The organism is Streptomyces sp. NPDC031554 (assembly GCF_055580685.1).
Window position 1 is genome coordinate 227,890 of record NZ_JBVIKX010000008.1, and the last position, 163,396, is coordinate 391,285.

A 163,396-nucleotide genomic window follows, 5' to 3' on the forward strand; every position below is an offset into this window, starting at 1 on the left:
CCGCTTCGACGCCGGCGGCACGGGCCACGACTTCGGCCCGATGTTCGCCGGGATCCAGCCCGTCGTCGCCGGCGCCGACCTGGCGCTCTGCCACCTGGGGGCCGCCCGCGTGGCCACCGACCCGGCCGCCGCCTTCCTGCCCCGGCTCGCCGCGGCCCTCGCCGCCACCGGCTACGACGGCTGCTCCACCGCCTCCGACGACGCCCTCGACGACGGCCCCGACGGCGTGCGCCGCACCCTGGACGCCCTCGACGGCGCCGGCGTACGGCACGCGGGCACCGCCCGCTCCGAGGCCGAGGCCGCCGCCGTCCCGCTCCTGGAAGCGGGCCCCGCGAAGGTCGCCCACCTCGCCTACGCCTACGACACCGACGGCCGGCCGCTCCCCGACGGACAGCCCTGGGCCCTCTCCCTGATCGACGAGAACAAGATCGTCGCCGATGCCCGCACCGCCCGCCGGGCCGGCGCCGACGTCGTCGTCGTCTCCCTGCACTGGGGCACGGAGTGGCAGGACGCCCCGGACGACCGGCAGCTCACCCTCGCCAGGGCCCTGACCGCCTCCCGCACCGGCACCCGCCCCGACATCGACCTGATCCTCGGCGGCCACGCCCACGTCCCGCAGGCCTACGAGAAGGTCAACGGCACCTGGGTCGTCTACGGCCTCGGGGACCAGGTGGCCGGCGAGACGCCGAACCGCGCCGGTGCCGTCGACCCGCGCGCCAACCGGTCCAGCGTCGCCCGCTTCACCTTCTCCCCGCCCGCCCGGCCCGGCGCCCGCTGGGAGGTGACCCGGGCCGCCTTCGTCCCCGGGCTGTTCGACCTCGACGCCGGCCGTGTCGTCGACCTCGACAGGGCCCTCGCCCAGGGCGCCGACGCGGGGGGCGTGCGCGACGACATCCGCGACCTCGTGCTCAGCCGGGGAGCGGCACGGGACGGGCTGGTGACGGGGGAGTAGCCGAGGGGGGCGGGGCGGGCGCGGACGCCGGCTACGGCACCACCGTCACCGGCCAGCGCCCCGCCTTCACCAGCCGCACCGCCACCGACCCCACGATCCGGTGACCGGCCTGCTCGGAGGCGCCGACCACCACCGCGTCGGCCTTCAGCTGATCCGCGGCCTTCACCAGCCCGTTGTACGGGTCGCCCTGGAAGGTGTGGAACTCCCAGCGCACGTCGAATATCCCCCGGGTGCGTTCGGTGGCCTCCCGGATCTGCGCCACGATGTCCTGGGCGATCTCGTCGGTCGCCTCCGCGACCGGCGCTCCGAGCGCCGCGCTCGCCGCCATCACCGGCTGCACGTACACCACCGCGAGCAGGGCGCCCTGGCGCCGGGCCAGACCGCCGGCGTAGGCGGCGGCGCGGAGCGAGGGGTCGGAGCCGTCCACGCCGACGAGGACGACCTTCGGGCCGTCCGTGCCCCGTTCGAACGGGGAAGGGTGCTGTTCCGTCACGGCGAGAGGCTATCGGAACCCGCAGGTCCCACCGCCGCGCGGGCCCGACGCACCCCCGCGTGCACATCCGGCGGTACCGGTGCCCGGTGCCTCCGGCGTCCGCGGTGCGTTCTCCGCCGCGCGGGCCGTCGTCCCACCGCCGCGCCCGGCACCCGGGGCGCCCTCCCGCGGCCGGCCACCCCTTCCGGCGGTCTCCCGCCCCCCGACGGCTTCTCTGCGGTCTCCCGCTCCCGCCGGCCGTACGGCGGGATCGCGTCGCCGCTGATCCGGCCGGCGGGGGCGGAGGCCGGTGGCGACGAGCACCGGTGGGGGAGGGGGCGGCCGGCGGGGCGGTCGGCGTGCTGCGCCGAGCGGGTGGATCCGTGCCGCCGGGTCGGTGTCCTGGTGGTGCGTCGGGGCCCGGCCGGGCGACTGATGACACATGCAGAAGGATCAGTTGTTCACGCGGCGCGGGGCGTTGCTCGCCGGCGCCGCCACCGTCGGCGCGGCCGGCACGGCCTCTCTGTTCGCGTGGGGGACGGGTGCGGGGGCACCGGCCGGCTCCGGCGCCCCGGCGGCCGGTGCCCCCGCGTACCGCCTCCCGATGGCCCCCTCCGCCTACCGTCTCCAGCCGCTGGCCGGCTACGGCCCCCCGCGCCTCACGGTCCGCACCCCCGTGCGGCGCGCACCGCTCCTGCGGATCACCGGCCGCGGCCGCGCCATGGTGCTCACCTTCGACGACGGCCCCGACCCCCGCTACACCCCGGGCATCCTCGACACCCTGGCCGAGTACGGCGTCCGCGCGATGTTCTTCGTGTGCGGGGAGATGGCCGCCGACCACCCCCACCTGCTGGCCCGGATGGCCGACGAGGGACACGTCGTCGGCAACCACACCTGGTCCCACCCCCTGCTCACGAAGATGACGCGCCGTCAGATCCGCTCCGAGATGATCCGCACCAGCGAGGTCATCGAGAACGCCTACGGAGAACGGCCCCACTGGTTCCGCGCCCCCTACGGCGCCTGGAACCGCGCCGCCTTCCAGCTGGGCTCCGAACTCGGCATGGAGCCCCTGGCCTGGACGGTGGACACCCTGGACTGGACCACCCCGGGCACCGGCACCATCGTCGACCGGGTCGAGGGCGGCGCCGCTCCCGGAGTCGTCCTCCTCTCGCACGACGCGGGCGGCGACCGCACCCAGAGCGTGCGGGCCCTGCGCCGCTACCTGCCCCTGCTCCTCGACTCCGGCTACCGCATCACGGTGCCGCGGCGGCAGCGCCTCTAGGGCGTCGCGACGGGGCGAACGTCGCCTGTCGCGGCACCAGCGGCGGGTCCGGCACGCGCGTCCACGCCGTGACGGGCACCGGTACCGGCCGGGCCGCCCCCGAGCGCCCGGCCGACGGTCCGTTCTAACGGACCTCGACCAGGCGGGCGAAGACGACCACGTTGCCGTCGTAGCCGTTCGCCTTGGAGAAACCGCCGCCGCAGGTGATCACCCGGAGTTCGGGGGCGCCCTTGGAGGCGTAGACGCGGTCGCCGGGGAAGTCGTCCTTCGCGAAGACCTCGACGCCGTAGACCTCGAACACCGCGGTCTTCCCGTCCCGGCGGGCCACCTCGACGTGATTGCCCTTCTTCAGGGCCCCCAGGCCGTAGAACACGGCCGGTCCCCGCGTGTTGTCCACATGGCCGACGACGACCGCGGTCCCCTTCTCGCCGGGGGAGACGGCGCCGGTGAACCAGCCGGCCAGGTTCGGATCCTCCGGGGGCGGCGCGCCGACCCAGCCGTCCGTGTCCAGGCCCACCTGCATGAGCGGGGCGTCGACCTGGATGGCGGGGATCCTGACCCGGTCGGGTGCCGCGAACGGCAGGGGCTGGACGGCCCTCCCCAAGGTGCCCCGGGTCGCACCGGCGTCGGCGGCCGCCGCGGAGGCGGGCTGCGGCGGGCCCTCGTCGAACTCCCCCGAACCGTTGCGGATGAGCGCGAGCCCGGTCAGCAGAACAAGCGCCATCACGCCCCAGGGAACGCGCTTCTTCGGCCGTTCCTCCTCTTCCGCCGTTCCGGACAGCTCGTACCGAGACATTCGCCAGCCCCTTTCGACGCGGCCGTCGCCACGTCCTTCCGCGCATACGAGAACGCTAAGTCCCCCCATGGCAAACAGCGACGGGGTGGCGGCGAACAGGTGGCCCGCGTGTCCTGCGGTCCGCCATCCGAGTTGCCGTGTGCAGGAATTTTCTGACGGTCCGTGACCTGCGGTGATATCCGATCGCGTACGTTTCCCCCGGCGTGTCCTCTCACCGGGACGGACCATTCCCGACATGCGGGCCCGCGCGCGGCGCCAGAGGGTCGATCCGGGAGGTGCTCTCTCGCCGACAGACCGGGGACGGGCCCCGGGGCGCCTTCCGCGGAGGATCACATGCGAAACTCACGCGCCCTGGCGGCCGCGGCCGCGGCGGTCGCCGTCCTCGGGCTCGCCGCCCCCGTGGCCGTCGCGGACGGTATGCCACCCAACCCCGGCAGCCAGAACGACAACAACTGGGTCGACCCCGGAAACAACAACGCCGGAGGCCACTCGGGCAACGGCAACTGGGGTGGTCACAACGGCAACAACGGAAACAACGGCAACAACGGGAATGGGGGAAACAACGGAGGTGATGGAGGCGGGAACGGCCGCGGCAATGGAGGTGGCAACGGCGGCGGCAATGGCGGTGACAACGGCGGCAATGGAGGTGGGAACGGCGGGGGTAATGGAGGGAACGGCGGAAACGGCGGGGGCCATGGAGGAAACGGCGGGAACGGCGGCGACGGAGGTGACAACGGCGGCGACAACGGCGGCAATGGCGGCGGGAACGGCGGGGGCAATGGCGGGAACGGCGGAAATGGTGGAGGAAACGGCGGCAACGGAGGTGGCAACGGCGGCGGCAATGGCGGTGGGAACGGCGGGGGCAATGGCGGGAACGGCGGAAATGGTGGAGGAAACGGCGGCAACGGAGGCGGGAACAACGGGGGCCACGGCGGGAACGGCGGCGGCAACGGCGGCGGGAACGGAGGGAACGCCGGTGGGAACGGCGGCAACGGGGGAATCTCCCCGAGCAACATCGTCGCGCTGCCCAGAGTCGTCACCCGCGGCGGTCAGCTGACCATCACCGTCGACGGCTGCCGGGGCGGCGGCACCATGAGTTCGGACGCCTTCCGCACGACCGGTCTCCGGCCCGCCAACGGCGCCCGCGACACGGCGCAGGGCACCGCGACGGTCAACAGCAACGCGCGCCCCGGCTCGCACAGCGTCACCGTCAACTGCAACGGCCGCACCCTCACCAACCCCACCGCCTTCACCGTCATCGGCGGCGTCCGCGGCGGTCTCGGCGGCAGCAGCTCCAGCGGCGCCACCCCGACCGACATGGCCATCGGCGGCGGGCTGGTGGCCGCGGCGGCCGTCGGCGGCGGCGTGTTCTGGATGCGCAGGCGCGCCGAGCGCCGCGCCTGACGGCCTGCTCCGCCCCTTTCGGAGCACGGCCGCGTCACGGGCCCTCGCCCCCTCCCTTCCGGGAACCGGGGCGAAGGCCCGCGCGCCGTCAGGAGCCGCCGTCCCCGCCCGCCCGCCGGCGCGAGAAGTGGTACGCCGCGCCCACCGACCCCGCGACGAGCGCCGCGCCGAGGCCGATCTCCCGCAGGTCGAACCCGGCGACGGTCCCGCCCGCGCCGGCCCGCACGGCGCGCGGGACCGCGTCGGGCACCGGGGTGGAGGTGACCGGGCGGGCGCCGGCGACGGTCAGCCCGGTGGAACGGCTGACGCCGTCACAGGTGAACGTCACCCGGTGCACCGCGCCCGCCCTGACGTCCAGGTCGACGGTCGTGGTGGCCGAGGAGCGGCGCGCGGCGATGCGCACCGATTCGAAGATCCCCGAGGTGATGGTGACGTCGCCCTTGCAGCCACCGTCGCCCCGGTCGATCCGGAGGGTCACCCGGCCGCCCGCCACGATCGTCGACGGCAGCACACTGAAGCCGAACGGGGTGGTGCCGTCGGCGGCGACGGCGGACGGCGCGGGCAGGGCCAGGGCGCCCAGGCTCAGCAGTGCCGCCGAGGCGACGCGTATCGCGTGCATGGGGTCTCCTCCGGTTTCCGAGGAGCGGCGGCCGCGGTTCTTCTCCGCGCGTGTCGTCGCCCGCGCCTCGATGACCGAAACGCTAGGAACGGGCGTGTGCTCCCGCGATTCCTGTCGTCCGAACGGGGGAAGCGAGAGGGCCGTTCGGGTGACATGCTTCCCGCGGCCGGGGGACCGGACCGGTGTGTCGCCCGCCGTCGCTCCGTCCGGTCCGGTCCGGTCCGGCCCGCGTCCGGTCCGGGCCCGGTCAGTTCCCGGCGTCGGGGAAGAGGCGCAGGAAGGGCTCGGCCGACGCCGCGATGCTCCGGCTGTAGGGCGCGTCGAAGTCCCAGATGAGGAACAGCAGGAAGGCGATCAGCGCCGAGAACAGCCCCGCCAGGACGAGTTCCCGGGCGGTGCGGCGGATCTGGAGCGCGAACACCATGCCGACGGTGATGACGGCGCCGGCGACCAGCCCGAACCAGACCACCCCGGGCATGGTCGCCCCGGTCGAGCCGGCCCGGTCGTTGCGGGCCTGGTCGGCGGCGGCCATCTGGTCGAGGAGCGGCTGGTAGGCCTGGGCCTCGAAGTCCGAGGCGGGCCGGTGGTCGGTGAGGTCGACGCGGAGCCGTTCGAGGAGTTCGTCCCCCCGCTCGGTCACCTCGCCCTCGTCGGCCATGGCCTTCCACTCGGTGCCGACGACGTGGCCGACGTAGGCGTCGACGTCCCCGCGGATGCGGTCCCGCACCTCGGACGGGTACACCCGGACCCGCTCCGAGATCTCGTGCAGTGCCTGGGCCTCCGCCTGGACGTGGTCCTGGGCGACGCTGCGGGCCTCCCAGACGCCGGCGATCGCCAGACCCAGGACGATGGCGTACACCACTCCGATCCACATCGTCATGTACTCGATGACGTCCGGGGTCTCGGACGGGTCCTCGTCGTCGGACACCGTGCGGTGCCGGACGAAGGTGACGGCGACCACCACCACGCACGCGGCGACCATCGCGAGGGTGAGAACAAGCCATTCCGGCAAGAGGTGCCTCCTTCAAGGGGCGTCAGCGGGGCCGCAGCGCGGCGACGGCGATGGCCGCGGGGGCGGTGATGAGCAGGACGTACGTGACCGGCGACCGGTGGTGCCGGACCGGCGCCCGGGGCGGCCGCGCGTGGCGGGCCGGGTACGTCACGGGGGACGCGGACGGCCGCGGTGCGGGCTCGGACGGCGGTGCGGGGGCGGGGGCGGGGGCGGGCTTCGGCCGGGGCTTCGGCGCGGAGGGCGGCGGCGGAAGGGGAGCCACGGGCCTCGGCGGCGCGGGCCGCGGGGGCGCGGGCCGTGCCCGGGGCGGTGGGGCCGGCGGCGGCGTCGGCTCGGGAGGCGGCTCCGGCGTCGGTTCGGGGGGCGGTTCCCAGGAGGGCTTCGGCGGCGCCGGTTCCTGAGGCGTCGGCGTGGGCGTCGGCGTCGGTTCCGGAGGCGGCGGGGGCTCCGGCTGCGGTGTCGGGCACCCCGGCGGGGTCAGCCGCCCGAGGTTCCCCGCGACGGCCACCGCCTCGGTGCCGTCCGGGCCCGTCGAGGCGTACGCGCAGGCGTCGGCCACGGCCGGCCCGGCCGGTGCGGCCAAGAAGATCCAGGCCACGGTCACCAGGGTCAACACCCTGGTCGACAAGGGGGATCGGGTCGGTTCGGATCCATGCACGACGTGATCATGGGGCCTCGCGCGCGGGTGCACGCCGGCATGCGGGGCGATTGCCCCGAACGAGGGAAGTCCGTCCTACCGGGTTCGTCCGGGGTGCGCTCGCACGTCCGGACAAGGGCACTCGCGTGCGAGGGCGCACGCACGGCGGTGGGCGGACGCACGGCGGTGGGCGGACGGTGCGCGACGGTGGTGCGGGGGCGGTGCGCGACGGTGGGCGGACAGTGCACGACGGTGGTGCGGGGGCGGTGCACGACGGTGCGGGGTGGCGCACCGCCGTGCGGGGTGGTGCACGACGGTGCACAGGCGGCGAAAAGAATTTCTCGCCGTCTTTGAACGCGACGCCCCCCGTCGTGCGTACCCATGGCCGTGCGGTGGCGCAGCAGGGCGCTGCAACACACTTGGGATGATCGGGGAGTTGAAGATGAAGACCTCCTGGCGGAGCGCCTCACTCGTGGCGAGCGCTGTGTCTGTTCTGGCGCTGACGACGGCGTGCGGTCAGGAAGGCGGTACCGCGGCGTCCAGCCAGAACGTGGGTGTCACGGCCCCGGCGGGCACCGTCGCGGGCGTGGGCAGCGGCTACGGGAGCGTCGGCGCGGGCACCAGCCCCAGCGCGAGCGCGCCGGCGGCCGGGGGCGGCGCGCAGGCGTCCGCCGCGGGACAGCTCGCCGTCTCCGCCAACGCCGAGCTGGGCAAGGTGCTGATCGACGCCGCCGGGATGACGCTGTACCGCTTCGACGCGGACACCGCGGAACCGCCCAAGTCCAGCTGCGACGGCGACTGCGCGACGACCTGGCCGCCCGTGCCGGCCGACGACGCGACCGCCGGCGACGGCATCGACAAGTCGCTGCTCGGCGAGGTCACCCGCTCCGACGGCAGCAAGCAGCTGACCGTGGACGGCTGGCCGGTGTACCGCTACGCCAAGGACACCAACGCCGGTGACACCAACGGCCAGGGCGTCAACGGCAAGTGGTTCGCGCTGGCCCCCGACGGCAAGAAGGCCAAGTCGGCCTCCGGCTCCGGCTCCGGCTCCGGTTCCGGCTCCGCCGCCGCCCCCGGCCTGTCCGTGCGCAAGGACCCCAACCTCGGCGACATCGTCGTCGACAAGAACGGCATGACGGTCTACCGCTTCGTCAAGGACAAGGCGTGGCCGAAGCCGGTGACCGCGTGCCTGGGCGCCTGCCTCGAGAAGTGGCCGGCCGTCGCCCCGGTCGCCACCAACGACACCGAGGGCGTGCAGAAGAAGGGCCTGATGAGCTTCACCCGGCCCGACGGCGTCAAGCAGATGACGGTCAACTGCTCGCCGATCTACACCTTTTCCGGCGACAAGTCCCCCGGGGACATCAACGGCCAGGGTGTCGGCGGCACCTGGTACGCCGTGGCCCCCGACGGCAAGCTGGTCGGCGCGCCGAAGCAGTAGGGATCACCTCCCCCCAGGCCGATCCCGCTCCCGCGACGGCTCGTACGACCCCCGGTCCGCCCCCTCCGCGCCGCACGGAGGGGGCGGACCCCTGTGTTGCGGGCGGGACCTCCCCGCCCCCGCCGCGTGCGGGTGACGCCGCCGTGTTCGAACGGCCCGGGGACGCTCCGGAGCACATCGGGTACTTTTCGTCAGCACATCCGGGTATGTCATTTCGGCACGTGCCGCAGGCAGTGACCGGGAACGGACGGTCAATTTCCGTTTCAGGTCGCCCTGTTGGCGGGCGATCAGTAGCCTCTGCTCGAACACCGGATCGCCTACGCCTTGGAGAGATAGATGGATCGTCCCGCCTGGGCCCCACGGAGCATCGACATCTCCGTGCCCAGTGTCTCGCGGATCTACGACTACTACCTGGGCGGTTCGCACAACTTCGAGGTCGACCGGCAGGCGGCGCGCAAGGCCATGGAGTTCATGCCGGGACTCCCCAAGATCATGCAGGCGAACCGGGCCTTCATGCGCCGCGCGGTGCGCCACGCCGCCGACTCGGGCATCACCCAGTTCCTGGACGTCGGCTCCGGCATCCCGACCTTCGGCAACGTCCACGAGGTGGCCCAGGCGGCCCGTCCCGGCGCCCGCGTCGTCTACGTCGACCACGACCCGGTCGCCGTCGCGCACAGCCAGGTGGTGCTGGGGGAGAACCCGGACGCCGCGGTCGTCGCCGCCGACCTGCTCAAGCCGCGGGAGATCCTCGGCAGCCCCCAGGTGGAGCAACTGATCGACCTGGAGCGGCCCGTGGCGCTGCTGCTGGTTGCCATACTGCACTTCGTGGAAGACGCCGACGACCCGTACGCCGCGGTCGCCGAGCTGAGCGCCGCGCTCGCGCCCGGCAGCCTGCTCGTCCTCACGCACGCCTCGTACGAGGGGATCCCCCTGCCGCAGGGGCGGGCCGAGGGCGCGGTGGACGTGTACAAGGACATTCGCAACCCGCTGGTCATGCGCTCGCGTGACGAGATCGCGCGGTTCTTCGAGGGGTACGACATGGTGGAGCCGGGACTGGTGCCGATGCCGCACTGGCGGCCGGAGACGGCGCCGGAGGACGAGGACCCGTACGCCTTCTCCGGTTTCGCGGGCGTGGGGCGCGCTTCGTGACCGCCGAACCGGACGGGCCGGAGGACAGACTGCGGCGGTTCGCGACGATCTGGAGCCGGGCGGTCTTCCCGGTCACCTCCACGTCGCTGACCCGCCCCGAGTTCGAGGAACGGCTGCTGCCGCTGGCCCGGCGGCTGAGCGAGGCCCTGCGCGCCAGGAACTTCGACGCGGAGGCGGCCAGGACGGTCGGGGCCGACCTCATCGGCGCCCACTGCACCGACCCCGAGGCCCTCGCCCACAGCCTGGACTGCATCGACGCCTACCTGGTGCTCTACTGCGGCGAGGACGGGCCCCAGGAGGACCTGCGCACCCGCTGCTCCCGACTCCAGCACGCCATGGCCGCCGGCTTCGCGCACGCGCTGCGCGAGCGCACGCTGGCCGAACAGGAGGCCATCGCGCAGGCCGCGCTGCGGGCCCAGGGGGTGGTGGCGCAGGCGCTGCACGCCAGCGAGGCCCGCTTCCGCGCGGTCTTCGAGGGCGCCGCGATAGGGATCGGCATCGCCGACCTGGAGGGCAACATCCTCGAGGTCAACGGCGCCCTGGTGCGCATGTTCGGCGGTGGCGAGCAGGCGGTGCGCGGACGCAACGTCAGCGAGTGGACGCACGCCGACGACGCCCCCCAGGTGTGGCGGCTCTACGAGGAGCTGGTGCGCGGCCAACGCGAGCACTACCACGTCGAGAAGGCCTTCTACCGCCCCGACGGGACGGTGCTGTGGACCAATCTCACGGTCTCGCTGCTGCGCGACGCCGACGGCCGGCCGCAGTACCAGCTGGCGCTGATGGAGGACACCACCGAGCGCCGGCTGCTCAACCTGCGGCTGCGCTACGAGGCCACCCACGACGCGTTGACCGGCCTGCCCAACCGCACCCTGTTCTTCGAACGCCTGGAGAAGGTCCTGGCCGCCGGGGACGGACAGCGCTTCGGCCTGTGCTACCTCGACCTGGACGGCTTCAAGACCATCAACGACAGCCTGGGGCACGCCGCCGGCGACCGGCTGCTCGTCGAGGTCGCCGACCGGCTCCAGGCCTGCGCCACGGCGCCCGGCGAGATGGTCGCCCGGCTCGGCGGCGACGAGTTCGTGGCGCTCACCACCGGTCCCGACACCCACCACGAGGTCGACGAGCTCGCCACGCGCATCATGAACGCCCTGGTCGCGCCCGTGCGCATCGAGGGCCGGGAGCTGACCGTGCGCGGCAGCATCGGCATCGTGGAGGGCCCGGCGGGGGAGCGCGGCCCGGCGGAGGTGCTGCGCAGCGCCGACATCACCATGTACCGGGCCAAGTCGGCCGGAGGCAACCGCTTCGAGCTGGCCGACCCCGAGGCCGACGCCCGCGCCATCACCCGGCACGGTCTGACGACGGCCCTGCCGGCGGCGCTGGAGCGGGGCGAGTTCTTCATCGAGTACCAGCCGCTCGTCCACCTCGGCGACGGCAGCGTGCGCGGCGCGGAGGCGCTGGTGCGCTGGCTGCACCCGCAGCACGGGGTGCTCGGCCCCGACCGGTTCATCCCGCTCGCCGAGGACACCGGGCTGATCGTGCCGCTCGGCCGCTGGGTCCTGGAGCAGTCGGTGCGCCAGGCCCGTGACTGGCGCCGGCGCAGCGGCGACAGCGGCCCGCTGCGCGTCAACGTCAACCTCTCGCCCTGCCAGCTCACCCATCCGGGGCTGGTGCAGGACACCGTCGACATCCTGGAACGCGCGGGCGTGGCACCGGAGGCGCTCTGCCTGGAGGTCACCGAGTCGGCGCTGATCGGCGCCGACGACGACCTCCTCAAGCCGCTGCGCCGGCTCGCCGAGATGGGCGTCGACATCGCCCTGGACGACTTCGGGACCGGCTACTCCAACCTCGCCAACCTGCGCAGGCTGCCGGTGAGCGTCCTGAAGCTGGACCGCTCCTTCACGCAGAGCATGCAGCAGTTCCCCGCCGACCCCGTCGACCTCAAGATCGTCGAGGGGATCGTCTCGCTCGCCCACAGCCTGGACCTCGCGGTCACGGTCGAGGGCGTGGAGACCGGCGCCCAGGCCGATCAGCTGCGCGTACTGGGCTGCGACACGGCCCAGGGCTGGTACTACGCCCGCCCCGGCCCGCCGGACCGCCTCCACGAGCTGGCCCTGGTGGACGCCACGGGCTGACGGCGCGATCCGGTTGCGGGAGGGGCCGGGTCACCCGCGATCATGTGCGGGTGACCCAGGAATCAGACGACGTCGCCGCGGCGATCGCCGGCGAGCTGAGCCTCATGGACCCTGCCGTCCGCTCCTCCCGCACCGAGACCGCGCGCCTGCTCGACCCCGAGTTCACCGAGGTGGGCGCCTCCGGCCGCCGCTACACGTACGCCGAGACGGTGGCCGACCTCCCCGACCACCCCGGCAGCTCCCCGACCGGCCCCCGTCACGAACCGACGGCGATCACCGGCACCCTCCTGGCCCCCGGCCTGGTCCACCTCACCTACGAGACCCGCTTCGCCGGCCGACGGGCCCGCCGCAGCTCCCTGTGGCGCAAGACGGACGAACACACAGGCTGGCGCATGTATTACCACCAGGCCACCCCGGTACCCCCCGACATCCCCTGACCCCCTGGGTGCGCGAGGAACCGCGCACCCCACCCACGACCGGCCCGCACCTGCCCCCGCCGTCCGGACACCCCACCCCTGGGGGCGCGAGGAACCGCGCACTCCACTCCCACCGACCCGCACCCCGACAACACCCCCGCCGACACCCCCGTACGAGCACCCCGCACGCCCCCCACCCGAGCGGCGCAGCCCTACCGCTCCAGCAGCATCCGCTGCAACTCCCGCGCGGCCCGAGGCGGAGCCACATCGCTGCGGTGCGCCAACGCGATCACCCGGTGCAACCCCGGCCGGGCCAACGGAGTGACCCGCAGGCCCCGCCCCGACCGCGCGGCGACCATCCGCGGCACGACGGCCACGCCGAGCCCCGCCCGCACGAACCCCAGCACCGCGTCCATCTCCCCGCCCTCCACCGCGAAGTCCGGCTCGAACCCCTCGGCGCGGCACGCGGCGACCGTGAGTTCCCGCAGGTCGTAGCCGTGCCGGAACATCACCAGGCGTTCGCCCTCCAGGTCGGCGATCCGCACGGCGCGGCGCTCTCCTCCCGGCGGGGGCGCCTCCGGCGAGGACACCACCACGAGGTCCTCCCGCAGCAGCTCCACCGTCGTCAGCGCGGGGGAGGGGGTGGGCAGCGGGAGCACCACCAGGGCGAGATCGAGCGCGCCGCGGGCCAGTTGCCGCACCAGGTCGTGCGAGCCGCCCTCCTCGATCATCAGCCGGACGCCGGGGTAGCGGTCGTGGAAGGCGCGCAGCACGTCCGGCAGCAGCCCGGTGCACAGGCTGGGCGTCGCCCCCAGCCGCACCCGGCCGCCGCGCAGCTGCACCAGCTCCCGCACCTCGTGGCGGGCCGTCTCCGCGTCCGCCAGGATCCGGCGGGCCGGCGGCAGCAGCGCCTCGCCGGCGTCGGTGAGCGTGATGTTCCCGCGCGCCCGCTGGAAGAGGTCGGCCCCCAGCTCCCGCTCCAGCGCCTTGATCTGCTGCGACAGCGAGGGCTGGGCGACGTGGACCAGCTCGGCCGCCCGGGTGAAGTGCCGGGTCTCGGCGACCGCCACGAAGTACTGGAGCTGCTGGAGCTGCATCCAGCCATGATAGGCCGTGCCTATGGAAACGAGCCGCACCATGTCTTGGACTAATGGGGCCGTTCGGCCCTAGCGTCCTGTCCCATGGCTCTGGCAACGCGGACGGACCGACGGTCGTCCACGGCGCGCACCGTGTGGCGCTCCTCCGTCGGCAAGAAGGCGGTGATGGCCGTCAGCGGGCTCGTCATGCTGCTGTACCTGGTCGTCCACATGATCGGCAATCTGAAGATCTTCTTCGGGCCGGGCGAGTTCAACCACTACGCGCACTGGCTGCGCACGGTCGGCGAGCCGTTCATGCACGACGAGTGGACGCTGTGGCTGGTCCGGGTCGTGCTGGTCGTCGCGGTCGTCGCGCACGCCGTGTCCGCCTACCAGCTCAGCCGCCGCGACCTCAGGGCCCGCCCGGTCAAGTACGTCCACAAGAAGCCGCGGACGAGCTACGCGACGCGCACCATGCGCTGGGGCGGGATCATCCTCGGTCTCTTCGTCGTCTGGCACCTCCTCGACCTGACGACCGGCACCGCGCACCCCGGCGGCTTCCAGGAGGGCCGGCCGTACCAGAACGTCGTGGACACCTTCTCCACCTGGTACGGCAACACCGTCTACATCGTCGCGATGCTCGCCCTCGGCCTGCACGTGCGGCACGGCTTCTGGAGCGCCGCCCAGACCCTGGGCGTGGGCAGCCGCACCCGCGACCGCGCCCTCAGGGCCACGGCCGACGTCCTCGCACTGTTGCTCACGGCCGGCTTCGTCGCCGTACCCGTGGGCGTCATGACCGGAGTGGTGAGCTGACATGACCTCCTATGCCGACTACACGACCGGCGAGCCGGCCGTCGACACCAAGGCACCCTCCGGCCCGGTCCACGAGCGCTGGGACAAGCGCCGCTTCGAGGCGAGGTTGGTCAACCCCGCCAACCGCCGCAAGCACACCGTCATCGTCGTCGGCACCGGCCTGGCCGGCGGCTCGGCCGGCGCGACCCTCGCCGAACAGGGCTACCACGTCGTCCAGTTCTGCTACCAGGACTCCCCGCGCCGGGCCCACTCCATCGCCGCGCAGGGCGGCATCAACGCGGCGAAGAACTACCGCAACGACGGTGACTCCGTCCACCGGCTGTTCTACGACACCGTCAAGGGCGGCGACTTCCGGGCCCGCGAGTCCAACGTCCACCGCCTCGCGCAGATCTCCGTCGAGATCATCGACCAGTGCGTGGCGCAGGGCGTGCCCTTCGCCCGGGAGTACGGCGGCCTCCTCGACACCCGCTCCTTCGGCGGCGTCCAGGTGTCCCGCACCTTCTACGCCCGCGGCCAGACGGGCCAGCAACTGCTGCTCGGCGCCTACCAGGCCCTCAGCCGGCAGATCGCCGCCGGGAACGTCGAGATGCACCCGCGCACCGAGATGCTGGACCTGATCGTCGTCGACGGCCGGGCCCGCGGGATCGTGGCGCGGGACCTGGTCACGGGCAGGATCGACACGTACTTCGCGGACGCCGTCGTCCTGGCCAGCGGCGGCTACGGCAACGTCTTCCACCTGTCGACGAACGCCATGAACTCCAACGCCACCGCGATCTGGCGGGCGCACCGGCGCGGCGCCCACTTCGCCAACCCGTGCTTCACGCAGATCCATCCGACCTGCATCCCGCGCACCGGCGACCACCAGTCCAAGCTGACGCTGATGAGCGAGTCGCTGCGCAACGACGGCCGGATCTGGGTTCCGAAGGCCAAGGGCGACACCCGGCCGGCGAGCCGCATCCCCGAGGACGAGCGCGACTACTACCTGGAGCGGATCTACCCCTCCTTCGGCAACCTGGTCCCGCGGGACATCGCCTCCCGCGCCGCCAAGAACGTCTGCGACGAGGGCCGCGGCGTCGGCCCCGGCGGCCAGGGCGTCTACCTGGACTTCGCGGACGCGATCAAGCGGATGGGACGCAGGGCGGTCGAGGAGAAGTACGGCAACCTCTTCGACATGTACGAGCGGATCACCGCGGAGAACCCGTACGAGGTGCCCATGCGGATCTACCCGGCCGTGCACTACACGATGGGCGGCCTGTGGGTCGACTACGACCTCCAGACCACCGTCCCCGGCCTGTTCGCGATCGGGGAGGCCAACTTCTCCGACCACGGCGCCAACCGGCTCGGCGCGTCCGCGCTGATGCAGGGCCTGGCCGACGGCTACTTCGTCCTGCCCGCCACCGTCAACGACTACCTCGCCCGCAACCCGCACCACGACGAGGTCGGCGACGGGCACCCGGTGGTGCAGGAGGCGCTGGCGGAGACCCAGGACCGCCTGAACCTGCTGCTGTCCGTCGACGGCGACCGCACCCCCGACTCCTTCCACCGCGAGATCGGTGAACTGATGTGGGAGTTCTGCGGCATGGCCCGCACCGAGGACGGCCTGCGCGAGGCCCTCGCGCGGATCCCCCGCATCCGCGAGGAGTTCTGGCGGCGCGTCAAGGTCCCCGGCACCGGCGGGGAGTTCAACCAGTCCCTGGAGAAGGCGAACCGCGTCGTCGACTACCTCGAGCTCGCCGAGCTGATGTGCCTCGACGCGCTGTACCGCGCCGAGTCCTGCGGCGGCCACTTCCGCGAGGAGCACCGCACCCCCGACGGCGAGGCCGCCCGCCGCGACGAGGAGTTCGCCCACACGGCCGCCTGGGAGTTCACCGCCACCGGCGAGGCGCCCGTCCTGCACAAGGAAGACCTGGTCTTCGAGTACGTCCACCCCACCCAGCGGAGCTACGCATGAAGCTCACCCTGCGCGTCTGGCGGCAGCGCGACGCCGACGCCGAAGGCGCCATGTCCACGTACGAGGTGGACGGGATCTCGCCCGACATGTCCTTCCTGGAGATGCTCGACACCCTCAACGAGGAACTCATCCTCAAGGGCGAGGACCCGGTCGCCTTCGACCACGACTGCCGCGAGGGGATCTGCGGCGCGTGTTCCCTCGTCATCGACGGCGACGCGCACGGCCCGGAGCGCACCACCACCTGCCAGCTGCACATGCGCTCCTTCCGGGACGGCGACACGATCGACGTCGAGCCGTGGCGGGCGTCCGCGTTCCCCGTGATCAAGGACCTGGTCGTGGACCGCTCGGCCCTCGACCGCGTCATCCAGGCGGGCGGCTACATCAGCGCGCCCACCGGTGCCGCCCCGGAGGCGCACGCCACGCCGGTGCCCAAGCCGGACGCCGACTTCGCGTTCGAACACGCCGAGTGCATCGGGTGCGGGGCCTGCGTGGCCGCCTGCCCCAACGGCGCGGCGATGCTGTTCACCTCCGCCAAGATCAACCACCTGAACGTCCTGCCGCAGGGCGCGCCGGAGCGCGAGACGCGGGTGCTGGACATGGTGGCGCAGATGGACGAGGAGGGCTTCGGCGGCTGCACGCTGGCCGGCGAGTGCGCCACCGCCTGCCCGAAGGGCATCCCGCTGGTCTCCATCACCGGCATGAACAAGGAGTGGCTGCGGGCCACCAGGAAGGCGCGGCGGTAACCCCGGGGGCACCGCGCAGCACACAGACGTTCGCCGACGGTGCGGACGGGCGGGGCCGGGAGTGGTGCTCATCCCCGGCCCCGTCTCGCTCCCGGGCGACCCGGCTCTCCGGGCGACCCGGCTCTCCGGCGGCCCGGCTTCCGGGCGACCCGGCTCTTCGGCGGCCTGGCTCTCCGGGCGACCCGGCTCTTCGGCGGCCTGGCTCTCCGGTGACCGCGAGCGCCAGGCATTCAGCACTTCCACACCCGCGCTCCCGGTACACGTCACGTACACGCCAACCGGGCTCGGAAGAAACAGGGGGTACCGCTCCGTCCCCACCTCGCGCGTGTCCAGGAGAGAGCCATGACCGGCGTGTCCACCCTCGCCCGCCCACCGCAGTCCACGGCCCCCGTCCGCTACACCGTCACCCTGGCCCGCGACGAGGCCGACGTGCGGGCCGCCCAGCGGCTGCGGCACGAGGTCTTCGCCGGGGAGATGGGCGCCCTGCTCACCTCCGCGCAGTCCGGCCTCGACGTCGATCCCTTCGACGCCCACTGCGACCACCTGCTGGTGCGCGAAGCCGGCACCGGCCAGGTCGTCGGCACCTACCGGCTGCTGCCGCCGGAGCGCGCCGCGGTCGCCGGACGGCTGTACTCCGAGGCCGAGTTCGACCTGACGCCGCTGCGCGACATCCGGGCCGGCCTCGTCGAGGTCGGCCGTTCCTGCGTCCACCCCGACCACCGCGACGGCACCGTCATCGGCCTCATCTGGGCCGGCATCGCCCGCTACATGGTGGACCACGGCCACGAGTGGCTGGCCGGCTGCTGCTCCGTCCCGCTCGCCGACGGCGGCACCGCCGCGGCCGCCGCCTGGGACCGGGTCCGGGGCAAGCACCTGGCGCCGGAGGAGTTCCGGGTCCGCCCGCGGCTGCCGTGGGTGCCGCGGCCGGACCTGGTGCCGCCCGCCCGCACCGAGCTGCCTCCCCTGCTGCGCGGCTACCTCCGCCTCGGCGCCTGGGTGTGCGGCGAGCCCGCCCACGACCCGGACTTCGGGGTCGCCGACCTGTACGTGCTGCTGTCGATGCGCCGGGTCGACCCGCGTTACCTGCGGCACTTCCTCTCGCTCGTCCCGGCCTGATGGGCGCCTGGCCGCCCAGCGCGCCCTGCACCCCCGGGGCGTGCGTGCAGGCGTCGGGCTCCGTCGCCGCCGTACCGCGGGCGGTGCTGCGGCTCGTGGCGGTCGGGGCGCTGCTGCTGGCCGGGACCGCCCTGCTGCCGGTGGGCGGCAGGGTCCCGGCCGGGCTGGTGCGCCGGTGGGCGGGGGCCGTGGTGCGGGCCGCCGGGGTCCGGGTGCGGTTCAGCGGTGCCGCCGTGCCCGACGGCGGCCTGTTGCTGGTCGCCAACCACATCTCCTGGCTGGACGTCCCGCTGCTGGCCATGGTCCGCCCGGCCCGGATGGTCGCCAAGGCCGAGATACGGCGGTGGCCCGTCGCGGGGCCGCTGGCCGCCCGCGGCGGCGTCCTGTTCATCGACCGCGACCGGCTGCGCGGCCTCCCGGACACGGTGGCCGGCATCGCCGGGCTGCTGCGCTCGGGGGCGGCCGTCGGCGTCTTCCCCGAGGGCAGCACGTGGTGCGGCCGCGCCCAGGGCACCTTCCGCCGGGCCGTCTTCCAGGCCGCCCTGGACGCCGGGGTGCCCGTCCAGCCCGTCCGCATCCGCTACCGGCTCACCGGGGGCGCGCCCACGACCGTCCCCGCGTTCGTGGGGGAGGACTCGCTGCCGGCCTCGCTGTGGCGGGTGGTGACGGCGCGCGGGCTGGTGGCCGAGGCCGAGGTGCGTCCCGCGCTCCGGCCCGGCGCCCACCCCGACCGCAGGTCGCTGGCGGGGGCGGCCCAGCGCGGGACCGGGCCCGCCCCGGTGTGGCCGGGGCACCCGGCGCCCGGCGGGCCCGACGCCGTCCCCGCGTTCCACCCCGCCGAATCGCCCGCAGGAATATAAGTGTTTGTCTGTTTCCTGCCGTTTTGGGTGGTAACCCGGAGCGGGATGCCGTCACGCGAAGGGAGGGCGATGTCATGATCGCCCGCGAACAGATCAGGAACGTCCTGGACCACCCCGTCTACGACGGGGACGGCCACAAGGTCGGCGAGGCCAAGCACATCTTCTTCGACGACATGACCGGACAACCGGAATGGGTCACGGTCAAGACGGGTCTCTTCGGTACGAACGAGTCCTTCGTACCGATCCGCGACGCCTCGATGGTCGAGGACCACATCGAGGTCCCCTACGCCAAGGACAGGATCAAGGGCGCGCCCAACGTCGACGTCGACTCCGGCGGACACCTCTCGGAGACCGAGGAGCACCGCCTGTACGACTACTACGGCATCGACTGGGACAGCGTCCTCCGGGACGACACCTCCGGCGGGACCGGCCGGGCCATGGGCACCGGCACCTCCGCGGCGGCCGGCACGGCGGCGGGAACCGCCGCGGGCATGCGGCCGGGCGAGGCGGGCACCGGCCGCCGGGCGGGCCGCGACGACGACGCCATGACCCGTTCCGAGGAGCGGATGCACGTCGGCGTCGAGCGGCGCGAGACCGGACGCGCCCGGCTGCGCAAGTACGTGGTCACCGAGGAGGTCGAGACGACCGTGCCGGTGCGCAGGGAGGAGGTGCGCGTCGAGCGTGAGCCCATCACCGAGGCCAACCGCGACGCCGCGCTCTCCGGGCCGGAGATCGGCGAGGCCGAGCACGAGGTCGTCCTCCACGAGGAACGCCCCGTGACGGAGACCGAGACCGTGCCGGTGGAGCGGGTCCGGCTGACCGCGGACGAGCAGGTCGAGGAGGAGACCGTGCGCGGCCGGGTCCGCAAGGAGCGCATCGAGACCGAGGGCGTCGAGACCGAGGGGTACCGCGACGAGGACCCGCCCCGCCGGTGAGTCCGACGGGCCGTCGCACCGGTGGGCCGGACCGCACGACGGTCACGGCGCACCGGTGACGCGGCGGGCGGCGGCCCGGTCCGCCGCCCGCGCCGCCGGCCGCTCGCCCCGTGTCAGGCGCGCGGCCCCCGGCCGTCACCCCCGCGCACGACGGCTGCCAGCCGGCGGTAGGAGTCCAGCAGTGCCCGCCGGTCGTAGGTGCTGGTGGTGACGAGGACCTCCTGGGCCCCCGTGTCCTTCAGCACCGTCTCCAGCGCGTGGGCAACCTGTTCCCCGGTGCCGGCGATCTGTCCGGCCAGACCCGCCTCGTAGAGACCGCGTTCCCGCGCCGTCATCGGCAGGGCCTCGACCCGCTCCGCCGGCGGCAGCGGCGGGAACGTACCGTGCGTGCGGGCGTGGGCCATCGACCAGGCCTCCGGGACCAGCAGCCGGCGGGCCTCCTCGGGCGTCCCGGCGACGGCGACCGTCCCCGAGACGACGACGTACGGCTCCGCCGCCCAGGGGGAGGGGCGGAACCGGGCGCGGTAGTCGTCGACGCCCCGCCGCAGCCGGTCCCGGTCGCGCAGATCGCCGATGACCATGGGCAGTCCCGCCTCCGCCGCGATCCGCGCGCCCTCGCCCATGGCCAGGACGAACGGCGGCACGGTCAGGCCCTCGGCGGGGCGCGCGTGCACGCCGGTCGGCGAGGTGCCGCGGAACCAGCCGAGCAGTTCCCGCAGTTGGGCGCCGAAGTCCTCGGCGTCGTCCTTGCCGCGGCCCAGTGCCCTACGGACCCCGTCCGTGAAGCCGACCGACCGGCCCAGGCCCATGTCGATGCGGCCCGGGAACAGCGATTCCAGCACCCCGAACTGCTCGGCGACGACCAGCGGCCGGTGGTTGGGCAGCATGACCCCGCCCGTGCCGACCCGGATCGTGGCCGTCGCGGCGGCCACGGCGGCGGCCAGGACGGTCGGCGCGGAGCCGGCGACGCCGGGGACGCCGTGGTGCTCGGACACCCAGAAGCGGTGGTAGCCGAGCGCCTCCACCTCCCGTGCCAGCGCCACGGTGTCCCGCAGGGCAGCGGCGGCCGGACGGCCCTCGCGCGTGCGGGAGCGGTCGAGGACGGAGAACCGGGCGGCTTCGATCACAGAACTCACACGGTGTTCAACGCGTGACGGACGCCGGGATTCCCCCGGGCCCGCGCCGCACCTTCCCCGGCCGGTCCGCGGGGCGCGGCGGGACGCGCCCCGCACGCCCGCAGCAGGTGCCGGGGACGAGGTGGCGGACCCCGTCCACGGCGAGGGGCGCGCGTGCCGGTCCGCCCGCCGCAGCGGGCCGGGGCAGCGGCGCCGGCTCGCCGCGGGGCATGGGACGTGGGGCGTAGGGCGCGAGGCGCGGGTCCCGGCGGGCGGCGTCGCCCCGGTCCGAGGCGACGCGGAGGCGACCGGCCCCGCCGGGGCCCGGACGCGCCGGACGTCGCCCTCGACCGGACGTCGCCCTCGACCGGGCCGCGCCCGGACCGGGAGCGTGCGGGCGCGGCCGGGGCCGCACGCGGCGTGCCGGCCCCGGGGTGGTCCGTCCCCTCCGCCCGTCACTCCGCCCGGCGGCCGGCCGGACCGGAGTGTGCCGACGTCGCGGCCGGCCGCTCCCGCGTCACTCCGTCTCGTCGAGGCGGAAGCCGAGCTTGAGGCCCACCTGCCAGTGCGCGACGTCGCCGTTCTCGATCTGCCCGCGCACCTGGGTCACCTCGAACCAGTCCAGGTGCCGCAGCGTCTGCGAGGCGCGGGAGATGGCGTTGCGGATCGCCTGGTCCACGCCGTCGGGCGAGGTGCCGACGATCTCCGTGACCCGGTAGGTGTGGTTCGACATGCGGGTGCTCCTCTCGGCGGGGGTGGCGGTGCCGCGTGCGGCACGCGTCACTCCACGGTCCCCCAAGCCGCGACGGAGCGCGAGGCGTCCGGAGGGCGGACCGGTTCCCCTCGACCTCCGCCGCGGTCCCCGCCGGAACCCCGCGCACCCGTCCGGGCGCCCGCGTCCGCTCCCCACGCCCCTGTCCACCAGGCAGAACAGGCCCGCCGTGGGACGTCGCCTCCTCGCCCTCCCCTGCGTGTCCGCCTCCCTCCTCACCGGCTGCGGTGCCGTACCGGGCGTCGGCGGGAGCGGCGTCGGGGTGGCCGGCGAGGAGGGGGTCGCCGCCATGGCGGCCGGAGCCGCACAGGGCCGGGCGACCCCCGGTACGCCCGAACGGGCCGCCGTGGAGGCGGACGACCCGATCAAGACGTACATGACCCGGGTGCTCGGCGGAGCCGATCCCGCCACGGAGGCCCGCCGCGCCTCCCGGCGGATCGCCGAGGCGCTGACGGTCTCCGCGGGCCGACCCGCCCCGCACGGCCGGCCCGGCGGCACGGCCGGCCCGCCGGGACGGTCGCCCCTACCGCACGGTGCTCAGCGAGAGCGCGAAGCGGCCCTCCCGGTCCGTCCACCAGCGGGACAACTCCATTCCCGCCGCGGACAGTTCCGCGCGCACCCCCGCCTCGCGGAACTTCGCCGAGATCTCCGTGCGCAGTTCCTCGCCCGCCGCGAAGTCGACGGCGAGGTCGAGCGCGGGCAGCTTCACCGTCTGCGCCGTGCGGGAGCGCAGCCGCATCTCGATCCACTCGTTGCGCGCGTCCCAGAGCGCGACGTGGTCGAAGGCGTCCGGATCGAAGTCGGCGCCCAGCTCACGGTTGACGACGGCCAGGACGTTCTTGTTGAACGCCGCCGTCACCCCGGCCGCGTCGTCGTACGCCCGCACCAGGACCCCCTCGTCCTTCACGAGGTCCGTGCCGAGCAGCAGGGCGTCGCCCGGCGAGAGCAGCGCCCGGACCGAGCCGAGGAAGGCCGCGCGCTCGGCGGGCAGGAGATTGCCGATCGTGCCGCCGAGGAACGCCACCAGACGCGGCCCCGGGGTGTCCGGGAGCGCCAGCGGCGCGGTGAAGTCGGCGATGAGGGCGTGGACGGACAGGCCCGGCCGCTCGGCGGCGAGGGCCCGTCCCGCCCCGGTCAGGGCGCTCTCGCTGACGTCCACGGGCACGTAGGTGTCGAGGTCCGTCAGCGCGCCGATCACGTGGCGGGTCTTCTCCGACGACCCCGAACCCAGCTCGACCAGGGTGCGGGCGCCGGCCGCGGCGGCGATCTCGCCGGCCCGGTCCACGAGGATCTCGCGCTCGGCCCGCGTCGGGTAGTACTCGGGCAGCCCGGTGATCCGCTCGAACAGTTCGCTGCCCTCGGCGTCGTAGAACCACTTGGGCGGCAGCGTCTTGGGGGTGGCGGTGAGGCCCTGGAGGACGTCGGCGCGCAGGGCGGCGTCGGTGGCGTCCTCCGGGAGGGTGCGGGTGATCTGGAAGGGGCTCACGAGCCGGTCTCCTCGGATGATGGGGCCGCCCCCGCGGCGGAGCCGGGAGCGGGGGAGGGTGCCGCGTCCACGCCCGGGTCCTTCAGCGGGGTGAGCAGCACCTCGGTACGGGTCGCCGCGAGCAGGGTGCGGTCGGGGACCTCCTGCCAGCGCGGATCGTCGTCGTAGGGCTCGGAGGCCACGACCGTGCGGCCGGGCTCCGTCAGGTACCAGAGGGAGTCCCCCCAGGCCGTCGCGGTGACGCCGGCGCCGTTGCCGAGCAGCAGGTTGAGGCGGGAGCCGGGGGCCGCCGCGGCGACCTCCTGCACCGTGTCGGCGAGCGCCTGGCCCTCCGTGTCCCCGGCGCGCAGCCGCGTCAGGACCAGCGCCCACACGAACGCGGAGTCGTTGCGGGCCTCCATCGACAGCACGGCGGACGCCGGCAGCGTGCGCGCGAGCGGCTCCAGCGATCCCGGCCAGCCCGCCACGGCCCCGTTGTGGCTGAACAGCCAGGGACCCGCCGCGAACGGCGCCGCCGCGGCCTCGGCGTCCGCCCCGGCCAGCGTCGCGTCGCGTACGGCGGCCAGCACCGCACCGCTGCGCACGACGCGGGCCAGGTCGGCGAAGGACAGGTCGGCCCAGATCGGCCCGGCCCGGCGGTAGCGGGCCGGCACCGGATCGTCCCCGGCGTACCAGCCCACCCCGAAACCGTCGGCGTTGACCGTGCCGTACCGCTGCCTGCGGGGGGCCCACGACTGGCGGTACAGACCGTGCGGGGGCTCGACCAGGAGCCGGCCGAGCGACTCCTGCGCTCCCAGGAAGGCGAGGTGACGGCACATCAGACGGCCCCCGAGCGGGCGGTGCGGAAGCCGGAGAAGATCTGCCGCCGGATCGGGTGGTCCCAGTTGCGGAAGGTGCCCCGGCAGGCCACCTGGTCCACCGCGAACGAACCGCCCCGCAGCACCTTGTAGTCGGGGCCGAAGAACACCTCCGAGTACTCCTTGTACGGGAACGCCCGGAAACCGGGATAGGGCTGGAAGTCGCTCGACGTCCACTCCCACACGTCACCGATCAACTGCCGCACCCCCAGCGGCGACTCCCCGGCCGGGTAGCTGCCGGCCGGTGCCGGGCGCAGATGGCGCTGGCCCAGGTTGGCGTGCTCGGGCGTGGGGTCGGCGTCGCCCCACGGGTAGCGCATCGAGCCGCCGGTCGCGGGGTCGAAGCGGGCCGCCTTCTCCCACTCGGACTCGGTGGGCAGCCGCCGCCCGGCCCAGCGGGCGTAGGCGTCGGCCTCGTACCAGCACACGTGCAGCACCGGCTCCTCGGGCGGCACGACCTCGGTGACGCCGAAGCGCCGCCGCAGCCACTGCCCCCCGTCCCGGTGCCAGAACAGCGGAGAATCGATTCTGTTCCGGCGGACGTGGGACCAGCCCTCCGCCGTCCACCAGCGGGCGTCGTCGTAACCGCCGTCGTCGATGAACGCCTGGTAGGCGCCGTTCGTCACCGGCGTGGTGTCGATGTGGAACGCCGCCACCTCGCGCCGGTGCGCGGGCTTCTCGTTGTCCAGCGCCCACGGCTCGCCGGAGGTGCCCATCGTGAACGGGCCGCCCGGCACGAGCACTTCGGACGGGCCGGTGAACAGCGGTGCCGGCCGCGGGTCGGGCGCGGTCAGCGCCTGCGGCCCCGTGCGCAGCTGATGGGTGATCAGCATGGTCTCGTCGTGCTGCTGTTCGTGCTGGGCGACCATGCCGAAGGCGAAACCGGCCTCCGTGAGCCGGGTCCCGTCGAAGTCGGCCGACTCCAGCACGTCCAGGACCCGCCCGCGCACCTCCGCCGCGTAGGCGCGGGCCTCGGCGGGCGGCAGCAGCGGCAGCGAGGGCCGCTCGGAGCGCGGGTGTTCGAAGGCGTCGTACAGCCCGTCGATCTCGGGGCGCATCGCCTCGCGGCCGGCCACGGCGCGCAGCAGCCACAGTTCTTCCTGGTTCCCGATGTGCGCGAGGTCCCAGACCAGGGGGGACATCAGCGGGGAGTGCTGCGCGGTGAGGTCGGGATCCTCGACGCAGTCGGTCAGGAGCGTGGTGCGCTCGCGGGCGGTGACGAGGGTGGTCAGCGCCCGCTCGCGCAACACCTCGGTGTCCAGGGCCTCGGGGACGAGGTCGGTCATGTGCGGATGTCCTTTTCGTGTGTGCGGCCGTCGGTCCCGTCCAGGCGGTCGAGCTGGTCGTCGGCGGGACTGCGGCCCTTGCGGACGTAGCGCTCCAGGTACGCGGCGACGGCGTCCGTCACCTCGGCGTCGGCGCCGATCCGGGGCAGGGCCTCCAGGGCCGTCGTGAAGCAGGCCACGGCGGTCTCCCGCAGCTCGGGGTCGGCGAGGCCGGAGCGGGCCGCCGCGGTCCACAGCGGGTTGTGCGGGGCCGGCCGTGACCGGGACCGCTCCGCGAGCGGTTTCACCGCCCGGTAGGCGCTCTCGGCGGCCTCCGGGTCGTCGAACAGCGCCGTCGTCACCGCGAGCGGCACGATCCAGCCGTCCTCGCCCGGCTGCGCGTCGATCATGCGCAGTTCCAGGTGGCCGCGCGGTCTCACCGGCGGGAACAGCGTGGACACGTGGTAGTCGAGGTCCGCCCGGGTGGGCGCCCCCGACCGGGTCCACTCCCGGAAGGTCAGATCCTCGGGCACGTCCCACGGCCCGTCGTCCCGGCGTACGCACATCACCGGGGCGTCCAGGACGTGTTCGGCCCAGGCGGCGCGCGGCTCCCGGTCCAGGGGCGGGGCGCCCGCGCGGCCCGCGCCGATCTCCGTCCACAGCCGCTGCCGCGTGGAGCGCCAGCCCGTCGGGGCGCCGTCGAGCAGCGGTGAGTTGGCGAAGGCGGCGACCAGGACGGGGCCCAGCACGTGCGCCAGCCACCAGCGACGCCCGTGCCCCAGCGGGCCGGGCTCCTCGTGCCCCGCGTCCAGGCAGACCTGCACGGAGGCCGAGGTGCACATCATGGCCCGCCCGGCCGGGCCGGTGCGGTCGAGGTACGCCTCCATGGCGTCGTAGCGCGGCTCCTGCAGGAACCGCCGGGGCGGGTGCCGGGGCTCGGTGCCGAGTCCGGCGAGGACGAGCCCCGCCCCGCGCAGGACGGCGCGGACGGCGTCCAGGTCGGCGGAGACGGTGGTCACGCACTCCATCAGGGAGGCGGCGGGCGGCGAGCTGAGCTCCAGCTGGCCGCCGGGTTCGACGGTGAGCGCCGAGGACAGCGGCACCGTCCGCAGGGCCTCGTAGGCCGCCGCGAGTCGTTCGGGTGTGACGGGGAGCCGCGGTGTGCGCAGCTCGTGGACGAACCATTCCACTTCGACCCCGACGGTGCGGGGCGGTCCGGTCTTGAAGCAGATGCCCCGGACCAGGGCCTCCACCTCGGCCTCGGTGAGCGGGGTACGGGTCCCCGTACAGTCACTCCCCGAAGCACTGCTCGTCGTATCGGACATGTCGGGATCCTCCTGAGATTCCACCATGCCACCGGCCCGGCTTCGATGGCGCCGGACCGGCTCGCCCATCCACCCAAGACCCTCTCGCCGCATCGCACAAGAGCGCCCCGTGGTGCTCACGGGGCCGGGGTGCCCTCCTCCGCGCACCGTTCCCCGGGCGTTTCCCGGGAGTTCCCGCAGGTGTTCCCGGCCGTCGGAAACCCGGTTGCACCGCCCGTCCAGCATCGCCGACGATGCGTGCGTGAGCACGGCGGGGGATACGGACGGGGCACGGCACGCCGTGCGGCGGCCGGTCGTGGCGCCCACGGGGGTGGCGCCACGAGCGCACGGCCGCGCGATGCCGCGCGGGAGACGGAGGCGGCGTCCTGGAGACGACCGCGGCGCACGGCTGCCGGCGGCCGGTCCTCGGCGCCCGGGGCCGCGGTGTCCTCCGCGACGACCCCGCGCGGGCGGCGGACGCCTACCGGGGCCTGCCGGCGCCCGGCGGCCGGTTCGAGGGGACGTTCACGCGGGTGGTGTCCGGGGTGCCGGACCGGACGCCGGGGAGCACGGTGCGGCAGGCCTTCGCCCGCGCCTTCCCGCAGCCGCGGCCGCAGCCGCAGCGACGGCCGCGGCCGCACCCGTGGGAGGGGACGTGAGCGCGGGCCGGCCGGCGATCATTTCCAGCCGTACCGTTCCCGCAGCCGGTGCACCACCAGGTTGAACCGCATCCGGTCCAGTGCGCAGGCCTCCCGGCGCATGCCCCGCTCGTGCAGCCGCAGCACGCGGTCGACGGCCACCCAGGAGTCCCGGCCCGAGCGGTCCCAGGGACCGCTGCCGATCGGCACCCACTCACGGTCGCCGGCGTGCGGCTTGCTGGACAGCCGCACGGCGAGGAAGGTGCCGGCCGCCTCCCGGGCGACGACCAGCACCGGACGGTCCTTGCCCCGCCCGTCGTTCTCCTCGAAGGGCACCCAGGTCCAGACGATCTCGCCGGGGTCCGGGTCGCCGTCGTGCGCGGGCGAGTACTCGGTCCGCACCCGGCCGACCTCGCGCGGCGCGGCCTCGACGGTGGCCCAGGGGCCGGAGCGGCCGGGGACGTTCTCTTCTTCGGTGGAAGCGGTCACCAGGGCACCCTAGGGCCTCTCGTTCGGATCAGGCCGGGCTCGCGGGCCCCGGCACCGCACCCCGCCGCGTCGTCGTCGGTCGCCAGGGCTCCGCCCTGACTCCCTCCTCCGCCTCGCGAGGCACGGCACCGGACCCCGCTCCCTGATCCGGCCCGGTCCGAACGAAAGACCCCAGGGGCTGCCCCGGGACCCGCTCCCCGCGGCCCCCGTGACCACGTCGCGCGGGGGTGCCGGCGCCCCCGCGGTGCCGGCTCCGGGGCGTCCCGCACGGGCGGGCCCGGAGCGGGCGGTTCACCGTGCCGGGGAGTCCGCGACGAGCGGATCCGGCCATCGTTCGTGCCAGCGCAGGTCCGCCTCCGCCTGCGCGGCCAGCGACAGCAGCAGCGGCTCGCTGCCGGCGGGCCCGAGCAGCTGCGCCCCGACCGGCAGCCCCTCGGGCGTGAAGCCCGCGGGCACGTTCACGCCGGGCCAGCCGAGGACGTTCCACGGCCACGCGTAGGGACACGCGGCGATCATGGCGCGGTCGGTGGCGAACCCGCTCAGCTCCAGCAGGGCGCCGATGCGCGGCGGGGGAGCGGCCGTCGTCGGCGCGAGCACCACGTCGTACGTCTCGAAGAAGCTGCCGATACGGCGGTGCAGGACCGCTTCCGCGCGGCGGGCCGCCCGCAGCGGGGCGCCGCCGAGGAGCCTGCCGAGCCGGGCGGCGCCCCGGGTGCGCCGGTCGAGCAGGGCGGGGAAGGGTGCCTCGGCCACCCGTTCGGCGATCCCCGCGGTCGCCCGCGGCACGAAGGCCAGCCCGATCCGCCCGTACGGCGGGTCGGCCTCCTCGACGGTGTGCCCGAGGCCGGCCAGGGTCGCCGCGAGCGCGACGACCCGGTCGCGCACCTCGGGGAGCAGCCGGGCGGGCACGGCGGTGAACGGCGGTCGCAGCGCCAGGGCGATCCGCAGCCGGCCGGGGTCGCGGCCCACCGCGGCGAGGGCGTCGACGGCGGGCGGGCGGTGCGGGTCGCGCGGGTGGTTGCCGCTCGCCGCGTCGAGGAGGAGGGCCGCGTCGGCCACGGTCCTGGCCAGGGTGCCGTTGACCGTGATGCCCTGGAAGGACTCGCCGCGCGGCCAGGTCGAGACGCGTCCGCGCTGCGGCTTGATGCCGACGAGGTGGGTCCAGGACGCCGGGATGCGGACCGAGCCGGCGCCGTCGGAGCCGAGCGCGGCGGGCACCAGGCCCGCCGCCACGGCGGCCGCCGAGCCGCCGGAGGAGCCGCCCGGGGTGTGCCCGGTGTGCCACGGGTTGCGGGTCGCGCCGAAGGCGGGGCCCTCGGTGAACGGCCACTGCCCGAACTCGCAGGTGTTCGTCTTGCCGACGATCACGGCCCCGGCCGCGCGCAGCCGCCGTACGGCCTCCCCGTCCTCGGCGACCGCGGGGTGGGTGCCCGCGCAGCCGAAGGCGGTCGGCTCGCCCGCCACGTCCATGTCGTCCTTCACGGCGACCGGCACCCCCAGCAGGGGCCTGCGCGCGCCGCGGGACAGCTCCCGGTCGGCCGCGTCGGCCTCGGCGAGCGCGGCCTTCGCGCGGACGACGCGGAAGGCGTTGAGGGTGCCCTGGGTCGCCTCGATCCGCGCCAGGGCGCCCTCGACCAGCGTGCGGGAGGTGACCTCCCCGGCGGCCAGCGCGCGGGCGGTCTCGATCAGGCCTGCGGAACGGTCGAGCGTCATGGCGGGACACCTCCGTGAGCACATTGTCTACCGAACGGTAACGTCTGGCCGCCGGAGCGGAACGCACCCCGGCCCCGGCGGGTTCCGTGTTCGCCCCGGACCTCGCACGGGTCGTCGCCCGTTCCTGCGCGGGGCATTGACGCGCCATGGAGCCACCCCTACCTTCTGATCGGCCTTCCGAACTTCGTTCGGCATGCCGAACCGTGGGCCGTGGGCCCCAGGCCGTAGGGAGAGAGCCGCACATGACCGCACGCCGCCCCGCCCCGTCCCGCCGCAGCCTGCTGCGCGCGGTGGCCGCCCTGCCCGTCTCCGCACTGGCGCTCACCGGGGCGCCCGGCCTGCCCGGCACCGCGCTCGCCGCCGCCCCGCCCGGCGGATCGGCCACCCGCTACACCATCGTGCCGTTCCTCGACAGCGACGACGGCACGGTGAACGTCTACCAGTCGGACGACGCCACCGACTTCCGCCTCGCCAGGTCCGCCGCCTACACCCCGCCCGCGAACCGCATCCGCGACGCGAGCGTCCTCAAGCACACCGACGGCGCCTACTACCTGACCTACACCACGCACACCTGGCAGGACCCCAGCACCACCATCGGGTTCGCCCGCAGCACCGACCGGCTCACGTGGACGTTCCTGTACGACCACCCGGTCCCCGTCGCGGGCCTGTCGCGGGCCTGGGCGCCGGAGTGGTTCGTCGACGGCGACGGCGGCGTCCACGTCATCGTGTCCTGCTCCACCACGGACGACGAGTGGATGTTCACCCCCTACCTGCTGAAGGCGACCGACGCGAGCCTCACCGCCTGGACCGCGCCCGTCGCCCTGTCCGGCATCGGGGAGAACCACATCGACACCTTCGTGGTGAGGATCGGCTCGACCTACCACGCCTTCACCAAGAACGAGACGACCAAGTACATCGAGTACGCCACCGCCGGCCGGCTCGCGGGCCCGTACACCATCTCCCGCACCGGCGACTGGGCGGGCTGGGGCAGCTACCGCGAGGGCCCGGCCCTCGTCCAGCTCGACAACGGCGGCTGGCGCGTCTTCTTCGACGGCTACGGCGACGGCACCTACTACTACAGCGACAGCTACGACACCTTCACCACCTGGAGCGCGCCCAAGGCCCTGTCCGGGATCTCCGGCACGGCCCGCCACTTCAGCGTCGTCAAGGAGACGGTGACCGGCGGGGTGAGCCTGCCCCGCAACGTCACCCGCTCCTTCCGCTCCGTCAACTACCCCACCCGGTACTGGCAGGCGCGGTCCTCGCTGCTCGACCTGCCGGTGGTGACCGCGGCCGGCACGGCCGCCGAGAAGCAGGCGGCCACCTTCACGGTGGTGCCCGGCCTCGCGGACGCGAACGGCTGCTCCTTCCGCGACGCGTCCGGCAGGTACCTGCGCCACTACTCCTTCCGGGCCCGCTTCGACGCGAACGACGGCACGCCGGCATTCGCCCGGGACGCCACCTTCGTCCCCCGCACCGGCACCGCGAGCGGCTCCGTGCGCTTCGAGTCGTACAACTACCCCGGCCATCACCTGCGCCACTACGACTACCAGCTCCGCGTGGAGCGCTCCGACGGCACGGAACTGTTCCGCCAGGACAGTTCCTTCCTGCCGGTGACCGCCTGGGCCTGAACGGAGGCGGCCGGCGGCGCGGCGAGCACCGGGCGGCCCGGACAGCCGTGATGATCACTGACAGGCATGCGCCGAGGTACGCCCCGGTCCTGTCCGCGCGGTGACGGCGATCCGGCGGCGGAGGCGGGGCACGACGACAGGAGCACGGATGAACCCCTCAGCCGACGTGCACACCCGCATGGAGGTCATCGACGCCTACCGGGCCCATCTGCGCGCGATGGCCGACGGCGACACCGCCGCGCTGGACGCCCTGCTCGACGACGGTTTCACCCTGACGCGGACCACGGGCGACCGGCAGCCGAAGGACGCCTGGCTGGCGGACCTGTGCGCCGCGACGTTCGTCCCGCTGGCGATCGAGGAGAAGACCGTGACCGTCGCGGTCGACGGCGACACGGCACGCCTGGTGGGCCGCGTGGTCACGCGTCCGGCCGCGGAGGGCGCGCACGAGGACCGGCGGCTCCAGCTGACCATGGACTACGCCCGCGTGCGCGACTCCTGGATCGCCCTGCGCTCGGTGACCCGGAGCTGGTGACCCGGAGCCGGTGCCCCCGCGCCCGGTGACCCGCGCGGGGCCCTCCTCCCGCCGGTGAGATCATCGGCCCGTGGACACGAAGGCGGGGCACCGGGCGGACGACGTCCGGTGCTGTTCCGGGCGGGCGCCGGGCGGGCGGCCCGCGGGCGGACGGCTCGTGAAGGGGCGGCTCGTGAAGGGGCGGCTCGTGAAGGGGCGGCCGGCGGGGCGGCGGCCGGGGGGGCGTGCGGTGAGGGGCCGCCTGCTCGCCGTGCCGGTCCTGGCCGTCGTGCTGTCCGGGTGCGCGCTCCCCGGCCGGGGAACCGCCTGCACCCAGGCCGACGCCGACTCGGCGGTCGGCGTGCTGTGGACGCCGGCCGACTTCGGGGGCGCGGACGCCGCCGTCGTACAGGTGTGCGTGGAGGAACGGTGCGCGCGGCGGGCGTCGGGGAGCCCCGGCGACCCCTTCGCGAGGCTGTCGGTCCGGCTGCCCGACGACGTCGGGGACGTCACCGTGCCGGTGGAGCTCACCGTCACCTCGGCGGCGGACGGCCGCGTCCTCGTGTCCGACCGCGTCCCGGCCGCACTGACGGAGCAGCGTCCCAACGGCCGCTCCTGTCCGCCCGTGGCCTGGACCGCGAGCTACCGCGTCCACCCGGAGCGCGGGCTGGTGCCGGCGACGGGCGCGCTCCCGCGCTGACCCGGTTCAGCCGCGCGGCGTCCCGTCCCGCGCGGACGGGCGCGGCCACGGGCGGCCGCCGATGGCCTCGATGCCGTTGTTGAAGCGCCTGAGGTAGGACGCGAACGCGGTGATGTCGTCCTGCGACCAGTCCCCCATGACGCGGTCCAGGACCTCGACGATGCCCCGCCGCTCCTCGTCGAGCAGGCGCTCGCCCTCCGCCGTCAGCCGGAACTTGCGGGCCATCCCGCCCTGCGGGTCGGGGATGCGGTCGAGCAGCCCGGCGCGCACGGCCGCGGCGGTCTGCCGGTTCAGGGTGGAGGCGTCCAGGCCGAAGGCGTCGCTCAGCTCCCCGATCGACATCGGCCCCTGGACCCGGATCCGGCTCAGCAGGATGTAGGCGCTGCGCTCCAGGACGCCGTCCGTACGGCGGCCCCCGCGCCGGCTCAGGAACGTATGGCGGCTGAGCAGCATCTGCTCGTACTCCACCTCGTGCGTCGGCCTCCGCATGGCCCGGCCCTCCTGTTCGTGCGGCCGTCCCCGTGATGCGTCCCGGCGGCGGCCGCTCCATCCTGACACATCACCGTGCAGGCACCACATCGCATGCAACTGCCACATCACATGGTTGATGCATTCGGCCTGTATGATGCACATCCTTCGCCCGGAACCCCTAGAGAAAACGAGGAGTCCACCCATGGACGCCCCCCAGCCCACGGCCCGCGCGGGTGGCGTGGTCGCCACGCTCGCCCTCGCCGGCGTCACGGCCGCGATCATGCAGACGCTGGTCACCCCGCTCATCGCCGAGCTGCCGCAGATCCTCGACACCTCGTCCTCGAACGCGGCCTGGGTCATCACGGTCACCCTGCTGGCGGCCGCGGTCTGCGTGCCGGTCGTGGGCCGCCTCGGCGACCTGCTGGGCAAGCGGCGCATGCTCCTGGCGTGCGCCGTGCCGCTGATCGTGGGCTCGGTGGTGTGCGCCCTCGCCTCCGACGTCGTCATGATGATCGTCGGGCGCGGGCTCCAGGGCATGGGCATGGGCATGCTGCCCCTCGGCATCGCCCTGCTCCGCGACGTCCTCCCGCCGGAGAAGCTCAGTTCCTCCATCGCCCTGGTCAGCGCCTCCATGGGCATCGGCGGCGGCCTCGGCCTGCCCATCGCCGCGGCGATCGCCCAGTACGCGAACTGGCGCGTCCTGTTCTGGGGCTCGGCCGGCATGGCCGTCGTCGTCACCCTGCTCATCTGGTTCCTGATCCCCGACGTGCCCGCCGCCGCCAAGGGGCAGCGCTTCGACCTGCCCGGCGCGCTCGGTCTCGGCGCCGGCCTGGTCGCCCTGCTGCTCGCGGTCTCCAAGGGCGCCGACTGGGGCTGGGGTTCGGGCGTCACGCTCGGCCTGTTCGCCGCCGCCGCCGTGACCTTCGTGGCCTGGGGATTCTGGGAGACGCGCACCACCGACCCGCTGACCGACCTGCGCACCACCGCCCGCCCGCGGGTGCTGCTCACCAACCTCGCGTCCGTCTTCGTCGGCTTCGCGATGTACGCGAGCATGCTCGTCATGCCGCAGCTCCTGCAGTTCCCGGAGGCCACCGGCTACGGTCTGGGCCAGTCCATGCTCGCGGCCGGCCTGTGGATGGCCCCCGGCGGCATCATGATGATGTTCGTCTCCCCGCTCGGCGGGAAACTCACCAACGCCCGCGGCCCGAAGTTCACGCTCGTCTGCGGCGCACTGGTCATCGCCGCCGGCTACGGCCTGTCCATGGCACTGATGGGCTCCGCCTCGGGCCTGATGGTCGTCGGCATCGTCATCAACAGCGGCGTCGGCCTCGCCTACGGCTCGATGCCCGCCCTCATCATGGGTTCGGTCCCGCTGTCGGAGACCGCCGCCGCCAACGGTTTCAACACCCTCATGCGGTCGCTGGGCACCTCGATCGGCGCCGCCGTCATCGGCGTGATCCTGGCCCAGATGACGACCACCCTGGGCGGTCACACCCTCGCCTCCGAGGACGGCTTCCGCACCGCGCTCCTGGTCGGCGGCGCCCTCGCCCTGGTCTCCGCGGCCATCGCGTCCCTCATCCCCGCCGCCCGCCCGGCCGACCCCGACGCGCGGGAGCCCCGGCCGGCCGCCGAGCCCGAGCAGGCCAAGGTCTAAGGCGTGTTGCGAAAGTAGCGTCGTCTGCCCGAAGGGCAGACGGGACTTTCGCAACACGCCCTAGGGAACACGTCCGGGCGGGGTGCGTGGGCCCGCCGTCCCACGCCTTCGCACCCGCCGCGGGGCGGCACCCGAGCGCGGCGTCGCCCCGCGGCCCCGCCGGCCGGGCGCGGGACCCGGCGGCGCCGCCGCGGAGCGGCCGGCTACGGCCTGGGGGCCGCGTCCGCGCGCATCAGCACGCAGTCGAACTCGACCACCCGGCCGGTGGTCGCCTCGCGGGTCACCGGGTACATGCCCGTGATGCCGAACCCGGCCGCCTCGTACGCCGCGACGGCCTCGCCCATCCCCGGGCTGCCCTCGTACAGCCGCAGCACCGCGACCTCGGACTGCATGCCGACGAACTCCCCGACCCGCTTCCCGGCCCCGGCGAACACCTCCAGGTCGTACCCCTGGGTGTCCATCTTCAGGTAGGGGCGCGGATCGGCCAGGCCGGCCAGCGCCTCGTCCATCACCTCGTCGAGCCGGCGGACCCGGATCTCCTCGGTGCCGGAGGTGTGGAAGCGGCTGTACCGGTCCTTGCCGTAGTCGCTGGGCCCCAGCAGGGAGTTCATGGTCTTCCAGCCGGTGTGGATCTCGGCGGTCGTCTCCTCGCGGCCCAGCCCGCACCGGTACACGTGCCAGTCGGGGTCCCGCGCCGCGGCCTTCTCCAGCCGGGCGAACGCCTCCGAGGTGGGTTCGAACGACACGATCCGCCCGGTGTAGCCGAGCCGGCGCAGCCGGCGGGCGTACTGGCCGCTGTTGGCGCCGACGTCGAAGACGCAGTTCGCGCCGTACAGGGCGAGCATGGCGACGACGTGCTGGGCGCACAGGTACTCGGCCGCCGCGAGCTGCAGCTTGCGTTCGTCGTGCCGGGCCGGCCCGTCCAGGAACAGCAGCGCGCCGGTCTCGCCGAGCGGGACGGCGACGGCGTCCGCGGGGGCGGCGGCGCCGGGCTTCGCCCGCCGGACGATCCAGGTGCCCTTGCCGGCACCGGTGACGGTCGGCGGGGCGGCGGAGCGGGACACCAGCGCCGTCCCCGGGGCGATGTCGGTCACCCGGACGCCGATCCGGGGCATCAGCCGCAGGAGTCGTCGGTAGAAGGTCTGCATCCCGCCAGCCCTATCAGACGGGACCGGATGCGGTCCTGCGTTGAACGACATTCACCCTCGCGGCCGACGGCCTTCTCACCGATCGTTTCGGCGGAGGAGTCTTCCCCGACCGGCGGAGGGGAGGGACGCGGAGGGGAGGGACGCGGAGGGGAGGGACGCGGAGGGGAGCGCGGTCGTGATCCGGGCGGCCCGGCTCGCCGTGACGGTCGGTGCGGTCGTCGTCGCTCCGGCCCTGCCGGCCGCCGCGGGCGCCGGGCGACGGACGAGGACCCCGGCCGGTCGCCGGCCCCCGCTCGCCGGGAGCCGGTCGGAGGGGGACGCCGGCGGAGCGTTCACCCGGGTCGACTGAACGAGGCCGCGATCACGGCGATGTCGTCGTCCTTGTTCTGCCCGAAGCGCTCCAGGAGCAGGTCGCACAGCTCTTCGATGCTCTCGGGGCCGTCGGCCACCGTTTCGCGAAACGCGGCCAACGTGGTGTCGAGAGGAGCCGTACGCACCTCCACGAGTCCGTCGGTGACCATCAGGAGACGGCCTCCGTGCGGCAACCGCACTGTGGTGGGCGCCGGTTGCGGCAGGCCGAGGCCCAGGAGAGGGCCGTGGGGATGATGGAAGCGGGGGGCGGTCCGGGGCTCCATCACGACGGGGGGGATGTGGCCGGCGTTGGCGATGTGCAGGCGGCGTCCGTCCTGGTCCACGAGAACGAGGCAGAGCGTGACGGTGATGCCGGGCTGGGACTGCCCCAGCAGCCTCTCCAGGGACTCCAGGATGTGGTGCGGAGGATGTCCTTCGATGGCGTAGGCCCGAAGAGCGTGGCGCACCTCGCCCATCACGGTGGCGGCGGTGACCGAGTGGCCGACGACGTCCCCGATGGCGAGGAGCAGTCCGTCCGCCGTCTCCACCGCCTCGTAGAAGTCACCGCCGATCTCGGCGTGCTCGGAGGCGGGAAGATAGCGGACGGCCAGGTCGACACCGGCGACCGAAGGCAGTCCCTTGGGGAGGAAGGAGCGCTGCAGGGCGAGGCCCAGGGCGTGCTCCTCGCTGTAGGTGCGCAGGGCCTCGAGCGCCAGCGCACCGGTGTTGGCCACCTGTTGCAGGAGCTGCTCGTCGTCGGGGCTCCGCAGGACCGCCGCCGGCACGGCGATGCAGACCGGAGGACGTCCGCGCTTCGTACGGGAAACGGCGAGTGCCACGTCCTCGTCCAGGTGATCCGTCGGCGACAGGGATCGCCACCGCTCCCCGGGCACGCGCACCACCCGGACCCCCGTGCCCTGGTGCAGATCGCCGAGAGCGGCCAGTTCGTCCAGGAGGGCGGGACGCGCGGGACGGAGGCCGACGACTCCCCGCGGTCCGTCGACGGCGGCCTGGACCGCCTGTGCCTGCGGTGAGAGGAAAACGGCGGAGGCGGGGCCGGACAGGACCTCGGCCGTGCCACCGGTGACACGTGCGGCGAAGGACGGGAACTCGGTGGCGCTGTAGACCTGGAGCGTCACCTGGTTCAGTGCGATGAGACGTTGCGCCAGCCTCTCGGCTCTCTGCCGGGCACGTGCGTAGCGAAGGGTCGCGGCGACGGTGGCGACGAGTTCGCCGGGATCGAGCGGCTGGTTGAGGTAGGCGTCCGCACCCCGGCTGAGACCTTCGATGTGGTCCTCGGGGCTGATGGCGGCGGCGGAGATCTGGATGACCGGGAGGTGCCCCGTGGCGGCGTCCTGCTTGATGCGTTCGCTGACGTCGAATCCACTCATGTCGGGCAGCCGGACGTCGACGATGGCGATGTCGGGGACCGGCCCCGTGGTGTGCAGGTACGCGAGGCCCTCTTCTCCGGTGCCGACGCCGATCACCGTGTGTCCCGCACGCTGGAGCCAGGTGGTGAGGACATAGCGGTTCGTCTCGTTGTCGTCGATGACGAGGACGGTCGCCGGCTGGACGTCGCGGGTTCTGGCGGTCACGGTCTCTCTCCTCGCCCCGTGGATTCGTCCGTGCTCGAGCGGCCGAGGTCCGGTACACGGACCTGGACGCGGGTGCCCGCGCCGACCGTGCTGGTGAGGGTGAGGGATCCGCCCAGCAGCTCCGCGAGGGTCCTGGCGTACGGCAGCCCGAGGCCGGTGCCGGGTTTTCCCCGCTGGTGCGGGCCGCGGACCTGGTAGAAGGCCTCGAAGACCCGGTCGACCTCCTCGGCCGGGATCCCCACACCCGTGTCGGTGATCGTGAAGATCAGCGCGGGGACGTCGGGATCGGGGTCCGCCTCGACGTCGAGCCGCACCTCGCCCTGATCGGTGAACTTCATGGCGTTGGACAGGAGGTTGCGCAGGATGCGGACCAGCAGCGTCTCGTCGGTGACCAGGACGGGTTCCTCGGCCAGGCTCGGCACGACGAGACGAACCCCGTCGTCGCCCTGGCCGGCGAGCAGACCGCACAGGTGCGTGACGGTCAGGCGCACGTCCACGGGTTCGGGGTGGATCTCCAGATGCCCGGCCTCGGCTTTCGCGACGTCCAGGAGATCACTGACGAGAGAGAGCATGGTGTGGCCGGAGGATGCGATCAGTTCCACCTGCTCCTGCTGCTCCGCGCTGAGAGCCGAGGGGGCGGAGGCGAGCAGGAGGCGCGAAAGGGCGACGACGGCGTTGACGGGAGTGCGCAGCTCGTGGCTGATGTTCGTCCAGAACCGCGTCTTGGCCTCGCTGGCCTCCTGCAGTTGCCGGCGCTTGTCCTCCAGCTCGGAGTGGAGCGCCAGCACACCGCTGTTCGTGGTCTCCAGTTCCCTCGTCAGCTCCGAGTACAGGGCGAGCACCCCCTGGTTGGTCTCCTCCAGCTCGTCGTTGAGCCGACGGAGCTCCTCCCGCTGCGCCCTGGTCTCGTCCAGGGCCGCGATCAGATCACGGGTCTGAGCCCGTAGCTCGTCCGCCTCGGTGGAGGGCGTTCCGGTGTCGAGCGCGCCCGCCAGCCGGTCCCGCCGCCCCTCGGGTTCCGAGCCGTCGTCGGGAAGGGGCTGCGTGATGACGACATGGCTCCAAGGGGCCGCTGCCCGGTACTCGACCCGTACGAGCCTCGCCACCAGGTCGAGGATCTCCTGACGCGGCGGCCTGCCGCCACTCCAGGTGAAGGCGACGACGAGCGCACCGGGCCGCTCCTTCGTGTCCAGACCGAAGGAGACCTCCAGCCCGGTGCTGCCGAGCCGGTCCCGTCCCAGTTCGCTCAGAGCGGTCGCGAGGCGGACCTGGTCCTGGCGGTCCAGGGCGAGGGCCGCCGCCGCCTGCTGGGCGACGCGCCGCAGGCCGAACACCTCCTGTGCCGAGGAGAGGCGGAAGGTGGCCGCCGCCTCCGTCATCCCCGCCGTACGGCCGGTCACCAGGCACCCTTCACCACGACGACGCTCGCGTCGTCGCGCCGCACACCGGCCTCACGGAGCAGTTGACCCGCCACGACGAGGGGTGAATGGCTGAGGAGTCCCGGCATCGCGCCGTGGTCCCAGCGGTCGGTGAGACCGTCCGAGTGCATCACCAGGGCACCGTGCTCGGGCAGGGGCTCCTCGAAGGTCCGCAGGCGGCGCATGTGGGATCCGACGATCCCGGGGGCCGGGAGCAGAGTGCGGCGGGAGCCTTCGCCCATGAGGTAGCCGTTGACGTTGCCGATCCCGCAGAAGAGGACCCGACGGGCACGGGGTTCGATCCGCATGACGGACACCGCGCCACCGCGTGTACCGCGAAGGGCCAGGTGAACGGCGTTCAGTACGCCCTCCGGGCTGAGGTCTCGCGCACCGTGGAAAGCCCGCAGGGCCGCCTCGCCGGCACGGGCGGCGAGGGGGCCGTGCCCCAGCCCGTCGCAGAGCATGACGACGATGGCGTGGCCGTCCGCGGCGTCGTCGCCGTCCGTGCGGACGCCCCACGCGTCCCCGCACACCTGTTCGCCGCTGATGGGCCGCGTCACTCCCGCCGTGCTCGTCGCGCCCGCGAGCGCGACGACGGAGCGGGCCTCGCGGTCACGAGCCCAGAACTGTGCGCTCATGACCGTCCCCCGGCCCGGGACCGAATGCAGGTCGAAGTGGTCCGCGAGGCGCGACACGGCGCCGAGCCCGATGCCGAGGGTGCCGGCGGTGGACGTCCCGTCCGCCAGGGCCGCCGGAACGTCGGTCATGCCCGGTCCGGAGTCGACGGTGAGGAACTCGACTCCGGCCGCACCGCCGGCCCGGACGATCCGCAGCAGGAGGGCGCCGTCCACCGCGTGGCGCTGCACGTTCGTGGCGGCCTCGGTGACGGCGAGGGCGACCTCGGCGGACCGGTGGCTGCCCAGGCCCAGACGGCGTGCGAGTGTGGTCGCGGCGCCGCGGGCCGCGACCGGCAGCGAGGGGTCGTCCCGGAACCACGCGACGTCCTCGCTGTCCAGGACGGTGACCGCGCTCACCGCGCCCACTTGATGATGGTCACCGTGGTTCCCTGCCCCGGAGCGGTACGAAGGTCGAAGTCGTCGACCAGGCGGCGGGATCCGCTGAGACCCAGCCCCATGCCGACGCCGGACGTCCAGCCGTCCGTCATCGCCTGGTCGACGTCGGGGATCCCCGGCCCCGAATCCTCGAACACGGCGCCGACACCGCGCCTGCCGTCCTTGACGACCGCCCCGGCCCTGACCGTGCCCCCGCCACCGTAGATGAGCGTGTTCCGGGCGAGCTCACTCGCCGCGGTGATCATTTTCGTCTGGTCGACCAAGGAGAGGCCGCACTCCTGGGCGAGTGCCCGGATGGCCTGACGGATGTGGACGACGTCGCCGTTCCGTTCGACGGGATGGAGCTGTACCTCTGCTTCGGCCTTCCAGGGCGCCGTCACTGCCGTGCCGCACTGGGGGACGTGCGCAGCTTTGCGAGTCCCTTCTCCAGGTCCAGAGCCGTACTGACGCCACCGAGCGACAGTCCCAGCTCCACCAGGGTGATGGCGACGGCCGGCCGCATGCCCACCACGACCGTCCGGGCGTCGAGGATGCGTGAGATGGACGCCACCGTCGCCAGCATCCGGCCCACGAACGAGTCGACGATCTCCAGGGCGCTGATGTCGATGATCACACCGCGGGCGGAGTGAGCCACGATCTGGTCGGCGAGGTCCTCCTGAAGATTGAGGACCGTCTGGTCCTCCAGGTCGAACTGCACCGACACCACGAGGTTCTCCCCGATCCGCAGGATCGGGATGCGCTCGCTCATCGCAGACCGCCCTCGTGGGAGACCACGTCCACACCGGAGCGGCGCAGCGCCAGCTTCAGCGCGTCGGCGAGGCTCGCCTTGGTGACGATGTCGTCGAACTCGATACCGAGGGCGACCATCGTCTGCGCGATCTGCGGGCTGATGCCGGACACCGTGCACTCGGCGCCCATCAGCCGGGCGGCGACGATGGTCTTGAGGAGGTGCTGGGCGACCTGGGTGTCCACCGCGGGAACGCCCGTGATGTCGATGATCGCCTGTTCCGAGCCGGTGTCCACGAGGGCCTGGAGCAGTTTTTCCATGACGACCTGGGTCCGCGCCGAGTCCAGCGTGCCGACGAGCGGTACGGCGATGACGCCGTCCCACAGGCGGACGACCGGCGTGGACAGCTCCAGGAGCTGCTCGGCCTGGGCCGTGATCAGCGCGTCGCGCGTCTGCGTGTACGTCTCGATGGTGAAGAGACCCAGCTCGTCCAGGAGCTTGCCGAGTTGCAGGTAGGCGCGCACCGTGCCGGCCGAACCACCCTCCAGAGCCGGCTCGAGGACGCGCTTCAGGGCGAAGACGCTGACGGCCGTCTCCGTCGGCGAGAAGCCCTTCCGCGCCCTGCTCCTGGAGAGCTCGGTCAGCAGCGCTCGCACCTCGGACATCGAATCGGAGTGCACATCGACGGCACCCTGGCGCAGCGCCTCCACCAGGGCGTCGTACAGCTCGCGCAGCTCACGCTCGAGTTCGGCCGTACTCACGCGCCGGCCCAGTGACTGCGACACCTCCCGCACCCATGTCGCGGCGAGGTCCTCACCTTCGACGGACAGGAGCCCCACCAGATTCACGACGCCCTCTTGCTTCGCCATCCAGGCGCTCCCCTACATTCACTCATCATGTTCACGGGTTGACCCCGGAATCCTACGAGACGTATCAGATGCCGAGCCACGCGAGATCGTCACCGACTGATCGTTTCGGAACGGGCCCGGTGCGGGGCTCGGTGGTGGGCGGGGCGGCGGACTTCTGCGGATGCCGGATGATCTCGGGCCTGAGGGTTCGCGGGATCGCGCGGCCCGTCGCCCCTCCTCGTCCGCCGCGGGCCGGCCACGTCCGCACGAGGTCCCGCGCAAGGGCACCGTCCACGGATCCGGCCCGGGAAGGACCCGGTGGGTCGTCGCCCGGACCTTGGCCCGGCTCCACCGGTCCACACGGCTGTGAACCCGTTGCGGGACACGTGCCGATCTCCACCCCGGACTGCTCCGACTCGCCCGCGGGACCGGCCTCGGCGCGGACACGGTGATCCTCGCCCCGCACCCGGGGGAGACGTCCGGGTGGCTGGAGCGGTTCGTCGCTCCTGCGGCCGAAAGGCCGGCGGGGCTGGACCGGACGGCGGAGGCGTACTCGCCTGGACACAAGCGGAAGGGGCCCGGAGACTCCGGGCCCCTTCCCGATCCGCCGATCGTCGGCGTCGCCGGCTCGGTGGAGGCGGTCGAGCGCCGACCGAGCGGTCAGGCGGTAGATCAGATGATCAGGTGATCAGGCGGCGACGGTCTCGCCCGCGTGACCGTGCAGACGGGCCACGACCTCGGTCAGCTGCGCGGCGACCTCGGCGTCGTCGGCCGGGTGGGTCTCGGCGAAGCGGGTCAGGGAGCCGGGGATGGAGAGCTTGAGGTCCTCGATCACCTTGCCGCCGGCGATGCCCACGGCCTTGCGGGCCTCGTCCTGCGCCCACACGCCGCCGAACTGGCCGAACGCGGTGCCGACCACGGCGACCGGCTTGCCGCCGAAGGCGCCGGCGCCGTACGGGCGGGACAGCCAGTCGATGGCGTTCTTCAGGACGGCGGGGATGGTGCCGTTGTACTCGGGCGAGAACAGCAGGAAGGCGTCGGCGGCCTGAGCGGTCTCACGCAGCTTGGCGGCGGCGGCCGGGACGCTGCCCTCGACGTCGAGGTCCTCGTTGTAGAACGGGATGTCGGCCAGGCCTTCGTACAGGTCGACCTGCGCACCCTCCGGAGCGACCTTGACGGCCGCCTCGGCGAGCTGGCGGTTGGTGGAACCGGCGCGGAGGCTGCCGACGAGCGCGAGGATGCGGACAGACATGGGTTACTCCTGAGGGGGGCCGAAACAGAGCGATGACAATCCGGACCGAGGTCCGTTTACAAGTTCTAGCATCCTAACCGGACCGCGGTCCAGTTTCTTCCCGGTGCTTTACGCTGAGTTCATGTCCGCCGCCCTGCCTCCCTTCCCCGACCCCCAGACACCCCTCGGCGAACCCGAACTGCTGCAGCTCGGAACGGCCGAGGACGAACCGTGCCTGCGCGCCGACGCGGCCCGCAACCGCGCCCGGCTGCTCGACGCCGCCGCCCGGCTGGTCGCCGCCCACGGCGCGGCCGGAGTGACGATGGAGGCGGTGGCCGCCGCGGCGAACGTCGGCAAGGGGACGGTCTTCCGCCGTTTCGGCGACCGCACCGGACTGCTGACGGCGCTGCTCGACCACTCGGAGCGGAAGTTCCAGGCGGCCTTCCTCGGCGGGCCCCCGCCGCTCGGGCCCGGCGCCGTGCCGGTGGAGCGGCTGCGGGCGTTCGGAGTCGCCTACCTGCGGCGCGCGATCGACGAGATGGACCTGCTGCTGGCGGCCGAGGCGGGGCCGGACCGCCGCTACACCGGCCCCGTCCACCGCCTGCACCACGGACACCTCGCGCTGCTGCTGCGGCAGGCGGTGCCGGACGCCGACCCCGACCTGCTGGCCCACACCCTGCTGGGCTACCTCAACCCGCCCCTGATCCACCACCTGGTCCGCCAGTGCGCGACCCAGCCGGCCCGCCTGGAAACCGGCTGGGGCGACCTGGTGGACCGGATCACGGGCACCCGCGGCGGGGACGACTGACCCGGGAGGAACGCGACGCGCACCGGACACCACGGCGGGGGAGCGGGCACCTGGGGGGCCTTCACCGAGGTGCGCCGGACGACGGTGCGCGGGGACGTGGCGCCGTACCCCTTCCAGGACGGCCCCTGGAATTCTCCGCGACTGTCCGGACCCTTCCCGGGGAAGTTCCGGGCTTTCACCAGGAACGGTCCGGCCCCCTGCGGCGAATTCCAGGGGCCGGACCGTTCCGTACGCGTCGCCGGACCGGGTCCCGTCGCCTGTGGGGACGGGACCCGCGGGTCACCTGTGCCGGGGGGACCGCAGGGTCACTCGCCCTGGGCGGCCTGCTGCTCCTCGACGGACTTGCGGACCTCGTCCATGTCCAGCTTGCGGGCCTGGCCGATGACGTCCGTGAGGGCGGCCTCGGGCAGGGCGCCCGGCTGCGCGAACACGGCGACCCGGTCGCGGACGATCATCAGGGTCGGGATCGACTGGATGCCGAAGGCCGCGGCCAGTTCCGGCTGGGCCTCGGTGTCCACCTTGCCGAAGACGAGGTCGGGGTTCTCCTCGGCCGCCTTCTCGTAGACCGGGGCGAACTGACGGCACGGCCCGCACCAGGACGCCCAGAAGTCGATCAGGACGAAGTCGTTGTCGGTGACCGTCTGGTCGAAGTTCTCCTTGGTGAGCTCCACGGTGCTGCTCATGGCGTGATTCCCTCTTCCCGGTGCTTCCCGCCGGGTTCTCCCGGCAGGGGGTGAAGCCGTCCGCACCAACACGTCCGGCCGGTCGCGTATTCCGCGCCCCTACCCGTGTGGCCACCCCGCACACCACCCACCAGACTGACCCCATGACGGAAACGGAAACCATCGCGTACGACGTCGTGGTGCTCGGGGCCGGGCCCGTGGGGGAGAACGTCGCCGACCGCACCCGCGCGGCCGGTCTCACCACCGCGGTCGTGGAGAGCGAACTGGTGGGCGGCGAGTGTTCCTACTGGGCGTGCATGCCCAGCAAGGCCCTGCTGCGCCCGGTCATCGCCCAGGCCGACGCCCGACGCCTGCCCGGCCTGCGCCAGGCGGTGCAGGGCCCCCTCGACGCGGCCGCGGTCCTCGCCCACCGCGACCACTACACCTCCGACTGGAAGGACGACGGCCAGGTCGGCTGGCTGGAGGGCATCGGCGCCGACCTCCACCGCGGCCACGGCCGCCTTACCGGCCCGCGCACGGTGGCGGTCGGCGACAAGGTCCTGACCGCCCGGCACGCCGTGGCCGTGTGCACCGGCACCCGGGCCGTCCTGCCCGACCTGCCCGGCCTGGCCGAGGTCGGGCCGTGGACCAGCCGTGAGGCGACGAGCGCCCGGTCCGTGCCCGGCCGCCTGGTGGTGGTCGGCGGCGGCGTGGTCGCCACCGAGATGGCCACCGCCTGGCAGGCCCTCGGCTCCCGGGTCACCCTCCTGGTGCGCGGCAAGGGACTGCTCAACCGCATGGAGCCGTTCGCCGGCGAACTGGTCGCCGAGGCGCTCACCGCGGCCGGCGTCGACGTGCGGACCGGGACCTCGGTGGAGTCGGTGACCCGTGACGACGGCACGGTCGTGGTCGTCACCGGTGCCGGCGACCGGATCGAGGCCGACGAGATCCTCTTCGCCACCGGCCGCGCCCCGCGCACCGACGACATCGGCCTCGACACCGTCGGCCTGGAGCCGGGTTCGTGGCTGCCCGTCGACGACAGCCTGCGGGTCACGGGCCACGACTGGCTCTACGCGGTCGGCGACGTCAACCACCGCGCCCTGCTCACCCATCAGGGCAAGTACCAGGCCCGGATCGCCGGTGCCGCGATCGCCGCCCGCGCCTCAGGAGGGACGGACCCGGACTCCGGTCCGTGGGGGGCCCACGCGGCCACCGCCGACCACGGCGCCGTCCCGCAGGTCGTCTTCACCGACCCGGAGGCCGCCGCCGTCGGCCTCTCCCTCGCGGAGGCGGAACAGGCCGGACACCGGGTCCGCGCCGTCGACGTCGACCTCTCCTCGGTCGCCGGGGCGGGTCTGTACGGCGAGGGCTACCGGGGCCGCGCCCGCATGGTCGTCGACCTGGAGAACGAGATCCTGCTCGGCGTCACCTTCGTCGGTCCCGGCGTCGGCGAACTGATCCACTCGGCGACCGTCGCCGTCGTGGGCCAGGTCCCCGTCGCCCGCCTGTGGCACGCCGTACCGTCCTACCCGACCATCAGCGAGGTGTGGCTGCGCCTGCTGGAGGCGTTCCGCGACAGCTGACGGACCGTCACCGACGCCCGCCCCGCCGGCGCGGGGCGGGCGGACGGCGACGGGGCCTACGGCAGTTCGAAGCCCAGCGCGCGGGCCGCCTCCGCCGGCGTCGGCTGTGCCCACCGGCTCGCCACCGCCTCGTTGGCCGACAGCGAGCGCGGCTCGGCCCGGTCCAGGTAGAGCAGGCCGTCGAGGTGGTCCGTCTCGTGCTGCACGATCCGGGCGGGCCACCCGCCGAACACCTCGTCCAGCGCCCGGCCCGTCTCGTCCTGGCCGGTCAGCCGCACCTCGGCGGGCCGGGCCACCACCGCCTGCCAGCCGGGCACGCTCAGACAGCCCTCGAAGAAGGCGGCGCGGCCGGAACCCACCGGTGCGTAGGAGGGGTTGACCAGGACCCGGAACGGCTGCGGCACCCGGCCGCGGGCCGCCCGCACCTCCTCCGGCACCGGCGCCGGATCCTCGATCACCGCGATCCGCAGCTCCACGCCGACCTGCGGGGCGGCCAGGCCCACGCCCGGCGCCGCGCGCATGGTGACGCGCAGCGCCTCGACGAAGCGCGCCAGGAGGGCGGGGCCGAGCTGACCGTCGTAGCGCTCGGTACCGGTGCGCAGGACCGGGTCGCCGGCCGCCACGATCGGCAACGGGCCGCCGACGGCGAGGAGTTCCTCGACCCGCTCGGCAAGAGGTGCGCGGGAACTGGGAGATGCCATCCGGTCAGCATGTCACGTCCTCGACGCCTGTGACGTGAGTCACCGGGAGGCCGGGAGGCCGGGAGCTCGGCCAGGTGCCGGGTGCCCGGCGTCGGGCCAGGCTCGACGCGGCGGGGGAGCGGCAGCGGAGCGGCCCGGCGGTGCCGACCACCGCCGGACCGCCGCCCGGCGACCGTCGGTGCCGGACCTGCCGTGCCGCCGGCCGCCGTTCCGGATCCACCGGTCCGGGGCCGCTCCCGCCGGGCCGCATCGGCCGGGCTTCTCCCCGGCGTGGCGGATCCGGCAGTCCGGATCCGCAGTCCGGATCCGCGGTCCGGATCCGCCGTGCCGGGCCCGCCGCGCGGCCGTGTGTCAGGCCTCCTCGAAGTCGCCCGTCAGCGCCGAGGCGATCCGCAGGTGGGGGCCCGCCTCCGCGTGCCGGCCCTGCCGCTCCAGGGTGCGGCCCAGCATCAGCCGGGCGTACTGCTCCACCGGGTCGCGCTCCACGATGACGCGCAACTCGGTCTCGGCGCGGCCGAGTTGCGCCGAGTGGTAGTAGGCGCGGGCCAGCAGCAGCCGCGGTCCGGTCTGCTCCGGCACCTCCTCGACCAGCCCGGCCAGGACCCGCGCGGCGGCGGTGTACTCCTTGGCGTCGAAGAACAGCCTCGCGCGCTCCCAGCGCTCGGCCGGCGTTCCGTGGGCGTAGTACTCGGTGTCGTAGGTCGTGTCCACTCGTGGCCTCCTTCGCGTCGCACAACCGCGACCGATGGTTGAAAATTCCACCAGTGCGGCAGGGTCGCTCCGGGGTCGCATGGCGGCCGGTTCCGCGTCCACTCGTCCGGTGATCAGGGCGAGCGCGCGCCCGGCGACGGCCCGGTCCCCGGCGGGGATCCCGGCGCGGACGCGGGCCGGGACGGAGCCCGACCCGGCGTTCGCCGTCTCGCGGAGCACGCGCCCGGCGTCCGTGGCGTGGCCGGTCCCGCCGTCGGCCGACACCGGGCCCCTGGCCGGCAACCGGTCGACGGTGGCGCACACTTCGGCCCGGTCGGCCTTGAGGGCGGCGGCGGCCAGGACGACGAGCGCCTCCCGTGGGAGGGGCCGGATGCCCCACCGCGCGCCGGATACGCTGACGCGGTGAACGAGAACCTTCCTCCCTGTCCCAAGTGCTCCTGCGAGTACACCTACGAGATGAACGCCCTGGTGGTATGCCCCGAGTGCGGCCACGAATGGGTGCCCGCCGAGAGCGGCGCGGACGTCGCCGACCCCGAGGAGCGGGTCGTCAGGGACTCCGTCGGCAATGTGCTGGCGGACGGCGACACGGTGGTGGTCGTCAAGGCCCTCAAGGTCAAGGGCAGCCCCTCGGGCATCAAGGCCGGCACCAAGGTGCGCAACATCCGGCTGGTCGACGGGGTCGACGGTCACGACATCGACTGCAGGATCGACGGGTTCGGCGCGATGCAGCTGAAGTCGAGCGTGGTCAGGAAGGGCTGACCCCCTCCCCGGGGAATCGACGGCGCCTCCATCGGATGCGGAATTGCAAAATTTAGCAATTGGTTAGATGCTGGATTTACTGCGCTCGCAGGTGGTGGTGGGCGCAGCCCGCACCCGCTCCGACGGGGCGCCGTCGAGGAAAGCCGAGGGGCCGTGTCCGTTCCGCTGTACCAGGCCAAGGCCGAGTTCTTCCGCATGCTGGGGCACCCGGTACGGATCCGGGTCCTGGAGTTGCTCCAGGACGGACCCGCACCGGTGCGCGACCTGCTGGCCGCCATCGGGGTGGAGCCCCCCAGCCTGTCCCAGCAACTGGCGACCCTGCGCAGGTCGGGCATCGTCACCGCGACGCGGGAGGGCTCCACGGTCGTCTACGCGCTGGCCGGCGGCGACGTCGCCGACCTGATGAAGGCCGCCCGCCGGATCCTCACCGACGTGCTGACCGGGCGGCACGAGCTGCTGGCCGAGCTGAGGGAAGACGAGGTCACCGCGCGATGACGGCCGTTCCCCTCCGGACCGGGCGCCGGATCGCCGCTCTGCTCCCCGGCCGCGGCGACCTCGTGGAACTGCGCCGCGACCCGCGCCGGGACCTGCTCGCGGGCCTGACCGTGGCGATCGTCGCGCTGCCCCTCGCCCTCGGCTTCGGCGTCTCCTCCGGGCTCGGCGCCGAGGCGGGCCTGGCGACCGCGGTCGTCGCCGGCGCGCTCGCCGCCGTCCTCGGCGGCTCCAGCCTGCAGGTGTCCGGTCCCACGGGCGCGATGACCGTGGTGCTCGTGCCGATCGTCGCCGCCCACGGCCCCGCCGGGGTACTGACCGTCGGGCTCCTGGCCGGCGCGATGCTGGTCGTCCTGGCCCTGCTCGGGGCCGGCACGTACATGCGGTACGTGCCCGCCCCTGTCGTCGAGGGCTTCACCCTCGGCATCGCCTGCGTGATCGCCTTGCAACAGGTGCCGAACGCGCTCGGCGTGCCCAAGCCGGAGGGCGATCGCGTCCTCGTGGTCGCCTGGCGCGCCGTGGTGGAGTTCGCCGGGGCCCCGAACTGGACCGCCGCCGCCCTCGCCCTGGCCGTCGCCGCCGTCATGCTGGCCGGCGCCCGCCTGCGGCCCACGGTCCCCTTCTCCATCCTCGCCGTGATCGCGGCCACCGTCGTGGCCCGGGTGGCCGGCCTGGACGCGGCGAAACCGATCGGCGACCTGCCGTCCGGCCTGCCCGCCCCTTCCCTGTCCTTCCTCGACCCGGGCGCCCTCGGCTCCCTGCTCGCCCCGGCCGTCGCGGTCGCGGCCCTGGCCGCCCTGGAGTCGCTGCTGTCGGCCTCGGTCGCCGACGGCATGACGGTCGGGCAGCGCCACGATCCCGACCGCGAGCTGTTCGGCCAGGGCCTGGCCAACATGGTCGCCCCGCTGTTCGGCGGTGTGCCCGCCACCGGGGCCATCGCCCGCACCGCGGTCAACGTCCGCGCCGGCGCCGGGTCCCGGCTCGCCGCCCTCACCCACGCGGTGATCCTCGCCGTCGTCGTGTTCGCCGCCGCGCCCCTCGTCTCCGCGATCCCGCTCGCCGCGCTCGCGGGCGTGCTCCTGGCCACCGCGGTCCGCATGGTCGAGGTCGGCTCGCTGCGGGCGATGGCGCGGGCCACCCGCTCCGACGCGCTGATCCTGGTGCTCACCGCCGTGGCGACCCTCGCGCTCGACCTCGTGTACGCCGTGATCATCGGCCTGGCCGTCGCGGGCGTCCTCGCCCTGCGCGCGGTGGCCGGCCAGGCCCGCCTCGAGGAGGTCCCGCTCGACCGGGGCGACCACAGCGCCGAGGAGCACCGGCTGCTCGCGGAGCACATCGTGGCGTACCGCATCGACGGACCGCTGTTCTTCGCCGCCGCCCACCGCTTCCTGCTGGAACTGGCGGAGGTCGCCGACGTGCGCGTCGTCATCCTGCGCATGTCCCGGGTGACCACCGTCGACGCCACCGGCGCCCTCGTCCTCAAGGACGCGGTGGAGAAGCTCCACCGGCGCGGCATCGTCGTCATGACGTCCGGGATCCGCGCCGGCCAGCGGCAGGTCCTGGACTCGGTCGGCGCGCTGGAACTGCTGCGCCTGGAGGGCCGCGAGTACACCGACACCCCGGAGGCGATCCGGGCCGCCCACGCCTACCTGGAGCGCGCCGGCCTCATACCGGCCCCGCGGGGCCCAGTACCGCGGGGCCCAGTACCGCGGGGCTCGGTCCCGCAGGGCCCGGTCCCGTAAGGTCCGGCCCCGCAGGGCCCGGTCCCGTAAGGTCCGGCCCCGCAAGGACCGGTCCCGCGCGGCCGGCGGGTCCGGCCGTGCGGCGAGGAATCGGAGAAGACCGCGGGACGAGCACTCCGTCCGTACTGCCGCCTGACCGACCGGGCCGGACGGCGGGGGCCGGTCCAGGGCCCGTGGCGCCTCGTACGGAGTTGCTAATCTTGGCAATTGTTGAGGTGGTCACCGCTCCGCACGGCACCGCGGGCGGTGGGGTGGGGGAGCGGATGTGCCGCGACGCGTCGCGGACCGGCCGGTACGGCCGTGCTGCCCCGCCCCGAACACCGCGAACGTCGGGAAGAGGACGGCACGATGAGCACGCCGCTGTACCAACTGAAGGCCGAGTTCTTCAAGACGCTGGGCCACCCGGCGCGCATCCGCGTCCTGGAGCTGCTGAGCGAACGCGAGCACGCGGTGGCGGAGATGCTGCCCGAGGTGGGCATCGAGCCGGCGCATCTGTCGCAGCAGCTCGCCGTGCTCCGCCGGGCGAACCTGGTCGTGACCCGCAAGGAGGGCTCGACCGTGTACTACTCGCTGACCAGCCCGCACATCGCCGAGCTGCTCCGGGTCGCGCGGACCATCCTGTCCGGGGTGCTGGCCGGACAGGCCGAACTGCTCGCCGACCTGCGGGCCGCCCGCCCCCAGGGGGAACCGCCGGCCTGACGGCGGACCTCGGAACCGCCGCCCCGGCCGCCGCCGCTCCCCGGCCTGCGCGCCGGCACCACCGTCCGCTCCCCGCCCGAGCGGGACGAAGACGCGGCGCGCGTCATGGGCGACAGGCTTTCGGGGCTTTCGGGGCTTTCGGGTCAGCGCACCCTCCCGCGGGGTTTCAACGGCACCGGCGGCAGCTCGGGGGCGGGCAGCGGAGCGCCGTCGTAGCCCTTCACCTCGCCGAAACGCGCCCCGTTCGTCCAGTCCTCGCGGGCCTGTTCGATCTCCTGCTGGGTGCGGGCGACGAAGTTCCACCACATGACCAGCTCTTCGTCGAAGGGCTCGCCGCCCAGCAGCATCACCGCGGCGTCGGACTCGGCGCGCAGGGGCAGTTCGCGGCGGCCGCAGCCCAGGTAGAGCATGGAGCCCGGCAGCACGGGGACGCCGTCCACGTGCACCTCGCCGGACATCGCCAGGACGCCGTACTCGAAGTCGGGGACGAGCGGCAGCCGGACGTCGGCGCCGCGGGCGAGCGTCAGGTCGGCGCCCACGATCGGGGTGTACGTGGTGCCGGGCGAGGCCGCGCCGTCGAGGTCGCCCAGGATCACGGTCGCGGTGAGGCCGGGGGCCGTGACCGTGGGCAGCGCGGCGTGGTGCTCGAAGTGCGGGTCGGTGTGCCGGTGGGCGTCGGGCAGTGCGACCCAGAGCTGGGCGCCGTGCAGCAGGGGGGCGTGCGACCGGGGGCTCTCCTCGGAGTGGCTGATCGCCCGCCCCGACGTCATCAGGCCCAGTTCGCGGGGGCGGATCGTCTGGAGGCTGCCGGTGGAGTCGCGGTGCAGCACCTCGCCCTCGTGCAGCCAGCTGACGGTCTGCAGACCGATGTGCGGGTGCGGCGGGACCTGCATGCCCGGTTCGTCGGCGATGTCGTCGGGGCCGTAGTGGTCGACGAACGCCCAGGCGCCGATCATGCGCCGGCCGAGGTTGGGCAGCAGCCGGCGCACCTCGGTCGACTCCCCGAGTCGGACGTGCCGGGGGCTCAGCAGTTCCCGCACGGGCTCGGCGACGACGAATCCGCGTCCGCCGCACACGCTGGGCACGGGCGAACGGTCAAGGTTGCTCATGGCCCACAACCTAACGCGTCACCGGCCGGTCAGGGTGGCGGCGAGCTCCCTGCCGGCGCGGACGACCTCGCGGTCCGGGTCGTCGAGCAGGTGCCGCAGGACGCCGCGCTGGGCGTGGACGGCGTGGCGCGCGTCGCGCTCCCACTCCACGTACCTCTCGCGGTGGCGCAGCAGCTTGGGGTAGGCGGCGGCGGTGGTCTCCCACTGCCGGGCGTCGGCGATGCTCCCGAGCAGGTGCAGTATCTCGACGCGGCAGCTGACGTGCGGGAGCCGGACGAGTTCCCACAGGAAGGGCACCGTGGCGGCCGTCGCCTGCCCCACCACGAAGCCGTACTGGCAGATGCGCCGGCGCAGTTGGCCCAGTGCCTGCCCGGCGGTCTCGGCGTCGCCGAGGGCGACCGCGGTCAGCAGGACCGGGATGGCTTCGGCGGACCCGGTGGAGTCGGCCATCTCGGGCCAGGGGACGTCTGCCAGGTCCTCGAGCGGGGCGGACCTCTCGATGGCGGTCATGTCAGATGTGGGTGCGGGTCGGGAGCATGGCCCAGACGGTCTTGCCCACGGGGGAGCGGCGGGTCCAGCCCCAGTGCTCCGAGAGGGCCTCGATGATGTGCAGTCCCCGGCCGTGCTCCAGCAGGGGGTCCGCGGCGTGCGGGTAGACGGGCAGGTCGTCGCTCGGGTCGGTGACGGCGCACACCAGGTGGGTGCGGCGCAGCGAGAGCCTGAGCCGTACGTCCGCGCGGTCCTCGGGTGAACCCGGCAGGGCGTGCAGGACGGCGTTGGCCGCGAGTTCGGTGACGACGGTGAGGGCGTCGTCGGCGCAGTGGTCCAGGGACCAGCCGTCCAGGGTGCGGTGGGTGAAGTCCCGCGCTTCGGCGAACCCCTCCCGGCAGCCCGACAGGGGCAGCACAGCCGTTCTGGGCGCGTCACGGACGACGGACTCGTGACTTTGGAACTGCGCAGGTGATGGCACGGCATCTCCCTGAGGCAACGTCAGTACGGGGCGGCGGAAGTGCGGTTGACGACAGGGCTATTATCCACGCTGACGATGTCCTCGTGCAATTTCACGGGAAATTGCGCGTACTTGGCGAGGAGAGTGCAGTGTCGTCAGTGCCGAACGGAGTCCGGGCCAGCGCGCTCGGCGCCCACTGGATCAAGAGCAGCCACAGCAACGCCGAGGGCAACTGTGTCGAGGTGGCCGTCCTGGACGGGGGAGGGGTCGCGATGCGCAACTCCCGCGATCCGGAGGGGCCGGCGCTGGTCTACACGCCGGCCGAGGTGGCGGCGTTCGTGGCCGGAGCGAAGGACGGGGAGTTCGACCACCTGCTGTGACGGTCTCCGGCCGCCGGTGACGCAACGGCGCGGACGGGGTCAATTCCCGTGCGGCGTGCGGTCGGTGGCCCTCGGATGCGACAATGAGCTCCGTCGTCCACACGTCAGCGCAAGCCGGAACGGGGAGTCAGGATGTCTGCCGAGTCGCCTCGCGTCTCCCGCCTCGAACCGTATCTGAACCGGTCCGAGCCCGCCCCGACCTTGCTGAAGATGCTGGTCGGTGTGCAGCTGGCGGGCATCCGCGAGAGCGCCCGGCTGTCCCAGGACCAGGCCGCGCGGGCGCTCGGGTTCAGCCCGGCGAAGCTGTCGCGGATAGAGGCGGGCAAGGGGCGCCGCCCTCCCACGGAGGCCGACGTCCGCGCGCTCCTGGACCTGTACGGGACGGACGCCTACGAGGCCTCCGTCCTGCTCCAGCTGCTGCGGCGGGCGGGGGAGCCGGGCTGGTGGCAGCGGTACGACAAGCGGCTGATGCCCGAGTGGTTCGACCGCCTGGTGGGACTCCAGGAGGCGGCCACCGCCATCCGGACCTTCGAGATCCAGTACGTGCCGGGGCTGCTGCAGACCCCGGCGTACACCCGGGCCGTCGTCGAGCGCGGTCTGCCGATGGCGCCCGCCCGCGAGGTGGAGCGCCGGGTGGAGCTGCGCATGCGCCGCACCCAGCTCCTGGAGCGGCCGGACGCCCCGCAGCTGTGGGCCGTCGTCGACGAGTCGGTGCTCCTGCGGGTGCTCGGCGGCCGCGAGGTGATGCGGGAGCAGCTCGACCACCTGGTGCGGATGGCCTCGCTGCCCCACGTCACCGTGCAGGTCGTGCCGCTGGACGTCACCCACGCGTCCGCGCCGGCGATCCCGGTGACCTACCTGCGGTTCGGCGGCTCCGACCTGCCCGACGTCGTCTACCTGGAGCAGATCAGGAGCGCCACCTTCCTGGAGGACCAGGACGAGACGGAGGAGTACCGGGTCACGCTGGACCGGCTGGCCGACGAGGCGCTCAACCCGCGGGAGTCCCTCGCGCTCCTGCGCGAGACGGCGGAGACCCGTTACCGGACCCCCTGACCCCGGTCGCCGCGGCCAGGGGGTGGCGCGGGTCAGGGGAGCCGGGCCACGCCGCCGAACTCGATCCACTCCTGGGTGAGCTGACGGGGCGTCACCTCGGTGTCCGGTCGCCAGGTGGAGACCTCCACCAGGCCGGGGTCGAGGATCTCCAGCCCATCGAACAGCGCGGCCATGTCCTTCTCCGTGCGCACCCGGCCCCAGTGGCCCTGCGTGGCCTGGTCCATGAAGTCCGTGACGAACTCGCGGACCTTCGGGTCCTCGCTGACCAGCTGGCACATCACCAGGAAGCTGCCCGGCGCGAGGCGTTCGGCCACGCGGCGGACCACCGCCGGCGGCCCGTCGGTCTCGCTGTCCGGGATGCAGTGGAAGACCGAGTTGAACAGCACGGCCACCGGCTCCGAGAAGTCGATCAGACGCTCGGTGTCGGGGTGGGTGAAGATCGCCTCGGTCTCGCGCAGGTCGGCGTGTATGACCGTGGTGCGCCGGTCCTGCTCCAGCAGGGCCCGGCCGTGGACGAGCACCATCGGGTCGTTGTCGACGTAGACGACGTGCGCGGTCGGGTCGACGCCCTGCGCGACCTGGTGCACGTTGTTCTGCGTGGGCAGACCTGACCCGTGGTCGAGGTACTGCCGTATCCCGTACTCCTGCGTCAGGGTCCGGACGACCCGCTGCAGGAAGCGCCGGTTGTTCAGGGCGAGGGCGCGCGTGCTGGGGACGACCTTGTCGAGTTCCTCGCACGCCGCGCGGTCCGCCGCGTAGTTGTCCTTGCCGCCCAGATAGTGGTCGTACATGCGCGCGGCCGTCGGAACCGCGGCATCGATCGACGTGGACAGCTGTTTGCCAGACTGCATCTCATCCCCCAGTGCGGGCCCGCGCCGAGGGCTGGCGCGGTCGGCAACCCATCCTAGGGACACGGCAATTGGCGATGCCACCCCTTGATCCCCCGCCGTCGCCCCGCTTTCCGGGGAGGTGCGGCCGGACGCACCGGTCCTGGACTTTCCGTCCAACTCCTGGATCTGTGGTCTAATGAGGGGCGTGGAAGACCGGACACGGAAGGGGAGACGCATGCCGGACGAGGACTCCCGCACCGGGGACGCCCGCGAGGCCGAACGCGACGCCGTCCTGCGCGCCCTCGCACCCGTCGTGGACGGCGTCGCGGCCACCTTCGGGCCGGTGTGCGAGGTGGTGCTGCACGACTACCGGCGTCCGGAGAACTCCGTGGTCGCCGTCGCGGGGGAGGTGACCGGACGGACCGTCGGCGGCGCGATGAGCGAGATCGGCCTGCGCGTCCTCGCCCGCGGCGACGACGCCGGCGACGAACTGAACCACGTCACCCGTACCGCCGCCGGCCGGACGGTGAAGTCCTCGACGATGGTGCTGCGCGACTCCGCCGGCACGGTGTTCGGCGCCCTGTGCGTCAACGTGGACGTCACGGAGGTCGGCCGCGTCCAGACCCTCCTCGCCGCACTGGCCGGAGCCGCCGGCCCGTCACCGGACGCGCCCCCGACCACCTTCGGCGACGACATCGACTCCGTCGTCGACGGCCTCCTCGACACCCACCTGCCGCACGACCGGACCTGGGCCGGCCTGGAGAGGACCCGGCGCCTGGCCCTCTTCCGCGCCCTCGACGAACGCGGCGTGTTCGCCGTGCGCAGGGCGATCGAGCAGGTCGCCGCCCGCCTCGGCATCTCCCGCGCCTCCGCCTACAGCTACCTGTCCCAGGCCCGGACGGCCGCCGGGTCCGGACCGCACCCCGCCACCGAGGGAGACCGCCCGTGACGACCGCACCCCCGCCGATCACCCTGGACGACGTCCGCGACGCGGCCGCCCGGCTCGAGGGCGTCGCCCACCGCACCCCCGTCCTGCGCTCCCGCGCCCTCGACGCGCTCGTCGGCCGCGAGACCTTCCTGAAGTGCGAGAACTTCCAGCGGGTCGGCGCCTTCAAGTTCCGCGGCGCCTACAACGCCGCCTCCCGGCTCACCCCCGCGCAGCTCGCGCGCGGCATCGTCGCCTACTCCTCAGGCAACCACGCCCAGGCCGTCGCCCTCGCCGCCCGCGAACTCGGCACCACCGCGGTGATCGTCATGCCCGACGACGCCCCGCGCTCCAAGCGGGAGGCGACGCAGGGGTACGGCGCCGAGATCGTGACCTACGACCGCTACGGCGGCGACCGGGTGGCCGTCGCCGAGGCCCTGGCCGCCGAGCAGGGCCTGACCCTCATCCCGCCCTACGAGCACCCGCACGTCATGGCGGGACAGGGCACCGCGGCCCTCGAACTCCTCGAGGAGGCGGGGGAGCTGGGGGCGCTGCTGGTGCCGGTCGGCGGCGGCGGGCTCGTCGCGGGCAGCGCCACGGCGGCCAAGGCGCTGTACCCGGACATCCGGATCGTCGGCGTCGAGCCGGAGGCCGGTGACGACACCAGACGGTCGCTGGCGGCGGGACGGCGCGTCGAGATCCCGGTGCCGCGCACCATCGCCGACGGCCAGGCCCTGCACACGCCCGGCGAACTCACCTTCTCGGTGAACCGGCGGCTCGTCGACGAGATCGCGCTGGTCTCCGACGACGAGATCCGCGCGGCCATGCGGTTCGCCTTCGAGCGCCTGAAGATCGTGGTCGAGCCGAGCGGCGCCACCGGGCTGGCCGCCCTGCTCTCCGGCCGGACCGGTCCCCTGTCGGGCAAGGTCGGCGTGATCGTCTCGGGCGGCAACATCGACGCCGAACGCTTCGCGCACCTCTGCGGCGGCACGCGGGACGGGTCCTGAGGGACGGCCCCCCAGGGCCCGGACCCCGGGGACTCGGGGAGAGGCCCCGGGGACGACTTGGACGCCCGGGGACGCCCGGAGGGCGCCGCGTTCACCCGAATGGCGGCCCCCAGGTCGCGGGCGGAGGATGAACGTGTGGGGGTCGGCCCCCACCGGTGACGTCCGGTGCCGCCGGGGAGACCGGCCCCGGCCGCGGTCGAGCGCGGTCGGAGGAGAGGAGCGTCATGCTGGAAGTGAAGATGATCGACAAGCCGGACGAGCGACGCGATTTCCCGCGCGGGCACCTCGAGGCCGTCCACATGACGGGCCTGGACTTCGCCGTGGCGACCTTCGAGCCCGGCTGGCGCTGGTCGGAGTCGGTGGCGTCGATCGCCGGTACCGAGAGCTGCCAGGTCCACCACAATGGCTACGTCGTCCAGGGCCGCATGCGCATCCGCATGGACGACGGGGCCGAGAGCGAGGTGGGCCCCGGTGACGTGTTCGTCTGCTCGCCCGGCCACGACGCCTGGGTGGTCGGCGACGAACAGGTGGTGGCGTACGACTTCGCCGGGCAGATGGCCCAGGAGTACGCCAAGGCCGACTGAGGCCGGCCCGGCCGGACCGGGAGGCCGATCGGACGCCGGACCGGGAGCCGGGCAGGCCGGACCGGTCAGACCGGGAGGATGCGTCCGACCAGCGCGCCGAGCTGGCGGGCGGTGCGGCACTCGTGCATCGCGACCAGCTCGGCGTAGTCCGGGGCGGCCGAGTCCCCCGTGCCCCACTGCGCGCGCGGCTCCGGATTCAGCCAGTGCACCCGCCGCGCCCGCGCCGCGATCCGCCGTACGGCGGGCAGGTTCGGGTCGCTCATGTTCGTGCGGGCGTCGCCGAGCACGAAGACCGTCGTGCGGGGCCCGACCGCCGCACCGTACCGCTCGGCGAACTCGCCCAGGGCGACGCCGTAGTCGCTGCCGCCGTGCCAGCCGGTCAGCGTCGCCTCCGCGCGGATGCGGGCGCCCAGGCCCTCCGGGTCGGCCGCGCCGTGCCGGAGCAGGCCGGTGACCTCGTCGACGCGGTTGACGAAGGCGAACACCCGCACCTTGCCGAACTGGTCGTGCAGCGCCTGCACCAGCAGCATCGTGAAATCGGAGAAGCCGGACACCGAGCCCGACACGTCGCACAGCAGCACCAGTTCGGGCCGGGCCGGGCGCCGGCGGCGCAGCACCGGACGCATCGGCACCCCGCCCGTCGACAGCGAGCCGCGCAGCGTGCGCCGCAGATCGATCGAACCGCGCGCGGCCCGGCGCCGGCGGGCCGCCAGCCGGGTGGCCAGCTTGCGCGCCAACGGGTGCACGGTGCGCCGCAGTTCCGCCAGCCGGTCGCGGCCCGCGTACAGGAAGTCGACCCGGTCCGCGGTCGGGGCCACCGCCCGCCGGGCGATCTCGTCCCGGCCCCGCTGCTCGGCCACCCGCCGCCGCGCCTCCACGGCGACCAGCGCCCGGAAGGCCTCGATCCGCCGCCGGACCTCGTCCTCCAGCAGGCGGTCGGTGAACCCGGCAGCCCCGCCCCGCCGCCGCACCTCGTCCCGGACCCGGGCCAACAGCGTCTGCGGGCGCAGCCGTTCCAGGGTCTGGTACGCCGACCAGCCGTCCGACCCCGGTGAACTCCCGTACCCGCCCAGGCCGTCGACGGCCTCGATCGCCAGCCGGGCCGTCCGGGCCGTGTCGTCGTCGGCGAGGGCGGCCGCGAGCCGGTCCCGCAGGTCGTCCCGGCCGGCGGGCGGCACCGAACCGGTGCCGCCCGTCCCGGACACGCCGACGCCGTAGGGGAAGTACAGGTCGAAGACCGCGTCGAAGACCCGCCGTTGGTCCGCGGAGTGCAGCAGCGTCGCGGCCAGCCCCTCGCGCAGCAGCGCCCGGTCGGCGAAGCCCAGGGCGGCCGCCGCCCGCGCCGCGTCCACCGTCTCGCCGGTGCCGACCCGCACCCCGTGCGCGCGCAGCGCGGAGACCAGGCCCGTCAGCCTCTCCGCCACCTCCGTGCCGCCGGTCACACGGCGTCCAGGTCGAGCTTCGCGGCCGCCTTGAGGACGTCGTCCTGGTGCTTGAGGATCACGCCGAGCGTGTCGCGCACGAGGTCCGCGTCGAGCGCGTCCGCGCCCAGCGCGAGCAGGGTGCGCGCCCAGTCGATCGTCTCCGCGACCGAGGGCACCTTCCGCAGGTCCATCGCGCGCAGCGCGCCCACCACCCGCACGACCGACTCCGCCAGCGCCGCGTCGACGCCCGGCACCTTCAGCCGGACGATCCGCCGCTCCAGCTCCTCCTCGGGGAAACCGATGTGCAGGAACAGGCAGCGGCGGCGCAGCGCCTCCGACAGTTCACGGCTCGCGTTGGAGGTGAGGACGACGAAGGGGCGGCGGGTCGCCGTGATCGTGCCCAGCTCGGGGACGGTGATCTGGAAGTCGCTGAGCACCTCCAGGAGCAGGCCCTCCACCTCGACGTCGGCCTTGTCGGTCTCGTCGATCAGCAGCACCGTCGGCTCGTCGCCGCGGATCGCGGTGAGCAGCGGGCGGGGGAGGAGGAACTCCTCGCCGAAGATGTCCGTGCGGGCCTCGTCCCACGTCTCGTCGCGGCCCGCGCTGATGCGCAGCAACTGCTTGGCGTGGTTCCACTCGTACAGCGCGCGCGACTCGTCGACGCCCTCGTAGCACTGCAGGCGCACCAGCCGGGCCCCGGCCACCTGGGCGACGGCCTTGGCGAGTTCCGTCTTGCCGACACCGGCCGGCCCCTCCACGAGGAGCGGCTTGCCGAGCCGGTCGGCGAGGAAGACGGTGGTCGCGACGGACGGCGAGGCCAGGTAGCCGGTCCCGGCGAGGCGGGCGGAGACATCGTCGACGGACGTGAACAACGGGGCCTCCGGCGGTCGGGTGCGGAGCGGGCGAGGTGTCCGGGGGCTATCTAAGCGCTTGTTCAGCGCGCTTGTCATCAGATCCGCGACCGCGGGCCCCGCCGCGCGACCGGCGGGGCCCGGCGCCCGGCCCGCGTCGTCGGTGCCGCCCGCTACCGTGCGCTCATGGGCGTCTATCTGGTGAGCATCGACGAGCGGGAATGGTCCAGCGAGGAAGAGGGCGGGTACGGCGCCGTCGCCGCGGCGCTCGGCGACGAGCTGCGGCGACGCGGACTGCCGCCCTACCGGCCGGGGCCCGGGCCGGCGGCCGGGCGCGGGGGCGGCTGGTTCGAGGAGAAGGCCGCCCCGCCCATGGCGGGGTTCGACGCCTTCTGCCGGGACCGGCTGACGGAGGCCGAGTGCGAGGCCTTCTACGGCTGGACCGTCCTGCTGCCCGTGCCCCTCGCGGAGCCGGTCGTGCTGCCGTTCGGCTCCGCCTACACCGACGAGACGGTGGTCGCCGGGGCCCCGCGGGCCCTCGCCGTCGGTGAGCGGCTGGCCGGCCTCCTCGGCCTGCCCCTCGACGCGATACCGGCGACGGGCGCCGACCTCGAACTGAGCCTGTGGTTCACGACGGACGCGGTGCGCGGCGCCGCCGCCGCGCGGCCGGGCCCGTGGGCCGACGACCTCGACACCGCCTTCTACGCGGCGGTGTACCTGCGCGCCGCCCAGTACTCCCTGCGGCACGGCTGTCCGATCACCTACTGCTGACCCCGCCGCCGGGACACGGCCGCGCCGCCGTGGACCACCGTCCGGCCCGCCGTGTGACCGGCCCCGGCGCGGGCACTCGGGGCCCATGGAACAGCAGGCGGACACGCACGGGTCGTACTGGATGCACACCGCACCGCCCGGTGATCCGGCACCCCCGCCCGAGGGGCCGCTCACCGTCGACGTGGCCGTGGTCGGCGCGGGCATCGCGGGGCTCAGCACGGCCCTGGAACTGGCCCGGCGCGGCCGCTCGGTCGCCGTCCTGGAGGCGGACCGGATCGCGGCCGGCGTCACCGGCCACACCACCGCCAAACTGAGCGCCCAGCACACCCTCGTCTACGACCACCTGCGGCGCACCCGGGGCCCCGAGGGGGCCCGGCTGTACGCCCGCTCCCAGTCGGAGGCCGTCCGGTACGCCGCGGCCGTCGCCGGGGAACTGGGCGTCGACTGCGAATGGGAGGACGCCGCCTCCTACACCTACGCGCAGGACCCCGCCGGCGTCGACCGGTTGAAGGCCGAGGCGGAGGCCGCGAGGGAGGCGGGGCTGCCCGCCGAGTACGTGACGGAGACCGATCTGCCGTTCCCGGTCGCGGGCGCGGTCCGGGTCGCCGGCCAGGCCCAGTTCCACCCCCGCAAGTACCTCCTGGCCGTCGCCGACGCCGTCCGGCGCCTCGGCGGCACCCTCCACGAGCACAGCCGCGTCACCGGCCTGAACGAGGGCGACCCCTGCGAACTGACCGTGGAGTCCCCGCGGTCCGTGACCCGGGTGACCGCCCACGCCGTCGTCGTCGCCACCCACTACCCGGTCTTCGACCGCGCGCTGCTGTTCACCCGGCTCTCCCCGCGCCGCGAACTGGTGCTGGCCGCGCCGGTCGAGGCCGGCCGCGCACCGCGCGGCATGTACATCACGCCCGAGGACAACACCCGCTCCGTGCGCACCGCGCCCCTGCCCGACGGCCGGCGGCTCCTCATCGTGACCGGCGAGCACTTCACCCCCGGCGCGGGCGGCGACGTCGAGGAACGGTTCGACAGGCTCGCCGACTGGGCCACCGGGCACTTCGGCGACCTCACCTTCACCCATCGCTGGGCCACCCAGGACAACGACTCCACCGACTCCGTCCCCCTGGTCGGCCCCCTGCACCCCGGCAGCCGCAACGTGTACGTGGCCACCGGCTTCGGCGGCTGGGGCATGAGCGGCGGCATCATGGCGGGCCGGCTGATCAGCGACCGGATCACCGGGCAGGACTGTCCCTGGAGCGACCTCTACGACCCCCGCCGCATCGTCTCCGTCGTCCGGGAGGGCGCGACCTTCCTCAAGCAGCAGGCCGAGGTGGCACGCCACTTCGTGGGGGACCGGCTGCCGACGGGGACCGGCTCCACGGTGGACGGGATCGCCCCCGGTGACGGCGCGGTCGTGCGCGTCGCCGGGGAACGCCGCGCCGTCCACCGCGACGAGGCCGGACAGCTCCACGCCGTCTCCGCCCGCTGCACCCACCTGGGCTGCCTGGTGGCGTTCAACCGGGCGGAGCGGGCCTGGGAGTGCCCCTGCCACGGCTCCCGCTTCGACGTGGACGGCAAGGTCCTCCAGGGCCCGGCCCAGCAGCCGCTGGAGCGCAAGGAGTTGTAGGGCGGCCGCTCGGGACCCCTCGTCCGGGTCGCGCCGGCCTCCGCGAGTCCGGCACGACCCGGACGAGAGGCCTCGGACGAGAGGCCTCGAACGAAAGGCCTCAGCCGACCAGGATCACCTCCAGGGTGCGCGGGCCGTGCACGCCCTCCACCCGGTCGAGTTCGATGTCGCTGGTCGCCGAGGGGCCGGAGATCCACGTCAACGGGCGTGCCGGGTCCAGCCGTTCGAGCGCCTGCGGGACGGAGGCGACCACCTGGTCGGGGACGCGCACGACGCAGATGTGGTGGTCGGGGACGAGGGTGATGCGGCGGCGGCCCTGGTCGGGGGAGCCGTCCAGGACGATGGTGCCGGTCTCGGCCACGGCGAGCGCGCAGCCGGTGACCACGCTCTCGACCCCGTCCAGTTCCTGCGGCGTGGACACGGCACGGTCGTGGACCCGGGTGGGATCGGCGGCCGCCATCCACTCCGGGGGGAGTCCCGGGGGCACGAGCACGTACCGCGCTCCCCGCTCGGCGAGCAGCCGCATGATGAGCAGGGGCAGCCCCTCCTCGTCGGTGCGGTGCACGACCGCCCGGTAGTCCGCCAGGTTCTCCGCGAGCAGCTCCACCGTCTCCGCGACGCTCCGCCCGCCGTGCTCGCGCAGGTAGTCCCGCGTCACGGCGTCCTCGTACGACAGGTCGTCCCGCGGGACGTCGGCCAGCGCGCGCCGCACCCGGCCCAGGATCCGCTCCCTGCTGCTCACTTCGCGGCCCCCTTGTCGCTCTTGTCGCCCTTGTCGTCGGTCCCGCCGTGCGTGCGTTGCCACCAGTCGCGGAAGGGTTCCGCCGGCACGGCCGGGAGGTCCCGGGTGCCGCTCCACGCCTTGCCGGGGCCCGGCAGCGAGCGCGGGTGCAGCCGGCGGGTGCGGGAGGCGAGCCGCTGTCCGGCGCGCAGGGCGCCGGGCCGGCCCAAAGCCCAGCGGGCCGCCCGCATCGCCGCCCGCTCGGCGGCGTGCCCCTTGGCCGGCCTCAGCACCGCCCTGTCACCCTCCCGCGTCACCGGCCCGCCCTGCACGACCCGTTCCCGCAGGTGCACCAGCACCTCGGGGATGTCGATGGCCACCGGGCAGACCTCGTAGCAGGCGCCGCACAGCGAGGAGGCGTACGGCAGCGAGGCGTCGATCTCGCTCTGCGTGCCCCGCAGTTGGGGGCTGAGGATGGCGCCGATGGGCCCCGGGTAGACCGAGCCGTAGGCGTGCCCGCCCGCCCGCTCGTAGACGGGGCAGACGTTGAGGCAGGCCGAACAGCGGATGCAGCGCAGGGCCTGGCGGCCGACCTCGTCGGCGAGGGTGTCGGTGCGGCCGTTGTCGAGGAGGACCAGGTGGAAGGCGCGGGGGCCGTCGCCGTCGGTGGTGCCCGTCCACGTCGAGGTGTAGGGGTTCATGCGTTCGGCGGTGGAGGAGCGGGGGAGGGTCTGGAGGAAGACCTCCAGGTCCCGCCACGACGGTACGACCTTCTCGATGCCGACCACCGAGATCAGCGTCTCGGGGAGGGTCAGGCACATCCGCCCGTTGCCCTCGGACTCGACGACCACCAGGGTGCCGGTCTCGGCGACCATGAAGTTGGCGCCGGAGACGCCCACCTTGGCCCGCAGGAACTTCTCGCGCAGGTGCAGCCGGGCCGCCTCGGCGAGTTCGGCCGGCGTGTCCGTCAGCCCCTCGGGCGCCGGGCGCCCCCACTCGCCCATCTCGCGGGCGAAGATGTCGCGGATCTCCCCGCGGTTGCGGTGGATCGCGGGGACGAGGATGTGCGAGGGCCGGTCCTTGCCCAACTGCACGATCAATTCGGCGAGATCGGTCTCGTAGGCGCGGATGCCCGCGGCCTCCAGGGCCTCGTTGAGGCCGATCTCCTGCGTGGCCATGGACTTGACCTTGACGACCTCCGACTCACCGGTCTCCTGGACCAGTCGGGTGACGATCCGGTTGGCCTCGTCGGCGTCGGCCGCCCAGTGGACGGTGCCGCCCGCCGCCGTGACGGACTCCTCCAACTGCTCGAGGTAGCGGTCGAGATGACGGAGCGTGTGGTCCTTGATCCGCTTGCCGGCCTCCCGCAGCGCGGCCCAGTCGGACACCTCGGCGACCGCCGCCGCGCGCTTGGCGCGGATGGTGTGCGTGGCGTGCCGCAGGTTGCCCCGCAGCGTCGTGTCGCCGACCGCCTCGCGGGCGGCCTCCGGGAACGCCGGCATCCCGAGATACGTCCCGCTCATACGGCCGGTTCCTCCTCCGTGCTCGCCAGGATCTCCGCGATGTGCACCGGCCGCAGGCCGGAGCGGAGCCGGGTCATCGTGCCGCCGATGTGCATCAGGCACGAGTTGTCGGCCGCGCACAGCACCTCGGCGCCCGTCGACTCGGCGTTGCGCACCTTGTCCGTGCCCATCGCCGCGGAGACGTCGGCGTTCTTCAGCGCGAAGGTCCCGCCGAAGCCGCAGCACTCCTCGGCGCCGGGCAGCTCGACCAGCTCCAGCCCCTTCACCGCCTCCAGCAGCCGCCGGGGCCGCTCCCCGAGACCGAGACCGCGCAGCCCGTGACAGGTCGGGTGGTAGGTCACGGTGTGCGGGTAGTACGCCCCGACGTCCGTCACGCCGAGCACGTCGACCAGGAACTCCGTCAGCTCGTACGTCTTCGGCACCACCGGCGCCAGGGTCGCGGCGAGGGTGTCGCCGCGCCCCTCGGCGCGCGCCCGCTCGCCCATCCGCGGATACAGCTCGCGTACCATCGCCCCGCACGACCCCGACGGCGTCACGATCGCCTCGTACTCCCCGAAGACGTCGGAGAAGTGGCGGGCGAGGGGTTCGGCCTCGTGGCGGTAGCCGGTGTTGTAGTGGGCCTGGCCGCAGCAGGTCTGGGCCATCGGGAAGTCGACCTCGACACCCAGCCGGGTCAGGAGCCTCACCACGGCGCGGCCGGTTTCGGGATACAGCGTGTCGTTGACACAGGTCAGGAACAGTGCGACACGCATCGCGGCTCCTCGGGGTCGGTCATCGGATGGGTGCAGGGTAGTCCGGAGGCCGGACCGGGGCCGGGCCGCGGCCCACGCCTGGCGGGCCCGGGGCCCGCGCCCGGGCCCGGCCCGGAACCGGTTCCCGTGCGGCCGGCCCGGACCGGGCGCGGGCCCCGGCTCACCGCGCGGTGAGCCGGGCCTGCGCGTCCCGCCAGCGGCCGGTGCCGCCCCGCGGTTCGTAACGCGTCAGGTGCTGGGTCCTGGCGAGCAGCCCGCGCATGTCCTGCCGGTCGCCCACCAGCCCGTGCGCCCTGGCCTGGACGAGGACGTTGCCGAGCGCGGCGGCCTCCGTCGGACCGGCCACCACCGGCAGCCCGCAGGCGTCGGCGGTGAGCTGGCACAGCAGCGAGTTGCGGGTGCCGCCGCCGACGACGTGCACGACGTCGACGGGATGGCCGGCCAGCCGCTGGGCGTCCTCGACCGCCCGCCGGTGGGCGAGCGCGAGGGAGTCCAGGATGCAGCGGGTGACCTCGGCGGGGGTGCCCGGCACCGGCTGCCCGGAGGCACGGCACGCCTCGGCGATCCGCTCCGGCATCCGGCCCGGGGCGAGGAACGCGGCGTCCCCCGCGTCCACCACCGACCGCAGCGCCGGCACCTCGGCGGCGTCGCGCAGCAGCCCGCTCAGGTTCGGGTCGCCCCAGGCCCGCACGCACTCCTGGAGCAGCCACAGCCCCATGATGTTGCGGAGGTAGCGGACCGTGCCGTCCAGCCCCAGTTCGTTGGTGAAGTTGGCGGCGCGGCTGTCCTCGGTGAGCACGGGCGCGTCGAGCTCCAGACCGGCCAGGGACCAGGTGCCGGTGCAGATGTAGGCGAAGCGCCCGCCCGTCGCCGGTACGGCGGCCACCGCGGACGCCGTGTCGTGCGATCCGACGGCCGTCACCGGCACGGGCCCGGTCAGCCCGGTCTCCTCCAGCACCTCCGCCCGCAGCACGCCCGCCGCGTCCCCGGGCCGCCGCAGCGGCGCGAACAGGGAGAGGTCGACGCCCAGCCGCCCGGCGAGGCCGTATGCCCAGTCGCCGGTCCGGGGATCGACGAGCTGGGTGGTGGAGGCGTTGGTCAGCTCGGTGCCCTGCTCGCCGGTCAGCCAGTACGACAGCAGATCGGGGATCATCAGCAGCCTGCTCGCGCAGGCCAGTTGACGGCTCTCCCGGGCCGCCGTGAGCTGGTACAGCGTGTTGAACGGCGCGTACTGCAGTCCGGTCGCCGCGTACAGCTCGGCGGCCGGGACGCTCGCCCACACCTTCTCCGGAACGCCCTCGGTGCGGGCGTCGCGGTAGTGCACCGGGTTGCCCAGCAGGGCCCCGTCGGCGTCCAGCAGGCCGTAGTCCACGGCCCAGCTGTCGATGCCGACGGAGTCCAGCCGGCCCCCGGTCGCCGTACCGGCCGCCCGCAGCCCCTCCAGCACCCCGGCGTACAGCCCGAGCACGTCCCAGCGCAGGCCCTCCGGCACGCGCACGGGCCGGTTGGGGAAGCGGTGCGCCTCGGCCAGCTCCAGCGTGTCCGGGCCCACGCGGCCGACCATCACGCGCCCGCTGGAGGCGCCGAGGTCGACCGCGGCGTACGACTTCACGGCCGTCACCGGAGGAAGGCGGCCGCCACACCCGCGTCGACGGGGATGTGCAGGCCGGTGGTGTGGGTGAGTTCGCCGCCGGTGAGCGCGAAGACGGCGTTCGCCACGTGCTCGGGCAGCACCTCCCGCTTGAGGATGGTGCGCTGCGCGTAGAACTCGCCCAGCTTCTCCTCCTCGATCCCGTAGGTCGCCGCGCGCTGGGCGCCCCAGCCGCTCGCGAAGATGCCCGAGCCGCGCACCACGCCGTCGGGGTTGACGCCGTTGACGCGGATCCCGTGCGCGCCCAGCTCGGCGGCCAGCAGCCGCACCTGGTGGGCCTGGTCGGCCTTGGTCGCGGAGTAGGCGATGTTGTTCGGGCCGGCGAAGACGGCGTTCTTCGACGCGATGTAGACGATGTCGCCGCCCAGTTCCTGCGCGATCATCACGCGGGCCGCCTCGCGCGAGACGAGGAAGGAGCCGCGGGCCATGATGTCGTGCTGGAGGTCCCAGTCCTTGGCGGAGGTCTCCAGCAGCGGCTTGGAGATGGAGATGCCGGCGTTGTTGACCACCAGGTCGACCCCGCCGAAGGCGAGCGCCGCGGCCCGGAAGGCGTCGGCGATCTGCTCCTCGGAGGTGACGTCGACGGTCACGGCGACGGCCCGGTCCGGCCCGCCCAGCTCCTCGGCGACGGCGGCCGCGTTGTCCCCGTTCAGGTCGGCGACGACGACGCACGCGCCCTCGGCGACCAGCCGGTGCGCGATCGCCCTGCCGATGCCGCTGCCCGCGCCCGTCACCAGCGCCACCCGCGTGGCCAGCGCCTTCGCCTTCGGCATCCGCTGGAGCTTGGCCTCCTCCAGCGCCCAGTACTCGATGCGGAACTTCTCCGACTCCTCGATCGGCGCGTACGTCGACACCGACTCGGCGCCGCGCATCACGTTGATCGCGTTGACGTAGAACTCGCCGGCGACCCGGGCGGTCTGCTTGTCCTTGCCGAAGGAGAACATGCCCACCCCGGGCACGAGCACGATCGCCGGGTCGGCGCCGCGCATGGCGGGGGAGTCCGGCAGCGCGTGCCGGGCGTAGTAGGCGGCGTACTCCTCGCGGTAGGCGGCGTGCAGCTCCTTCAGCCGCGCGACCGCCTCGTCCAGCGGCGCGGCGGGCGGCAGGTCGAGGACCAGCGGGCGGACCTTGGTGCGCAGGAAGTGGTCCGGGCAGGAGGTGCCGAGGGCGGCGAGGCGTGGATGTTCGGCGGCGGCCAGGAAGTCCAGCACGACGTCCGTGTCGGTGAAGTGCCCGACCTGCGGCCGGTCCTGCGAGGCGATCGCCCGCACGTACGGCGCGAGGGCGGCGGCCCGCGCACGGCGCTCGTCCTCGGGCAGCGGCCCGTAGCCGTCGAGCACCGGGCCGAAGGGCTCCGCCCTGCCGCGCTCCGCCAGGAACGCCTCGGCGGTGCGGATGATGTGGAGCGAGTTGCGCTCGCACTCCTCGGCGGTGTCGCCCCAGGCGGTGATCCCGTGTCCGCCGAGGACGCAGCCGACGGCCTGCGGGTTGGCCCTCTTCACCGCCGCGATGTCCAGGCCGAGCTGGAAGCCGGGCCGCCGCCACGGCACCCACACCACGCCGTCCCCGAAGCACTCGGCGGTCAGCTTCTCCCCGTCGGCGGCGCACGCGAGCGCGATGCCCGAGTCGGGGTGCAGATGGTCCACGTGGGCCGCGTCGACCAGGCCGTGCATCGCGGTGTCGATGGACGGGGCGGCACCGCCCTTGCCGTGCAGGCAGTAGTCGAACGCGGCGACCATCTCGTCCTCGCGCTCGACGCCCGGGTAGACGTCGGCGAGCCCCCGCAGCCGGTCCAGCCGCAGCACGGCCAGTCCCCCCTCGGTCAGGGTGCCGAGGTCCCCGCCGGAGCCCTTCACCCACATCAGTTCGACGTCGTTGCCGGTGACGGGGTCGGTGTCGGTGCCCTTGGCGGAGGTGTTCCCGCCGGCGTAGTTGGTGTTGCGGGGGTCAGCGCCGAGCCGGTGCGACCGGGCGAGGAGTGCGGCGGCTTCGGGGTGCGGTGCCATGACTTCCAGTCCTTTTCACAGAAGACGGGTTCACAGGAGACGGGGTGACGAAGGGGGCGCGGGGCCGTGCCGGTGCGCGGCCCCGCCGCGTGGGCGCGACCGGCCCCGCAGGGCCCGCACCCGCGCCGGCCGGGACGCGGCGGACGCTCAGGCGCCCCAGCCGGCCTGCTCCCCGCCGACCCGTTCGGCGACGATCTTCTCGGCCCACCCGCTGGCGCGGTACGCGGCGACGGGGTCGGGGTCCAGCCCCGTCTCCTCCCGCACCTCGCGCAGCAGCGGCCGCACGTCGGTGTTGTACGCGTCCATCAGCACCGCGTTCGCCTCCAGGACGTCCCCCGAGGCCTGCGCGGCGGCCAGCGCCGGCCGGTCGACCAGCAGCGCCTTCGCCGTGGCCTCCTGGACGTTCATCACGGACCGGATGATCGCCGGGATCTTCGCCTCGATGTTGTGGCACTGGTCGAGCATGAACGCGACCTCGGAGCCGAGGCCCCCGCCGCGGACGACCTCGTACATGATCCGGAACAGCTGGAACGGGTCGGCCGCCCCCACCATCAGGTCGTCGTCGGCGTAGAACCGCGAGTTGAAGTCGAACCCGCCGAGCTTGCCCTCGCGCAGCAGCGTGGCCACGATGAACTCGATGTTGGTGCCCGGCGCGTGGTGCCCGGTGTCGACGACCACCTGGGCCTTGGGACCGAGCTTGAGGCAGTGGGCGTACGCGGTGCCCCAGTCCGGCACGTCGGTCGAGTAGAACGCGGGCTCGAAGAACTTGTACTCCAGCAGCATCCGCTGCCCGTCCCCGAGGCGCTCGTACACCTCGGCCAGGGCCTCGGACAGCCGGTCCTGCCGGGCCCGGAGGTCGTCCTGGCCGGGGTAGTTCGTGCCGTCGGCGAACCACAGCTTGAGATCGGCGGAGCCGGTCGCGTCCATGATGTCGACGCACTCCAGGAGATGGTCGACGGCCTTGCGCCGGACCGAGGCCTCCGGGTGGCAGACGCTGCCCAGCCGGTAGGCGTCGTCCTGGAAGGTGTTGGAGTTGATCGTCCCCAGCTTCACCCCCCGGTCCTCGGCGTGTTTCGCAAGTGCGGAGTAGTCCTCCACCTTGTCCCACGGGATGTGCAGGGCCACGCTCGGGGCGACGCCGGTGAACTCGTGCACCTTCGCCGCGTCGTCGAGCTTCTCCCGCGGGTCGCGGGGCACGCCCTCCTGGGCGAACACCTTGAAGCGGGTCCCCGAGTTCCCGTACGCCCACGACGGCGTCTCTACGGCCTGGGTCTTCAGCGCGGCCTTCACCGCGACGAGGTCGGTCACTCAGTGCTCCTGTGACATCGGTCCGGAAAGCATCCTGATCGGCTTCCGGAAGGACCTCTCGAAGGGCTTCCGGATGAAACGATTCAGAACGGGAAGCTATGAGGCCGTCGGGGGTGTGTCAACCCCTCCGGCCGGGTCCGGCTTCCGTGACCGTTGTGTGAACTTCGGCTATCGAAAACTTTTCGAGGCGGACCCATTGACGTGACATGTGCGCCATGCCTAACGTCCCGGCCATCCAGTTGAAACCTTTCACGACGTCGTGACGGACCGCAGGGACTGTCGGCGTACGTCGTCGAGGAGCCATCCATGACCCACCCGTCCGACACGGGACAAGCCCCGGTGCTGGCGCTCAGGGACGTGTCCAAGTCCTTCGGTGCCGTACGCGCTCTGCGGGGCGTCTCCCTGGAGCTGTTCCCCGGCGAGGTGCACGCCCTCGCCGGGGAGAACGGCGCGGGCAAGTCGACCCTCATCAAGACGCTCGCCGGAGTCCACCGGCCGGACGCCGGCCAGGTGCTGCTCGACGGCGAGCCCGTCGTCTTCCACGGCCCCGGCGACGCCCGCGACGCCGGCATCGCCGTGATCTACCAGGAGCCCACGCTCTTCCCCGACCTCTCGATCGCCGAGAACATCTTCATGGGCCGCCAGCCCCGGCGCGCCCTCGGCCGCATCGACCACAGGGCCACCCACGACGCCACCGCGGCCCTGATGCGGCGCCTCGGCGTCGAGCTGGACCCCGACCGCCCGGCGCGCGGCCTGTCCATCGCGGACCAGCAGATCGTCGAGATCGCCAAGGCGCTCTCCTTCGACGCCCGCGTCCTGATCATGGACGAGCCGACCGCCGCCCTCACCGGCAGCGAGGTCGCCCGCCTCTTCAACGTCGTGCGCACCCTGCGCGAGGAGGGCGCCGCCGTGCTGTTCATCTCGCACCGGCTGGAGGAGATCTTCGCGATCTGCCGGCGGGTGACGACCCTGCGCGACGGCGCCTGGATCGCCAGTGAACCCCTCGACGGCATGACCGAGGACGACCTGGTGCGCCGGATGGTCGGCCGCGACCTCGACGAGCTGTACCCGAAGCAGCACGTCGATCCCGGCGAGGTGGCCCTCAGCGTGCGCCGGCTGACCCGCGAGGGCGTCTTCACCGACATCTCCTTCGACGTCCGCCGCGGCGAGATCGTCGGCCTCGCCGGACTGGTCGGCGCCGGGCGCACCGAGGTCGCCCGCGCGGTCTTCGGCATCGACCGCTGGGACGCCGGGGAGGTGGAGGTCGCCGGCCGCGCCCTCACCAACGGCGCCCCGTCCACCGCCATGGCCGCGGGCCTTGCCCTGGTCCCCGAGGACCGGCGCGCCCAGGGCCTGGTGATGGACATGTCCATCGAACGCAACATCGGCCTGACCGGACTGCGCACCACCGTGAAGGCCGGCCTGATGGACCGCGGCGCCGAGCGCAGCCGCTCGCTCGACTGGGCGGTCAGGCTCCAGGTGAAGTACGCCCGGATCGCCGACACCGTCAACACGCTCTCCGGCGGCAACCAGCAGAAGGTCGTCCTGGCGAAGTGGCTGGCCACCGGGCCGAAGGTGCTCATCGTCGACGAGCCCACCCGCGGCATCGACGTCGGCACCAAGGCCGAGGTGCACCGGCTGCTGTCCGAACTGGCCGCCGACGGGGTCGCCGTCCTGATGATCTCCTCCGACCTGCCCGAGATCCTCGGCATGGCCGACCGCGTGCTGGTGATGCACGAGGGCCGCCTCACCGCCGAGATCCCCCGCTCCGACGCCACCGAGGAAACCGTGATGGCCGCAGCCACGGGGAGGGCAGCCGCATGACGGCGACCGCTCCCGAAGCCCCCGCCGCCGAGGTCGCCGAGTCCGGCGGCGCCCGCCTGGTGGACCGCGTCCTCAAGATGCGCGAACTGGCCATCCTGCTGGTCTTCCTGGTGATGATCGCCGTCACCCAGGCCGGCAACAGCGAGTTCCTGTCGGAACAGGGCGTCAAGGACCTCCTGCTCAACGCGACCATCCTGGTCCTGGTCGCCACCGGCCAGTCCCTGGTCGTCATCACCCGCAACGTCGACCTGTCCGTCGGCTCCACGCTCGGCATCAGCGCCTTCGCCGCCGGCGTCCACCTCCAGGACGGCGGCAGCCCGTTCGTCGCGGTCGTGCTGGCGGTGCTGCTCGGCACCGGCTTCGGCCTGCTCAACGGCCTCCTGGTCAGCCTCGGCCAGGTGCCGGCCCTGGTCGTCACCCTCGGCACCCTGTACGTCATCCGCGGCATCGACTCCATCTGGGTCGGCTCCCGGCAGATCACCGCGGCCGACCTGCCCGGCTCCTTCGTCGACTTCGGCTCCGGCGGCATCTCCGCCGTGCCGTACCTGGCGGTCATCGCCCTCGTCGTCCTGGTCGCCACCGCCTACTGGCTCAAGCACTTCGGCAGCGGCCGCGAGCTGTACGCGCTCGGCTCCAACCCGGAGGCCGCCCGCCTCGCCGGCATCCCCGTCCGCAAGCGCATCCTGGTCGCCTACACCTTCTGCGGCGCCCTCGCCGGCCTCGCCGGAGCCCTGTACCTCGCCCGGTTCGGCAACGTCGACTCCGGCACCGGCAACGGCTACGAACTCACCGTCGTCAGCGCGGTCGTCGTCGGCGGCGTGGTCTTCACCGGCGGCTCCGGCAGCGTCTACGGCGCCGCCCTCGGCGCCCTGCTGCTGACCTCCGTCAACAGCGTGCTGCCCGCCCTCGGCGTCAGCTCCGTCTGGGTGCTCGCCATCAACGGCATCCTGCTCCTGCTCGCCATCGCCGTCGACCGCGTGGTCGCGCTGCGGGTGGCGTCGGCCCTGAAGAAGAGGAACGCCCGCCATGCCTGAGTCGCTGGCCCGCGCCATCCGGTGGGACACGGTCGTCGGCGCCCTCCTGATCGTGCTGCTCCTGCTGTCCTTCTCGTTCGTGGACGGCTTCGGCAACGCCCTCAACCTGTCCTTCCTGATCGGCAACACGCTCCCCATCGCGCTGATCGCCCTGCCGATGACCCTGCTGGTCGTCTCCGGCGAGATCGACCTGTCCGTCGCCTCCACGGCCGGCCTGTCCGGCGCGGTGATGGGCGCCCTGTGGAACCAGGGCATGACCATCGAGGCGATCATCCCGGTCTGCCTGCTGCTCGGCGTGGTCTGCGGTCTGGTCAACGGGCTGCTGGTGACCCGCCTCGGACTGCCCTCGCTCGCCGTCACCATCGGCACCATGGCCGCCTACCGGGGCATCGCGCAGATCGTGCTCGGCTCCGACGCGGTCACCGACTTCCCCGCCCCGTACCTGGACTTCGCGGCCGGACGCATCGGCGACACCTTCGTCCCGCAGGCCCTGCTGCCCTTCGTGGTCCTCCTCGCGATCGCCGTGGTCGCCCTGCACGCCACCCCGTTCGGCCGGTCGCTGTTCGCGATCGGCGCCAGCGAGGAGGCCGCCCGGTTCGCCGGCATCCGGGTCAGGCGCCAGAAGCTGATCCTGTTCACCCTCACCGGCCTGATGGCCTCCCTCACCGGCGTCTTCTGGGCCCTGCACTACGCCAGCGCCCGCTACGACAACGCCACCGGCCTCGAACTGTCCGTCGTCGCCGCGGTGCTGCTCGGCGGCATCGACTTCGACGGCGGCAAGGGAACCCTCGGCGGAGCCGTGGCCGGCGTCTTCCTGCTGGGCGCCCTGCAGAACGTGATGAGCCTGCAGGACGTCTCCGCCCAGTCGCAGATCGTCGTCACCGGCGTCCTGCTCGTCCTCTCCGTGCTCGGCCCCCGCGTCGCCCGCCAGATCGCCGTCGCGCGGGCCGGCCGGCGGGCCGCGTCGGCACCACCGCCGGCCGGCGCCCCCGCCCCGGCCCCGTGACCGTCCGGCACACCCGCCCCCACGTCGTGACCCTCCAGCCGCCCCCCGCGCCCTCCCGTACTCACAAAGGAACCTTCGCCATGCGCAAGTCATCCCTCCGCCGTGCCTGCGCGGCCCTGGCCGCCGTCACCTCCCTCGCGCTCGCCGCCACCGCCTGCGGCGGCACCACCAAGGAGGACGTGAAGAACGAGAGCACCGGCGCCGCGGCCTCCGCCGGCAAGGCCGACCCGAACGCGGCCACCAAGAAGGGCCTCACCGTCGGCTTCCTGCCCAAGCAGGTCAACAACCCCTACTTCACCACCTCCGACAAGGGCGGCGAGGCGGCCCTGAAGGAACTGGGCTCCAGCTACAAGGAGGTCGGCACCAGCAGCGGCACCGACACCTCCGGCCAGGTGTCCTACGTCAACACGCTCACCCAGCAGCAGGTCGACGCGATCGCCGTGTCCGCGCAGGACCCCGGGGCGCTGTGCACCGCGCTCAAGCAGGCCATGAGCAACGACATCAAGGTCGTCACCTACGACTCCGACACCAACCCCGAGTGCCGCAACGCCTTCGTCTCGCAGGCCAGTGGTGAGGACCTGGGCCGCACCGAGGTCCAGCTGCTCGCCGAGCAGATCGGCTACAAGGGCGAGATCGCGATCCTGTCCGCCGCGCAGACCGCGACCAACCAGAACGCCTGGATCGACTTCATGAAGGACGAGCTCGAGGACCCCAAGTACAAGGACATCAAGCTGGTCAAGGTCGCCTACGGCGACGACGACGCCCAGAAGTCCTTCCAGCAGACCCAGGGCCTGCTCCAGGAGTACCCGAACCTGAAGGGGATCATCTCCCCGACCACCGTCGGCATCAAGGCCGCCGCCCAGTACCTGTCCGGCTCCAAGTACAAGGGCAAGGTCAAGCTGACCGGCCTCGGCACCCCCAACGACATGCGCAAGTACGTCAAGAACGGCACCGTCGAGGCCTTCGAGCTGTGGGACCCGGCGAAGCTCGGCGCGCTCGCCGCGCAGACGGCGGTGGCCCTGGTGTCCGGCCAGATCACCGGCAAGGAGGGCGAGACCTTCACCGCCGGCGGCACCAGCCACACCATCGGCAAGGACGGCGTGATCAGCCTCGGCAAGCCGACCGTCTTCGACGCCAAGAACATCGACCAGTTCAACTTCTGATCACACAAGGGGTGTTGATGCAACGCGTGTGCTTCCTGCTGAAGGTTCGGGCGGACCGCCTCGACGAGTACCGCGAGCGGCACGCCGCCGTCTGGCCGGAGATGCTCGCCGCCCTCTCGGCCACCGGCTGGCACAACTACTCGCTCTTCCTGCGCGAGGACGGACTGCTCGTCGGCTACCTGGAGACCGAGGACTTCGCCGCGGCCCGGGCCGGCATGGAGGCCACCGACGTCAACGCCCGCTGGCAGGCGGAGATGGCGCCGTTCTTCGAGTCGTCGGACGGCGCCCGGCCCGACGAGGCCATGAAACCGCTCACCGAGGTCTTCCACCTCGCCTGACCTCCTCCCCGCGTTCCCCCGGCGCTCCGCGTCACCGACTTCCGGCTCCCCGCCCGACCGGTCGGGCGTGCGGCGGGATGGCGGTAATGTGAAGGCCCTCGCCGCCGCCCCGCCGCCCCCCTCGTCCCTGACTCTCTGGAGGTTTCTGCCTGATGGCCCAGTCGGTGGGAATCAAGGACGTCGCCCGCGCCGCCGGCGTCTCGGTCGGCACGGTGTCCAACGTCATCAACCGCCCGGACACCGTGGCCACGGAGACCCGCGCGCGCGTGCTGTCCGCGATCGACCGGCTCGGCTACGTCCGCAGCGAGTCCGCCCGCCAACTGCGCGCGGGCCGCAGCCGCATCATGGGACTGCTCGTCCTCGACATGGGCAACCCCTTCTTCGTGGACGTCGCCCGCGGGGCCGAACGGGCCGCCCGGCAGGCGGGCCTGGGCGTGATGGTCTGCAACAGCGCCGAGAGCGCCGGCGAGGAGGCCGAGTACCTGTCCCTCTTCGCCGAACAGCGCGTGCGGGGCGTCCTGCTCACCCCGGCCGACGCCACCGGCCGCAACATCGCCGCGTTCCGCCGGCACGGCATCCCGTTCGTGCTGGTCGACCGGGTCTCCGAGGGCACCACCGAGTGCTCGGTCTCCGTCGACGACGTGGCCGGCGGCGCGCTCGCCGTACGCCACCTCGTCGACGCCGGACACCGCTCCGTCGCCTACGTCAGCGGTCCGCCCGGCCTCACCCAGATCCGCGACCGCCGCACCGGCGCCCTGCACGCCCTCGCCGAGGCGGGCCTGGGCCCCGAGTGCCTGCGCGAGCTGCCCACCGAGCGGCTCGACGTGGCCGCCGGCCGGGACGCGGGCGCCCGCCTCCTCGGCCTGGCCGACCGCCCCACCGCCGTGTTCTGCGCCAACGACCTGCTCGCCCTCGGCGTCCTGCAGGCCATGTACGCCGCCGGCGTCAACGTCCCCGACGACCTCGCGATCGTCGGCTACGACGACATCGAGTTCGCCGCCGCCGCGGCCGTACCCCTGACCTCCGTCCGCCAGCCGGCCGTCACCATGGGCGCGCTGGCCGCCGGCATGCTCCTGGAGGAGACCGAGGAGGGGCCCGGCGGCGGCACACGGCCCCACGAGCACCGGCGGGTCGTGCTCCAGCCGGAGCTGGTGGTGCGCCGCTCCAGCCTGTCGTCGCGCTGACCGGCCGTTCAGCACGGACGGTCGCCGGACGCGCGGCGCCCTGACCCGTCGTTCAGCGGCCGTTCGCGGTCCCCGGCCTCCGGCGGCGCCCGGACATGTGCTGAACTGGGACGCGGTCCGCACCTCGATCGTCACGGGAGCCTCACGTTGTCCGACAGCTACCGTCAGCCCGGCGTCGTCCTCACCGACCGCCGCTTCACCGTGCCGCTCGACCACGCCGACCCCGCCGGGGAGACGATCGAGCTGTACGCCCGCGAGGTCGTCGCGAGCGACAAGGCACGGCAGGACCTCCCCTGGCTGGTCTACCTCCAGGGCGGACCCGGCTTCGGCGCCCACCGGTTCGTCGGCCGGCAGGCCTGGCTCGACCGGGCCCTGAAGGAGTTCCGCGTCCTCCTCCTCGACCAGCGCGGCACCGGCCGCTCCACGCCCGCCAACCGGCAGACGCTCCCGCTGCGCGGCGGCCCCGCCGAGCAGGCCGCGTACCTGACCCGCTTCCGCGCCGACTCCATCGTCCGCGACTGCGAGCTGGTGCGCCGCGAGGTCACCGGCGGCGCCCCCTGGACCGTCCTCGGCCAGAGCTTCGGCGGCTTCTGCACGCTCACCTACCTCTCCCTCGCCCCCGAAGGGCTCGCCGCGGCCCTGATCACCGGCGGGCTGCCCTCCCTGGACGCCCACGCCGACGACGTCTACCGGGCCGCCTACCCGCGCATGGAACGCAAGACGGCCGCGCACTACGCCCGCTACCCGCAGGACGTCGCCCGCGCCCGCCGGATCGCCGAGCACCTGCTCTCCCACGAGGTGACCCTCCCCAACGGCTACCGCCTGGGCGTCGAGGCCTTCCAGAGCCTCGGCATCCTCCTCGGCGGCAGCGAGGGCAGCCACCGGCTGCACTTCCTCCTCGAGGACGCCTTCGTGCCCACACCGGGCGGCCCCGCCCTGTCCGACGCCTTCCAGGAGGAGGTCCAAGGACTCCTGTCGTACGCCTCGCACCCCCTCTACGCCCTCGTCCACGAGTCGATCTACGGCCAGGACGAGCGGCCCACCGCCTGGTCGGCCGAGCGGGTGCGCGCCGAGTTCCCGCAGTTCGACGCGGCGAAGGCGCTGGCGGGCGACGGACCCCTGCCGCTGACCGGCGAGACCGTCCACCCCTGGACGTTCGACCGCGACCCGGCGCTGCGCCCGCTGCGCGAGACCGCCGACCTCCTCGCCGCCCGCACCGACTGGACCCCCCTGTACGACCCGGCCCGCCTCGCCGCCAACGAGGTCCCGGTCGCCGCGGCGGTCTACCACGACGACCTCTACGTCGACACCGCGCACTCGCTGCGGACCGCCCGCGCCGTCCGCGGCCTGCGCACCTGGGTCACCGACGAGTTCGAGCACGACGGCGTCCGCGCGGGCGGCCCCCGCGTCCTGGACCGGCTGCTGGCCCTCACCCGCGACGAGGTCTGACTCGCCCGCCGGGGCCGTGGGCGGGGGCGGCGTCGGGCCCGGCCGGGGCGCGGACCCCGACCGGTCCGACACCGCCCCGGCTCAGCCCCGTGCCCCGTGCCCCGGGACCGGCGTCGCGGGCCGGCCGGCACCGGCCCTTCCCCGACGGGTGCCGCGATCGCCGGCGCCCGACCGCGGAAAGGCCGGGTTCTCCTCAGCGGCCGGCGACGACGTCCAGGGTGATCCTCAGACGGCGACCCGTCATGCCCTTGGCCTTCGTGACGCCGAAGGCGTATCTGTCCACCGAGGCGGTGCCGCCGGCCGTGATCCGTCCGTCCTCGCAGGTGACGGAGGTGATCCTGACGGAAACCGGTCGCGTCACTCCGCGGACGGTCAAGTCCCCGTTCAGCGAAGCGTCCTGGGCGGACCCTTCCACGGACCGGCTCCGGAAGGTGATCTCGGAATGCCGCGCCGCGTCCAGGAAGTCGGGGGACCTGACGTGATCGTCGCGCTGCCGGTTGCCGGTGTCGAAGCTGGCCGCGTCCATCGTGACCTCCACCGACGAGTCCTGCGGCGACTCGGCGACGGTGATCCGGCCATGACCGATGGTGAACGTCCCGCGGACCGGGAGGAGCCCGAACATGGCACGCGTGTCGAAACGAACCGTCGATGCCGACGGATCGATCTCGTAGGTGCCCGCTGCGGGTAAGGACTGTTCCGAAGTGCCTGGTGTCGCCATGGACGTGTGACCTCCGTGCGTCGAGGATCCGTCGTGGACGGATCAGCGTCTCGCACACCGCGGTGGTCGCACCAGTACCTTTTCGATCACCGTGCTTCGCCCGGCCGGGTGGGAGGGGTGCCGGAGCGGCACTCCGCGAACGCGGACGCGTGGGCCGGTGCCGGTCCAGGACGACCGGGACGCCCCGCCGGCTGCGTGGAGGGTCCTGCACGGGCCCCGCGGGACGTTCCGCGTCCTGACCGACCGGACGTGCACCGGTCTTCCGGCCGGCGGCGCGTTCTCGTGCGTCGAGGGCCCCGGGCCCCGGCAGGAGGGGGAGAGGCGCAGGTCGGTAGGGTGCGGGGAATGCGAGACCATACGGTGGACCGGGACGATCTGCGCGGCGACTGCGCCAACTGCTTCGGGCTGTGCTGCGTGGCCCTGCCCTTCGCCCGCTCCGCGGACTTCGCGATCGACAAGGACGCCGGCACGCCCTGCCCCAACCTGGGCGAGGACCACCGCTGCGGCATCCACGCCCGGCTGCGGCAGAAGGGGTTCAGCGGCTGCACGGTCTACGACTGCTTCGGCGCCGGCCAGAAGGTCTCCCAGGTCACCTTCGGCGGCCGGGACTGGCGTACGGGGCCCCGCGACCAGGTCGGCCGCATGTCCGAGGTCTTCCCGGCGGTCCGGCACCTGCACGAGCTGCTCCGGTACCTCACCGAGGCCCTCGCCCTCCCCGCGGCCGGCCCGATCCGCCCCGAGCTGCGCCGGGCCCTGGAGCGCACGGAGGAACTGACCCTGGGCACCCCGGAGGAACTCGCCGCGCTGGACGTGCCCGCCCACCGCGAGACCGTCAACGTCCTGCTGCTCGAGGCCAGTGAACTCGCCCGCGCGGGCCTGCCCGGCCGCCGGCGCGAACACCGGGGAGCCGATCTGATGGGCGCCCGCCTCAGGGGCGCCGACCTGCGCGGGGCCAACCTGCGCGGTGCCCTGCTCATCGGGGCCGACCTGCGCGGCGCCGACCTGCGGGGCGCCGACCTCATCGGGGCCGACCTGCGCGGCGCCGACCTCACCGACGCCGACCTGCGCGGCGCGCTCTTCCTGACCCGGCCGCAGCTCACCGCGGCCCGCGGGAACGCCGGGACCAGGCTGCCGGAGTCGGTCGACCGGCCCGCGCACTGGACAGCGGGGCGCTGAGGCGGGTTTTCGCGCCTCAGCGCCCCGCGCGCCCGTCGCCGCGGCCGCCGGCGTACGCCGCTCCAGCCGCATCCGCAGTCCCTCCGGCGTCAGGGTCAGCCGTTCGGTCACCCGCAGCCGGCAGCCGGGGTCGGGCACCGGCTGCCGGCGGCGCAGCAGCGGCCCGAGCGCCGGCGTGGCCTCGTGCGGCGCGAACCGACGGCCGATGCGGGCCCGCGCCCCGGTGCCGAACGGCTTGAAGGGGTGCGGGGCACGCGCGCGCACCGCCGCCGCCTCGAAGCGGCCGGGGTCGGACTCCTCGGCGCCGGCGCCCCACACCTCGGGGGCGCGGTGCGGCATCGCCGTCGGCACCGGCGCCCACGCGCCGCGCCGCATCGGATGCTCCCCGGCCGGCACGGTGCCTTCGCGGCCTTCGCGGCCTTCGCGGCCTTCGCGGCCTTCGCCGCCGGCCCCGGGTCCGGCCCGCCGTTCGCGGAACGCGCCGAGGTGCGTCTCGCGGTGCGCGGCCGGCCGGCGTTCACCACGGCGGTGTGCCTGGAGCGGCTGCGCGGGTCCGACGGCGCGCTCTCCCCGCGAGCAGGTCCGCGACCCGTGCGCGCGGGCGCTGTTCGGCATCCTCGCGCGCTGACGGGCGCTGCCTTGTTCCCCGGCCCCGGTTGGCGTACCCCGCGATCTCCGATAGGTTAGGCAAGGCTTACCTAAGGAGGTCCTGGGATGGGTGACAGCGGCAACTGGACGGCCGTACCCGGTCTGGCGGAACGGGCCCGGTCCGTGCTCGCCGCGGCGTGGTCCTGCGCGGTGACCGGGCAGGGCGGCCGGGAGGAGTTCGTCGGCGCGCACACCGTCGCCGACGACGGACGGGTGCTGCTGCGCGTGCCGGAGGGCAGCGCGCTGCTGACGGCGGCGATCTGCGCGCCGCGCGGGGAGCCGTCCGCCGTGCTGGAGTTCGCGGACGTCGCCCCCGTCCCCGTCCGCGACCGTGTCCGCGCCCGGCTCTGGCTGGCCGGCTGGTTCGTCCCCGAGGACGGCCTGCTCGCCTTCCACGCAACCCGCGTCGTGCTGAAGGAGCCCTCCGGGGCGGTCGTCGTCGCCCTCGACGAGTTCGCCGCCGCCGCGCCCGATCCGCTGGCGGCGGCCGAGGCGCGCCTGCTCACCCACCTCGCCGACGCCCACCCCGACGCCGTGGAGCGCCTCACCCGGCTCGTCCGCCGGGAGAGCCTGCACGGAGCCGTCCGGGTCCAGCCGCTCGCCGTCGACCGCCACGGACTCACGCTGCGCGTCGAACGCGCCCGCGCCCACGGCGACGTACGCCTGCCCTTCCACGCGCCGGCCGACGACGTCGCGCAGCTCACCGAGCGCCTCCACGTGCTCCTCACCCAGGCGGCCGCCGCGTCCTGCCCGCGGTCCCTACAGCGGCAGCGCACAGACCGCGACGGGTGACGCGAACGGCTCGCCCGCGGGCCGCAGGGTGCCGTCGCGACCGTCCACGTGGAACACCGTGACCGTGCCCGAGCGCTGGTTCGCGGCGAACAGCAGGCCGCCGTCGGGGGAGAGGGCGAGCTGCCGGGGGAACTCCCCGCCGCACGGCACCGTGTCCAGCAGCCGCAGCCGCGCCCCGTCCGCCTCGACGGCGTAGCGCGCGATCGTGTCGTCACCGCGGTTGGCGAGGAAGGCGTACCGGCCGTCCGGCGCGACGGCGAACTGCGCGGGGTGGTTGGTGCCCGCCCGCGCGCCCGTGGACTGCGCCCCGCCGATCGTCAGACGGCCGGACGAGGGGTCGTACGCGCAGACCGCGACCGTGTCGTCGACCTCGTCGGCCAGGTACGCGTACCGGCCGCCGGGGTGGAAGGCGAGGTGCCGCGGACCGGCGCCCGGCCGGGCGCGGGCGACGGCGACCTCGGTCAGCGTGCCCGCCCTCTCGTCCAGCCGGTAGGTGCGGACGGTGTCGGTGCCCAGGTCCACGGCGAGGACGTGGGCGCCGTCCGGGGCGGTGACGATCTGGTGCGCGTGCGGGCCCTCCTGCCCCGGTCCGGGCGCCGTGCGGGCGGGGGCGACCAGGTCGGTGCGCTCGCCGAGCGCCCCCGAGGCGTCGACCGGGTGCACGGCGACCGTGCCCGAGCCGTAGTCGGCGCTCAGCAGCCAGCGCCCGCCCGGGTGCACCGACAGATGACAGGTGTGGGCCCCGCCCGTCGCCCGGCTCCCCAGCACCTCGCGGTCCGCGACGCGCACGGCGGTCACAGCGCCGCGCTCGCGCTCCTGGACGGCGTACAGCGTCCGGCCGTCCGGGTGGACCGCGAGGTACGACGGGTCCGGGACGCCGGTGATCGTCCCGGACCCGGTGATCCGGCCGGACGCGGGGTCGTACGCGGCGACGCCGATGCCGCTGCCGCCGCCCGCCGCGGAGGTGTAGGTGCCCAGGTAGAGCGGCCGGGGGCCGGACGGCGCCGTCGAGACGCGGGACGGGGCGGGGGACCGGGCCGGGGTGCCGCCGCCCGGCGCGCCCTCCGGTGCCGCGGGGGCCGGCCGGACGCCGTCCCCGCAGCCCGTCAGGGCCGGCGCCGCGGCGGCCGCACCGAGCGCCCCGAGCGCTCCGACGAGACGACGCCTGCCCCAGGCCGCCCCCGCCCCTTCCGTCCCACTGCCCATGTGCCGCACCCCGGGTCGTCGTCCGCCGCCGTCGTGACGGCCACCCTGGCCCGCGCGGACCACGGACGCAAAGCCGGACGCCGGCCCCCGCCCGCCGGCCGCCGTCCCGCGGCGTCCCCGACGACCGGGAGGACCGGCCGGGAGGACCGGGGGAGACCGGCCGGGAGGACCGGGGGAGACCGGCCGGGAGGACCGGGGGAGACCGGCCGGGAGATCCGCCCGGACGGCCGTCCTCACCTGGGACGGCGCGAGCCCCGCCGCCGGTCCCACCGCAGCCGGTCGGGGACCCGCAGCCGCCGGTGGACGCGCTCGCGCAGCCGGGACAGCCAGGGCAGCCGCCGGTCCTGCTCCCGGGTGGCGCGGTCCAGCTCCTCCAGGAGACGGTGCGAGCGGTGTTCGGTGTCGAGTTCGTCGATCATGCGGTTGACCTCGGTCAGCACCGCGCCGTGCAGCTGCCACTGCCCGGCGTCGTGCTGGAGCCGCTCCAGCAGCAGCTGGCCGAGCTTGTCGCGGGTGGCCGCGGCCTCCCGCAGCTGCGAGGTGAGGCGCTCCTCGGCGGACTCGGCGTTCTCGCTGACGTCCGTGGTGACCAGCACCGCGAAGCTGACCACCGCGTCCGCGATCTCCGCCAGCAGCCGTTCCAGGGTGGCGCCGGTCTCCGCCGGGAACAGCCTCGGCGCCTCGCGCTCCTTCGTGAGGTCCGTGAGCGTGCGGGCGAGCACCCTCAGGACGACGGTGCAGATCTCCAGCGTGTCCAGGCCGGTGCGCAGCACCACCCGGTGCAGCACACCCTCCCGGACCCGGGGGTTGAGCCGAAGGCTGTCCTCCGCCTGCCGCAGTGCGGCGTCGACCTCGACGATGTCGTGGTCCAGGCGGCGCGCCTCGTGCAGCCGGGCGGCGGCCTGTTCCGGGGGCATGCGGCCGGTGGCCTCCTCGCCGATCCGCAGCATCAGCTGCCGCACCCGGCGGGCCAGGTCCTCGATGGACTCGCCCGCCTCCTCCACCCACACCGGGGGCGGCAGCAGCAGGTTGATGCTGAGCCCGACCACGGCTCCGATCAGGGTCTCCAGCACCCGCGCCCACGCCGTGTCGCCGACCGTGGTCACGCCCAGCACCAGCATGGCGCTGATCGCCACCTCGGGCACGTACTCGTCGACCCGCACCAGGTGACCGACGCCCAGCGCGGCCACGATCAGCAGCCCGAGGCTCCACCACGTCAGCCCCACGATCAGGCTGAACGCGATGGCGACGAGTACGCCGGCCACCACCGCGTTGACGCGCCGCACCCCGTTGGTGAGGGTGGCGTACAGGGTGACCTGGACGACCAGCAGTGCGGTCAGCGGCGCGGTGAGGGGGGCGGCCTCGGGACTCAGGTGCAGTGCGACGGCGTAGGCGATCATCGCGGCCGCGGAGGACCGCAGGGCCTGGACGACCGCGGGTTCCCGGCGGCGCCGCACGAACCGCACGAGCGGTGCGGCACGCTCACGTACATCAAACATCCCCTGGCGGGTTCCCGTTCCTCACCCGCCTCGAACGTTTCTTCCGCCACCCACCTCGAACGGCGGCGCGCGAGGGGGCCGGCCTTCAGGGGCTGCCCGGAGGGTCAGTCGAACAGCTTGTCGAGGAAGGCCGTCAGGTTGCCGGTCGTCCGCGCGATCTGCTCCTCCAGGGTGAGGCTCTCCTCGAACCGGCCCCCCGACTCCGGGACCTTCTTCCCGCGCACGTAGAGCGAACAGGCCAGGTCGGTGCACATGTAGAGACCGACGGAGTTGCCTTCACGCCCCGCGGCGCCCGCCTTGCGCGCGGTCATCAGCGACACCCCGCCGCCGGGGTGCGTGGTCAGGCACAGCGAGCACATGCTGCGGTGCAGGAAGCCGCGCTGAGAGGCCGGGAACCGCAGGGTCACGCCCGTCGGGCGCCCGTCCCGTTCGGTCACCAGGTAGCTGCGGTCGGGAGCGCCGGGATCGCGCCATCCCAGGAAGTCCAGATCGCCCCAGGGCCGCGAGTCGAGATCCCGCGGCACCGCCAGCCGCTTGGCCTCCCCCTTGGAGCAGTTCACGAAGGAGTCGCGGATGTCGTGCTCGGTGAGTGTCCTCATCGGGAGTCTCCTGTGATCGCACGGCCCGCCGCGACCGGCGGACCGGGAGGTCGTTTCCTTGGGTCTCTAGGTTATGGCCTAAGCCTAAAGTTTTTTCGCGAGAGGAAGCCAGTGATTTTCCGTCAGGCCGCGCCACCGCGGGCCCCGGCCGCGTCCTGGCCCGGCGCCGGCCCCGCTCCCGACGGACGGTGGTCATCGGGGCGGGGGGTCGGTACGGTCCGCGGACGCGGGCGGGCCGGCCCGTGGCGCGGAGCGGCGGGAAGGGGCGGGCGAACGGTGGAGGACTCGCGGGGACGGGCCGCGCCGCGTGCTCCCGCGGCGGCCGGACCGCCGGCCCGGCTCCTCGCCGGCGTCGTGCCGCCCGCCGCCCCGGAGGGGATCGAGAACGCGCCCCTCTCTTAGCTCACAGCATGAACTAAGGGTTGGACGAATGTCGCGCGGATCCCGCCCGCCCAGGTATGTTGCAGATCGGGCAGGGTTCTGAAGGGGGCCGACATGACGGGGCGCAACGGGCGTACGGTACGCGATCTCAGGCGGGCCAACCGCACGGCCGTCCTGCAGCGGCTCTACTTCGACGGCCCCCTCAGCCGCTTCGAGCTGGGCCCGGCCACCGGCCTCAGCTCCGGCTCCGTCAGCAACGTCGTCGCCGACCTGGTCGCCGACGGGCTCGTGGAGGAGGCCGGCAGCGTCGACTCCGACGGCGGCCGGCCCCGCACCCTGCTGCGGGTGGCGCCCGCCAGCGGCCACATGATCGGCGTGGACGTCGGCGAGACCCGGGTGCGCGTCGAGCTATTCGACCTCACCCTCACCGAGCTCGCCCGCGCGGAAAGGCCGCTGGAGCAGCGGCGGTACGAGGTCGGGGGCATCGTCGGCCACATCCGCGACGGCGTCGCCGAGGTGCTCGCCGCCGCGGACCTCGACCCCGAAGGGCTGCTCGGCGTCGGCATCGGCGTCCCCGGCATCGTCGAGCGCGGCCCCGACCACGGCGCCGTCGTGCACGGCCAGACGATCGGCTGGGACGCCGTCCCGCTGGAGGAACTGCTGCGGGCGGGCTCCCCGCTCCCCGAGAGCGTCCCGTACTTCATCGACAACGGCGCCAGGACCCTCGGCCAGGCCGAGATGTGGTTCGGCGGCGGCCGCGGGGCCCGCAACGCCTGCGTCGTCCTGTTCGGCTCGGGCGTCGGCGCCTGCCTGGTCACCCCCGACGTGGAGAACGGCCGGGCCGTCGAGTGGGGGCACCTGACCGTGCGGGTGCGCGGCCGCCGCTGCCGCTGCGGGGCGCTCGGCTGCCTGGAGGCGTACGCGGGCGCCGAGGCGCTCCTCGACCGCTGGCGCGAGGAGGGCGGCCGGCCGCCCCGGGACGCCGACGAGGAGACCGCGCTCACCGCGATGCTCGCCGCCGCCTACCCGGCCGACGGCGCCGAACCCGACCCGGTCGCGCTCGCCGTGCTGGAGGAGACCGCCGAGTACCTGGGCGCCGGACTCTCCGACCTGATCAACCTCTTCCAGCCCGAGCGCATCCTCATCGGCGGCTGGGCCGGCCTCCAGCTCGGCACCCGCTTCCTGCCCGCCGTGCGCCGCCACGCCACGGCGTACGCGCTGCGCCACCCGGCGGAGAAGGTCGCCGTCGAACTGGGCCGGCTCGGGCCCGACGCGGTGACCGTGGGCGCCGCGATCCTGCCGCTCGCCGACTTCTTCTCCCGCGGCGGCCGCCGCCCCGAGCCCCTGCCGAGCGGCCCGGCGCCCGCCTGGCGCACCGCGCTGGAGGAACGCGCCCCGCACTGAGGTTTCGCCGGTCACCCGGGAGGTACCCGCGTTCCGCTCTGTGCGACACGACCCCGAAGGGAGGGCGCCGTGACCGATCATCGGCTCGAAGGCCCCGGAGAGAACGGCACCCCCGTCCCGCGCGACCTGCCCGACCAGCAGGCCGACGGGGGCGAGGACCGCTGGGACGTCGCCCCCGCCCGGCCGGACGGGAACCCCGGGAAGAGCGACGACCCCGACGACGCCGGTACCGGCCCCGACGCCGACGTCCCCGACACGGACGAGGCGGGCACGGGCCGCCAGGGCGCCCCCCGCCCGGCCACCGTCAACCCCGACCACCCCACCCCCGACGAGCCGCCCGGCTGATACGGCCGGGACGGCCGATACGGCTGGGACGGGCCCGGGAAGACCCGCGTGAGCCCGACGGCCTGCCGTCCGGTGGTGACCCGCGACGATCGTCCGCACGGCGGAGACGACCGTCGCGGGGCCGACCGGGCGGCTTTCGCCGTCGTACCGGAACGGTGTAGCCGGCGCACGCGGGCCGGGCCCGGCCCGGCCCGCGTGCGCCGGCCGGCGGTCAGCCCACCTTGCGCCCCCGCAGCGGCTCCGTCGGTGCGCCCGCGCCGGCGCGGACCCCGCGCAGGAACTCCTCCAGGGCCTCCGGCGCCGTACGCTGCGGGCGCCAGCCCAGCTCGACGCGCGCGCGGGTGCAGTCCATCAGCGGCAGCCGCAGGACCGCGTCGAACAGGTGCGGGGAGGCGGGCAGCAGCCGCAGCCCCCACGCGGCGGCGATCGCCGCGCGTGCCGCCGGCCGGGGCAGCCGCACCGGGCGGGCGCCGAACATCTCGGCGAGCAGCGCCGCGTCCAGGGGCGGATCGGCCGCGAGGTTGAACGGCCCGCCCACGTCCGTGCGCACGGCGAGCCGGTACGCCTCCGCCGCGTCCTCGGTGTGCAGGGCCTGCATCCGCAGCCCCGGCACGTCCGGCAGGAAGGGCAGCAGTCCGGGCCGCAGGACCGGCCCCGGCAGGAGCCGGCCGCCGAAGATGCGGCGCTGCTCGCTCGCGGCCTCCCGCTTGAACAGGAACGCCGGCCGCATCCGCACCACCCGGATGCCCGGGTGATCGCGTTCGAAGGTGTCCAGGGCCCGCTCCAGATACGCCTTCTCCCGGCAGTACGCGGCGTCCGGCCAGCCGTGCGTCGGCCACGTCTCGCCCACCGCGCGCTCCTTCGGCCCCGGTGAGTAGGCGCCCACCGACGAGGCGTGCACCAGCACCGGCACGTCCGCCGTCGCCACCGCCTCGAACACCCGCAGACTTCCCAGCACGTTGGTCCGCCACGTCGTCGCGGGATCGTGTGTCGGCTGGAACGCCCACGCCAGGTGCACCACCGCGTCCGCGCCCTCGAACACCCCGGTGAGCTCGCTCCCCTCGGCGCCCAGGTCGACCGTCGACCACCGGGTGCCCGGTGGCCTGTGGTCCGGGAGCCGCCGGGCCAGCCCCACCACCGACTCCACCTCGGGATCCTCCGCCAGCAGCCGCACCACACTCGTGCCGACGTTGCCGGTCGCCCCGGTGACCACGACCCTCTTGCCCGACCCGCTGCTCGCCATCGACTCCTCCTCGTCGCCGTCGGCCGAGCGCGACGAGTACCCCTGTTCCGCACGACGCACGCGAACGCCCGGTCGTCCCGGTCGCGGGGACCCGCGGGAGGGAGGGGGATGCCGGGGGCACCGGGGGCGGACAGTGGAGAGCCCCGACCGTGACGGGGGAATCACGGCCGGGGCGGTCGAGGTGTGGGCACGCACGGCGGTCGCCTCTCGGCGAAGGGCTCCACAGGGCTTCAGCCGAACGATCGTCCCTGTGGGCGAATGGTGAGGCCCGGGGACACTGTCCCGTCCGCACCCACGGTCTGTTCAACGGCGAACGGCCGGCGGGTGTTCCCGCTCCCGCCGCCTCCTGCGGTGACGTGTGTCACCGGCTCCGCTCCGCCTCCCGGGCGGCCGGGAGGATCTCGGCCCGCAGGCTCTCCGCCTGGAGCAGCAGCGCCCCCAGGACCGCCGCGTGCGCCGCGTCCCGCGTGGCGTGCTCGCGCAGGCTCTCCTGCAGGCTGCGCCGCAGCTCGTCCAGCTCGTCCAGCTCGTCCAACTCGTCCGGTGGGCCGGGCTCCGGTTTATCCGGCCCATCCGGCCCGTTCGGCCCGTTCGGCCCGTTCGGCCCGTTCGGCTCGTCCGGTCGAGCCGGGCGCGCGGTCCGTTCCGCGTCGCCCGTCCCGGCGGTCGCGGTCCGCCGCGCCGCGGTCCGGCAGGCGTCGCCGAGCAGTTCCAGCAGCCGGGCGTACGTCCGCAGGGCCGCCGTCCCGGGCGGGGCGGGCGCGCGCTCGTCGTCGGCCGCCACCGCCAGCGTGCGGGTGAGGGCCACGACGTGGTCGGTGACCCGGCCCCAGCGGGCGTCCTCGGTCTCCGGCGGCACGTCCAGGGGGAGCCGGTGCAGCGCGCGCAGCGGCCCGGAGGTCAGCCGCAGGCTCTCCCTGCTCCAGCCGCGCGCCGAGCGCAGCCCCTCGCGCCGCCGTTCCAGGCGGGCGGCCGCCCGCGACCACTCGGCGGCGGTCCCCGTGTCCCACTCGCCCTCCCGCAGCCCGGCCGCCACCGCGTCCAGCACCTCGCCGGCCTCCCGCACCAGCGCGGCCAGGTTCTCCCGCACGTCCCGCAGATGCACCGGCGGCAGCACCAGCGCGTTGACGGCGATCCCGAGCACCGCGCCGAGCGCCGCCTGTCCCACCCGGTGTCCGACCGCCGAGGCCGACACCGCGCCGGAGGCGAGCGTGAACACCGCCGTGGTGGCCGCGTAGACGCCCTGGTCCCCGAATCTGGGCCAGTTGGCCAGCAGCATCAGCACCGGCAACGACAGGGTGAGCGCGCCCAGGGTGTCCGCGGTGACGGCCTGCGCCCCGGAGGCCAGCAGCGTGCCCGCGCAGATCGCCGTCCACTGCTGGGCGGCCTGCCGCAGCGAGCCGTACACCGTGGCCTGCACCAGGACCAGCGCCGACCAGGGCGCCATCAGGGCCATCGGGTCGCCGAGCCAGATGCCCGCCACCAGCCAGGCCAGGAGGGCCGCCCCGGCCGCCTTCAGCGACTGGACGACCAGGTCCCGTTCCCGGCCGGGCCCGCGGCAGACCGCCCGCGCGGCCCGGCCGACACCTCTCGCCTCCCGTCGTACCGTTTCCGTCAGGCGCCGCCGCCGGGGCGCCTCGTCCGTCCCTGTTCCGCCGCGGACACTCATGCCAGCGGGCTGTCCTCCAGGGCCGCCAGCAGATGGGCCGGATCGTCGTAGACCGCCTGGGCGCCCGCCTCCTCCAGGTCGGAACGCGGAATGCCGCCGCACAGCACGCCGACGCAGTGGACCCCGGCCCGTCGGCCCGCCCGCATGTCCCACACGGTGTCGCCGACGAACACGGCCCGCCCGGCGGGCACCCCGGCCAGTTCCAGGGCGTGCTCGACGGGCTCGGGGGAGGGCTTGCCCTCCTCGACGTCGTCGGCGCTCGCGGTGGCGGTGATCACCTCGTCGGCGTCGAGGGCGCGGCGCAGGGCCGACAGCTCCGTACCGCTCGCCGACGTGGCGAGCACCACCTTCCAGCCGTCCCCGTGCAGCCGCCTCAGCAGCGCCCCGGCGTCCCGCAGCGCGGGCAGCCGGTCGAAGTACTGGCCGTACAGGGCCTTGTGGGCGGCGCTCAACCCGGCGTCCCGGTCGTCGTCGTGGTCCTCGCCCAGCACCTGGGCGATCAGGTCGGCCGACCCGAGCCCGATCGCCCGGTGCACGGCGTGCATGGGCACCCGGTGGCCCGCCTGGCGGAAGGCCTCCCACCAGGTGACGACGTGCAGGTGGTTGGTGTCGACGAGGGTGCCGTCGACGTCGAAGACGGCGGCGCGTTCCATCCGGGGGTCCTTTCGTCGTGCGGAGTCTCCCGCGCGCTGGACGGTTCCGTCCGTTCGCGCGGCCCGCACCGGGTACCACGTCAGCCGCCCGCCACGCCCACCGCCCGCCGCGGCCCGCCGCCGGCCGTTCCCGCCGCCCACCGGGCCCGCCGGAGCCCGGCCCTTCCGGGGCCGGGCCTCCTCGACGGCGGGGTGGCGGGAACGACGGCGAAACGAGGTGATTCATACCGGCTGGTTGCGATTTACGCTCTATGACATGACCGAAATCGCGAGCCCCTACATCTCCCGTCCGCGGATCACGGTGCTCGGGGTGCAGCCGTGTCCGTCGCCGTTCCGCATCGTGGAAATCGACGGAGAGGTGGTCGGTGAGGCCAGGGCCGTCACCGACGTCCTGGAGACGGCCGCCGCGTACGGCATCATCGTCCACGACCTCGACGACCCGGACGTGGTGCGCTGGGTGGGCGGTGACCGGTACACATGGAAACCCCGGCCCCGTTAGGGACGGCCCGGCCACCCCCTCCGGCGCACCCGCGTCGTCACGCCCGGCGCTCCCGCGCGTGCACGGCCCGGCTCATCCGCCGGCCCACCAGCAGGTACCCGATGAGCGCGCCCGTGGTGTTGAGGATGACGTCGTCGACGTCGAAGGCGCGTCCGGTGACCAGCGCGCCCTGGGCGAACTCCACCAGGAGCATCACGCCCGCGGTCAGCAGCATGACCCGCACCAGTCCGCGCGCCCGGGGCGCGACGACCGGCACCAGCACGCCGAACGGCACGCCGAGCAGCAGGTTCCCGCCGATCTGCTTCACCGCGTCGCGCAGCTCCGGCTGGTCCAGGTACGCCCTCAGCGACTGGCCGGGCCGCAGGTTCGAGTGCACGAGCGCCTCGGAGGCGGGCGACGGCTCCAGGGTGAGCCGGGCCAGCACGACGGCGAAGCCCACCATGAACACGAAGGCGACGAGCATCGCCAGCAGCCGCAGGGGGAGCGGCAACGGCCGGCGCCCGCCCTGCTCGGCGCCGCCGGACTTCGCCCGCTCCTCGGACTTCGCCCGCTTGACCGGCCTCGTCCTCCCGCCGCGCTCGGCCGGCGCGGTCCGCGCGGAGGGCTCGGACTTCGCCGGCGGTCCGGATTTCGCGGTGCGCGGGCGAAACGCGGTGAGCGCGCGCAGCGCTGCGGCACGGGGGCGTGTGGCTGCACGGTCCATGCGGTCCTCCAGTCTTCAACTTACCTGCGTGGTGGGGCTGTTACCCCCGGATGCCCGGAGGATGCGAGGGCTTCCGGGCGGGGTCTCGCCCCGTCGGTTCCGGTTCCGTTCGCCTGTGCTGTGCCGTGCTGTGCTGTGCTGTGCCGTCTCGTGCGGTGCCCGGCCGTGCCGGGACGACGCGGCCGGGCACCGCACGGGCGGCGGATCGGGTCACGGTCCGTCGGTCACGGGCCGTACGTCACGCGCACCTCCGTGAAGCCGAGGGAGCGCAGCAGGCCCTGGAGCATGCCGGTGGTGTTGCTCTCGGCGCGCGCGGTCAGCTCGCTGTCCTTCGCCGCGTCGCCTATGTGGCGGACCGCGAGCTTCTGCACGGCCTGCTCGCCGTTGGGATTGTCCGAGAAGAGGTCGCCGAGCCGGTCCAGGAGACCGCGCTGCTTGGAGACGGCGTAGGAGCGGTCGGGGTCCAGGGCCGGTGTGCCGAGCCGTGCGTGCGGCAGCCGGAGCGTGGCCGACGTGCGGTCGGCGTCGACCGTCACGTCCCGGTCGCCGACCTTGCCGAGATCGACGTAGGCGTCCACGGTGCCCGCCCCGACGTACAGGGTCCTGGTCCCGCGCAGCGCGTCGGGGAGGTACTTGGCGTCCTTCTCCAGGTCGACGACGACCTGGAAGTTGCCGGAGGCGGCCTCGTAGCGGCTCATGTCCTGGATGGATTTGAGCAGCGCGGGCCCCGAACGGTCGTGGGTCTCGGTGCCGAACACGTCGCGCAGCCCCGGCAGCAGACTGAGCCGGATCCCGGCGAACATCACGGCGAGCACGACCACGACGGCGGTGAGCACCTTGGCCCAGCCGGGCATGCGCCTGGGGAGGCGCTTGATGGAAGTCGTCATGTCGGCGCTCCCTCCTTCCTGCTCCCCTGATGCCCGTCAAACGCCTTGGCAGGCCCGCCTGTCGAGGAGCTGTGACACGGGTGCCCGCGACGGCCGCGGGCGGGGGAGAGGTCCGTACGGCCCAGCGGTGAGGGTGACGGGGAGGGCGGCATCGGCCAGCATGGGAGATCCCGCCCGCCGGACCTGGGTCACCCGAGGAGCCTCAGTGCGCGACATCTCCGTGTTCAGCGGCAGTGCCCACCCCGACCTGGCCGCCGAGGTCTGCGCCCACCTCGGCGTGCCCCTCAGCCCGTCCCGGCTCAGCAGGTTCGCCAACGACTGCCTGGAGGTCCAGCTCCGGGCGAACTGCCGGGAGCGCGACGTCTTCCTCGTGCAGCCCCTGGTCCGGCCCGTGCAGGAGCACCTGGTGGAACTGCTGCTGATGTGCGACGCGGCCCGCGGGGCGTCCGCGGGCCGGATCACCGTCGTCATGCCGCACTACTCCTACGCCCGCTCCGACAAGAAGGACGCGCCCCGCATCTCGCTGGGCGGACGGCTGGTCGCCGACCTGATGGCGGCGGCGGGAGTGCACCGCGTCCTCACCATGACGCTGCACTCCCCGCAGGTGCACGGCTTCTTCTCGGTCCCCGTCGACCATCTGCACGCCCGCCGGGAGCTCGCCGCCCACTTCCGCCGCCACGACCTGACCCGGACGACCGTCGTCTCGCCCGACCTCGGCAACGCCAAGGAGGCCGCCGCGTTCGCCCGGATGCTCGGCGCGCAGGTGGCGGCCGGCGCCAAACAGCGGTACGCCGACGACCGGGTCAGCATCAACACGGTGATCGGCGAGGTCGCCGGACGGGACGTGATCGTGCTGGACGACGAGATCGCCAAGGGCAGCACCGTCCTCGAACTCCTGGACCGGCTCAGGGAGTCGGGGCCCCGGTCGATCCGGGTGGCCTGCACGCACGGACTCTTCGCGGACGGGGCCCTCAAGCGGCTCAGCGAGCAGCCGGACGTACTGGAGATCGTGTGCACCAACACGGTGCCCGTGGCGACGGAGGAGTACACGGACAAGCTGCGCGTGCTGTCCATCGCCCCGGCCCTCGCCGAGGCCGTACGGCGCATCCACAACGGCGAGTCGGTCAGCGCCCTCTTCGAGGCGGACCGCGACGGACCCTGACCGGGAGCGGGGTCATAACGAGCCGTACGTGGCCCCCGGCCGCTCCAGGGCCGCCTCCAGGCTGGCCGCGGGCGGCAGCAGCCGGGACAGGCCGGTGGCCCGCAGGACGCGCAGCGTCAGCGGATGGGTGCAGACGAGGTGCAGGTCGCCGCCGTGGTCGCGGACCCGGGCGCGGGCGCGGTAGAGCAGGCGCAGCCCCGAGCAGTCGAAGAAGTCGATCCCGCTCAGGTCGAGCACGACGCGGGGCGCGGGGCCGGCCGTGGCACCGTCCAGGTGCGAGCCGATCTCCGCCGCGGCAACGATGTCGATCTCGCCGCGGAACTCCAGCACCGTGTACCCCCGGTCCTCGCGGACGCGCAGGTACGGAGTGTCCGCGGGGGATTCCTGCTGCACGACGACATCGCCTCCCACACAGCTCCACCGGTCGGGAGCCTCCAACGGTGGGGGCGCGCACGGTAGTTCCCCACCCAGCAAGTTACCCCCGATCGAGTGAATTCCAGCATGTTCGATTGACATATGTCTTCGAAATAAGGCCGTGTCTCGACCGAGTTTTTTCGTGTCGTGAACGAAGTGGTGAAGAATACCCCTACGGCGGGCGTACGCGCGCCCACCGCAGGGGAAGTGACGTTCCGTCAGTCGACGGTCAGGACCAGTTTGCCGGTGGTCCGGCCCGTGTCGCCGAGCCGGTGCGCCTCCGCGGCGTCGGCCAGCGGGAACGTCCCGGCGATCGTGGCGCGCAGGCTGCCCGCCTCGACCAGCTCGGCGATCCGGCGCATCCCGGCCCGGTCGGCGTCCACGAGCATCCGCACCGCGCGCACACCGAGCGCCTCGGCCTCCTCGAAGAACTTCCGCGACCCGACCGGCAGGATCGACACCACGACGCCGCCCGGCCGCAGCACCCGCAGCGACCCCGTCGCGGTGCTCCCGCCGATGGTGTCCAGGACCACATCGACGTCCTTCACGGCCTCGGTGAAGTCCGTCTCCCGGTAGTCGATCACCTCGTCGGCGCCCAGGTCCCGCAGGAAGTCGTGCTTGGCCGTGCTCGCCGTGCCGATCACGTGGGCGCCGCGCTCCTTGGCGATCTGCACGGCCACGTGTCCGACGCCGCCGGCCGCCGCGTGGATCAGCACCCGCTGGCCCGCCCGGAGGTCGGCGACCTCGCCGAGCGCCTGGAGGGCGGTCAGCGACACCAGCGGCAGCGCGGCCGCCTGCACGTGGTCGACGCAGGCGGGCTTGTGCCACAGGGCGCGCACCGGGGCGGCGACGTACTCGGCGTGCGAGCCGTGGCCGTGCGGATAGGGCAGCATGCCGAAGACCTCGTCACCGGGCGCGAAGGCGGCGACGCCGATGCCCACCTTCTCCACCGTGCCGGAGAGGTCCCAGCCGAGCGTGAACGGCGGCTTGCCGAGGAAGCCGCCCGAGGCGCGGTGCTTCCAGTCCGTGGGGTTCACCCCGGCCGCGCGCACCCGCACCAGCACCTCGTTGGGACGCGGCTCGGGCCGCTCCACCGTCTCCACCTTCAGAACCTCGGGTCCGCCGAGGACGTCCTGTCCGATGACGCGCATCGTGCGCTCAGTACTCATGGGGCCACAGCCTGCCAGGATCCGCGCACCCGTGAACGGCAAGACGGCCACTCCGCGACAAGACCGTGCCATGCGCGGCGGGCGGCGGCGTCCGGCACGCGCGTCGCGTCCGTCCGCACCGGCGCCCTCGTGCTCGCCGCCGCCGGTCTCCTCGACGGCCGCCGGGCCACCACCCGCCGGCTGCTCGCCGACGTCGCCGACGAGTTTCGCCGGCCGTTCCCGCGCGTCGGCCTCGACCCGGACGTCCTGTTCGTCGACGACGCCCCGGCGCCGGCCTCCGCCGGCACCTCGCCGCGCCGGCACCTGCGCGCGGCGATCGGCGTCCCGCCCCGGGCGTCCCGCAGGACGTTCCGGGCGACCCGCTGGACCTTTCCGGGCGGCCGGCCGAACGTTCCGGGCCCCCGCCGCGTCGCAGGAGCGCGAGGACGGCCGGGGGAACGGCCGGAGGGACACAGGAACGGGAGCGGGAATGCGCAAAGGGCTCGTGGGAGTGACGGTGCTGGCGGCCGTGGCCGTGGGATGCGGCGCCGGGGACGGCGACCTGGTCGTCGAGGGGACGGCCCCGGCGACCCCGTACGGCGGCCCGCTCGACGTCCCCGTCGGCGAGGAGGACGAGGGGAACGAGGGGGACGGGAGCAGCCCGCGGGCCCTGCTCGCCGTCGCCGGCGCCGCGGGCCGGGCCCTGGAGTGCGAGAGCGGGATCTTCCAGGGCAACGGACCCGACGGCTGGGGCGACGGCGACGCGGGCGACACCCCGGAGGACGGACTGCGGCTCTACTTCAGCCTCTTCACGCCCGAGGTGCCCCACTCCGGCTACCGCGTGGAACGCCGCGAGCGTGACCGGGTGCTGTACTCCCTCGACGTCGGCGGCCGCACCAAGGTGGCCGTCGTCGTCGCCCGCGACCAGCGGGACCGGCCCGGCTGGGGTCCCGAGACCAGCGCCTCCTGCGACCCGGCCGAACTCCCCGCCGGCTTCACCGGATCGGGGTGGTACGAGTTCTGGACGGACGCCCGGGGCGAGCGGCAGCCCGTCGCCCGCATCCACAGCTCTCCCGGCCCGGAGCACTGCGGCTGGCAGTCCGTGCGCTTCCTGACGCTCGGCCGGGCGGAGACGGCCACGACCTACGTCCGCGACCCCGACGGCGTCCTCGGGACCGACCTGTCGACCGCCCCGTACGACCCCGACGTGCCGCTGCCCGCCGGCGCGCGCGACACCGGGTACCGCCACGGGGAGGAGCGGTTGTGGCTGACGGACGACCGCGGGACGGCGTACGTCCGCACCCCCGACGGCGTCGAGGCCTGGCCCGCGGCGAGGGACCGGCCGGCCTGCATGTGAGGGCTCAGCGGCTCGCGTGCAGGGCGACCAGCAACTGCCACACCTGGTCGGCGATCTCGGCGGGCCCCGCGTCCAGCAGGCCGTGCAGCCAGTCCGCCAGCACCCCGGCGAAGGTCGCGGCGACGGCCGAGGCGACGAGCGGCGCGTCGGCCGCGCCCGCCCGCTCGCGCTCCCGCAGGCTGTACGCCCGCAGGTCCCGGTGCAGCACCCGGCCCAGCGGGCCCCCGCCGCCCGGTGTCAACAGGGCGCGGTACAGCGCCGCGTGCGGGGCCAGCGACGCGAAGAACTCCGCGAGCGCCGCGGGGGCGCGCACCGGGTCGGGGCGCCCCCGCCAGGCGTGCAGCGCCTCCACCGCCTCGCCCACGACGTCCGCGCAGGCGTCGACCGCCAGGGCCTCCAGGTCGTCGTAGTGGACGTAGAAGGTGGCCCGGCCGACGCCGGCGCGGCGGACCAGCGCGGCGACGCCGACCTCCGCCAGCGGCCGCCGCGCGCACTCGTCGAGGAGCGCGGCGCGCAGCCTCGCCCGGGTGCGGGCCGCCCGCGGGTCCTCCGGCTCGCCGCGGGTCACCGGGCGATCAGCACGGCGGCCAGGGCGAGGGCGCCGGGCAGCGCCTGCGCCACCAGGATCCGGCGGTTCGCCGTGGCCGCGCCGTAGACGCCCGCGACGATCACGCAGCACAGGAAGAACACCTGCGCCCGAAAACCGGTCGGATCGCCGGCGACCAGCCCCCAGACGAGACCCGCCGCCAGGAAACCGTTGTACAGGCCCTGGTTGGCGGCCAGCGGGGCGGTCGCGCGGGCCATCTCCGCGTCGAACCCGTGGAAGGCGCGCCCCCGCTTCCCCTGCCACAGGAACATCTCCAGCACCAGGATGTAGACATGCAGTGCGGCGACCAGCCCCACGAGAACGCCGGCGACGGCTTCCATCGTCTTCCCCATTTCTTGGACAGGTGTCCACTATAGCTGGACAGGTGTCCATCACGGCCCGGCGGGTGCCCCTCCTCGGCCGGACGGGTGCCGGGGCGGGGCCGCCGGCCGGAGAGCTCCTGCGCGCACGGCCGTCCGCGGTCACACTGGGATCATGACCTCAGCACCCGCACGCTCCCCGCGGCAGCGCAGGCACGACACCCTGCACCGGCTGGAGCACGACGTCGACGCCTGGGTCGCCACCGCCGCGGAGGAGGGCGCGGCCCCCCACCTGGTCCCGCTCTCCTACGTCTGGGACGGCGCGACCCTGCTGATCGCCACCCCGGCCGCGAGCCGCACCGGACGGAACCTGCGCGCCACCGGCGTCGCCCGCCTCGGGATCGGCCCCACCCGGGACGTCGTGCTCGTCGAGGGTTCCGTCCTGGCGGTGGAGCCGGCCGACCTGCCGGAGGAGGACGCCGAGATCTTCGCGGCCAAGACCGGCTTCGACCCGCGCGAACTGCCCGTGCCCCACCTGTACTTCTACGTCCGGCCGCGCCGGATCCAGGCCTGGCGCGAGACGGACGACCCCGCGGGGCGGGAGCTGATGCGGGACGGCGAGTGGCTGGTGACCGGCTGAATCCGGGGTAACCGCAGGTTCCGGGGGCGGCGCGGGTCCGCCCCGCCGGCCGACCTCGCGGAGGAGAACATGTCACTGGTGAAAGCGGGCATCGTGGTGCTCGACTGCGCCGAGCCCGAGAAGCTCGCCGAGTTCTACGCGGGCCTGCTGGACGCCGAGGTGACCCACGCGTCCGCCAACCTCGTGGAGATCACGGGCGCCGCCGGCACCCGGCTGGGCTTCCGGCGCGACGTCAACGCCACCCCGCCCAGCTGGCCCCGCCCCGAGGCCTCGCTCCAGGCCCACCTGGAGTTCCTGGTGGAGGACCTCGACGAGGCGGAACGCCGGATCGTGGGCCTGGCCGGGCGCCCCCTGGAGACGAAGGGCGCCCCCGGCCCGCACGAGGAACGCCAGTACGCCGACCCGGCCGGCCACTCCTTCACCCTGCGCCTGCGCCCGTCCACGGCCCCCAAGCAGGACTGACCGGCCCCCCGTCGGGATCAGGCCGGGCCCCGCCCCCTGACCCGACGAGGAGCCCCGCGGCCGGCGCCGCCCCCCGCCGGGGCGGCGCCGGCCGCGCCCGTCAGTCCCGGCCGCCCTTGTCCTTCGACGGCCACACGCCGGTGGACCGTTCGATGGCCTTCGCACCCGCGCGGTCCGCCGCGCTGCGGACCGCGGCGAAGATCGCCCCCTGGATCGCCGCGGCCAGGAGGACCTCCCCCCAGCCGCGGTCCCGGTCCAGGGCGTCCGGCGCGTCGTCCTCGTGGCGGACGACCTTCCAGATCTTGCGGAAGGCCATTCCCGCCAGCGCGCCGCCGGCCCAGCCGAAGGCGAATCCGACGGGCTGGTAGACCAGCGGGAGCTTCTGCTTCTTTCCCACGTGTACCTCCTGATGCGTAGGGACTGATGCGTAGGGACTGATGTGTAGAGGGACTGGTGTGCGGGGGTGGGACGGGGGTGCGGGGGAGTCAGGGGCGGCCCCGCGGCGGGACCTCCTCGCCCGGCCGCACCGGACCCGGCGGCGTCCCGTCGCCGAACGGCCGCCCGCCGAGCCGCTCCCGGTGGTGCGGGGCCAGCCAGCCGGACAGGTCGGGGCCGAGGGGGACGATCCGGGTCGGGTTGATGCCGGTGTGGACCTGGTGGTAGTGCCGCTTGATGTGATCGAAGTCGACGGTGTCGCCGAACCCCGGCGTCTGGAAGAGGTCACGGGCGTACGCCCACAGCACCTCGTTCTCCGCCAGCTTCCACCGGTTGCACTTGAAGTGGCCGTGGTAGATGGCGTCGAACCGCACCAGCGTGGTGAACAGCCGGATGTCCGCCTCGGTGATCGTGTCGCCGACGAGGTACCGCTGCCCGGCCAGCCGGGACGCCAGCAGTTCCAGCCGCCGGAAGACCGCCGCGCAGGCCTCCTCGTACTCGTCCTGCCGGTGGGCGAAACCCGCCCGGTACACACCGTTGTTGACGTCCTCGTACACCTCGGCCGCGACCGCGTCGATCTCGTCGCGCAGCGGCTCCGGGTAGAGGTCGGGCGCCCCCTCCCGGTGCAGGGCGCTCCACTCCGTGGCGAGGTCGAGGGTGATGCGCTGATAGTCGTTGGTGACCAGTCTGCCGTCGGTGACGTCCACGATCGCCGGCACGCTCACCCCGCCGGGGTGGCCCTTCTCGCGCCGCTCGTAGGCCTCGGCGAGGAAGCGGATGCCGAGCACCGGGTCCCGGCCGTCGGGGTCCAGGGTGAAACGCCAGCTGCGGTCGTCCTGGACCGGGTCGGTGATCGCCATCGACAGGGCGTCCTCCAGCCCGAGCAGCCGCCGGGAGATCACGGCGCGGCTCGCCCACGGGCAGGCCCGGCTGACGACCAGGCGGTACCGGCCGGCCGCCACCGGCCACCCGTCGCGGCCGTCCGCGGTGATCCGGTCGGCGAAGTGGCTCCCGGCCCGGCCCGCCATGGTTCCTCCCGGTCGTGGTGCGTACGTGCGTCGTCCACCGCCTTCCCCGTTTTCCGCCGACCGCACGGTATGAGTCCGATCCGCCGGGGCAACCGGCGGAGGTGACGGGAACTTCATCGAAAGCCACGACCGCGAAAGCCGCCACCGCGCGGACCGCGGCCCCGGACCGCACGGGCGCGCGGGGCACGGCCCCGGACGGTGCGACGGCCCGGGACGGTGCGACGGCCCGGGACGGTGCGACGGCCCGGGACGGTGCGACGGCCCGGGACGGTGCGACGGCCCGGGACGGTGCGACGGCCCCGGACGGTGCGACGGCCCCGGACGGTGCGACGGCCCGGGGGACGACCGGGAGAAGCGCCGCCGGACCCGCCGCCGACCGCAGTACCCGCGTCACCGTGCTGGTGGCGCTCGGGGCGAACCTGGTCATCGCGGTCGCCAAACTGGCCGGGGGCCTGCTCGCGGGCTCGCCCGCCCTGCTGTCCGAGGCGGCGCACTCCGTCGCCGACAGCCTCAACGAGATCTTCCTGCTCGCCGCGCTGCGCCGCAGCCGCCGCCCCGCCGACAGCCGGCACCCCTTCGGCTACGGCAAGGAACGCTTCTTCTGGTCGCTCCTCGCGGCCGTGGGCATCTTCGTCATGGGCGGCTGCTTCTCCTTCTTCCAGGGCGTCGAGGCCCTGCACGCGGAGACCGAGGAGAAGTTCAGCGGCTACGTGGCCGGCCTGGTGGTGCTCGGCGTGGCCTTCCTCGCGGAGGGCGCCTCGCTGCTGCGGGCGCTGCACCAGGCGCGCCGCCAGGGCGGCACCGCGGGCCTGCGCGACCCGGCCCTGCGCACGGTCCTCGCCGAGGACGGCACCGCGGTGCTCGGCGTCGCCCTGGCCGCGGCCGGCATGGTCCTGCACATGGTGACCGGCCAGGTGGTGTGGGAGGCGTCCGCCTCGCTCGCGATCGGCGCGCTCCTGGTCTGCGTCGCCTACGGCCTCGGCCGCGAGGCCCGCGACCAGCTGATCGGCGAGGCCGCCGACCCCGGGACCGCCGGCCGGATCCGCGCCCTGCTGGAGGCGCAGCCGGAGATCGACAGCGTGGAGGGGCTGTTCACGATGCGCACGGGCGTGGACTCGGCGCTGGTGGCCGCCCGCGTCGACCTGGTGCCGGGGATGGACAGCGAACACGTCGAGAAGGTCGCGATGCGCATCAAGCGCTCCCTGGCCGCTGTCGTCCCCGAGGCCGACCAGATCTTCCTCGACGTCACCGACCGCGCCTGCCGGGAGCACGGCGAAAGCCCCGCCGCGACGGGGGAGCGCGGCGGGGCCTGACAGTCGACTGCCCGGCAGGAACCCGTCCATGCCTGTCGCGGGCGGGTTTTCCCCCGGGACCCCGTGCGGGGGTGCCGGCCGGCACCCCCGCACGGGCCGGCGGGTCAGTGCGGCCGGTCCGCCGGTTCCAGGACGAACACGGGGATCTCCCGGTCCGTCTTCTCCTGGTACTCGGCGTACTGGGGGAACGCGGCGACCGCGCGCTCCCACCACCGCGCCTTCTCCTCGCCGGTCACCTCACGGGCCCTCATGTCCTGCTTGACCGGTCCGTCCTGGAGTTCCACCCGCGGATCGGCCTTGACGTTGAAGTACCAGACCGGATGCTCGGGGGCCCCGCCCAGCGAGGCGACCGCGGCGTAGTGCCCCTCGTGCTCCACCCGCATCAGGGGCGTCTTGCGGATCTTCCCGCTCCGCGAGCCCCGGGTCGTCAGGACGATCACGGGCCTTCCGGTGTCCAGGAGCGTGGTCCCCCGGGTGCCGCCGGAGCTCTCGTACAACTCCACCTGCTCGCGCACCCACTGGGTCGGACTCGGTTCGTACTCGCCCTCGAGAGGCATGGGGCATTCGTCCCTTCGTCGTGTCGTCGGCCGGCGTCCACCGTCAACACTGGCACCGGCGCGTTTCATCCGCCGCGCGACGCACCGTGGTCCCGCCGCGCTCCGGACCGCCACGATCAGGCCACTCGGATCACTCGGATGACTCGGATCACTCAGATCACGCTGCGCAGAGCCAGCGCGGTCATGACCGCGCTCGACCCGAGCGCGGTCAGCAGCCGGCCCCGGTGGCCGGTCAGCGCCCGGCCCAGCAGGGCGCCGCTCCCGGCGAGCAGCAGTTGCCAACTCGCGGACGCGGCGAAGGCCGCCAGCACGAACACGGCCCGCTCCGCGGGGCGTACGGCGTCCGCGGCGCCGGTGCCGAGGACGAGCGCCGCGAAGTAGACCACGGTGGCCGGGTTCAGGAGGGTGAGGCCGAGCATGCCCAGCCAGGCCCGCGCCGGACCCGACGGGGCGGGAGCGGTCCGCACGACGAGCCGGCGGGCACGGTGGTGGCGTACGGCCGTCGCCGCGCCGCGGACCGCCAGGGCCAGCAGCACCAGGGCCGAGGCCCAGCGCAGCGGACCGAGCACGGGACGCAGCGCGGCCGCCAGGGCCGAGCCGCCGAGGGTGGCGAGCAGGGCGTAGAGCCCGTCGGCGGTGGCGACGCCGAGCGCGGCACTCGCACCGGTGCGCAGGGAGGTGCGGGCGGTGAGGGAGACGAGGTAGGTCCCGACCGCGCCGACGGGGACGGCGATGCCGTACCCCGCGACCAGGCCGGCGACCAGCGCGGCCGTCACGGGCGCGCCGGCTCGGGCCCCGGGCGGACGCCGGCCGGCTGTCGGTCCGGCGCCACGAGGACGGCGGCGGACGACGGCGACGACGGTGCGACGAGCATGGGCATGGACAGAGCCTGCGGATGCAGGCCGCGTCCCGGCAAGGCGTTTTCCGTGCCGTCCGGGCCGTCCGGGCCGTCCGTCCGGGCCGTCGGCGCGCGGGGCCGGACGCGGGCCGCCCTCCCTCTTCAGTAGGGTGCGCGCGTGACCGCACAGGACGAGAAACCGCCCTTCCTCTACGTCGTCGTCTGCGCCGCCGGCATCGCCGCGGACGTCGACAGGCTGATCACCGCCGCGCAGGAGCGGGGGTGGCAGGTGGGCGTGATCGCGACGCCCGTCGCCGCGGACGGCTTCTTCGACACGGCCGCCGCCGAGGCGCGCACCGGCCGGCCCGTGCGTTCGGCCTCGCGACGGCCCGGCGAACCGCGGCCGTTCCCCGCGCCCGACGCGGTCGTCGTCGCCCCGGCCACCTTCAACACGGTCAACAAATGGGCGGCCGGCATCGCCGACACCCTCGCCCTGGCCACCCTGTCCGAGGCGGTCGGCCTCGGCGTTCCCGTGGGCGTCCTGCCCTGCGTGAACGACGCGCTGGCCGGCCACCCCGCCTACCAGGAGAGCCTGATACGGCTGCGCGGGATGGGCGTCCGCTTCGGACACCCCCACGACGGCACCGGGGGCGCGGAGTTCGGCTGGGAGCGGGTGCTGGACCTGATCGCCTGAGACGGGGCGCGTACGGGGCGGGACGGGGCACGCGCGGGGGATCCCCGGCGCGGACGCGTCCCGCCCGCCCGTCGACGGAACGCGCCCCGCAATCACCCCCGAAAAGGGGCACCATTATCGCGACCGCCCCGAATGGCGATCGTGATTGACGTTCCGTCAAAATCGTTGCCGTGGTGGGCAATGTGCGAAATCGTGAGATCCCTTGTTCTGTCCGGTCCGGCTGTGCCAGGGTGGGGCCTCGTCGGCGCGCGGGGGTTTTCCCCGGCCGTGCGCCCGAGGCATCCCCGTCCTCACCCCCCACACGCCAAAAGAGCCGTACCCAGCGGACGTTCGGGATGTCGAACGCTGTGCGCAAGGAATCCCGCCACTGCGAGGACGGGTTCGCGCACCCCTTTGGTACGGACTTTATGCCGCATGTCCCCGGGAGGAATGCAGCCGTGAAAGACGCAGGCCTGTCGAAATTCTCTTCGGCGCGCCGCTTCGAGGTGACGGACGAACAACTCGGCGACGACCTCAAGAACTGGACGGGCAGCTCGCCCGCGTCGCACCCCGTCGGCGAACTGCTGGACCGGCACTGGGAGGCGGCCTTCGCCTACGCGCGGCTGTGCGCCGACGGCGAGCGCGCGGCCGGCATGCTCACCACGGCCGCCTTCACCCGGCTCTTCGGTGAGGCCCTGCGGCAGAACGGGCCGGCCTCGGCCTGGCGCCCCCACCTTCTGGTCACCGTGCGCCGCATCGCCGCGGAGTGGGACTCCGACGGCCGCCGCGACCTGCTCCACCCCGACGTGCGCGCCGCCGAGGACGCCGGCGAACGGCCGGCCGCCCGGCTGCTGCCACCCGCGCACCGCCGGCTGCTGTCCCGGGCGTTCCAGCGGCTGCCCCAGTCCGCGCGCTGCCTGCTGTGGCACACCGAGATCGAGGCCGAACCCCTCGCCGTCCCGGCCGGACTGCTCGGCCTGGAGGAGGAGGGCGCCCGCCTGGAACTGCGCCGGGCCCGCGAGCGGTTCCGCGAGGAGTGCCTCCAGGGCCACCGCGAACTCGCCGTCGACGAGGACTGCCACCGCTACCACCGGCTTCTCGACGTCACCTGCCGCCGCGGCGGCATCGACGTCGACCCCGACCTGCGCGCCCACCTCGGCCACTGCCGGCACTGCGCGCACACCGCCGACCAGCTGGGCCGGTTCGAGGCGGGCCTCGCCCTCGCCCTCGCCGAGGGCGTCCTCGGCTGGGGCGCCGCCGCCTACCTGCGGGCCAGGACCGAACCCTCCACCGACGCGCCCGCGACGGCACCGCCCCCGCGGCCGGCCGCCGTCGGCGAGGCGTTCACCGACGACACGCCGTCCCCCGCCGCACCCCCCGGCTGGGCGAGCGGCGACGGCGAGCGGGCCGGGGCCCAGGCGCCGGGCACGCGCCCGCACGACGTTCCCGGCTCCGGCTCCGGTTCCGGCGGGACCCCCCGCCCCGTCTCCCGCCTTTCGGCCCACCAGGCGGCCCGCCGCGTCCGGCGCCGCAACCTGGCCGTCGCCGTGCTCACCGTCAGCGGGCTGGTCGTCCTCCCGCTCGTGCTGTGGTCGGTGCCGTCCGGGGACTCCGCCCCCTCCCCGGACGGCACGGCGGCCACCCCGGCCCCCGGCACGGAGGCCTCCACCTCCGGCCCCTCCCGGATCGGCGCGGGCGAGGAGACCCAGGGCACCCTGCGCGGCCGCCTGCACAACGTCGCCTCGGGGCTGTGCATCGGCATCGTCGGCACGAAGGCCGTCAAGGACGCCGAGACCGAGCTGACCACCTGCTCCTCGGACGCGGGCCAGCAGTGGTCGTACGAGGGCGACGGGCAGTTGCGCAACACCGGCGCCCCGGACCTCTGCCTGGACTCCGGCCTCGGGTACGCGGTGCGGCTCGCCCCCTGCGCGGGCGCCTCGCAGCCCGGCGCCCGAAGCGTTCGCTACGACTTCACCCTCCAGGGCACGCTCGTCCCGCGCTCCGACCAGAACCTCGCCCTGGCGCCCGCCGCCACCGACGGCTCCGGGGCCCTCGTTCTGAAGAACCGCACGGACAGCGGCGCCCAGCGCTGGGTGATCGACACCTCGCGGCCGGACCCCCGCATGCAGGTCGTCCACTGGGGCGTCGGCGGCGCCCTCACCGACACCGGCACCCCGGCCCGGTCTCCAGCCCCCGGCGCGTCGGAACCCCCGGCCTCCCCGTCCGCCCCGGAGCCGGCCCCGACGTCCACCCCGGTCCCGACCACCACTCCCGCCCCCGCGGCCACCGCCTGCGCCTCCCCCTTCGGGACCCCCTGCCCGGACACCACCCCGGAGCACGACCACGACTACGGCGGGCGCGGCCACGGCGACTCCGGTACGGCCGGCCGCCGCTAGACGGTACGGCCGGCCGCCGCCGGAGGGCACGGCCGGCCCGGCCGTGGACGGGTCGGACGCCGGGTCAGGGGCCGGTACCGGGCGCGAGCACGGTGAGCCGTACCGAGGACGCGTTGCCCGCCACGGGGACCTCCCCGCCCGTCCACGGCACCCGCAGCGGGTCCCGTTCGTCGGGCGGGGTCACCACGAGCGTCGTGGGGGTCGCCGCCTCCGCCCCGCTGACCTCGGGGTGGGAGAACGTCAGCCCCGCCCACGCGCTGCCGCCCGGCGTCAGCGTCACGGTGACCGGCCCCGCCCCCGGCTCCCGCCGGGGATCGGGACCCAGCTGCCGGCCGGAGGCGTCCAGGAAGGCGGCCCCGGGATAGCCGCGCACGGTGCACGTCCGCCCGGAGGCGTTGGTGAGGACGACGGGGAAGTTCCGCTGCCCGGCCCCGGGATCGCCGCGTCCGACGGAGGCGCGCAGCTCCGCGGTGCGACAGCGACCGCCCGCGGCGGACGGGGGCGCGGGGGAGGCGGCGACCGGAGCCGTGGACGTCTGCGCGGACGTCGCCGTCGACGGGGACGGGGGCGGCGGGGACGACGCCGACGTCGACACCGACGCCGACAGCGACGAGGACGCGGGCGCGGAGCCCGTCCCGTCCGCGCCGCCTCCGCCGCAGGCGCTCAGCGACCCCAGCACCGCCAGGGCACCCACGGCCAGAAGGGCCGGACGAGGGCCGCGCCGGCCCCGCCACGACCGGCGCGCCGAGGCCGGGCGGGCCCGCGGCGACCGGGCCGGGGACGCGCCCGCCCGGAACACGTCCGCCGGGAACACGTCCGCCGGGAACGCGTCCACCCGGTGCGCGCCCGCCCGGGACGGACGTGTCAGACCCGTGGACGACCGGTCCGCGTGTGCCGGAGCCGCATCCGTCATCGCTCCACCTTCCGCCGTCGCGTCACCCGCTCCGGTAACGGAGCGGGTGCCCGCCGGGACACGGCCGACACGCCGCTCGCCCGTGCCCCGTCTCAGTCGTCCCCGAGCAGTCCCAGCTCCGCCCAGATCGTCTTGCCCTCCGCGTTGTGCCGGCTGCCCCACCGCTGGGTGAGCTGGGCGACCAGCAGCAGCCCCCGGCCGCCCTCGTCGAACGTCTTGGCCCGCCGCAGGTGCGGCGCGGTGTGGCTGGTGTCGGAGACCTCGCAGATCAGGGTGGTCGCGTCATGGATCAGCCGCAACCGGATGGGCTTGGCGCCGTACCGGATGGCGTTGGTGACCAGCTCGCTGACCACCAGCTCCGCCGTGAACGAGTGCTCGCTCAGCTCCCAGCGGGTGAGCTGCTCGACCACCTGCCTGCGGATCGGTGCCACGAGCGCGGGGTCCGCGGGGATGTCCCAGGTGGCGACCTGCGAGGAGGGCAGCCCGCGGGTGCGGGCGAGCAGCAGGGCCACGTCGTCGGAGGCGCCGCCCTGCGGCAGCAGGGCGTGCAGCACCCGGTCGCAGGTCTCGTCCAGGGAGTCCGCGTACACGGCGAGGGCCTTGTCCAGCAGCCGGAGACCGGTGTCGGCGTCCCGCTCCCGGGACTCGACCAGCCCGTCCGTGTAGAAGGCCAGCACGCTGCCCTCGGCCAGCTCCAGCTCGGCCGACTCGAAGGGCAGTCCGCCGACCCCCAGCGCGGGACCGGCGGGCAGTTCGACCCGGTGCGGCTCTCCGCCCGGCCGCAGCAGCACCGGCGCGGGGTGTCCGGCCCGGGCGAACGTGCACCGCCGGGACACGGGGTCGTACACCGCGTAGAGACAGGTCGCGCCCACCTCGCCGGGGTCGCCCTCGCCGCCGGCCTCCTCCGACAGCCGTACGACGAGGTCGTCGAGGTGGGTGAGCAGCTCGTCGGGGGCCAGGTCGATGTCGGCGAGCGTGCGCACGGCGGTCCGCAGCCGGCCCATCGTGGCGGAGGCCTGGATGCCCTGTCCGACCACGTCCCCGACGACCATGGCGACCCGCATCCCGGACAATGGGATCACGTCGAACCAGTCGCCGCCCACCCCGGTGCGGGTGGCCGGCAGGTAGCGGGACGCGGCGTCGACGGCGAGGGTGTCCGGCAGGCTGCGCGGGAGCAGGCTGCGCTGCAGGGCGAGGGCCGTCTCCCGCTCGCGGGAGTACCGGCGGGCGTTGTCGATGCAGACGGCGGCCCGGGCGGTGATCTCCTCGGCGAGCAGCACGTCGTCCGGGGTGAAGGAGTCCTGTCGCCGGTACCGGGTGAAGACCGCCACCCCGAGCGTCACGCCGCGGGCCTTGAGGGGGACGGACATCGTGGCGTGGACGCCGGGTCCGCCGACCCGCGCACCGCGCGAGGGGCCCCGGTCCGGCCGCGCGCCGGGCCCGTCCGCGGACACGGACGCGGCCGTCGGCGAGGGCGCGGACGTGGACGTTGCCGTCGCCGTTGCCGAGAGCGTGGACGCGACGACGGTGTGCCCCGTCGTCAGCGAGTCGGCCTGCGGCGATCCCGCCGGGTGGTCCCGGACCTCGCCGGGCCCGGCCACGCCTGCCGGGCCGTCGGGATCGACCGAGTGGTGGGCGGCACGGCGCAGGCTCAGCGGAGCGGTGAGCCGGGCCGGCGGATCGGCCTCCTCCCGCTGCTCCAGCAGCTCGACGCTGACGAGGTCGGCGAGCGCGGGCACACAGACCTGGGCCAGTTCCTGAGCCGTCCGGGTGACGTCGAGGGTGCTGCCGATCCGCACGCTCGCCTCGTTGACCAGAAGCAGCCGCTCGCGGGCGAGGTGGTTCTCGGTGAAGTCGTGCGCGGCCAGACACACCCCGCGCACGCGGCCCGCCGCATCGGTGACCGGCGCGAACCTGGCCAGCCAGGCGTGCCCGCGCTCCTCGCCGCCGGTGCGCGTGTGGATCCGGACGTCCTCGGGCCGCCCGCCGGCGAGCACCCGGAGCATGTGCCCCTCCAGCTCCGCGCTCTGCGGCCGGCCGCCGATCTCGGAGACCCTGAGGCCCCGGACGCGCTCCTCGGGCAGCCCGACGATCTCGGCCATCGCGTCGTTGAGCCGGACCAGGCGCAGCCGCTCGTCGTAGACGGCGACCGCGCACGGCGCCTGGGCCAGCGCCGCCGTGGCCAGGGTGTCGTCGGGGGAGCGGACGCCGGCACCGGGGAGCGGGGTCACGACGAGCCAGGTGGCCGGTACGCCGTCGTGGGGCGGCCGGTGGTGGGCGAGCAGCCAGACCCGTACGGACCGGCCGTCCCGGTGGCGCAGGGCGAGCGTGCCGTCCCAGCGGGGGGCGGCGGCCGCGGGGAGGCCGCCCTCGGCCAGCAGTTCGGCGGCGGGCCGCCCCACGACCTCGGCCGGGGACCAGCCCAGCAGGGCCCGGGCGCCCTCGTTCCATCCGACGACCGTGCCGGCCTCGTCGATGACCACCCGGGCCGTCGCGGCCTCGTCGAACGGATACTCCGGGCTCATCGTCGCCACTCCATCGCGGGAACTCACAGTGAACGGGTGCGCCGCATGCGCTCCAGCCTAGGCCCTGTCGTCACCTTCCCGCCTGCCCCGCGACGCCGTGCGCGCTCCCCGGAAGGAGGAACCGCGCCCGTCGCACCCGGCCCGGAGGCGGGGAGGGACCCGGGCTCCAGGAGGGATCGGGCTCGGGGAGGGACCGGGGCTCGGGGAGGGGCCGGGGAACCGGCCGGATCCGGACGGGGCGGGCGCCGGTGAGGCCAAGCCGTCCCGTCCGAACCGTTGACGGGGTGTCACGACTGCCACAAACATGTCCTCCGACCGTCATTGGGAGCGCTCCCATCGCACCGTCGACGAGCGTTCCTCCCCCTCCCGGAGGTGCCCGGACGTGAAACGACGCAGAACCACCCTGCTGCCCCTGGCGGCCCTGCTGGGTGCGGCCCTCACCGCGCTGCCCGTGCCGCGGGCCGGGGCCGAGGAGGTCGAGCAGGTCAGGAACGGCACCTTCGACGCCGGCGCCGACGCGTGGTGGTCCAGCAACGTCACCGCCGCCCCGTCGGAGGGCCGGCTGTGCGCGGACGTGCCGGGCGGCACCGTCAACCGGTGGGACTCCGCCGTCGGGCAGGGCGGCATCACCCTGGTCGCGGGGCAGACCTACCGGTTCTCCTTCGCGGCGTCCGGCGTGCCCGAGGGACACGTGGTGCGGGCGATCGTCGGCCAGTCCGTCGCGCCCTACGACACCTGGCAGGAGGCGAGCCCGGTGCTGACGGAGTCGGCCGGGTCGTACTCCTACACCTTCACCTCGCAGGTCGACTCCACCGAGGGGCAGGTGGCCTTCCAGGTCGGCGGCAGCGCCGATCCGTGGCGGTTCTGCCTCGACGACGTGTCCCTGCTGGGCGGAGTGCCGCCGGAGGTGTACGAGCCGGACACCGGGCCGCGGGTGCGCGTCAACCAGGTCGGCTACCTGCCCGCCGGCCCGAAGAACGCCACCCTCGTCACCGACGCCGCCGCGAAGCTGCCCTGGGAGCTGAGGAGCGCCGCCGGCGCGACCGTCGCGCGCGGCTGGACCGTGCCGCGCGGCCTCGACGCCTCCTCCGGACAGCACGTCCACTCCGTCGACTTCAGCGCCCACCGCACCCGCGGCACCGGCTTCACCCTGGTCGTCGACGGCGAGACCAGCCACCCCTTCGACGTCGGCACGGCCGCCTACGAACGGCTCCGCCTGGACGCCGTCAAGTACTACTACCCGCAGCGCAGCGGCATCGCGATCCGCGACGACCTGCGGCCCGGCTACGGCAGGGCGGCCGGCCACCTCGGTGTCGCCCCCAACCTGGGCGACACCTCCGTGCCGTGCCAACCGGGCGTGTGCGACTACACGCTGGACGTCTCCGGCGGCTGGTACGACGCCGGCGACCACGGCAAGTACGTCGTGAACGGCGGCATCGCCGCCTGGGAGCTGCTCAGCACCCACGAACGCGCCCTGACGGCCCGCACCGGCGACCCGGCGAAGCTCGGCGACGGCACCCTCGCGCTCCCCGAGAGCGGCAACAAGGTGCCGGACGTCCTCGACGAGGCCCGCTGGGAACTGGAGTTCCTGCTGAGGATGCAGGTGCCGGACGGCCGGCCGCTGGCCGGCATGGCGCACCACAAGGTCCACGACGAGCAGTGGACCGGCCTGCCGATGCTGCCGAGCGACGACCCGCAGAAGCGCGAACTGCACCCGCCGACCACCGCCGCGACCCTGAACCTGGCCGCGACCGCGGCCCAGGCGGCCCGCCTGTACAAGCCCTACGACAAGGCCTTCGCCGCCCGCGCGCTGACCGCCGCCCGCAAGGCCTGGACGGCCGCCCTCGCCCACCCCGCGGTGTACGCCGACCCGGCCGACGGCACCGGCGGCGGCGCCTACAACGACGACGACGTCACCGACGAGTTCTACTGGGCGGCCGCCGAGCTGTATCTCACCACCGGTGAACGGCAGTTCTCCGACCACGTCCTGAACTCGCCCGTGCACACGGCCGACGTCTTCGTCCCCCGGGGCTTCGACTGGTCCCGGACCGCCGCCGCGGCCCGCCTCGACCTCGCGACCGTCCCCAGCCGCCTGCCCGGCCGCGACGCGGTGCGCCGCTCGGTCGTCAAGGGCGCGGACGCCTACCTCGCGACCCTGCGCGGCCAGGCGTACGGGATGCCGTACGCGCCGGAGGACAACCGCTACGACTGGGGCTCCGCCCACCAGGTCCTCAACAACGCCGTGGTCGTCGCCACCGCCTACGACATCACCGGCGCCTCGAAGTACCGCGACGGAGCCGTCCAGGCCATGGACAACGTCCTCGGCCGCAACGCGCTGAACATCTCCTACGTCACCGGCTACGGAGACGTCACCGCCCACCGGCAGCACAGCCGCTGGTACGCCCACCAGCTCGACCCCCGGCTGCCGAGCCCCCCGGCCGGCACGCTCGCGGGCGGCCCGAACTCCAGCATCCAGGACCCTCTCGCCCAGGCGAAACTCACGGGCTGCGTCGGGCAGTTCTGCTACATCGACGACATCCAGTCCTGGTCGACGAACGAGACGGCGATCAACTGGAACGCCGCCCTGGCCCGGATGGCCTCCTTCGTGGCCGACCAGGGCTGAGCCGACGGGCGGTCCCGGTCCCGGATCGGCGGAGCCGGGACCGGGACCGCCCGGGGCCGCGGACGGACCGCTCGTGACCGGACGGTGTCCGAACCCGCCCGGTACCGACCGCGGACGGGACCGCTCGGGCACCGTTCGGTACCGTCTTCCCTCCGGTGTGACCAGGGGATATTTACGAGTCAGTACCCGAGCGGTACCGTGAAGAACATGCCAGCCCTCAATGTGGAATTCAGCGATCGCGAGCTGGAGGACCTGCGGCAGATCGCCAAGGAACGCGGTACGTCGATGAAGGCGCTCGTCCGGGAGGCCGCCGCCGCCGACATAGCCAGGCACCGCGCGCTCCAGGAGGGGGCGGAGGCCTTCCGCAGGTTCTTCGCCACCCACGCCGACGAGTTCGCCGCGGCGTTCCCCGAGGACGAGGTGTCCGTCAGGAGCGAGGGGCGGGTCGCCTGACCGATGACCCCAGTCATCCATATCGACGTGCCCTGGCTGCTCCAGCGCCACGAAGAGGTCCTGCCGGACCAGCCGACCGTCAACGACTTCTCCGCGCTCGTCGCCGCCGTCGCCCGTCACCGGGTCGACCCGCCGCGGCTCGGCGTGGACTCCGACCCGGCCTGGCGGGCGGCCGCGCTGCTGCACACCCTCGCGCTGCTCAAGCCCCTGCCCTCGGCCAACGCCCGCTTCGCCAGCGCGACCGCGGTGGCCTACATGTTCGTCAGCGGCGTCGGCATCGACCCGCCCTACGGGGCCCTCGTCGACCTGACCCGCGACCTGATCGACGGCAAGACCGACGTCTACGGCGCGGCCGACCGGCTGCGTTCCTGGCAGATCTGAGCGGCTCCGAGGAGACCCGGGCGGATCAGGAGAGCCGGGTTGATCCGCCCGTATCCGCCTGTGTCCGCCTGTGTCCGCCCGTGTTCGAGCGAATGCGGGCGGAACCGGGACGGACCCGAAGACCCGGGACCCGTACGCGCGCCGCACGCGGGGCGCCCGGTCCGCACGGCACGCGCCCGGCTCGGACGCCGACGGGGCCGGCGGAGGAGGGGGGCCGAACGCGGCGAAAGCGGGACGCAACCGGCGTCCGCTGTCGACATTCTTTCAACAGCGGCCGGGAACCTCCGGCGGCTTGTTGCGCGCGACTCGGTTGTGCGAAGGTGAGCCACTCGTGCGGGGGCCGGGGCCGGGTGCCCCGTGTTCGCCGGCGGAGGCGGACACGTGCCCCCGCCGCGCCGGACAGGTACGTACCGAAGGAAGCCGCACCGTGCTCACCCCCCAGCCCCCTCGCCCGCCCTACCCCCCGCCCGGCCCGGGACCGGGGGAATCCGACGAGTCCCTCGCCGCGGGGACCCGCGGGGGGACGGACGACGAGGTGGCCCAGTCCACCGCGGTGCTCGTCGCACGGCACTGGCAGCCGGTGCACGACTACGCGGTGATCTGCCTCGCCTCGTCCACCGGCGTCGCCTCCATGGTCACCGCCGCCGCCTTCCACCAGGTCCTCGACCGGCTGCAACTGGGCGAGCCCGGCACCGCGCTGCGCCCCCGCCTCCTGGTCGCCGTGCGCGACACCGTCCGCCGGTGGGCCGCCGACGAGGCGCTCTCCGCGACGCTGCCCGACCTCGGCAAGCCGGCCGGCGCCCGGGGGATGAAGGCCGCCCCGCCCCTGACCCCCGAGAACCGGCTGCTCGCGGAACGCGCCTTCGCGAGCCTGCCCCCGGTCGCCCGCTGCGTGCTCTGGCACGCCGAGGTCGAGGCCGAGCGCGTCACGGTCGCCGCCGGCCTGCTCGGCATGGACACCGACACCGTGACCGCCCTCCACGAACAGGCCCGGGAGAAGCTGCGCGAGGGATGCGTCCGCGCCCACCGGGAGCTCGCGCCCGGCAAGGAATGCCGGTTCTACAACCGCCTCCTCGACGTCCCCATCGGCCGCGGCGGCGACCTCCTGCCGGACGTCCGCCGACACCTGGACGCCTGCCGCTACTGCCGTGCCGCGGCGGAACAACTCGGCCACTTCGAGGGCGACCTGGGCATCCTGCTCGCCGAGGCGGTCCTCGGCTGGGGAGCCCGCCGCTACGTCGAGTCCCGGCCCGGCCGCGCCGCCCGGCAGTCCGCGCGCCTGCGCGGTTCCGCCCGGCACCGCGGCGGCCGCCCCCGCGGCACGCGCCGTGCCGCGGGACTGTTCACCCGCACCCCCTCGTCCGGCCGCGGAACCGGCGCCGGACCGCGTTCCCCGCGAGCCCTCTTCACGGGCGTGGGCCTCGCCGGGGCCGGCCTGCTCACCACCCTGCTCGCCGCCGGCCTGTGGACCGACGACGGTCCCGCCGACCCGGCCGCCTCCCCGGCCGGCGGCACCGCCTCCTCCGACAGCGGGCCCCGGGCCACCCCCACGCTCCCCTCGGGTCCCGACACCGCCCAACTCCCCGGCGCCCCGCGACAGACCCGGCTGCGCAACCTCGCCGCCGACCTGTGCCTGGACGTCCGGGGCGAGGCGAGGGCGGGCGCCGCCCTGGAACTGGCGGACTGCTCCGACGACCGGTCCCAGCAGTGGTCGTACGAGGAGGACGGGCAACTGCGCAGTCTGGCCGAGCCGCGGCTGTGCGTGGACTCCCACGCGGACGCCGGCGTCGTCATCCTGGAGGCGTGCACCGGCGCCGACACCCCGCGCGCCGACGACGTCCGCTACGACCTCACGCCGCGGGGGGAGCTGCTGCCCCGCTGGAGCGACTCCCTCGCCCTCACCGCGGCCGGCGCGGACCCCGGCGCCGACGTCGTCGTCAAGGTCCGCGACCCCTCCGACGGGCAGCGCTGGCAGACCGACGCGACACCGGCCGCCACCGGTTCGCTGTCGATCACCGGCACCGGGTCGCCCGCGGCACGCCCCGTCGAACTGTCGGACCGCACCGCCTGAGCGGCCCGCCCCCGACTCCCGTGCCGTCGGACGGCGTTCTCCTCCGGTTCCGCCGACTCCCGGACCGTCAGCCGGCGTTCTCCTCCAGGTCCGCCGGGCCGACGGTCGCCGGACCGGCGTGAGCGGACAGGGCGAGCGTGAGCTCCGGTTCGGCGAGCGGACAGCGGATCACGTGCTCCACGCCGGGCTGCCCGCGGGGAATGTTTCCGGACGATTGCCGAGCCTGGGAAAACCGGACACCCCGGCCTGCCGAGGGATCATGAAGCGCTTGCCCTGGCGGTTGGAACGTTCGAATTCCGTTACTTCACGCCACTGATTCAATACGCAAGGTTACCGAAACACGTGGGGTCGATGTGAGTTCCGGCGGCGAAGTCGGCAGACTCGCGCTCGCCGCGTCCGGCACCGACCGAGCCGGACCGGCACACCCTCGAAACGAGCGGAAGGATGCACACAATGCGGAACACCGCGCGCTGGGCAGCGACCCTGGGCCTCACGGCCGCCGCAGTCTGCGGGCCCCTCACCGGGTCCGCGCTCGCCGCCCCGGCCGCCCCGGCCTCGCTCTACGCCCCGTCGGCCCTGGTGCTCACCCTCGGGCACGGAGAGAGCGCCGCCGTCGCCGGCCCGGCCCGGGCCGTCACCCTCACCTGTGCGCCGGGCCCCTCCGGCAGCCACCCCGCCGCCGCCTCGGCCTGCGCCGAACTGCGGTCGGCCGGCGGCGACCTGGAGCTGCTGGCCGACCCGGGTGACGCCTGGTGCACCAGGGAGTACGACCCGGTGGTCGTCACCGTCGACGGGGTGTGGCAGGGCAAGCGCGTCTCCTACGAGCGCACCTTCTCCAACGAGTGCGTGAAGAACTCCTCCGGGAGTGTCCTCTTCGCGTTCTGAGACCGGGGTCGCGTGGCTCCGTGGGCAAGTGAACGGCTCGTGACGTGGGGAGTGCGAGCCACTGACACGGACGACACGGCGATCCCGCGACCAGGGGCCGGCGGGCAGTGTGGGGCTGCCCGCCGGCCCCTGGCACACGCGCGCGACGCCCCGCGGGGCGGGCCGGTCAGGCCCGGTCGCGGTGGCTCGTGTCGCACCACGGGTAGCGGCGGCTGCGCCGGCAGGTGCACAGGGCGACCCGGAAGCGGTCGGAGACGACCGTGGAACCGTCCTCCAGCTCCACCTCGACGGGCCCCTCGACCAGCAGGGGCCCCTTGCGCTGCACGCTGAGCCGGCGCGGCCGGTCAGCGGGGGAGTTCGGCACGGACGACCACCAGTTCCTCGTTGTTCTCGTCACCGGACAGCAGGCCCCGCCGCCGCAGCCACTCCTCCCGGGAGCGCAGGACGGGCCCGAACGGAATGCGGTGGCGCCGCGTCACGGCCGCCTTCAGGTCCGCCGCGCGCAGGTGCCCGACGGTCCGGTCCGGGTCGCTCAGCGCGGAGTGCACCAGCAGCAGCACCCCGCCAGGCCGCAGCAGCCCCGGCACCTCGCGGCAGATCCGGTCCAGCACCAGCCTGCCGTCGTCGCCCGCGTCCCAGGCGCGGGCCGGTCCGCGCGGCGCGCGGTCGCCGCTCGGCGCGGGCACATAGGGCGGATTGGCCAGGACCAGGTCGAAGGTCCGGCCCCGCACCGGTTCGAAGAGGTTCCCGCGCAGCACGCGCACCGGCAGCCCGGCCCGCCGCGCGTTCCAGCGGGCGGCGTACACCGCCCGCCGGGACACGTCGACGGCGGTCACGCGGGTTCCCCGTCGCGCGGCCTCCAGGGCCAGCGCGCCGGAGCCGGTGCCGACGTCGAGGACGTCGGCACCCGGCGGCAGGGATTCTTCGGACAGCGCCCCGGCCAGCAGGTCGGTGTCCTCCTGAGGGGCGTACACGCCCGGAAGTACCAGCGTATTCACGGCCGCCGAGTACCCGGGCAATCAAGAAATATGGGCCATCTCGGAAGGAAGGGGGGTGCGCAGCGAGGAACGGCCGGCCCGCCAGGAGGCGAGCAGCCGGGCGGCCAGCCGGTCCTCCAGCAGGGTGGTGACACCGACGCCGAACACCACGTCGGCGGCGAGCTGCGGCTCCTCCTCGAGCAGACCGCCGATCACCTCGTGCCGTACGACCTGCTCGTGGACCGCGTCGGCCTCGACGTGCTCGTCGTAGAAGTGCTCGGCGGCCGGGCCGGCGCCCGCGCGGCGCATCGCCTCCGCGAGCCGCCGGGAACCCGGCGAGGAGGTGATCTCCACCGTCGCGAAGTGACCGACCAGCGCGCCGCGCAGACGTCGGTGCAGGCCGAGCAGCGACATGACGTTGACCGTGGCCAGCGCCTCGGCGCAGGCGGCCTCCACGTAGCGGCCGTACGCGGTGTCCAGGCCGAGGTCCGTCATCAGGTCCGCGAACAGCCGTGCGTGCACCCGCTCGGGGCGGCCGCCGCCGTACTCGTCGAACTCCACCGCCGCCATCCCGGCCTTGGCGCGCCCCCACAGCCGCGGCAGCACCCAGGCGTGCGGGTCGGCCTCCTTGAGGTGGTAGAGGGAGCGCTGGGCCGCGTACTCGCGCAGCTGCCACAACTCGCCCTCGTCGCGCAGGAAGTGGGAGACGCCGCTGCCGTCCACCGGTTCGACCAGCAGCTCCGCGAGCGCGTCCTCGACACTGTCGTGAACCGGCGTGTCGGCGCGCAGGGCGGTCAGGAAGCGGTCTTCGAGCGCGGCGCGCAGCCGCAGCAGGTCGGGGTCCCACTCCAGGCCGGCGCTCACCCCGGCGAAGCCGCGGTAGTGCAGCTCGTAGCAGAGGTAGAGGGCCAGCTGGAGGTCGTCGCCGTACGCGGGCGCGCCCGCCACCGCTCCGGCGGGCAGCAGGGGGCCCGTGCCCAGCAGGTACTCCCGGACAGCCGCGGAGACGGGGCCGCGGGCGACGGGAAGCCGTGGTCCTTCGTGTGCCATGGCGGCCGGGTACCCCCTCGGCCGCCGGTCATCCTCCGGCCGCCGGCCGCCCCCGCCGTCCACTGCCTTCCGGCCGCCGGTCGTCCCCCCGAGTCGGCCGGGCCCGCAGGGGTACTCGGCAGCGTCATGAAGGCACTCGTGATCAACTGCACGCTCAAGAGGTCGCCGGAACCCTCCAACACCGAGGCGCTCGCCCGGGTCGTGGTGGACGCGCTGGAGAAGGACGGGGTCCGGGTCGAGGTGGTCCGGGCCGTCGACCTGGACATCGAACCCGGCGTCACCAGCGACCCCGTCCGCGAGGGCGACGGCTGGCCGGCGGTGCACGCCGGGCTGCTGGACGCCGAGATCCTGGTCATGGCCTCGCCGACCTGGCTGGGCCGGCCGTCCTCCGTCGCCCAGCGGGTGCTGGAGCGGATGGACGCGATGCTCTCCGAGACCGACGACGAGGACCGCCCCGTCGCCTACAACCGGGTCGCGGGCGTCGTCGTCACCGGCAACGAGGACGGCGCCCACCACGTCATCGGCGAGATCTCCGGCGCGCTGGCCGACATCGGCTACACCGTTCCGGGCCAGGCCTGGACGTACTGGCACCTGGGCCCCGGAGCCGGACCCGACTACCTCGACGAGCAGCGCGGCCGCGACTGGTCGCACCGCACCGGACGAGCCATGGCCGCCAATCTGGCGGGGGTCGCCCGGGCCCTCGCCGAACGCCCGCTGGGGCCGCCGCCGGGCTGAGCCGGTCGAACAGGGCCGGGCCGCCGGTACGTCCGGCGGGCCGGGCCCGTCCGGCCGGGCCCGTCCGGCCGGGCCCGGCGGGTGGTTCCGCCGGGGGGAACGGGGCGGGCCGGTCTGGTCGGGCAGGGCGGGCCGGTCGGTCCGGCCGTCGGGCCGGTCGGATCGAGCTCAGCAGGGCTGATCCGGTGGGGCCGGGTCCGGTGGGTGGTTCCCTGGGGCCGGGCCGGTGGTGCCGGGCCGGGGTGAGCCGGTCGGGCTGGGCTGATCCGGTGGGGCCGGGTCCGGTGGGTGGTTCCCTGGGGCCGGGCCGGGCCGGTGGTGCCGGGCCGGGCCGGGGTGAGCCGGTCGGGCTGGGCTGAGCCGGTGGGGCGGAGCGAGCCGGTCGGGTCGGGGCATGCGGGTTCCGTCCGTCGGGCCCGGTCGGCGGTTCCGCCGGGTCGGCCCGTCGATCCGGCCCGGCCGGCCCGCCGGGCACCCGGGGAACGCCCGGCGGCCTCGGCCCGGCGGCCGTCAGTCCCCGCGGGACTCCTCCTGGGCCCGGGTGTTCGGGGTGACGGCCTCGCCGGCCTCGCCCCGGCCGTGACGGCTCTGCTGCTCCTCGTCGGTGCGGCGCTCGGCCTCCTCGATCTCCCGCATCACCTCTTCGAGCGCGGTCCGGGGCCGGTCCCGCCGGTCCTCGCCGGTGCCCTGTTCCTCGTGCTCGTCCCGGTCGTCGGGGCGCTGGGCGTCCTCTGACATGGATGGCTCCCTTCCTCTCGATGCCGGGTCTGCGCTTCCGCGCGGCGCCCGGCCGGGTTCGGTCAGTTCGTGACGGCGGCCGCGACCCGCAGGGGCACCGGTTCCACGGGCGCCGGCTCCTCGGGCGCCGGTTCCTCGGAGAGCCGGATCACCTCCGCCCACCAGGACGAGCCCTCCTCGATGTGCCGCAGCAGGACGCCCTCGCGGATCGCCCACGGGCAGACGGTGACCGTCCTGAGGCCGATCAGCTTCATCGCCGTGTGCCCGACCACCGCGCCGGCCAGGCTCTGCGCGGCGCGCGGCGCGGAGATGCCGGGCAGATCGGCACGGGCCGCGACCGGCAGCCGTGCCAGCATGACCACCGCCTCGCCCAGATCGGCGGCGTTCAGCGTGCGGGCGACGAACGGGCCGTGGCGGCCGGGCGGGGCCCCGCACAACCGGGCCAGCTGCTGGAACGTACGCGAGGTGACCACCGCGGTGCGCGGCCCCTCCCAGCGGATCCGGGCGGCCACGTCCCGGAGCTGGTGGCGCACCCTGCGGCGCAGTTCGCGCACCCGGTCCGGGGGCGGCGGGTCCTCGTCCGCGAAGAACTCGTGGGTCAGCCGTCCGGCCCCCAGCGGCAGCGACGCCACGAAGTCCGGCAGTCGGCCCCGCCCGAACGCCACCTCGAAGGAGCCGCCGCCGATGTCCATCAGCGCGAGCGGCCCCGCCCGCCAGCCCATCCAGCGCCGGGCCCCGAGGAACGTCAGCTCGGCCTCCACCTCGCCCGGCAGGGTGCACAGCGGGACACCGCTGCGCGCGGTGACCGCGTGCAGCACCTCCCGCCGGTTCGGGGCGTTGCGCACCACGGCGGTCGCGAAGGCCAGCGGGCTCGTCGCGCCCCAGCGGGCCGCCGTACGGTCCGCGGCGGCGACCGCGTCGCCCAGGCGCTCGACCGCCTCGTCGGGGACGGGTTCGCCCGGCTTGACCTGTTCGGACAGCCGCAGCCGCCACTTCGCCGTGTGCACCGGCAGCGGAACGCCGTCCCGCGCGTCCGCCACCACCAACCGCACGGTGTTGGATCCCACGTCCAGCACGCTGATTCTCATGGCCGGTCGAGTACCCGGCGGGACCGCCTCCTACGTCGGTCCCCGGCAGCCGACTTCCTCACACCGACACCGGGACACCGGGGAATCGGACACCGGGGAATCGGACACCGGGGTACGGGGACCCTCGGGTGCCGGGTGCCGGGTGCCGGGTGCCGGGTGCCGGGCGACCAGGCGTCCCGTGTGCCGCAGTGCCGTCGCCCCGCCGCCTCAGGTCAGCTGCCGCCGCACCAGCTCGCGCAGCCGCCCGCCGGCGTCCGCGAGCAGCAGGGACGGCGGACCCTGCTCGACGACCCTGCCGTCCTCCATCACCACGACCCGGTCGGCGTCCAGCACCGTCGACAGGCGGTGGGCGATGACGACGCGGGTGGCGTCGAGCCCCCGGGTGCTGTCGATGACCGTGCGCTGGGTCTCGTTGTCCAGGGCGCTGGTCGCCTCGTCGAGGAAGAGGATCCGCGGCCGCCGGATCAGCGCCTGGGCGATCATCAGCCGCTGGCGCTGACCGCCCGAGACCGAGCCGCTGCCCGAGACGATCGTGTGCAGCCCCATCGGCATCCGCTCGATGTCCTCGGCGAGGCCCGCCATCGCGGCCGCCGCCATCGCCTCCTCGGGCGTGTACGATCCGGTGCCGCAGATGACGTCCAGGATCGAGCCGGTGAACGGCTGGGCGTGCTGGAGCACCACCCCGCACTGCCGGCGCACGGCCGACTGGTCGAGGGCCGCCAGGTCCTGCCCGTCGTACAGCACGCTGCCCGAGACCGGGCGGTCGAAGCCGATGAGCAGGCGCAGCAGCGTGGACTTGCCGCAGCCGCTGGGGCCGACGACCGCCACGAACTCGCCCGGCCGTACCGCGAAGGACACGTCGTCCAGGACCAGGGGGCCGTCGTCGGAGTAGCGGAACGACAGCCGGCGGGCCTCGACCGCGCCGGACAGCGGGCCCGGCCGGGCACCGTCCGCCCGTACCTCCGGGGTGGCCTCCAGCACCGGCCGGATCTCCTCGAACAGCGGCAGCGCGGCCACCGCCGACACGAACGCCCCGGTCAGCGAGATCACCGAGGTGAGGAGCATCGTCAACGACGTGTGGAAGGTGAGGAAGTCCGCCGCCGACAGCGCGCCGCGCGCCGGACCGGCCAGCAGCATGAACATCAGCAGCGAGCACAGCGGCAGGTGGACCGCCCCGAGGACCGTGCTGAGGTTCTTGATCCGGCCGAGCCGCTGCTGGAGTTCACGGCTGCGGGCGAACTCGCCGGCCCAGGCGGCGTAGGCGTAGTTCTCCGCGGCCGCGATCCGCAGCTTCGGCAGGCCGCGCAGGGTCTGGAACGCCTGGTTGTTCAGCTTGTTGGAGAGCGTGACCAGCCTGCGCTGCCAGCGCACCTGCCACAGCCCGAGCCCCAGGAACACGGCGGCGACGACGGTGAGCATGCCGATCGCGGCCAGTGCCAGCGGGACGCTGTACCAGAGCAGCAGGCCCAGGTTCACGGCCCCGACGGTGACGGACTGCACGACCGACGGGCCGATGCCCGCCAGCAGCCGGCGGATCGCGCTGATGCCCATGGCCGCGCTCGCCAGCTCCCCCGTGGAGCGCTCGGCGAAGAACCGCGTCGGCAGCCGCAACAGCCGGTCCCACACGGCCGGCTGGAGCGTGGCCTCGATGCGGCCCTCCAGCCGCAGGACCGTCATGTTCTGCAGCAGCAGGAACGCCGCCGCGATCACCCCGCCGACCAGCACGGCCAGGCAGGCCTGCCCGACCAGCCCCTGCTGGGCCCTCGGCACGTACTCGCCGAGCACCTTGCCGGTGGCGATGGGCACCAGCGCGCCGACCACCACCGTGACGAGCCCGCTGAGCAGCAGGTTCGCCAGGTCGCGGCCGGTGCCCCGCATGCTGAACCGCAGCAGTCCCAGCGGACCGGGCCGCCGCTCGGGCAGCGGACGGTAGAACATGACGGCCCGCGGCGCGAACTCCGCCTCGTTGGCCTTCTCCACCGGTGTCTCGCGGCCGGTGGCGGGGTGGACGGCGACATAGCCGCCGCGCCGCCACAGCAGGGCGACCGGCGTCCCCGACAGCGCCCGGTGGCCCACCAGCGGGCCGACGTCGTCGCGCCACCAGCGGCGGTCCAGCCGCACGGCGCGGGTGCGCACGCGGGAGGCCAGCGCGATCCGCTCGACCGGGTCGAGACGGTCGTCGCCGGCGCCCGTCCGGGACGGCTCCACCAGGGCGATGCCGGCCGCCCGCGCGACCAGCCGGCAGGCGGCGAACGTGGCGTCCGCGTCGGCGGCCGTCGCGCGCGGCCCCGCCTTGTGGCCGATCGACGCCAGCAGGGTCCGGTCGGCCTGCGCGCGCACCGCCTCACCGGCCTCGATGCCGGCGGCCGTGCGGGTCTCGTGGGCGTGCTCCAGCTGCTCGATCCAGCGGTCCAGGACGGTCAGCAGGCGGTACTGCTGGTCGACCACGGACTGCCACAAGGCCGGGTCCATCAGCAGGTCGGCGGCGGCCTCCGCCTCGTACGGCGAGCCGTACCGGACGCTGCCGGGCGGCACCTGCATCCAGAACACGTCGTCGTCGTCCCCCGCGCCCGCCCGTGCGGCGGTGACCCCGTCCCGCGCGGTCCGCTCGGCGGCCGTCGGCGCCCGGAAGAGGACGGCCAGTCCGCGGCCGACGCCGAGGGCGAGGGCGTACTCCAGCGGGCTCGACGCGGGCGGTACGTGCCGGGGGGCGCCGTGCTCGTCGTAGGACCAGGTCCCGGTGCCCGCCTGCCGGTGCAGCTCGCGCAGGGCGACACGGTGCACCACGCAGTCGCGCAGCGGGCGGGCCACCAGGGTGTGCCGGGGGCCGGCGACCGGGCCGAGCAGCAGTGCGCCCGCCTCCAGCCGGCCCAGGTGATGCCAGTGGCCCGCCCGCTCGGCGTCCACCGCGAACAGGTCCAGTGCGCCGGCCGCGACCAGCCACAGCACCTGCGGACCCTCCAGGTCGAGCGGGCCGGTCCCGGCGCACTCCAGCCGCGTGCCCGCACCTCCCAGCGCCGACAGGACGGCATCGCCTCCGGGCACGGCGCCTGCGTGCACGGCGCCTCCCGGTACGGCGCCTTCGGGTACGGCCGTCATCTCATCTCTCCCTGACCAGTGCCGCGTACGCCCCGCCGCGCGCGAGGAGGTCCTCGTGCCGTCCGCGCTCCACGACCGTGCCGTGCGCGAGGACGACGATCTCGTCGCTGTCGCGCACCGTGCTGAGCCGGTGGGCGATCACCACGCAGGCGCAGCCGCGCCGGCGCAGGTTGTCCATGACGGTCTGCTCGGTCTCCGCGTCCAGCGCGCTGGTCACCTCGTCCAGCACCAGGACGCTGGGCCGGCGCACCAGCGCCCGTGCGATCTCCAGGCGTTGGCGCTGCCCGCCGGAGAAGTTGCGGCCGTCCTGCTCGACCCGGCCGTGGATGCCGCCGGGCCGCCGCACGACGACGTCGTACAGGGCGGCGTCCCGCAGCGCCTCCACCACCGCGTCGTCGGGGATCGAGGGGTCCCACAGCGCCACGTTGTCGCGGACCGTGCCCTCGAAGAGGAACACCTCCTGGTCGACGAAGGAGACCGAGGCGGCGAGCGCCCCGCGCGGGATGTCCTCCAGGCGCTGTCCGTCGATGCGGATCACGCCCTCCCACGGTGCGTACAGCCCCGAGATCAGCCGGGACACCGTCGACTTGCCGCTGCCCGAGCCGCCCACGAGCGCCACCTGCTGCCCCGGCCCGACACTCAGGTCGAAGCCGGTCAGCAGCGGCGCGTCCAGCGGGCTGTAGCCGAAGCCGACGTTCTCCAGCTCGACCTGGCCGCGCAGCCGGCGGGTGGAGTCCCCGCCGGAGCGGCGGTCGTAGAGCGGGTCGGCGGGGAAGTCCTCCACGTCCTTCAGCCGGGCCACGTCCGCCGCGAAGTCCTGGATGCGTCCCGCGACGCCGTTGAGCCGGGTCAGGGGAGCGGTGAAGCGGGCGACCAGCGCCTGGAAGGCGACCAGCAGACCCACCGAGACGGCGCCCTCGATCGCCCGCATCCCGCCGATCCACAGGATCAGCGCGCTGTTGACGGTCGCGAGCGTCGGCGCGACCACGCCCAGCCAGGCGCTCGGCACGCCGAGCCGCTGCTGCTCCTCCAGCGTGGTGGCGTGCTGCCCGGCCCACTTGCGGAAGTAGCCGTCCTCACCGCCGGTCGCCTTCATGGTCTCGATCAACTGGAGTCCGGTGTAAGCCGTGTTGGTCAGCCGCGCGGTGTCCGCGCGCAGCTTCGCCGTCCGGGTCGCGCGCAGCCGGATCACCACCCGCACGGCGACCAGGTTCAGCAGGGCCACGCCGACGCCGACGAACGTCAGCTGCGGGTCGTAGGCGTAGAGCAGGACCGCGTACAGGACGACGACCACCGCGTCCACGCCCGCCGACGCGAGGTCGCGGGCCAGGGTCTCGGCCACCGCGTCGTTCGACTGGAGGCGCTGCACCAGGTCGGCCGGGCTGCGCTGGGAGAAGAAGGTGACCGGCAGCCGCAGCAGATGGCGCAGGAAGCGGGAGCCGGACAGCGTCGAGGAGACGATCCGTCCGTGGTGCAGGTTGGCCTGCTGGAGCCAGGTCAGCGCGAGGGTGAGCAGCACGCACGCCCCCATGGACGCGAACAGCACCTCCAGCAGCGAGGTCTGACCGCCGATCAGGAACGTGTCGATCCAGGTCCGGCTCAACGCCGGTACCGCCGCGCCCACCACGACCAGCAGCAGGCTCGCCAGCACGGCGGCCGGCAGGGTGCCCGCGGTGCCGCGCAGCCGGGCCGGCACCGCGCCCAGCACTCCCGGTCTGCGCCCGCCGCGCGCGAAGTCCTCGCCGGGCTCCAGCACCAGCACCACGCCGGTGAAGCCGCCGTCGAATTCCTCCATCGGCACGAACCGGCGGCCCTTGCCGGGGTCGTTGAGGAAGACCCCCCGGCGGCCGAAGCGGCGGCCCATGCCCTCGTAGACGACGTAGTGGTTGAACTCCCAGAAGAGGATCGCGGGCGCCCGCACCTCGGCGAGGGCCGCCAGGTCCATCTGCATGCCCTTGGCGGTGAGGCCGTGACCGCGGGCCGCCTTCAGCAGGTTGCTCGCGCGTGAGCCGTCCCGCGACACCCCGCACGCGATGCGCAGCTCCTCCAGCGGGACGTGCCGGCCGTAGTGGCCGAGGACCATGGCGAGGGAGGCGGCACCGCACTCCACGGCCTCCATCTGGAGCACGGTGGGCGTGCGGACGGTCCCCGTCCGGCTCCGGGGCACCGAACGCCGGGGCACCGAACGCCGGGGCACCGAACGCCGGGGCGGCGCGGCCCGCCGCCTGCCGCGGGTGCCGGACGCGGTCACGGGAGCAGCCAGTCGACGGGACGCCGGTCGGCCAGCCGGATCGACGCCGTGGCCAGGGTCATGGAGGTGAGCGCGTACGGCGGCCCGTCCGCGGACGACCACCGGTAGCCGCTCGCCGTCGCGGAGGACGCGTCGAGACGGACCAGGACCGCCACCGGGCGGCCCTCCCTCGTGAACTGCTCGCCCAGCTGGCCGTCGCCGAGGAAGGCGGCGATCTGCCGCGCCGACCGCGCCGCGCGGCCCACGGACTCCACATGGCCGCGCAGCACGCCGTACCGCTGGGACGGCACGGTCTGCACGGTCAGGTCGACGGGGGCGTCCGCGGGGACGGAACCCGCGTTCTCCGTCGGCACGTACACCGTGGCGTACAGCGGGGCGTCGGCCTTCGCGACCTTCTCCACGGCGGCGACGTCCGCGCCGGTCGCGACGATCTGCCCGAGGGCGGCGGCGAGGGCGGTGATCCGGCCCGCGGCGACCGTGCGCACCACGGTCTCGCCGTCGGCCGTCCGCACCCTCAGCACGGGGGAGCCGGCGGGGAGCCGCTCGCCCTCCTCCGCGAGGACCGCGGTGACCTGACCGGCGGCGGGGCTCTGGAGGACGTAGCTGCCCTCGCCGTGGGTGAGGACGGCGGGCGCGCTCACGGTGGAGGCGACCGAACCGGTCACCGCCCACACGGACGCGGCGGCCATGACGGCCACGGTCACGGACAGCACCAGCCACCCCTGGGGGCGGGCGAAGCGCACCGGCAGGTCGAGCTCCTCCGGCGACCGGAGCCTGGTGAGGGCCTGTTGGCGGAACTGCACGGGTCCTCCCTCGGGATCTCACGGCACCGACCCGGGGCGGTACGGCACCGACTGGGCTTCTGCGCCGACCGGTTCGGGGCGGTACGGCACCGAAGAGTCCCGGAACCGGGTGACGGCTCCGGGACTCAGGGGTTCACGAGGCGGCGATCAGAGACCGGCGACCAGGTTGGTGACCGGGGCGGTGCTCAGGCCGGTCACGCCCTCCACGGTGCCGACGGCGGTGTCGACCAGGCCGGAGACCGGGGCGATGCCGTCCACCAGACCGGTGACGGTGCCGACGGCGTTCACGGAGAGGCCACCGGAGACGTTGTCGAGGTCGGCGTCGGAGATCTCGGCGGTCTGGACCTGGGGGGTGGAGTTCATGGGGGGACTTCCCTTCATATGGATGTTCACAAGGGGGGAGCGGCCCCCTCTGGGGACAGACGACGGCCGCGTCCGAGGGCACCGAAGGCCCGTTTCCACGGACCCCGGGGGCCCCGCGGTGCGATGGATCAAAGCAGGTCCGCCGCCGGCGTCTCCAATCGATCACCCTCCCCACCAGGCAACTCGCATCACAGTGGCGTCACGGCGTGCAGGTGTGACCACGCCTTGTCGGCCACTTCTTCACAGCCCGGGCCGGTACCGCTCCGACGAGCGGCGCACGCCTTCGCGGCGAATCCGGCACACCCGCCCCAAGGGCACGGCGGGGCCCGCGCGGTTGTGCAGAAGCTCCGCGTCCCGTGACCCCCTTGGGCAATCGGTGTGCAGATTCTCCGAAGCGGGGATTCCGCTTCCGGTCGGCACGTTCCGTCGACCACGGGTCACTCCCGGTGTCGCGCCGGAGGGGTCCCGAGGGGCGCGGACGGCGCTCGCCCGCGCGGCCGGCCCGCCCGCCGGCCCACCGGGCGGCCCGGCCGGTGTCCCCGGGCTCCGGTCGCGGCCGATTCACCGGTTCGCAAAGGAAGTTGGCAAACAACGTTGAACGCACCGCGCGTCTCCTGCGTACCCATCGGCAACCAGGCGCCGCTGTACGGAGCTGCCGCCCCCGGCAGCCGGACCCCGTCCCCCCAGGAGGTCGAGTCTCTTGAGTCACAAGCGAATCCCGAAACGCAAGGCAGCGATAGCGGTGGGCGGTGTCGCGGCGCTCGGGGCGGCGGCGCTCCTGCTTCCGCACGCCAACGCCTCCCAGGACGGCGGCGGCACGGCCGCCGCGGCGCCGAAGACCCTGAAGGCGGCGGACGCCTCGGACCTCGCCTCCCGGCTGCAGAACCTGCTCGGCGAGGCCTTCGCGGGCTCGTACTACGACACCGGCGGCAAGCAGCTCGTCGTCAACGTCGTCGACGTCTCCGGCGACCGGAACGACGTCGTCGTCCAGGCCGAGCGGGCCGGCGCGAAGATACGCGAGGTCGAGAACAGCACCGCCGAACTCGAGGCCGCCGCCAGGACCCTCAAGGCCGACGCGACCATCCCGGGCACCGCCTGGGCGGTCGACCCGCGGACCAACAAGATCCTCGTCACCGCCGACTCCACGGTCACCGGCGGCAGGTGGGACCGGCTGGAGTCGACCGTCCGCGGCCTCGGCGACGGCACGGCCACCATCAAGAAGTCGGCCGGCACTTTCAAGACCTTCGTCTCGGGCGGTGACGCCATCTTCGCCGGCGGCGCGCGCTGCTCGCTCGGCTTCAACGTCACCGCGGGAGACGGCTCCCCGGCCTTCCTGACGGCCGGTCACTGCGGGGTCGCGGCCGAGGCCTGGTCCGACTCCGCGGCCGGTGAGCCCATCGCCACCGTCGACCAGGCCGTCTTCCCCGGCGACGGCGACTTCGCACTCGTGAAGTACGACGACCCGGCCACGGTCGCCCCCAGCGAGGTCGACCTCGGTCAGCAGACCGTCCAGATCTCGGGGGCCGCCGACGCGACCGTCGGCACCCAGGTCCTCCGGATGGGCAGCACCACCGGTCTCGCCGACGGACAGGTCCTCGGCCTCGACGCCACCGTCAACTACCCCGAGGGCACCGTCACGGGCCTCATCCAGACCGACGTGTGCGCCGAGCCCGGCGACAGCGGCGGCTCGCTGTTCACCCAGGACGGTCTCGCGATCGGCCTGACCTCCGGCGGCAGCGGCGACTGCACGGCCGGCGGCGAGACCTTCTTCCAGCCGGTGACCACCGCCCTGGAGGCGGTCGGCGCGACCCTCGGCAACGGCGGGGCCGGCCAGGGCGTCGGCGCCGACGACGGCGTCGGCGGCGAGGAGGCGGGCGCCGGCGCGGGTGACGGCGCCGACGCGGGCGCCGGCGAGCAGGCCGGCGGCGACACCGGTGCCGGCGCCGGTGAGGAGGCCGGAGCCGGTGAGCAGGCCGGAGCCGGTCACGAAGCGGGCGGGCAGGACGCCGCCGGCGACGCCGGTGCCGGGAACCACGGCGACGGTGCCCAGGACGACCAAGGACTGACCGAGACCCACTGACGCACCGCTGCCCGAACCGCTCACCCGGTACCACCGGCCGGACCTTCCCACCGGTCCGGCCGGTGCCAGGGTCCGGCCCTCCGGCGGGAGGGCCGGACCCTGGCGTCTCCCCGCCGCCGAGACCCCCTCGGCGGCCCGTCAGCCGCCGTCCCGGACCGTCGCGCGCAGCAGCAGCAGCGCCACGTCGTCGATCCGCTCCTCCGCCGCCGCGTCGTGCCCCACCAGCGCGTCGGCCAGCTCCTCCAGCGGCAGGTCGCCCGCCTCGCCCAGCCGCCGCCCCAGTGCGGCCACCGCGTCCTCGATGTCCACCCCCGGGGACTCGATCAGCCCGTCGGTGTAGAGGGCGAGCACACAGCCCGGCGACAGCTCGATCTCCGTGGTCGGGTACGTCGCCTCCGGGTCGATCCCCAGCAACGGGCCGCCCGCCAGGTCGAGGGCCCGCACCCGCCCGTCCGGCCGCCGCAGCAGGGGCGGCGGATGCCCGGCCCGCGCCATCACCGCCCGCCCGCGCGCCGGGTCGAGCCGCAGGTACAGGCAGCTCGCGAACAGCTCCGTGCCCAGGTCGATCATCAGCCGGTTGGTGCTGCGCATCACCTCGCCCGGCTCCTGGCCCACGGTCGTGTACGCCCGTACGGCCGTGCGGATCTGTCCCATCAGGCCGGCCGCCGTCACGTTGTGCCCCTGTACGTCCCCGATCACGGCCGCCGGCAGCGGACGCGAGGGCACCAGGTCGTAGAAGTCGCCGCCGATCTCCATCCCGTGGGAGGCCGGCAGGTAGCGGGCGCTCGCCTCGACGCCGGGCAGGGGCGGCAGCGAGTGCGGGAGCAGGGCCGCCTGGAGGCCGTGCGCGAGCCGGTGCTTGGCGTCGTACAGCAGGGCCCGGTCCAGGGCCTGGGCGACCAGCCCGGCCAGGCTGGTCAGGACCGCGCGTTCGTGGGTGGAGAAGTCGTGCGGTTCGGCGTAGGCCAGGACGCACACCCCCACCGGGCGGCCCGAGGCGATCAGCGGCAGGTAGGCCCAGGCGGCGAAGCCGTCGGAGCCGAAGTCCCGCGCGGGGTAGAGGTGCTCCAGCCGGCTGCGGGAGCCGAAGAACGCGGGCACTCCGTGGACGACCGCGTGCGTGCCGGGGGTGGGGGAGGCCAGCGGCATCCCGTCGAACCGCTCCACCACGTGCGGGTCCCGGTAGCCGTGGTGCCCGAGCACGTGCAGCCGGCCCGCCCGCATGCCGAGCAGCGCCAGGGCCTCGCTGCCCACGGTCGGCGCGATCTCCTCGGCCACCAGCCGCACCACGTCCTGCACGCTCACCGTCTCGGTCAGCGCCCCGGCCAGGCTCAGCGCCTGCGACATCGACACCAGCGGGGGCGGGGTGTCCTCGCCGCGCACGGCGGCGGGCGGGGACGACACCGACACCGCCCGCGCCCGGACCACCCGCACGGTGGTCCCCGTGCTGGTGGGGTACAGCCGGAAGGACAGCCAGTCCGAGGGCGGGCGCAGCGCCACGAAGGAGGTGACGTGCCCGCTGATCAGCGCGGCCCGGTAGCGCTCCTCGTACATCGGGTCCGCCAGCCACGGCACCGCGGTCCACAGCGAGGCGCCCAGCAGTTCGCCCACCGGGACGCCGAGCAGACCGGCCAGGGCCGGGTTGGCGAACCCCACCCGCCCGCTCGGGTCCAGCGAGCACAGCCCGTACGGCAGCCGGGCCAGCAGCCGCGCCGCCTCCACCGTGCCCAGCGTGTCCGGGGCCCCGGCCCGCCCGGCGGCCGACGGGTCGGCCTCGGCGCGCACCGGACGGTTCTCGGCGGCGGAGTGCTCCAGCCGCAGCGCCAGCCGGTCGCAGCCCGTCTGCAGCTCGTGCCGCTCGCGGTCCGACAGCTCCGGCGGGTGCGAGCCGGGCCAGGTCACGAAGACCGCGCCGTACACCTTCGAAGCGGTCGCCAGCGGCAGCGCGGCCAGCGCGAACGGGTACGGCAGGACGACGGCGATCCGCGGGTAGGAGCGGGCCATCTCCTCCTCGCCGCCCACCCACACCAGCCGCCGCTCGCGCACCGCGCGGGCCACCGGTATCGGCGCGCCGAGACCCACCCGCTGCCAGGGCGCCGCGAACGACCGCGGCAGTCCCGCCATCACCGCCATCTCCAGCACCGGCTCGGTGTCCGGCAGCAGGTAGACCGCGCCGGAGTGCGCCCCGACGGCGTCCATCATCGCCGTCAGCGCCGGCGCCAGCAGCGCCTGCCCGGCCGGATGCCCGGGCGGGCGGCCGGACCGCTGTCCCTCGGACACGGTTCCCACCTCCTCGCCCGACCGTACGATCCCGGGCAACCAAATCTGCCCCCTGCCGACCACGAGCGCACGGCGGGAGCGGCGCGCACGGCCGGGCGGCCCCACGGCCGCGGACCGGCACGGGGCCCCCGGGAGCCGTCCCGCCCCGCCCCGGGCCCCCGTGCCCGGGCCCGTCCGCGGTCCCGAGCCGCGGACCCGGCCCCCGGTGACCGTTCCGTGCCGTCGCCAGGGCTGCGCGAACGTCGCACAAGCGCTGTAATTACGGTCGTGGTCGGTCAGGGTGCTGCGGAGCGCGAGGCGAGAGCCCTGCGTGCCGAAGCTGCCCTGAGGACGGTCACGGGCGGCCCCGCCTCACCGGAACGGATGCGGCGCGTCCTCGAACAGGCCCTGGTCTTCTCGGGCGCGAGCCTGGCCGCCGTCTACACGCCCGGCGAGAACGGCGACCTGCTCTGTCTGACCGAGTCGGCCGGCGCCCCCAGGACCCTGTACGGACTGCGGGAGAGCTACCCCCTCGACGGACGGTCCCCGGCCGCCGAGGCCCACCGCACCGGGGCGCCCCTGTGGCTGGGCCCCGAGCAGCTCGCCGACTGCCCGGACGCGCGCCGGATGCCCGCCGGGGACGTCCACCTCGCCCTCCTGCCCGTGCGCGGCGGCGGCTGCCTGGTCGCCGTCGGCGAGCGTCCCGGCGGCTTCGACCCCGACGACCGCGCCTGTCTGGAACTCGTCGCCGAGGCGGTGCCCCCGCCCGCCGACGGCGAGCCCGACGAGGTCGGGGAGCTGCGCGCCAACTCCTTCAGCCTCGCCATGGACACCGGCCGGGTCGAGGTCGGCGACGAGATCCTGGACCTGTTCGGCCTGCGCCGGCACGACTTCGACGGCCGGGTCGAGACCCTGCTCGGCCACACCGTCCCGGACGACCTGCCCGCGCTGATGTCCGTGGTCGAGGCCGACCACATGTCCATCGGCGAACGGGAGCTGGAGTTCCGGGTGCTGCGGGCCGGCGGCGGCCCGCCCCGCTGGCTGAGGCTGCGCGGCCGTCTCCTGCCCGGCGGCGAGGGGCACCCGGCCCGGCTCGCCGGCACCGTCGCCGACGTCTCCACCGTGCGCTCCGGCGTCACCGACGTGGCCCGCGTGCAACGCCTGGCCGCCGCCCTCGCCACCGCGGGCACGGTCCGCGACGTCAGCCAGGCCGTCGTCGCCGCGCTGCGGCTCCCGCTGCGGGCCGACCGGATCGCCCTGGCGGAGCTGGAGAACGACCGCCTCGTCGTGACCGTCCTGGACCCTCCCGAACCCGAGGCCTGGCCCGAACTGTGGCGGCTGGAGTGGCGCACCGAGTGGCCGGACGCGCCCGTGCGCACCATGCCCACCCTCGCCGCCGCCCTGCGCGAGGGGCGGCCCCGGATCTGGCCCGCTGGCACCACCCTGGAGCCGGCCCTCGCCGACGTCGGCCCCGGCGGCCTCGCCGTCCTGCCGCTGTCCGCCGGGGGCCGCATGGCCGGCGCCTGCCTGATCGGTTGGGACACCCCGCACGACTTCGGGCCCGACGAACGCGCCCTGCTCACGGCCTCCGCCGGACTCGTCGGCCAGGCCCTGATGCGCGCCCACGCCTTCGACGCCGAGCACGAACTCGTCGGCATGCTCCAGCGTCAGCTGCTGCCCCGCCGGCTGCCGGAGCTCCCCGGCGCGGTCGCCGTCGCCCGCTATCTGCCGGCCACCGCCGGCCTGGAGGTCGGCGGCGACTGGTACGACGTGATCCCGCTGCCCGACAACCACGTCGCCCTCGTGATCGGCGACGTCCAGGGGCACAGCACCGGCGCCGCCACGCTCATGGGCCAGATGCGCACCGCCCTGCGTGCCTACGCGGCCGAGCGGCACCCGCCGGACGTGGTGGTCTCGCACGCCAACCGGCTCCTGATGGAGCTGGAGACGGACCTCTTCGCCACCTGCTGCTACGTCGAGGTCGACATGGAGGCCGGCACCGCCTGGTGCGTCCGCGCCGGGCACCCGCCGCCCGTCCTGCGTCACCCGGACGGCGCAACGGAGATCGCCGAGTCCGACGGCGGCCCCCCGCTCGGCGTCGTCACGCAGGCCGACTTCCCGATGACCCCGCTGCGGCTGGTGCCCGGCACCGTGATCGCCCTGACCACGGACGGGCTGGTGGAGTCCGCCGCCATGGACATCGACACCGGCATGGACCGCCTCGCGCACGGACTGTCCGTGTCCGACCCCGCCCACCTGGGTCTCGTCGCCGACGCGCTGCTCGGCAACGCCCACCGCGACGACGACGTCGCCCTGCTCCTGATGCGCTACGACGGCATGGCCGTACAGCCGCTGCGCGAGGGCTGGACGGTGTGGCGGGTTCCCGAGGCGGCCCGGCACGCCCGCCGCTTCACCCGGCGCAGCCTGCGGGGCTGGGGGGTGCCGGCGGACGCCATGGACGCGGCCCTGCTGGTCGTCTCCGAACTCGTCACCAACGCCCTCGTGCACACCGACGGCCCGGTCCGCCTCGACCTCGTGCTCGTCCACCACCGGCTGCGCGTCTCCGTCACCGACGCCTCGCCCCGCACGCCCGTCAAGCCGACCAGCCTGGGCTGGGAGGCCACCGGGGGCCGCGGCATCCTGCTCGTGGAAGCCGTGTCCGACGCCTGGGGAACGCTGCCGGTCAGCGGCGGCAAACAGGTGTGGAGCGAGCTTCCCCTGGGGTGAGGGGCGGGGGAGGGGGCCGCGGCCGCCGGGCGGCGGCACACCGGGTGTTCCGGAGCGCGCGCAGGGTACCCGGCGTCCATGGACACCACTGCCGCCGCCGTTCTGGCGGCCTCCGGAAAGTCGGCCCTGGCCACCGTCGCCTTCGTCGTCGTGGGCGTCGCGCTCGTCGGCGGTCTGATCTGGGCCTTCCGGCTCGGCGCCAGGATCCGCAGCCGCGAGCCCGCCCCGCCGCGTCCCGAGGAACAGCCCCGGATGCCCGCGTCGGGCCCGGTGCGGGAGAGCCACGGGGCGCGCGAACCCAACGAGATGCCGCGGTCGCAGGACGGCGAACGCCTCACCCCGCACGAGCTGCGGCCCACCGGCAGCCGCGAGAGCGACGACCGCAGCCGCCCCCGCTGGAACTCGGGGTCCGGCGGCTCCTTCGGCAGCGGCGGCCCCGGTGCCCGCTGACCACGACGCGGAAAGGCAGTACGACGCGGAAAGGCAGCATGGTGCGGAGAGCACCATGACGCGGAAAGGCGATGACCGACCGTGACGACCTCACCCCTGGCCGACCGACCGACCGCCCACGGGCCCGAGACGGGCTGGGCCAGGGCCCGCCGGCTGCGCGGCGCCAAGGCCGTGCCGCGCACCTGCGTGCCGGCCGTGGAACCCCCCGGCGCCGCGCCCGCGACGCGCGGCGGCCCGGAGGGCAACATCGTCAGGGGTGAGGACTGAACGGACCCGCGGGGGACCCGCCGCCGTACGCCGGCGCCGTGCGCCTGCTGCTGACGTCCGACACCCATCTCCCCCGGCGCGCCAAGGTGCTTCCCGCGCCGCTGCTGGACGCGATCGCGCGGGCGGACGTCGTCGTGCACGCGGGGGACTGGGTCGACACGGACACCCTGGACCTGCTGGAGCGCCGCAGCCGCCGGCTGATCGGCGTGTACGGCAACAACGACGGCCCCGCCCTGCGCGCCCGCCTCCCCGAGACCGCCCACGCCGACCTCGGCGGGCTGCGCCTCGCGGTGGTCCACGAGACCGGGCCCGCGCGGGGCCGGGAGACCCGCTGCGCCGCCCGCTTCCCCGACACCGACGTCCTGGTCTTCGGCCACAGCCACATCCCGTGGGACACCACCGCCCCCGGCGGGCTGCGGCTGCTCAACCCGGGATCCCCGACCGACCGCAGGCGCCAACCCCACTGCACCTACCTGACGGCCACCGTGGACGCGGGGCGGCTGACGGACGTCGTCCTGCACCGCCTGCCGCCGCGCTGACGCGAGCGGCCACCGCGCGGGACGCCGTCGGCACGGCACCGCCGCCCCCGCCGATGCGGTGGCGGCCTTCCCGGCCCCGGCCTCCCGGCCGCACCCCGGCCTCCCCGTCCGCCCCCGTCCCCCGGTCCGGCCGATCCGCCCGGGCGGGGAGCGGTGACGGGAAGTCAACTTACTCCTGAGTCAGGATCTATTGACGGTGCCCGGGAAGGGCCGGACCGTAGGGGGCATGCCGAATGTCCGGGCACGTCTGCTCGCTGTTCTGGTCGTCCTCTGCGGACTCTGCGGTCTCCTGACGGCGGCGGGCACCCCCGCCGCCACCGCCGCCCCCCTCCCCGACTCCCTCCCGTTCGACGGCACCGCGCTCACCGTGTCCGGCGGCCGCTTCGTGGACGGCACCGGCCGCGAGGTCGTGCTGCGCGGCTACAACGTCTCCGGTGAGACCAAGCTCGCCGAGAACGAAGGCCTGCCCTTCGCCTCGGTCGCCGACGCGAGGCGGTCGGCGACCGCCCTGCGCGCCCTCGGCGGCGGCAACTCCGTGCGCTTCCTGCTCTCCTGGGCCTACGCCGAACCCGTGCGCGGCCAGGTCGACACCGCCTACCTGGCCGCCGCCACCGACCAGCTGCGCGCCTTCCTCGACGCCGGCATCCGCGTCTACCCCGACTTCCACCAGGACCTCCACTCCCGCCACCTCTTCGACCCCGACAGCTGGTACACGGGCGACGGCGCCCCGCGGTGGGCGGTGGAACTCGGCGACTATCCCGACGAGTCCTGCGGGATCTGCCTGTTCTGGGGCCAGAACATCACCCAGAACGGCGCGGTCAAGGCCGCCCAGCACGACTTCTGGCACAACGCCCACGGCCTCCAGGACGCCTTCCTCGCCACCGCCCAGCAGACCATGACGTACATCCGGCAGCACCTCGACGCCGAGGAGTTCGCCGGCGTCATCGGCTTCGACCCCTACAACGAGCCCTACGCCGGCACCTACGACTCCGGCCAGAACAGCCGCACCTGGGAACGCGACCTGCTGTGGCCCTTCTACGTGAGGTTCCGGGCCCGGATGGACGCGGCCGGCTGGCAGGACAAGCCCGCCCTCGTCGAGCCGAACCTCTTCTGGAACGCCAACATCACCTCCCAGCGGCAGGAGGGCGGCCTCCTCGACGCGGGCACCCTCGGCTCCCGCTACGTCCTCAACACCCACTTCTACGACCAGAAGGCCATCTCCGCGATCCTGATGTGGGGCAAGGCGGCCGACGGCCAGTACGCCACCGACTTCGCCGCCGTCCGCGACCGGGCGGCGGCGGCCGGGACGGCCGCCGTGGTCAGCGAGTTCGGCCATCCCCTCGCCGGCACGGTCTCCGACAAGGCGCCGACCGTCCTCAAGGCCATGTACCAGGCCCTCGACTCGCGGGTGAAGGGCGCCACCTGGTGGACGAACCCGGCGGCCTCCGGCCCGGTCCTCTCCGGCAGCCAGTGGCAGTGGGACATCTACCACGGCCGCCACCACGAGCCGATGAACGGCAACCCCGACAAGGTGCTCACCTCCGGTGACGCCTGGAACGACGAGGACCTCTCCGCCGTACGCCTCGACGACGGCGGAAAGGCGACGCTCCGTCAGGACGCGCGGCTGCTCGACCGGATCTACCCGAGCGCCACCTCCGGCACCACCGCGGCCTTCACCTACGAGGACCGCTCCCGCGACGGTTCCACCACCCTCACCTGGAACCCGGTGCCGGGCTCGCTGCCCGACGTGGCGCGGCTCGTGGGCTCCGGGCAGTACGGGCTGCTCGTGTGGCGCTCCGGCGGCGGCTCGGCGCCGACCGAGCTGCACCTGCCCGCCTCGTTCCCCACCGGGTCGACGACCGTGGTCTCCGACCTCGGCGCCGTCCACGCCCCGCCGGCGTACACCGCCGCCGCTCCGGTCGGGGTCGCCGCCGAGCCGGGCGGCACCGGAAGCCGGCGCCTGCTGCTCACCGACACCGACGCGGGCACCCTGCACTACGCCCTGGTGACCAACGGCGCCACCGCCCCCGCCCCGGCCCTGCTGGCCTCGGCCCGCGGCGAACTGGCCGCGTGGGCGGCGCAGCGGTTCGGCGGATGACGAACCCGTCCGCGCGCCGGGCCCGTTCGGCCCCGGCGCGCGGACGGACGCCCCGGCTCAGCCCGCCGGGGACGTCCAGTCGGCCGCCACATGGCCGAGCCGCACCCGCTGCGGGTGGTCGCCCACCGGCACCGAGACGACCTTGCGGCCGGTGGCGAAGTCGATCGCGGTGACCTGGTCGGCCCCGCTCTCGGAGACGACGCAGTCCTTGCCGTCGCCGCCGACCGTCGCCCAGTACGGCTTGGAGACGGGGACCAGCGGGCCCTCCTGGAGGGTGGCGCGGTCGACGACGGTCGCGTAGTCGTCCATCGTGCCCGCCACGCACAGCTTGCTGCCGTCCGGCCGCATCGACAGACCGTGGTGCCGGGAGTCGTTGACGAATGTGGTGCGGTCGTCGTTCGTGGCGGGGTTCTCCGGCAGCGTCTTGGTCCGGGTGATCCGGTCCGTGGCGACGTCGTACTCGAAGAAGCCGTTGAAGAACGAGACCTGGAAGTACAGCTTGGACTCGTCGGGCGAGAAGGCGGCCGGGCGGACGGCGTCCGAGTGGTCGGAGAGGCCGATCGCGTCCAGCCGCTGCCGCATGTCGATCGTCCTGACCGGCCGGTACGTCGTCGCGTCGACGACGGTGACGCGCCGGTCGCCCTTGGTCCAGTCCAGCCACGGCGCGTCGAGGGCGGTGGTCACGTCGCCGATCGACATGGTCCAGATGTACTTGCCGTCCTTGGTGAAGATGTTCTCGTGCGGCTTGTCGCCCGTGGCGTACGAGCCGAGCTGCCTGCCGGTGTCGATGTCGAGCACGTGGACGGTGTTCGACGTCGACGCGGAGACCGCGACCCGTTTGCCGTCGGGGGAGACGGCCATGTGGTCGGCCCGGTAACCCGACACCGGGAAACGCCAGTTGACGGCTCCCGTGGCCACGTCGATGGAGACGACGTCGGCGAAGCTGGGCCGGGAGACCACCACGGAGGCGCCGTCCGGGGTGGAGTACATGTCGTCGACGAACTGGTCGTGGCCCTCGCCGACGCTGTTGCGGATCGTCATGAACGCGATCCACCGGATCGGGTCGGCGTTGATCTCCGCCATCCGCCGGTCCTTGTCGGGGATGACGTTGATCCGGCCGATCCTCGCGTAGTCCCCGGTGGACTTGATGACGTCCGCGGTGCCGTCCCAGTTGTTGGCGACCAGCAGCACCTGGCGCAGTGCGGCGGCGTCGGTGGCGGAGGGCGCGGCGGTGGCGACGGCGGCGGGGGCGGTGACGGTCAGGACGAGGGCGGCGGCTACGGAGCAAAGGTGCCTGGTTCTGAAGGCAGCCATGACTGCTCTCTCCTCTGGGGTGGGGGCACGTGCGGGCAGCTGTGCAGGGAGGTCCCGAATCTGAACACGCGAGCGTTCAAAGTTGACTTACTGGAAAGTAAGGAAGGGGTGTCCTTCGCCACAAGGCACGTGCACGACAAAATCGGGAGAGGGGGCGACGAGGGGGAGAGAACCGCGGCGGGCAGGCTGAGGGCGCCGACCGGCCGCTACGCCGGCCAGCTCGCCGCGGAGCGGCAGGCCGAGCGGCGGCGCAGGTTCCTGGACACGGCGCTGCGGCTGTCCGGCGGCACCCCCGGCTACCGGAACACCACGGTCGCGGCGCCGAGCGAGGCGGCCGGCCTGTCGACGCGGCAGTTCTACGAGGAGTTCCGCACCCTCGAGGACGTCCTGGCCGCGCTGCACCTCAGGTCGACGACCGGGCCGAGGAAGCGGTCGTGGCCGCCTTCGCCACCGCCCGGCACCTGCCGCTCGCGGAACGGGTCGCCGCGTTCCTCCGCGCCTACGCCGGCGACGTCACCGCCGACCCGCGCCTCATCACCTTCGTCGAGATCGTCGGCGTCAGTCCCCGCATGGAGGAACAGCGCCTCGCGCGGCGCGCCCGCTGGGTCGAGCTCATCTGCGCCGAGGCCGACGCCGCCGCCGACCGGGGCGAGGCCGCCCCTCCGCGACCACCGCCTCGCCGCGACGGCCTCCATCGGCAGCGTCAACGGCTTTCCGCACGATTGGAGCGCGGGCTGGGTGAACGTCACCCTCGACGAGGTCGTGGACGAACTCGTACGGCAGCCGCTGGGCATCCTGCGGCCCATGGAACCCACCCCGGAAGGGCCCTGCCGGCGGCCGGTCCGCACGCGCGCACCGGCCGCCGGGCCGGCCTCCCCGCCCACGCCTCCCCCCTCGCCTCCCTCGCCCCCGTCACCTCCCTCCCGCCCCCCTCGCCTCCCTCGGCTCACCGCCGTCGGCGGTCGCCCCTCACTCGTCCCACGCCTGGACCATCGTCTGTCCGACGATCTTGCCGTCGCGCAGGGTGACCATCGACTCGGACAGGACGCGGACGCCGTCCGCGTACTCGCAGGACTCGCTGAAGGCGGCGCGGTCGCCCTGCACCACGCAGTCCTCCATCCGGTGCGTCATGTCGCGGCTGTACACGTCCTCCAGCATCGCGGCGATCTCGTCGCGGCCGTGCAGGACCGTCGGGTGGCTGGGCTGGCTGTTGCGGTCCACGACGCGGATCTCCGCGTCGTCCGCGTAGAGCGACAGCAGTGTCGTGGGCGTCCGGCCCTCCAAGCCCCTGCGCAGGGTCTCGGAGTCGAAGGCGGAACCCGTCGCGGTGCCCATGGTGACCTCCTTCGAGGACCACGGACCGCGGGGGACGGCCCGGCGGGCCCTCACCCTTCGAGCCTCCTCCGCCGCACCGCGCTCGGCAAGCGCGGACGCCCCTGGCGTCCCTCGGGAGAGGACCCCCTCGGCGCCCGTGCCCGCGGGGTGGCCCCATGCGGCGCGCCGGCACGATCTTCGAACGTCGCTGCCGCTGCCGCCGCCACTCTCGCCGCCGGGGCCCCGGCCGCAGGCCGGCCGGACCCGCTCTGCGCCGGACCCGCTCGCCGAGGCGCGGGGTCCCGCCGGACAGCGGGGCGAACCGCTCTCGGCCCCGGGCGAGCCGGGCGAGGCCGGGGCGCCGGCGGCGCGTCGGACGCGTCACCGCCGGCACCGGCCGTCCGGCCCCGCGACGTACGGTCCGGCCCCGACGTACGGCCGCGGGACCGCCCGGGCCCGGTGGTGGGGCCCGGAGCACGGGCGGCCCCGGCGGGTCAGTCCGCCGTCGCCAGGAACTGCGTCGCCGCCAGCTCGGCGTAGAGCGGATCGACGGTCACCAGTTCACGGTGGGTGCCCACCGCCCGCACCCGTCCGGCCTCCATGACCACGATCCGGTCGGCCGAGGTCACCGTCGACAGCCGGTGGGCCACCACGAGGACGGTGGTCGTACGGGCCACGTCCGCGACGGTGTCGCGCAGGGCCGCCTCGTTCACCGCGTCCAGCTGGGAGGTCGCCTCGTCCAGCAGCAGCAGCCGCGGACTGCGCAGCAGGGCACGGGCGATCGCCACCCGCTGGCGCTCACCGCCGGACAGCTTGGTCCCGCGGTGCCCGACCAGCGTGTCGAGCCCGTCCGGCAGACCGCCGACCAGCGCGTCCAGGCGGGTCGTCTTCAGCACCCGCAGCACGGTGTCGTCGTCGGCCTCCGCGTTCCCCAGCAGCAGGTTGTCGCGCAGCGTCCCCGACAGCACCGGGGCGTCCTGCTCGACGTAGCCGATGGCGGCGCGCAGGGCACCGAGGTCCCACTCGGGCAGCGGGCGGCCGTCGAGGGCTATCGTCCCGGAGCCGGGGTCGTAGAACCGCTCGACCAGGGAGAACACCGTGGTCTTGCCGGCGCCGGACGGGCCGACGAACGCGGTCATGCCGCGCGCCGGCACCTCGAACGTCACCCCGTGATGTACGTACGGCAGATCGTCGGCGTACCGGAAGCGGACGTCGGTGAAGGCCAGCGAGGCCGGTTCCGCCGCCGGCGAGGGCAGCGGCGCGGGACGGGACGCCGGCTCGGCGGGCAGCAGCAGCGTCTCCTGGATGCGGCCGAGCGCCGCCGAACCCGCCTGGTACTGCACGACGGCGCCGATGACCTGCTGGATCGGCGACATCAGGTAGAAGACGTACAGCAGGAACGCCACCAGTGTCGCGATGCCGATCGCGCCCGTGGCGACCCGCGCCCCGCCGACCGCCAGCACCGTGATGAACGCGCTCTGCATCGCCAGACCGGCGGTGTTGCCCGCGGCCGCCGACCACTTCGCGGCCGACACGCTCTGCCGCCAGGAGTCCTGCGCCGCCGCGTGCAGCGCCTTCTCCTCACGGTCCTCGGCACCCGCCGCCTTCACCGTGCGCAGCGCGCCCAGCACCCGCTCCAGCGAGGCGCCCATCACCCCGACCGCGTCCTGCGCCCGGCGGCTGGCCCGGTTGATGCGCGGCACGATCACCCCGATGACCGTCCCGGCGACCAGGATCACCGCGAGGGTGACCCCGAGCAGCACCGGGTCCACCACCCCCATCAGCACCACCGTCCCGACGAGCGTGAGCCCGCCGGTGCCGAGGCCGACCAGCGAGTCGGTGGTGACCTCCCGCAGCAGGGTCGTGTCCGAGGTCATGCGGGCCATCAGGTCACCGGGCTCGCTGCGGTCCACCGCCTCGATCCGCAGCCGCAGCAGGTACGACGACAGCGATCGCCGCGCGCTCAGCACCACCGACTCGGCCGTGCGCCGCAGCACGTACGAACCCAGCGCGCCCACCGCCGCGTTGGTGACCACCAGGACCGACAGCAGCACCAACGCCCCGGTGATCGCCCGGTCGTGGGACAGGTCCTCGATCAACCCCTTGGCCACCAGCGGCAGCAGCAGCCCGGTCGCCCCGGTGACCAGTGAGAGCAGCGCCCCGGCCAGCAGCGTCCAGCGGTGCGGTCGGACGTAGTGCAGCAGCAGCCGCCACGGGGGCTGGACGGCGGCCGTCTCCGCGATGCTCACGAGGCTCCTCGATGCCGGTCGGGTGTGCGGCGTTCAGGCTACGTCGTGCCCCGCGCGACCGGATCCGCGGAGACCTTTTCGGCCGGTGACCTGGCTCGACGTGCGTCGCCCACCGATCAGTGACGCGTAGGGTCGGGGGTGGACAGCGGGCCGCCGACGAAAGGAACAGCACCATGGCGCAGGAAGTGCGCGCAGTGATCGCACCGGGCAAGAACGAAGCGGTGCGGGTGGAGACGATTCTCGTGCCGGACCCCGGACCCGGGGAGGCCGTGGTGCAGATCCAGGCCTGCGGGGTGTGCCACACCGACCTGCACTACAAGCAGGGCGGCATCAACGACGACTTCCCCTTCCTGCTGGGCCACGAGGCGGCCGGCGTCGTGGAGGCGGTCGGCGAGGGCGTCACCGAGGTGGCCCCCGGGGACTTCGTGGTCCTGAACTGGCGGGCCGTGTGCGGCCAGTGCCGCGCCTGTCTGCGCGGACGCCCGCAGTACTGCTTCGACACCCACAACGCGAAGCAGCGGATGACCCTCGCCTCGACGGGGCAGGAACTGTCCCCGGCCCTGGGCATCGGCGCCTTCGCGGAGAAGACCCTGGTCGCCGCCGGCCAGTGCACCAAGGTCGACCCGTCCGTGTCGCCGGCGGTGGCCGGGCTGCTGGGCTGCGGCGTGATGGCCGGCATCGGCGCCGCGATCAACACGGGCGACGTCGGCCGCGGCGACACCGTCGCCGTCATCGGCTGCGGCGGGGTCGGCGACGCGGCGATCGCCGGGGCCCGACTGGCGGGCGCGGCGAAGATCATCGCCGTCGACATCGACGACCGCAAGCTGGCCACCGCCGAGGCGATGGGCGCCACCCACACGGTCAACTCCAAGGAGACGGACCCGGTCGAGGCGATCCGCGGGCTGACCGGCGGTTTCGGCGCGGACGTGGTGATCGAGGCGGTCGGCCGCCCGGAGACCTACCGGCAGGCCTTCTACGCCCGCGACCTGGCCGGCACCGTGGTGCTGGTGGGCGTGCCCACCCCGGAGATGAAGCTGGAACTGCCGCTGCTGGACGTCTTCGGACGCGGCGGCGCGCTGAAGTCGTCCTGGTACGGCGACTGCCTGCCCTCCCGCGACTTCCCCATGCTGATCGACCTGCACCTGCAGGGCCGCCTGGACCTCGGCGCGTTCGTGACCGAGACCATCGGGCTCGACCAGGTGGAGCAGGCCTTCGAGCGCATGCACCACGGCGACGTCCTGCGCTCGGTGGTGGTGCTGTGATGGCCACCCGCATCGAACGCGTCGTCACCTCCGGCAGCTTCAGCCTCGACGGCGGCACCTGGGACGTCGACAACAACGTCTGGATCGTCGGCGACGACCACGAGGCCGTCGTCGTCGACGCCGCCCACGACGCCGACGCCGTCCTCGCCGCCCTCGGCGACCGCCGGCTCACCGCCATCGTGTGCACCCACGCCCACAACGACCACATCGACGCCGCGCCCGCCCTCGCCGACGCGACCGGCGCCACGATCTGGCTGCACCCCGACGACCTCCCGCTGTGGAGGATGACCCACCCCGACCGCGAGCCCGACGCCCACCTGGTCGACGGCCAGGTCATCGAGGTGGCCGGCGCCGACCTCACCGTGCTGCACACCCCCGGCCACGCACCCGGCGCGGTCTGCCTGTACGAGCCGGGGCTCGGCGTCCTGTTCACCGGCGACACCCTCTTCCAGGGCGGCCCCGGCGCCACCGGCCGCTCCTACTCCCACTTCCCGACCATCATCGACTCCATCCGCGACCGCCTCCTGACCCTCCCGCCCGAGACGAAGGTCCTCACCGGCCACGGCGACCCGACCACCGTCGGCGCGGAGGCCCCCCACCTCCAGGAGTGGATCGCCCGGGGCCACTGAACGGCCCGCCCGGCACACGCTCCTCGGCCGACCGGGCGACCTCGCCGGAAAAGACGACAGGAGATGTCCGGCTTCCCCGTGATCCTCGATGACGGCGTCGATACGACGACGCCGACGCCGTCATCGTCGGGAACATCCGCAGGAGGTCGCACATGTCCGGTCCGCTGGAAGGCAGGGTCGCCCTGGTCGCCGGGGCGACCCGGGGAGCGGGGCGGGGCATCGCCGTGGAACTGGGGGCGGCCGGCGCCACCGTCTACGTCACCGGCCGCTCCACCCGCGCCCGCCGCTCCGCGTACGACCGCCCCGAGACGATCGAGGACACCGCCGACCTGGTCACCGAGGCCGGCGGCCACGGCATCGCCGTCCCCACCGACCACCTCGAACCCGCCCAGGTGCGCGCGCTCGTCGACCGGATCGCCGCCGAGCGGGACCGTCTCGACCTCCTCGTCAACGACATCTGGGGCGGCGAGAACCTCTACGCCTGGGACACCCCCGTCTGGGAGCACGACCTCGACGACGGACTGCGGCTGCTGCGGCTCGCCGTCGAGACCCACGCGATCACCAGCCACCACGCCCTGCCGCTCCTGCTGCGCCGGCCGGGCGGCCTGGTCGTCGAGGTCACCGACGGCACCGCCGAGTACAACCGCGACACCTACCGCGTGAGCTTCTTCTACGACCTCGCCAAGGCCTCCGTCCTGCGGATGGCCTTCGCCCTCGCCCACGAACTCGGCCCGCGCGGGGCCACCGCCCTCGCGCTCACCCCCGGCTGGCTGCGCTCCGAGATCATGCTCGACCACTTCGGGGTGCGCGAGGACAACTGGCGCGACGCGCTCGGGGCGGTCCCGCACTTCGCCATCTCCGAGACGCCCCGCTACGTCGGCCGCGCCGTCGCCGCCCTCGCCGCCGACCCGCACGTCGCCCGCCGTAACGGGCAGTCGCTGTCCAGCGGATCGCTCGCCCACGAGTACGGCTTCACCGACCTCGACGGCAGCCGCCCCGACGCCTGGCGCTACCTCGTCGAGGTCCAGGACGCGGGCAGGCCGGCGGACACGACGGGCTACCGGTGATCCGGCCCGGCGGGTGACCCGGTCCCGGCACCTGTCCCGCCATCGGCCCGGGCCGGTGCCGGGACCGGGGTCGGGGTCGGGGTCGGGGTCGGGTAAGTTCACCGTTTCGTCACAGTACGAGCCGCCCTACAACCGAAACGCCGTCGGACGGGTCTAGTGGGTGGAGTCGCCGGAATCGGGCCAGGGAGAGGCAGTGGCAGTCATGGGGGACATACGCAGACGAGGTGCCGTCGTGCTCGGGGTCACGGGGCTGATCGCGCCGCTGACGCTCGCGCTGGGCGCAGCGCCGGCACAGGCCGCGAGCTGCACCACGCAGGCCGGGCCGTACCAGAAGCAGGTCGAGAAGTTCCTCGGCCGGCCGGTCGACGGCCGGCAGTCGTCGGCCGACTGCAAGGCCGTGCAGGCCTTCCAGAACAAGCACGGCATCACGCCGAACATCGGCTACGCGGGACCCGTCACCTGGGGTGTGATGGATCTCATGAACAAGCAGAAGGCGGTGGGCACCAAGCCCAACAAGGCGGGCAAGTGCCCGACCAACAAGGGCCGCATCGCCTGCGTGAACCTCACCCTCCAGATCAGCTGGATCCAGGACGGCAGCCGCCTCGTCTACGGGCCCGTCCCGGTGCGCACCGGACGCGACGGCTACGAGACCCGCACCGGCCTGAAGAAGGTCTACTGGCGCAACATCGACCACGTGTCGAGCATCTACAACGTGCCGATGCCGTACAGCCAGTTCTTCGACGGCGGCCAGGCCTTCCACTCGGTCGGCGTCAGCATGTGGAACCCGCCCGGCTCGCACGGCTGCGTCAACATGACGAAGACGACCGCGAAGAAGTACTGGTCCCTGCTCAAGACCGGTGACGACGTCTTCGTGTACGGCCGCAAGCCGGGCACCTGACCGTCGGCGGACCGGCGGACCGGCGGACGGGACGAACGGGACGACGGAACGGACGTGATCAGTGACACGTCCGTTCTGTCCGTTTAACTCATGTATTACTCACGCCGCCTTCACCCCGGGCCCCGTAAGATTCACACCATGTCCACCACTGTTGAACACCTGACCGAGCGCTCGGCGCGATCGGCCGCGGAGGTCAACGAGGAGATCAGAGCCCTGTGGCTCCGGTCGGGCGGGACACTGACGGGCGAGCAGCGCGAGGAGTACCGGCGGCTCGTCCTGGAGTGGGCCGCCGTGGCCCCGCAATCGGCCGAGGCGGCCTGACCGGCCGTCCGGCAGCGGGGCCTTCCGCCTCTCGCCGGGCTCCGCCCCGCACGATCCGTCAGGGCACCCCTCGTGGGTGCCCTTCTCGTCGTCCGGCGGAGCGCCGTGGGCGCCCCGCCTCCTCTCCCGTCTCACCCCCAGCTCGCCGAGTACTGTCGCTGGTACGCCTTGCGGTCCTGCTCCGCCCGGATGTACCGGGTCGCCACCAGCGCCACCAGGCTGCCCGCGATCACCAGCAGGCCGGGCCCGATGTTGCGCGGGTCGGTGAGTCGCGTCACCAGTGACGTCGCGTCCGTGCCGCCCGTCACCGGTGTCGTCGAGCCCGGCGTGACCGACCCCGGGGCCACCGCGGCCTGCGTCGGCGACGACGACGGCCGGGGAGCGGCCTCGGACGGCGCGGGCGAGGCGCCGGCCCCGGCCGCCTCCGACGGCGCCGCCACGATCAGCTGCACACCGAGCTGCGCCAGCGCCTTCGTCACCGGCTGGAAGAAGGTCGTACCGCCCGTCGTGCAGTCACCGCTGCCGCCCGAGGTGACGCCGAGCGCGACGCCCTCGGAGAACATCGGCCCGCCGCTGTCGCCGGACTCGGCGCACACGTTCGTCTCGATCAGCCCGGAGACGGTGCCCTCCGGGTAGTTGACCGTCGCGTCGAGCCCGGTCACCTCACCGTCGCGCAGACCGGTGGTGCTGCCGCTGCGGAACACCCGCTGCCCCACGGCCGCGTCGCCGACGCCCGTGATCCGCACGCCGTTGCCGTCGCCGATGGCCACGATGTCCGCCCCCGCGCCGGCCTCCCCGCCGGCGTACTGCACGAGCGAGAAGTCGGAGCCGGGGAACGTCGAGCTGACCGTCCGGCCCACCTGCCGGGTGCCCTGGTTGTCCGCGAACCAACTGGCCCCGGCGGGGCCGCAGTGCCCGGCGGTGAGGATGAAGTCGTTCGACCCGTTCGTCACGTTGAACCCCGCCGAACAGCGGCCGCCGGTCGACAGGATGGGCTGGGCGCCGTTGAGCCGGGTGGTGAAGGTGCCCTCGGTGCGCTCCATGCGGACGAAACTGCCGATGCCCGACGCCACGTCCGTCATCCGCCCCCAGTCGGAGGCGGACACGGTACTGTCGCCGCGCACCACGACCTGGTTGGACCGGTAGTCCATCACCCAGGCGGTGCCGGCCACCCGGGGCGCCGAACGCAGCGCCGCCGCCGCCGACTTCAGCTCGTTCATGCTGTGCCCGACCACCTTCGCCCCGGCGCCCGCCGCGCGGACCGTCGCGGCGGTGGCCTCGTCGGTGACCGCGACGACCGGGCGTCCCGAGGAGTCGACCCAGGTGCCCGCCGTCCGCGCGGTGCCGAGCCGCTTCACCAGGTCCGCGCCGGTGCCCGCGACGGACCGCGCCGTGCCGCCCGGCACCGCCGTGGTCGCGGGCGTCTCGCTCGCCATGGCGGCCTGCGTGACCATGGCACCCCCCAGGAGGAGCCCGCCGACGGCCGCCAGCCGTGTCGCTCGCCGGACGATCCGTCGTCGTACGTGCCTCATGCCTGGCTCCCGGGAACAGCGAACGCGCGGTACCGACACCGCGGGGCCCTCCGGTCGTCGAGGACCCTCACTTCCTTACGTGCCGGGGCCCGGCCGCGTTCACCCCGGAAACGATCACCTCACGGCTCGCGGGCCACCCCGCCGGACACGGCGACCTCCTCGGGCTCCGCCCCCGCCGGTCCCCTCCGGGCGCCGGCGCGAACAGGACACCGCCGGGTCCTCCTCGTCGCCGGCGACGGCCACGGAACTGCTCCCGGGGTGCCCACGGTGCCTGGTGCCCGCGGTGCGTGCGGCTCTTCGTACGGCTCTTCCTGTGCTCCAAGGAGCAGTCGGGACCGGGCAGTTGCCCACCGGGCCCGGTCCGCGGTCTTGCGCCGTCGCGGCCGGACGCCGGGGACGGGCCTCTATCGTGAGCCCATGACCAGGACCCCGCACGAACCGTCCGGTGAGCCGGATCCGCTGCGCGCCCTCACCCTCGACGACCTCCGGCGCCGCACGAGCATGAAGTGGCGCACCCACCCCGACGACGTCCTGCCGCTGTGGGTCGCCGAGATGGACGTCCCGCTCGCCGGGCCGGTCGTCCGGGCGGTCGGCGAGGCGATGGCCCTGGGCGACACCGGCTATCCGGCGGGCAGCGGCTACGCCGAGGCGCTGGCCGCGTTCGCCGCGAAACGGTGGGGCTGGCACGGCCTCGCGGTCGAGCGGACGGCGATCGTGCCCGACGTGATGCTGGGCGTCGTCGAGATGCTCAGGCTGGTGACCGGGCCCGGCGACCCGGTCGTGGTCAACCCGCCGGTGTACCCGCCGTTCTTCCAGTTCGTCGAGCACATGGACCGCCGGATCGCCGAGGCGCCGCTCGGCGCGGACGGGCGGCTCGACCTCGACGTCCTGGAAGCGGCCTACCGGCGGGCCACCCGGGGCGGCGGACGCGCCGCCCACCTGCTGTGCAGCCCGCACAACCCGACCGGCACCGTGCACACCGCCGGGGAACTCGCCGCCGTGGCCGCCCTAGCCGACCGGTACGGCGTCCGGGTGGTCGCCGACGAGATCCACGCCCCGCTCACGGCCGGCGGCGTCGACTTCGTGCCGTACCTGAGCGTGCCCGGCGCGGACGGCGGCCTGTCGCTGATGTCGGCGTCGAAGGCCTGGAACCTCGCCGGGCTGAAGGCCGCCCTCGCCGTGGCGGGGCCCGCGGCCGCGGCCGATCTGGCGCTGCTGCCGGAGGAGGTCGGCCACGGCCCGAGCCACGTCGGCGTCCTCGCCCACACCGCCGCGCTGCGCGACGGAACGGCCTGGCTGGACGCGCTGCTCGCCGGCCTCGACGACAACCGCCGCCTGCTCACCGCCCTCCTCGCCGACCGGCTGCCCGGTGTCGTGCACCGGCCCGGCGGGGGGACGTACCTGGCCTGGCTGGACTGCCGGGCGCTCGGCCTCGGCGACGACCCGGCGCGGGTCTTCCTGGAGCGGGGCCGGGTCGCGCTGAGCCCCGGCCCGGACTTCGGCACCGGTGGCGCCGGGCACGTGCGGCTGAACCTGGCGACCTCGCCCGGCATCCTCACCGAGGGGGTGCGCAGGATGGCCGCCGCCCTGCGCTGACCCCGGCGCCCCCGCCTACACTGCGGGCATGGACGACAAGGCGCTCGACCGGCTCGGAGCGGGCAAGTACCTGCTGATCACCAGCTACCGCAAGAACGGGACCGGGGTCGCCACCCCGGTGTGGGTGGTGCGCGACGGGGACGCCCTCGGAGCCTGGACGGTCACCGGCTCCTGGAAGGTGAAGCGGATCAGGGCCCGCGGCGACGTCCTGGTCGGCCCCTGCGACGTGCGCGGCAATCCCACCGGGGAGCAGGTCCCGGCCCGCGCCGAGATCTGCGACGCGCCGACCACCGCCCGCTACCGGGCCCTGATCGCCCGCAAGTACGGCGTCGTCGGCCGTCTCACGCTGCTCGGCAGCAGGCTCCGGCGGGGCCCGGACGGCACGGTCGGGATCCGCGTGACCCTGGACGGGTGAGGGACGGGGGCCGTCCGGCCCCGCCTCTCCCCGAGGTCAGTGCCAGGCCCGGTACGGCTCGTCGAGCAGCTGGAAGACCGGCTCGCCCCGCACCGGGTCCTTGGCCGTGGACAGCCGGACCCGGTCGCCGCTGTGGATGCCGATGAGCGGCCCCGTCACCCGGCCGCGCACCACGAAGCCCTCGGCCATCTCGACCAGGGACACGTTGCGCGCGGAGGGGGTGTTGCGGTGCACCACCGTCGCGTGGCGGACCGTGCCCGTGCCCTCGCTGCGCTCCGTGCGCAGGTCGCTGCCCTGGCACACCGGACACAGCAGCCGGTGGTACATGGCGGTGCCGCACCAGGTGCAGCGCTGGAAGAGGATCGTGTCCGCGTCCGCTGCGGCCCTGCGGTCCAGAAGACCCGCCGAGGTGCCCGCCGCCTGCTGAACGGCGCTTCCTGAGTGGTGGTACACGCTGGTCAACTCCCTGCACTTCGGCCGGAATGCGCCGTGCGCGGCTCACCCGGGCACGGGCGTGCGCGGTTCGCCGTGCCACCGTGCACGCCCACAGGGTATGGCACTCAGTGCCACCGGTAAAGGCACTGCGTACCCCCAATCTGACGGGGTCCCGCGGCCGTCCTAGCCGCGCCCGAGGGTCGTCTCGATCTCCTGCACCACCCGCCACAGGGGCGCTCCGCGCCGCGACACCACGACGACCACGTCCTCCGGGTCCTGGGGGTCCTCACCGGCCCCGGGGCGTCCGGGGCGGTCCGGCGCCGGGGCGGCGGGCGGGGCGCCGAACGCGGACTGCACACAGTCCAGGGCGTGGTCCACCGTCGTGCTCGCGTCGGTCTCGCCGTCCGAACGCAGCCAGGACCGCAGCGCGTTGTTGTGGGCGGCGACCACGGCGGCCGCGATCACGTCGGCCCGCAGATTGCCGTCGGGCCGGCCGGCGAAGCGGCCCCGGAGGTACTCGGCGAGGGCGCGCTCGTAGCGCCACACCACCGACAGCTCGTACGCGCGCAGTCCCGGCACCTGTCTGGTGAGGCGGTAGCGCTGCACGGAGAAGGAGGGGTTCTCGGCGTACATCCGCAGCACCAGCCGGGCGGCGTCGCAGACCCGGCGCACCGGTTCGTGCCCCTCGTCGCTCGCGGCGAGGAAGGCGGTCATGTCGGCCAGACAGCGCTCGTGGTCGGGGAAGACCACGTCCTCCTTGGAGGGGAAGTAGCGGAAGAACGACCGTCGTCCCACCCCCGCGAGAGCCACGATGTCGTCGACGGTGGTCTGTTCGTAGCCCCGCTCCAGGAAGAGCCGGAAGGCCGCCGCGACCAGGGCGTCCCGCATGGGCGGCTTGGCGCCGGCCGCCTCGGCGCTGTCACTGGAGCTCATGGCAGGGAACGTAACACCCGGCCGGTGGCGATGGCACTCGGTTCCCTCCGCGAGGGAACCGAGTGCGGTCGCCGAAGTGCCGCCGTCAGAACCGTTCGGCCGCCTCGACCACGTTGGTCAGCAGCATCGCCCGCGTCATCGGACCGACCCCGCCGACCGGCGGCGCGAACGACCCCGCGACACCGCTCACGTCCGGGTGGACGTCACCGAGGATGCCCTCGACGGTGCGCGTGAGACCGACGGACAGCACGGTCGCGCCCGGCTTGATCCAGTCCGGCGTCACCATGTGCGCGACACCGGCCGCCGCGACGACCACGTCCGCCACGCGCGCGTGCGCGGCGACGTCCTGGGTGGCCTCGTGGCACAGGGTCACGGTGGCGTGCTCGGAGCTGCGGGTCAGCATCAGGCCCAGCGGCCGGCCCACCGTCACACCGCAGCCGATGACGCAGAACTGCTGGCCGGTGATGGCCACGTGGTTGCGGCGCAGCAGGTCGATGATGCCGCGCGGGGTGCAGGGCAGCGGCGCCGGGATGCCGAGCACCAGCCGGCCCAGGTTGGCCGGGTGCAGACCGTCGGCGTCCTTCACCGGGTCGATCAGCTCCAGCACGGCGTGCGTGTCGATGTGCGCGGGCAGCGGCAGCTGCACGATGAACCCGGTGCACGCCGGGTCGGCGTTCAGCCGCAGCACCGCCGCCTCCACGTCGGCCTGCGAGGCGGTGGCGGGCAGTTCGACGCGGATCGAGGCGATGCCGACCTGGGCGCAGTCGCGGTGCTTGCCGCCGACGTAGGAGCGGCTGCCCGGGTCGTCGCCGACGAGGATCGTGCCGAGCCCCGGGGTGATGCCGCGCTCCTTCAACGCCTCCACGCGCAGAGCGAGTTCGTTCTTGATGTCGGCCGCGGCGGCCTTGCCGTCCAGGAGTGTTGCGGTGGTCACGGAAGTCGCGAGCCCTTCAGAAGTACCGAAGACGTACAGCGGAGACGACGGGGGAGACGACGCTGTCCCGGACCGGTCGGACGATCCGATACCCGACCCCTTCATCGTACGTCCCACCCGCCCCGGGACCGTCCCGGCGAGAGGGCCCCCGGGCCCCGCGCGGAACCTCCCCCGGCCCCCGACGTACGCTGCCCGCACCGCCGCACCGCCCGCACCGCCCGCACCGCCGAGGAGTCCCGCATGTCCGCCGTCCGCCGCCGCCTCCTCTACGTCACCGACCTCGCCTACGAGGCCCGTGGGCGCCGCTACGGCGACGAGGACGTCTTCCTCACCTCCCGGCTGCGCGCCCACTTCGACCTCGCCCTGTGCCACCCCCTGGAGGCGGCCGCGCTGATGGACGCCTTCGACGCCGTCGTCGTCCGCAACAGCGGCCCCGTCCTCGGCTACCGCGAGGAGTACGACGCCTTCCGCGCGCGGGCGCTGAGCTCCGGCACCCGCGTCTACAACCCGCTCACGGGCCGTGCCGACATGGCGGGCAAGCAGTACCTCCTCGACCTGAGCGCCGCCGGCTTCCCGGTGATCCCCACCGTCGACCGCCCCGAGGACCTGCACCTGCTGCCCGGGGCCGACCGCTACGTGGTCAAGCCCAAGCTGGGCGCCGACTCCATCGGCCTGCGGATCGTCGCCCCCGACGCCCTGCCGGCCCTCGCCGACGGCGCCACCCTGATCCAGCCGTGCGTCGACTTCGCCCACGAGATCTCCTTCTACTTCGTCGACGACGACTTCCAGTACGCCCTGTACGCCCCGCACCCCGACCGGCGCTGGCGGCTGGAGCCGTACGACGCCACCGCGCGGGACCTGGAGTTCGCCCGCCGCTTCGTCGACTGGAACGGCCTCGCGCACGGCATCCAGCGCGTCGACGCCTGCCGCGCCCCGGACGGCGAGCTGCTGCTGGTCGAGCTGGAGGACCTCAACCCGTACCTCTCCCTGGACGTCCTGGACGACGGGAAGAAGGACGCCTTCGTCACCGCCGTGACCCGTTCCCTGCACGGTTTCCTCGCCGGCTGAACCCCGCCGCCCCCGCGCCCGTACCTCTCCCCGGGAACACCGGGAGAGGTGCGGAACCCGCACGGAGGGAGAGCAGCGTGCCGACAGCGGACGAGTCCGGAGAGCCGCACGAACGCCCGGTCCTGGAACCCGTCCGGGTCCTCAGACCGCGCAACACCGACGCCCTGGCGGAGCTGTTCCGCGAACTGACCGAGGATCCCGACGACACCGGGGCCGCCGGGGGCTACGACAGCGTCACCCTGCCGGCCGAGGAGAGGACCGAGGAACTCCCGCCGGTGCCGCCCGCGAAGCCGCCCGCCGCGCGCGGTCCCGGACCGCGCCGGGGCGCCGTCGTCGCGGCCGCCGTGCTGGCGGCGGCGCTCGTCGGGTTCGGCTGCGCCCTCCTGCTGCCGGACGGCGGCGGCCCGCGGACCCCCGCCCGGACCCTCCCGGCGGCCACCACGCCCGCCCCGCCCGCCACCACCGCGCCCCCGGCCGACCCCGACGGCCCCGGCACCCTCCGCGAGGGCGCCACCGGCCCCCGGGTCACCGACCTCCAGCAGCGCCTGCGGCGCATCCCGAACGTCTACGACGACGGCGCCACCGACGGCCGCTACGACACCGTCCTGACCGAGGCCGTGGCCCGCTTCCAGCTCTGGTACGGCATCCGCGGCGACGAGAGCGGCGTCTACGGCGACGACACCCGCCGCGACCTGGAGGCGCGCACCGGCTGACGGGCGTCAGGCGGAGTGCTCGTCCTCGTCCGGCACCCGGATGTCCAGCACGCACACGTCGTCCCGGCGCTCCGTCTCCAGCAGTGCCCCGAGCAGCCGGTCCAGCGGGGCCGACCCGCCCGCACCCGGCAGCACGGCGGCGTGGGCCAGCCGGTCCAGGCCGTCGTCGATGCACTCCGAGGGCCGCTCCACCAGACCGTCGGTGTACAGCACCAGGCGGTCACCGGGCGCGAGGCGGCACTCGGACTCCTCGTAACGCGCGTGGTCGGTCGCGCCGAGCAGCATCCCGAAGGGCCGGTCGAGGTAACGGGCCTTCTCGTCCCGCACCAGCAGGGGCGGCGGATGGCCCGCCTGCGCCCAGACCAGGCGCCGTTCGCGGGGGTTGTAGCGGGCCAGGACCATGGTCGCGGTGCCCTGGGGATCACGGGAGTGCAGCAGCAGGGCGTTGAGCCGGGCGAGCGCGCCGGTCAGCGACGAGCCGGTGATGACCATGCCCTTGGCGGTGAAGCGCAGCAGGGCCATCGCGGCGACCGCGTCGACGCCGTGTCCGGCCACGTCGCCCACCACGAACAGGGCGTCGCCGTCGGGCAGTTCGATGGCGCTGAACCAGTCACCGCCGACGTTGAGACCCGACTGGGCGGGCAGGTAGGCGATGTCGACCCGCAGCCCCGAGAGCTGTACGGGCTGCTTCGGCAGCGGGAGCAGCGCGTCCTGGAGCCGGGCCGCCATCGTGCGTTCGGCCTGCAGCACGCCGCGCTGGGTGAGGATGGCCCGTTCGCTGGCGACGAGGGCGAGTTCGGCGCTGCGCTGTGCGGTGATGTCCTGGACGAAGCCGTGGACCTCCACCGGGGTGCCCCGGTCGTCCGACACGGCCTCGGCGACGACCCGCAGGTGCCGGGCCCCGTCGCGGGCGGCGATCCGGAACGGCACGTCGCACGGCCGGCCCTCCAGCACCAGGTCCGAGACGGCGCGGGCCACCGCGGGCATGTCCGCGGGCAGCGCCAGGCTCGGCAGCTGGGCCAGCGGCACGGCGCCCTGCGCGGGGTCGCGGCCGAGGACGGCGAAGGCCTGGGAGGACCAGTTCGCCTCGTCGGTGGCCAGGTGCCAGGTGGCCCAGCCGAGGTTGCCGAGCCGCTGCAGGTCCGCGAGGCGCTGTTCCTGCCGGTCCGAGGGGTCGTGCCGGATCCAGTTGAGGACCAGCCCGTCGCCCAGCCGCGCCACCCGCGCCGAGTAGGTGGACAGCTCCCCGACCCCGGCCACGACGCGCTGCCGGGCGAACGGCTCGCTCTCGTACGGCTGTCCGGACGCCAGAGCCTGCAGACAGCCCTGCCACAGGGGTTCCCCGGCCGTCCCCGGCCAGCACTCCAGGAAGCGCAGGCCGAGCAGTTCCCGGCCGTGGCGGCCGAGGGCGTCGGAGGTGTCCGCGGTGACGGCGTCGATGCGGAAGTCCTCCACGTCCCCGGACGGGGAACGCAGCGGCGTGAGCAGCACCGAGGTGCCCGGGAGCCGGTCGAACACCGTCCGCACCGCGTCCGCGGCCGCGCCGATCGCGGGGTCCTGCCGGATGCCGAACATCCGCAGCGGCCCCGCGCACAGCCGGACGGCGGCGAGCAGGTGCCGACGGGCGTCGGGGGCGAACGGCTCCGTGCTGCGCCGCAGCACTCCGACGGCGACGTCGGCGGGGTGCCCCCCGTCGGTCACGGGCAGCCAGGCGCGGGTCGGCCACCGTTCGGCGGGTTCCCCGATCAGCTGGTAGCGCCACCGGTCCGCCTGCGTGTTCTCCAGCCAGCGCGGCTCACCGGAGTCGAGGGCGTCCAGCGCGGCGATCCCGCTCATCGGCGGCACCCGGCGCCACTGCTCGACCAGCACGTCGTCCACGCCCACGTGCCCGACCAGTTCGAGTCCGCCGACCGGCAGCCGTGTGTAGATCATCACGGCCTCGGCCGCGATGTCCGACGGGAGATGGTCGAGCAGACAGCGGGCGAGGTCCTGCGGTCCGCCGACCCGGACCAGCGCCCGGGCGAAGCGGGCCAGGGCCTCGCCGTCGGCTTCCCCGCCGGGCGGCGCGGGCGCGGGCGGGCGGGCGGTGGCGTCGTCGTCGGCCCGGGGCGGCAGCACGGTCGCGCGGGTGGACGGGGCCAGGCCCCCGAGCGTGATCCAGCACTCCTCGAGCAGGGTCCGCCGGGCGTCCCCGGCCCGCTGCCGGAGCTCCTCCTCGGCGGCGTTCAGGGAGCAGCCGGTGCGGGCCATGACGGCGCCCTTGGCGCGTTCCAGCACCACCGAGGTGGCCGCCGCCTCCTGGAGCCGGTCGAGCTCCGCGCGCTGGCGTGCGACCACCTTGGCCAGGGCGGCCAGGTCGGGTACGGCACCGGTTTCGAAAGGCCGGGCGGCTTCGCTCGTCACGTCTTGAGCATCGCATACCGCCCAGGGTGCGGGCATGGCCTCGGGGCATCGCTCCCGTCGGCGGGGACGGCGGGGCGGAGCGACAGGCGGAAGATGTGGTTCAGCGGCCGGTGCCGCTCTCCACGAGCGCCTCGCAGACCGCCCGGACACTGCGGGCGATGTGCTGGAGCTGGAGCACCTCGGCGGCGTACAGCTTGATCGTGTGTTCGATGACGGACTCGGGCAGACCGAGGCGCGGCAGGTCGGCGCGGGCGGTCTGGAGCGCGGTGCGGGCCACCCGGATCTCGTGCTGGACCTGGATCTGCGCATGGCGGGCGAGCAGCACGGGGTGGCGCAGCAGCGCGGGGTAGCTCGCGTAGCGCGCGGGTACCAGCTCGCGCAGCCACTTGGCGGCGGAGCGCTCCCAGTCGTAGCTGCCGGGGGTCTTGACCTGGCACGGCCAGTCCGGGCTGATGCGCGTCGTCGTCAGGGGCATGGTCATCGCTTCCGGGTGTGTGTCGTCGTGACGGGTGGTCCGACGGTTCAGGGCGGCCCCGGTCCAGGGGATGACCGGGGCCGCCGCGGGCGCTCGCTCCGGCGAGGCCCCGAACACCCTCGGCGCCGACGCGGGTGGGGGACGGCGGCTTCGGGTGCTCGTTCTGGTGCCCTTGGCGGGCGGGTGCGGCCGTGAGCAGTATTTATATATGCCGTCCGCTTTGCAAGGAGTATGAAAACATTCATGCTCGATTTGTTCGCAATGGTCCGCCGACGATTTCCGGAGGCGGGGGGTGGGGGAGCGGGCGGCCGGTGCCGGGTCAGTCCCGCAGGAAGAACTGGTGCTGCTCGGCGATCTGCTCGTACTCCTCCAGCCGCGCCTGCGTCCGTTCCGGACCGGCGTCCGTCATGGCCTGGAGCAGCGCCGCGGCCATCACGCCGGGGGCGGCGTAGGAGTCGAACACCAGCCGCGAGCCGGTCCCGGTGGCGAAGGTGACGTCGGCCTCGTCGGCCACCGGCCCCAGCGCCAGGTCGGTGACCAGCGCGACCCTGAGGCCGGCGCTGCGCGCGACCCGCACCGCGGTCAGCGTCTCCTGCGCGTGCCGGGGCATCGAGAAGGCCAGCACCCACGTCCCGCCCGCCTCCCGGGACTGCAGCAGGGCGTCGTACGCGACGCTGCCTCCCAGGGTCACCAGCCGCACGTCCGGGTGGATACGACGGGCCGCGTAGGCGAAGTACTCCGCCAGCGAGGCCGAGATGCGCAGGCCCAGGACGGTCAGCGGGGCGGAGGCCGAGAGCTGCCGGCCCACGTCGATGACCCGGTCCGGGTCGGCGAAGTCGCGGCGCAGGTTCTCCAGGTTCTCCAGTTCCGCGTCGACCGCCGCCTGGAGTTCGTTGCTCCGGTTCTCCTCGGCCGCCGCCGGGCCGCCCGAGAGCGTGCCGAGCGCGATCGACTGGAGCCTCTCCCGCAGCGCCGGGTAGCCGCTGAAGCCGACCGCCGCCGCGAACCGGGTCACCGAGGGCTGGCTGACCCCGACCCGCTCGGCGAGGTCGGTGATCGACAGGAACGCCGCCTCGGTGAGGTGCTCGATCAGGTACTGGGCGATCCGCCGCTGCCCCGGGGACAGGTGGGGCCCGTCGAACAGCGCCCTGAGGCGGGAGGTCGCGGACACCTCCGCCTCCGGACCGGTCCTGCCCGAGGTGATCGTGGTCGCCTGTGCGCGTGCCTGCTGAGGCGATGGCACCGGTCCTCCTCCTTGTTCTCCCACGACGCTCAACATAGCCCACGGACCGTGCCCGGCCGGGTGCGCGAAGAGCGGCACCGGGCCCCGCGAGGAGGCGGCGGACCGCGGGGCGGCGGACCGCGACAGCAGGCGGGGCGGGCGGCGGACGACGGCCCGGGGGAGGGGAGTCGGGGCGTGCCTCCCGCAGGGCACGGGGAGGGGGCCGGGACGCGCCGGTGGTGGCGGGGTGGGAGCGAGGGACGGTCCGCACGGAACGGTGGTCGGCGCTCCGGTCGGCGTAGCGGTCGCCGGCGTCGGGGTGCGCGTGGGCGTGGGCGTGCAGGGTGTCCGCCGTGGTGCCGGTCAGCCCGGTGAAGCAGGCCAGGGCCCGTGCCCGCGCGGCCTCCTTCGGTCCGGCGTCGGCGGGGTCGGCCGGCGGGGCGGCGGCGAGGGCGGTGGTCATGACGCGGCCGCCCATGACGCCGTTCAGCCGGCGGGGCCCGCTCCCGTCCCGGGACCGCACGGCCGGTCCGCGGGGTCCCGCACGACCAGGTCGGCGCGCTCGCGCGTGGCCGCCACCAGATCGGCGTTGTCCTGGTCCGGGCCCCGGACCCAGGCGAGGGCCTCCTCGTGCGACTTGCCGAACTCCTCGTGGCGGGCGATCAGTCGGCGGACGCGTTCCCCCTCGTCGGTCTCGCAGAACCACACCGCGTCCAGCTCGGGGCGCACGCGCGCCCACGCGCCCGTGTCCAGCAGCAGGTAGTTGCCCTCCGTCACCACGAGACGGGCGGACGGCGGCACCGGGACGGCGCCCGCGACCGGCTGCTCCAGGACCCGCTCGAAACCGGGCGCGTACACGACGTCCTCGCCGCCCGCCTCCTCCCGCAGCCGACGCAGCAGGGCCGCGTACCCGGCCGCGTCGAACGTGTCGGGCGCCCCCTTGCGGTCGCGGCGGCCCAGCCGGTCCAGCTCGGCGTCGGCCAGGTGGAAGCTGTCCATCGGCACGTGCGCCACCCAGGGCTCCCCGGTGCCGTTCAACTCCCGCACCAGGCGCCGTGCGAGCGTCGTCTTGCCCGAGCCGGGAGCGCCGGCGATGCCGAGGATCGCGCGCCGCCCCGGCCGGGTGAGCGCACGCGCGCGGGGCAGCAGGTCGTCATGGGTGAGCACACGGCACAGTGTCGCAGCCCGGAAGGGCACCCCGAGGGGCCGCACGAGGAGAGGAGCGGAACGCGACGTGCACGACATGTCGGAGGACGAGAGGCGGATCCGCGCGCTGATCACGCGCTGGGCCGACGCGGTCCACCGCGGCGACCTGGAGGGCGTGCTCGCCGACCACGTCGAGGACCTCCTGCTGTACCACGTGACCCCGCCCGACGACGGCCTGCGCGGACTCGCCGCCTACCGGGCGCTGTGGCCGCCGTTCTTCGCCTGGCAGTCCCGGGGCGCGCTGTTCGAGATCGACGTCCTCGACGTCACCGCCGGCCCGGAGGTCGCCTTCGCGCACGCCCTGCTGCGCTGCGGCACCCCCGGGGAACTGGCCGGACGGCCGACGCTGCGGCTGCGGCTGACGTTCGGCCTGCGCAAGCGGCGCGGCCGCTGGACGATCGCCCACGAGCACCACTCGTTCCCGCACGACTGACCGCGCGCGACCGACCGTGCCGGTGACCGCGCGGCCGGCCGCACCCGGGACCGCACGCGGCGTCATGTGGCGCGCGCCACCCGGTGGGAAGCCCCCGGAAGGGGAACGGGACCGGTATGACGACGACGCTCGGTCTTCCGGACACGATCCAGGCCTGCCTCTTCGACCTCGACGGGGTCGTCACACGGACGGCCGTGGTGCACGCGGCGGCCTGGAAGGAGACGTTCGACGCCTTCCTGCGCGAACGCGACGGCGCCGGTCACCGGCCCTTCGACTCCTCCCACGACTACGACGAGTTCGTCGACGGCCGTCCGCGCGCGGACGGCGTCCGCACCTTCCTGGCCTCCCGCGGCATCCGGCTGCCGGAGGGCTCCCCGGACGACCCGCCGGACGCGGCGACGGTCCACGGCCTCGGCAACCGCAAGAACGAGCTGCTCCTGGCGAGGATCCGCGCCGACGGCGTCGAGGCCTACGGGAGCACCCTCGCCTATCTGCGGGCCGCCCGCGCGCGGGGCCTGCGCACCGCGGTGGTCTCCTCCAGCGCCAACACCCGTGACGTGCTGCGCTCGATCGGCGCCGAGGACCTCTTCGAGGTGCGCGTCGACGGCGTGGTCGCCGCCGAGCGCGGCCTGCCGGGCAAGCCGCACCCCGACACCTTCCTCGCCGCGGCCCGCGAACTCGGCGTCGCACCCGACCGGGCCGCCGTCTTCGAGGACGCGCTGGCCGGCATGGACGCGGGCCGCGCCGGGCACTTCGGGTACGTGGTGGGCGTTGACCGGGTGGGGCAGCGCGACGCCCTGTACGCCCACGGCGCGGACGTCGTCGTGAAGGACCTGGCCGACCTGGCCGCACCGGGGGAACTGGGGGAACACGAGTGATCACCGACCGGCCCTACGCCGTCGAGCCCTGGCAGGTGCGCGAGACGCACCTCGACCTCGACGCCCTCGCCCGCAGCGAGTCGGTGTTCGCCCTGTCCAACGGGCACGTCGGCTGGCGCGGCAACCTCGACGAGGGCGAACCCCACGGCCTGCCCGGCAGTTACCTCAACGGCGTGCACGAACTGCACCCCCTGCCCTACGCCGAGGCGGGGTACGGCTATCCGGAGTCCGGCCAGACCGTCATCAACGTCACCAACGGCAAGGTCCTGCGACTGCTGGTCGACGACGAGCCGTTCGACCTGCGCTACGGCCGGCTCGTCTCCCACGAACGCGTCCTCGACCTGCGCCGGGGCGTCCTGGAACGCACCTGCGAATGGACCTCGCCGGCCGGCTCGACCGTGCGGGTGCGCTCCACCCGGCTGGTCTCCCTCAGCCAGCGCGCGATAGCCGCCGTCGCCTACGAGGTGGAGGCCGTCGACAGCCGCTGCCGCGTCGTCGTCCAGTCCGAACTCGTCACCAACGAGAGCCTGCCCGAGCCCGCCGCCGACCCGCGGGCCGCGCGGGCGCTGAAGTCGCCGCTGGAGCCGGAGGAGGACGTGGCAGTCGGCCGCCGGCTGCGGCTGGTGCACCGCACCCGGCGCAGCGGACTGCGGGTGGCCGTCGCCGCCGACCACACCGTCACCGGCCCCGGCAGCACCACCACCGACAGCGAGAGCAACGTGGACGTCTCCCGTCTCACCGTCACCTCCGTGCTGGAGCCCGGCGAGACGCTCCGGGTGGAGAAACTGGTCGCGCACGGCTGGTCCGGCACCCGCTCCCGGCCCGCGATGAGCGACCAGGTGGAGGCGGCGCTCGCGGCGGCCGGCCACAGCGGCTGGCAGGGCCTCCTCGACGAACAGCGCGCCTACCTCGACGACTTCTGGGCCCGCGCCGACGTGGAGGTCGACGGCGACGAGGAGATCCAGCAGGCCGTCCGCTTCGCCCTCTTCCACGTCCTGCAGGCCGGCGCCCGCGCCGAGCGGCGCGCCGTCCCCGCCAAGGGACTCACCGGCTCCGGCTACGACGGCCACGCCTTCTGGGACACCGAGACCTTCGTCCTGCCCGTCCTCACTCACACCGCGCCCGAGGCCGTCGCCGAGGCGCTGCGCTGGCGTCAGGACACCCTGGACGCCGCCCGCGAGCGGGCCGCCCAGCTCGGACTGGGCGGTGCCGCGTTCCCCTGGCGCACCATCGAGGGGTCGGAAGGGTCGGCGTACTGGCCGGCCGGCACCGCCGCCTTCCACGTCAACGCCGACATCGCCGACGCCGTCGTCCGCTACGTCGCGGCGACCGGGGACACCGCGTTCGAGCGGGACACCGGCGTCGAGCTGCTGGTGGAGACCGCCCGCCTGTGGCGCTCCCTCGGTCACCACGACGCGCACGGCGTCTTCCACATCGACGGCGTCACCGGGCCCGACGAGTACAGCGCGGTCGCCGACGACAACGTCTACACCAACCTCATGGCGCGGGCGAACCTCCTGGCCGCCGCCGACGCCGTCGGGCGCCACCCGGAGGAGGCGGCCCGGCTCGGCGTCGACGAGGAGGAGTCCGCGGCCTGGCGGGACGCCGCCGCGGCCGTGCACATCCCCTACAACGACGAACTCGGCGTCCACGAACAGCACGCCGGGTTCACCCGCTACCAGCGCTGGGACTTCGACGGCACGCGCCCCGACCAGTACCCCCTGATGCTGCACTTCCCCTACTTCGACCTCTACCGCAAACAGGTCGTCAAACAGGCGGACCTGGTGCTGGCGATGTACACCTGCGACGACTTCTTCGACGAGGAGCAGACCGCCCGCAACTTCGCCTACTACGAGCCGCTCACCGTCCGCGACTCCTCCCTCTCGGCCTGCTGCCAGGCCGTCGTCGCCGCCCGCACGGGCCATCTGGAGCTGGCTTACGCCTACACGGCCGAGGCCGCCCTCATGGACCTGGCCGACCTGGAGCACAACACGAGCGACGGGCTGCACATCGCCTCGCTGGCCGGCACCTGGATGGCGCTGGTCGCCGGCTTCGGCGGGCTGCGCCGGGGCGGCGACGGGCTGCGCCGGGACGGCGAGCGGGCCCTGTCCTTCTCGCCCCGGCTGCCGCAGGCCTTCAGCCGTCTGGCCTTCTCCCTCCAGTTCCTCGGCCGCCGCCTGCACGTCGAGATCGGCCCCGAGAAGGCCACGTACACCCTGCTGTCCGGGCCGCCGCTGACGATCGCCCACCACGGCACGCCGGTCCACCTCGACGGCGACGGGCCCGCGGTGCGGCCCGTCCCGCCCGCCCCGTCCCGCCCGGCCCCCGACCAGCCGCGGCACCGCCGCCCGCACCTCCGCTAGTGACCTGAGTCAGGGATTCTTCGTCAGATCGGCGGCCGCACAGCATCCGGTTGACGGCCGCCCGTCTGACGAAGAACTTCCGACTCGGGTCACTAGGCGGTGTCTTCAATTGATCTTGCGTGGTGGATCATGGTCGGGTGATACGTCGTCATGAACTGTCCGATGCTGAGTGGGAGTTCGTCCGGCC

The 163,396-nt window shown here is 74.3% G+C and carries 153 protein-coding genes and 5 pseudogenes (1 of these 158 cut by a window edge); 77 read left to right on the plus strand and 81 right to left on the minus strand.

Annotated elements, in window-relative coordinates:
* Positions 1-952 carry the 3' portion of a CapA family protein gene (locus tag ACZ5FU_RS22010; RefSeq protein WP_451780775.1) on the plus strand. Its footprint begins 179 nt before the window's first position, so only the last 952 of its 1,131 coding nucleotides appear in the window; its start codon lies beyond the left edge, outside the window; its stop codon occupies positions 950-952.
* A 31-nt stretch (positions 953-983) separates the two neighbouring features.
* Here ACZ5FU_RS22010 and ACZ5FU_RS22015 read toward each other — a convergent pair whose 3' ends face one another.
* Positions 984-1,445 carry a universal stress protein gene (locus ACZ5FU_RS22015; protein ID WP_451529649.1) on the minus strand — a complete coding sequence of 154 codons (462 nt, stop codon included), beginning with the start codon at positions 1,443-1,445 and terminating at the stop codon, positions 984-986.
* A 421-nt stretch (positions 1,446-1,866) separates the two neighbouring features.
* On the opposite strand from ACZ5FU_RS22015, the gene ACZ5FU_RS22020 reads away from it, so the two are divergent.
* On the plus strand, positions 1,867-2,706 hold the full coding sequence (locus tag ACZ5FU_RS22020; protein ID WP_468837019.1) for a polysaccharide deacetylase family protein: 840 nt from the start codon (positions 1,867-1,869) through the stop codon (positions 2,704-2,706).
* 124 nt (positions 2,707-2,830) lie between these two features.
* On the opposite strand, the gene ACZ5FU_RS22025 is transcribed toward ACZ5FU_RS22020, so the two are convergent.
* Positions 2,831-3,502, minus strand: a complete 672-nt coding sequence (locus ACZ5FU_RS22025; protein WP_451529651.1) for a class F sortase — start codon at positions 3,500-3,502, stop codon at positions 2,831-2,833.
* A gap of 342 nt (positions 3,503-3,844) precedes the next feature.
* Positions 3,845-4,432, minus strand: a complete 588-nt coding sequence (locus ACZ5FU_RS22030; protein ID WP_469046352.1) for a hypothetical protein — start codon at positions 4,430-4,432, stop codon at positions 3,845-3,847.
* Between the two features lie 162 nt (positions 4,433-4,594).
* Between ACZ5FU_RS22030 and ACZ5FU_RS22035 the strand changes: the two genes are divergently transcribed.
* Positions 4,595-4,906: a hypothetical protein gene (locus tag ACZ5FU_RS22035; RefSeq protein ID WP_451529653.1), complete on the plus strand. Its 312-nt coding sequence runs from the start codon at positions 4,595-4,597 to the stop codon at positions 4,904-4,906.
* Between the two features lie 88 nt (positions 4,907-4,994).
* Here ACZ5FU_RS22035 and ACZ5FU_RS22040 read toward each other — a convergent pair whose 3' ends face one another.
* The 3 genes from ACZ5FU_RS22040 to ACZ5FU_RS22050 form a co-directional block, all read right to left on the minus strand.
* Positions 4,995-5,525: a hypothetical protein gene (locus tag ACZ5FU_RS22040; protein WP_451780780.1), complete on the minus strand. Its 531-nt coding sequence runs from the start codon at positions 5,523-5,525 to the stop codon at positions 4,995-4,997.
* Positions 5,526-5,772: 247 nt separating this feature from the next.
* Complete coding sequence (locus tag ACZ5FU_RS22045; protein WP_451529655.1) at positions 5,773-6,537, minus strand: bestrophin-like domain; 765 nt, start codon at positions 6,535-6,537, stop codon at positions 5,773-5,775.
* Between the two features lie 22 nt (positions 6,538-6,559).
* Complete coding sequence (locus tag ACZ5FU_RS22050; RefSeq protein ID WP_451529656.1) at positions 6,560-6,688, minus strand: hypothetical protein; 129 nt, start codon at positions 6,686-6,688, stop codon at positions 6,560-6,562.
* A 259-nt stretch (positions 6,689-6,947) separates the two neighbouring features.
* Between ACZ5FU_RS22050 and ACZ5FU_RS22055 the strand changes: the two genes are divergently transcribed.
* The 5 genes from ACZ5FU_RS22055 to ACZ5FU_RS22075 all read left to right on the plus strand — a co-directional run bounded on the left by ACZ5FU_RS22055 (position 6,948) and on the right by ACZ5FU_RS22075 (position 12,330).
* On the plus strand, positions 6,948-7,202 hold the full coding sequence (locus ACZ5FU_RS22055; protein ID WP_451529657.1) for a hypothetical protein: 255 nt from the start codon (positions 6,948-6,950) through the stop codon (positions 7,200-7,202).
* A gap of 414 nt (positions 7,203-7,616) precedes the next feature.
* Complete coding sequence (locus ACZ5FU_RS22060) at positions 7,617-8,612, plus strand: SCO0930 family lipoprotein (RefSeq protein WP_451780786.1); 996 nt, start codon at positions 7,617-7,619, stop codon at positions 8,610-8,612.
* A 336-nt stretch (positions 8,613-8,948) separates the two neighbouring features.
* A complete protein-coding gene (locus tag ACZ5FU_RS22065; protein ID WP_451529658.1) occupies positions 8,949-9,761 on the plus strand; it encodes an SAM-dependent methyltransferase in 813 nt (270 codons plus the stop codon).
* On the plus strand, positions 9,758-11,893 hold the full coding sequence (locus tag ACZ5FU_RS22070; protein WP_469046353.1) for a putative bifunctional diguanylate cyclase/phosphodiesterase: 2,136 nt from the start codon (positions 9,758-9,760) through the stop codon (positions 11,891-11,893). Before ACZ5FU_RS22065 ends, ACZ5FU_RS22070 begins: the two co-directional genes overlap by 4 nt.
* Before the next feature lie 50 nt (positions 11,894-11,943).
* On the plus strand, positions 11,944-12,330 hold the full coding sequence (locus ACZ5FU_RS22075) for a nuclear transport factor 2 family protein (protein ID WP_469046355.1): 387 nt from the start codon (positions 11,944-11,946) through the stop codon (positions 12,328-12,330).
* 191 nt (positions 12,331-12,521) lie between these two features.
* Here ACZ5FU_RS22075 and ACZ5FU_RS22080 read toward each other — a convergent pair whose 3' ends face one another.
* A complete protein-coding gene (locus tag ACZ5FU_RS22080; protein WP_469046357.1) occupies positions 12,522-13,406 on the minus strand; it encodes a LysR family transcriptional regulator in 885 nt (294 codons plus the stop codon).
* 84 nt (positions 13,407-13,490) lie between these two features.
* Here ACZ5FU_RS22080 and ACZ5FU_RS22085 point away from each other — a divergent pair, with 84 nt between their 5' ends.
* The 6 genes from ACZ5FU_RS22085 to ACZ5FU_RS22110 all read left to right on the plus strand — a co-directional run bounded on the left by ACZ5FU_RS22085 (position 13,491) and on the right by ACZ5FU_RS22110 (position 19,803).
* Positions 13,491-14,198 carry a succinate dehydrogenase gene (locus ACZ5FU_RS22085; RefSeq protein ID WP_469046359.1) on the plus strand — a complete coding sequence of 236 codons (708 nt, stop codon included), beginning with the start codon at positions 13,491-13,493 and terminating at the stop codon, positions 14,196-14,198.
* 1 nt (position 14,199) lies between these two features.
* Positions 14,200-16,149 carry a fumarate reductase/succinate dehydrogenase flavoprotein subunit gene (locus ACZ5FU_RS22090; protein ID WP_468837032.1) on the plus strand — a complete coding sequence of 650 codons (1,950 nt, stop codon included), beginning with the start codon at positions 14,200-14,202 and terminating at the stop codon, positions 16,147-16,149.
* Positions 16,146-16,892, plus strand: coding sequence for a succinate dehydrogenase/fumarate reductase iron-sulfur subunit (locus tag ACZ5FU_RS22095; RefSeq protein ID WP_468837035.1), 747 nt, complete (start codon positions 16,146-16,148; stop codon positions 16,890-16,892). The genes ACZ5FU_RS22090 and ACZ5FU_RS22095 overlap by 4 nt, the downstream gene beginning before the upstream one ends.
* Before the next feature lie 342 nt (positions 16,893-17,234).
* Positions 17,235-18,008, plus strand: a complete 774-nt coding sequence (locus ACZ5FU_RS22100; protein WP_451529665.1) for a GNAT family N-acetyltransferase — start codon at positions 17,235-17,237, stop codon at positions 18,006-18,008.
* Positions 18,008-18,868 (plus strand): lysophospholipid acyltransferase family protein, encoded by an 861-nt coding sequence (locus tag ACZ5FU_RS22105; RefSeq protein ID WP_451529666.1) that lies wholly within the window; start codon positions 18,008-18,010, stop codon positions 18,866-18,868. Before ACZ5FU_RS22100 ends, ACZ5FU_RS22105 begins: the two co-directional genes overlap by 1 nt.
* A gap of 74 nt (positions 18,869-18,942) precedes the next feature.
* Positions 18,943-19,803, plus strand: coding sequence for a DUF2382 domain-containing protein (locus ACZ5FU_RS22110; RefSeq protein ID WP_451529667.1), 861 nt, complete (start codon positions 18,943-18,945; stop codon positions 19,801-19,803).
* A 113-nt stretch (positions 19,804-19,916) separates the two neighbouring features.
* Here the strand turns inward: ACZ5FU_RS22110 and ACZ5FU_RS22115 are convergent, their stop codons facing one another.
* Together ACZ5FU_RS22115 and ACZ5FU_RS22120 are read right to left on the minus strand one after the other, a co-directional pair.
* Entirely contained in the window at positions 19,917-20,939 is a 1,023-nt protein-coding gene (locus tag ACZ5FU_RS22115; protein ID WP_451529668.1) for an LLM class flavin-dependent oxidoreductase, read from the minus strand.
* A gap of 496 nt (positions 20,940-21,435) precedes the next feature.
* Positions 21,436-21,651, minus strand: a complete 216-nt coding sequence (locus ACZ5FU_RS22120) for a dodecin (protein ID WP_451529669.1) — start codon at positions 21,649-21,651, stop codon at positions 21,436-21,438.
* A 301-nt stretch (positions 21,652-21,952) separates the two neighbouring features.
* On the opposite strand from ACZ5FU_RS22120, the pseudogene ACZ5FU_RS22125 reads away from it, so the two are divergent.
* Positions 21,953-22,150: pseudogene (locus tag ACZ5FU_RS22125) on the plus strand (extracellular solute-binding protein); the annotation flags it as partial.
* A 63-nt stretch (positions 22,151-22,213) separates the two neighbouring features.
* Here ACZ5FU_RS22125 and egtD read toward each other — a convergent pair.
* The 6 genes from egtD to ACZ5FU_RS22155 all read right to left on the minus strand — a co-directional run bounded on the left by egtD (position 22,214) and on the right by ACZ5FU_RS22155 (position 29,442).
* The gene (gene egtD / locus ACZ5FU_RS22130; RefSeq protein WP_451529670.1) at positions 22,214-23,176 is read right to left on the minus strand and encodes an L-histidine N(alpha)-methyltransferase; all 963 of its coding nucleotides are present in this window, start codon (positions 23,174-23,176) and stop codon (positions 22,214-22,216) included.
* Complete coding sequence (egtC, locus tag ACZ5FU_RS22135; RefSeq protein WP_468837043.1) at positions 23,173-23,994, minus strand: ergothioneine biosynthesis protein EgtC; 822 nt, start codon at positions 23,992-23,994, stop codon at positions 23,173-23,175. The genes egtD and egtC overlap by 4 nt, the downstream gene beginning before the upstream one ends.
* Positions 23,994-25,319 carry an ergothioneine biosynthesis protein EgtB gene (egtB, locus tag ACZ5FU_RS22140; protein ID WP_451529672.1) on the minus strand — a complete coding sequence of 442 codons (1,326 nt, stop codon included), beginning with the start codon at positions 25,317-25,319 and terminating at the stop codon, positions 23,994-23,996. Before egtB ends, egtC begins: the two co-directional genes overlap by 1 nt.
* Entirely contained in the window at positions 25,316-26,623 is a 1,308-nt protein-coding gene (egtA, locus tag ACZ5FU_RS22145; RefSeq protein ID WP_451529673.1) for an ergothioneine biosynthesis glutamate--cysteine ligase EgtA, read from the minus strand. The genes egtB and egtA overlap by 4 nt, the downstream gene beginning before the upstream one ends.
* A gap of 656 nt (positions 26,624-27,279) precedes the next feature.
* A complete protein-coding gene (locus ACZ5FU_RS22150) occupies positions 27,280-27,729 on the minus strand; it encodes a type II toxin-antitoxin system PemK/MazF family toxin (protein WP_451529674.1) in 450 nt (149 codons plus the stop codon).
* Between the two features lie 291 nt (positions 27,730-28,020).
* Complete coding sequence (locus tag ACZ5FU_RS22155) at positions 28,021-29,442, minus strand: amidase (protein WP_468836281.1); 1,422 nt, start codon at positions 29,440-29,442, stop codon at positions 28,021-28,023.
* 242 nt (positions 29,443-29,684) lie between these two features.
* Here ACZ5FU_RS22155 and ACZ5FU_RS22160 point away from each other — a divergent pair, with 242 nt between their 5' ends.
* The 3 genes from ACZ5FU_RS22160 to ACZ5FU_RS22170 all read left to right on the plus strand — a co-directional run bounded on the left by ACZ5FU_RS22160 (position 29,685) and on the right by ACZ5FU_RS22170 (position 32,284).
* Complete coding sequence (locus ACZ5FU_RS22160; RefSeq protein ID WP_469046361.1) at positions 29,685-31,073, plus strand: glycoside hydrolase family 43 protein; 1,389 nt, start codon at positions 29,685-29,687, stop codon at positions 31,071-31,073.
* 148 nt (positions 31,074-31,221) lie between these two features.
* Complete coding sequence (locus ACZ5FU_RS22165) at positions 31,222-31,605, plus strand: nuclear transport factor 2 family protein (RefSeq protein WP_451531385.1); 384 nt, start codon at positions 31,222-31,224, stop codon at positions 31,603-31,605.
* A 229-nt stretch (positions 31,606-31,834) separates the two neighbouring features.
* Positions 31,835-32,284: a hypothetical protein gene (locus ACZ5FU_RS22170; RefSeq protein WP_469046362.1), complete on the plus strand. Its 450-nt coding sequence runs from the start codon at positions 31,835-31,837 to the stop codon at positions 32,282-32,284.
* 6 nt (positions 32,285-32,290) lie between these two features.
* On the opposite strand, the gene ACZ5FU_RS22175 is transcribed toward ACZ5FU_RS22170, so the two are convergent.
* Positions 32,291-32,773, minus strand: a complete 483-nt coding sequence (locus tag ACZ5FU_RS22175; protein WP_451531383.1) for a MarR family winged helix-turn-helix transcriptional regulator — start codon at positions 32,771-32,773, stop codon at positions 32,291-32,293.
* Positions 32,774-32,957: 184 nt separating this feature from the next.
* On the opposite strand from ACZ5FU_RS22175, the gene ACZ5FU_RS22180 reads away from it, so the two are divergent.
* The gene (locus ACZ5FU_RS22180) at positions 32,958-34,409 is read left to right on the plus strand and encodes an MFS transporter (RefSeq protein ID WP_451531382.1); all 1,452 of its coding nucleotides are present in this window, start codon (positions 32,958-32,960) and stop codon (positions 34,407-34,409) included.
* Positions 34,410-34,612: 203 nt separating this feature from the next.
* Here the strand turns inward: ACZ5FU_RS22180 and ACZ5FU_RS22185 are convergent, their stop codons facing one another.
* From ACZ5FU_RS22185 to ACZ5FU_RS22220, 8 genes are all read right to left on the minus strand, one after another.
* Complete coding sequence (locus ACZ5FU_RS22185; protein ID WP_451531388.1) at positions 34,613-35,557, minus strand: FkbM family methyltransferase; 945 nt, start codon at positions 35,555-35,557, stop codon at positions 34,613-34,615.
* 332 nt (positions 35,558-35,889) lie between these two features.
* Entirely contained in the window at positions 35,890-37,503 is a 1,614-nt protein-coding gene (locus ACZ5FU_RS22190; protein ID WP_468836284.1) for a SpoIIE family protein phosphatase, read from the minus strand.
* Positions 37,500-38,882 carry a sensor histidine kinase gene (locus ACZ5FU_RS22195; RefSeq protein ID WP_468836511.1) on the minus strand — a complete coding sequence of 461 codons (1,383 nt, stop codon included), beginning with the start codon at positions 38,880-38,882 and terminating at the stop codon, positions 37,500-37,502. The genes ACZ5FU_RS22190 and ACZ5FU_RS22195 overlap by 4 nt, the downstream gene beginning before the upstream one ends.
* A gap of 17 nt (positions 38,883-38,899) precedes the next feature.
* Positions 38,900-39,964, minus strand: coding sequence for an ATP-binding SpoIIE family protein phosphatase (locus ACZ5FU_RS22200; protein ID WP_468641900.1), 1,065 nt, complete (start codon positions 39,962-39,964; stop codon positions 38,900-38,902).
* On the minus strand, positions 39,952-40,374 hold the full coding sequence (locus ACZ5FU_RS22205; protein WP_451781574.1) for an anti-sigma regulatory factor: 423 nt from the start codon (positions 40,372-40,374) through the stop codon (positions 39,952-39,954). The genes ACZ5FU_RS22200 and ACZ5FU_RS22205 overlap by 13 nt, the downstream gene beginning before the upstream one ends.
* Positions 40,371-40,742 (minus strand): STAS domain-containing protein, encoded by a 372-nt coding sequence (locus ACZ5FU_RS22210; RefSeq protein ID WP_451530041.1) that lies wholly within the window; start codon positions 40,740-40,742, stop codon positions 40,371-40,373. Before ACZ5FU_RS22210 ends, ACZ5FU_RS22205 begins: the two co-directional genes overlap by 4 nt.
* Positions 40,739-41,590 carry an STAS domain-containing protein gene (locus tag ACZ5FU_RS22215; protein WP_468641903.1) on the minus strand — a complete coding sequence of 284 codons (852 nt, stop codon included), beginning with the start codon at positions 41,588-41,590 and terminating at the stop codon, positions 40,739-40,741. The genes ACZ5FU_RS22210 and ACZ5FU_RS22215 overlap by 4 nt, the downstream gene beginning before the upstream one ends.
* Before the next feature lie 667 nt (positions 41,591-42,257).
* Positions 42,258-42,821, minus strand: a complete 564-nt coding sequence (locus ACZ5FU_RS22220) for an NADPH-dependent FMN reductase (protein ID WP_451530039.1) — start codon at positions 42,819-42,821, stop codon at positions 42,258-42,260.
* A 121-nt stretch (positions 42,822-42,942) separates the two neighbouring features.
* On the opposite strand from ACZ5FU_RS22220, the gene ACZ5FU_RS22225 reads away from it, so the two are divergent.
* The gene (locus ACZ5FU_RS22225) at positions 42,943-43,608 is read left to right on the plus strand and encodes a TetR/AcrR family transcriptional regulator (protein WP_451781573.1); all 666 of its coding nucleotides are present in this window, start codon (positions 42,943-42,945) and stop codon (positions 43,606-43,608) included.
* 305 nt (positions 43,609-43,913) lie between these two features.
* On the opposite strand, the gene trxA is transcribed toward ACZ5FU_RS22225, so the two are convergent.
* Entirely contained in the window at positions 43,914-44,291 is a 378-nt protein-coding gene (gene trxA, locus ACZ5FU_RS22230) for a thioredoxin (RefSeq protein WP_363087959.1), read from the minus strand.
* Positions 44,292-44,434: 143 nt separating this feature from the next.
* On the opposite strand from trxA, the gene ACZ5FU_RS22235 reads away from it, so the two are divergent.
* Positions 44,435-45,853 carry a dihydrolipoyl dehydrogenase family protein gene (locus ACZ5FU_RS22235; RefSeq protein WP_451530037.1) on the plus strand — a complete coding sequence of 473 codons (1,419 nt, stop codon included), beginning with the start codon at positions 44,435-44,437 and terminating at the stop codon, positions 45,851-45,853.
* 56 nt (positions 45,854-45,909) lie between these two features.
* Here ACZ5FU_RS22235 and ACZ5FU_RS22240 read toward each other — a convergent pair whose 3' ends face one another.
* Together ACZ5FU_RS22240 and ACZ5FU_RS22245 are read right to left on the minus strand one after the other, a co-directional pair.
* The gene (locus ACZ5FU_RS22240) at positions 45,910-46,554 is read right to left on the minus strand and encodes a peptide deformylase (protein WP_451530036.1); all 645 of its coding nucleotides are present in this window, start codon (positions 46,552-46,554) and stop codon (positions 45,910-45,912) included.
* A gap of 351 nt (positions 46,555-46,905) precedes the next feature.
* Positions 46,906-47,265, minus strand: a complete 360-nt coding sequence (locus ACZ5FU_RS22245) for a tetratricopeptide repeat protein (protein ID WP_451530035.1) — start codon at positions 47,263-47,265, stop codon at positions 46,906-46,908.
* Between the two features lie 402 nt (positions 47,266-47,667).
* On the opposite strand from ACZ5FU_RS22245, the gene ACZ5FU_RS22250 reads away from it, so the two are divergent.
* The 4 genes from ACZ5FU_RS22250 to ACZ5FU_RS22265 all read left to right on the plus strand — a co-directional run bounded on the left by ACZ5FU_RS22250 (position 47,668) and on the right by ACZ5FU_RS22265 (position 50,957).
* Complete coding sequence (locus ACZ5FU_RS22250; protein WP_469046364.1) at positions 47,668-48,024, plus strand: zinc ribbon domain-containing protein YjdM; 357 nt, start codon at positions 47,668-47,670, stop codon at positions 48,022-48,024.
* Between the two features lie 153 nt (positions 48,025-48,177).
* Positions 48,178-48,519, plus strand: a complete 342-nt coding sequence (locus tag ACZ5FU_RS22255; RefSeq protein WP_392244886.1) for an ArsR/SmtB family transcription factor — start codon at positions 48,178-48,180, stop codon at positions 48,517-48,519.
* Positions 48,516-50,258: a SulP family inorganic anion transporter gene (locus tag ACZ5FU_RS22260; RefSeq protein ID WP_451781569.1), complete on the plus strand. Its 1,743-nt coding sequence runs from the start codon at positions 48,516-48,518 to the stop codon at positions 50,256-50,258. Before ACZ5FU_RS22255 ends, ACZ5FU_RS22260 begins: the two co-directional genes overlap by 4 nt.
* A gap of 348 nt (positions 50,259-50,606) precedes the next feature.
* Positions 50,607-50,957, plus strand: a complete 351-nt coding sequence (locus ACZ5FU_RS22265; protein ID WP_451530031.1) for an ArsR/SmtB family transcription factor — start codon at positions 50,607-50,609, stop codon at positions 50,955-50,957.
* 143 nt (positions 50,958-51,100) lie between these two features.
* Here ACZ5FU_RS22265 and ACZ5FU_RS22270 read toward each other — a convergent pair whose 3' ends face one another.
* From ACZ5FU_RS22270 to ACZ5FU_RS22280, 3 genes are read right to left on the minus strand one after another with little or no spacing between them, the layout of a single operon-like run.
* The gene (locus ACZ5FU_RS22270; protein WP_451530030.1) at positions 51,101-52,066 is read right to left on the minus strand and encodes a pirin family protein; all 966 of its coding nucleotides are present in this window, start codon (positions 52,064-52,066) and stop codon (positions 51,101-51,103) included.
* Between the two features lie 18 nt (positions 52,067-52,084).
* Entirely contained in the window at positions 52,085-52,576 is a 492-nt protein-coding gene (locus tag ACZ5FU_RS22275) for a hypothetical protein (protein ID WP_469046367.1), read from the minus strand.
* Position 52,577: 1 nt separating this feature from the next.
* On the minus strand, positions 52,578-53,036 hold the full coding sequence (locus ACZ5FU_RS22280) for an ATP-binding protein (RefSeq protein WP_451530028.1): 459 nt from the start codon (positions 53,034-53,036) through the stop codon (positions 52,578-52,580).
* A 128-nt stretch (positions 53,037-53,164) separates the two neighbouring features.
* Here ACZ5FU_RS22280 and ACZ5FU_RS22285 point away from each other — a divergent pair, with 128 nt between their 5' ends.
* The gene (locus ACZ5FU_RS22285) at positions 53,165-53,395 is read left to right on the plus strand and encodes a DUF397 domain-containing protein (protein WP_451530027.1); all 231 of its coding nucleotides are present in this window, start codon (positions 53,165-53,167) and stop codon (positions 53,393-53,395) included.
* Between the two features lie 132 nt (positions 53,396-53,527).
* A complete protein-coding gene (locus ACZ5FU_RS22290; RefSeq protein WP_468641918.1) occupies positions 53,528-54,448 on the plus strand; it encodes a helix-turn-helix domain-containing protein in 921 nt (306 codons plus the stop codon).
* 32 nt (positions 54,449-54,480) lie between these two features.
* On the opposite strand, the gene ACZ5FU_RS22295 is transcribed toward ACZ5FU_RS22290, so the two are convergent.
* The gene (locus tag ACZ5FU_RS22295) at positions 54,481-55,299 is read right to left on the minus strand and encodes an SAM-dependent methyltransferase (RefSeq protein ID WP_468641920.1); all 819 of its coding nucleotides are present in this window, start codon (positions 55,297-55,299) and stop codon (positions 54,481-54,483) included.
* Between the two features lie 214 nt (positions 55,300-55,513).
* Here ACZ5FU_RS22295 and ACZ5FU_RS22300 point away from each other — a divergent pair, with 214 nt between their 5' ends.
* The 3 genes from ACZ5FU_RS22300 (at position 55,514) to ACZ5FU_RS22310 (ending at position 57,794) form a co-directional block, all read left to right on the plus strand.
* Positions 55,514-56,227: a helix-turn-helix transcriptional regulator gene (locus tag ACZ5FU_RS22300; protein WP_451530024.1), complete on the plus strand. Its 714-nt coding sequence runs from the start codon at positions 55,514-55,516 to the stop codon at positions 56,225-56,227.
* A complete protein-coding gene (locus tag ACZ5FU_RS22305; protein WP_469046369.1) occupies positions 56,224-57,210 on the plus strand; it encodes a pyridoxal-phosphate dependent enzyme in 987 nt (328 codons plus the stop codon). Before ACZ5FU_RS22300 ends, ACZ5FU_RS22305 begins: the two co-directional genes overlap by 4 nt.
* A gap of 224 nt (positions 57,211-57,434) precedes the next feature.
* The gene (locus ACZ5FU_RS22310; protein WP_451530022.1) at positions 57,435-57,794 is read left to right on the plus strand and encodes a cupin domain-containing protein; all 360 of its coding nucleotides are present in this window, start codon (positions 57,435-57,437) and stop codon (positions 57,792-57,794) included.
* Positions 57,795-57,859: 65 nt separating this feature from the next.
* Here the strand turns inward: ACZ5FU_RS22310 and ACZ5FU_RS22315 are convergent, their stop codons facing one another.
* Together ACZ5FU_RS22315 and ACZ5FU_RS22320 are read right to left on the minus strand one after the other, a co-directional pair.
* Positions 57,860-59,236 (minus strand): VWA domain-containing protein, encoded by a 1,377-nt coding sequence (locus ACZ5FU_RS22315; RefSeq protein WP_451530021.1) that lies wholly within the window; start codon positions 59,234-59,236, stop codon positions 57,860-57,862.
* On the minus strand, positions 59,233-60,090 hold the full coding sequence (locus ACZ5FU_RS22320; RefSeq protein WP_451530020.1) for an AAA family ATPase: 858 nt from the start codon (positions 60,088-60,090) through the stop codon (positions 59,233-59,235). The genes ACZ5FU_RS22315 and ACZ5FU_RS22320 overlap by 4 nt, the downstream gene beginning before the upstream one ends.
* 165 nt (positions 60,091-60,255) lie before the next feature.
* Between ACZ5FU_RS22320 and ACZ5FU_RS22325 the strand changes: the two genes are divergently transcribed.
* Together ACZ5FU_RS22325 and ACZ5FU_RS22330 are read left to right on the plus strand one after the other, a co-directional pair.
* Complete coding sequence (locus ACZ5FU_RS22325) at positions 60,256-60,840, plus strand: hypothetical protein (RefSeq protein ID WP_469046372.1); 585 nt, start codon at positions 60,256-60,258, stop codon at positions 60,838-60,840.
* Positions 60,841-60,925: 85 nt separating this feature from the next.
* A complete protein-coding gene (locus ACZ5FU_RS22330; protein ID WP_469046374.1) occupies positions 60,926-62,464 on the plus strand; it encodes an FAD-dependent oxidoreductase in 1,539 nt (512 codons plus the stop codon).
* Positions 62,465-62,564: 100 nt separating this feature from the next.
* Here the strand turns inward: ACZ5FU_RS22330 and ACZ5FU_RS22335 are convergent, their stop codons facing one another.
* The 6 genes from ACZ5FU_RS22335 to rhaI form a co-directional block, all read right to left on the minus strand.
* A complete protein-coding gene (locus tag ACZ5FU_RS22335; protein ID WP_451530017.1) occupies positions 62,565-63,206 on the minus strand; it encodes a LutC/YkgG family protein in 642 nt (213 codons plus the stop codon).
* Positions 63,203-64,708 (minus strand): LutB/LldF family L-lactate oxidation iron-sulfur protein, encoded by a 1,506-nt coding sequence (locus tag ACZ5FU_RS22340; RefSeq protein WP_451530016.1) that lies wholly within the window; start codon positions 64,706-64,708, stop codon positions 63,203-63,205. The genes ACZ5FU_RS22335 and ACZ5FU_RS22340 overlap by 4 nt, the downstream gene beginning before the upstream one ends.
* Positions 64,705-65,460 carry a (Fe-S)-binding protein gene (locus tag ACZ5FU_RS22345; protein ID WP_451530015.1) on the minus strand — a complete coding sequence of 252 codons (756 nt, stop codon included), beginning with the start codon at positions 65,458-65,460 and terminating at the stop codon, positions 64,705-64,707. The genes ACZ5FU_RS22340 and ACZ5FU_RS22345 overlap by 4 nt, the downstream gene beginning before the upstream one ends.
* Positions 65,461-65,620: 160 nt before the next feature.
* Positions 65,621-67,072 (minus strand): rhamnulokinase, encoded by a 1,452-nt coding sequence (locus tag ACZ5FU_RS22350; RefSeq protein ID WP_451530014.1) that lies wholly within the window; start codon positions 67,070-67,072, stop codon positions 65,621-65,623.
* Positions 67,073-67,077: 5 nt separating this feature from the next.
* Entirely contained in the window at positions 67,078-69,117 is a 2,040-nt protein-coding gene (locus tag ACZ5FU_RS22355) for a bifunctional aldolase/short-chain dehydrogenase (protein WP_469046428.1), read from the minus strand.
* A 147-nt stretch (positions 69,118-69,264) separates the two neighbouring features.
* Positions 69,265-70,425 (minus strand): L-rhamnose isomerase, encoded by a 1,161-nt coding sequence (gene rhaI, locus ACZ5FU_RS22360; RefSeq protein ID WP_451530012.1) that lies wholly within the window; start codon positions 70,423-70,425, stop codon positions 69,265-69,267.
* 306 nt (positions 70,426-70,731) lie between these two features.
* On the opposite strand from rhaI, the gene ACZ5FU_RS22365 reads away from it, so the two are divergent.
* The 7 genes from ACZ5FU_RS22365 to ACZ5FU_RS22395 all read left to right on the plus strand — a co-directional run bounded on the left by ACZ5FU_RS22365 (position 70,732) and on the right by ACZ5FU_RS22395 (position 78,423).
* The gene (locus ACZ5FU_RS22365) at positions 70,732-72,249 is read left to right on the plus strand and encodes a sugar ABC transporter ATP-binding protein (RefSeq protein WP_451781545.1); all 1,518 of its coding nucleotides are present in this window, start codon (positions 70,732-70,734) and stop codon (positions 72,247-72,249) included.
* Complete coding sequence (locus ACZ5FU_RS22370; protein WP_451530010.1) at positions 72,246-73,283, plus strand: ABC transporter permease; 1,038 nt, start codon at positions 72,246-72,248, stop codon at positions 73,281-73,283. Before ACZ5FU_RS22365 ends, ACZ5FU_RS22370 begins: the two co-directional genes overlap by 4 nt.
* Positions 73,276-74,289, plus strand: a complete 1,014-nt coding sequence (locus ACZ5FU_RS22375) for an ABC transporter permease (protein WP_451530009.1) — start codon at positions 73,276-73,278, stop codon at positions 74,287-74,289. The genes ACZ5FU_RS22370 and ACZ5FU_RS22375 overlap by 8 nt, the downstream gene beginning before the upstream one ends.
* Before the next feature lie 80 nt (positions 74,290-74,369).
* A complete protein-coding gene (rhaS, locus tag ACZ5FU_RS22380) occupies positions 74,370-75,452 on the plus strand; it encodes a rhamnose ABC transporter substrate-binding protein (RefSeq protein WP_468641939.1) in 1,083 nt (360 codons plus the stop codon).
* A 17-nt stretch (positions 75,453-75,469) separates the two neighbouring features.
* Positions 75,470-75,790 (plus strand): L-rhamnose mutarotase, encoded by a 321-nt coding sequence (locus tag ACZ5FU_RS22385; protein ID WP_451530007.1) that lies wholly within the window; start codon positions 75,470-75,472, stop codon positions 75,788-75,790.
* A gap of 152 nt (positions 75,791-75,942) precedes the next feature.
* The gene (locus tag ACZ5FU_RS22390; protein WP_451530006.1) at positions 75,943-76,974 is read left to right on the plus strand and encodes a LacI family DNA-binding transcriptional regulator; all 1,032 of its coding nucleotides are present in this window, start codon (positions 75,943-75,945) and stop codon (positions 76,972-76,974) included.
* A gap of 147 nt (positions 76,975-77,121) precedes the next feature.
* Complete coding sequence (locus ACZ5FU_RS22395; RefSeq protein WP_451530005.1) at positions 77,122-78,423, plus strand: alpha/beta fold hydrolase; 1,302 nt, start codon at positions 77,122-77,124, stop codon at positions 78,421-78,423.
* A gap of 193 nt (positions 78,424-78,616) precedes the next feature.
* Here ACZ5FU_RS22395 and ACZ5FU_RS22400 read toward each other — a convergent pair whose 3' ends face one another.
* The gene (locus ACZ5FU_RS22400; RefSeq protein ID WP_451530004.1) at positions 78,617-79,141 is read right to left on the minus strand and encodes a YceI family protein; all 525 of its coding nucleotides are present in this window, start codon (positions 79,139-79,141) and stop codon (positions 78,617-78,619) included.
* Positions 79,142-79,486: 345 nt separating this feature from the next.
* On the opposite strand from ACZ5FU_RS22400, the gene ACZ5FU_RS22405 reads away from it, so the two are divergent.
* Positions 79,487-80,317 carry a pentapeptide repeat-containing protein gene (locus ACZ5FU_RS22405; protein WP_469046446.1) on the plus strand — a complete coding sequence of 277 codons (831 nt, stop codon included), beginning with the start codon at positions 79,487-79,489 and terminating at the stop codon, positions 80,315-80,317.
* Here the strand turns inward: ACZ5FU_RS22405 and ACZ5FU_RS22410 are convergent.
* A pseudogene (locus tag ACZ5FU_RS22410) lies at positions 80,282-80,734 on the minus strand (cytochrome P450); the annotation flags it as partial. The gene ACZ5FU_RS22405 and the pseudogene ACZ5FU_RS22410 overlap by 36 nt on opposite strands.
* A gap of 15 nt (positions 80,735-80,749) precedes the next feature.
* On the opposite strand from ACZ5FU_RS22410, the pseudogene ACZ5FU_RS22415 reads away from it, so the two are divergent.
* Both ACZ5FU_RS22415 and ACZ5FU_RS22420 read left to right on the plus strand, forming a co-directional pair.
* Positions 80,750-80,945, plus strand: a pseudogene (locus tag ACZ5FU_RS22415) (TetR/AcrR family transcriptional regulator); the annotation flags it as partial.
* Positions 80,946-81,031: 86 nt separating this feature from the next.
* Entirely contained in the window at positions 81,032-81,757 is a 726-nt protein-coding gene (locus tag ACZ5FU_RS22420) for a DUF2470 domain-containing protein (RefSeq protein WP_469046448.1), read from the plus strand.
* On the opposite strand, the gene ACZ5FU_RS22425 is transcribed toward ACZ5FU_RS22420, so the two are convergent.
* The 3 genes from ACZ5FU_RS22425 to ACZ5FU_RS22435 form a co-directional block, all read right to left on the minus strand.
* Positions 81,725-82,963 (minus strand): lactonase family protein, encoded by a 1,239-nt coding sequence (locus tag ACZ5FU_RS22425; RefSeq protein ID WP_469046449.1) that lies wholly within the window; start codon positions 82,961-82,963, stop codon positions 81,725-81,727. The genes ACZ5FU_RS22420 and ACZ5FU_RS22425 overlap by 33 nt on opposite strands.
* 233 nt (positions 82,964-83,196) lie before the next feature.
* On the minus strand, positions 83,197-84,462 hold the full coding sequence (locus ACZ5FU_RS22430) for an FUSC family protein (RefSeq protein WP_451781536.1): 1,266 nt from the start codon (positions 84,460-84,462) through the stop codon (positions 83,197-83,199).
* Positions 84,463-84,566: 104 nt separating this feature from the next.
* Entirely contained in the window at positions 84,567-85,061 is a 495-nt protein-coding gene (locus ACZ5FU_RS22435) for an FBP domain-containing protein (RefSeq protein WP_451530000.1), read from the minus strand.
* 495 nt (positions 85,062-85,556) lie between these two features.
* Between ACZ5FU_RS22435 and ACZ5FU_RS22440 the strand changes: the two genes are divergently transcribed.
* A complete protein-coding gene (locus ACZ5FU_RS22440; protein WP_451529999.1) occupies positions 85,557-86,846 on the plus strand; it encodes an ROK family transcriptional regulator in 1,290 nt (429 codons plus the stop codon).
* A 69-nt stretch (positions 86,847-86,915) separates the two neighbouring features.
* Positions 86,916-87,191: a hypothetical protein gene (locus ACZ5FU_RS22445; RefSeq protein WP_469046476.1), complete on the plus strand. Its 276-nt coding sequence runs from the start codon at positions 86,916-86,918 to the stop codon at positions 87,189-87,191.
* Between the two features lie 211 nt (positions 87,192-87,402).
* Here ACZ5FU_RS22445 and ACZ5FU_RS22450 read toward each other — a convergent pair whose 3' ends face one another.
* The 3 genes from ACZ5FU_RS22450 to ACZ5FU_RS22460 all read right to left on the minus strand — a co-directional run bounded on the left by ACZ5FU_RS22450 (position 87,403) and on the right by ACZ5FU_RS22460 (position 90,756).
* The gene (locus ACZ5FU_RS22450; RefSeq protein ID WP_451529997.1) at positions 87,403-88,434 is read right to left on the minus strand and encodes an SDR family oxidoreductase; all 1,032 of its coding nucleotides are present in this window, start codon (positions 88,432-88,434) and stop codon (positions 87,403-87,405) included.
* Between the two features lie 361 nt (positions 88,435-88,795).
* Positions 88,796-90,103, minus strand: coding sequence for an FUSC family protein (locus ACZ5FU_RS22455; protein ID WP_469046478.1), 1,308 nt, complete (start codon positions 90,101-90,103; stop codon positions 88,796-88,798).
* Positions 90,100-90,756 carry an HAD family hydrolase gene (locus ACZ5FU_RS22460; RefSeq protein ID WP_468836334.1) on the minus strand — a complete coding sequence of 219 codons (657 nt, stop codon included), beginning with the start codon at positions 90,754-90,756 and terminating at the stop codon, positions 90,100-90,102. The genes ACZ5FU_RS22455 and ACZ5FU_RS22460 overlap by 4 nt, the downstream gene beginning before the upstream one ends.
* 256 nt (positions 90,757-91,012) lie before the next feature.
* Here ACZ5FU_RS22460 and ACZ5FU_RS22465 point away from each other — a divergent pair, with 256 nt between their 5' ends.
* Positions 91,013-91,255, plus strand: a complete 243-nt coding sequence (locus ACZ5FU_RS22465) for a hypothetical protein (protein WP_451529994.1) — start codon at positions 91,013-91,015, stop codon at positions 91,253-91,255.
* Between the two features lie 37 nt (positions 91,256-91,292).
* On the opposite strand, the gene ACZ5FU_RS22470 is transcribed toward ACZ5FU_RS22465, so the two are convergent.
* Together ACZ5FU_RS22470 and ACZ5FU_RS22475 are read right to left on the minus strand one after the other, a co-directional pair.
* Entirely contained in the window at positions 91,293-91,958 is a 666-nt protein-coding gene (locus ACZ5FU_RS22470; protein WP_451778115.1) for a VanZ family protein, read from the minus strand.
* A 224-nt stretch (positions 91,959-92,182) separates the two neighbouring features.
* Positions 92,183-92,845, minus strand: coding sequence for a DUF4230 domain-containing protein (locus ACZ5FU_RS22475; protein WP_451529992.1), 663 nt, complete (start codon positions 92,843-92,845; stop codon positions 92,183-92,185).
* 205 nt (positions 92,846-93,050) lie between these two features.
* On the opposite strand from ACZ5FU_RS22475, the gene ACZ5FU_RS22480 reads away from it, so the two are divergent.
* Positions 93,051-94,007, plus strand: coding sequence for a ribose-phosphate diphosphokinase (locus ACZ5FU_RS22480; RefSeq protein WP_468836340.1), 957 nt, complete (start codon positions 93,051-93,053; stop codon positions 94,005-94,007).
* Positions 94,008-94,019: 12 nt separating this feature from the next.
* Here the strand turns inward: ACZ5FU_RS22480 and ACZ5FU_RS22485 are convergent, their stop codons facing one another.
* Entirely contained in the window at positions 94,020-94,400 is a 381-nt protein-coding gene (locus ACZ5FU_RS22485; protein ID WP_451529990.1) for an anti-sigma factor antagonist, read from the minus strand.
* A 239-nt stretch (positions 94,401-94,639) separates the two neighbouring features.
* Entirely contained in the window at positions 94,640-95,590 is a 951-nt protein-coding gene (locus tag ACZ5FU_RS22490; protein WP_451529989.1) for an NADP-dependent oxidoreductase, read from the minus strand.
* Between the two features lie 469 nt (positions 95,591-96,059).
* Between ACZ5FU_RS22490 and ACZ5FU_RS22495 the strand changes: the two genes are divergently transcribed.
* Complete coding sequence (locus ACZ5FU_RS22495) at positions 96,060-96,926, plus strand: hypothetical protein (protein ID WP_468836343.1); 867 nt, start codon at positions 96,060-96,062, stop codon at positions 96,924-96,926.
* 4 nt (positions 96,927-96,930) lie between these two features.
* On the opposite strand, the gene ACZ5FU_RS22500 is transcribed toward ACZ5FU_RS22495, so the two are convergent.
* Together ACZ5FU_RS22500 and ACZ5FU_RS22505 are read right to left on the minus strand one after the other, a co-directional pair.
* Positions 96,931-97,494 carry a TetR/AcrR family transcriptional regulator gene (locus ACZ5FU_RS22500; RefSeq protein WP_451529987.1) on the minus strand — a complete coding sequence of 188 codons (564 nt, stop codon included), beginning with the start codon at positions 97,492-97,494 and terminating at the stop codon, positions 96,931-96,933.
* Positions 97,491-97,853 (minus strand): DUF1304 domain-containing protein, encoded by a 363-nt coding sequence (locus ACZ5FU_RS22505; protein WP_451529986.1) that lies wholly within the window; start codon positions 97,851-97,853, stop codon positions 97,491-97,493. Before ACZ5FU_RS22505 ends, ACZ5FU_RS22500 begins: the two co-directional genes overlap by 4 nt.
* 154 nt (positions 97,854-98,007) lie before the next feature.
* On the opposite strand from ACZ5FU_RS22505, the gene ACZ5FU_RS22510 reads away from it, so the two are divergent.
* Positions 98,008-98,472, plus strand: a complete 465-nt coding sequence (locus ACZ5FU_RS22510; protein ID WP_451529985.1) for a pyridoxamine 5'-phosphate oxidase family protein — start codon at positions 98,008-98,010, stop codon at positions 98,470-98,472.
* A gap of 69 nt (positions 98,473-98,541) precedes the next feature.
* Complete coding sequence (locus tag ACZ5FU_RS22515) at positions 98,542-98,934, plus strand: VOC family protein (protein ID WP_451529984.1); 393 nt, start codon at positions 98,542-98,544, stop codon at positions 98,932-98,934.
* Positions 98,935-99,034: 100 nt separating this feature from the next.
* On the opposite strand, the gene ACZ5FU_RS22520 is transcribed toward ACZ5FU_RS22515, so the two are convergent.
* A complete protein-coding gene (locus tag ACZ5FU_RS22520) occupies positions 99,035-99,331 on the minus strand; it encodes a DUF4235 domain-containing protein (protein WP_469046479.1) in 297 nt (98 codons plus the stop codon).
* A gap of 88 nt (positions 99,332-99,419) precedes the next feature.
* On the minus strand, positions 99,420-100,397 hold the full coding sequence (locus tag ACZ5FU_RS22525; protein ID WP_469046481.1) for a glutathione S-transferase family protein: 978 nt from the start codon (positions 100,395-100,397) through the stop codon (positions 99,420-99,422).
* 395 nt (positions 100,398-100,792) lie between these two features.
* Between ACZ5FU_RS22525 and ACZ5FU_RS22530 the strand changes: the two genes are divergently transcribed.
* Complete coding sequence (locus ACZ5FU_RS22530) at positions 100,793-101,710, plus strand: cation diffusion facilitator family transporter (protein WP_468647088.1); 918 nt, start codon at positions 100,793-100,795, stop codon at positions 101,708-101,710.
* A 104-nt stretch (positions 101,711-101,814) separates the two neighbouring features.
* Here ACZ5FU_RS22530 and ACZ5FU_RS22535 read toward each other — a convergent pair whose 3' ends face one another.
* Positions 101,815-102,267, minus strand: a complete 453-nt coding sequence (locus tag ACZ5FU_RS22535; RefSeq protein ID WP_451778126.1) for a nitroreductase family deazaflavin-dependent oxidoreductase — start codon at positions 102,265-102,267, stop codon at positions 101,815-101,817.
* A gap of 152 nt (positions 102,268-102,419) precedes the next feature.
* Positions 102,420-103,043 carry a LysE family transporter gene (locus tag ACZ5FU_RS22540; RefSeq protein WP_451527622.1) on the minus strand — a complete coding sequence of 208 codons (624 nt, stop codon included), beginning with the start codon at positions 103,041-103,043 and terminating at the stop codon, positions 102,420-102,422.
* Between the two features lie 240 nt (positions 103,044-103,283).
* On the opposite strand from ACZ5FU_RS22540, the gene ACZ5FU_RS22545 reads away from it, so the two are divergent.
* Both ACZ5FU_RS22545 and ACZ5FU_RS22550 read left to right on the plus strand, forming a co-directional pair.
* Positions 103,284-103,799 (plus strand): flavoprotein, encoded by a 516-nt coding sequence (locus tag ACZ5FU_RS22545; protein ID WP_468836350.1) that lies wholly within the window; start codon positions 103,284-103,286, stop codon positions 103,797-103,799.
* Positions 103,800-104,206: 407 nt separating this feature from the next.
* On the plus strand, positions 104,207-106,174 hold the full coding sequence (locus ACZ5FU_RS22550) for an RICIN domain-containing protein (RefSeq protein ID WP_451778269.1): 1,968 nt from the start codon (positions 104,207-104,209) through the stop codon (positions 106,172-106,174).
* A gap of 64 nt (positions 106,175-106,238) precedes the next feature.
* Here the strand turns inward: ACZ5FU_RS22550 and ACZ5FU_RS22555 are convergent, their stop codons facing one another.
* Positions 106,239-106,868, minus strand: coding sequence for a DUF4232 domain-containing protein (locus ACZ5FU_RS22555; RefSeq protein ID WP_451527625.1), 630 nt, complete (start codon positions 106,866-106,868; stop codon positions 106,239-106,241).
* A 311-nt stretch (positions 106,869-107,179) separates the two neighbouring features.
* Positions 107,180-109,612: a SpoIIE family protein phosphatase gene (locus ACZ5FU_RS22560; RefSeq protein WP_468643284.1), complete on the minus strand. Its 2,433-nt coding sequence runs from the start codon at positions 109,610-109,612 to the stop codon at positions 107,180-107,182.
* Between the two features lie 382 nt (positions 109,613-109,994).
* Between ACZ5FU_RS22560 and ACZ5FU_RS22565 the strand changes: the two genes are divergently transcribed.
* From ACZ5FU_RS22565 to ACZ5FU_RS22580, 4 genes are all read left to right on the plus strand, one after another.
* Positions 109,995-112,235, plus strand: a complete 2,241-nt coding sequence (locus ACZ5FU_RS22565) for a glycoside hydrolase family 9 protein (protein WP_468643286.1) — start codon at positions 109,995-109,997, stop codon at positions 112,233-112,235.
* A gap of 207 nt (positions 112,236-112,442) precedes the next feature.
* Positions 112,443-112,688 (plus strand): hypothetical protein, encoded by a 246-nt coding sequence (locus ACZ5FU_RS22570; RefSeq protein WP_451527628.1) that lies wholly within the window; start codon positions 112,443-112,445, stop codon positions 112,686-112,688.
* A gap of 3 nt (positions 112,689-112,691) precedes the next feature.
* A complete protein-coding gene (locus ACZ5FU_RS22575) occupies positions 112,692-113,069 on the plus strand; it encodes a toxin Doc (protein ID WP_382786019.1) in 378 nt (125 codons plus the stop codon).
* Positions 113,070-113,496: 427 nt separating this feature from the next.
* A complete protein-coding gene (locus ACZ5FU_RS22580) occupies positions 113,497-115,140 on the plus strand; it encodes a ricin-type beta-trefoil lectin domain protein (RefSeq protein WP_451778131.1) in 1,644 nt (547 codons plus the stop codon).
* Between the two features lie 67 nt (positions 115,141-115,207).
* Here the strand turns inward: ACZ5FU_RS22580 and ACZ5FU_RS22585 are convergent.
* A pseudogene (locus ACZ5FU_RS22585) lies at positions 115,208-115,333 on the minus strand (alpha-hydroxy-acid oxidizing protein); the annotation flags it as partial.
* Between the two features lie 260 nt (positions 115,334-115,593).
* On the opposite strand from ACZ5FU_RS22585, the gene ACZ5FU_RS22590 reads away from it, so the two are divergent.
* Positions 115,594-116,025: a protease inhibitor gene (locus ACZ5FU_RS22590; protein WP_451527630.1), complete on the plus strand. Its 432-nt coding sequence runs from the start codon at positions 115,594-115,596 to the stop codon at positions 116,023-116,025.
* A 166-nt stretch (positions 116,026-116,191) separates the two neighbouring features.
* On the opposite strand, the gene ACZ5FU_RS22595 is transcribed toward ACZ5FU_RS22590, so the two are convergent.
* The 3 genes from ACZ5FU_RS22595 to ACZ5FU_RS22605 are packed head-to-tail and all read right to left on the minus strand — an operon-like array spanning position 116,192 to position 118,052.
* Positions 116,192-116,389, minus strand: a complete 198-nt coding sequence (locus ACZ5FU_RS22595; protein ID WP_366056508.1) for a CDGSH iron-sulfur domain-containing protein — start codon at positions 116,387-116,389, stop codon at positions 116,192-116,194.
* On the minus strand, positions 116,370-116,999 hold the full coding sequence (locus ACZ5FU_RS22600; protein WP_451527631.1) for a HemK2/MTQ2 family protein methyltransferase: 630 nt from the start codon (positions 116,997-116,999) through the stop codon (positions 116,370-116,372). Before ACZ5FU_RS22600 ends, ACZ5FU_RS22595 begins: the two co-directional genes overlap by 20 nt.
* Before the next feature lie 45 nt (positions 117,000-117,044).
* A complete protein-coding gene (locus ACZ5FU_RS22605; RefSeq protein WP_468836359.1) occupies positions 117,045-118,052 on the minus strand; it encodes an iron-containing redox enzyme family protein in 1,008 nt (335 codons plus the stop codon).
* Positions 118,053-118,178: 126 nt separating this feature from the next.
* Between ACZ5FU_RS22605 and ACZ5FU_RS22610 the strand changes: the two genes are divergently transcribed.
* Positions 118,179-118,787, plus strand: a complete 609-nt coding sequence (locus ACZ5FU_RS22610) for a flavodoxin family protein (protein ID WP_468643294.1) — start codon at positions 118,179-118,181, stop codon at positions 118,785-118,787.
* A gap of 510 nt (positions 118,788-119,297) precedes the next feature.
* Here ACZ5FU_RS22610 and ACZ5FU_RS22615 read toward each other — a convergent pair.
* From ACZ5FU_RS22615 to ACZ5FU_RS22640, 6 genes are all read right to left on the minus strand, one after another.
* Positions 119,298-119,525: a hypothetical protein gene (locus tag ACZ5FU_RS22615; protein ID WP_451527634.1), complete on the minus strand. Its 228-nt coding sequence runs from the start codon at positions 119,523-119,525 to the stop codon at positions 119,298-119,300.
* 62 nt (positions 119,526-119,587) lie between these two features.
* Positions 119,588-120,613: a Ppx/GppA family phosphatase gene (locus ACZ5FU_RS22620; RefSeq protein ID WP_451527635.1), complete on the minus strand. Its 1,026-nt coding sequence runs from the start codon at positions 120,611-120,613 to the stop codon at positions 119,588-119,590.
* Between the two features lie 207 nt (positions 120,614-120,820).
* Positions 120,821-123,712, minus strand: a complete 2,892-nt coding sequence (locus ACZ5FU_RS22625) for an NHLP bacteriocin export ABC transporter permease/ATPase subunit (RefSeq protein ID WP_468836362.1) — start codon at positions 123,710-123,712, stop codon at positions 120,821-120,823.
* Between the two features lies 1 nt (position 123,713).
* The gene (locus ACZ5FU_RS22630; protein WP_469046483.1) at positions 123,714-125,831 is read right to left on the minus strand and encodes an NHLP family bacteriocin export ABC transporter peptidase/permease/ATPase subunit; all 2,118 of its coding nucleotides are present in this window, start codon (positions 125,829-125,831) and stop codon (positions 123,714-123,716) included.
* A gap of 128 nt (positions 125,832-125,959) precedes the next feature.
* Positions 125,960-126,766 (minus strand): hypothetical protein, encoded by an 807-nt coding sequence (locus ACZ5FU_RS22635; RefSeq protein ID WP_469046485.1) that lies wholly within the window; start codon positions 126,764-126,766, stop codon positions 125,960-125,962.
* 147 nt (positions 126,767-126,913) lie between these two features.
* The gene (locus ACZ5FU_RS22640; protein ID WP_451527638.1) at positions 126,914-127,129 is read right to left on the minus strand and encodes a type A2 lantipeptide; all 216 of its coding nucleotides are present in this window, start codon (positions 127,127-127,129) and stop codon (positions 126,914-126,916) included.
* 700 nt (positions 127,130-127,829) lie between these two features.
* Here ACZ5FU_RS22640 and ACZ5FU_RS22645 point away from each other — a divergent pair.
* On the plus strand, positions 127,830-129,209 hold the full coding sequence (locus ACZ5FU_RS22645; protein ID WP_469046487.1) for a S1 family peptidase: 1,380 nt from the start codon (positions 127,830-127,832) through the stop codon (positions 129,207-129,209).
* 138 nt (positions 129,210-129,347) lie between these two features.
* On the opposite strand, the gene ACZ5FU_RS22650 is transcribed toward ACZ5FU_RS22645, so the two are convergent.
* Positions 129,348-131,498 (minus strand): PP2C family protein-serine/threonine phosphatase, encoded by a 2,151-nt coding sequence (locus ACZ5FU_RS22650; protein WP_451527640.1) that lies wholly within the window; start codon positions 131,496-131,498, stop codon positions 129,348-129,350.
* Between the two features lie 258 nt (positions 131,499-131,756).
* Here ACZ5FU_RS22650 and ACZ5FU_RS22655 point away from each other — a divergent pair, with 258 nt between their 5' ends.
* From ACZ5FU_RS22655 to ACZ5FU_RS22675, 5 genes are all read left to right on the plus strand, one after another.
* Entirely contained in the window at positions 131,757-134,195 is a 2,439-nt protein-coding gene (locus tag ACZ5FU_RS22655; protein WP_451527641.1) for a SpoIIE family protein phosphatase, read from the plus strand.
* Between the two features lie 78 nt (positions 134,196-134,273).
* Positions 134,274-134,645, plus strand: coding sequence for a DUF6479 family protein (locus ACZ5FU_RS22660; RefSeq protein ID WP_451527642.1), 372 nt, complete (start codon positions 134,274-134,276; stop codon positions 134,643-134,645).
* Positions 134,646-134,726: 81 nt separating this feature from the next.
* A complete protein-coding gene (locus ACZ5FU_RS22665; RefSeq protein ID WP_451527643.1) occupies positions 134,727-134,912 on the plus strand; it encodes a hypothetical protein in 186 nt (61 codons plus the stop codon).
* 38 nt (positions 134,913-134,950) lie between these two features.
* On the plus strand, positions 134,951-135,451 hold the full coding sequence (locus ACZ5FU_RS22670) for a metallophosphoesterase family protein (protein WP_451527644.1): 501 nt from the start codon (positions 134,951-134,953) through the stop codon (positions 135,449-135,451).
* Between the two features lie 226 nt (positions 135,452-135,677).
* Positions 135,678-137,549 (plus strand): cellulase family glycosylhydrolase, encoded by a 1,872-nt coding sequence (locus ACZ5FU_RS22675; RefSeq protein WP_451527645.1) that lies wholly within the window; start codon positions 135,678-135,680, stop codon positions 137,547-137,549.
* A gap of 57 nt (positions 137,550-137,606) precedes the next feature.
* Here ACZ5FU_RS22675 and ACZ5FU_RS22680 read toward each other — a convergent pair whose 3' ends face one another.
* Complete coding sequence (locus ACZ5FU_RS22680) at positions 137,607-138,863, minus strand: YncE family protein (protein ID WP_468643306.1); 1,257 nt, start codon at positions 138,861-138,863, stop codon at positions 137,607-137,609.
* Positions 138,864-139,004: 141 nt separating this feature from the next.
* Here ACZ5FU_RS22680 and ACZ5FU_RS22685 point away from each other — a divergent pair.
* A pseudogene (locus ACZ5FU_RS22685) lies at positions 139,005-139,688 on the plus strand (TetR/AcrR family transcriptional regulator); the annotation flags it as partial.
* 144 nt (positions 139,689-139,832) lie between these two features.
* Here ACZ5FU_RS22685 and ACZ5FU_RS22690 read toward each other — a convergent pair.
* Both ACZ5FU_RS22690 and ACZ5FU_RS22695 read right to left on the minus strand, forming a co-directional pair.
* Entirely contained in the window at positions 139,833-140,198 is a 366-nt protein-coding gene (locus ACZ5FU_RS22690) for a nuclear transport factor 2 family protein (protein ID WP_451527647.1), read from the minus strand.
* A 473-nt stretch (positions 140,199-140,671) separates the two neighbouring features.
* The gene (locus ACZ5FU_RS22695) at positions 140,672-142,426 is read right to left on the minus strand and encodes an ABC transporter ATP-binding protein (RefSeq protein WP_451778144.1); all 1,755 of its coding nucleotides are present in this window, start codon (positions 142,424-142,426) and stop codon (positions 140,672-140,674) included.
* 173 nt (positions 142,427-142,599) lie between these two features.
* On the opposite strand from ACZ5FU_RS22695, the gene ACZ5FU_RS22700 reads away from it, so the two are divergent.
* The 5 genes from ACZ5FU_RS22700 to ACZ5FU_RS22720 all read left to right on the plus strand — a co-directional run bounded on the left by ACZ5FU_RS22700 (position 142,600) and on the right by ACZ5FU_RS22720 (position 146,603).
* Positions 142,600-143,688: an S-(hydroxymethyl)mycothiol dehydrogenase gene (locus ACZ5FU_RS22700; RefSeq protein ID WP_451527649.1), complete on the plus strand. Its 1,089-nt coding sequence runs from the start codon at positions 142,600-142,602 to the stop codon at positions 143,686-143,688.
* Entirely contained in the window at positions 143,688-144,317 is a 630-nt protein-coding gene (locus ACZ5FU_RS22705; protein ID WP_451527650.1) for an MBL fold metallo-hydrolase, read from the plus strand. Before ACZ5FU_RS22700 ends, ACZ5FU_RS22705 begins: the two co-directional genes overlap by 1 nt.
* A 152-nt stretch (positions 144,318-144,469) precedes the next feature.
* The gene (locus tag ACZ5FU_RS22710) at positions 144,470-145,384 is read left to right on the plus strand and encodes an SDR family oxidoreductase (RefSeq protein WP_451527651.1); all 915 of its coding nucleotides are present in this window, start codon (positions 144,470-144,472) and stop codon (positions 145,382-145,384) included.
* Between the two features lie 202 nt (positions 145,385-145,586).
* On the plus strand, positions 145,587-146,282 hold the full coding sequence (locus ACZ5FU_RS22715) for a L,D-transpeptidase family protein (protein WP_451527731.1): 696 nt from the start codon (positions 145,587-145,589) through the stop codon (positions 146,280-146,282).
* A 138-nt stretch (positions 146,283-146,420) separates the two neighbouring features.
* Positions 146,421-146,603 (plus strand): hypothetical protein, encoded by a 183-nt coding sequence (locus ACZ5FU_RS22720; protein WP_451527652.1) that lies wholly within the window; start codon positions 146,421-146,423, stop codon positions 146,601-146,603.
* A 131-nt stretch (positions 146,604-146,734) separates the two neighbouring features.
* Here ACZ5FU_RS22720 and ACZ5FU_RS22725 read toward each other — a convergent pair whose 3' ends face one another.
* Positions 146,735-148,135, minus strand: a complete 1,401-nt coding sequence (locus ACZ5FU_RS22725) for a S1 family peptidase (RefSeq protein WP_451778146.1) — start codon at positions 148,133-148,135, stop codon at positions 146,735-146,737.
* A 417-nt stretch (positions 148,136-148,552) separates the two neighbouring features.
* On the opposite strand from ACZ5FU_RS22725, the gene ACZ5FU_RS22730 reads away from it, so the two are divergent.
* A complete protein-coding gene (locus ACZ5FU_RS22730) occupies positions 148,553-149,731 on the plus strand; it encodes a MalY/PatB family protein (protein WP_468643313.1) in 1,179 nt (392 codons plus the stop codon).
* A 28-nt stretch (positions 149,732-149,759) separates the two neighbouring features.
* Complete coding sequence (locus tag ACZ5FU_RS22735) at positions 149,760-150,146, plus strand: PPOX class F420-dependent oxidoreductase (RefSeq protein ID WP_451527655.1); 387 nt, start codon at positions 149,760-149,762, stop codon at positions 150,144-150,146.
* A 36-nt stretch (positions 150,147-150,182) separates the two neighbouring features.
* Here the strand turns inward: ACZ5FU_RS22735 and ACZ5FU_RS22740 are convergent, their stop codons facing one another.
* From ACZ5FU_RS22740 to ACZ5FU_RS22750, 3 genes are all read right to left on the minus strand, one after another.
* Positions 150,183-150,599, minus strand: a complete 417-nt coding sequence (locus ACZ5FU_RS22740) for a Zn-ribbon domain-containing OB-fold protein (protein ID WP_451527656.1) — start codon at positions 150,597-150,599, stop codon at positions 150,183-150,185.
* A 165-nt stretch (positions 150,600-150,764) separates the two neighbouring features.
* A complete protein-coding gene (locus ACZ5FU_RS22745) occupies positions 150,765-151,469 on the minus strand; it encodes a TetR family transcriptional regulator (protein ID WP_451527732.1) in 705 nt (234 codons plus the stop codon).
* A 130-nt stretch (positions 151,470-151,599) separates the two neighbouring features.
* On the minus strand, positions 151,600-152,448 hold the full coding sequence (locus ACZ5FU_RS22750; protein WP_398098714.1) for a bifunctional methylenetetrahydrofolate dehydrogenase/methenyltetrahydrofolate cyclohydrolase: 849 nt from the start codon (positions 152,446-152,448) through the stop codon (positions 151,600-151,602).
* Between the two features lie 240 nt (positions 152,449-152,688).
* Here ACZ5FU_RS22750 and ACZ5FU_RS22755 point away from each other — a divergent pair, with 240 nt between their 5' ends.
* Both ACZ5FU_RS22755 and ACZ5FU_RS22760 read left to right on the plus strand, forming a co-directional pair.
* Positions 152,689-153,516, plus strand: a complete 828-nt coding sequence (locus ACZ5FU_RS22755; RefSeq protein WP_451527657.1) for an ATP-grasp domain-containing protein — start codon at positions 152,689-152,691, stop codon at positions 153,514-153,516.
* Between the two features lie 77 nt (positions 153,517-153,593).
* Positions 153,594-154,229, plus strand: coding sequence for a peptidoglycan-binding domain-containing protein (locus ACZ5FU_RS22760; RefSeq protein WP_468836381.1), 636 nt, complete (start codon positions 153,594-153,596; stop codon positions 154,227-154,229).
* A 6-nt stretch (positions 154,230-154,235) separates the two neighbouring features.
* Here ACZ5FU_RS22760 and ACZ5FU_RS22765 read toward each other — a convergent pair whose 3' ends face one another.
* The 4 genes from ACZ5FU_RS22765 to ACZ5FU_RS22780 form a co-directional block, all read right to left on the minus strand.
* Positions 154,236-156,668: a SpoIIE family protein phosphatase gene (locus ACZ5FU_RS22765; RefSeq protein ID WP_468836385.1), complete on the minus strand. Its 2,433-nt coding sequence runs from the start codon at positions 156,666-156,668 to the stop codon at positions 154,236-154,238.
* 64 nt (positions 156,669-156,732) lie between these two features.
* A complete protein-coding gene (locus ACZ5FU_RS22770; protein ID WP_451527660.1) occupies positions 156,733-157,113 on the minus strand; it encodes a hypothetical protein in 381 nt (126 codons plus the stop codon).
* 313 nt (positions 157,114-157,426) lie between these two features.
* Entirely contained in the window at positions 157,427-158,350 is a 924-nt protein-coding gene (locus ACZ5FU_RS22775) for a MurR/RpiR family transcriptional regulator (RefSeq protein ID WP_451527661.1), read from the minus strand.
* A 465-nt stretch (positions 158,351-158,815) separates the two neighbouring features.
* Entirely contained in the window at positions 158,816-159,496 is a 681-nt protein-coding gene (locus ACZ5FU_RS22780) for a nucleoside/nucleotide kinase family protein (protein WP_469046496.1), read from the minus strand.
* A 76-nt stretch (positions 159,497-159,572) separates the two neighbouring features.
* On the opposite strand from ACZ5FU_RS22780, the gene ACZ5FU_RS22785 reads away from it, so the two are divergent.
* From ACZ5FU_RS22785 to ACZ5FU_RS22795, 3 genes are all read left to right on the plus strand, one after another.
* Positions 159,573-159,968, plus strand: coding sequence for a nuclear transport factor 2 family protein (locus ACZ5FU_RS22785; protein WP_469046503.1), 396 nt, complete (start codon positions 159,573-159,575; stop codon positions 159,966-159,968).
* 116 nt (positions 159,969-160,084) lie between these two features.
* Positions 160,085-160,846: an HAD family hydrolase gene (locus tag ACZ5FU_RS22790; RefSeq protein ID WP_451527663.1), complete on the plus strand. Its 762-nt coding sequence runs from the start codon at positions 160,085-160,087 to the stop codon at positions 160,844-160,846.
* Entirely contained in the window at positions 160,843-163,209 is a 2,367-nt protein-coding gene (locus ACZ5FU_RS22795) for a glycoside hydrolase family 65 protein (protein WP_468643321.1), read from the plus strand. The genes ACZ5FU_RS22790 and ACZ5FU_RS22795 overlap by 4 nt, the downstream gene beginning before the upstream one ends.
* The last annotated feature ends 187 nt before the right edge of the window (positions 163,210-163,396 follow it).

What these genes read in the sequence shown, in the direction of transcription:
- ACZ5FU_RS22235 (WP_451530037.1), top strand. Translation starts at nt 44,435, where the DNA reads ATGACGGAAACGGAAACCATCGCGTACGACGTCGTGGTGCTCGGGGCC.
- ACZ5FU_RS22220 (WP_451530039.1), bottom strand. Translation starts at nt 42,821, where the DNA reads ATGTCTGTCCGCATCCTCGCGCTCGTCGGCAGCCTCCGCGCCGGTTCC.
- ACZ5FU_RS22225 (WP_451781573.1), top strand. Translation starts at nt 42,943, where the DNA reads ATGTCCGCCGCCCTGCCTCCCTTCCCCGACCCCCAGACACCCCTCGGC.
- ACZ5FU_RS22300 (WP_451530024.1), top strand. Translation starts at nt 55,514, where the DNA reads ATGCCGGACGAGGACTCCCGCACCGGGGACGCCCGCGAGGCCGAACGC.
- ACZ5FU_RS22240 (WP_451530036.1), bottom strand. Translation starts at nt 46,554, where the DNA reads ATGGCATCTCCCAGTTCCCGCGCACCTCTTGCCGAGCGGGTCGAGGAA.
- ACZ5FU_RS22450 (WP_451529997.1), bottom strand. Translation starts at nt 88,434, where the DNA reads ATGGCGAGCAGCGGGTCGGGCAAGAGGGTCGTGGTCACCGGGGCGACC.
- ACZ5FU_RS22340 (WP_451530016.1), bottom strand. Translation starts at nt 64,708, where the DNA reads ATGAGCGGGACGTATCTCGGGATGCCGGCGTTCCCGGAGGCCGCCCGC.
- ACZ5FU_RS22210 (WP_451530041.1), bottom strand. Translation starts at nt 40,742, where the DNA reads ATGAGCGAGCGCATCCCGATCCTGCGGATCGGGGAGAACCTCGTGGTG.
- ACZ5FU_RS22405 (WP_469046446.1), top strand. Translation starts at nt 79,487, where the DNA reads ATGCGAGACCATACGGTGGACCGGGACGATCTGCGCGGCGACTGCGCC.
- ACZ5FU_RS22490 (WP_451529989.1), bottom strand. Translation starts at nt 95,590, where the DNA reads ATGAGTACTGAGCGCACGATGCGCGTCATCGGACAGGACGTCCTCGGC.
- ACZ5FU_RS22610 (WP_468643294.1), top strand. Translation starts at nt 118,179, where the DNA reads ATGAAGGCACTCGTGATCAACTGCACGCTCAAGAGGTCGCCGGAACCC.
- ACZ5FU_RS22690 (WP_451527647.1), bottom strand. Translation starts at nt 140,198, where the DNA reads ATGGGCACCGCGACGGGTTCCGCCTTCGACTCCGAGACCCTGCGCAGG.
- ACZ5FU_RS22510 (WP_451529985.1), top strand. Translation starts at nt 98,008, where the DNA reads ATGACCTCAGCACCCGCACGCTCCCCGCGGCAGCGCAGGCACGACACC.
- ACZ5FU_RS22040 (WP_451780780.1), bottom strand. Translation starts at nt 5,525, where the DNA reads ATGCACGCGATACGCGTCGCCTCGGCGGCACTGCTGAGCCTGGGCGCC.
- ACZ5FU_RS22460 (WP_468836334.1), bottom strand. Translation starts at nt 90,756, where the DNA reads ATGGAACGCGCCGCCGTCTTCGACGTCGACGGCACCCTCGTCGACACC.
- egtA (WP_451529673.1), bottom strand. Translation starts at nt 26,623, where the DNA reads ATGTCCGATACGACGAGCAGTGCTTCGGGGAGTGACTGTACGGGGACC.
- ACZ5FU_RS22675 (WP_451527645.1), top strand. Translation starts at nt 135,678, where the DNA reads ATGCCGAATGTCCGGGCACGTCTGCTCGCTGTTCTGGTCGTCCTCTGC.
- ACZ5FU_RS22710 (WP_451527651.1), top strand. Translation starts at nt 144,470, where the DNA reads ATGTCCGGTCCGCTGGAAGGCAGGGTCGCCCTGGTCGCCGGGGCGACC.
- ACZ5FU_RS22550 (WP_451778269.1), top strand. Translation starts at nt 104,207, where the DNA reads ATGCCGCATGTCCCCGGGAGGAATGCAGCCGTGAAAGACGCAGGCCTG.
- ACZ5FU_RS22730 (WP_468643313.1), top strand. Translation starts at nt 148,553, where the DNA reads ATGACCAGGACCCCGCACGAACCGTCCGGTGAGCCGGATCCGCTGCGC.
- ACZ5FU_RS22790 (WP_451527663.1), top strand. Translation starts at nt 160,085, where the DNA reads ATGACGACGACGCTCGGTCTTCCGGACACGATCCAGGCCTGCCTCTTC.
- ACZ5FU_RS22770 (WP_451527660.1), bottom strand. Translation starts at nt 157,113, where the DNA reads ATGACCATGCCCCTGACGACGACGCGCATCAGCCCGGACTGGCCGTGC.
- ACZ5FU_RS22745 (WP_451527732.1), bottom strand. Translation starts at nt 151,469, where the DNA reads ATGCGGGACGCCCTGGTCGCGGCGGCCTTCCGGCTCTTCCTGGAGCGG.
- ACZ5FU_RS22625 (WP_468836362.1), bottom strand. Translation starts at nt 123,712, where the DNA reads ATGACGGCCGTACCCGAAGGCGCCGTACCGGGAGGCGCCGTGCACGCA.
- ACZ5FU_RS22060 (WP_451780786.1), top strand. Translation starts at nt 7,617, where the DNA reads ATGAAGACCTCCTGGCGGAGCGCCTCACTCGTGGCGAGCGCTGTGTCT.
- ACZ5FU_RS22275 (WP_469046367.1), bottom strand. Translation starts at nt 52,576, where the DNA reads ATGACCGCCATCGAGAGGTCCGCCCCGCTCGAGGACCTGGCAGACGTC.
- ACZ5FU_RS22385 (WP_451530007.1), top strand. Translation starts at nt 75,470, where the DNA reads ATGCAACGCGTGTGCTTCCTGCTGAAGGTTCGGGCGGACCGCCTCGAC.
- egtB (WP_451529672.1), bottom strand. Translation starts at nt 25,319, where the DNA reads ATGACCGACCTCGTCCCCGAGGCCCTGGACACCGAGGTGTTGCGCGAG.
- ACZ5FU_RS22590 (WP_451527630.1), top strand. Translation starts at nt 115,594, where the DNA reads ATGCGGAACACCGCGCGCTGGGCAGCGACCCTGGGCCTCACGGCCGCC.
- egtC (WP_468837043.1), bottom strand. Translation starts at nt 23,994, where the DNA reads ATGTGCCGTCACCTCGCCTTCCTGGGAGCGCAGGAGTCGCTCGGCCGG.
- ACZ5FU_RS22110 (WP_451529667.1), top strand. Translation starts at nt 18,943, where the DNA reads ATGATCGCCCGCGAACAGATCAGGAACGTCCTGGACCACCCCGTCTAC.
- ACZ5FU_RS22085 (WP_469046359.1), top strand. Translation starts at nt 13,491, where the DNA reads ATGGCTCTGGCAACGCGGACGGACCGACGGTCGTCCACGGCGCGCACC.
- ACZ5FU_RS22715 (WP_451527731.1), top strand. Translation starts at nt 145,587, where the DNA reads ATGGGGGACATACGCAGACGAGGTGCCGTCGTGCTCGGGGTCACGGGG.
- ACZ5FU_RS22430 (WP_451781536.1), bottom strand. Translation starts at nt 84,462, where the DNA reads ATGTTTGATGTACGTGAGCGTGCCGCACCGCTCGTGCGGTTCGTGCGG.
- ACZ5FU_RS22265 (WP_451530031.1), top strand. Translation starts at nt 50,607, where the DNA reads ATGAGCACGCCGCTGTACCAACTGAAGGCCGAGTTCTTCAAGACGCTG.
- ACZ5FU_RS22640 (WP_451527638.1), bottom strand. Translation starts at nt 127,129, where the DNA reads ATGAACTCCACCCCCCAGGTCCAGACCGCCGAGATCTCCGACGCCGAC.
- ACZ5FU_RS22630 (WP_469046483.1), bottom strand. Translation starts at nt 125,831, where the DNA reads ATGGAGGCCGTGGAGTGCGGTGCCGCCTCCCTCGCCATGGTCCTCGGC.
- ACZ5FU_RS22270 (WP_451530030.1), bottom strand. Translation starts at nt 52,066, where the DNA reads ATGAGCAACCTTGACCGTTCGCCCGTGCCCAGCGTGTGCGGCGGACGC.
- ACZ5FU_RS22020 (WP_468837019.1), top strand. Translation starts at nt 1,867, where the DNA reads ATGCAGAAGGATCAGTTGTTCACGCGGCGCGGGGCGTTGCTCGCCGGC.
- ACZ5FU_RS22365 (WP_451781545.1), top strand. Translation starts at nt 70,732, where the DNA reads ATGACCCACCCGTCCGACACGGGACAAGCCCCGGTGCTGGCGCTCAGG.
- ACZ5FU_RS22420 (WP_469046448.1), top strand. Translation starts at nt 81,032, where the DNA reads ATGGGTGACAGCGGCAACTGGACGGCCGTACCCGGTCTGGCGGAACGG.
- ACZ5FU_RS22090 (WP_468837032.1), top strand. Translation starts at nt 14,200, where the DNA reads ATGACCTCCTATGCCGACTACACGACCGGCGAGCCGGCCGTCGACACC.
- ACZ5FU_RS22570 (WP_451527628.1), top strand. Translation starts at nt 112,443, where the DNA reads ATGCCAGCCCTCAATGTGGAATTCAGCGATCGCGAGCTGGAGGACCTG.
- ACZ5FU_RS22495 (WP_468836343.1), top strand. Translation starts at nt 96,060, where the DNA reads ATGCGCAAAGGGCTCGTGGGAGTGACGGTGCTGGCGGCCGTGGCCGTG.
- trxA (WP_363087959.1), bottom strand. Translation starts at nt 44,291, where the DNA reads ATGAGCAGCACCGTGGAGCTCACCAAGGAGAACTTCGACCAGACGGTC.
- ACZ5FU_RS22615 (WP_451527634.1), bottom strand. Translation starts at nt 119,525, where the DNA reads ATGTCAGAGGACGCCCAGCGCCCCGACGACCGGGACGAGCACGAGGAA.
- ACZ5FU_RS22660 (WP_451527642.1), top strand. Translation starts at nt 134,274, where the DNA reads ATGGACACCACTGCCGCCGCCGTTCTGGCGGCCTCCGGAAAGTCGGCC.
- ACZ5FU_RS22535 (WP_451778126.1), bottom strand. Translation starts at nt 102,267, where the DNA reads ATGCCTCTCGAGGGCGAGTACGAACCGAGTCCGACCCAGTGGGTGCGC.
- ACZ5FU_RS22065 (WP_451529658.1), top strand. Translation starts at nt 8,949, where the DNA reads ATGGATCGTCCCGCCTGGGCCCCACGGAGCATCGACATCTCCGTGCCC.
- ACZ5FU_RS22195 (WP_468836511.1), bottom strand. Translation starts at nt 38,882, where the DNA reads ATGACGGAGGCGGCGGCCACCTTCCGCCTCTCCTCGGCACAGGAGGTG.
- ACZ5FU_RS22330 (WP_469046374.1), top strand. Translation starts at nt 60,926, where the DNA reads ATGGAACAGCAGGCGGACACGCACGGGTCGTACTGGATGCACACCGCA.
- ACZ5FU_RS22435 (WP_451530000.1), bottom strand. Translation starts at nt 85,061, where the DNA reads ATGAGGACACTCACCGAGCACGACATCCGCGACTCCTTCGTGAACTGC.
- ACZ5FU_RS22215 (WP_468641903.1), bottom strand. Translation starts at nt 41,590, where the DNA reads ATGGCGAAGCAAGAGGGCGTCGTGAATCTGGTGGGGCTCCTGTCCGTC.
- ACZ5FU_RS22185 (WP_451531388.1), bottom strand. Translation starts at nt 35,557, where the DNA reads ATGCAGACCTTCTACCGACGACTCCTGCGGCTGATGCCCCGGATCGGC.
- ACZ5FU_RS22260 (WP_451781569.1), top strand. Translation starts at nt 48,516, where the DNA reads ATGACGGCCGTTCCCCTCCGGACCGGGCGCCGGATCGCCGCTCTGCTC.
- ACZ5FU_RS22515 (WP_451529984.1), top strand. Translation starts at nt 98,542, where the DNA reads ATGTCACTGGTGAAAGCGGGCATCGTGGTGCTCGACTGCGCCGAGCCC.
- ACZ5FU_RS22470 (WP_451778115.1), bottom strand. Translation starts at nt 91,958, where the DNA reads ATGGACCGTGCAGCCACACGCCCCCGTGCCGCAGCGCTGCGCGCGCTC.
- ACZ5FU_RS22425 (WP_469046449.1), bottom strand. Translation starts at nt 82,963, where the DNA reads ATGGGCAGTGGGACGGAAGGGGCGGGGGCGGCCTGGGGCAGGCGTCGT.
- ACZ5FU_RS22175 (WP_451531383.1), bottom strand. Translation starts at nt 32,773, where the DNA reads ATGCGGAGGCCGACGCACGAGGTGGAGTACGAGCAGATGCTGCTCAGC.
- ACZ5FU_RS22525 (WP_469046481.1), bottom strand. Translation starts at nt 100,397, where the DNA reads ATGGCGGGCCGGGCCGGGAGCCACTTCGCCGACCGGATCACCGCGGAC.
- ACZ5FU_RS22575 (WP_382786019.1), top strand. Translation starts at nt 112,692, where the DNA reads ATGACCCCAGTCATCCATATCGACGTGCCCTGGCTGCTCCAGCGCCAC.
- ACZ5FU_RS22455 (WP_469046478.1), bottom strand. Translation starts at nt 90,103, where the DNA reads ATGAGTGTCCGCGGCGGAACAGGGACGGACGAGGCGCCCCGGCGGCGG.
- ACZ5FU_RS22120 (WP_451529669.1), bottom strand. Translation starts at nt 21,651, where the DNA reads ATGTCGAACCACACCTACCGGGTCACGGAGATCGTCGGCACCTCGCCC.
- ACZ5FU_RS22345 (WP_451530015.1), bottom strand. Translation starts at nt 65,460, where the DNA reads ATGCGTGTCGCACTGTTCCTGACCTGTGTCAACGACACGCTGTATCCC.
- ACZ5FU_RS22725 (WP_451778146.1), bottom strand. Translation starts at nt 148,135, where the DNA reads ATGAGGCACGTACGACGACGGATCGTCCGGCGAGCGACACGGCTGGCG.
- ACZ5FU_RS22400 (WP_451530004.1), bottom strand. Translation starts at nt 79,141, where the DNA reads ATGGCGACACCAGGCACTTCGGAACAGTCCTTACCCGCAGCGGGCACC.
- ACZ5FU_RS22680 (WP_468643306.1), bottom strand. Translation starts at nt 138,863, where the DNA reads ATGGCTGCCTTCAGAACCAGGCACCTTTGCTCCGTAGCCGCCGCCCTC.
- ACZ5FU_RS22100 (WP_451529665.1), top strand. Translation starts at nt 17,235, where the DNA reads ATGACCGGCGTGTCCACCCTCGCCCGCCCACCGCAGTCCACGGCCCCC.
- ACZ5FU_RS22025 (WP_451529651.1), bottom strand. Translation starts at nt 3,502, where the DNA reads ATGTCTCGGTACGAGCTGTCCGGAACGGCGGAAGAGGAGGAACGGCCG.
- ACZ5FU_RS22705 (WP_451527650.1), top strand. Translation starts at nt 143,688, where the DNA reads ATGGCCACCCGCATCGAACGCGTCGTCACCTCCGGCAGCTTCAGCCTC.
- ACZ5FU_RS22355 (WP_469046428.1), bottom strand. Translation starts at nt 69,117, where the DNA reads ATGGCACCGCACCCCGAAGCCGCCGCACTCCTCGCCCGGTCGCACCGG.
- ACZ5FU_RS22325 (WP_469046372.1), top strand. Translation starts at nt 60,256, where the DNA reads ATGGGCGTCTATCTGGTGAGCATCGACGAGCGGGAATGGTCCAGCGAG.
- ACZ5FU_RS22620 (WP_451527635.1), bottom strand. Translation starts at nt 120,613, where the DNA reads ATGAGAATCAGCGTGCTGGACGTGGGATCCAACACCGTGCGGTTGGTG.
- ACZ5FU_RS22475 (WP_451529992.1), bottom strand. Translation starts at nt 92,845, where the DNA reads ATGACGACTTCCATCAAGCGCCTCCCCAGGCGCATGCCCGGCTGGGCC.
- ACZ5FU_RS22035 (WP_451529653.1), top strand. Translation starts at nt 4,595, where the DNA reads ATGAGTTCGGACGCCTTCCGCACGACCGGTCTCCGGCCCGCCAACGGC.
- ACZ5FU_RS22080 (WP_469046357.1), bottom strand. Translation starts at nt 13,406, where the DNA reads ATGCAGCTCCAGCAGCTCCAGTACTTCGTGGCGGTCGCCGAGACCCGG.
- ACZ5FU_RS22310 (WP_451530022.1), top strand. Translation starts at nt 57,435, where the DNA reads ATGCTGGAAGTGAAGATGATCGACAAGCCGGACGAGCGACGCGATTTC.
- ACZ5FU_RS22700 (WP_451527649.1), top strand. Translation starts at nt 142,600, where the DNA reads ATGGCGCAGGAAGTGCGCGCAGTGATCGCACCGGGCAAGAACGAAGCG.
- ACZ5FU_RS22155 (WP_468836281.1), bottom strand. Translation starts at nt 29,442, where the DNA reads ATGACGCTCGACCGTTCCGCAGGCCTGATCGAGACCGCCCGCGCGCTG.
- ACZ5FU_RS22165 (WP_451531385.1), top strand. Translation starts at nt 31,222, where the DNA reads ATGAACCCCTCAGCCGACGTGCACACCCGCATGGAGGTCATCGACGCC.
- ACZ5FU_RS22605 (WP_468836359.1), bottom strand. Translation starts at nt 118,052, where the DNA reads ATGGCACACGAAGGACCACGGCTTCCCGTCGCCCGCGGCCCCGTCTCC.
- ACZ5FU_RS22105 (WP_451529666.1), top strand. Translation starts at nt 18,008, where the DNA reads ATGGGCGCCTGGCCGCCCAGCGCGCCCTGCACCCCCGGGGCGTGCGTG.
- ACZ5FU_RS22370 (WP_451530010.1), top strand. Translation starts at nt 72,246, where the DNA reads ATGACGGCGACCGCTCCCGAAGCCCCCGCCGCCGAGGTCGCCGAGTCC.
- ACZ5FU_RS22390 (WP_451530006.1), top strand. Translation starts at nt 75,943, where the DNA reads ATGGCCCAGTCGGTGGGAATCAAGGACGTCGCCCGCGCCGCCGGCGTC.
- ACZ5FU_RS22765 (WP_468836385.1), bottom strand. Translation starts at nt 156,668, where the DNA reads ATGCCCGCACCCTGGGCGGTATGCGATGCTCAAGACGTGACGAGCGAA.
- ACZ5FU_RS22440 (WP_451529999.1), top strand. Translation starts at nt 85,557, where the DNA reads ATGACGGGGCGCAACGGGCGTACGGTACGCGATCTCAGGCGGGCCAAC.
- ACZ5FU_RS22785 (WP_469046503.1), top strand. Translation starts at nt 159,573, where the DNA reads ATGTCGGAGGACGAGAGGCGGATCCGCGCGCTGATCACGCGCTGGGCC.
- ACZ5FU_RS22160 (WP_469046361.1), top strand. Translation starts at nt 29,685, where the DNA reads ATGACCGCACGCCGCCCCGCCCCGTCCCGCCGCAGCCTGCTGCGCGCG.
- ACZ5FU_RS22290 (WP_468641918.1), top strand. Translation starts at nt 53,528, where the DNA reads ATGTCTGCCGAGTCGCCTCGCGTCTCCCGCCTCGAACCGTATCTGAAC.
- rhaS (WP_468641939.1), top strand. Translation starts at nt 74,370, where the DNA reads ATGCGCAAGTCATCCCTCCGCCGTGCCTGCGCGGCCCTGGCCGCCGTC.
- ACZ5FU_RS22735 (WP_451527655.1), top strand. Translation starts at nt 149,760, where the DNA reads ATGGACGACAAGGCGCTCGACCGGCTCGGAGCGGGCAAGTACCTGCTG.
- ACZ5FU_RS22560 (WP_468643284.1), bottom strand. Translation starts at nt 109,612, where the DNA reads ATGAGCCCGGAGTATCCGTTCGACGAGGCCGCGACGGCCCGGGTGGTC.
- ACZ5FU_RS22095 (WP_468837035.1), top strand. Translation starts at nt 16,146, where the DNA reads ATGAAGCTCACCCTGCGCGTCTGGCGGCAGCGCGACGCCGACGCCGAA.
- ACZ5FU_RS22375 (WP_451530009.1), top strand. Translation starts at nt 73,276, where the DNA reads ATGCCTGAGTCGCTGGCCCGCGCCATCCGGTGGGACACGGTCGTCGGC.
- ACZ5FU_RS22180 (WP_451531382.1), top strand. Translation starts at nt 32,958, where the DNA reads ATGGACGCCCCCCAGCCCACGGCCCGCGCGGGTGGCGTGGTCGCCACG.
- ACZ5FU_RS22465 (WP_451529994.1), top strand. Translation starts at nt 91,013, where the DNA reads ATGACCGAAATCGCGAGCCCCTACATCTCCCGTCCGCGGATCACGGTG.
- ACZ5FU_RS22720 (WP_451527652.1), top strand. Translation starts at nt 146,421, where the DNA reads ATGTCCACCACTGTTGAACACCTGACCGAGCGCTCGGCGCGATCGGCC.
- ACZ5FU_RS22755 (WP_451527657.1), top strand. Translation starts at nt 152,689, where the DNA reads ATGTCCGCCGTCCGCCGCCGCCTCCTCTACGTCACCGACCTCGCCTAC.
- ACZ5FU_RS22295 (WP_468641920.1), bottom strand. Translation starts at nt 55,299, where the DNA reads ATGCAGTCTGGCAAACAGCTGTCCACGTCGATCGATGCCGCGGTTCCG.
- ACZ5FU_RS22505 (WP_451529986.1), bottom strand. Translation starts at nt 97,853, where the DNA reads ATGGAAGCCGTCGCCGGCGTTCTCGTGGGGCTGGTCGCCGCACTGCAT.